The sequence below is a fragment of the Xanthobacter sp. DMC47 genome (assembly GCF_056313845.1).
This window is the reverse complement of sequence record NZ_JBQUZM010000001.1, coordinates 1,442,384-1,668,535: the sequence shown is the minus strand read 5'-3', so window position 1 is coordinate 1,668,535 and position 226,152 is coordinate 1,442,384. Positions and strand designations below refer to the sequence as shown.

At 68.6% G+C, this 226,152-nt stretch carries 201 protein-coding genes, 1 tRNA gene and 2 pseudogenes (2 of these 204 only partly in view); 110 read left to right on the top strand and 94 right to left on the bottom strand.

Features of this window, described 5'->3' with window-relative positions; genetic code table 11:
- From ACT54R_RS07685 to ACT54R_RS07665, 5 genes and pseudogenes are all read left to right on the top strand, one after another.
- A pseudogene (locus tag ACT54R_RS07685) lies at nt 1-353 on the top strand (IS3 family transposase); its annotated part reaches 426 nt to the left of the window's first position; the annotation flags it as partial.
- A 138-nt stretch (nt 354-491) separates the two neighbouring features.
- Nucleotides 492-1,955 carry a methyl-accepting chemotaxis protein gene (locus ACT54R_RS07680; protein ID WP_476325087.1) on the top strand — a complete coding sequence of 488 codons (1,464 nt, stop codon included), beginning with the start codon at nt 492-494 and terminating at the stop codon, nt 1,953-1,955.
- A 56-nt stretch (nt 1,956-2,011) separates the two neighbouring features.
- A complete protein-coding gene (locus ACT54R_RS07675; RefSeq protein WP_476318169.1) occupies nt 2,012-2,851 on the top strand; it encodes an OmpA/MotB family protein in 840 nt (279 codons plus the stop codon).
- A gap of 9 nt (nt 2,852-2,860) precedes the next feature.
- On the top strand, nt 2,861-4,186 hold the full coding sequence (locus ACT54R_RS07670; RefSeq protein WP_476325085.1) for an EH signature domain-containing protein: 1,326 nt from the start codon (nt 2,861-2,863) through the stop codon (nt 4,184-4,186).
- Complete coding sequence (locus ACT54R_RS07665; protein ID WP_476325083.1) at nt 4,183-7,383, top strand: DEAD/DEAH box helicase; 3,201 nt, start codon at nt 4,183-4,185, stop codon at nt 7,381-7,383. The genes ACT54R_RS07670 and ACT54R_RS07665 overlap by 4 nt, the downstream gene beginning before the upstream one ends.
- Nucleotides 7,384-7,994: 611 nt before the next feature.
- Here ACT54R_RS07665 and ACT54R_RS07660 read toward each other — a convergent pair.
- The 6 genes from ACT54R_RS07660 to ACT54R_RS07635 all read right to left on the bottom strand — a co-directional run bounded on the left by ACT54R_RS07660 (nt 7,995) and on the right by ACT54R_RS07635 (nt 13,490).
- The gene (locus ACT54R_RS07660; protein WP_476325081.1) at nt 7,995-9,062 is read right to left on the bottom strand and encodes a 2,3-butanediol dehydrogenase; all 1,068 of its coding nucleotides are present in this window, start codon (nt 9,060-9,062) and stop codon (nt 7,995-7,997) included.
- Nucleotides 9,063-9,095: 33 nt separating this feature from the next.
- Nucleotides 9,096-9,443: a carboxymuconolactone decarboxylase family protein gene (locus ACT54R_RS07655; RefSeq protein WP_476325079.1), complete on the bottom strand. Its 348-nt coding sequence runs from the start codon at nt 9,441-9,443 to the stop codon at nt 9,096-9,098.
- A 9-nt stretch (nt 9,444-9,452) separates the two neighbouring features.
- Nucleotides 9,453-10,238 (bottom strand): glucose 1-dehydrogenase, encoded by a 786-nt coding sequence (locus ACT54R_RS07650; RefSeq protein ID WP_476325077.1) that lies wholly within the window; start codon nt 10,236-10,238, stop codon nt 9,453-9,455.
- Nucleotides 10,239-10,299: 61 nt separating this feature from the next.
- Complete coding sequence (locus ACT54R_RS07645) at nt 10,300-11,418, bottom strand: acetoin dehydrogenase dihydrolipoyllysine-residue acetyltransferase subunit (RefSeq protein ID WP_476325075.1); 1,119 nt, start codon at nt 11,416-11,418, stop codon at nt 10,300-10,302.
- 18 nt (nt 11,419-11,436) lie between these two features.
- Nucleotides 11,437-12,459 carry an alpha-ketoacid dehydrogenase subunit beta gene (locus ACT54R_RS07640; RefSeq protein ID WP_476325073.1) on the bottom strand — a complete coding sequence of 341 codons (1,023 nt, stop codon included), beginning with the start codon at nt 12,457-12,459 and terminating at the stop codon, nt 11,437-11,439.
- Between the two features lie 47 nt (nt 12,460-12,506).
- The gene (locus tag ACT54R_RS07635; RefSeq protein ID WP_476326429.1) at nt 12,507-13,490 is read right to left on the bottom strand and encodes a thiamine pyrophosphate-dependent dehydrogenase E1 component subunit alpha; all 984 of its coding nucleotides are present in this window, start codon (nt 13,488-13,490) and stop codon (nt 12,507-12,509) included.
- Between the two features lie 457 nt (nt 13,491-13,947).
- Between ACT54R_RS07635 and ACT54R_RS07630 the strand changes: the two genes are divergently transcribed.
- Entirely contained in the window at nt 13,948-15,915 is a 1,968-nt protein-coding gene (locus tag ACT54R_RS07630) for a sigma-54-dependent Fis family transcriptional regulator (protein ID WP_476325071.1), read from the top strand.
- Here ACT54R_RS07630 and ACT54R_RS07625 read toward each other — a convergent pair.
- From ACT54R_RS07625 to ACT54R_RS07615, 3 genes are read right to left on the bottom strand one after another with little or no spacing between them, the layout of a single operon-like run.
- Nucleotides 15,912-19,379, bottom strand: coding sequence for an SbcC/MukB-like Walker B domain-containing protein (locus tag ACT54R_RS07625; protein WP_476325069.1), 3,468 nt, complete (start codon nt 19,377-19,379; stop codon nt 15,912-15,914). The two genes, ACT54R_RS07630 and ACT54R_RS07625, sit on opposite strands and share 4 nt — an antisense overlap.
- Complete coding sequence (locus tag ACT54R_RS07620; protein ID WP_476325067.1) at nt 19,376-20,035, bottom strand: DUF4194 domain-containing protein; 660 nt, start codon at nt 20,033-20,035, stop codon at nt 19,376-19,378. Before ACT54R_RS07620 ends, ACT54R_RS07625 begins: the two co-directional genes overlap by 4 nt.
- Nucleotides 20,025-21,539: a Wadjet anti-phage system protein JetA family protein gene (locus ACT54R_RS07615; protein WP_476325065.1), complete on the bottom strand. Its 1,515-nt coding sequence runs from the start codon at nt 21,537-21,539 to the stop codon at nt 20,025-20,027. Before ACT54R_RS07615 ends, ACT54R_RS07620 begins: the two co-directional genes overlap by 11 nt.
- A 308-nt stretch (nt 21,540-21,847) precedes the next feature.
- On the opposite strand from ACT54R_RS07615, the gene ACT54R_RS07610 reads away from it, so the two are divergent.
- Both ACT54R_RS07610 and ACT54R_RS07605 read left to right on the top strand, forming a co-directional pair.
- Nucleotides 21,848-24,502, top strand: coding sequence for an ATP-binding protein (locus tag ACT54R_RS07610; protein WP_476325063.1), 2,655 nt, complete (start codon nt 21,848-21,850; stop codon nt 24,500-24,502).
- A complete protein-coding gene (locus tag ACT54R_RS07605) occupies nt 24,492-25,655 on the top strand; it encodes a response regulator (RefSeq protein WP_476325061.1) in 1,164 nt (387 codons plus the stop codon). The genes ACT54R_RS07610 and ACT54R_RS07605 overlap by 11 nt, the downstream gene beginning before the upstream one ends.
- A gap of 6 nt (nt 25,656-25,661) precedes the next feature.
- Here ACT54R_RS07605 and ACT54R_RS07600 read toward each other — a convergent pair whose 3' ends face one another.
- Nucleotides 25,662-26,384: a winged helix-turn-helix domain-containing protein gene (locus ACT54R_RS07600; protein WP_476325059.1), complete on the bottom strand. Its 723-nt coding sequence runs from the start codon at nt 26,382-26,384 to the stop codon at nt 25,662-25,664.
- A gap of 268 nt (nt 26,385-26,652) precedes the next feature.
- On the opposite strand from ACT54R_RS07600, the gene fmdA reads away from it, so the two are divergent.
- The 13 genes from fmdA (at nt 26,653) to ACT54R_RS07535 (ending at nt 39,666) form a co-directional block, all read left to right on the top strand.
- Nucleotides 26,653-27,879: a formamidase gene (fmdA, locus tag ACT54R_RS07595; protein WP_476325057.1), complete on the top strand. Its 1,227-nt coding sequence runs from the start codon at nt 26,653-26,655 to the stop codon at nt 27,877-27,879.
- Between the two features lie 70 nt (nt 27,880-27,949).
- Nucleotides 27,950-28,468, top strand: a complete 519-nt coding sequence (locus ACT54R_RS07590; RefSeq protein ID WP_476325055.1) for an AmiS/UreI family transporter — start codon at nt 27,950-27,952, stop codon at nt 28,466-28,468.
- A gap of 52 nt (nt 28,469-28,520) precedes the next feature.
- Nucleotides 28,521-28,823 carry an FmdB family zinc ribbon protein gene (locus tag ACT54R_RS07585; protein WP_168461669.1) on the top strand — a complete coding sequence of 101 codons (303 nt, stop codon included), beginning with the start codon at nt 28,521-28,523 and terminating at the stop codon, nt 28,821-28,823.
- Nucleotides 28,824-28,863: 40 nt separating this feature from the next.
- Nucleotides 28,864-29,907 carry a LacI family DNA-binding transcriptional regulator gene (locus ACT54R_RS07580; RefSeq protein WP_476325053.1) on the top strand — a complete coding sequence of 348 codons (1,044 nt, stop codon included), beginning with the start codon at nt 28,864-28,866 and terminating at the stop codon, nt 29,905-29,907.
- A 141-nt stretch (nt 29,908-30,048) separates the two neighbouring features.
- Entirely contained in the window at nt 30,049-31,554 is a 1,506-nt protein-coding gene (locus ACT54R_RS07575) for an FAD-binding oxidoreductase (protein ID WP_476325051.1), read from the top strand.
- Nucleotides 31,544-33,100, top strand: a complete 1,557-nt coding sequence (locus tag ACT54R_RS07570) for a xylulokinase (RefSeq protein ID WP_476325049.1) — start codon at nt 31,544-31,546, stop codon at nt 33,098-33,100. Before ACT54R_RS07575 ends, ACT54R_RS07570 begins: the two co-directional genes overlap by 11 nt.
- The gene (locus ACT54R_RS07565) at nt 33,093-34,187 is read left to right on the top strand and encodes an ABC transporter ATP-binding protein (protein WP_476325047.1); all 1,095 of its coding nucleotides are present in this window, start codon (nt 33,093-33,095) and stop codon (nt 34,185-34,187) included. Before ACT54R_RS07570 ends, ACT54R_RS07565 begins: the two co-directional genes overlap by 8 nt.
- 50 nt (nt 34,188-34,237) lie before the next feature.
- Complete coding sequence (locus ACT54R_RS07560) at nt 34,238-35,566, top strand: ABC transporter substrate-binding protein (protein WP_476325045.1); 1,329 nt, start codon at nt 34,238-34,240, stop codon at nt 35,564-35,566.
- A 167-nt stretch (nt 35,567-35,733) separates the two neighbouring features.
- Nucleotides 35,734-36,594 carry a carbohydrate ABC transporter permease gene (locus ACT54R_RS07555; protein WP_168461657.1) on the top strand — a complete coding sequence of 287 codons (861 nt, stop codon included), beginning with the start codon at nt 35,734-35,736 and terminating at the stop codon, nt 36,592-36,594.
- A 7-nt stretch (nt 36,595-36,601) separates the two neighbouring features.
- Entirely contained in the window at nt 36,602-37,438 is an 837-nt protein-coding gene (locus ACT54R_RS07550) for a carbohydrate ABC transporter permease (RefSeq protein ID WP_476325043.1), read from the top strand.
- A gap of 12 nt (nt 37,439-37,450) precedes the next feature.
- The gene (locus ACT54R_RS07545) at nt 37,451-38,227 is read left to right on the top strand and encodes an SDR family NAD(P)-dependent oxidoreductase (protein ID WP_476325041.1); all 777 of its coding nucleotides are present in this window, start codon (nt 37,451-37,453) and stop codon (nt 38,225-38,227) included.
- Nucleotides 38,224-39,303 (top strand): glycerol dehydrogenase, encoded by a 1,080-nt coding sequence (locus ACT54R_RS07540; protein ID WP_476325039.1) that lies wholly within the window; start codon nt 38,224-38,226, stop codon nt 39,301-39,303. Before ACT54R_RS07545 ends, ACT54R_RS07540 begins: the two co-directional genes overlap by 4 nt.
- Nucleotides 39,304-39,357: 54 nt before the next feature.
- Nucleotides 39,358-39,666: a GNAT family N-acetyltransferase gene (locus ACT54R_RS07535; RefSeq protein WP_476325037.1), complete on the top strand. Its 309-nt coding sequence runs from the start codon at nt 39,358-39,360 to the stop codon at nt 39,664-39,666.
- 62 nt (nt 39,667-39,728) lie between these two features.
- Here the strand turns inward: ACT54R_RS07535 and ACT54R_RS07530 are convergent, their stop codons facing one another.
- The 3 genes from ACT54R_RS07530 to ACT54R_RS07520 form a co-directional block, all read right to left on the bottom strand.
- Complete coding sequence (locus ACT54R_RS07530) at nt 39,729-40,766, bottom strand: acetamidase/formamidase family protein (protein WP_476325035.1); 1,038 nt, start codon at nt 40,764-40,766, stop codon at nt 39,729-39,731.
- 90 nt (nt 40,767-40,856) lie between these two features.
- Nucleotides 40,857-41,504: an ANTAR domain-containing response regulator gene (locus ACT54R_RS07525; RefSeq protein ID WP_476325033.1), complete on the bottom strand. Its 648-nt coding sequence runs from the start codon at nt 41,502-41,504 to the stop codon at nt 40,857-40,859.
- Nucleotides 41,505-41,518: 14 nt separating this feature from the next.
- Complete coding sequence (locus ACT54R_RS07520) at nt 41,519-42,670, bottom strand: transporter substrate-binding domain-containing protein (RefSeq protein ID WP_476325031.1); 1,152 nt, start codon at nt 42,668-42,670, stop codon at nt 41,519-41,521.
- Nucleotides 42,671-43,015: 345 nt separating this feature from the next.
- Here ACT54R_RS07520 and ACT54R_RS07515 point away from each other — a divergent pair, with 345 nt between their 5' ends.
- The 7 genes from ACT54R_RS07515 (at nt 43,016) to ACT54R_RS07485 (ending at nt 47,383) form a co-directional block, all read left to right on the top strand.
- Nucleotides 43,016-43,294 carry a hypothetical protein gene (locus ACT54R_RS07515; RefSeq protein WP_156026243.1) on the top strand — a complete coding sequence of 93 codons (279 nt, stop codon included), beginning with the start codon at nt 43,016-43,018 and terminating at the stop codon, nt 43,292-43,294.
- Nucleotides 43,291-43,965 carry a nitrile hydratase subunit beta gene (nthB, locus tag ACT54R_RS07510; protein WP_029555657.1) on the top strand — a complete coding sequence of 225 codons (675 nt, stop codon included), beginning with the start codon at nt 43,291-43,293 and terminating at the stop codon, nt 43,963-43,965. Before ACT54R_RS07515 ends, nthB begins: the two co-directional genes overlap by 4 nt.
- Before the next feature lie 55 nt (nt 43,966-44,020).
- Entirely contained in the window at nt 44,021-44,665 is a 645-nt protein-coding gene (gene nthA / locus ACT54R_RS07505; RefSeq protein WP_476325029.1) for a nitrile hydratase subunit alpha, read from the top strand.
- A gap of 13 nt (nt 44,666-44,678) precedes the next feature.
- Nucleotides 44,679-45,017, top strand: coding sequence for a nitrile hydratase accessory protein (locus ACT54R_RS07500; RefSeq protein WP_051678805.1), 339 nt, complete (start codon nt 44,679-44,681; stop codon nt 45,015-45,017).
- Between the two features lie 142 nt (nt 45,018-45,159).
- Nucleotides 45,160-45,681, top strand: a complete 522-nt coding sequence (locus ACT54R_RS07495) for a DUF1097 domain-containing protein (RefSeq protein WP_476325027.1) — start codon at nt 45,160-45,162, stop codon at nt 45,679-45,681.
- A 43-nt stretch (nt 45,682-45,724) separates the two neighbouring features.
- Nucleotides 45,725-46,348 carry a HupE/UreJ family protein gene (locus ACT54R_RS07490; RefSeq protein ID WP_476325025.1) on the top strand — a complete coding sequence of 208 codons (624 nt, stop codon included), beginning with the start codon at nt 45,725-45,727 and terminating at the stop codon, nt 46,346-46,348.
- Nucleotides 46,349-46,483: 135 nt separating this feature from the next.
- Nucleotides 46,484-47,383: a helix-turn-helix transcriptional regulator gene (locus ACT54R_RS07485; RefSeq protein ID WP_476325023.1), complete on the top strand. Its 900-nt coding sequence runs from the start codon at nt 46,484-46,486 to the stop codon at nt 47,381-47,383.
- A gap of 192 nt (nt 47,384-47,575) precedes the next feature.
- Here the strand turns inward: ACT54R_RS07485 and ACT54R_RS07480 are convergent, their stop codons facing one another.
- Nucleotides 47,576-47,938: a winged helix-turn-helix transcriptional regulator gene (locus tag ACT54R_RS07480; RefSeq protein WP_168461620.1), complete on the bottom strand. Its 363-nt coding sequence runs from the start codon at nt 47,936-47,938 to the stop codon at nt 47,576-47,578.
- A 119-nt stretch (nt 47,939-48,057) separates the two neighbouring features.
- Here ACT54R_RS07480 and ACT54R_RS07475 point away from each other — a divergent pair, with 119 nt between their 5' ends.
- The 6 genes and pseudogenes from ACT54R_RS07475 to ACT54R_RS07450 all read left to right on the top strand — a co-directional run bounded on the left by ACT54R_RS07475 (nt 48,058) and on the right by ACT54R_RS07450 (nt 54,016).
- Nucleotides 48,058-48,681 (top strand): hydrolase, encoded by a 624-nt coding sequence (locus tag ACT54R_RS07475; RefSeq protein WP_476317443.1) that lies wholly within the window; start codon nt 48,058-48,060, stop codon nt 48,679-48,681.
- 194 nt (nt 48,682-48,875) lie between these two features.
- The gene (locus ACT54R_RS07470; RefSeq protein WP_476326427.1) at nt 48,876-49,706 is read left to right on the top strand and encodes an alpha/beta fold hydrolase; all 831 of its coding nucleotides are present in this window, start codon (nt 48,876-48,878) and stop codon (nt 49,704-49,706) included.
- A gap of 59 nt (nt 49,707-49,765) precedes the next feature.
- Nucleotides 49,766-50,053 (top strand): XapX domain-containing protein, encoded by a 288-nt coding sequence (locus ACT54R_RS07465; protein WP_476325020.1) that lies wholly within the window; start codon nt 49,766-49,768, stop codon nt 50,051-50,053.
- A 38-nt stretch (nt 50,054-50,091) separates the two neighbouring features.
- The gene (locus ACT54R_RS07460; protein WP_476325017.1) at nt 50,092-51,957 is read left to right on the top strand and encodes an amidohydrolase; all 1,866 of its coding nucleotides are present in this window, start codon (nt 50,092-50,094) and stop codon (nt 51,955-51,957) included.
- Between the two features lie 9 nt (nt 51,958-51,966).
- Nucleotides 51,967-52,403 (top strand): annotated as a pseudogene (locus ACT54R_RS07455) (DoxX family protein).
- Entirely contained in the window at nt 52,400-54,016 is a 1,617-nt protein-coding gene (locus tag ACT54R_RS07450; RefSeq protein ID WP_476325015.1) for an MFS transporter, read from the top strand. The pseudogene ACT54R_RS07455 and the gene ACT54R_RS07450 overlap by 4 nt, the downstream one beginning before the upstream one ends.
- A 21-nt stretch (nt 54,017-54,037) precedes the next feature.
- Here ACT54R_RS07450 and ACT54R_RS07445 read toward each other — a convergent pair whose 3' ends face one another.
- Nucleotides 54,038-55,051 carry a LacI family DNA-binding transcriptional regulator gene (locus ACT54R_RS07445; protein WP_476326425.1) on the bottom strand — a complete coding sequence of 338 codons (1,014 nt, stop codon included), beginning with the start codon at nt 55,049-55,051 and terminating at the stop codon, nt 54,038-54,040.
- A 157-nt stretch (nt 55,052-55,208) separates the two neighbouring features.
- Here ACT54R_RS07445 and ACT54R_RS07440 point away from each other — a divergent pair, with 157 nt between their 5' ends.
- The 3 genes from ACT54R_RS07440 to ACT54R_RS07430 all read left to right on the top strand — a co-directional run bounded on the left by ACT54R_RS07440 (nt 55,209) and on the right by ACT54R_RS07430 (nt 59,574).
- Nucleotides 55,209-56,534: an FAD-dependent oxidoreductase gene (locus tag ACT54R_RS07440; RefSeq protein ID WP_476325013.1), complete on the top strand. Its 1,326-nt coding sequence runs from the start codon at nt 55,209-55,211 to the stop codon at nt 56,532-56,534.
- A gap of 17 nt (nt 56,535-56,551) precedes the next feature.
- A complete protein-coding gene (ilvD, locus tag ACT54R_RS07435) occupies nt 56,552-58,246 on the top strand; it encodes a dihydroxy-acid dehydratase (RefSeq protein WP_476325011.1) in 1,695 nt (564 codons plus the stop codon).
- Nucleotides 58,247-58,320: 74 nt separating this feature from the next.
- Nucleotides 58,321-59,574 carry an ABC transporter substrate-binding protein gene (locus ACT54R_RS07430; RefSeq protein WP_476325009.1) on the top strand — a complete coding sequence of 418 codons (1,254 nt, stop codon included), beginning with the start codon at nt 58,321-58,323 and terminating at the stop codon, nt 59,572-59,574.
- 70 nt (nt 59,575-59,644) lie between these two features.
- On the opposite strand, the gene ACT54R_RS07425 is transcribed toward ACT54R_RS07430, so the two are convergent.
- The gene (locus ACT54R_RS07425) at nt 59,645-60,139 is read right to left on the bottom strand and encodes a DUF2165 family protein (RefSeq protein ID WP_476325007.1); all 495 of its coding nucleotides are present in this window, start codon (nt 60,137-60,139) and stop codon (nt 59,645-59,647) included.
- 152 nt (nt 60,140-60,291) lie between these two features.
- On the opposite strand from ACT54R_RS07425, the gene ACT54R_RS07420 reads away from it, so the two are divergent.
- On the top strand, nt 60,292-61,149 hold the full coding sequence (locus ACT54R_RS07420) for an alpha/beta hydrolase (protein ID WP_476325005.1): 858 nt from the start codon (nt 60,292-60,294) through the stop codon (nt 61,147-61,149).
- Nucleotides 61,150-61,253: 104 nt separating this feature from the next.
- Nucleotides 61,254-62,963: a SulP family inorganic anion transporter gene (locus tag ACT54R_RS07415; RefSeq protein WP_476325003.1), complete on the top strand. Its 1,710-nt coding sequence runs from the start codon at nt 61,254-61,256 to the stop codon at nt 62,961-62,963.
- Here the strand turns inward: ACT54R_RS07415 and ACT54R_RS07410 are convergent.
- From ACT54R_RS07410 to ACT54R_RS07365, 10 genes are all read right to left on the bottom strand, one after another.
- Nucleotides 62,960-63,688 (bottom strand): ABC transporter ATP-binding protein, encoded by a 729-nt coding sequence (locus tag ACT54R_RS07410; RefSeq protein WP_476325001.1) that lies wholly within the window; start codon nt 63,686-63,688, stop codon nt 62,960-62,962. The two genes, ACT54R_RS07415 and ACT54R_RS07410, sit on opposite strands and share 4 nt — an antisense overlap.
- Complete coding sequence (locus ACT54R_RS07405; RefSeq protein WP_476324999.1) at nt 63,681-64,451, bottom strand: ABC transporter ATP-binding protein; 771 nt, start codon at nt 64,449-64,451, stop codon at nt 63,681-63,683. The genes ACT54R_RS07410 and ACT54R_RS07405 overlap by 8 nt, the downstream gene beginning before the upstream one ends.
- Nucleotides 64,451-65,335 carry a branched-chain amino acid ABC transporter permease gene (locus ACT54R_RS07400; protein WP_476324997.1) on the bottom strand — a complete coding sequence of 295 codons (885 nt, stop codon included), beginning with the start codon at nt 65,333-65,335 and terminating at the stop codon, nt 64,451-64,453. Before ACT54R_RS07400 ends, ACT54R_RS07405 begins: the two co-directional genes overlap by 1 nt.
- The gene (locus tag ACT54R_RS07395; RefSeq protein WP_476324995.1) at nt 65,332-66,216 is read right to left on the bottom strand and encodes a branched-chain amino acid ABC transporter permease; all 885 of its coding nucleotides are present in this window, start codon (nt 66,214-66,216) and stop codon (nt 65,332-65,334) included. The genes ACT54R_RS07400 and ACT54R_RS07395 overlap by 4 nt, the downstream gene beginning before the upstream one ends.
- Before the next feature lie 133 nt (nt 66,217-66,349).
- Complete coding sequence (locus ACT54R_RS07390; RefSeq protein WP_476324993.1) at nt 66,350-67,477, bottom strand: ABC transporter substrate-binding protein; 1,128 nt, start codon at nt 67,475-67,477, stop codon at nt 66,350-66,352.
- A gap of 2 nt (nt 67,478-67,479) precedes the next feature.
- Nucleotides 67,480-68,235: a pyrimidine 5'-nucleotidase gene (locus ACT54R_RS07385; RefSeq protein WP_476324991.1), complete on the bottom strand. Its 756-nt coding sequence runs from the start codon at nt 68,233-68,235 to the stop codon at nt 67,480-67,482.
- A gap of 25 nt (nt 68,236-68,260) precedes the next feature.
- Complete coding sequence (nadC, locus tag ACT54R_RS07380; RefSeq protein ID WP_168461566.1) at nt 68,261-69,151, bottom strand: carboxylating nicotinate-nucleotide diphosphorylase; 891 nt, start codon at nt 69,149-69,151, stop codon at nt 68,261-68,263.
- Between the two features lie 96 nt (nt 69,152-69,247).
- Nucleotides 69,248-70,504 (bottom strand): amidohydrolase family protein, encoded by a 1,257-nt coding sequence (locus ACT54R_RS07375; protein ID WP_476324989.1) that lies wholly within the window; start codon nt 70,502-70,504, stop codon nt 69,248-69,250.
- Nucleotides 70,505-70,623: 119 nt separating this feature from the next.
- A complete protein-coding gene (locus ACT54R_RS07370) occupies nt 70,624-72,081 on the bottom strand; it encodes an aldehyde dehydrogenase family protein (protein WP_476324987.1) in 1,458 nt (485 codons plus the stop codon).
- Complete coding sequence (locus tag ACT54R_RS07365) at nt 72,078-72,827, bottom strand: orotidine 5'-phosphate decarboxylase / HUMPS family protein (protein ID WP_476324985.1); 750 nt, start codon at nt 72,825-72,827, stop codon at nt 72,078-72,080. The genes ACT54R_RS07370 and ACT54R_RS07365 overlap by 4 nt, the downstream gene beginning before the upstream one ends.
- Before the next feature lie 295 nt (nt 72,828-73,122).
- On the opposite strand from ACT54R_RS07365, the gene ACT54R_RS07360 reads away from it, so the two are divergent.
- Nucleotides 73,123-73,617: a hypothetical protein gene (locus ACT54R_RS07360; protein WP_476324983.1), complete on the top strand. Its 495-nt coding sequence runs from the start codon at nt 73,123-73,125 to the stop codon at nt 73,615-73,617.
- A 115-nt stretch (nt 73,618-73,732) separates the two neighbouring features.
- Here the strand turns inward: ACT54R_RS07360 and ACT54R_RS07355 are convergent, their stop codons facing one another.
- Nucleotides 73,733-74,707, bottom strand: coding sequence for a CobW family GTP-binding protein (locus ACT54R_RS07355; RefSeq protein WP_476324981.1), 975 nt, complete (start codon nt 74,705-74,707; stop codon nt 73,733-73,735).
- A 10-nt stretch (nt 74,708-74,717) separates the two neighbouring features.
- A complete protein-coding gene (locus tag ACT54R_RS07350) occupies nt 74,718-75,242 on the bottom strand; it encodes a CinA family protein (protein ID WP_476324979.1) in 525 nt (174 codons plus the stop codon).
- A gap of 208 nt (nt 75,243-75,450) precedes the next feature.
- Here ACT54R_RS07350 and pdxR point away from each other — a divergent pair, with 208 nt between their 5' ends.
- The 4 genes from pdxR (at nt 75,451) to ACT54R_RS07330 (ending at nt 82,298) form a co-directional block, all read left to right on the top strand.
- Nucleotides 75,451-76,977, top strand: a complete 1,527-nt coding sequence (gene pdxR / locus ACT54R_RS07345; protein ID WP_476324977.1) for a MocR-like pyridoxine biosynthesis transcription factor PdxR — start codon at nt 75,451-75,453, stop codon at nt 76,975-76,977.
- Nucleotides 76,978-76,989: 12 nt separating this feature from the next.
- A complete protein-coding gene (locus tag ACT54R_RS07340) occupies nt 76,990-77,712 on the top strand; it encodes a class I SAM-dependent methyltransferase (protein ID WP_476324975.1) in 723 nt (240 codons plus the stop codon).
- Nucleotides 77,713-77,803: 91 nt separating this feature from the next.
- Nucleotides 77,804-80,698 carry an HD domain-containing phosphohydrolase gene (locus ACT54R_RS07335; RefSeq protein WP_476324973.1) on the top strand — a complete coding sequence of 965 codons (2,895 nt, stop codon included), beginning with the start codon at nt 77,804-77,806 and terminating at the stop codon, nt 80,696-80,698.
- A 67-nt stretch (nt 80,699-80,765) separates the two neighbouring features.
- A complete protein-coding gene (locus tag ACT54R_RS07330; RefSeq protein ID WP_476324971.1) occupies nt 80,766-82,298 on the top strand; it encodes a class I adenylate-forming enzyme family protein in 1,533 nt (510 codons plus the stop codon).
- Nucleotides 82,299-82,338: 40 nt separating this feature from the next.
- Here the strand turns inward: ACT54R_RS07330 and ACT54R_RS07325 are convergent, their stop codons facing one another.
- The 5 genes from ACT54R_RS07325 to ACT54R_RS07305 form a co-directional block, all read right to left on the bottom strand.
- Complete coding sequence (locus tag ACT54R_RS07325; RefSeq protein WP_168461540.1) at nt 82,339-82,842, bottom strand: YqhA family protein; 504 nt, start codon at nt 82,840-82,842, stop codon at nt 82,339-82,341.
- A gap of 11 nt (nt 82,843-82,853) precedes the next feature.
- Nucleotides 82,854-84,317 carry a GntP family permease gene (locus tag ACT54R_RS07320; RefSeq protein WP_476324969.1) on the bottom strand — a complete coding sequence of 488 codons (1,464 nt, stop codon included), beginning with the start codon at nt 84,315-84,317 and terminating at the stop codon, nt 82,854-82,856.
- Between the two features lie 2 nt (nt 84,318-84,319).
- Nucleotides 84,320-85,345, bottom strand: coding sequence for a patatin-like phospholipase family protein (locus ACT54R_RS07315; RefSeq protein ID WP_476324967.1), 1,026 nt, complete (start codon nt 85,343-85,345; stop codon nt 84,320-84,322).
- 125 nt (nt 85,346-85,470) lie between these two features.
- Nucleotides 85,471-88,560: an efflux RND transporter permease subunit gene (locus ACT54R_RS07310; protein WP_476324964.1), complete on the bottom strand. Its 3,090-nt coding sequence runs from the start codon at nt 88,558-88,560 to the stop codon at nt 85,471-85,473.
- The gene (locus ACT54R_RS07305; RefSeq protein ID WP_476324962.1) at nt 88,557-89,651 is read right to left on the bottom strand and encodes an efflux RND transporter periplasmic adaptor subunit; all 1,095 of its coding nucleotides are present in this window, start codon (nt 89,649-89,651) and stop codon (nt 88,557-88,559) included. Before ACT54R_RS07305 ends, ACT54R_RS07310 begins: the two co-directional genes overlap by 4 nt.
- Nucleotides 89,652-89,843: 192 nt before the next feature.
- Here ACT54R_RS07305 and ACT54R_RS07300 point away from each other — a divergent pair, with 192 nt between their 5' ends.
- On the top strand, nt 89,844-90,548 hold the full coding sequence (locus ACT54R_RS07300) for an SDR family oxidoreductase (RefSeq protein ID WP_168461533.1): 705 nt from the start codon (nt 89,844-89,846) through the stop codon (nt 90,546-90,548).
- Between the two features lie 353 nt (nt 90,549-90,901).
- On the opposite strand, the gene ACT54R_RS07295 is transcribed toward ACT54R_RS07300, so the two are convergent.
- Nucleotides 90,902-92,029, bottom strand: a complete 1,128-nt coding sequence (locus ACT54R_RS07295) for a site-2 protease family protein (RefSeq protein ID WP_476324960.1) — start codon at nt 92,027-92,029, stop codon at nt 90,902-90,904.
- Nucleotides 92,030-92,146: 117 nt separating this feature from the next.
- Between ACT54R_RS07295 and ACT54R_RS07290 the strand changes: the two genes are divergently transcribed.
- The 4 genes from ACT54R_RS07290 (at nt 92,147) to ACT54R_RS07275 (ending at nt 95,152) form a co-directional block, all read left to right on the top strand.
- Nucleotides 92,147-92,647 carry a MarR family winged helix-turn-helix transcriptional regulator gene (locus tag ACT54R_RS07290; protein WP_476324958.1) on the top strand — a complete coding sequence of 167 codons (501 nt, stop codon included), beginning with the start codon at nt 92,147-92,149 and terminating at the stop codon, nt 92,645-92,647.
- The gene (locus tag ACT54R_RS07285; RefSeq protein ID WP_476324956.1) at nt 92,644-94,002 is read left to right on the top strand and encodes a multidrug effflux MFS transporter; all 1,359 of its coding nucleotides are present in this window, start codon (nt 92,644-92,646) and stop codon (nt 94,000-94,002) included. The genes ACT54R_RS07290 and ACT54R_RS07285 overlap by 4 nt, the downstream gene beginning before the upstream one ends.
- 93 nt (nt 94,003-94,095) lie before the next feature.
- Nucleotides 94,096-94,536 (top strand): hypothetical protein, encoded by a 441-nt coding sequence (locus tag ACT54R_RS07280; RefSeq protein WP_476324954.1) that lies wholly within the window; start codon nt 94,096-94,098, stop codon nt 94,534-94,536.
- 13 nt (nt 94,537-94,549) lie between these two features.
- A complete protein-coding gene (locus ACT54R_RS07275; RefSeq protein ID WP_476324952.1) occupies nt 94,550-95,152 on the top strand; it encodes an OmpA family protein in 603 nt (200 codons plus the stop codon).
- A gap of 108 nt (nt 95,153-95,260) precedes the next feature.
- On the opposite strand, the gene ACT54R_RS07270 is transcribed toward ACT54R_RS07275, so the two are convergent.
- On the bottom strand, nt 95,261-95,950 hold the full coding sequence (locus tag ACT54R_RS07270; protein ID WP_476324950.1) for a hypothetical protein: 690 nt from the start codon (nt 95,948-95,950) through the stop codon (nt 95,261-95,263).
- A gap of 263 nt (nt 95,951-96,213) precedes the next feature.
- Here ACT54R_RS07270 and ACT54R_RS07265 point away from each other — a divergent pair, with 263 nt between their 5' ends.
- Complete coding sequence (locus ACT54R_RS07265) at nt 96,214-96,672, top strand: arsenate reductase/protein-tyrosine-phosphatase family protein (protein ID WP_476324948.1); 459 nt, start codon at nt 96,214-96,216, stop codon at nt 96,670-96,672.
- Between the two features lie 144 nt (nt 96,673-96,816).
- Here the strand turns inward: ACT54R_RS07265 and denD are convergent, their stop codons facing one another.
- The 5 genes from denD to ACT54R_RS07240 form a co-directional block, all read right to left on the bottom strand.
- The gene (gene denD, locus ACT54R_RS07260; protein WP_476324946.1) at nt 96,817-97,794 is read right to left on the bottom strand and encodes a D-erythronate dehydrogenase; all 978 of its coding nucleotides are present in this window, start codon (nt 97,792-97,794) and stop codon (nt 96,817-96,819) included.
- Nucleotides 97,795-97,814: 20 nt separating this feature from the next.
- A complete protein-coding gene (locus ACT54R_RS07255; RefSeq protein WP_476324944.1) occupies nt 97,815-98,561 on the bottom strand; it encodes an SDR family oxidoreductase in 747 nt (248 codons plus the stop codon).
- Nucleotides 98,562-98,590: 29 nt separating this feature from the next.
- Nucleotides 98,591-99,292: a GNAT family N-acetyltransferase gene (locus ACT54R_RS07250; protein WP_476324942.1), complete on the bottom strand. Its 702-nt coding sequence runs from the start codon at nt 99,290-99,292 to the stop codon at nt 98,591-98,593.
- Nucleotides 99,292-100,122, bottom strand: a complete 831-nt coding sequence (locus tag ACT54R_RS07245; RefSeq protein WP_476324940.1) for an isocitrate lyase/PEP mutase family protein — start codon at nt 100,120-100,122, stop codon at nt 99,292-99,294. The genes ACT54R_RS07250 and ACT54R_RS07245 overlap by 1 nt, the downstream gene beginning before the upstream one ends.
- A 99-nt stretch (nt 100,123-100,221) precedes the next feature.
- Nucleotides 100,222-102,072, bottom strand: coding sequence for an IlvD/Edd family dehydratase (locus ACT54R_RS07240; protein WP_476324938.1), 1,851 nt, complete (start codon nt 102,070-102,072; stop codon nt 100,222-100,224).
- Nucleotides 102,073-102,278: 206 nt separating this feature from the next.
- Between ACT54R_RS07240 and ACT54R_RS07235 the strand changes: the two genes are divergently transcribed.
- The 7 genes from ACT54R_RS07235 to ACT54R_RS07205 all read left to right on the top strand — a co-directional run bounded on the left by ACT54R_RS07235 (nt 102,279) and on the right by ACT54R_RS07205 (nt 109,871).
- On the top strand, nt 102,279-103,049 hold the full coding sequence (locus ACT54R_RS07235; RefSeq protein WP_476324936.1) for an energy-coupling factor ABC transporter ATP-binding protein: 771 nt from the start codon (nt 102,279-102,281) through the stop codon (nt 103,047-103,049).
- Nucleotides 103,046-103,678, top strand: a complete 633-nt coding sequence (locus ACT54R_RS07230; RefSeq protein ID WP_476324934.1) for an energy-coupling factor transporter transmembrane component T family protein — start codon at nt 103,046-103,048, stop codon at nt 103,676-103,678. The genes ACT54R_RS07235 and ACT54R_RS07230 overlap by 4 nt, the downstream gene beginning before the upstream one ends.
- Nucleotides 103,679-103,692: 14 nt before the next feature.
- On the top strand, nt 103,693-104,268 hold the full coding sequence (locus tag ACT54R_RS07225; protein WP_476324931.1) for a biotin transporter BioY: 576 nt from the start codon (nt 103,693-103,695) through the stop codon (nt 104,266-104,268).
- The gene (locus tag ACT54R_RS07220; protein ID WP_476324929.1) at nt 104,265-105,725 is read left to right on the top strand and encodes an AMP-binding protein; all 1,461 of its coding nucleotides are present in this window, start codon (nt 104,265-104,267) and stop codon (nt 105,723-105,725) included. Before ACT54R_RS07225 ends, ACT54R_RS07220 begins: the two co-directional genes overlap by 4 nt.
- Nucleotides 105,722-106,849, top strand: a complete 1,128-nt coding sequence (locus ACT54R_RS07215) for a thiolase family protein (protein ID WP_476324927.1) — start codon at nt 105,722-105,724, stop codon at nt 106,847-106,849. Before ACT54R_RS07220 ends, ACT54R_RS07215 begins: the two co-directional genes overlap by 4 nt.
- A 26-nt stretch (nt 106,850-106,875) precedes the next feature.
- Nucleotides 106,876-107,736 carry a CHAD domain-containing protein gene (locus ACT54R_RS07210; protein ID WP_476324925.1) on the top strand — a complete coding sequence of 287 codons (861 nt, stop codon included), beginning with the start codon at nt 106,876-106,878 and terminating at the stop codon, nt 107,734-107,736.
- Between the two features lie 380 nt (nt 107,737-108,116).
- On the top strand, nt 108,117-109,871 hold the full coding sequence (locus ACT54R_RS07205; protein ID WP_476326423.1) for a PHA/PHB synthase family protein: 1,755 nt from the start codon (nt 108,117-108,119) through the stop codon (nt 109,869-109,871).
- A gap of 59 nt (nt 109,872-109,930) precedes the next feature.
- Here ACT54R_RS07205 and ACT54R_RS07200 read toward each other — a convergent pair whose 3' ends face one another.
- The 4 genes from ACT54R_RS07200 to mbfA form a co-directional block, all read right to left on the bottom strand.
- Entirely contained in the window at nt 109,931-110,914 is a 984-nt protein-coding gene (locus tag ACT54R_RS07200) for a zinc-dependent alcohol dehydrogenase family protein (RefSeq protein ID WP_476324923.1), read from the bottom strand.
- A gap of 134 nt (nt 110,915-111,048) precedes the next feature.
- A complete protein-coding gene (locus tag ACT54R_RS07195; protein WP_476324921.1) occupies nt 111,049-111,462 on the bottom strand; it encodes a carboxymuconolactone decarboxylase family protein in 414 nt (137 codons plus the stop codon).
- Nucleotides 111,398-111,826, bottom strand: coding sequence for a MerR family transcriptional regulator (locus ACT54R_RS07190; RefSeq protein WP_476324919.1), 429 nt, complete (start codon nt 111,824-111,826; stop codon nt 111,398-111,400). Before ACT54R_RS07190 ends, ACT54R_RS07195 begins: the two co-directional genes overlap by 65 nt.
- 71 nt (nt 111,827-111,897) lie before the next feature.
- A complete protein-coding gene (mbfA, locus tag ACT54R_RS07185; protein WP_476324917.1) occupies nt 111,898-112,875 on the bottom strand; it encodes an iron exporter MbfA in 978 nt (325 codons plus the stop codon).
- A gap of 93 nt (nt 112,876-112,968) precedes the next feature.
- On the opposite strand from mbfA, the gene ACT54R_RS07180 reads away from it, so the two are divergent.
- Entirely contained in the window at nt 112,969-114,855 is a 1,887-nt protein-coding gene (locus ACT54R_RS07180) for a heavy metal translocating P-type ATPase (protein ID WP_476324915.1), read from the top strand.
- Here ACT54R_RS07180 and ACT54R_RS07175 read toward each other — a convergent pair.
- From ACT54R_RS07175 to ACT54R_RS07160, 4 genes are all read right to left on the bottom strand, one after another.
- Entirely contained in the window at nt 114,852-115,955 is a 1,104-nt protein-coding gene (locus ACT54R_RS07175; RefSeq protein ID WP_476324913.1) for an NAD(P)/FAD-dependent oxidoreductase, read from the bottom strand. The two genes, ACT54R_RS07180 and ACT54R_RS07175, sit on opposite strands and share 4 nt — an antisense overlap.
- Nucleotides 115,952-118,060, bottom strand: a complete 2,109-nt coding sequence (locus tag ACT54R_RS07170; protein WP_476324911.1) for a LodA/GoxA family CTQ-dependent oxidase — start codon at nt 118,058-118,060, stop codon at nt 115,952-115,954. The genes ACT54R_RS07175 and ACT54R_RS07170 overlap by 4 nt, the downstream gene beginning before the upstream one ends.
- 88 nt (nt 118,061-118,148) lie before the next feature.
- On the bottom strand, nt 118,149-119,378 hold the full coding sequence (locus ACT54R_RS07165) for an argininosuccinate synthase (protein WP_476324909.1): 1,230 nt from the start codon (nt 119,376-119,378) through the stop codon (nt 118,149-118,151).
- 96 nt (nt 119,379-119,474) lie between these two features.
- Nucleotides 119,475-120,224 carry a phosphatase PAP2 family protein gene (locus ACT54R_RS07160; RefSeq protein WP_476324907.1) on the bottom strand — a complete coding sequence of 250 codons (750 nt, stop codon included), beginning with the start codon at nt 120,222-120,224 and terminating at the stop codon, nt 119,475-119,477.
- 110 nt (nt 120,225-120,334) lie between these two features.
- Here ACT54R_RS07160 and ACT54R_RS07155 point away from each other — a divergent pair, with 110 nt between their 5' ends.
- The 4 genes from ACT54R_RS07155 to ACT54R_RS07140 all read left to right on the top strand — a co-directional run bounded on the left by ACT54R_RS07155 (nt 120,335) and on the right by ACT54R_RS07140 (nt 123,949).
- A complete protein-coding gene (locus ACT54R_RS07155) occupies nt 120,335-120,949 on the top strand; it encodes a DsbA family protein (protein WP_476324905.1) in 615 nt (204 codons plus the stop codon).
- Between the two features lie 110 nt (nt 120,950-121,059).
- Nucleotides 121,060-121,758, top strand: a complete 699-nt coding sequence (locus ACT54R_RS07150) for an orotate phosphoribosyltransferase (protein WP_476324903.1) — start codon at nt 121,060-121,062, stop codon at nt 121,756-121,758.
- An 8-nt stretch (nt 121,759-121,766) separates the two neighbouring features.
- On the top strand, nt 121,767-122,837 hold the full coding sequence (locus ACT54R_RS07145; RefSeq protein WP_476324901.1) for a quinone-dependent dihydroorotate dehydrogenase: 1,071 nt from the start codon (nt 121,767-121,769) through the stop codon (nt 122,835-122,837).
- Nucleotides 122,838-122,920: 83 nt separating this feature from the next.
- Nucleotides 122,921-123,949, top strand: coding sequence for an alpha/beta fold hydrolase (locus ACT54R_RS07140; RefSeq protein ID WP_476324899.1), 1,029 nt, complete (start codon nt 122,921-122,923; stop codon nt 123,947-123,949).
- Nucleotides 123,950-123,964: 15 nt separating this feature from the next.
- Here ACT54R_RS07140 and mscL read toward each other — a convergent pair whose 3' ends face one another.
- Nucleotides 123,965-124,429, bottom strand: coding sequence for a large conductance mechanosensitive channel protein MscL (mscL, locus tag ACT54R_RS07135; protein ID WP_476326421.1), 465 nt, complete (start codon nt 124,427-124,429; stop codon nt 123,965-123,967).
- Nucleotides 124,430-124,753: 324 nt separating this feature from the next.
- Here mscL and fabA point away from each other — a divergent pair, with 324 nt between their 5' ends.
- The 6 genes from fabA (at nt 124,754) to ACT54R_RS07105 (ending at nt 130,195) form a co-directional block, all read left to right on the top strand.
- A complete protein-coding gene (gene fabA, locus ACT54R_RS07130; protein ID WP_168461873.1) occupies nt 124,754-125,296 on the top strand; it encodes a 3-hydroxyacyl-[acyl-carrier-protein] dehydratase FabA in 543 nt (180 codons plus the stop codon).
- A gap of 55 nt (nt 125,297-125,351) precedes the next feature.
- A complete protein-coding gene (fabB, locus tag ACT54R_RS07125; RefSeq protein WP_168461447.1) occupies nt 125,352-126,569 on the top strand; it encodes a beta-ketoacyl-ACP synthase I in 1,218 nt (405 codons plus the stop codon).
- A gap of 138 nt (nt 126,570-126,707) precedes the next feature.
- The gene (fabI, locus tag ACT54R_RS07120; protein WP_476324897.1) at nt 126,708-127,577 is read left to right on the top strand and encodes an enoyl-ACP reductase FabI; all 870 of its coding nucleotides are present in this window, start codon (nt 126,708-126,710) and stop codon (nt 127,575-127,577) included.
- A gap of 9 nt (nt 127,578-127,586) precedes the next feature.
- Nucleotides 127,587-128,216 (top strand): thioredoxin domain-containing protein, encoded by a 630-nt coding sequence (locus ACT54R_RS07115; protein ID WP_476324895.1) that lies wholly within the window; start codon nt 127,587-127,589, stop codon nt 128,214-128,216.
- Between the two features lie 177 nt (nt 128,217-128,393).
- Nucleotides 128,394-129,158, top strand: a complete 765-nt coding sequence (locus tag ACT54R_RS07110; protein WP_476324893.1) for a bestrophin-like domain — start codon at nt 128,394-128,396, stop codon at nt 129,156-129,158.
- 146 nt (nt 129,159-129,304) lie between these two features.
- Nucleotides 129,305-130,195, top strand: a complete 891-nt coding sequence (locus tag ACT54R_RS07105; RefSeq protein WP_476324891.1) for a cation diffusion facilitator family transporter — start codon at nt 129,305-129,307, stop codon at nt 130,193-130,195.
- 7 nt (nt 130,196-130,202) lie between these two features.
- Here ACT54R_RS07105 and mog read toward each other — a convergent pair whose 3' ends face one another.
- Nucleotides 130,203-130,736: a molybdopterin adenylyltransferase gene (gene mog / locus ACT54R_RS07100; RefSeq protein WP_476324889.1), complete on the bottom strand. Its 534-nt coding sequence runs from the start codon at nt 130,734-130,736 to the stop codon at nt 130,203-130,205.
- Between the two features lie 201 nt (nt 130,737-130,937).
- Here mog and ACT54R_RS07095 point away from each other — a divergent pair, with 201 nt between their 5' ends.
- The gene (locus ACT54R_RS07095; protein ID WP_476324887.1) at nt 130,938-131,846 is read left to right on the top strand and encodes a substrate-binding domain-containing protein; all 909 of its coding nucleotides are present in this window, start codon (nt 130,938-130,940) and stop codon (nt 131,844-131,846) included.
- A gap of 95 nt (nt 131,847-131,941) precedes the next feature.
- Here the strand turns inward: ACT54R_RS07095 and ACT54R_RS07090 are convergent, their stop codons facing one another.
- Nucleotides 131,942-133,648: an AAA family ATPase gene (locus tag ACT54R_RS07090; protein ID WP_476324885.1), complete on the bottom strand. Its 1,707-nt coding sequence runs from the start codon at nt 133,646-133,648 to the stop codon at nt 131,942-131,944.
- Nucleotides 133,649-134,112: 464 nt separating this feature from the next.
- Between ACT54R_RS07090 and ACT54R_RS07085 the strand changes: the two genes are divergently transcribed.
- From ACT54R_RS07085 to ACT54R_RS07055, 7 genes are all read left to right on the top strand, one after another.
- Entirely contained in the window at nt 134,113-134,985 is an 873-nt protein-coding gene (locus tag ACT54R_RS07085) for a branched-chain amino acid ABC transporter permease (RefSeq protein ID WP_168461426.1), read from the top strand.
- The gene (locus tag ACT54R_RS07080; RefSeq protein WP_476324883.1) at nt 134,985-135,821 is read left to right on the top strand and encodes a branched-chain amino acid ABC transporter permease; all 837 of its coding nucleotides are present in this window, start codon (nt 134,985-134,987) and stop codon (nt 135,819-135,821) included. Before ACT54R_RS07085 ends, ACT54R_RS07080 begins: the two co-directional genes overlap by 1 nt.
- Nucleotides 135,821-136,582, top strand: coding sequence for an ABC transporter ATP-binding protein (locus ACT54R_RS07075; protein WP_476324881.1), 762 nt, complete (start codon nt 135,821-135,823; stop codon nt 136,580-136,582). Before ACT54R_RS07080 ends, ACT54R_RS07075 begins: the two co-directional genes overlap by 1 nt.
- A gap of 3 nt (nt 136,583-136,585) precedes the next feature.
- Nucleotides 136,586-137,311, top strand: coding sequence for an ABC transporter ATP-binding protein (locus ACT54R_RS07070; RefSeq protein ID WP_476324879.1), 726 nt, complete (start codon nt 136,586-136,588; stop codon nt 137,309-137,311).
- A gap of 115 nt (nt 137,312-137,426) precedes the next feature.
- Nucleotides 137,427-138,599: an ABC transporter substrate-binding protein gene (locus tag ACT54R_RS07065; RefSeq protein ID WP_476324877.1), complete on the top strand. Its 1,173-nt coding sequence runs from the start codon at nt 137,427-137,429 to the stop codon at nt 138,597-138,599.
- 92 nt (nt 138,600-138,691) lie between these two features.
- A complete protein-coding gene (locus tag ACT54R_RS07060; RefSeq protein WP_476324875.1) occupies nt 138,692-139,375 on the top strand; it encodes a DUF2848 domain-containing protein in 684 nt (227 codons plus the stop codon).
- A gap of 38 nt (nt 139,376-139,413) precedes the next feature.
- A complete protein-coding gene (locus ACT54R_RS07055; protein WP_476324873.1) occupies nt 139,414-140,103 on the top strand; it encodes a GntR family transcriptional regulator in 690 nt (229 codons plus the stop codon).
- Here the strand turns inward: ACT54R_RS07055 and ACT54R_RS07050 are convergent.
- From ACT54R_RS07050 to ACT54R_RS07040, 3 genes are all read right to left on the bottom strand, one after another.
- On the bottom strand, nt 140,100-141,419 hold the full coding sequence (locus tag ACT54R_RS07050) for a class I SAM-dependent methyltransferase (RefSeq protein WP_476324871.1): 1,320 nt from the start codon (nt 141,417-141,419) through the stop codon (nt 140,100-140,102). The two genes, ACT54R_RS07055 and ACT54R_RS07050, sit on opposite strands and share 4 nt — an antisense overlap.
- Nucleotides 141,420-141,631: 212 nt before the next feature.
- Nucleotides 141,632-142,345 carry a 4'-phosphopantetheinyl transferase family protein gene (locus ACT54R_RS07045; RefSeq protein ID WP_476324869.1) on the bottom strand — a complete coding sequence of 238 codons (714 nt, stop codon included), beginning with the start codon at nt 142,343-142,345 and terminating at the stop codon, nt 141,632-141,634.
- Entirely contained in the window at nt 142,338-143,039 is a 702-nt protein-coding gene (locus ACT54R_RS07040; RefSeq protein WP_476324867.1) for a thioesterase II family protein, read from the bottom strand. The genes ACT54R_RS07045 and ACT54R_RS07040 overlap by 8 nt, the downstream gene beginning before the upstream one ends.
- 290 nt (nt 143,040-143,329) lie before the next feature.
- Between ACT54R_RS07040 and ACT54R_RS07035 the strand changes: the two genes are divergently transcribed.
- The 5 genes from ACT54R_RS07035 to ACT54R_RS07015 all read left to right on the top strand — a co-directional run bounded on the left by ACT54R_RS07035 (nt 143,330) and on the right by ACT54R_RS07015 (nt 148,698).
- On the top strand, nt 143,330-144,139 hold the full coding sequence (locus ACT54R_RS07035) for an ABC transporter permease (RefSeq protein ID WP_168461390.1): 810 nt from the start codon (nt 143,330-143,332) through the stop codon (nt 144,137-144,139).
- Between the two features lie 10 nt (nt 144,140-144,149).
- Nucleotides 144,150-144,974, top strand: coding sequence for an ABC transporter ATP-binding protein (locus tag ACT54R_RS07030; protein WP_476324866.1), 825 nt, complete (start codon nt 144,150-144,152; stop codon nt 144,972-144,974).
- Nucleotides 144,975-145,007: 33 nt separating this feature from the next.
- Nucleotides 145,008-146,420: an enolase-like domain-containing protein gene (locus tag ACT54R_RS07025; RefSeq protein WP_476324864.1), complete on the top strand. Its 1,413-nt coding sequence runs from the start codon at nt 145,008-145,010 to the stop codon at nt 146,418-146,420.
- Nucleotides 146,421-146,451: 31 nt separating this feature from the next.
- Entirely contained in the window at nt 146,452-147,645 is a 1,194-nt protein-coding gene (locus ACT54R_RS07020) for a dihydrodipicolinate synthase family protein (RefSeq protein WP_476324862.1), read from the top strand.
- Nucleotides 147,646-147,729: 84 nt separating this feature from the next.
- Nucleotides 147,730-148,698 carry a hypothetical protein gene (locus tag ACT54R_RS07015; protein WP_476324860.1) on the top strand — a complete coding sequence of 323 codons (969 nt, stop codon included), beginning with the start codon at nt 147,730-147,732 and terminating at the stop codon, nt 148,696-148,698.
- 10 nt (nt 148,699-148,708) lie between these two features.
- Here ACT54R_RS07015 and ACT54R_RS07010 read toward each other — a convergent pair whose 3' ends face one another.
- A complete protein-coding gene (locus ACT54R_RS07010) occupies nt 148,709-149,425 on the bottom strand; it encodes an SGNH/GDSL hydrolase family protein (protein ID WP_476324858.1) in 717 nt (238 codons plus the stop codon).
- A 342-nt stretch (nt 149,426-149,767) separates the two neighbouring features.
- On the opposite strand from ACT54R_RS07010, the gene ACT54R_RS07005 reads away from it, so the two are divergent.
- Nucleotides 149,768-150,199: an OsmC family protein gene (locus ACT54R_RS07005; protein WP_476324856.1), complete on the top strand. Its 432-nt coding sequence runs from the start codon at nt 149,768-149,770 to the stop codon at nt 150,197-150,199.
- A gap of 62 nt (nt 150,200-150,261) precedes the next feature.
- Here ACT54R_RS07005 and ACT54R_RS07000 read toward each other — a convergent pair whose 3' ends face one another.
- Complete coding sequence (locus ACT54R_RS07000; RefSeq protein WP_476324854.1) at nt 150,262-151,902, bottom strand: GMC family oxidoreductase; 1,641 nt, start codon at nt 151,900-151,902, stop codon at nt 150,262-150,264.
- A 130-nt stretch (nt 151,903-152,032) separates the two neighbouring features.
- On the opposite strand from ACT54R_RS07000, the gene ACT54R_RS06995 reads away from it, so the two are divergent.
- Nucleotides 152,033-152,926 carry a LysR family transcriptional regulator gene (locus ACT54R_RS06995; RefSeq protein ID WP_476324852.1) on the top strand — a complete coding sequence of 298 codons (894 nt, stop codon included), beginning with the start codon at nt 152,033-152,035 and terminating at the stop codon, nt 152,924-152,926.
- Here the strand turns inward: ACT54R_RS06995 and ACT54R_RS06990 are convergent.
- Complete coding sequence (locus ACT54R_RS06990) at nt 152,913-153,815, bottom strand: LysR family transcriptional regulator (RefSeq protein WP_476324850.1); 903 nt, start codon at nt 153,813-153,815, stop codon at nt 152,913-152,915. The two genes, ACT54R_RS06995 and ACT54R_RS06990, sit on opposite strands and share 14 nt — an antisense overlap.
- Nucleotides 153,816-153,912: 97 nt before the next feature.
- Between ACT54R_RS06990 and ACT54R_RS06985 the strand changes: the two genes are divergently transcribed.
- The 3 genes from ACT54R_RS06985 (at nt 153,913) to ACT54R_RS06975 (ending at nt 156,645) form a co-directional block, all read left to right on the top strand.
- On the top strand, nt 153,913-155,412 hold the full coding sequence (locus ACT54R_RS06985) for a CoA-acylating methylmalonate-semialdehyde dehydrogenase (protein ID WP_229643359.1): 1,500 nt from the start codon (nt 153,913-153,915) through the stop codon (nt 155,410-155,412).
- A 244-nt stretch (nt 155,413-155,656) separates the two neighbouring features.
- Nucleotides 155,657-156,010, top strand: a complete 354-nt coding sequence (locus tag ACT54R_RS06980) for a hypothetical protein (RefSeq protein ID WP_476324848.1) — start codon at nt 155,657-155,659, stop codon at nt 156,008-156,010.
- Between the two features lie 89 nt (nt 156,011-156,099).
- Nucleotides 156,100-156,645, top strand: a complete 546-nt coding sequence (locus ACT54R_RS06975) for a copper chaperone PCu(A)C (RefSeq protein WP_476324846.1) — start codon at nt 156,100-156,102, stop codon at nt 156,643-156,645.
- Nucleotides 156,646-156,660: 15 nt separating this feature from the next.
- On the opposite strand, the gene ACT54R_RS06970 is transcribed toward ACT54R_RS06975, so the two are convergent.
- The 7 genes from ACT54R_RS06970 to ACT54R_RS06940 form a co-directional block, all read right to left on the bottom strand.
- Entirely contained in the window at nt 156,661-157,062 is a 402-nt protein-coding gene (locus ACT54R_RS06970; RefSeq protein ID WP_476324844.1) for a VanZ family protein, read from the bottom strand.
- 77 nt (nt 157,063-157,139) lie between these two features.
- On the bottom strand, nt 157,140-158,438 hold the full coding sequence (locus ACT54R_RS06965; protein ID WP_476324842.1) for an LLM class flavin-dependent oxidoreductase: 1,299 nt from the start codon (nt 158,436-158,438) through the stop codon (nt 157,140-157,142).
- A gap of 5 nt (nt 158,439-158,443) precedes the next feature.
- Entirely contained in the window at nt 158,444-159,196 is a 753-nt protein-coding gene (locus tag ACT54R_RS06960; RefSeq protein ID WP_476324840.1) for an ABC transporter permease, read from the bottom strand.
- A complete protein-coding gene (locus ACT54R_RS06955; protein WP_476324838.1) occupies nt 159,193-159,999 on the bottom strand; it encodes an ABC transporter permease in 807 nt (268 codons plus the stop codon). The genes ACT54R_RS06960 and ACT54R_RS06955 overlap by 4 nt, the downstream gene beginning before the upstream one ends.
- Nucleotides 159,996-161,033 (bottom strand): ABC transporter substrate-binding protein, encoded by a 1,038-nt coding sequence (locus tag ACT54R_RS06950; protein WP_476324836.1) that lies wholly within the window; start codon nt 161,031-161,033, stop codon nt 159,996-159,998. Before ACT54R_RS06950 ends, ACT54R_RS06955 begins: the two co-directional genes overlap by 4 nt.
- Before the next feature lie 248 nt (nt 161,034-161,281).
- The gene (locus ACT54R_RS06945) at nt 161,282-162,073 is read right to left on the bottom strand and encodes a class II aldolase/adducin family protein (RefSeq protein ID WP_476324834.1); all 792 of its coding nucleotides are present in this window, start codon (nt 162,071-162,073) and stop codon (nt 161,282-161,284) included.
- Nucleotides 162,073-162,924 (bottom strand): ABC transporter ATP-binding protein, encoded by an 852-nt coding sequence (locus ACT54R_RS06940; protein WP_476324832.1) that lies wholly within the window; start codon nt 162,922-162,924, stop codon nt 162,073-162,075. Before ACT54R_RS06940 ends, ACT54R_RS06945 begins: the two co-directional genes overlap by 1 nt.
- Nucleotides 162,925-163,164: 240 nt before the next feature.
- On the opposite strand from ACT54R_RS06940, the gene ACT54R_RS06935 reads away from it, so the two are divergent.
- The 6 genes from ACT54R_RS06935 to ACT54R_RS06910 all read left to right on the top strand — a co-directional run bounded on the left by ACT54R_RS06935 (nt 163,165) and on the right by ACT54R_RS06910 (nt 169,228).
- Entirely contained in the window at nt 163,165-163,869 is a 705-nt protein-coding gene (locus ACT54R_RS06935; protein ID WP_168461331.1) for a GntR family transcriptional regulator, read from the top strand.
- A gap of 93 nt (nt 163,870-163,962) precedes the next feature.
- Nucleotides 163,963-164,742 carry an SDR family oxidoreductase gene (locus tag ACT54R_RS06930; RefSeq protein WP_168461329.1) on the top strand — a complete coding sequence of 260 codons (780 nt, stop codon included), beginning with the start codon at nt 163,963-163,965 and terminating at the stop codon, nt 164,740-164,742.
- A 63-nt stretch (nt 164,743-164,805) separates the two neighbouring features.
- Nucleotides 164,806-165,939: a pyridoxal phosphate-dependent aminotransferase gene (locus tag ACT54R_RS06925; protein ID WP_476324829.1), complete on the top strand. Its 1,134-nt coding sequence runs from the start codon at nt 164,806-164,808 to the stop codon at nt 165,937-165,939.
- A 166-nt stretch (nt 165,940-166,105) separates the two neighbouring features.
- Complete coding sequence (locus ACT54R_RS06920; protein WP_476324827.1) at nt 166,106-167,011, top strand: alpha/beta fold hydrolase; 906 nt, start codon at nt 166,106-166,108, stop codon at nt 167,009-167,011.
- Between the two features lie 7 nt (nt 167,012-167,018).
- Nucleotides 167,019-168,266, top strand: coding sequence for a Zn-dependent hydrolase (locus tag ACT54R_RS06915; protein WP_476324825.1), 1,248 nt, complete (start codon nt 167,019-167,021; stop codon nt 168,264-168,266).
- Complete coding sequence (locus tag ACT54R_RS06910) at nt 168,263-169,228, top strand: cupin domain-containing protein (protein WP_476324823.1); 966 nt, start codon at nt 168,263-168,265, stop codon at nt 169,226-169,228. The genes ACT54R_RS06915 and ACT54R_RS06910 overlap by 4 nt, the downstream gene beginning before the upstream one ends.
- Nucleotides 169,229-169,230: 2 nt before the next feature.
- Here the strand turns inward: ACT54R_RS06910 and ACT54R_RS06905 are convergent, their stop codons facing one another.
- Together ACT54R_RS06905 and ACT54R_RS06900 are read right to left on the bottom strand one after the other, a co-directional pair.
- Nucleotides 169,231-169,857 (bottom strand): glycosyltransferase, encoded by a 627-nt coding sequence (locus tag ACT54R_RS06905; protein WP_476324821.1) that lies wholly within the window; start codon nt 169,855-169,857, stop codon nt 169,231-169,233.
- Between the two features lie 102 nt (nt 169,858-169,959).
- Nucleotides 169,960-170,148, bottom strand: coding sequence for a hypothetical protein (locus tag ACT54R_RS06900; protein WP_168461308.1), 189 nt, complete (start codon nt 170,146-170,148; stop codon nt 169,960-169,962).
- A 136-nt stretch (nt 170,149-170,284) separates the two neighbouring features.
- Between ACT54R_RS06900 and ACT54R_RS06895 the strand changes: the two genes are divergently transcribed.
- From ACT54R_RS06895 to pbpC, 8 genes are all read left to right on the top strand, one after another.
- Nucleotides 170,285-171,358 carry an HAD family hydrolase gene (locus ACT54R_RS06895; RefSeq protein ID WP_476324819.1) on the top strand — a complete coding sequence of 358 codons (1,074 nt, stop codon included), beginning with the start codon at nt 170,285-170,287 and terminating at the stop codon, nt 171,356-171,358.
- 293 nt (nt 171,359-171,651) lie between these two features.
- Entirely contained in the window at nt 171,652-172,644 is a 993-nt protein-coding gene (locus ACT54R_RS06890; protein WP_476324817.1) for a phosphate acetyltransferase, read from the top strand.
- Between the two features lie 4 nt (nt 172,645-172,648).
- Nucleotides 172,649-173,848: an acetate/propionate family kinase gene (locus ACT54R_RS06885; protein WP_476324815.1), complete on the top strand. Its 1,200-nt coding sequence runs from the start codon at nt 172,649-172,651 to the stop codon at nt 173,846-173,848.
- Nucleotides 173,849-173,858: 10 nt separating this feature from the next.
- Nucleotides 173,859-176,153 (top strand): DUF3141 domain-containing protein, encoded by a 2,295-nt coding sequence (locus ACT54R_RS06880; RefSeq protein WP_476324813.1) that lies wholly within the window; start codon nt 173,859-173,861, stop codon nt 176,151-176,153.
- Nucleotides 176,154-176,442: 289 nt separating this feature from the next.
- Entirely contained in the window at nt 176,443-177,579 is a 1,137-nt protein-coding gene (locus tag ACT54R_RS06875) for an efflux RND transporter periplasmic adaptor subunit (protein WP_476324811.1), read from the top strand.
- A gap of 4 nt (nt 177,580-177,583) precedes the next feature.
- Complete coding sequence (locus ACT54R_RS06870) at nt 177,584-180,751, top strand: efflux RND transporter permease subunit (protein WP_476324809.1); 3,168 nt, start codon at nt 177,584-177,586, stop codon at nt 180,749-180,751.
- A gap of 452 nt (nt 180,752-181,203) precedes the next feature.
- Nucleotides 181,204-186,522: an alpha-2-macroglobulin family protein gene (locus ACT54R_RS06865; protein ID WP_476324807.1), complete on the top strand. Its 5,319-nt coding sequence runs from the start codon at nt 181,204-181,206 to the stop codon at nt 186,520-186,522.
- On the top strand, nt 186,519-188,603 hold the full coding sequence (gene pbpC, locus ACT54R_RS06860; protein WP_476324805.1) for a penicillin-binding protein 1C: 2,085 nt from the start codon (nt 186,519-186,521) through the stop codon (nt 188,601-188,603). The genes ACT54R_RS06865 and pbpC overlap by 4 nt, the downstream gene beginning before the upstream one ends.
- Before the next feature lie 118 nt (nt 188,604-188,721).
- Here pbpC and ACT54R_RS06855 read toward each other — a convergent pair whose 3' ends face one another.
- A complete protein-coding gene (locus ACT54R_RS06855) occupies nt 188,722-188,928 on the bottom strand; it encodes a hypothetical protein (protein WP_024277617.1) in 207 nt (68 codons plus the stop codon).
- 268 nt (nt 188,929-189,196) lie between these two features.
- Here ACT54R_RS06855 and ACT54R_RS06850 point away from each other — a divergent pair.
- Nucleotides 189,197-189,270 (top strand) — tRNA-Gln (locus tag ACT54R_RS06850).
- Between the two features lie 103 nt (nt 189,271-189,373).
- Entirely contained in the window at nt 189,374-189,673 is a 300-nt protein-coding gene (locus ACT54R_RS06845; protein WP_476324803.1) for a hypothetical protein, read from the top strand.
- 23 nt (nt 189,674-189,696) lie between these two features.
- Here ACT54R_RS06845 and ACT54R_RS06840 read toward each other — a convergent pair whose 3' ends face one another.
- The 7 genes from ACT54R_RS06840 to ACT54R_RS06810 all read right to left on the bottom strand — a co-directional run bounded on the left by ACT54R_RS06840 (nt 189,697) and on the right by ACT54R_RS06810 (nt 193,840).
- Nucleotides 189,697-189,975, bottom strand: a complete 279-nt coding sequence (locus tag ACT54R_RS06840; protein ID WP_476324801.1) for a hypothetical protein — start codon at nt 189,973-189,975, stop codon at nt 189,697-189,699.
- 67 nt (nt 189,976-190,042) lie between these two features.
- Entirely contained in the window at nt 190,043-191,650 is a 1,608-nt protein-coding gene (locus ACT54R_RS06835; RefSeq protein ID WP_476326419.1) for a dihydroxyacetone kinase subunit DhaK, read from the bottom strand.
- Between the two features lie 235 nt (nt 191,651-191,885).
- Nucleotides 191,886-192,083 (bottom strand): 2Fe-2S iron-sulfur cluster-binding protein, encoded by a 198-nt coding sequence (locus tag ACT54R_RS06830; protein ID WP_476324799.1) that lies wholly within the window; start codon nt 192,081-192,083, stop codon nt 191,886-191,888.
- Entirely contained in the window at nt 191,995-192,828 is an 834-nt protein-coding gene (locus ACT54R_RS06825; RefSeq protein ID WP_476324797.1) for a ferredoxin reductase, read from the bottom strand. Before ACT54R_RS06825 ends, ACT54R_RS06830 begins: the two co-directional genes overlap by 89 nt.
- On the bottom strand, nt 192,829-192,984 hold the full coding sequence (locus ACT54R_RS06820; RefSeq protein WP_476324795.1) for a hypothetical protein: 156 nt from the start codon (nt 192,982-192,984) through the stop codon (nt 192,829-192,831).
- The gene (locus ACT54R_RS06815) at nt 192,981-193,556 is read right to left on the bottom strand and encodes a DsbA family protein (protein WP_476326417.1); all 576 of its coding nucleotides are present in this window, start codon (nt 193,554-193,556) and stop codon (nt 192,981-192,983) included. Before ACT54R_RS06815 ends, ACT54R_RS06820 begins: the two co-directional genes overlap by 4 nt.
- Before the next feature lie 92 nt (nt 193,557-193,648).
- Nucleotides 193,649-193,840 carry a hypothetical protein gene (locus ACT54R_RS06810; RefSeq protein WP_476324793.1) on the bottom strand — a complete coding sequence of 64 codons (192 nt, stop codon included), beginning with the start codon at nt 193,838-193,840 and terminating at the stop codon, nt 193,649-193,651.
- 22 nt (nt 193,841-193,862) lie between these two features.
- On the opposite strand from ACT54R_RS06810, the gene ACT54R_RS06805 reads away from it, so the two are divergent.
- Nucleotides 193,863-194,129 carry a cupin domain-containing protein gene (locus ACT54R_RS06805; protein ID WP_476324791.1) on the top strand — a complete coding sequence of 89 codons (267 nt, stop codon included), beginning with the start codon at nt 193,863-193,865 and terminating at the stop codon, nt 194,127-194,129.
- A gap of 200 nt (nt 194,130-194,329) precedes the next feature.
- On the opposite strand, the gene ACT54R_RS06800 is transcribed toward ACT54R_RS06805, so the two are convergent.
- From ACT54R_RS06800 to ACT54R_RS06790, 3 genes are all read right to left on the bottom strand, one after another.
- Entirely contained in the window at nt 194,330-197,350 is a 3,021-nt protein-coding gene (locus ACT54R_RS06800) for an efflux RND transporter permease subunit (protein WP_476326415.1), read from the bottom strand.
- Nucleotides 197,351-197,422: 72 nt separating this feature from the next.
- Nucleotides 197,423-198,544 (bottom strand): efflux RND transporter periplasmic adaptor subunit, encoded by a 1,122-nt coding sequence (locus tag ACT54R_RS06795; RefSeq protein WP_476324790.1) that lies wholly within the window; start codon nt 198,542-198,544, stop codon nt 197,423-197,425.
- 73 nt (nt 198,545-198,617) lie between these two features.
- Nucleotides 198,618-200,153: an efflux transporter outer membrane subunit gene (locus ACT54R_RS06790; RefSeq protein WP_476324788.1), complete on the bottom strand. Its 1,536-nt coding sequence runs from the start codon at nt 200,151-200,153 to the stop codon at nt 198,618-198,620.
- A gap of 118 nt (nt 200,154-200,271) precedes the next feature.
- On the opposite strand from ACT54R_RS06790, the gene ACT54R_RS06785 reads away from it, so the two are divergent.
- From ACT54R_RS06785 to ACT54R_RS06775, 3 genes are all read left to right on the top strand, one after another.
- Entirely contained in the window at nt 200,272-200,919 is a 648-nt protein-coding gene (locus ACT54R_RS06785; protein ID WP_476324786.1) for a TetR/AcrR family transcriptional regulator, read from the top strand.
- An 89-nt stretch (nt 200,920-201,008) separates the two neighbouring features.
- Nucleotides 201,009-201,572: a TetR/AcrR family transcriptional regulator gene (locus ACT54R_RS06780; RefSeq protein WP_476324784.1), complete on the top strand. Its 564-nt coding sequence runs from the start codon at nt 201,009-201,011 to the stop codon at nt 201,570-201,572.
- A gap of 93 nt (nt 201,573-201,665) precedes the next feature.
- A complete protein-coding gene (locus ACT54R_RS06775; RefSeq protein ID WP_476324782.1) occupies nt 201,666-202,526 on the top strand; it encodes an SDR family oxidoreductase in 861 nt (286 codons plus the stop codon).
- Between the two features lie 18 nt (nt 202,527-202,544).
- Here ACT54R_RS06775 and ACT54R_RS06770 read toward each other — a convergent pair whose 3' ends face one another.
- Nucleotides 202,545-203,486, bottom strand: a complete 942-nt coding sequence (locus tag ACT54R_RS06770) for a LysR family transcriptional regulator (protein WP_476324780.1) — start codon at nt 203,484-203,486, stop codon at nt 202,545-202,547.
- A 111-nt stretch (nt 203,487-203,597) separates the two neighbouring features.
- Here ACT54R_RS06770 and ACT54R_RS06765 point away from each other — a divergent pair, with 111 nt between their 5' ends.
- Together ACT54R_RS06765 and ACT54R_RS06760 are read left to right on the top strand one after the other, a co-directional pair.
- Nucleotides 203,598-204,203 carry an FMN-dependent NADH-azoreductase gene (locus ACT54R_RS06765; protein WP_476324778.1) on the top strand — a complete coding sequence of 202 codons (606 nt, stop codon included), beginning with the start codon at nt 203,598-203,600 and terminating at the stop codon, nt 204,201-204,203.
- Between the two features lie 94 nt (nt 204,204-204,297).
- Nucleotides 204,298-205,074: a pirin family protein gene (locus tag ACT54R_RS06760; protein ID WP_476324776.1), complete on the top strand. Its 777-nt coding sequence runs from the start codon at nt 204,298-204,300 to the stop codon at nt 205,072-205,074.
- Between the two features lie 287 nt (nt 205,075-205,361).
- On the opposite strand, the gene pcaD is transcribed toward ACT54R_RS06760, so the two are convergent.
- The 6 genes from pcaD to ACT54R_RS06730 all read right to left on the bottom strand — a co-directional run bounded on the left by pcaD (nt 205,362) and on the right by ACT54R_RS06730 (nt 209,937).
- Nucleotides 205,362-206,156, bottom strand: coding sequence for a 3-oxoadipate enol-lactonase (gene pcaD / locus ACT54R_RS06755; protein WP_476324774.1), 795 nt, complete (start codon nt 206,154-206,156; stop codon nt 205,362-205,364).
- A 19-nt stretch (nt 206,157-206,175) separates the two neighbouring features.
- A complete protein-coding gene (locus ACT54R_RS06750; protein ID WP_476324772.1) occupies nt 206,176-207,210 on the bottom strand; it encodes a cyclase family protein in 1,035 nt (344 codons plus the stop codon).
- A 61-nt stretch (nt 207,211-207,271) separates the two neighbouring features.
- On the bottom strand, nt 207,272-207,991 hold the full coding sequence (locus ACT54R_RS06745; protein WP_476324771.1) for an SDR family oxidoreductase: 720 nt from the start codon (nt 207,989-207,991) through the stop codon (nt 207,272-207,274).
- The gene (locus tag ACT54R_RS06740; RefSeq protein WP_476324769.1) at nt 207,988-208,296 is read right to left on the bottom strand and encodes a YciI family protein; all 309 of its coding nucleotides are present in this window, start codon (nt 208,294-208,296) and stop codon (nt 207,988-207,990) included. Before ACT54R_RS06740 ends, ACT54R_RS06745 begins: the two co-directional genes overlap by 4 nt.
- A 23-nt stretch (nt 208,297-208,319) precedes the next feature.
- A complete protein-coding gene (gene catC / locus ACT54R_RS06735; RefSeq protein WP_169124412.1) occupies nt 208,320-208,595 on the bottom strand; it encodes a muconolactone Delta-isomerase in 276 nt (91 codons plus the stop codon).
- Nucleotides 208,596-208,713: 118 nt separating this feature from the next.
- Complete coding sequence (locus tag ACT54R_RS06730; protein ID WP_476324767.1) at nt 208,714-209,937, bottom strand: ABC transporter substrate-binding protein; 1,224 nt, start codon at nt 209,935-209,937, stop codon at nt 208,714-208,716.
- 353 nt (nt 209,938-210,290) lie between these two features.
- On the opposite strand from ACT54R_RS06730, the gene ACT54R_RS06725 reads away from it, so the two are divergent.
- Both ACT54R_RS06725 and ACT54R_RS06720 read left to right on the top strand, forming a co-directional pair.
- Nucleotides 210,291-211,307 (top strand): 3-hydroxyacyl-CoA dehydrogenase, encoded by a 1,017-nt coding sequence (locus ACT54R_RS06725; RefSeq protein WP_476324765.1) that lies wholly within the window; start codon nt 210,291-210,293, stop codon nt 211,305-211,307.
- A complete protein-coding gene (locus ACT54R_RS06720) occupies nt 211,304-212,101 on the top strand; it encodes an IclR family transcriptional regulator (RefSeq protein WP_168459301.1) in 798 nt (265 codons plus the stop codon). Before ACT54R_RS06725 ends, ACT54R_RS06720 begins: the two co-directional genes overlap by 4 nt.
- A 14-nt stretch (nt 212,102-212,115) precedes the next feature.
- Here ACT54R_RS06720 and ACT54R_RS06715 read toward each other — a convergent pair whose 3' ends face one another.
- The 10 genes from ACT54R_RS06715 to ACT54R_RS06670 all read right to left on the bottom strand — a co-directional run.
- The gene (locus tag ACT54R_RS06715) at nt 212,116-213,195 is read right to left on the bottom strand and encodes a helix-turn-helix transcriptional regulator (RefSeq protein ID WP_476324762.1); all 1,080 of its coding nucleotides are present in this window, start codon (nt 213,193-213,195) and stop codon (nt 212,116-212,118) included.
- Between the two features lie 268 nt (nt 213,196-213,463).
- A complete protein-coding gene (locus ACT54R_RS06710; RefSeq protein WP_476324760.1) occupies nt 213,464-214,603 on the bottom strand; it encodes an aminomethyl transferase family protein in 1,140 nt (379 codons plus the stop codon).
- A gap of 19 nt (nt 214,604-214,622) precedes the next feature.
- Nucleotides 214,623-216,338 carry an APC family permease gene (locus ACT54R_RS06705; RefSeq protein WP_476324758.1) on the bottom strand — a complete coding sequence of 572 codons (1,716 nt, stop codon included), beginning with the start codon at nt 216,336-216,338 and terminating at the stop codon, nt 214,623-214,625.
- Nucleotides 216,339-216,524: 186 nt separating this feature from the next.
- Nucleotides 216,525-217,496, bottom strand: coding sequence for an electron transfer flavoprotein subunit alpha/FixB family protein (locus ACT54R_RS06700; RefSeq protein WP_476324756.1), 972 nt, complete (start codon nt 217,494-217,496; stop codon nt 216,525-216,527).
- Nucleotides 217,496-218,290, bottom strand: coding sequence for an electron transfer flavoprotein subunit beta/FixA family protein (locus tag ACT54R_RS06695; RefSeq protein ID WP_476324754.1), 795 nt, complete (start codon nt 218,288-218,290; stop codon nt 217,496-217,498). Before ACT54R_RS06695 ends, ACT54R_RS06700 begins: the two co-directional genes overlap by 1 nt.
- A gap of 8 nt (nt 218,291-218,298) precedes the next feature.
- On the bottom strand, nt 218,299-219,684 hold the full coding sequence (locus ACT54R_RS06690; protein ID WP_476324752.1) for a hypothetical protein: 1,386 nt from the start codon (nt 219,682-219,684) through the stop codon (nt 218,299-218,301).
- Between the two features lie 21 nt (nt 219,685-219,705).
- Entirely contained in the window at nt 219,706-221,868 is a 2,163-nt protein-coding gene (locus ACT54R_RS06685; RefSeq protein WP_476324750.1) for a (Fe-S)-binding protein, read from the bottom strand.
- A 141-nt stretch (nt 221,869-222,009) separates the two neighbouring features.
- Entirely contained in the window at nt 222,010-224,217 is a 2,208-nt protein-coding gene (locus tag ACT54R_RS06680; protein ID WP_476324748.1) for an oxidoreductase, read from the bottom strand.
- A 432-nt stretch (nt 224,218-224,649) separates the two neighbouring features.
- Entirely contained in the window at nt 224,650-225,786 is a 1,137-nt protein-coding gene (locus ACT54R_RS06675) for an FIST signal transduction protein (RefSeq protein ID WP_476324746.1), read from the bottom strand.
- A gap of 151 nt (nt 225,787-225,937) precedes the next feature.
- Nucleotides 225,938-226,152: the 3' portion of a hypothetical protein gene (locus ACT54R_RS06670; RefSeq protein ID WP_476324744.1), read on the bottom strand. The gene runs 106 nt beyond the window's last position; only the last 215 of its 321 coding nucleotides appear in the window; its start codon lies beyond the right edge, outside the window; the stop codon is at nt 225,938-225,940.

Sequence of the window (226,152 nt, the reverse complement as noted above, 5' to 3'; positions counted from 1 at the left end):
AATGCCATCCTCGCCTGGGCGGACGCGGCACAGGTCCAGTGGCACTACATCGCGCCGGGCAAGCCTATACAGAACGCCTTCCTCGAGAGCTTCAACGGCCGCCTGCGGGACGAGCTTCTCAACGAGACGCTGTTCTCGGCGCTCGGCCAGGCCAGAGCGACCCTGGCAGCTGGCGGTCCGACTACAACGGATCACGCCCGCACTCCGCAATCGGCTGGCAGACCCCCCTCCGCCTTCGCCGCCACCTTCCATCCGCGAAGAGATCTGCCGCTGCGCCAGGTCAAAAGCTCCGCGCCAGATCCCGCCGCTCACCCGGCCGAACAGGCCAAGTCCACCCGCCAGAACGAACGTGACGCTGGATAAAATTGGGGGCAACGTCACGTGGCCTAAAGGGCCGGACGATGCAATCTGGATCGGTTCGTTGATTCCGATCGCTTGATTGCATCGATGCTCTCGTCCAATTTCTACGCGCGGTTGGCGCTGGGGGAACGATGGACTGGGCATTTTGGGGGACGTGGGTCAAGGAAGGGATTCTCGGGGTCGCACAGATCATCACCCGAGATTTTGTCCCCGGCCTGATAAGCCTCGCGCTGCTCGCGCTTCTGGCAGTGCTCTCATGCGCTATGGGCCTTTCAGCCTATCGGCGCCTGCGGCTGCTGGACAAGGCAGCCCGTCGCGTGGAGGCGGCTGGAGATTCCGCCGGGTTTCAGAGCCAGCTTCATGAGATCCAGAGCGATATCGGGCGGGGGAGCGGCGAAGACGCCCGACATCTCGCCGAAAGCTTTGCCGAGTATCGCGAGACGCTGATCGAGCCGTCCCGGCATGGAGAAGGCCATGTCCGCAATTCCGTTCGGCCGTCGGCCTTCTTCAATCTGGACGACCTGCATATGGGGCTCGCGGGCTGGCGTATATGGCCTGGCCTGTTCGTGTCGATCGGACTTCTCTGCACGTTCCTCGGGCTCATCGCAGCGCTTGCCCAGACCCAAGCCAGCCTTGAAGCCGGTGGTGGCGATCAGGCCCAGATGATCGCCGCGCTCGAAGGGCTGCTCCGCACGGCGTCGGCAAAGTTCATCATGTCGGTCACGGGGCTGTTTTGCTCGATCGTCTTCAGCGCCGGATACCGCTTATTGAGCGAAAAACTGGAGCGCTCCGTCGCCCGTCTCGCTCGCACACTCGAAAAGCGGATGGATTTCATTAGCCTCGAAGCGCTTGCGGACAAGCAATTGGCCGCCATCCAGGAACAGACGGCCCAGCAGCAATTGCTAAACACCCAGCTCATTGCCGAGCTCAGCAAACCGCTCGAACGCATGACGGCAACCGGGACGGAAGCGATCGGGGGCATGGTCAATGAACTCGGCCAGACGCTGACGGCGCGCATCGGCGCCTCCCTCGACAAGGTGGCCGAGCGGATCGATGGGGCCGCCGACAAGCTGATGGAACTGTCGTCTGCGTTAGGAACGACGTCCGAACAATTCAGCGCGACGCTGGGCCGTTCGGCGTCTGCCTTGGACACGCTTGTCGACCGGATCGAGGCGGCGGCGAAGCAACTGGTATCTGCGGCCGACAGCATGAACGCGGCATCCAATCCGATTCTGGACAGCGCGCGTGCGACCGCCGACCAGGCGCGCGCCATGGCCGATGGCGCCCGGAACCTGGTTGATGCGGCCAAGGAAGCGATCGATGCGGAACGCACCATCGTGGTCACGTCGGCCAAGTCCATCGAAGAACTAATCCGCAATTTCGAGACCCGTGCGAAGGCCTATGATGGCCACCTGGAGAAGGCGTTTTCGACCTATCTGGAGCAGGTCCAGCGCACACTCGGCGAATTGCGCCAGCACAGCGATGGGGTCCACGACCGGTATGCCGAGGCGCTGCAGGTGTTGCAGGCCGTCATCGAAAACGCCCGGACCTTCACGCCGGAAAGTGAGCCGCCACGAGAGCGGTTGCCTGCATGAGAGCCGCGCGACGCATTCGGCGTGCCGAGGAGGACGATGAGTCCGCTTTCGTCTCGATGACCGACCTGATGGTGAGCTTCCTGTTCATCATTATGATCCTCCTCGCTTTCTTCGCCACCCAGATCGCGCCGAAGGACGCCGTGTCGCGCCAGCGCTTCGAGACAGTGGCGGACAAGCTCACCGACCGCGAACAGAAGCTGCGCGCACTGGAGGAGGAAAATCGCCGGCTTCGCCGCCAGCTCAGCGCGCAGGATGGCAACCCTATCGAGCGCTACAATTTTCGCTCTGCCGAGCTGCGGGGCAAGATGCTCGATCGCATTCAGAAGCGCATCAAGGCGGCAGACACCTCGATCGACGTCTCGATCAGCCGTAATGGCGACGCCCTTGAGTTCAAGGGTGACGGGCTCTTCGAATCGGGCAGCTATGCGCCCAGCCCACTCGGTCGCCGCAAGATGGAGATTATCGCCGGCATCCTGAGGGAAGAGCTGAGATGTTTCGCGCTGGGTGAGCGCTCGACACTTGCATCCGCCTGCAACCCCGCTGTGGCATTGATCGACGCGCTCCAGGTCGAGGGACACACCGACAGCACGGGCACGGATGTGCTGAACATGGACCTCAGTTCCAGCCGGGGAAGCGCCATCTACGCCATCATGGTGTCGACAAGCCCCGAATTGCTGGGCTTCCGCAATCTCAGGAACCAGCCCATCGTCTCGGTGGCGGGCTATGGCAAGGGTCGGCCGATCCGCGACAACAACACGGTCTCTGGCCGCGACGCCAACCGGCGCATTGACCTGCGCTTCATCATGTTTGCGCCGCCCGAAGAACAGTTCGTGCCGCAGCGGATCGAGGATCTGCCCCGTCTGCGACAGCTGCTCGCGGCCGGTCCTGTACCTTAGGGCGGACCCATGAGCCTGATTGACCGACTGGCACGCCTGCCGCCAGCGCCAGCCCCGCCGCAAGTTCCGGAGCGGCTGGTGGAAGTCGCTGAGCGCGTCCGGCAACGCTTCGGCGATCGGCGGCCGGTGAAGCCGGAGGCGCTGAACATCCTCATTTCCCGCCTGACGCAGGCGACCCGGCAATGGGACTGGAAGCAGTTGACAGACGGGGAGATGGCGCAGGTAGTGCGGGCCTGGGCCAGCCGGCTTGCTACGCTCGCGCCCGACATCGAAGACTTTTTGCTGCGCGAGCTTCGGTGCACCACGCGCAGGTCCCTGCTCGGCGCGCTCTGCGATGGCTATCTTACCGGCTGGGTTGCGCGAGAACCACGGACCTCAGAGCTCGCCCGCATCATTCAGGCTCGCGCGGCCTTCCTGCCTCGATTTTGGCAGATCGCGTTTCGGGCGACCCCCGAAAGCCTTGATCCGGCCGATGGGGCCATCCGGTTCGGTCGCTGGCTGGCCGCGCAGGCCGATCCTTATCGCGCGGTGATCGCGCGCGGCATCCTCGCCCCTCATGGGCCGGGCTTCATGACCGAGGCTCACGAGGCCTGGCTGTCGGCTTCGCCCGAGCCGGTGGACGAGCCGACGGTCCGCAGAATGCTGGCCTGGATACATCCCGCCAGCGCGCCTCGGCTGGAAGGCGATCGGGCCGCAGCCGTCGTGGCGCGGCTCCTGCGCCCCTGGACCGCGCGCATGCCCGCAAAGCCGCTACGCACGCTCCTGCTCAATGAACTGATCGGGCATCGCGGTGATCCGCGTCATCAGAATCCGCATTTCTGGATGCAGGTGGGCGAGGACGGGAAGCGGATCCTGCTGCGGTGGCTGGCCGGCCAGCGCATGGAGGCCTTTCTCGATGTTGTGTCGCAGGCAGCTGCGAACATGAATCAGGGCAGCCAGTGGCCTCCACGGAGAAGGTTCTGGATGGGCCTGTATGAGGACGGACGTATTGACGAAGCTTGGCCCTCCTTTGGCAAGGATGCGCAAGCCATTGCGGACAACCTCAATTGGAGCGCAGCTAACGCTGCCAATAGTCCCGCGGGTGGGGTATTTTTCGGTCGCCAGGCCACCAATCGAAGCCTTCTTATTATGAAAATTGGCAAAAAGATCGTGGTAGAGGGATCTCACAATTTTCGCGTTCACATTTTCGATCTTGGAAAACGGGGAACCCCAGATCTATACCAGGGTGAATACGAATTAAATGAAATAATTTTGCCGCGGGACGATAAAGAAAATACTCATTGGCATGATCCGCAAGGAAGATGGATGGACTGGGTCCGCGAGAAAATCGGATGAGCCTGACCTTCACATGTGTCCCCGACGCCGACGGCTGTACGCTGTCCGTCGTCCAGCCCAAGCGTGGCCTGCTGTCTTTTCTCGGAACGCGCCGGCAATACGATCTCGATGCATTGCCGCGCGAGGAGCGGGCCGTGGCCATGGCGCTGGCGCGACTGCGCGTGCTCGACCGGGACCGGGGGGAGCATTCCGTCGACGGCGAGAAGATCCGCCTATCGCACCGCCTTGTCGCTGCGCTGGACAACGGAGCCGCGCGCGCTATCGGGCTGCCAGGGCTCAACACGCGCTATATCTTCAGGGCGGCCATGCGCGGGTCTCTCGGCGGCGCGGACTTCCGTCTGGACTGGTGGTGGGAAAAGGGCGGGCGGACCGTGCCCCTCAAGCGGACGGGCGCTATGCTTCACGATGGGCCCGAACTGCTGAGGATTCCGGCTCCGCTCTTCGAGGCAATTGGCATTGCCGAGGCTTTTGATCCACGTGGGACGTTGCAAGACCACTGGCTGGCGCTTGGCGCATTTCGCCGAGCTCTCGGCTTGGAGGAGGCAGGCAAGGCGGTCGCGCTTGACGGGGCGCTGGATCAGATCGAGATCGTCACCTGCGACCGGGTCGGCCTCGATCTTGACGCGGCCGACGACAGCCGGTTTGCCCCGCTCCCCTTCATCGGCGCAAACCTCGCGTCTGGGTCTCCGGTGGAGGCGATGGCGTCTCCCGTCAAAGCCGAAGAACTGGCCGAATTCCAGCATCAGGCCATGGCGCGCGGTGCGCAGCCGGCCTATCGGATCGGCTCGGCAAAATTCCTGATTCTGGATCGTTCGGCCATGCCCGTGGTGGATGCCATCGCCGCTGCGGGCCGGCAGGATGCGAATGGGCGCCGTGTCTTCATTCGCGACGCTGAGCGTATCATTACCGAAGCCGTCGAACGTCAGGCACGTGATGATGGCCGGCTGAACGAGCTGATGAGCCCTGCTGGCTACCAGGAGGCTTTGGAGCGGGCCGTCTCGGGGGCATGGACCAAGACCGCCGCATGGACGTCGCGCGTCATCGCCGTCGCCGAGTGGGCTCGCCCCGCGCCCGCCATGATGGAGGGGTCGGGCACCAACTGGCTCCCGGCGACAACGACCGAGGAACTGGGCGAGAGGCTCGGTCTCTTGCACGACGACGAGGTGGAGCCCCTGCTGCATGCTCTGGCCGAGGCGAAGCTTGTGGGTCAGGAGATCGTGCCCCATCGCGTCGGCGCCATCCCAGTCATCGACGACGTGATCGAGGCTTTGGCGCGGCGGCTGGAGATGCTGCGCAACCGCGGGGATACGCCCGCAACGGGCGACCCGCAGACGGTATTTCTGCCGCTCACGCACAGCAACTTCTGGGATACGGACTTCGGAGCCAAAGTCACCCCACGTGGTTCGGTAGCGCAGTTCAGTCTGCCGCCACAGGTATCTACGACGCTACGCCCCTATCAGGTCGCGGCCTTCGAGTGGCAGGCGCAAGCCTGGAGCACGGGATTGCCGGGCATCCTGAACGCGGATGAGCAGGGCCTAGGCAAGACATTGCAGACGTTGAGCTTCCTGACCTGGCTGCGGCAACAAATGGTCGATGGCGAAGTGCCGTCCCGACCCTTCCTCATCGTCGCGCCGACCTCCCTGCTGCGAAATTGGGAGGCAGAGTGTGCCACCCATGTCGATCCCGACTTCTGGGGCGAGCCGGTCCGCCTCTTTGGTCAGCACCTCAAGCGATGGAAGCGCCCCGCGCAGCGCGGGCGCGACATTGATGATGGCACGGCCCGGCTCGACCTCTCTTCGATCGAGAATTCGCCCTGCCTCGTGATCGCGACCTACCAGACGGTTGCCAATTATGCCGTCTCCTTTTCGGAAGCGCCCTTCGCCGTGGTCGTGTTTGACGAGATCCAGAATCTGAAGAACCCGTTTGCCATGCGTTCGGAGGCAGCAAAGGCCGTCCTCGCCGATTTCCGCATCGGCCTCACCGGGACGCCCGTGGAGAACGCCACGCGCGATATCTGGGCGATCATGGATCAGCTCTTCCCGCTGGCGCTGGGCCCGCTCGCCGAGTTTCGCCGGGTTTTCGACGAGCCGCGCGAAGAGCGCATGAAGCAGCTTCATGCTGCGCTTTTCTCGGGTCAATGCGGCCGGCCGCCGCTTGCGCTGCGTCGGCTGAAAAAGGACGCTGCACCCGACCTGCCGCCGAAGGTCCGGATCCTTCACCCCCGCATTATGCCAGAGGTGCAGGCCATCCGATACGACGAGATCCGGGGCAAGGGCGGCGGCATGTTCGCGCTTCTGCATCACATTCGTCGCACGTCGCTGCATCCTGGTCTCGTTGAAGGCGAGGTTCCGGGCACGTTTACGGCGGCATCGGCCCGTTTGTCCGCGGCAATGGACATTCTGGCGCACATCAAATCGCGCGGTGAGCGCGCGCTTGTCTTCATCGAAAACCGTGACGTGCAGGCCTGGTTTGCTGAATTGATAAAGATCGAGTTCGGGCTGGAACGCGTCTATGTCATCAATGGTGACACTCCCATCGACGACCGAAAAAAGATCACAGACCGGTTCCAGCGGCATCTGGTGGAAGACCAAGGCTTCGATGTGCTTGTGATGGGTCCGCGCGCGGCCGGCACCGGACTGACTTTGACGGCGGCCAACCATGTGATTCACCTGACGCGCTGGTGGAACCCTGCGGTCGAAGAGCAATGCAACGACCGAACCCACCGCATCGGCCAAGGCAGGCCGGTTACCATTCATATTCCGCTTTCAGTGCATCCGCGCCTTGGCCCGAACTCTTTCGACTGCCTCCTGCAGCGCCTAATGACTCGCAAGCGGGGAATCGCGAATGCCGTGCTCTGGCCGCAGGAGAGCGAAGGGCCGGAGCTTCTCGAACTCTACCAGGCCATCTTGTCCGACAGGGATGTTCGCGACGAGGCGGGGCCGCATCCCTCAGACGCCCCAGACCTCATCACGACCGAGCTCGGGCCTGGTATTTCGCGTGTCGCCATAAAGGGCGGCGGTTCAAGCATCGTCATAACGCGTGGGGTCTGTCCTGATCGTGTCGAAGGACAGCTGCAAGTCGAGGATGCTGTCGTGATAGCAATGGCCGCTCCGGAAACCCCACGGTTATCATCAGGCGTGCCGGTTTCGCCGCTTCCCGACGCCTCATTGTGGCCCGATTATATCCTGCCCCACTGAATGCTCAGATTTTGGTGGGCTTGCCCAAGCTTCATCAGCGAGTATTGGCCATTCGAGGGCCTCTGCAAGGATTAATCGAACACCGCTACCAACCTTAGCAGGGATGGGAGGCGGCTGATGTCGCCAGTTCCGAAGCTGCCCTCCCTGAGCTTTCAAGGGCCACGTCGTATCCAGTCAGCTTGTCTCCATGCAGTTGATTGCAATGCTGATTGCCCTGACATTTCGGGTGTTCAATTGTGCCGGCTTGACCGGCCCATTAGTCTGGTACAGCTTCTGCCCACACGGGGTGCGCAACCGCCCGGTCCTTGCTCGATTTCGAAACTGGCAATCTTCTCCCTCTCTCCGCCAGTTTCTGAAAATTTAGCCCTGCCGGCAACGATGCCCCGACCGCAGCTCGCCAATTCTCCGTCAGATCGCCCGCGCCCAATCAGCCTCCTCTGAAGAGAGGCCGTGTAAGAGGCAGACGGCGATCTGGGCTTCCCTCTTGTCACCACGCTCTAGCGCTTCCCCGATGGCGGTGCGCGCCGGTCCCCCCCGATTGCAGGCACGTGTTGGGCCCCTCGGCACGGCGGATGCGCCCCCGCTGCCGTGCCGAGAGGGAGAGCCGCGGCTCAGCGCAGGTCGATGAGGATCTTCAGCTCCTGCCCGGCGGGGTCGAGAAGGGCCTCGAAGCCGTTCTCCACCACCTCGGAAAGGCGGATGCGGCGGGTCACCACCTTCTCCGCCGGCAGCAGGCCCTTGCCGATGAGCGCCGCCACCTTGGGCCACATCAGCGTCGAGTAGCACCACGAGCCGCGCACATCGATGTCCTTGAAGGTCACGGTGAAGCCGTCCACGGCTGGCCTGCCCACATGCAGGCCCACCTGCACCACCACGCCCTGCCGGCGCACGGCATCGATGCCGGTGGCAAGGGCTGCCTCGGCGCCCACGCATTCCAGCGCCACGTCGACGCCCACGTGGCCCTCGGTCTGGTCGCGGATGGCGTCGGCCACGGCGTCGCGCTTCGGGTTGAGGGTGATGACATCCGGCAGTATCTGGCGCGCCATGGCGAGGCGGTTGTCGTTGGTGTCGGAGAGGAAGATCTGCGTCGCCCCCGCCGCCCGTGCCGCCAGCACCTGCAATTGGCCGATGGGGCCGGCGCCGGTGACGAGCACGCTCGATCCCGGCTTCACCCCGCCGCGCTCGGCGGCATAGACGGTGACGGCGGCGGGCTCCACCAATGCCGCCTGCTCGTCGCTGACGAATTCGGGCATGGCGAAGACGTTGTAGTCGTTCACCAGCGCGTATTCCGCCATGCCGCCCCATTGCCAGCCGAGGCCGATGATGGCGAGGCTTTCGGAGAGCTGGTAGAGGCCTCGGGTGCCGAAGTAATCGTCGCGCGGCGACACCATGGGCTGCACCGAAACCCGGTCGCCAACCTTCACGTTCGTGACCTCGCCGCCGATGGCGACGACCGTGCCGCCAAATTCATGGCCCAGCACCTGCGGCAGATTTGCGCCGGTGTAGGGATGTGGCTCGGTGGGGATGAAGATGGGGCCGGCGGCGTATTCGTGCAGATCGGTGCCGCAGATGCCGCAGAAGCTGTTGCGGATGACGACCTGGCGTGGGCCGGGGGCAGGCGGCTCGGAAATGTCCTCGACGCGCACGTCGCGCTTGGCGTGGAAGCGGGCGGCCTTCATGGGTGGTTCTCCCTTCTCTCTGTTCTTGGTGGGTCAGGCCGGCTCGGTGGCGAGGGCGTCGAACGCCTCCAGCGCCCTGCCCGCATAGACGGCGGACGGCCCGCCCCCCATCTCGATGCAGACGCCGAGAATGTCGGCGAGTTCGGCGCGGGTGGCGCCGTGGCTCCGCGCATTGGCGGCGTGGAACACGATACAGTCGGCGCAGCCCTGGTGGACGGCGATGGCGAGGGCCACCAGCTCCTTCATCTTGGCCGGCACGGCGCCGGACTTCGACGCCTCTCCCATGAGGCCGCGGAAGGCCGTCATCACCTGCGGCGCTGCTTTCGCGAGAACGCCGAAGCGCTGGTTCATCTCTTTCAATTGCTGGGGCACGGAAGTCATGGCGGCTCCTCAGGTGAAGACCATGCCGCCGTCCACGAGCAGGGACTGGCCGGTCATGAAGTCGGATTGGGACGAGGCGAGGAAGCGGGCGACGCCGACAAGATCATCGGGACGCGAGGCGCGGCCCAGCACGGCGCCGGCCGCGAAGGTGTCGAAGGCCTCGTTCTCGCCGTGGGTCAGGCCGCTGTCGCGGAAGCCCTTGTCGATCACCTTCCACATGTCCGTGGCCACCACGCCGGGGCAGAAGGCGTTGGCGGTGATGCCCTCCTTGCCGAAGGCGCGGGCGGCGGCCTGGGTCATGGCCACCACCGCGAACTTGCTGGCGCAGTAATGGGCGAGGGGCTCGTAGCCCTGCTTGGCGGCGATGGAGGCGGTGTTGATGATCTTGCCGCCACCGCCCTGCGCGCGGAAGGTCTTCACCGCCTCTTGCATGCCGATGAGCACGCCGAGCGCGTTCACATCGGTGACGAAGCGCCAGTCCTCCTCGGTGATGTCGAGGAAGGGACGCGTCTGCGCGACGCCCGCATTGTTGAACAGCACGTCGAGCCGCCCGAACGCCGCGACTGCCTTGTCGATGAGCGCGCGCACCTGCGCCCGCTCGCGCACGTCCACCGGCACGGCGATGGCGGTGCCGCCCTTGGCCGTGATTTCGTCCGCCACCTTCGTCGCAGCGGCCTCTGAAAGATCGGCGACGACGATGCGCGCGCCGTCCTCGGCGAGGGCCCTGGCGATGGCGGCGCCGATGCCGCCGGCGGCGCCGGTGATGATGATGCTTTTGTCCTTGAGGTCAGACATGCGTCCTCCTTCGCCGGTCGCCCTGGCGCGCCGGCGTTTGTCGTTGCGAGGTTTGAGGCGGTCAGCGCTTGAGGTGGTCGAGAAGCAGCTCGTTCACCCGTCCGGATTTCTCCATCTGCACCATGTGGCCGGCGCCGGGGAGCACCTCCACCGTGGCGCGGCCTTCCAGCGCGCCGGCATGGGCGGCGGGGATGACGCGGTCGGTCTCGCCCCACACCACGAGGATGGGCGCGTCGGTCTCTTTCAGCCTGTCGGCCAGCACATGGGTCTGCCGCTCGGCCGGGAAGAGATTGGCGGAGAGGGCGGAGAGTGCGCCGTCCACCCCGTCGAGGCGCTTGTACTTGAGGATGTCCTCGATGAGCTGGCGCGTGACGGTCCCGGGATCATGGAACAACTGTTCCAGCACAGGCTTCATGTCGCGCCGCGAGCCGGCGGCAACGAAGCCATCGGTGTAGCCGGAGTTGATCTCCGGCCCGAGCCCCGCCGAGCCGATGAGCGCGAGGGAGGCCACCCGGGCGGGATGTTCCAGCGCGGTGGCGCTCGCCACCGCCCCGCCCATGGAATGGCCCACGAGATGCGCGCGCGAGATCGCGAGCGCATCCATGAAGGCGATCAGCGCGCCGGAGAGGAAGGCGAGGTTCGCCTCGCCCACCGCCTTGTCCGATTGCCCATGGCCGGGCAGATCAAGCGCATAGACCGTGGCGGCATCGGCCAAGGCGTCGATGTTGAACAGCCAGTTGTCGAGATCGCCGCCGAAGCCGTGGACCAGCACCACTGATTTCTCGCCCTCGCCCCGGCGGGCGTAGCGCAGGCGGCCGGCGGGCGTATCCACGAACTCGTAGCGCGGGCCGGCGGCTTCCTCCCCCGCGCCCGCTTCCTCCGGCGCCGCGAAGGCGGCGACGAAGGCGTCGATCTCGGCGTCCGGAACGTCCGCATCGGCCAGCACGCCGATGAGCGCCTTCACCGGATAGACCGTTCCGGGCGTCCCGAGGGTCCGCCGCAGCACACCGGCGTCGCCCGCCTCCACCACGCCGGCGATCTTGTCCGTCTCAACCTCGACGATCTCGTCCCCGACGGCGATCTCGGTGCCCTCGGGCTTCAGCCAGCCCGTGACCTTGCCCTCCGCCATGGAGAGCCCCCACTTGGGCATGACAATGGGCTTGATGCGCGTGTCCGTCATTGTCCGATGCTCCGGCGATCAGGCGGCGAGCGCCTGGGGATGGGTCTTCAGCACGGCGGCGGCGATGGCATCGGCGGAGGGGATGTAGAGGTCCTCCAGCGCGGGCGAAAACGGCACCGGCGTGTGCGGCGCGGTCACCATCTGCGGCGCCGCCTTCAGCGCCCCGAAGGCCTGCTGGGCCACGAAGGCCGCGACGTCGGTGGCGATGGAGCAGCGCGGGTTGGCCTCGTCCACCACCACGAGGCGGCCGGTGTTCTCCACGCTCTCGATCACCGTGTCCCAGTCGATGGGCGAGAGGGTGCGCAGGTCGATCACCTCCGCCTCGATGCCGCTGCGCTTCGAGAGCGTCGCCGCCGCCTCCAGCGCGCGATGGACGGTGAGGCCGTAGCTGACGATGGTCACATCCCGCCCGTCGCGCACCACGTTCGCCTCGCCGAAGGGGATGGCATAGGGCTCGGCCGGCACGTCAGCCTCGCTGGCGTAGAGGTTCTTGTGCTCGCAGAAGATCACCGGATCGTCGTCGCGGATCGACTGGATGAGGAGGCCCTTGGCATCATAGGCGTTGGAGGGGCACACCACCTTCAACCCGGGCACGTGGGTGAACATGGGGGTGAGCATCTGCGAATGCTGCGCGGCGGCGCGGAAGCCGGCGCCCACCATGGCGCGGATGACCACCGGCGTCTTCGCCTTGCCGCCGAACATGTAGCGGAACTTCGCCGCCTGGTTCAGGATCTGGTCGAAGCACACGCCCATGAAATCGAGGAACATCAGCTCCGCCACTGGGCGCATGCCGCAGGCGGCGGCGCCGATGGCCGCGCCGATATAGGCGCTCTCGGACAAAGGCGTATCCATCAGGCGGTTGCCGTGCTTGCCGTAGAGCCCCTTGGTGACGCCGAGCACGCCGCCCCAGGCGTCCATCTCGCCGGGCGAGCCAGAGCCGCCGACTATGTCCTCGCCGAGCAGGATGACAGAGGGATCGCGGCGCATTTCAAGGTCGAGGGCTTCGTTGATCGCCAGCTTGAAGCTGAGGGTGCGGGACATGGTTTCCTCCAGGAAATCGTTGGGCCGTGCGGGTTCGCTGTCGTGGCTCAGTAGGAGACGTAAACGTCGCTGGTGAGCTCGTGCGGTGTCGGCTGCGGCGCCGACTTGGCGGAGGACACCGCGTCGTCGATGAGGGTCGCGACCTCGCGGTCAAGGAGCGCGATCTCGGCGTCGGAGACGATGCCCGCCGCCGTGACGCGATCGGCGAAGATCTTCAGGCAGTCGCGGTTGAGGCGGTTGAAGTCGTTCTCACCCTTCGCCTTGTAGGTCTGGCTGTCGCCCTCGAAATGGCCGTAGAAGCGCACCATCTTGCATTCGAGCAGCGCCGGACCGCCGCCCGCGCGGGCCTTGGCGATCAATTCGCCCGCCGCCTTGTGGACGGCGAAGAAGTCCGTGCCGTCCACGCTGACGCCCGGCAGGCCGAAGCCGTGGGCGCGGTCGAGGAAGCTGTCCACGCCGGTGGCGTAAGTCACGGAGGTCGCCTCCGCATAGCCGTTGTTCTCCAGCACGAAGATCACCGGCAGGTTCCACACGGCGGCGAGGTTCATGCTTTCCAGAACCGTGCCCTGGTTCGCCGCGCCGTCGCCGAAGAAGGTGATGCCGACCCCGCCGTCGCCCCGGCACTTGGCGGCGAGCGCCGCGCCGCAGATGAGCGGCGCACCGGCGCCGAGGATGCCGTTGGCACCCATCATGCCCTTGGAAAGATCGGCGATGTGCATGGAGCCGCCCTTGCCGCGGCACGAGCCGGAGGACTTGCCGTAGATCTCGGCCATCATCTCCGCCACGTCCACGCCCTTGGCGATGCAATGGCCGTGGCCGCGATGGGTGGAGGCGATGCGGTCGCTGTCGGTGAGGTGCATCATGATGCCGGTGGCACAGGCCTCCTCGCCGGCATAAAGGTGGACGAAGCCGGGGATGTCGCCCTTGGCGAACTCCACGTGCAGCCGCTCCTCGAAATCGCGGATGGTCCGCATGGTGCGGTAGGCCGCAAGAAGCGCGTCCTTCTCCAGCGGAATGGGATTGTTGGACAGCGCGCCGTCGGCGATGTGCATGGGCGATGTGATGGACGTCTGAATGGACATGGGCTTTTCCTCCTCCTTCGGATCGACCGGACCGGCAGGGAGGAAGGGCACAGACGCAGGCGCGCCCGTTCACGGCCCGCTTCTCGCGGAGCGGGTCCCGTTTCCTTCCCTAGCCGTGTTCTTCAGTGCCGGCTTCGCGCCGGCTTGATGGAGAGGACATCAGCAAGGGGCGGGCCAATTGCGCCCCTCGCGCCAAAGCGTTGCGCGGCAAGGCGGAGACCCCGGGGTGGGGCGCGGGCACCTGAGGCGGCGGCGCCACACCTGTGGCGCCGCGCGTGCCACACCTGTTGCAGCGTGGCCCTGGCCGTGGCCATCGAGAACCGGGCCTGCCCCTCGGAAAGGCTTGCCGGCGCTTCATTTCGGGGCAACACTCCCATTCAATAAAAAGCGATCTGGGAGGATCGTCATGCGACAGGAGCAGGTCGCGCATATCGACGAGCTTGTGCGCGCGGCGAGCGGCTTGCCCGTGCCGTCACGCGGCACGCGCGATCCGGTCATCATGACGTCCTGGCAGCGCTGCGTCAGCGAGCACAATCTCGATCCGGTGGTGTTGCGCGAGCCGTTGATCCTGCCGTCGACACAGCTGCGCGAACATCAGGACGCCATGGACGAGTTCACCCACACCGCGCGCTTCGGTGTGGAGACGCTGTATCGCGACGTGGCGGGCCTCGGCTACGTGCTGCTGCTCACAGACGCCAAGGGCATCACCGTGGATTTCATCGGGGATCCCACCTTCGATTCCACTCTCATGCGCGCGGGCCTCTATCTCGGCGCGGACTGGAAGGAGCCGAGCGCGGGCACCTGCGCGGTCGGCACCTGCATCGCCACCGGCGAGGCTCTGACGGTCCACCAGACCGATCATTTCGACGCGACGCACATCCCGCTCACCTGCACGGCGGCGCCGGTGTTCGATCCCTCCGGAGCGCTCGCCGCGGTGCTCGACATCTCGGCCCTGCGCTCGCCTCAGCCGAAGGAAAGCCAGCTGCTCGCGCTCCAACTGGTGAAGTCGGTGGCCCACAAGATCGAGACGGCGAACCTCCTCAACCGTTTCCGGGGCGAGTTCATCCTGCGCCTCGCGCCCTCTCCGGAGTTCGCCGACGTGGACCCGCCCTATGTGATGGCGGTGGACAGCTCCGGGCGGATCGTCGGCTTCAACAGCAAGGCCCGCGCGCTGCTGCGGCGTGAGCTGGAGGCCCGTCCGCCCGTCGATGCCGCGCGGCCGCTGGTGGGCCGCCGCCTCGGCGACTTCATCGAGATCGTCCTCGACGACCTGCCGCGCCTCGGCCCGGCGAGCCCGGTGGCGCAGCGCATGGTGCGCCTCGCCGGCACGGGCACGCCCATGTTCGCCCACTGCCAGTTGCCGGCCCGTGTCTCCCCGCGGTCCGAGGCCGCCGCGGCGCCCAGCTTGCCCGCGCCGCTCGCGGGCCTTCATGGCGGCGATCCAGCCATGGCTGCGGTGGCGGCCCGCGCGGCGCGGCTGGTGAACACGCAGATGAACCTCATCGTCTGCGGCGAGACGGGTACCGGCAAGGAATTCCTCGCCAAGGCCATCCATGCCGCCGGCGCCCGCTCTGCGCGGCCCTTTGTAGCGGTGAATTGCGCGGCGCTTCCCGAGACGCTGATCGAGGGTGAATTGTTCGGCTACGAGGCCGGCGCCTTCACCGGCGCGGTGGCGCGCGGCCGCAAGGGGCTGGTGCTGGAGGCGGATGGCGGCACGCTCTTCCTGGACGAAATTGGCGACATGCCGCTGACGCTCCAGACCCGCCTCCTGCGCGTGCTGGCCGAGCGGGAGGTGACGCCGCTCGGCCGCACGCGGCCGGTGCCCGTGAACATCCGCGTCATCGCCGCGACCCACCGCGATCTGCTTGCGGAAGTGAATGCCGGGCGCTTCCGCGAAGACCTCTACTTCCGCCTCAGCGGCGCCGTCCTCACGCTGCCGCCGCTCCGCCGCCGCGCCGATTTCGACTGGCTGGTGGAGCGCCTGCTGGAGGCGCGGGGCAAGGCGGCGAAGACGCGCTTCAGCCTGTCGCCGGACGCGCTCGGCCTGCTGCGCGCCCATCGTTGGTCCGGCAACATCCGCGAGCTGATGAACACGCTCGATTTCGCCTGCGCCCTCGCCGTCGGCGGGACGATCCAATGGGAAGATCTGCCCGAGCGGCTGCGGGAGGCCGAAGGCCTGCCCGATGCGGCGGCCACGGGGCCGGCCAGTTCCCCGCCCCTCCTGTCGGGGGAGGGGGATGCCGCCCGCGACCGGCTCCTCGCAGCTTTGCATGTGCGGAGCTGGAACATCTCCGCCGTCGCCCGCGACCTCGGGGTGGACCGCACCACGATCCACCGCCGGATGCGCCGCTACGGCCTCGCCCGGCGGATCTAGGCGGAAGGGCGCCCGTCGCCGTCCAGAAGGTCGCCCAGCGCCGCCTCCTGCAGGTCCGCATCGCTCAGGTGCTGCGGGTTGGCGGCGCGCATCTTCGCGCGGGCATGGGGCTTGATGCGGGCCGTCTCAGCCGTGACCGTGTTGGCGTGGCGGAACACGTCGACGATGCTGTCCAGATTCTCGTAGACGATGGACCGCTTCTCGGACGGCGCCGCGATCACCACCTGCAATCCGATATGGGCGTAGAAATCCAGCAGTGTGCGCTGGTTCGGCCCGTCCATCTTGCTGAAGGCCTCGTCGAAGACGGCGAGGCCGAGGCCGAGGTCGGGCCGGTCATACTGCTGGCGCGTGCCGTGGTAGATGCTCGCCAGTGCCGCGCCGATGATGACGTAGTACGGCACCTGCCGCTCGGCGCCGCTGGCGACGCCGCGCCGGCGATCGTAGCTGGTCTGCCGGCCGCTGGTGATGTCCTGCATCCTCAGGTCGAAGTCGAAATAGGCGCGGTAGTCCTGATAGGCGGAAAAATCGAGCGAGGGGTCGCCGAGCAACCGCTCCACCTCGGCAAGGGCATCGGCATGCGCGCCGCCGCCCGATGAGGGATCGAACAGCAGATCGAGCAGCGTTTCATTCTCCTCGCTCTCGCGGGCGAGGCGATAGAGGGCGTCGAACGCCTCCTTCGGGCGGAAGTGCAGCGAATAGATCTCGTTGTGCAGCGGGCGCGTGCGCAGCGCGCGGTTCAGCAGGTCCACCTCGGTCCGCAGCGTGTTGAAGCGCGCGTTCAGCTCGTGGACGAAGGCGGTGCGGAAGATGCGCACCACCTGCCGCGCGGCCTCCTCCGCCTGCCGGCGATACTGGATCAGCTCGTTGTTCTCCAGCGCCTCGATGCCCGAGGTCACCCACGGCTTGATGACCGTGATGACCTGGTTCGGCTGCACCACGGGCGCGCCCTCGTCGAGCAGGCGATAGCGGCCGTGGGCCTGGCGGATGTCGCTCTCGCAGGCGCGGTAGTCTTCCCGTGCCTGGTTGGCGCGCTGCTCCAGCTCGCGCACGAAGGCGGCAAGCGGCATGGACCCGCGCGCGGCATAGGTCGGGCGCAGCAAGGCGAGCTGGGCGCGATTGCGCACCCGGCCACGGAACGCGGTCCAGCGATGCCGCAGGCAGGCGCGGGAGCCGACCAGTTCGTGTCCGCCGCCGAGGGTGCGCAGGGCCTCGGCCGCATCGCGTGCCAGCCCGCCGCGCTTCTCCACCAGTTCCTGCTTGTCGCGGGCCAGAGCCTGCCGACGCGCCTTGAGGCCTTCGAGCGCCGACAGCAGCGCCGGATCGATCATGGCGGAGATGCGATCCAGCCGAAGCTGGAGCTGCGCGCGCCGATCGTCCCGCTCGGCGATGTCGATGGCGAGGCGATCGAGCCGATCGGGGGCATCCACCGGCTGAGCCAGCCCCTCGAGGCGCTTGGCGATGTCCTCGTGGAAGCGCTCGATGCCGCGGTGGGTGGCAACGAGGGCGTTCAGCTCGTCGATCTGGCGGCGCAGGCCCTGCTCCATCAGCGGCACGGCCGCCCGGCCGATCTTCATGTCGCGCGTGCGCAGCACCTCGACGACGATCCCGTTGTTGTAGGCGCCGTCGCGCATGATGGCGCGGCCGCCGGCGAGGAGGGCGGGCTGGCTCTCCGCCAGTTCCACCTGCCCGGCGCGGAAGACGATGAAGGCCATCGCCAGCGGGTCGTCGCTGGCGAGCACGCGGGCGAGGGTGCCGGGTGCCGCCTCGCGCGAAAGCGTGGCGAGCCGGCGCGTGTTGGCGACGCGGCAGCCGCGGTACAGGTCCCGCCCGGCGCGCAGGATCTCCACCGCCCGCGCGGCGTGCCCGGCATCGACGATGATGGTTTCGCGGTCGCGCCCGAAGAAGGCTTCTGCGGCCTCGCGCCAGCCCTCGTCCAGCACCTCGGCGACCTGGCACAGGGCGCGCGGGCGCATGCCTTCCCGCTCCAGCGCGGCCATGAGATGGGCGGTCGGCTCCTCCAGGCGGACACGGCCGGTGCGGGCGTGCTCCAGCCTGCGCTCCTGCTCCTGCGCCTCCGCCTCGAGCTTGCGGCGCTCGCCGATGGCCGCGTCCCGGCGCTCGATGACCTTGGCCAGCGCGGCGGCGGCCTGCGGGCGGGCGGCGTCGATCAATGCGTCCATGGCCGAGGGGTCGCGCGGCCAGGCCGGCGGCTCCAGCCCCGCGCTCTGGGCGGCCATCGCCTCCAGCGTGCGCATCAGCTCCCCGAGCTTGAGGGATGCCAGCCGCTCGGCGTGGTCGATGAGGCTCACGCCCCGCGCCGTGGTGAGGAAGCGCGCCCGCAGGCGGCCGAGAACGAGCGTGCGCTCCTGTTCGAGAACCTTCAGCTCGCTGTGGACCACCGAGCGCTGGCTCGCCGCATCCTGGGCCGCGAGCTGGGACTGGAGGCTCTCGATGTCCGCTTCCAGCGCGGCGATTTCCTCATCGTGGCGGGCGATCTCGCGGTCGACGTCGGCGCGGGCGTGGGCGATCTTGCGCTGGCGGCGCAGCCCGGACAGCAGGCCGGCGCCGGCCTCGACGGCGGAGGCGAGGAGGGCGGTGCCCCGGGCCACGTCCTCGCGCTCCAGAAGTTCTTCGAAGCGGTCCACCAGCAGCTTGATCTCGTTGAGCGCCTCCAGCCGGCGCTCCAGGTCGCGGATGTCCTTCCGGATGTCCTGGTAGCGGCCGATGGAGTCGCGCAGCTCGCCGATGTCGATGTCCTTCTTCTCCAGCAGGAACTGGTGGACGAACTGGCCGACGGACCGCATGTCCTCGAACGAGAGCGCCATGACGAAGGCGCGCACGAAGCGCTCCGGGTCGGTGTGACGCCGCCCGGTGAACAGGTGCCGCATGTAGTCGCGGATGAAGTGGCGCGCCGTGTCGGGCCGCGCAAGCTCGCTGCCGGCGGCGCTGCAGGCCTCTTCGAGGCGGCGGCGCGTGGTGGTCCAGGAGGCTGCACGGATCTGTCCGGCCGCGCCCGCCGACCCCTCGTCCAGCGGCTCCACAAGCATGTCGGTATGGATACGCACACCCGGCGCCACGTAGCGCCCGATCACCTGCGCCTCCTCCTGCGAGGAGGCCTCCACGCACAGGCCGATGCTGACCGGCGGCCGCACGCCGTCGGGGTCCTCGAACAGCAGCGCGACGTGCGTGACCGCGGCGTCGCGCAGCGTTTCGCCATCGCCGAGCTGGCCCAGGCAATAGCCGCGCAAGGTGCGCTCCGACCCGCGGCTGCCGCTCTCGCCGGCGGAGCGGTTGAACCTGTAGTAGCGGGCCGAACCGCCCGTCATGACCGTCTGGATGAGATCGATGAGGGTGGATTTGCCGGAGCGGTTCTTGCCGAGCACGGCCGTGTCGCCGGACAGGTCGAGGTCTTCCCGCCCGAACAGGTGCCACTGCACCAGCGAGATTCGGCTGAGCTGCATCATTCGGAGGTCTCGCCCTGCTGTTCGTCGTCCTCGTCCTCGGGTTCGGCCTCGGCAAACTCCGGCCGCGCCACGAGCTGTTCCAGCCGCTCCACCACATCGTCGCCCGCAACGGTGGCGATGAGGGCCCGGATGGTGAGGCGATAGTCCTGCAATTCGTCGTCATATTCGTCGAGCCGGACGATGGCCTTGCGGGCGAGCCCCTCCAGGATGGCCTTGAAGTCGCCGGCCGACAAAGCGGGCCGGCGGGCACGCGCCACCGTGTCCTGGTAGGCGTCATAGGCCTCGTTGAGCGTCGCCAGCACGCTGCCGTGCCGCTCGATATCCCCCTCCTGGATGCCTTCCTCCCACAGCCGGCGCAGGATGAGCAGGACCAGCGTGTCGTCGATCCGGAGCCGCGGCTGCCCGGCCTGCTCGATGTCCGGCAGGATGCCGGCCCAGCCTTCCGATTCCCGCACGACGAGGCGATAGCCTGCGACCTCGAAATAGTCCGCAACGAGCTTTTCCAGATCCGGCCGCAGCAGGCTTTCCATGAGCGCGGCGCCGCCGCGGTCCTCCAGGTGGAGGAATTGCTGGCGCAACAGGTGGCGGATCACCCGCTGCACGCGTTCGAGCAGGCGCGGGTCGCGGCTTTCCAGAGCCGAGAATTCAGCGAGCACGGTCCGCCTCCAGGGTGATGGCATCGTCGGTGCGGACGGCGAGGAAGCCGGCGCATTCCAGCCACGCATTGTCCACCCGCAGCCCTTCCAGCGGCCGGAAGCTGAAGCTGCGCGCGAGATGCGCGCCGAGCGCCGTGCCGGCAGGGGCCTCGCCGGCGAGGACCAGCAGGCGCAGCGCCTCGAAGACGAGGAAGTCGTCCACGGTCTCGATCGGGAATCCGTCCGCCGCCGCTTCGCCGAAGGGCGGCACGCGGCACTCCAGGAAGCGGCTGACCTCTTCCGGCAAGACCGTCAGCCGGTCGAGATAGTCCCGTTCGAGCTTCTTCCGCAATTCGCGCAGCGGGTCGGGCGGCGGCAGCGCGATGGCGCCTCCGACCACCGGCGCGCGGGCCGCCCGCGGCCGGGCGAGCAGGAGCGGAGAGAGCGGCCGCGACATGGGCTCCAGCGGTCCGGCCACGGTGAGGGCCTCCGGCTCCCGCGCGCGCAACGCGTCGAGCCGCAGCAAGAGGGCTTCGCTGCGGGCGAGGAACCCGCCCGTGCGGCGCCCGGCGTAGCGCACCGTATTGCGCAGGCGCGTCTCCAGCCGCCCGCGATGCTGCTGGATGCGGTCGAACACATCATCAATGCGCTCGAACACCCGGCGGATGGTGGCGAGATCGTCGAACACCATATCGCGCGCGCCGGCTTGATCGGCGGCAAGGTGGGCATCGAGATAGGCCTGCGCGACGACGCCGACGTCGCCCGCCGATTCCTCCACCGCGTCCAGCCGCGCCAGAATCCGGTGGCGGTAGCGGTAGGGGTGGGCGGTGGTGTTGATGGCGGTATAGTCCTGCAGGAGGATCCGCTCGACGAAATCCTCGAAATAGAAGCGCAGGCGTTCCCCCACGCTGTCGCTTGTCAGGATCTGCCGGTCGATCTCGCGCAGCGCGGAGAGCACGGAGCGCAGGTAGCGGCCGAACGATGCGGAATCGCGCGCCGCCTTGTGGAGCCCGAGGGCATTTTCGCGGGCGTCGGCCTCCAGGGCGTCGAGCCCGTTCTTGACCTGCACCACGAGGCCGCCGAGCTGGTCGGACACGCCTTCGCGCAGTGTGCAGAGGAACTCCGCGAGCCGCAGGGCCGCCGCCGGCATGTCCAGCGTGACCTTGAGGCCGTAGCGTGTCTCCTCCAGCCAGCCGGTGGCGATCAGCCGGTGGTAGATGTGGCGGGCACGCCCCATGGCGTCGCTGGTGGCTTCGGCGTGGGCTGCATCCAGACCGCGCCGGCGCAGGCGGCCGCGGCGGCCGACCACATGGTCGAGCACCACCGGCTCCTCGTCGTCGCGCCAGAGGGCCGGGTTCTCGCGGAGCTGCTCGTAGATCAGGGCAAGGATGTCCGACTGGGCCGGAAAATTGAGATCGGACCTGAAGAACGCGCGATAGATGCGATCGACCATGATCTCGTAGATGGCGCGGTTCGAGCCCGAGAAGATGGTGAAGATGTCCGCGTTCAGTTGACCAAACAGCATTCCAGGGCGCCTCTTCCGGCCATCGATCGAACGGTTGAGTTCCGCTTGCGGTCCCGCGGGGCGGTTCAGGCTTCGGCGGACCCGATTCTGGGCGCACCAGATTCCGAGCGGCCGGCCCTACGGGCGGATTCGGGCGCAATTCGGGATGAGGCCCATGCCGGTCGCCCCCGCGTTCCAACGCCATAACCGATACCGCGGGGGATGGCGAGGCCGGTGTCCGGCGCGGCCGGCGGGAATTTCGCCGCGGCGGGCTGGCCTCACCGGTAGCGAACCTCTAGCCTTGGGGGCAATAACAAGGTGAAAACGCGTTGGAAACGCCCGAACTGCCCGCTTTGCGGTCCTATCATTCCTGGATCGCCAACGAGACGCTGGAGGACTATTCGCTGCGCTACACGGCGCGGTCCTTCCGGCGCTGGTCGCCCTTCGTCATTGCCAACACGGCGCTCGGCGGCATCTCCTTCCTGGCGCTGGAGACCATCGGCGGCTCGATCACCCTGAACTACGGCTTTACCAACGCGGTCCTCGCGATCCTCGTGGTGTCGGTGTTCATCTTCGTTACCAGCCTGCCCATCGCCTATTACTCCAGCAAATACGGAATCGATCTCGATCTGCTCACCCGCGGGGCGGGGTTCGGCTATATCGGCTCGACGATCACGTCGCTGATCTATGCCAGCTTCACCTTCATCTTCTTCGCCCTGGAAGGCGCCATCATGGCCCAGGCGCTGAAGCTCTATTTCGATCTGCCGCTCGTGCTCGGCTACATCCTGTCGTCCCTCGTCATCATCCCCGTCACGCTCATGGGCATCACCATGATCTCGCGGCTGCAGATGGTGACGCAGCCGCTCTGGCTCGCGATGATGGTGCTGCCCTTCGTCATGATCTGGCTGAAGGCGCCGGACGAGATCGCGGCGTGGACCCGCTTTGCCGGCCGCGACACCGGATCGGCCGGGTTCGATGCGCTGGCCTTCGGCGCGGCGGTCAGCGTCATGTGCTCGCTGGTGGTGCAGATCGGCGAGCAGGCGGACTATCTGCGGTTCCTGCCCGAGAAGAAGGCCGCGAACCGCCTCGCCTGGTGGGGTGCGGTGGTGATGGCGGGGCCGGGCTGGATTGTCATCGGCGGGTTGAAAATCCTCGCCGGCGGGCTGCTCGCGGTGCTGGTGCTCGGCGCCGGGCTGCCCCGTCCGGCGGCGCTGGAACCGATCTACATGTATCTCGTCGCCTACCAGCACGTCTTCGACAATCCGGCGCTGGCCCTGTTCTGCGCCACGCTGTTCGTGCTGGTGTCCCAGGTGAAGATCAACGTGACCAACGCCTATGCCGGCTCGCTGGCGTGGTCGAACTTCTTTTCCCGCGTCACCCACTATCATCCCGGACGGGTGGTGTGGCTGGTGTTCAACATCCTCATCTCGCTGCTGCTGATGCTGCTCGGCATCTTCGAGACGCTGGACGTGGTGCTGGCGGTCTATTCCAACATCGCCATGGCATGGGTCGGCGCCATCATCGCCGACCTTCTGGTGCTGAAGCCGCTCAAGGTCAGCCCCGGCTTCATCGAGTTCAAGCGCGCGCACCTGCACGATTTCAATCCTGTCGGCTGCGGCGGCATGGCGGCGGGCTCGCTCGTCTCCCTCCTCGCCTTCACCGGGGTCTTCGGCCCGGCCGTTCAGGCCTATGCGGCCCCGCTCTCCTTCCTCATCGCTTTCCTCGCCGCCATCGCCATCGGCTTCGGAACGCGCGGGCGCTATTATCTCGCCCGGCCGCCCGTCGATGCCTCGCCGGCGCCGGGCAGCGGTCCGGTCCTGCGCTGCGAGATCTGCGATCACGGCTACGAGCGGGACGACATGGCCTATTGCAGCTTCTACGAGCGGCCCATCTGCTCGCTCTGCTGCAGCCTCGACGCCCACTGCCACGACGCCTGCAAGAAATCCCACCAGGACCTCGAAAGCTCGCGGTCACGCTATTTCGGCGAGGGGTTCCGACGCCGCATCGCGCCGCACATGCCCCAGCGCCTGCTCAAGGTCGGCGGCGTCCTCGTCGCCCTCACGGTGGTGACCGCGGCGCTGTTCCTGCTCACCTACCGGCTGATCGATCCGGGGGCTGAGACGCCGCATCTGGACAATGGCGGGCTGCTGCTGCGGGTGTTCCTCGCCATGCTGCCGCTGCTCGCCATCAGCGCGTGGTGGATCGTCCTGTCCAACGAGAGCCGGGAACTCGCCGAGCGCAATCTCGTCGGCTCGCTGGAGAAGCTGAACGAGACGCGGGAGGAGCTGACGCGCAGCGAGCGCCTCGCCGCCATCGGCCAATTGACGGCAACGGTGAGCCACGAACTGCGCAATCCCCTGGGAACGCTCACGACCTCCGTCGCGGTGCTGCAGCGGGCGGGCACCCTCTCCGGCGAGCGGGAGCGGGGCGAGCTGGACCGCATCCAGCGCAATGTGCGGCGCTGCGTGCGCATCATCGAGGATCTGCTCGAATTCTCCCGTCGGCCCGACGTCAGCATGGTGCCGCTGGCGCTCGATGCCTGGATCGCCGAGCAGGCCTCCGACCTGCGCGCCCTGTCCGGCGTCGAGCTGGCACTGGACCTCGACTGCGACCGCATCATCGAGGCCGATGGCGAGCGGCTGCGGCAGGTGCTCGCCAATCTGGTGCAGAACGCCATGCAGGCCGTGCTGGAACGGCCCGCCGGGGCACCGCCCGGACGCGTCGCCATCGCCACGGCAGCGGAGGGCGAGCGGGTGCGGATCACCGTCACCGACAATGGCGTGGGCATGAGCGAGGAGGTGCGCCGGCGCCTGTTCGAGCCGCTGTTCAGCAGCAAGCCGTTCGGGCTCGGCCTGGGCCTCGCGCTGGTCAAGCGCATCACCGAGCGCCACGGCGGCAGCGTTTCCATCGCTTCACAGCCGGGCGCGGGCACGCGCGTGGACATCATTCTCCCCGCCGCACGGGAGCACGCGGATGCCTCGTAGGGCGGAGCGACGCGTCCTGATCGTGGACGACGACCAGGACTTCGCCGGCAGCCTCGCCGCGCTGCTGGAGATGGAGGGATATGTGATCGCCGTCGCCCATGACGGCGCTGGCGCGAAGGCGCGGGTGGAAGCCATGGCGGCGGAGGCGCCGGGCGTCGCCCTCGTGGACATCCGCCTCGGGCGCGAGGATGGCGTGGCCCTCGCCACGGAGCTGGGCCGCATCCGGCCGGATCTGCTGGTGGTGATGGTGACGGCCTATGCCTCCGTCCCCACCGCGATCCGGGCGTTGCAGGCGGGGGCCTATGACTATGTCTGCAAGCCGTTCGATCCCGATGATCTTCTTGCCACCCTCGGCCGCTGTTTCGATCGCCACGCGCTCGCCCACGAGCGGGCGCAGGCGGAGGAACTGCTGCGCCGCAGCCGGAGGCTGGAGGCCATCGGGCGGCTCTCGGCGGGCATCGCGCACGATTTCAACAACCTCCTCGCGGTGGTCGGCGGCAATCTCAAGCTGCTGCAGGAGGAGGTGCTGCGCGAGCCGCCGGGCGATCGCACGGTGATGCGGGAACTCGTGGCGGATGCGCTCGGCGCGGTGGAGGAAGGCATCGTCGCCAGCCGCCAGTTGCTCGCCGTGGGCCGGGCGCAGCCGCTGCTGCCGCGCCTCGTGGACATCGCCCCTGTGCTCGATCAGGTGGTCCACCAGGCGGGGGCGGTGGTTGGCCCCGGCATCGCGCTTCATCGGGAGGCTGCGCCGCAGCCGTGCGCCGCCGTCGTCGATGTGCGCCAGTTGGAGGCGAGCCTCCTCAACCTCCTGCTCAACGCCCGCGATGCCCTCGAAGGGCAAGGCGTCATCCGCCTCGCCGCCGAGCTGCGCGAACTCGCACCCGGCGCGCCTGAGCTTCTGGAGGACATGCCGGCCGGTGCCTATGTGGCGCTGGTGGTGGAGGATGCCGGCTGCGGCATGGCGCCGGATGTCGTGGAGCGGGCATTCCATCCCTTCTTCTCCACCAAGCCGGCGGAGAGCGGCAGCGGCCTCGGCCTCGCGACCGTCTACGGCTTCGCGCGGCAGTCCGGGGGCAACCTTGTCATCGAGAGCGAGCCGGGCGCCGGCACCCGAGTCACGCTGCTGCTGCCGGCGGTTACGCGCGGCGCTTGAGAACCCTCAGTGCGGCGCGGGCGGGGTGAAGACATAGCCTTCCCCGCGCACGGTCTTGATGATCTCCCCGCCGCCGCCGTCCTCCAGCTTGCGCCGGAGCTTGCCGACCAGCACGTCGATGCTGCGGTCGAACGGCGCCCATTGCCGGTTGGCTACGAGGTCCAGCATCTGGTCGCGGGTGAGCACGCGGCCGGGCCGCTCGGCAAGGGCGGCCAGCAGGCGGAATTCGTGGCTGGTCAGCGCCACGCGGGTGCCGTCCACTCGCGTCAGCTCGCGGCGGTCGAGGTCCAGCCGGAAGACGCCGAACACCAGGTGATGGCCCGCCGGCGAGGCCGGGGCAGGGGAGGCGGCGACCGATGCGGGGGTGGCGCGGATGGCGCCGTTGGCGCGCCGCAGCAGCGCCCGCACGCGGGCGAGCAATTCGCGTGGCTCGAACGGCTTGGTCACGTAATCGTCCGCCCCGAGTTCCAGGCAGACGATCTTGTCCACCGTCTCGCACTTGGCCGAGAGCACGAGCAGCGGCATGTCCCAGCCGGCGCGCACGGCGCGGGCTAGGGAGAGCCCGTCCTCGCCGCGGGGAAAGGTAAGGTCGAGGATGATGAGATCAAAGCGCGTCGCGGCCAGCGCGTCGCGCATGGCGCTGCCGTCCAGCGCGAAATCGGCGCAGAAGCCCTCCCGCGCCAGGAATTTGGTGACGAAGCCGCACATCCGGCGGTCGTCGTCCACCATCAGGATTCTCGGACTGCGCGCAGCCTCGTTCATCATCCCGCCGTGCACCCTCGCGCTGAGCTTCTGCTTCGCCTCCGGATCATAACGCGGCTTGCGCGCGATAGGCGCAAGAGCCGCCGCCGCTTACAAAAATTTACATGAGGCGCACGGCAAACGCCGAAAGCCGCTTACATGGGCTTCCTAGCCTCCGGGCAGGGTGCGGGCGTGGCGGCTTCAAGGCTGCCCGCAGAGCGGCGCGAAGGCCGCGGCACCCTCCAAGGAGGAAGCCATGGCAAAGACCGTCTTCAAGATCGATCTCAGCAAGAAGCCCGAGCAGCAGACCATCAAGACGCACAATCGCTGGCATCCGGACCTGCCCATGGTCGAGATGTTCAAGCCCGGCGACGAGTTTCGGGTCGAGTGCTACGACTGGACCGGCGGGCAGATCGGCAACAACGACAGCGCCAACGACGTGCGCGACGTGGACCTGACCAAGGTCCATTATCTCAGCGGACCGTTCGGCGTTGAAGGCGCCGAGCCGGGCGACCTGATGGTGGTGGACATCCTCGACATCGGCCCCATCGAGGGCTCCGAATGGGGCTTCAATGGCCTGTTCGACAAGCAGAACGGCGGCGGCTTCCTCACCGAGCACTATCCCGAGGCGGTGAAGTCCTGCTGGGACTTCCACGGCATCTACACCACCTCCCGCCACGTGCCGAAGGTGCGCTATCCCGGCCTCATCCACCCCGGCCTGATCGGCTGCCTGCCCGATCACAAGCTGATGGCCGAGGCGAACCGCCGCGAGGCCGCCCTCGTCGCCACCAACCCGCAGCGCGTGCCGCCGCTCGCCGCGCTCCCCTATGCCGACACGGCCCTGATGGGCCAGATGACCGGCGCCGCCCGTGACAAGGCGGCGGCTGAAGGCTGGCGCACGGTGCCGCCCCGCGAGCACGGCGGCAATTGCGACATCAAGAACCTCTCGCGCGGCTCGCGCTGCTATTTCCCCGTCTATGTGAAGGGCGGCGGCCTCTCCATGGGCGACATCCACTTCTCCCAGGGCGACGGCGAGATCACCTTCTGCGGCGCCATCGAGATGGCCGGGTGGATCGATATCGGCGTCGGCCTCATCAAGGGCGGCATGGCGAAGTACGGGGTCATCAACCCCATCTTCAAGCCGAGCCCCATTGACCCGCATTTCGACGACTACCTCATTTTCGAGGGGATCTCGGTGGATGAGCACACCGGCGAGCAATACTATCTCGACGCCCACGTCGCCTATCGCCGCGCCTGCCTCAACGCCATCGAGTACCTGAAGAAGTTCGGCTACTCGGGCGAACAGGCCTACACCATCCTCGGCACCGCGCCGGTGGAGGGGCGTATCGCCGGCATCGTGGACATTCCCAACGTGTGCGCGACGGTGGCCATCCCCACCAAGATCTTCGAATTCGACATCAACCCGAATTCCACCGGCCCCACCCGGCAGGTCTCGGGCGTCGACGTGGCCCGCGCGAGCTGAGGTCCAGGCACCATCTCCGTAACCCCTGGCGCCCCGGCCGCGCGACCGGCCGGGGCTGAGGAGATCCATCATGCTGCTTGGACTTGGCCTGCTCTATGTGGGCGCGGTGCTGGTGCTCAACGGCCTCTGGCTTCTGGGCAAGATCGAGGACCGCGAGATCATTGTCGTGAACGTGGTGTCGGGCGTGGTGACGCTCGCCATCTCGCTGTTCTGGGCCTTCAACCCGGCCGCGGATGCGGCCTCCATCAAGGGCGCCGCGCTGACGCTCCTGTTCACCGCCACCTATTTCTGGGTGGCCTACAACCGCGTGACCAAGGTGGACGGGCGGGGGCTGGGCTGGTTCAGCCTGTTCGTGGCCATCACCGTGGCGCCGGTGGCGATCCAGTCGTTGCGCGGGGCGGACAGCCCCATCGGCCTCTGGATGGGATGGAACTGGGTGGGCTGGGGCCTGCTCTGGTTCTGCTACTTCGTGCTGTTGACGATGAAGCAGCCGATCCTGAAGTTCACCGGCGCCTTCACCGTTCTCATCGGCATTCTCACCGGCTGGGTGCCCGGCCTTTCGCTGCTGCAGGGCTGGCTCAACCCCTGACCTTTCATCCGGGCGGCCCGCGGGCCGCCCGTTTCCTCCCCGGGAGACCACGATGCCCCTCTACACTTATGCCTGCGAGGCCTGCGGCCCCTTCGACGACTGGGGTTCCATGAGCGCGGCGGAACAGCCGGCCTGCTGCCCCAATTGCAGCGGCGAGGCCCCGCGCGAGATGGCGATGCCCCGCCTCAGCACCATGAACGGCAAGCTGCGGCGGGCCATCGACCGCTCGGAGAAGACCTCCGCCGAGCCCAAGGTCGTCAAGCGCGAGCACCTCGCCGGCTGCGGGTGCTCGCTGTGCGCCACCCGCAAGAAGCAGCCCACGCCCATCGAGCGGCGTTGGTCGCTGGGCCACTGATGCCGCCTGTCCGCCTTGCAAAGACGCCCGTGCCTGGAGGATGGTGGACACGGGAGATCTGGCGGGGGGCTCCGGCGGGATGGCGCGGGTGACATTGGCGGATGTGGCGCGGGCGGCCGGCGTTGACATGTCGACGGCCTCCCGCGTGCTCAGGGGCGAGGCGAGCCAGCGGGTGCGGGAAGAAACGCGCGTCCGCATCCTGAAGATCGCCGAGGAGATGCAGTATCTCGCCAATCCGCTGGCCCGCGGGCTTCGCACCCAGCGCACCGACACGCTCGGAATCGTGGTGCCCCAGCTCGACAACCCGGTCTTCGCCTCGGCCATCCGCGGGGCGGAGCTGGCGGCGGCGGAGCGCGGTTACTCGCTGCTCATCTCCCACCGCGAGCCCGGCGAGACGGCGACCACCATCGCCAAGATTTCCCGCACCAACCGGGTGGACGGCCTGCTCGTCGCCAGCCTCGACGACGACGAGGTGCTGCGCACGGATCTCGCCGCAGCGCGTGTGCCCTTCGTGCTCATGAACCGCGTCCTGCCCGGCGCGCCGCTCTCCGTGGTGCTGGACAGCCGCGCCGCGGCGCGCAAGGGCGTGGAGCATCTGACCGCCCTTGGCCATCGGCGCATCGCCCACCTCGCCGGCCGGGAAGGCGGCTTCAATGCCCGCGAGCGCCTGCAGGGCTATCGCGATGGGCTGGCGGCGGCCGGCCTCGCCTTCGATGAAGCGCTGGTGGGCGTGGCGGGCTACACCGCCGAAGGCGGCACTCAGGCCATGCGGGCGCTGCTGCCGCAACATCCGACCGCGGTGCTGGCGGCCACCCTTGTCTCCGCCGCCGGCGCCATGGCGACGCTGCACGAGGCGGGCCTGCGCATTCCCGAGGACATCTCGGTCATCGGCCTGCACGACGCGCCGTTCGCGGCCATGCTCTATCCCGCCCTGACCAGTGTCGCCATGCCGACGGAGGAGATGGGCCGCGTCGCCGCCGGCCTCCTCATCCGCGCCCTCGGCGGGGAAGACCCGGCGCCGGTCGCGCCCCTGCCGCCCGGCGCCCTCGTGGTGCGCGGCTCCACCGGCCCGGCGCCTCATTGAATATCACCGCTTGACGCCCCCAGCTTTGTCTGACAGCCTTGAACAAACGATTGTTCAAGATCGAAAACGACGATGGGAGGACGCCAGCATGGGAGCCCGCAAGGGATCGCATCGCCGTGCCTCTCGTCCAAAGAGGTGCCCATGACCGGTCCAGCCGCCGCCCAATCCAATATCGCCGAAGCTGAAGGCTCCCACACGCCGGGCGCCGATTTGGGGCTGGTGGAGGCCCTCGCCGCGCTGGTCGGCCGCGACAACGTTCTGACCGGCGACGAAGACCGGCGCGCCTATGCTCATGACCGCCTGCCCTTCGCCAATTTCCGCGCCCGCACCGGCCGGCTCGCCGGCGTGATGCCGCGCCTCGCGGTGCGGCCCGGCTCGGCGGACGAGGTGGCCGCCATCGTGCGCCATGCGCGGCAGAACGGCATCCCGCTCATCCCGTTCGGCAATGGCTCCGGCGTGCTGGGCGGCGCCATTCCGCTTGCCCACGAGGTGATGGTGGACCTGCGCCGGCTGGACAAGATCGTCTCGGTCGATCCGCAGAATGCCATGGTCACCGTCGAGGCCGGGATGAACGGCGCCGAATTCGAGGCGGCGCTCAATGCCGAGGGCTTCACCTGCGGCCACCTTCCGCAGTCCATCGAGATTTCCACGGTGGGCGGCTGGGTCGCCTGCCGGGGCGGCGGACAGGCCTCCAGCCGCTATGGCAAGATCGAGGACATCGTGCTCGGCCTCAAGGCGGTGCTGCCGGATGGACGCCTGCTGGAGGTGCGCCCGCTCGCCCGTCGCTCGGTCGGACCCTCCATCCGCGACCTGATGGTGGGCGGCGAAGGTGCCTTCGGCATCATCACCGAGGTCACGCTCCGCATCTGGAAGAAGCCCGAGGTGGAGCGCGGCGTGGTGCTGGCCTTCCCCTCGCTGGAAGCCGCGTGGGAGACCGCCCGCCAGATCATGCAGGCCGAGCTGCGCCCGACCATTGCCCGCCTCTACGATGCGGCGGAAAGCGCGGAGCGCACGCAGGGGCTTGAGGCGTTCGCGGCCAACCCCATTCTCGGCATCTTCGTCTTCTCCGGTTCCGAACCCATCGTGAGCGCTGAAGAGGACATGAGCCTCGCCATCGCCAGGGCACAGGGCGCGGTGGTCGCGCCGGACGGGCCGTACCATCACTGGAAGGAAAATCGCTACGTCGCCTATTCGCAGAAATGGCAGGCGGCAGGCTATTACAACGACACCATCGAGGTGACCGGCAACTGGTCGGCGATCCCCGGCATGTATGCCGCCATGGAGGCTGCCGTGCGGGCCATCTACCCCGATATCCATTTCGGCGCGCACTGGTCGCACATCTATCCGGAGGGCGCCTGCCAGTACATGACCATCCGCCTGCCTCCCATGCCGGAGCAAGAGGCGCTGCCGCTCCATGCGCGGCTGTGGGAGGCGATCCAGTCGCTGACGCTGGACCACGGCGGCTCCATCGCCCACCATCACGGAGTCGGCGTGTTCCGCAACCCGTGGCTGGCGCGGGAGCTGGGCGTCGGCCTCGACGTCCTGCAGGCCATCAAGGACACGCTGGATCCGGGCAATCTCATGAATCCCGGCAAGCTGGGCCTGCGCCCGGCCGCCGGAGCGGTGGACGTGCGCCGTGGCGGCTGATCTCCTCATCGGTATCGATCTCGGCGCGGGGGCGCTGAAGACCAGCGTGATCCGCCTCGACGGCACGCTGGCAGGCGAGGCGTTCGCGCCCATCGCCACCTCCGCCCCCTATCCCGGCTGGAGCGAGCAGGACCCGCACGACTGGTGGCGCGCGGTGTGCGAGACCGTGCCCCGCGCGCTCGCCGCCGCCGGCGCGTCGCCGCGCGATGTGCTCGCCGTTTCCTTCTCCGCCGGCGCCCATACGCAGGTGCTGGAGGACAAGGACGGCGCGGTGATCCGCCCTGCGATCCTCTGGAACGACCAGCGTTCCGGCCCCGAGACGGCGGACCTGCGCCGGCAGTGGGACGCGCGCATCCTGGAGATCGGCGCCAACCGCGCCAATCCCACTTGGACCTTGCCGCAGATGCTGTGGCTGCGCCGTCACGAGCCGCAAGCCTTCGCCCGCGTGCGCCGGCTCTACGTGGCCAAGGACTGGCTGCGCTCCCGCCTCACCGGCACCTGGGAGACGGACACCATCGACGCCGTCGGCACGCTGATGGCGGATGCGTCCACCGGCGGCTGGTCGCCCGAATTGTGCGCCATGATCGGCTGGCCGCTGGAGACGTTGCCGCCCATCGTCGCGCCCAAGACGGTGGTGGGCACCGTGACGGCGGAAGCCGCGCGCCAGACTGGCCTTGCCGAGGGCACGCCCGTGGTGTGCGGCACGTCCGACACGGCCGCCGAGACCTATGGCGCGGGCATGACGGGGGAGGGGCTCGGCGTGGTGAAGCTCGCCACCGCCGCGACGGTGAGCGTGCTCTCGCGCCATCCAAGGCCGGACTTCACCGTCATCAACTATCCCCACATCATGCCCGACCACTGGTATGTGATTGCGGCCACCAATTCCTGCGCCTCGGCCCACAAATGGCTGCGCGACACCTTCTTCAAGCGCGCGGGCGAGGACGGTGGAGCAGTTTTCACCGAGATGGACCGTCTCGCTGCCGCCGTACGTCCGGGGGCGGAAGGCCTGTTCTTCCACCCCTATCTCAACGGCGAGCGCAGCCCCCATTGGGATCCGCTGCTCCGCGCCGATTTCGTGGGCATCGGCTTCAACCACGGGCCGGGCCATTTCGTGCGGGCGCTTTATGAGGGCATCGCCTATTCGCTGAAGGATTGCCTCGTCGCCCTGCGCGCCAAGGGGCTAGACTTCTCCACCGCCCGCCTCACCGGCGGCGGGGCGAAGAGCGCGCTGTGGCGGCAGATCGTGGCCGATGTTCTGGATGTGAAGGTGGAACTACCTGCGGTGGCGGAAGCCTCCTTCGGCGCGGCACTGCTGGCCGGCCTCGGTGTCGGGGCCTATGCCGACGAGGCGGATGCGGCGCGCCGCGTCGCCATCGTTTCCACCGCCACGCCCGATCCCGAGCGGGCCGCGCTCTATGCGCGCGGCCACGGGCTCTATGGCGAGATACAGGCGGCGCTCGCCCCCATCAACCATCGCATCCACGCCTTCGTCGCGGACGCGGCATCCGGCGCCGCGGCGCGTCGGGATGAGGTCACCCATGGCTGAAGTCAGGCTCAATCAGGTCCGCAAGGCCTACGGTGCGCAGGTGGCCGTGCACGGGGTGGACCTCACCATCCGCGACGGCGAGTTCGTGGTGTTCCTCGGCCCCTCCGGCTGCGGCAAGTCCACGACGCTCCGCATGATCGCGGGGCTGGAGGAGATCACCACCGGCACCATCGAGATCGGCGGGCGGGATGTTACGCGCCTCGAACCGAAGGACCGGAACATCGCCATGGTGTTCCAGAACTACGCGCTCTACCCGCACAAGACCATCTACGAGAACCTCGCCTTCGGCCTGCGCATGCGCAAGATGGACCGGGCGGAGATCGACCGCCGGGTGAAGTCCGCCTCCGCCATGCTGGGCCTCGACCCCTATCTGGAGCGCAAGCCCAAGCAGCTCTCCGGCGGGCAGATGCAGCGCGTGGCGCTAGGCCGGGCTCTGGTGCGCGACCCGGACGTGTTCCTGCTGGACGAACCGCTCTCCAACCTCGACGCGAAGCTGCGCGTGCGGATGCGGGAGGAGATCGCCCGGCTGCACCAGGAGGTCGGAACCTCCATGGTCTACGTTACCCACGACCAGGTGGAGGCGATGACGCTCGCCAACCGCATCCTCATCATGCGCGACGGCCATGTGCAGCAGGTGGGCGCGCCGCTGGAGGTGTACGACCGGCCAGCCAATCTGTTCGTGGCGGGCTTCATCGGCTCGCCCGAGATGAACCTCATCGAGGGACATCTGGAGCGCGGCGCGCTCAAGGCCGGCGGCCTCTCCATCGAGCTGCCGCCGGGCGTCGCCGCGGCGGAGGGGACACCGCTCGTTCTGGGCGTCCGGCCCGAGCACATCGGCGTCGGCGAGGCGCCGGGCGCGCACGCTTTTCAGGTGGCGGTGATCGAGCAGCTCGGTGCGCAGACTTTGTGCATCGGCGAGGTCGCGGGTGTGCGCCTGCGGGTAATGCTGGACCGCACTGACGCGGTGCGCAGCGGCACCACCCTTCCCATCCAGTTCCGGCCCGGCCGGCTGCATGTCTTCTCCAAGGAAACCGGAGCGCGGATCAACTGCGCCGACACGGATGTGGGGCGGCGTCCCGCCGCCTGAATTTGCCGAGTGAAAACAAGAACGCAGAACAAGACGATCGGGAGAACGCCATGGACGAGATCAAGAAGGACGGGCTGTCACGCCGGACCCTTTTGAAGGGCGCCGGAGCCTTGAGTGCCGGCATCGCCGCGGGCGGGCTCGCGGCCCCCGCAGTGGTGCGCGCGCAAGGCACCAAAACCATCCGCTTCCTCAACGCCGAGACCTCCATCGACAGCATCCGCGCGCTGAAGGTGGCGGCTGCCGAATACGAGAAGCAGTTCGGCACCAAGGTGGTCGTGGATTCCGTGCCGCTGGACGGCATCTTCACCAAGGTGACCACCTCGCTGCGCGGCGGCACGCCCTACGACATCGCCACCTTCGCCTTCATCGGCCATGTGCTGATCCTCGCCTCCGAGGGGCAGCTGATGCCGCTCAACGAGCTGACGGACAAGTACAAGTGGGGGCCGAACATTCTGTTCCCGGTGGATGGGAAGGTCTATTGGTATCCCTACGACTACAACCTCGCCTGGATCTATTATCGCAAGGATCTCTACGAGAAGAACAAGCTTGAGGTGCCGAAGACCTGGGACGGCTTCCTGAAGAACAGCCAGGCGCTGAACGGCGACGGCACGGCCGGCTCCCTGTTCCCCATCGGCTCGAACGGCGCCACCAACTGGCTCTCCCCCGGCTTCATGTGGGCCGAAGGCGTGCAGCTGTTTGACGACAAGTGGAACATCATCTTCGACAATGCGGACATGGCGCCGCGCGCGAGCCGTTATCTCGATTTCTTCGGAGAGCTTTACAAGACCATGCCGTCCGGCACCAGCCAGGCGAGCTTCGGCGAGGTGCTGTCCAACTTCACCTCCGGCAAGGTGGCGCACACGGCTTATGCCGGCCGCATCATCGAGGTGCTGGAGCGCAACAACCCCGCGCTCGCCGACAAGTACGGGATCATGCCGTACATGGATTCCGCCGGGAAGCATCAGGCGGTGAACCATGGCTATGACGGCTGGGTGGTGCTGAAGACGCCCCAGTCCGACGAGGCCATGAAGTTCATGAAATGGTTCACCGAGAACCAGTACATCAACTTCCTGCACACCGCCCCGCTGCACTTCCAGCCGCCGCGCCTCGATGTGTACGATGATGCGCGCTGGCGGGCCCATCCGCTGATCGAGAAGCACAATGCGGCGGTGGAGATGATGAAGTCGTTCCTCACCGACAAGAACATGATCCTCACCTCCATCGACACGCAGGGGCCCTCGCCGAGCCTGAAGCCGGGCAAGATCTTCGAGGCCTTCGTGTTCCCGGAAATGTTGCAGAACAAGGTTCTGAAGGGCATGTCCTCCGCCGAATGCGTGAAGGCCGCCGCCGACCGCATGCGGCAGGTCATCGCTTCGTGAGCGGTCATCGCCACACGGTTGCGTCCTGAGGATTTCGTCCGAAGACGCAAGGCCGGCAGGCTCTGCCCTGATCGTGGCCTGCCGGCCATTCCACCGCTCCGGCCCTCGGGCCGGGCGTTTCCGTCTCGACCCTGAAGGGTCACAAGCCGCTCAGCGAGGCGCCGCAGGTGAGTTCCAAAGCGACCATCTATTCCTTCCTCATTCTGGGCCTTGCCGTGACCGCGCTGCTCATCGTGGCGCCGGTGGTCTATGCGGTGTCGCTGAGCTTCTACCAGATGGATTCTTTCGTCGGCGCTCCGAAGTGGGCAGGGCTCGACAATTACACGCGCATGCTCTCGCAATGGGTTTTCTGGCGCGCGCTGATCAACGGCTTCATCTACTCGCTCGGCACCATCGTCTTTCAGGTGGTGCTGGGCATCGGCTTCGCGCTGGTGCTCAATCAGGTCTTCCCCGGCCGCAACATCGTGCGCGGCCTCTCCATCCTGCCCTATCTGCTGCCGACCGTGGTGGTGGTGCTGACCTTCAAGTGGATGGTGGACGGCTCCATCGGCGTGCTCACCACCATGATGTCCGCCCTCGGCCTGCCGCAGGTGCAGTGGTTCGAGAGCCCTGGCGCGGCCATGGCCTCGGTGATCCTGGTGAGCGTGTGGATGTGGACACCTTTCGTCACCACCACCTTCCTCGCCGCACTCCAGACCGTGCCGTCCTCCCTCTACGAGGCGGCGAAGGTGGACGGCACGAACGCCGTCCAGCGTTTCTTCCACATCACGCTGCCCATGCTGAAGCCCATCCTCACTGTGATCGTGCTTTTGCGCGCCGTGTGGATGTTCAACAAGTTCGACGTCATCTGGCTGCTCACCCAGGGCGGCCCGGTAGGCGCCACGGAGCATCTTGCCATCCTCTCCTATCGCCAGGCGTTCGGGCAGTTCGACATCGGCGGCGGCGCGGCGGTGGCGACCATCTCCTTCGCCATCCTGTCGCTGGTGGTGTTCATCTATTTCCGCCTGTTTCCGCTCGATACGGAGTGAAGCTGCGATGTCCCGCGCCCCCCGCTCGCTCGCCGGCCGCATCGCGCTTTATGGCGCCGCAACGCTGATCGCGATCTATTCGGCCTTCCCCATCTACTGGATGGTGGTGTCCTCCACCCGCGCGCCGCAGGCGCTCATCAATTCCACCTCGCTGCTGCCGGGCCCGTTCACCTGGGAATACTACACGAACCTTCTGGAGCTGACGGATTATCCCTCCCAGTTCCTGAATTCGCTCATTGTTGCAGCGGTGACGGTGGCGGTGACCATGGTGTTCTCCATCATGATCGCCTATGCGGTCACGCGCCACCGCATCCGGGGTAAGGGAATCATCGTGGGGGCGATGCTCTACGCCTACATGTTCCCGCCGCTGCTCATCGCCATTCCCATGTTCTCCATCTTCGCCAAGCTCGGCCTCGGCGATACGCTGACGAGCGTCATCGTCTCCCACCTCACCCTCACTTTGCCGCTCGGCGTGTGGTTCCTGTGGGGCTTCTTCAAGAGCATGCCGTTCGAGCTGGAAGAGGCGGCCATGGTGGATGGCTGCACGCGGCTCGGCGCCTTCCTGCGTGTGGTGCTGCCGCTGTCGCTGCCGGGGCTCATTACGGTCGCCATCTTCTCCTTCCTGCTGTCGTGGACGGACTACACCTACGCGCTCATCATGATCGGCTCCGATGCCAACAAGACCGTGCCGGTGGGGCTCGCCTCCATGGTCGGCTCGTTCGATCTGCGCTGGGGCGAGATCATGGCCGGTTCCACCCTCATCGCCTTGCCGCTGTTCGGCGCCTTCGCCCTGCTGAGCCAATACTTCATCCAGGGGCTCGGGGCGGGCGCGGTGAAGGGCTGATCGGAGACCAAGATGGATCTAGGATTGAAGGGCAGGGTCGCCCTTGTCACCGGCGCGGCGCGCGGCATCGGCCGGGCGGAAGCGCTGGGGCTCGCCGCCGAGGGCGCGCGCATCGTCATCAACGACATCGATGCGGAAGCCGCGGCCCGCTGCGCCGAGGACCTGCGGCAGGCCGGGCACGAGACGGCGGCGGCGCCGGGCGACGTGGCCGACGAAGCGGGCGCGGCCGGCGTGGTGGCTGCGGCGGTGGACGCCTTCGGGCGGCTCGACATCCTCGTGAACAATGCCGGGGCGGGCGGGCGCCATCTCGGGCGGCGGGTCGCGGAAATGGAGATCGAGGATTTCGACATCATCGTCTCCAGCCATCTGCGCAGCACCTTCCTGTGCAGCAAGCACGCCATTCCATTGATGCGCGCGAACGGCTTCGGGCGCATCGTCAACACCTCGTCCATGAACGTCACCGGCGGCGGACGGCCGGGCGTCGCCAACTACTCGGCGGCCAAGGCGGGCGTTCTGGGCTTCACCCGCACGGTGGCGAAGGAAGTTGGGGCGGACGGCATCACGGTGAACGCCATCGCCCCGGGCTATGTGGCCACCGATTTCATCGCCACCTTCTCGCCGGAGAAGCGGGCGGTGATTACCGGACAGAATCCCGTCGGCCGCTTCTGCCAGCCGGAGGAGGTGGGCGCGCTTGTCGCCTTCCTGTGCTCCACGCAGGCGGCCTTCATCAACGGCGCCTTGATCTGCATGGATGGCGGCAAGCGCGATTTCCACTGGGGTGACGCATGAGCGTGCGCGCGTTCGGGTCTCCGGCCCGCTACGTCCAGGGGCCGGAGGCGCTTGGCGAATTGGGTGCGCTGGTGCGGCTCCATGGGCGACGCCCCTTCGTGGTGGCCGATGCCATCGTCATGGATCTGCTCGGCCCGCGACTGAAGGTCGAACTGGCGGAGGCCGAGGCCGTCACCTTCGCCACCTTCGGCGGGGAATGCACGGCGGCTGAGATCGACACGCTCGCCGCCGCAGCGCGGGCGGCGGGGGCTGACGTGGTAATCGGCGTCGGCGGCGGAAAGGCCATCGACACCGCCAAGGGCGTGCGCATCGCGCTCAAGGCGCCCCTCGTCATCGTGCCCACCATCGCCTCCAACGACAGCCCCACCTCGCGCCTCGTGGTGGTCTACACGGCCGACCACGTGCTGAGCGAAGTGCGGCTGATGGATGCCAATCCCGACGTGGTGCTGGTGGATACGTCCGTCATCGTCCAGGCGCCCGCGCGCTTCTTCGTGGCGGGCATCGGCGATGCCCTGTCCAAGAAGTTCGAGGTGGAGCAGTGCGCCGCCGCCGGGGGACTGAATTTCTTCAAAGGCCACCCCACCACGCTCGCGGTCACCATCGCCGATGCGTGCTACCGCGCCATCCGCGCCGACGGGGAGGCGGCGGTGACCGCCGTGACCCGCAAGACCGCGGACGAGGCGGTAGAGCGCGTCGTGGAGGCGACCATCCTCCTCTCCGGCCTCGCCTTCGAGAGTGGGGGCCTCTCCATCGCCCATTCGCTCACCCGCGGCTTCTCCACCGTGCCGGAGGTGGCGCAGGCGCTGCATGGTGAGCAGGTGGCCCTCGGGCTTCTGGTGCAGTTGCTGGCGGAGGGGCGCGACGCCGACTTCATGTCCGACATGCTGGCCTTCTACACCCGCCTCGGCCTGCCGCGTGCGCTGGAGGATTTCGGTGTCGCGACCGATGCGGTGGTGGACGGCATCGTCTCCGTGTCCTGGGAGACCGCGCCCTATCTGCGCAATTTCGTGCAGCCGCTCTCCAAGGAGATTCTCGCGGATGCGTTCCGCACGCTCGCGGGCTGGCGCACCGAATGAACTGATGGGGTAGTCTCGCCGTTGTGGTCGCGGCAGGACCACTGAGGAGGCCCCATGAGCGACGCCAGCCGAGATGCCCACCACGTGGTTCAGCGTGAGGACGGCCCAGGCGGGGGTCGGTACGTGATCCGCCTCGGCGGTGGTGCGGAAGCGGAACTCAGCTACCAGCGCCGGGGCGACGGGCCCCTGGTCGTCACCCACACGGGTGTGCCGCCGGCCTTCGAGGGGCAGGGCATCGCCGCGCGGCTGGTGGACGCGCTCATTGCCGATGCGCGCGCACAAGGGTTCAAGATCACCCCGCTCTGCTCCTATGTCGCGGCGCAATTCCGCCGTCATCCGGAATGGCAGGATTTGCGGGCGTAAGGGCACGACGAAAGGCTCCGGCGATCGGTCGACCGCCGGAGCTATTGCCAGGTGCCAGTGGTTCAGGCCGCGCCGAGCAGCGTCTTGTCGACGGAGGCGCCGAGCGTATATTTCGGGTCCACCATATTGCCGACCCTCAGATGGCCGGCCTGCGTGAGCAGCATATAGGCCTCCAGCTCGTCATAGCCGTAGTCGGCGGCCATCCAGCGCACCAGCTCGCGATAGGCGATGCGCGCCGCATCCTCCATTGGGCGGCCGGAGCCGATGGTCATGACGCGATCGTGCGTCTCCAGCCGCGGCCAGCGGAAATTCCACCCCTTGATGAGGTCGATCTGCACTGTAGTCACGGTGGGATGCTCGATGGCGAATCCGCACAATTCACCGTCGCCCTGCGTCGCGTGACAGTCGCCAAGATAGAGCAGCGCGCCCGGCGCATGCACCGGCAGGTAGATGACGGCGCCGGGGGCCACATCCGGCAGGTCCATGTTGCCGCCGTAATAGTCCGGGACGAGGGAGGAGATGGCCTCGATCTCCGGCGCGGTGCCGATGGTGCCGATGAAGGGCTGGTAGGGCAGGCTGATTCGCTCGTTCCAGCGCACGCCGGTCGCCCGATCCACGTGCAGCTTCTTGACGATCTCCGGCAAAGGCGCGTTGAGGATCGCGGTGTCGCCCGTACCGACGAGGCCGCCGAACTCCGGCATGATGCAGGTGGTGCCGATGGGCTGCGGCCCGCGTGGGACGATGTCGTGTATATAGACGGCGAGGCAGTCGCCCTTCTCTGCACCGTTGACGAAGATCGGCCCGTTCTGTGGATTGAGGAAGGGGAAGTTGAGGATTTCGGACGGCTTGTCGCTCTCGCTTTTGATCTGCCCTTCCATGGCGTCGTGGGTCTCGGCGCTCACCACCGCGCCTGGGTCCACGCGCAGCACGGGCGTGGCATAGGGGCCGTAGACGTAATGATACTTGCCCTGGCTCGCCTCGGTGATCTCGTAGCGTTCGCCGGCGCGCCCCTTGGCTTCGCCGCGGGCGGCCATGATGGAGCCCTCGAGCCAGGCCGGATCCGGCGGGGAATAGGGGGGCGGTGTCAGATGCCGGGACATATGCCTTCTCCTTGCGGGCGGGCTGGCGTCGCTGGCAGCTGCCACGTGCGCGGAGCCGGGCGGCTCCGTCGGGATGTGGGTGTGGTGAGATCAGCGCCGGGCCGCGGTGCGCGGCTCGGCTTCGGGCGAGGACGCGGTCAGCTTCGACCGGCCGGAGATATAGTCCTCGCAATAATCCTCGAGGCTCTGGCGCCGGCGCATGCTGTCGCGGCGGAGCATCACATAGGCCTCGTCGTCGTCCACCTGATGCTCTTCCATCAGCAGCAGGATGGTCTTGATGACCGCCCTGCGGCGGCGGCGGCGATCCTGCTGGGCGTTCAGCTCACTCGCCATCTCCTTGCGCAGGAGATACTGGTTCACGCCCAAGAATAGAGTGGTGTAGACGGCGCCGGCATAGACCGGCTTGCGCAGGAAGGCCGTAGCGCCCTGGTTCATCAAGGCCTTCAGCCGGCTGGGTGCCTCGATGCCGACCAGCCCGATCACCGGCACCGGCGGCGTGCGGGCCGCGCCGAGGTCACAGGGCAACACGCTGTCGAGATCGCCGTCGATGAAGAGCAGGTCCGCGCGCTCCTCCAACAGGGCGAGGTCAAGATGGCGCCCGGCCTCGGGCGCGTCTGCGCGGGCGACCATCAGGCCGAGCTTGCCGAGCACGCTCTCCAGCGTGTCGATGCCGCCCTCGCCGGAGGCGACGATGAGGGCGCGGGCGCCGCGAAAGTTCTGGAGGAGGTTGCGCGACATGGCTCGCCCGCTCCTTACTTGGCGACCCGCAGCCGCGGCGCGGATGCGAACCAGCTGTCGGTGGGTGAGGAACGCACCAGGTAGGGATCCGGCCGGATGGGCGCCGGCTCCTCGCGGATGATGTCGAACGCCGTCCCGCGCGAGCGGCCGATGCGCGGCGTGAGATGAAGATGCATGGTCTCCGCATCCACCCAAACATCGCCCTGGGGCGCGGCGAGCCGCTGGCGCGCCACCGCCGCCTTCACCGCGAGGATTTCATCGGTGCCCGCCTCGGCCAGCGCGCCGGCCAGCAGCTTCACCGCGATGTAGGAGGCTTCCGCATCCGCCGAGGTCAAGGGCGCAGAAGGGTAAGCCGCGGCGTGGCGGGAGACGAAGGCGTCGTTCACCGGATTGCGCAGGGCCGAGAAATAGACGCTGGAGGAGATGTGGCCGTCGCGGGCCTCCGGCTCCAGCTCGTCCAGATCGGGCTCGGAGAGGTTGCAGCTCGCCACCGGCATGGTGCCCGGCTGGTCGATGCCTCGTGCGAGGCAGGCGTGGCGTAGCGCGCTGAGGAAGGCGAGGCCGCTGACCCCGATGAGCGACGAAAAGACGAAGCTGGGCCGCGCCTCGATCACCGCGTCCACGAGCTTGCGCAGGTCGATCTCGCCGACAGGGAGATAGCGCTCCGCGACCACCGTGCCGCCACGCGCCGTCACCGTCTCGCGCAGGATGCGGCTGTTTTCCCACGCCCAGATGTAGTTCGAGCCGACGCAGAAGGCGCGGTCGCCGAAGGTGGACATGAGGTAGTCGATCAGTGGCAGGATATGCTGGTTCGGCGCCGCGCCGGTGTAGACGACATTGTCGGCGCTCTCGAAGCCCTCGTAATGGGAGGGATACCAGAGCATTCCGTCATGCTTTTCGAAGCAGGGGATGACTTCCTTGCGGCTCGACGAAGTGTAGCAGCCCACAACATGGCGCACCCCTTCGGCGAGGAGCTGGCCACTCAGCGCGGTATAGCGCGAGAGGTCGCCGCCCGGATCGACAACCACGGGCACCAACTCAAGCGGCCCCGCTTCGCCGATCTCCGACACCGCGAGCAGCGCGCCGTTGAGCATGGCGCCGGCGACCGTGCTGTAGGGTCCCGTGGTGGAGAACATCAGGCCGATCCGATAGCTGGGTCTCGCCATTTCCCTCACCGCACGTGTCCGTTGCCGGTTTCCCGCTCGATGTTCGTCCGCCGCAAGTAACATTGCCGCAAACAAAAACGCCCTCGGGCCGTTCGGCCTGAGGGCTGCATCGCCACGGGGTCTGTCCCGAATGTGTGTTCGCAAGTGGCGACTTAATAGGCAGCCTTGCCTATCGCCTACGAATTAGCCTGACTGTGCGCCGGCGCTGTGTCAAGCGCAAATGCGGCTGACCAGAACCAAAGCGGGGATCAAATTGCGCAAGCTCCGGGCCGGCGTGCGCTGGTGCCTGTATCTCCGGTTGAAATCGTGTCTTCCACGCTAAAACCGGGACCTGAAAATTCTCGCTTGACAGTTCTTTTGCTGCGTCGCACTGTTTTCACGGTCGTCGAGCAAGGACGCTCATCAAGACGCCGCCAGCATGATTTATGGATCAGTGGCAAAGCCGCCCGCAGCGAGGTGCTGACGGGCTTTTTTGCGTTGGCGATCATCTTCGTCGGCCTTGAAAGCCTGGCTCCTCGTGTTCCGCCGCTCCGCGGGCCGCCCGTCGCGGCGGCAGGGGCGGATCAACCGAGGCTCGCGATCCGCTTGGGATCGCAGGCATGGCAGAGAGAGGCGTCGGCATGAAAGTTCAACATTTCCTCGGGGGCATCGAAAACCTCGGCCCCGTGGCCGTCGAGAAGCGCGTGTTCGTGGAGCCGTGGGAGGCGCAGCTCTTCGCAGTTCACACCACCATGATGGGCACAGGCATCTGGGCCTGGCCCGATCTGCGGGTGCTCGCCGAAGGCATGAGCCCGCTCGACTATTTCAAGTATCGCTACTACATCAAATGGCTCGGCGGCATGTGCCATTTCCTCGTGGCGAAGAACTATATCTCCGAAAAAGAGCTTGAAGAGCGCACCAAGCACTTCCTGGAACACCCCGATGCGCCGCTCCCCAATTCCGGGGACAACGCCGTGACCGAGCGGGTGATCGAGTATTTCTACACCGGCGCCAATCCCTACCGGGACGTAGCGGTGGACCCGCTGTTCAAGGTCGGCGACAAGGTGCGCGTGAAGGATATGCCGCCCGCGGTCCACACCCGTCTGCCGGGCTATCTGCGCAACAAGGTCGGCGTGATCGATACCGTCTACAAGGGCGCCTATCTCTACGCTGACAACGTGCCCACCGACGGCATCTCCACCACCCAGCCGGTCTATCTCGTCAAGTTCAAGACCCGCGACCTGTGGTCGGACATCCCGGACAAGGGCGACGTTCTCTACAACGACTGCTTCGAAGTCTATCTCGAAGCCGCCTGATCTCTTTCCTCATCACAACAACCGGCCTCGCGCCCAATAGCCAGAGCGGAAAATCATGAGCGACGATCACGATCACGATCACGATCACGACCACGATCACGAACATCATCACCACCTGCGGGAGAGCGAAAGCTATTACGCCGCCCGCACCAAGGCCCTCGAATCCCTGTTCCGCGAGAAGGGCATGATCGGCATCGACACGGTCGATCGCGTCATCCGCTTCTTCGAGCACGAGATGGGGCCGTTCAACGGCGCCAAGGTGGTGGCCAAGGCCTGGACCGATCCGGCCTTCAAGGCGCGCCTCCTGGCCGACGCCAACAAGGCCATCGCCGAACTCGGTCTCAAGGACGGAATCGAGGGCGAGAACTTGCGTGTCGTGGAGAACACCGCGGACGCGCACAACGTGGTCTGCTGCACCCTGTGCTCCTGCTGGCCCTGGCCGCTGCTCGGCCTGCCGCCCTACTGGTTCAAGGATCCCGTCTTCCGCGCCCGCATCGTGCGCGAGCCGCGCGGCGTCCTGGCCGATTTCGGCGTGAGCCTGCCTGAGGACAAAAGGATCGACATCTGGGATTCGAGCGCGCAGGTGCGCTACTTCGTGATCCCCGAACGGCCCGCCGGCACCGAGGGCTGGCCCGAGGAGAAGCTCGCCGCCCTCGTCTCGACCGAGGCCATGCAGGGCCTCGGCCTCGTTGCCGCCTGAAGGGATCGCCGCCATGGACATCTATGTGGAATCGCTCGACGGGCGGGGCGCCATCCCGCGCAATTGCGAGAGCCTCCAGTTCGAGGAGCCCTGGCAGGGCCGCGCCTTCGGCATGGCCCTCGCCCTGGCCGAGGCCAAGGCCTACCAGTGGGAGGACTTCCGCCAGAGCCTGATCGGCACCATCGGCACCTGGGACAAGTCCCACGCGCCCGATGACGAAACCTGGAACTACTACCAGCAGTGGCTGGCGGCGTTCGAGAAGCTCGCACTGGAGCGCGGCCTCGTCAGCGCCGAGGAGCTCGATCGCAGGACGGAGGAATTCCTCCACCGGACCCGCGAAGAGGTGATCTGAGCCAGGCGGCGGGCCGCGTCGAGACCCGCCGCCACGACAGCAATCCATCGCCGTCAACCCATCGCCGTCTCTTGCCCCCGGCGCGCCACCCGCGCGCCGGAACGGGAGAGGCTTGTCTCACCGCCTCAGCGGAGGCTTCCACATGATCATTTCCCTGGCCCTGAGCGTCGGCGTGCTGGGAGGCCTGTGCACCTGGCTGTTCCTGTCCACGCAGGCGTTCCTTATCTGGGCGGCGTTCATCGCCTGGGCGTGCTTCTTCCACTCGGGCGGCGACGCCGGTGCGTTCCGGACCACCATCGTCTCGAACGTGTTCGGCGTCGTCGTGGCCTGGGCGACGGGGCTCGTCCTCGCCACCCTCGCGCCCGGCCCGGTGGTGGGCGCCGTCTTCGTTGGGCTGTCCATCGCCCTCTACATCCTCGCCGCCTACATCCCGGCCTTCTCCTCGATCCCGGCCGTGACCTATGGCTATGCCGCCACCTTCGCGTTCCTCACCCAGAACGCGGATGCCTTCACCCCGGCCGCGATGCTGTCCCTCTCGGGCCGCAACGCGATCCTGCTGGTGCCCTTCTCCATGATCCTCGGGGCCTGCTTCGCCTACGCCTCCGCCTTGTGTGCGGCGCGTATCCAGCAGGCTCTTGCCCAGCCGGAGCGCAGCCCCGTCTGAGACCCGTTCCCTTTCCAACCAATCCAGAGCAAGGAAGAACATCATGTCCCGTTTCGTCAGCAGGATCGCGCTCCTGTCCCTCGTTCCCCTCCTCGCCGCCACCAACGCCGAGGCGCACCACGCCATGGGCGGGCGGCTGCCGGCGACCTTCGGCGAAGGCTTCATCTCCGGCCTCGCCCATCCGGTGATCGGGCTCGATCATCTCGGCTTCATCGTCGCCGCCGGCCTGATCGCGGGGGTGATGGGGCTTGGCGCCTTCGTGCCGGTGGCCTTCGTGGTGGCCTCCATCGCCGGTGTCATGCTGCACGTGCAGCTCGTGAACCTGCCGTTCGCCGAGACTGTGATCGCGCTGAGCGTGGTGGCCATCGGCGGGCTGCTAGCGACCGGGCGGGAGAAGCCGGCGCGCGGGATCTGGATCGGCCTGTTCGCCATCGCCGGCCTGTTCCATGGCTACGCTTATGGTGAATCCATCGTCGGCGCCGAGCCGACCCAGCTCGTCGCCTATCTCGCCGGCCTCGCGGTGGTGCAGTCGGTGATCGGCGCGGGTGTCGCCCTCGTCGCGTCGGGACGCGCCTGGACCCCCGCCTCCCTGGCCCCGCGCCTTGCCGGTGCCGCCGCTTTCGGCATCGGCCTGTCGGCGGTGGTGACGCAGCTGATCCCGGGCTGAACGGTCTGAAGCCGGCGCCCGTGGCGGGTGCCGGCTTCAGACTTTTGTCTATCGCGTAGGTCAGCAACGCTTCATTTTACCCGTCCCGCTTCTGGTGTAGGTTCGCGCACCAGAAAGCCAGCCCCGAGGCTTCAGATGACGGCCCGACTTGATACGGCGGGACCCGGTGGAATCACCCGCCGCGACAGCCTCGGCTGTTCCGTCGCGGCGCTGGAAGACCAGAAGGAACTGGTCGGTACCGGCTTCGTCGTTTACCGCAAGCAGCACGAAGGCTCGGCCATGAGCCGTGTCGAGACCCCGCCGAGCGGCCGGGGTCTTCTTTTGGGCGTCGCGCTCTCGAGCGGGCACCGCCGCCGCATCTTCACCGATGGCACGGCAGAGGCCTATGATTTCGAGCCGGACAGCTGCTACGTCCGCTCCTTCTCCGATACCTATCGCGCGGACATCGAGACCGGGTTCGACTTCTTCCTGCTGGAGGTCTCCCACGCGGCGCTGCATCAGACGTTCAGCGAGATGGGGCTGCCGCTGGCGGAGTGCGTCTCCTGCACCCCCGGCACCCGCGACCCGGTGCTGGCCAGCCTCTCGCGCGCTCTACTGCCCATGCTGGATACGCCGGAGCGGCAGGTGCCGCTGTTCCTGGACCAGGTGGTCTCCGCCATCCAGACCCATCTCGCCACGCGCTATCACGGCGCGGCCGTCCGCATTCCCGGCGGCCTCTCGCCGCGCCAATTCGCCATCGCCAAGGAGCGGCTCGCCGCGGGGCTCGACGGCAACGTGCTGATCGCCGACATCGCCGCTGCCTGCGGCGTCTCCCGCGGCCATTTCATCAAGTGCTTCAGGGACGAAACCGGGCTCACGCCCTACCAGTGGCTGCTCCACCTGAAGGTGGAGCGCGCGCGCGACCTCATCGTCGGCTCCCGCCTGCCGCTGGCGGACATCGCCATCACGTGCGGATTTTCCGACCAGAGCCATATGACGCGCACCTTCACGCGCCTCACCGGATCGGCGCCCGGGCTGTGGCGGCGCGGGCATTGAGCGCGCCGCATCGCTTTCGGGAAATCCCATCGTTCAAGGATACGGGCTTTTCGGCAAGACGGGTTGCAATTGCAACGCCATAGTCCGCCCTGTCAGACCCGCTTCGGGTCTTTCGGCAAGGGAGCGAACCGATGAGCACTGCCCCGCTCAAGTTCTCCGCACGCTGCGGTCCACCGCCAGAGGTGGGCGCCGTCAGCGCTCGCTAGTCGGTGCGCCCAGCGTGCCTTCAAGGTAAAGCGCCGCTTCCGCCTGCCCCAGAAGGAGATCGATGGCGCGACCCGAGTCCGTCAGCCTGTATTCCACCTGACGGACCCGGCCCTCAATCTCCCGCCGCGTCACATATCCCCCGGCCTCGAGTGCCTTGAGCCGGGCAGAGAGGACGCGTGCCGAAATCGGCCCCGGCAAGCTTCGCCGGAGCTGTCCGAACCGTAACGTGCCGTGCCGCGACAGTGCCGCGACGACATGAGCCATCCACTCCTGAGCAAAAAACTTCAGGAGAGGCTCGGCCATGCACGCCTTGTCTGCCTGCGGTTCGATTTTGTCTTGGGAATTCATGAAGGTGTCCGGTATCCCGCCAGTAACTAATGGTCTCAGCACGTAACGGGCGCTAGCTTCGCGCCGGCTTTCACACAGGAGATTCAACCGTGCCCAACGCAGTCGCCGCCCCCGGCGGTATGCTCCTTTCCCCGAAGGACCATACGCTCATCATGATCGACTTTCAGTCGCAAATGTCGTTCGCGACCAAGTCCATCGACGCCGTGAACCTGCGCAACAACGCGGCTCTGGTCGCCCGCGCCGCTGCCGGCTTCGGGGTGTCCACCATCCTCACCACGGTGGCGGAAAAAAGCTTCTCCGGCCCCATGTTCTCCGAGATCACCGAGGCATTTCCGGGCGAGAAGTTGCTCGACCGCACCTCCATGAACACCTGGGAGGACGAGGCCGTCATCGCCCGGGTGAATGAGATCGGCAAGGGACGCATCGTGCTTTCCGGCCTGTGGACCGGCGTGTGCATCGTCGGCCCCGCCCTGTCGGCCATCGAGCAGGGCTTTGAAGTCTACGTGATCGCCGATGCCTGCGGCGATGTCTCCGACGAGGCGCACGAACGCGCCATGCAGCGGATGATCCAGGCCGGCGCCCGGCCGATGACCTCGCTGCAGTATCTGCTCGAGCTTCAGCGCGACTGGGCCCGCACCGCGACTTACGACATGACCACCGGCATCGCCAAGACCTACGGCGGCGCCTACGGCCTCGGCATCATCTACGCCAAGACCATGTTCGGCGCTTCCGAAGCCCACTGAGGTCCAAGACCATGACCGAGCCTGACGCACCGGGCGGCGCACGCCCCCCGGAACAGTCCCCCCTTGTCTCGCGCCGGACCGTGGTCGGTGCCGGCGCCACCGCGGCGCTCGCCGCCGCACTCGGCCTCGACATCCCCGCCGCGGCCTTCGCAGCCTCCAACCCCGCAGTCTCCACCCCCCACGGAGTTCAACCCATGCCCAGCGTGACCACCAAGGACGGCGTCGAAATCTTCTACAAGGACTGGGGTCCGAAGACCGCCCAGCCCATCGTCTTCCACCATGGCTGGCCCCTGTCCTCGGACGACTGGGACGCGCAGCTCCTGTTCTTCGTGAACAACGGCTATCGCGTGGTCGCCCACGATCGCCGCGGCCACGGCCGCTCAACCCAGGTGAGCGACGGCCACGACATGGACCATTACGCCGCCGACGCCGCGGCCGTGATGGACCATCTCGACCTGAAGAACGCCGTGCACATCGGCCATTCCACCGGCGGCGGCGAGGCGCTGCACTACACCGTGAAGCACGGCAAGGCGCGCGTCGCCAAGCTGGTGCTCATCGGCGCCGTGCCGCCCATCATGCTCAAGACCGACGCCAACCCCGGCGGCCTGCCCATGGAGGTCTTCGACGGCTTCCGCAAGGCGCTGGCCGCCAACCGCGCCCAGTTCTTCCTCGACGTCCCGACCGGCCCGTTCTACGGATTCAACCGTCCGGGCGCGCAGGTCTCCCAGGGTGCCATCTGGAACTGGTGGCGGCAGGGCATGACCGGCGGCGCCAAGGCCCACTACGACGGCGTCAAGGCCTTCTCCGAGACCGACTTCACCGCCGATCTCAAGGCCTGCGAGGTGCCCACCCTCGTGATGCACGGCGATGACGACCAGATCGTCCCCATCGCCGACAGCGCGCTCCTCTCGGCGAAGCTCCTGAAGCACGGCACGCTGAAGGTCTATCCCGGCTATCCGCATGGCATGTGCACCACCCACGCGGACGTCATCAACGCCGACCTCCTCGCCTTCATCAAGGCGTGATCCCATCCGACGCCGGCCTCCCCCCGGCCGGCGTCGGCTCCTGCATTTGCGGAGGGCGCATGAAGCTCTATCTCGCCTCGCTCGGCGCCGGCCTGCTGGTCGGCATCGTCTACAGCCTCATCAATGTGCGCTCCCCGGCCCCGCCGGTGGTGGCGCTGCTGGGGCTGCTTGGCATTCTCGTGGGCGAGCAGATCATCCCGGTCGCCCGCCACCTGATGAACGGCGACGGCCTCGCACGCGCCATCGGCCTCGCCGACTGCAAGGACCATGTGCTCGGCCAGCTGCCGGGCCGCCACGATACGGCTGACGCGCCCGCCCCGGGCGACACGTCCCCTCCCAAATCCTGAGTTTTCATTCTCGTCGCCCACTGCAGAAGGCGCGCACCATGAGCGAGATCGCCGACCTCATCCTGTTCAACGGCAAGATGACCACCCTCGACCGCACCAATCCCACGGCGGAGGCGGTGGCGGTGCGCGACGGCGTGATCGTGTTCGCCGGCGCCACCAACGACGCCATGCGGCTGGCTGGCACGACGACAAAGATCATCGATGTTGGCGGCCGGCGGGTCATTCCCGGCCTCATCGACAGCCACATGCACATCATCCGCGGCGGCCTGAACTACAATATGGAGCTGCGCTGGGATGGCGTTCGCTCGCTGGCCGACGCCATGGACATGCTGAAGCGGCAGGTCGCCGTCACGCCGGCGCCCCAATGGGTGCGCGTGGTGGGCGGCTTCACCGAGCACCAGTTCGCCGAGAAGCGCCTGCCGACGCTGGAGGAGATCAACGCCGTCTCCCCGGACACGCCGGTCTTCATCCTGCACCTCTACGACCGCGCCTTGCTCAATGCCGCCGCCTTGCGCGTGGTGGGCTACACCAAGGACACGCCCGATCCGCCCGCCGGCGAGATCATCCGCGATGCCAACGGCAATCCCACCGGCCTGCTGGTGGCCAAGCCCAACGCCACCATCCTCTATGCGACGCTGGCCAAGGGGCCGAAGCTGCCGCCCGAATACCAGAAGAATTCCACCCGCCACTTCATGCGCGAGGTGAACCGCCTCGGCGTCACCTCGGTGATCGATGCGGGCGGTGGCTTCCAGAACTATCCGGAAGACTATTCGGTCATCGAGGAACTGCACCGGGAGGGAAACCTCACCGTGCGTATCGCCTACAACCTCTTCACCCAGAAGCCGAAGGCGGAGCTGGCCGATTTCGCCGGCTGGTCCAAGTCCGTCACGCCGGGGCAGGGCGACGACCTCTATCGCCACAATGGCGCGGGCGAGATGCTGGTCTATTCCGCCGCCGACTTCGAGGACTTCCAGGTGGCGCGGCCGGACTTGCCGGGCGCCATGGAGGGTGACCTTGAGCCGGTGGTGCGGCTGCTGGCCGAGAACCGCTGGCCGTTCCGCCTGCACGCCACCTATGACGAGACCATCTCGCGCGCCCTCGACGTGTTCGAGAAGGTGGATTCCGACGTGCCGCTCAAGGGTCTTAACTGGTTCTTCGACCATGCGGAGACCATCACCGACCGCAACATCGACCGCATCGCGGCGCTGGGCGGCGGCATCGCTGTGCAGCACCGCATGGCCTATCAGGGCGAATATTTCGTCGATCGCTATGGCGCCAAGGCGGCCGAGCGTACGCCGCCCATCCGCCGGATGCTGGAGGCCGGCATTCCGGTGGGTGCGGGCACCGATGCCACCCGCGTCGCCTCCTACAATCCGTGGGTCTCGCTCTCCTGGCTGGTGACGGGCCGTACGCTGGGCGGGCTCTCCCTCTACCCGCCGGCGAACCGGCTGGACCGCGAGGACGCGCTGCGGCTGTGGACGGAGGCCAACACCTGGTTCTCCAGCGAGCCCGGCAAGAAGGGGCAGATCAAGGACGGCCAACTCGCCGATCTGGTGGTGCTTTCGGATGATTATTTCTCGGTTTCCGAGGACCGCATCCAGGACATCACCTCCGTGCTCACCCTGCTCGGTGGCAAGCCGGTGCATGGGGATGGCGCGTTTCGCGACCTCGCTCCGCCGTTGCCGCCGGCCATGCCGGACTGGTCGCCGGTGCGCACCTTCGGTGGTTATCAGCCGCGCAAAGCGGACGGTACGCAGAAATACGCTTTCGCCGCCGCCTGCGGCTGCGCCAAGGCCTGCGACGTTCATGGCCATGCCCATGCGGGGGCCTGGGGCGCGAGCGTGCCGGTGGGCGATCCGCGTGGCTTCTTCGGCGCGCTCGGCTGCGCCTGCTGGGCCTTCTGAAGCATGGGGATGGATCTGTCCCAACGCCTCGGGCGCGCCGCCCGTCTGCTTCTGTCGCCGCGGCCGGTGCGGGCGCTCGCGCTGCTCGCGCTGACCTCGGCCTATCTGCAGGGCGGCCTCACCAAGGCGCTGGATTTCCCAAGTGCCATTGCCGAGATGACCCATTTCGGCCTGGCCCCGGCGGCCCCGCTCGCCGCTGCCGTTGTCGCGCTGGAGCTCATCGCCCCGCTGATGGTTCTCTCCGGCGTCTTGCGCTGGGCCGGCGCGCTGGCGCTGGCCGCCTTCACGGTGGCGGCGAGCCTCCTCGCCAACCGCTTCTGGGGCATGGCGGGGCGGAGCGCTTCGCCGCCGCCAACGCCTTCTTCGAGCATATGGGCCTTGCTGGGGCCTTCGTGCTGGTGGCGTGGTACGATCTGGCGGGGAAGACGGAGGGACAACGAGCATGAGCGACAACCCCCCAGCCCCGCCGTCCGCGCCCGCGGCCGCCCCCGGTGCCTTCGCTCCGCTGAAACGGCCGGTCTTCGCCGTGCTGTGGGTGGCGACCGTGCTCGGCAATACGGGCAGCTTCATGCGCGACGTGGCGAGCGCCTGGATCGTCACCGACCTTTCCGCCTCGCCGGCGGCGGTGGCGACCATTCAGGCTGCGGCCATGCTGCCGGTGTTCCTGCTGGCCATGCCAGCTGGCGTGCTCTCCGATATCCTCGACCGGAGGCGCTTTCTCATCGCCATCCAGATCGGGCTGGCGTCGGTGAGCGCCGCGCTGATGCTGCTGTCGCTCACCGGCCTGATGACGGTGTCATCGCTCATCGCGCTCACCTTCCTCGGTGGCATCGGCGCGGCGCTGATGGCGCCCACCTGGCAGTCCATCGTGCCCGAACTGGTGCCTCGGTCGGACCTGAAGAGCGCGGTGGCGCTCAACTCGCTCGGCATCAACATTTCCCGCTCCATCGGCCCGGCGCTCGGCGGCGTGCTGCTCGCCGCCTTCGGCGCGGCGGTGACCTACGGGGCGGACGTGGCGAGCTATATCTTCGTCATCGCTGCCCTCGTCTGGTGGCGGCGGCCCGCCACGCCACAGGACGAATTGGGCGAGCGCTTTCCCGGCGCCTTCCGGGCGGGGCTGCGCTATGCGCGATCGAGCAAGGAGATGCACGTCGTCCTGCTGCGCTCGGCCTTCTTCTTCGCCTTTGCCAGCGCGGTCTGGGCGCTGCTGCCGCTGGTGGCGCGCGGGCTGCTGAAAGGCGATGCGGCCTATTACGGCCTGCTGCTCGGGTCGGTGGGTGTCGGTGCCATCGGCGGGGCGTTGCTGATGCCGCGGATGCGGGGGCGCCTCTCGGCGGACGGCCTCATCCTCGTGGCTTCGCTCGTCACCGCCGTCGCGACGGTCGCCCTCGCGCTCGCGCCGCCGCGCTGGCTGGCGGTGCCCATCCTGCTCGCCATGGGTGCGGCCTGGATCACCGCGCTGACGACGTTGAATGCCACCGCCCAGGCCATCCTGCCCAATTGGGTACGGGGCCGGGCGCTGGCGGTCTATCTCACCGTCTTCAACGGCGCGATGGCGGGCGGCAGCATCGCCTGGGGCCTCGTGGCGCAGGCGGTGGGTGTGCAGGTGGCGCTGGTGGTGGCGGCGGCGGGTCTCGCGGTGGTGGGCCTCATCATGCACCGGGTGCCGCTGCCCGCGGGCGAGGCCGATCTGACGCCCTCCATGCACTGGCCGGAACCCGCGATGGCCGAGCCGATCCCCAACGACCGGGGGCCTGTGCTGATCCTGATCGAGTATCGGGTGGCGCGGGCGGACCGGGAGGCCTTCCTGAAGGCGCTGGAGCGTCTGTCCGCCGCCCGGCGCCGGGACGGAGCCTATGCCTGGGGCATCAGCGAGGACTCCGCCGATCCCGAAGAGATGCTGGAATGGTTCATGGTGGAATCATGGGCCGAGCATCGGCGCCAGCATCGCCGGGTGTCCCATGCGGACGCCGACGTGCAGGCCGAGGTGCTTTCATTCCATCAGGGCGATGCGCCGCCGGTTGTGCGCCACTGGATCGGCGTCGATCCACCGCGATAGAGCCGGATCAGGACGCTCCCATCAGGAGGCTTTGACCTCCGCCGGGGGGCTTCCGCCGGTGCTCTCGCGCAGTACGATGCGGTAGCCCACCTCGCAGGTACCACCCCGCGCGGCTGTGCCCGCAATGCGGCCGAGCAGCATCTCGGCCGCCTTCTGGCCCATCTCGTAGCGCGGGATGTCCACGGTGGACAGGGAGGGGTTGAGGTGGCTCGAAAAATCGAGCCCGCCGAAGCCCGCGACCGCTATGTCGCCGGGCACGGCGAGGCCCATGCGCTGGAATGCCAGCAGGGCGCCCGCAGCGAGCACGTCGTTGAGGCAGAGCAACGCATCGGGGCGCGGCCGCAGGGCGGCCACGCGCTCGGCAATCTCGCGGCCGGACTCCATGCTGGTGAGATCGTCCGCATTGAGGGTTAGCGGCGCGCCGAGCCCGGCCTCGGCGATCGCGGCCTCATAGCCCTTGGCGCGCATCTGGGCGCGGCGGTCGCGCGTCGCGGCGCCGACAAAGGCGATGCGGCGGAAACCCTGCGCCACCAGCGCTTCGGTCATGGCCTTCATGGCATCGAAATTGGAGAGCCCGACGAGGCTGTCGATGGGCGTCTGCGTGCTGTCCCACGTCTCCACCACGGGTACGCCCGATTTCTCCAACAGCGCCCGCGTGGTGCGCGTATGCGAGACGCCGACGATGACGAAGCCGTCCGGCCGGCGCCGCAGCAGCGCCTCGATGACCTTTTCCTCCTCCGTCGGGGAGTAGTTCGTCTCAGCCATGATCATCTGCACCGCGTGCTTGCGGGCGACGTCCGAGACGCCCTTCACGCTGTCGGTGAAGATGGATGACGCTACCGTCGGCAGGATCAGCGCGATGATGCCGCTGCGCTGGGACGCGAGGGATGAGGCGACGAGGTTGTAGATGTAGCCGGTCTCGCGGATCGCCGCTTCGACGCGGGCCTTGAGATCGGCATTCACGAGGGCCGGCTGGCGCAGCACGCGCGAAACCGTCATGGCGGACACGCCCGCCACGCGGGCCACATCCTCCATTGTGACGCCTGCCGCCCGTCCCCCCCGCTTCTGCCGCATCGCTGATTCCGCCCCCACATCCCTAGCCAACATATGGCCTGCCGGTCGCTTGACAAGCGGATCAGGTTAGCGCTAACAAATGGTAGCGCTAACAATGAAAAAACCGGGATGGGTGGAAATGCGCGACGCGAGGCCCGCGGAGGTTCTGGAAACGGATGTGCTGGTGGTCGGCGGCGGTGCTGCCGGGCTGGCCTGCGCGGTGGCGGCCGCGCGGCGCGGCCGGCGCGTCATCCTTCTGGAGCGCTATGGCTTCAGCGGTGGCGCGGCGGTGGCCGGCCTCTCCGGCACCATCTGCGGCCTCTATGCCGCATCCGACCGCCGCAACGCCGAGCCGGAGCAGGTGGTGCACGGCTTCGTTGACGAATTCATCGCCGCCATGGAGGCCCGCGGCGGCCTCACCGGGCCGGTGCAGTATGGCAAGACCTATGTGCGCGTCCACGATCCCCTCGTCTGGCGCGAGGCGGGAGATGCGCTTCTCGGGGCCGAGGGCAACATCCGGGTGCTCTACCACGTCACCGTCACCGGCGTTCTTGCCGAGGGCGACCATGTGCGCGGTGTCACCGCCTTCACCAAGCAGGGGCCGCTGGAGGTGCGCGCGAAGATCACCGTGGACGCCTCCGGCGATGCGGACGTGGCGGCCATGGCGGGGCGGGCGCTGACCAAGGGCCGCGACGGCGCCATCCAGAACCCGACCATGATCTTCCGCATCCTCGGTGTGGACATGGCGCGCTTCCTCGCCGCCAACGGGCCGGATTCCATCCTCGACGAGCGGGTGATGAAGCTCATCCAGGCGCTGAACGCTTCGGGCGATTACCGCCTGCCGCGCGCCAAGATCTTCCTCTTCCCGACGCCCCGCCCCGGTGAGCTGATCTGCAACGCCACCCGCATCGTCGGCGCCGACGGGCGGGAGCTGGACGCCACCCGCGCCGCCGACCTCAGCGAGGCGGAGATCGAGGGGCGCAAGCAGGTGCGCGAATACGCCCGCTTCATCCACGACCACATTGCTGGCTGCGAGGCGTCCTTCGTCAACGACACCGGCGTGCAGGTGGGCATCCGCCAGACCTGGCAGATCGTCGGCCGCGACCTCCTGAAGAACGAGGACGTCACCTCCGCCCGCAAGCGCGCCGACGGCATCTGCCGCTCGCCCTGGCCCATCGAGCTGCATTCCGGCGAGAAGCCGAAGCTGCACTGGATTCTCGACGACTATTACGAGATCCCCCTCGGCTGCTTCCTGCCCGCCACCGGCACGGGCCTCGTGATGGCCGGGCGCTGCCTCTCGGCCGAGCACGAAGCCATGGCCTCCGCCCGCGTAACGGCCCAGTGCTTCGGCTACGGACAGGCCATGGGCCTCGTCGCCGACCAGCTCTGTGACGATCCGGCGGCCCTGCCGTCCGGCTCCGATGTCCGCGCCGCGCTCAACGCGCTCGGCGCCCAGCTCAACTGACGAGACAGGGACGTTTCATGTCCGACGCCGACCAGAAAATGCCGACGCTGCGCAGCAATTTCGAGCCCGGCACCACCCGCTGGGCGGTGCGCCGCGCCCAGTGGCTCGCCATGGGCTACAGCGAGGAAGACCTGCTGAAGCCGAAGATCGCCATCGTCAACAGCTCCAGCAAGCTGTCGGTCTGCTACGCCCATCTCGACGATGTGTGCCGCGTGGTGGAGCAGGCCATCCGCGATGCCGGCGGCCTCCCGTTCGAGATCCGCACCGTGGCGCCGTCCGATTTCGTGACCAGCGCGGGCCGCCAGGCACGCTACCTGATGCCGAGCCGCGACCTGCTGGTGAACGACATCGAGGTGCAGGTGGAAGGCGCGGAGCTGGACGGCATGGTGCTGCTCGCCTCCTGCGACAAGACCACCCCCGGCCAGCTCATGGCCGCCGCGCGGCTGAACGTGCCGTCCGTGGTGCTGCCCTGCGGCTACCAGCTCGGCGGCCATTGCGCGGGCAAGGAAGTGGACATCGAGGAGGTCTACAAGAGTGTCGGCTCGCTGAAGGCGGGGTCCATCTCGCTCGCCGACCTCAAGGCGATGACCTGCACCGCCATCACCGGGCCGGGCGTGTGCGCGGGGCTTGCCACCGCCAACACCATGCATGTGCTCTCCGAAGCCCTCGGCATGGCCTTGCCGCGCAGCGCGCCCATCCGCGCCGGCTCGCAGGCGCTGATGGAGAATGCCGCCCGCGTCGGGGCCGCCATCGTGGACCTCATCATGAAGGACATCCGCCCGCGGCAGATTCTCACCCCCGCTGCCTTCCGCAATGCCCTGCGCGTGGCGGTGGCAACCGGATGCTCGGTGAACTGCGTGCGCCACCTCGCGGCCACCGCCTCGGAAGCCGAGATGGACATCGACATCGTGGCTGAGCTGGAGGCGCTGAACGACACGCCGCAGATCACCACCGTGCGGCCCAACGGTCCCCACCGCATCGAGGACCTCGACCTTGCCGGCGGTTGCCGGGGTGTGATGCGGGAACTCTCCGACGTGCTCGACCTCTCGGTGATGACTGTGACGGGCCGGACGCTGGGCGAGAACCTCGCCGACGTTCCCGAGCCCGACCGCGCCGTCATCCGCCCGCTGGCCGATCCCTTCCGGCACGAGCCGGGCCTCACCATCCTGCGCGGCAGCCTCGCGCCCGACGGGGCGGTGGTGAAGGTCTCCGCCGTGCCGGCGGAAGTGCGCACCTTCTCCGGCAAGGCGCGGGTGTTCGAGGACGAAGCCGTCGCCATCAAGGCGCTGGAGACCCACTCCATCACGCTCGGCGACGTGGTGGTGCTGCGCGGCCTGGGGCCGAAGGGCGGGCCGGGCACGGTGTTTGCCGCAAGCTTCATGGCGGCGCTCATCGGCGCGGGCCTCGGTGCCGGCGTCGCGGTGGTGACCGATGGCGAACTGTCCGGCCTCAACAGCGGCATCACCATCGGCCAGGTGATGCCCGAGGCGGCGGAAGGCGGGCCGCTAGGCCTCGTCGCGGAGGGCGATGTCATCTCCATCGACATCGGCGCGCGCCGGGTCGATCTCGACGTCTCCGAAGCCGAACTCGCCACCCGCCGCGCCACGTGGCGCGCGCCGGACCACAGCCAGATCCGCGGCTGGCTCGGCCAGTATGCGGCCATGGTGCAACCGCTCTCCAAGGGTGCCGTGCTGAAACCCATGCGGCCCTGAGGGCCGACGACAACAAGGCGGCCCTGAACGCCTTCGACAAACAAAAAACGAACAGACAGGATCGGGAGGTTTGAATGCCCAAGAAGACTGAAAGGTCCGGGAAGACGACAAGGTCCGGAACGCTGAAGACCGCTCTGGCCTCGACCGCGCTCGCCGCCCTCGTCTGCGCGGCCTTCGCCGGTGGCGCGAGCGCCGAGAGCGTGAAGGTGGGCGTGCTCAACGACCAGGCCGGCGTGCAGGCGGATTTCGCCGGCGCGGGCTCGGTGGTGGCTGCGAAGATGGCGATCGCCGATTTCGGCGGCAAGGTCGCCGGCATGCCCATCGAGCTGGTCGCCGCCGACCACCAGAACAAGGCCGACATCGGCGTGAACGTCACCCGCCAGTGGTTCGACACGGACGGCGTGGACGCGGTGCTGGACGTTCCGAATTCCGCCGTCGCGCTCGGCGTCAGCGGCATCGCCAAGCAGAAGAACAAGGTGGCGATCATCTCCGGCGGCGGCACGTCCGACCTAACCGGCAAGGATTGCACGCCCAACACCGTCCACTGGACCTACGACACCTGGGCGCAGGCCAACACGGTGGGCACCGCCGTGACCAAGGCGGGGGGCAACACCTGGTACTTCATCTCGGTGGACTATGCCTTCGGCCATGCGCTGGAGCGCGACGCCGGCGAGGCCATCAAGGCCGCCGGCGGCAAGATCCTGGGCACCGTGAGACATCCCCTCGGCACCTCCGACCTCTCCTCCTTCCTGCTCCAGGGCCAAGCCTCCGGCGCCAAGGTGATCGGCCTCGGCAGCGCCGGGGCGGACACCATCAATGCGGTGAAGCAGGCGTCCGAGTTCGGCATCGTCAAGGGCGGGCAGAAGCTCGTCGCGATGCTGATGGTGCTCAATGACATCAGCGCGCTGGGGCTGGAGACGGCGCAGGGCCTGTTCCTGTCGGAGGCCTTCTACTGGGACCTGAACGACCAGACCCGCGCCTTCGCCAAGCGCTTCGCAGAGGCCAATGGCGGGCGCTATCCCAACATGGTCCATGCCGGCGTCTATGCCGGGCTGCTGCACTATCTGAAGGCGGTGGAGAAGGTGGGCAGCGCCAAGGACGGTGCGAAGGTGGTGGAGGCCATGAAGGCCATTCCCACCGACGATCCGCTGTTCGGCAAGGGCGCGGTGCGTGCGGATGGTCGCGCCATCCACGACATGCACCTGTTCGAGGTGAAGAGCCCGGCGGAGTCCAAGGGGCCCTACGACTTCTACAAGCTCATCGCCACCGTCCCCGCGGATAAGGCGTTTCGCCCCCTCGCGGCCGGCAATTGTCCGCTTGTGAAGTAAGACCAAGCCCGCGACGCCTGAGCGAGGCCCGCGAGAAGCGGCCGCAGGCCGAGGCCGCGGGCAGGGCGCGTCAGCGCTCCTCCTCCTGCTCCGGCAGGAGGAGGATGATGAGCACCGCGGAGATCCAGCCGATGAAGGCGAAGGCTGTGGATTGCCCGTTCCATGTCTTCGACTGCCACATGGCGAACCATTCCCCGCCGATGGCCACGAAGCCGCCGCCGTAGAGCAGGATGCCGAGGGTGAGCCCGAGGACGGCGGTCGCCTTTGCGCGGGCGAAGGCGGGGCCACGCAGGGAACCGAGCATCCGCGCGACGCCCACCCACAGCACGAGGGCGGCGGCGGCCTCGGTGGCGATGATCGCGACATATGCGGCGGTCTGGAGCCGTTCGTCGGTGATCGCCCGCCACCGCACCGTGGAATCCGGGAAGATCGTATCCATCGCCAGCACGTGGTGGACGAACGCCCAGTTCGTCCCGTAGTCCGTGATGTTTCCGTAGGCGACGAGCGTGAAGAAGACGGCGATGGTCGCCACCAGCGCGGTCTTGCAGAGCCGGATCAGAACCATGCCTCGCTCCCGCCGATGGATCGCCTGGTAAATGGGGCGCCGGCAGATACTAGATCGGTCGGTCGTGGACGCGCACCCACAAGCGCGCGGATGGGCGCCCGCCGGGCGAACGCGATCTTTGCACCCCCCGTGGCTCCGCCCTATCGTAAAGCATGCCCACCGCTCCAGAAGCCCGCCATCTATCCTCCCATGCCCTCGCTGCGACGCTCCCGAGGCGGCTTCCGGATGCCCGCATCCGCTATGGCGATGTCAGCCCCGTGCAGTTCGCCGACCTTCGCCTGCCGCCGTGCGAGCCGCCGCCCGCCGGCTTTCCGGTCGCGATCTTCGTGCATGGCGGCGGCTGGCTCGCGGACTGGACGAAGGACTATTCCGCGCCCTTCGTCGAAGCGCTGACCGACGCGGGGCTCGCCACCTGGGACATCGAATTCCGCCGCATGGGCACCCGCAACGGCGGCTATCCCGAGACCTTTCGTGACGTCGCGATGGCCGCCGATCACCTGCGTGAGGTTGCACGGTCCCATCCGCTGGACCTCCGTCGGGCCATAGCCATCGGCCATTCGAGCGGCGGCCACCTCGCCCTCTGGCTGGCGGGACGCGCCAGCCTGCAAGCCGGCAGCCCGCTTTTCGCTCCCGATCCGCTGCCGCTGAAGGGCGTCATCTCGCTCGCGGGGGTCAACGACCTCGAACGCTCCCTGGAGCTTGGCGGCCGCACCGACATCCTCACCCTGCTGGGGGTGACCTCCGCGACCGAGGCCGCCCCGCTCTTCGACCAAACCTCGCCTGCGCGCCTCTTGCAGTTCGGCGTGCCGCAGGTGCTCATTCTGGGGACTCTGGAGGACGGCTGGCGCAGGGAGATGACCCGCGCCTATGCGGAGGCCGCAAGGCGGGCCGGCGACACGGTCCGGCTGCTGGAGCCGGAGGGGCTGGATCATTTCGACGTGGTCGATCCGCTGGGCCCGGCCCTCGCGCTGGTCTCGCGGGAGGCGCTGGCCCTCGCGCAGGCGCCGTAGCACCGTCCTCGCAGGACGGGATGTTCCGGACTGTTCCGGGCCGTCGGCCGGTGGCATGGTCCGGGCGTGACGTGCCGGGTGCGCCGGCCGATGGAGACGAACTCGTGGCAGCGGACGGCACGTCCACTCAGAAGTCCTCGTGGACGGTGCTGGCGAGCTTCGCCGGATATCGGCCGGGCTGGATCAAAACGGATGTCGCCGCCGGGCTCGCCATCGCGGCCGTGGGGCTGCCGAGCGCCATCGCCTACCCGGCCATCGCCGGCCTGCCGCCGCAGACCGGGCTTTATGCCTCCATCGCGCCGCTCATCGCCTATGCGGTGTTCGGCCCCTCCCGCCAATTGGTGGTTGGGCCGGATGCGGCGACCATCACCGTGCTCGCAGCCGTGCTGGCCGGCATGCCGGACCTCGCGGCCGTGGACAAGCCGGGCGTGGCCGCCCTCATCGCCCTCGTGGTGGGGGGCTATTATTTCGCCGCGCGGCTGGTGGGGCTGGGGGTGCTCTCCACCTTCCTGTCGCGGCCGATCCTGGTGGGCTTCTTCGCGGGTATTTCGCTGTCCATCCTCGTCGGCCAGCTCAAGCGCGTCACCGGCATTCCCATCGTCGGGGACGGGCTGATCGCGCCGGTCATCGAGCTGGTGCGCAAGGCGCACGAGGTGCATTGGCCCTCGCTGCTGCTGGCGCTCGGCATGTTCGCCGTGCTGCACCTCGTGCGCCGCGTGCGATTGCCGGTGCCGGGGCAGGTGGTGGTCGTGGTGCTCTCGGTGCTGCTCTCCGCGCTGTTCGATTTTGAGGGGCGCGGCATCGCCGTGGTGGGGTCTATCCCCTCCAGCCTTCCCGCGCTGGCCCTGCCGGCCGGGGGCGGCGCGGCGATCGACCAGTTGCTCATCGGCGCGGCGGCGATCTTCCTCGTCAGCTTCGCGGCGGGCATCGTCACGGCGCGCAGCTTCGGCGAGCGGGGCGGCTATCCGGTGGATGCCAATCGGGAGATGGTGGGCTTCGGCGCCGCCAACATCGCGGCAGGCCTGTTCGCCGCCTTCCCCATCACCGCCTCGGATTCCCGCACGGCGGTGAATGCCAGCGTGGGCGGGCGCTCGCAGCTCGCCAGCGTGGTGGCGGCGCTGGCGCTGCTCGCCATCGTGCTATTCCTGCAGCCGGCGCTCGCCATCCTGCCCATTCCGGCGCTCGGGGCGATCCTGATCGCGGCCGCCCTAAGTCTCGTGGACATCCCCGCGCTGCGTGAACTCTGGCGCATCAGTCGCATGGAATTCGCCTTCGCCATGATCGCGCTGTTCGCCCCAATCAGCCTCGGCGTGCTGAATGGCGTGCTGGTCGCTATCGGGGCGACCTTCGCCTACCTGCTGCACAAGATGATGTATCCGCGCGACGCGCTGCTCGGGCGGGTGCCCGGCCATGAGGGCTTCTACAAGCTGCACCGGCGGGCCGATGCGCGGCAGGTGCCGGGACTCGCCATCGTGCTCATCCAGGGCGACCTGCTGTTCTTCAATGCCGACCGCATGCAGGGCCGCATCGACGCCATCGCCGACACGCTGGTCGCCGGCACCCGCTGGCTGGTGCTGGATGCGAGCGCCATCACGCAGGTGGACTCTACCGCCGCTGCGGCGCTGGAGGAGGTGCGCGCGGAGCTGGAGCGCCGGGGCCTCAAGTTCGGCATCGCCGAGATGCACGATGAGGTGCGCACCCTGCTCGACCGTGCGGGGCTCCTCGATGCCATCGGCCCGGACATGATCTTCGACGACCTCGACGACGCCTATCGCGCCTTCGAGGCGAGCGGGGAGGGCGCGAGCAGCGATTAAGCCGTGACACTCTCCGCCGCGCGCATCCCAAGATAGGCAGCGATCACGCGCGGGTCGCGGGCCAAGGCCTCGGCGGTGTCGGCGAAGAGGATGCGGCCGTGCTCCATCACATAACCGTAGCTCGCCACCGAGAGCGCCTTGCGGGCGTTCTGCTCCACGAGGAGAACGGTGGTGCCCTTGGCGTTGATGTCGGCGATGGTTGCGAAGATGTCGTTCACCACATGCGGTGCAAGGCCCATGGAGGGCTCGTCCAGCAGCAGCAGCTTGGGCCGCGCCATCAGCGCCCGGCCCATGGCCAGCATCTGCTGTTCGCCGCCGGAGAGGGAGCCGGCATACTGGAACCGGCGCTCCTTGAGGCGCGGGAAGCGGGTGTAGATCAGCTCCATGTCGTCGGCGATGGCGGGGTCGCCGCCGCGCACATAGGCGCCGACCTTCAGATTGTCCTCCACCGACATGGAGGCCACCACCCGGCGGCCTTCCGGCACCAGCGAGACGCCGGCGCGGACGATCTTGTCGGCGGGGCGGGCCGTCATGTCCCGTCCCTCGATGCGCACGGTGCCGGAAAAGGCGCGGACGAGGCCGCAGATGGTGAGCAGCGTCGTCGTCTTGCCCGCGCCGTTGGCGCCGATGAGGCAGACGCAGGCGCCGGCGGGGACAGTGATGTCGATGTCCTCGACCGCCGCGACGGAGCCGTAGCCGGAGGTGACCTTGACGATCTCAAGCATCCTCGGTCCCCAGATAGGCCTCGATCACGCTCGGCATGCGGCGCACCTCCTCCGGCGTGCCGGCGGCGATCTCGCGGCCGAAGTTGAGCACCACGATATGGTCGCTCACCCGCGCCACGAACTCGATGTCGTGCTCGATGAGGAGCACGGTGATGCCCATGTCGCGGATGGCGAGCACGAGATCGGCCAGCGCGCGCTTCTCGGCGAAGTTCATGCCGGCCGCCGGCTCGTCCAGCAGCAGGAGGCGCGGCTGGGTGGCCAGCGCCCGGGCGATCTCCACCCGGCGGCGGTCGCCGTAGGAGAGGCCGCCCACGGCCACGTCGCGCAGATGGTCAATGCCCACGAGATCGAGCAGCGCCTCGCAGCGCGCCGTTTCCCGGCGCTCGCTGCGCTTCACCGCCGGCAGGCCGAGGAGCACGTCGATGAGGCTCGCCGACTGGTGGCGGTGGGCGCCGAGCAGCACGTTGGCCAGCGTCGTCTCGCTGGCGAGCAGGCGGATGTTCTGGAAGGTGCGGGCGACGCCCAGCGCCGTCACCTTGTGCGGGGCGAGGCGGGCGATGTCCACGCCGTCGAGGCGGATGTGGCCGGCGTCGGTGGGGTAGAGGCCGGTGATCATGTTCATGGTGGTCGTCTTGCCGGAGCCGTTCGGGCCGATGAGGGCCGTCACCTGTCCGGCGGTGGCGGTCAGCGACACGCTGTCCACCGCCACCACGCCCTGGAAGCGCTTGGCCACCTGCCAGAGTTCGAGCTGGGCTGCCGCCATCACTTCCCTCCTTCCGTGGCCGCCCGCCGGGCGCTCGCCGCCTTGCGCGGCCGCCATGTGAGGAGCGACATGGCCCCGCCGGGCAGGAACAGCACCACCGCGAGGATGAGCAGGCCCATCAGGATCTCCCGCCACTGGCTGGAGAAGCGCAGCAGCTCCGGCAGCAGCGTGGTGAAGATGGCGCCCACCAGCGGCCCCAGCAGCGCGTTTACGCCGCCGAGGATGGGATAGGCGAGGGCATCCACACTCCTGAGCAGGCCGAAGTCCGAGGGGCCGACGAAGAAGTTGAGGTGCGCCGCGAGGCCCCCCACGCCGCCGCTGACGAAGCCGGAGGCGACGAACAGCGAGAGGCGCTGGCCGAACACGTTGACGCCCATGGCCTCGCTCATCACGTCGTCCTGCCGGATGGCCGCGATGGACCGGCCGAAATAGGAGCGCCGCAAGGCGAAGACGAAATAGAGGGCGATGAGGACGAGCAGCACGAGCTGCCACGTCTCGGTGTAGCGCGGGATGCCGTAGATGCCGATGGCGCCGCCGGTGACGGCATCCCAGTTCAGAGCGATCACCCGCACCACCTCGGTGAAGGCGAAGGTGGCGAGCATGAAATAGTCGCCCCGCAGCCGCAGCACCGGCGCACCGATGACCAGCGCCACCGCCGCCGCCAGCAGCCCGCCCGCCACCACCGCGACGGCGAAGGGCGCGCCGAGCTGCATGGTGAGATAGACGCTGCAATAGGCGCCCACCGCCATGAAGCCGCCGGTGCCCAGCGTGAACATGTTGGCCGCCAGCGCCAGCCACACCCCATAGGCGAGGAGGGTGTTGAGCAGGCACAAATTCACGAGGTTGCCGTAGCTGGCGAGAAAGGCATCGAGGGCGGCCATCATGCGCGCCGCTCCTCGAAGCCGGAGAACAGGCCCGTGGGCTTTACCAAAAGGATCAGGAAGATGAGCCCGAAGCCGATGGCGTCGCGGAAGGCGGACGAGACATAGGCGACGGAGAACACCTCGACCAATCCCAGCAGGAAGCCGCCCGCCACCGCGCCGGGGATGTTGCCGAGGCCGCCGAGGATCATCACCGTGAGGCCCTTCACCAGCATGTGCTCGCCCATGAAGGGGGAGACGACGTTGAAGAGCAGGCCGAGCAGCACGCCGGCCGCCCCCGCCAGCGCGCCGGCGATGAAGAAGGTGATGAGGATGGTGCGCCCCACCTCCACGCCGACGATGCGCGCCACGTCCTCCGAGAAGGCCACCGTGCGGATGGCGCGCCCGACCGAGGTCTTCTGCAGGGTGAAGCCGAGGATGCCCATCAGGATCACCGCCGTGACCACCACGATGACCTGCAGCAACTGCACGCGCACGCCACCGATTTCCCACACGAGCGCGGTGAAGGGGTTCGCCGGATAGCCGTGGACGGCGGTGCCGAACACCTCCTGCGCGATGCCCACCAGCAGGCGGGCCAGCGCAAGGCTGGCGACGAGGCCCATCCATTTGTGCCCGCCGCGCAGCCGGAGCACGCGGAAGACCAGAAGCTCGGACGCCATGCCCAGAATGCCGCCGCCCACCAGCGCCACGAGGAGCGCCAGCGGCAGCGGCAGGCCGAGGAGGGCGATCTCCAGCCCGAGATAGGCGCCCACCATGAAGAAGGCGCCCTGCGCAAGGTTCACGATGTTCAGCACGCCGAAGATCAGCGTGCAGCCGATGGCGAAGACGGCATAGATCGAGCCGAGCGACAGCCCGTTCACGACCTGCTGCAGGAAGGTGGTCATCCGATGATCCCCGGGGCGTGCTGACGGATCATGCCATCAGCCGACGGGTTTTCACCCATCGCTTTTGGTCACGTCCGCACGGCGCCTGAGCGCCAGTCCATCGGCCCCGGCCTGTGACCGGGGCCGGCGGGGATCACTGGGCGAGCTGGAACTTGCCGTCCTTCAGCTCCAGCACCTTGGCGACCAGCACCGGCTCGCGGTCCTTGTCGAAGGAGAAGGGGCCGAGCACGGTCTCGAGGTCCTTGGTGTCGGCGATGGCGGCGCGCAGCTTCGCCGGATCGGACACGCCGCCCGCACGCTTCACGGCATCGGCGAAGATGGTCACGGCGGCGTGGGCCTGGGCGGCGAAGGTGTCGGGGGCGGAGCCATACTTGGCCTTGTAGGCCTCCACGAAGGCCTTGTTGGCCGGCGTGTCGAAATCGATGAACCAGCCCGAGCCCACGAGGAAGCCCTGCGCAGCGGGGCCGGCGAGATCGTTCAGCTTGGTGGAGATGGCGGCGTTGGCGCCGAGGAAGACGGTGGACTGCGGGATGCCGAGCTGGCGCGCCTGCCGCACGATGTTCGCGGTCTCCTCCGCGAGGCCGCCGACGACGATGATGTCGGGGTTGGCCGCCTTGATCTTGGTGAGCTGGGCCGAATAGTCCACGTCGCCCTTCTGGAAGGTCTCGGTGGCCACCACCTTGATGCCGGCCTTGTCGAGGGCGGCCTTGTGCACGCCGTAGGCGGCCTTCATCAGCACGTCGTCGATGCCGTAGATCTGCGCCGCCGTCTTGGGCTGGTAGCGCTTCACGGCATAGGCGAGCACGCCCGGGAACACCGCCGCCTCGGGGGCGCTGGTGCGGAAGATGTATTCGCCGATGGCCGGCACGCCGGGGGCGGTGTTGGACGAGGCGATCACCGGCACCTTGGCGGCGTTGGCGATGGGGTCGGCAGCGAAGGCCGAGGTGGTCAGCGTCGGTCCGAAGATGACCGTCACCTTGTCCTGGTTGATGAGCCGCTGGAAGATGTTCACGGTCTGGCCGCGATCGCCCGCATCGTCCTGGTGGACGGGCACGAGCTTGAGGTCGCCGAGCTTGCCGGAGGCGTTGATTTCCGCCGCGGCGAGTTCCGCGCCGTTCTTCTGCATGGTGCCGTAGAGGGCGGCCGAGCCGCCCGACGTGGACTGCACGATGCCGAGCTTCACGTCCGCCGCGAAGGCGGGCATGGCGGCGAGCGAGACGGCGGTGGCGGCGATGAATAGGCGCGTGAGACGGGCGTGCATCGTCATGGCTCCTGAGGAAGGTCGGTCGTTGATGAGCCCTTATTTTGCGGGCCCTTATGAAGGCTTTGTGTGGCCTTTGGCGTCGGTATCGGGGGCGTGCGCGGCTCGATCTGGGCGAGCACGGGCGCGAGCGCCAGGGAATGGAAATGCACGTGCGCGGCGTCCGGCGTCTCGGGCAGGCCGTGGTCGCCGATCAGCACCGTCTGCATGCCGAGCGCGTGGGGCACGGCGAGGTTCACCGCGCGGTCGTCGAACATGATGGCGCGCTCCGGCGCGACGCCGTGGCGGGCGAGCATGGTGTCGTAGGCGGCGCGCTCGGGCTTGCCGATGTAGTCGCACGCGGCGATGTCGCACACGCCCTCGAACAGATCGGCGATGCCGAGGCGGGCCAGCACCCGCTCGGCATGGGCGCGGGAGCCGTTGGTGAAGACGAGGCGTCGGCCGGGCAGGGCCTCCAGCGCGAGACGCAGCTCGGCGTTCTCCCCCAGCACCGTCAGGTCGATCTCATGCACGTAGGCGAGAAAGTCCTGAGGCTTCACCGCGTGGTGGCGCTGGAGGCCGACCAGGGAGGTGCCGTAGGTCTCGTAATAATGCGCGTGCAGCGCCGCGGCTTCTTCTGGCGTGGAGCCGGTGAGTTCCTGGATGAACAGCCAGACGCGGGCGAGCATCTGGCCGTGCAGGCCGGCGGAGCGAGGGTACAGCGTATCGTCGAGGTCGAAGACGAAGGTCTCCGTACCCGGCCTCAGACGAAACGGCATCTCCCCGCGCATCATCCCCCCGCGCTCAGTTGGACAACTGCTTCAGGCGGTCGATGGTCCGCTGCGCGCTCGGCTTGATGTCCCGCACATCGAGGCTGATGTCGAGGGCCTTCACCGTGTGGGTGAGGTCGCCGATGGAGATCACGTCCACCCCCAGTTCTGCGATGGGGACGATGGTGGTCTCGTTGATGCCGCCGGACGCCTCGGTCATGGCGCGACCCTTGGTGAGTTTCAGGCCCTCGCGCATCTCGTCGAGGTCCATGTTGTCGAACATGATGATCTCGACGCCGGCGTCCAGCGCCTCCTGCACCATCTCCAGGCTCTCGCACTCCACCTCGAACTTGAAGGTGTGCTGCGCGCTCGCCCGCAGGATCTTCACCGCCTCGGTGATGGAGCCGGCGATCTTGATGTGATTGTCCTTCACCAGCACGCAATTGGCGAGGTTGAAGATGTGGTTGTGGGCGCCGCCCACACGCACGGCATACTTCTGCACCATGCGCAGGCCCGGCCAGCCCTTGCGGGTGTCGGTGATGCGCACGCCGGTGTGCTTCACCAGCTCGGCGTAGCGGCGGGTCTTGGTGGCGATGCCACTCATCTGCTGCAGCCAGTCGAGGGCCGAGCGCTCGATGACGAAGAAGGTCGAGGCGCGGGCTTGCACCCGCATCAGCACGGTGCCGGGCTCCACCGCGGCGCCGTCCTCCACCAGCCATTCGATGCGCGCCTCGGGTTCGATGGAGCGGATGGTCTCGTCGGCGAACAGCATCCCGCAGACGATCCCCTTCGCCTTGGCGTAGATGTTGGCGGTCTGAACCGGATCGTCGCCGACGAGAAAGCCTCCGGTTGTATCGCCTGAGCTTAACTCCTCGCGCAGGCCCAGCTCCACGAGGGGCCGGATCATAAAGCGGTTCAACTTCATTACGCGGCTCCTGGGGCGTTCGCCGCCCGGCTCTGTGATACTGCCTAGCAGCTGTTTTCTACTATATCAATTGACAAAATCACTTATCGACAGCGCTCAGCCGTCCAGCCGGTTGGTGAAGGCCTTCCCGCCCTTCATCACCAGATGCAGGCGGTCGCGCTGCTCCAGGATGCGGATGTCGGCGAGCGGGTCACCGTCCAGCACCAGCACGTCGGCCATGCAGCCGGCCCTGAGCGCGCCGAGGTTCGGCTGTTCGATGCACTCCGCCGCCTTGGTGGTGGAGGCGACGATGACGTCCATGGGCGACATGCCGAGCCAGTCCACCATGAAGGCCAGCTCCGCCATGTTCTCACCCACCAGCAGGCGGTGCGACTGGTCGGTGCCCATGGCCACCTTCACGCCGCGCTTCACCGCCTCCTTCCAGAGGGGGATCTGCGTCTGCATGAGGGAATAGATCTGCGCGTCCTTCACGTCCTCCTGGCCCAACTGGTGGCTGGCCCAGGCGGTGTTCTTGCGGCGGTGCTCGATGGAGAGCGGCACCAGCGCCAGCGTCGGCACCCACCAGATGCCGCCCGCGATCATGCGGTCCACGCTCTCCTCGTCCATGAACCAGCCGTGCTCCAGCGAATGGATGCCGGACCGGACCGCATTCTTGATGCCGGCCAGCCCCTCGGCATGGACGGCCACGCGCTTGCCCTTGGCGGCGGCCTCGGAGACGGCGGTGGAGATTTCCTCGATGGTGAATTGCGGTTCGTCCCAGCTGTCGGTCACCGAGGTGATGCCGCCGGTGGCGCAGATCTTGATGAAGTCCGCGCCGCGCATGAGCAGCTCGCGCACCAGCCGGCGGATTTCCTCCACGCCGTCCGCCACCGTGTGGGGGAGCCAGGCGCGCTTCTGGATCCGCATGCCGGCGGGGAGCCAATAGTCGCCGTGGCCACCGGTCTGCGAGACCATGCCCAGCGAGATGAACAGGCGCGGCCCGTCGATGATGCCTTCCTCGATGGCCTGCCGGAAGCCGGCATCCGCACCGCCCATATCGCGCGCTGTGGTGATGCCGCAGGCGATGGTCTCGCGGAACACCTCGATGGATTTCAGCACGTTGTAGGTGGGCGTGTTGAGCAGATGCTGGCGCATGTCGCGGGCGCGGTAGGTGCCGTGGACATGGGTGTCGATAAAACCAGGCAACACGGTGCGCCCCGCCGCGTCGAGCTTCTGGGCGCCCGCCGGCACGCTAACCTGACTCTCTGGACCGGCGGCAACGATGCGCCCTTCCTCGATCACCACGACCGCGTTCGGCACCGGGTCCGCCCCGGTGCCGTCGATCATGGTTCCGCCGACGATTGCGATGGCCATCCGCGCCTTGCCTTTCGCTCTGTTCAAAAAGTTAGCAACGCCATTTGCCGGGCATTGAGAGCCAGCCGCCGACACAACGATGGGTCCAGCCCGCCGCCGGTGGCTCCTTTTGTCTTCCGCTACGTGAGGTCCACCACCACGTTCTTGATCTCGCAGTAGAAATCCAGCGCCTGAAGGCCAAGCTCGCGGCCGATTCCGGAGCGCTTGTAGCCGCCGAACGGCGCGAACACGCTGGTCTTCGAGGCGCTGGGCAGGCCGTTCACGGCTACCATGCCGGTGCGCATGGCCCGTGCCACCCGCAGCGCGCGGCCGATGTCGCGGCACCAGACGGAGCCATTGAGACCATACTCGCTGTCATTGGCCAGCGCGATGGCCTCGGCCTCGCTGTCGAACGGCGTGAGGGAGCAGACCGGGCCGAAGATCTCCCGGTTGAAGGCCGGATTGTCCGGCCCCACGCCCGAGAGGATGGTGGCGGGATAGAAGAAGCCGTCGCCCTCCGGCATCGCGCCGCCGCTCACCAGCGTCGCCCCCGCCTCGCGCGCCTGCGCAACGGTCCGGTCCACGGCATCCCGGTGCGAAGACGAGATGAGCGGGCCGAGATTGGTCGCTGGGTCCAGCGCAGGACCGTTCTTCAGCCTTGCGGCCGCCAGCGCGAAGGCGCGGGCGAAGGGCTCCAGCGCGCTGCGCTCCACCAGCAGGCGCGAGCGGGCCGAGCAGGACTGGCCGGCATTGCCGAAGCCGGAGGCCACCGCGCTCGCCGCCGCCTTCTCCATGTCCGCGTCGGCGAACACGACGGCGGCATTCTTGCCGCCGAGTTCCAGCGCCACGCGCTTGATGGAGCCGGAGGCGAGCCGCATCACCTCCGACCCCACGGCCGTGGAGCCGGTGAAGGAGATGCCGTCGATACGCGGGTCTTCCGCCAGCCGCCGCCCCACGTCCGCTCCGCCGGGCAGCACGGAGAGGAAGCCGTCCGGCACGCCGGCCTCGCGGCACACTTCGGCGAGCAGCAGCGCGCTCAGCGGGGTCAGCGGCGCGGGCTTGAGGATGGCGGCGCAACCGGCGGCGAGCGCCGGGGCGAGCTTCCATGAGGCGCCGAGCAGCGGGAAATTCCACGGCACGATCTGCGCCACCACGCCCAACGGCTCGCGCAATGTGAAATCGAGAAGGTCTTTGCCGAGGGGGATGGTGTCGCCGAACACCTTGTCCATGGCCCCGGCATAATAAGTGAAGACGCGGATCGCGCCCTCCACCTCGCGCAGGGCGCCGGAGATGGGCTTGCCGGCGTTCACCGCCTCGATCTGCGCGAACTGGTCCTGCCGGGTCTTGATCCCGGCGGCGATGCGGTGGAGCACCGCACCGCGCTCCATCGGTGGCAGATGAGGCCAGTCGCTGGCATCGAAGGCGTGGCGCGCCGAGCGGATCGCCGCCTCCACCTCCACCGGCCCGGCGAGCGCGATGTCCGCGAGGGGTGCGCCGGTCCAGGGATCGACCAGCGTCTCCACGTCACCGCCCATGGCGGGCACGAAGCGCCCGCCGACAAACGGCTCGCGATGGAGGGAGGGGAGCATGACGGTCATGAGGCCGCGGCCTCCAGCGCCTGCATCTTCTCATAGAGGGCCGCCGCGGCAGCGGCCGGGTCCTTCGCGTCGGTGATGAGGCGGCCGACGATGGCGAAGCGGCGCGGGCAGGCCGCCGCGGCGGCGAACGCCCCCTCGATGGTGCCGCCCAGCGAACCGAAACCGGTGAGGAACACCAGCGGATTTTTCACGTTCGCGGCGATCCAGCCGGACCAGCGGGTGACCTTGGCGGCATCGTGGGCGGGCAGCACGAAATGGTCGGCGCCACCCTCGGCCGCACGGGCGAGGATGAGGTCCAGCGCATTGTCGAGCAGATAGCCGCCGCCGGAGACGCCGTAATCGGCCACCGGAATCTCGCCGCCCACCACCGGCGCGATGCCGGCCTTGAGTGCCTCGCCGACGAAGCCGTCCACCGCGGTGGGGCCGGCGACGGGGAACAGGATCAGCCCGTCCACCTCGGCCTCGGCGCACAGGGCGGTGAACTTCTTGGCCATGTCCGGCATGTCCGGACCGGCCTTCTGGTGGTCGTAGAGGATCGGCAGGTCGGTGAGGTCGCGCACCCGCCGCATGGACTCCTTCAGGCCATGGCGCAGCACGCTGGTGAGGCCGAGCTTGTAGCCGGCGACGCCGGGGACGCCGCTCGTCGCCTTCACCACCGCATCGAACTTCTCCTGCGTCTCGATATCGAGGGCGGGGACGATGCCCACGGTGCCGGAGAAGGTCTTCGCCGAAAAAGTGCTGGCCATTGCGGTCTCGCTCGTTTCCATCCTGTGCCTGAACGCTAGGGCGGGGCAGGGGTCCACGGTAGCGCCGGCTCGTGGCGGGCTCATGGGGCCAGTCTCGATCATGGGGCCAGTCGGTGCGATCAACGCGGCCGCCCGCATTCAGCCCGGCGCGCGCCGGCATTCGGCCACGCTGTGTTCAGCTTGCATTCAGCCGATATTTCATACACATGGCCTTGCTTGAGCTTGACCGGGGGGCGAGCCGGCAGGGCGCAACGCCCCATCATTCACCCCTCATCTCCGACCCAGAAGGCCGCACATGAAGACGGGTATTCTCGCCGCGCTCGCCGTCGCCGCCACCCTTGCCACCGCTGGGGGCGCGCAGGCCCAGGTCAAGCCCTATGGGGCGGGCTTCGATGGCTGGACCTTCACCGCCACCACGGAGAAGTCCGGCATCGTCAACTGCCGCGCCACGCGCAAGGTCGGCAACCGTGACGACATCATCGCCCGACGCACCGACGGCCACGTTTACATGAGCGTCAAGGCCGAGGGTCGCAAGGGCGACTTCAAGGGCACCATCGTCAACGTCCCCGGCAAGCCGCGCGGCATGCTGGAATGGACCGTGCCGGGCGGCGCCGATGGCAACCGCATGTGGTTCATCATGCCCTTCGTCGCCATCGATCATATTGCGACCGCTGGCGCCTACCAGTTCTCGCTGCCGGATTCCGAGGATGTGGGCACGGTCAATCTCGGCAAGCGCGCCAAGGAGGCGTGGGCCCGCGTCAACCAGTGCGTCCAGGCCAACGGCGGGTGATCTGCCTTCGACCTAGAGCATTTTCAAGCGAAGTGGATTCCGGTTCGCGTGAAGAAAATGCGAAAACTCAGAGACATAGACCAATTCCGGTGAACCGGAGTTCGCCGGAATTGCTCTAGGCGCCGGCCTTGGGCCGGCGCCGGGCCATGCCGGCGAGCAAGGTCAGCGCGTCGGCGAGGTCCTGCTCCTCGATGCCGCGGGCGATGAGGACCATGCGGTTCTCGCCGTCCGCCGCGTGGGCGAGGAGCCCGGGGGAATAGACCAGCCCCTGCACCCCGTGCAGCACGACCGGCTGCGGCACCTCTTCGAGATGCAGGATGCCCTTGAGGCGCAGCAAGGTGGCGCCGAACAGATCGCTCACACGGTCGAGCCAGGCATCCACCTCATCCTGTGTCAGGCGGCCGGGGAAGGCGAGGGAGGCGGTTGTGACCGCATGGCCGGCGCCGGTGGCCGAGAAGCGCCGGCTGAGCGGGCGCGGCGTCTCACGCGGGTCGATCCAGAGCAGCGTCCCGTCGCGTGCCGTCGCCGGCAGCACGTGGCATTCCGCCAAGGGATTGAGCATGGCCACCTCGCGCTCGGCGGCGGCGAGCTGGTCCGCCGTCGCAAGGTCCGCCTTGCTGATGAGGATGCGGTCGGCGAGGGCGACCTGCGTCATCCCCTCGGGATGGTGAGCGAGGGTGGCGGCGAAGTTTGCCGCATCCACCACGGTCGTCACGCCGGCGATGGAGAAGTGCCGGTTGAACACGGGATCGGCGATCAGCGCATGGAGCACCGGCGCGGGGTCGGCGAGGCCACTCGTTTCCACCACCACCCGGCGGAAGGAGAGCCCGTCCATGGCGCGGCGGCGCAGGAGGCCGTTGAGCGTGGCGTTCAGCGAGCCCTTCATGCGGCAGCAGATGCAGCCGCCCTCCAGCAGCATCACCTCGTCGCTGCCCGTCTCGATCAGCGCGTGGTCGATGCCGGCGTCGCCCGCCTCGTTGATGATGACGGCGGTGTCGCGGAACGCCGGGCGCTTCAGCAGATCGTTGAGCAGGGTCGTCTTGCCCGCGCCGAGAAAGCCGGTGACGAGGACGACCGGGATGTCGCTCATGCGCGGGGTGTCAGCCGAGCTGGGACTTGAGCAGAGCGAGCGCAGCCCGCACGGCGCACAGGCGCACGTTGTCCCGGCTGCCGGGGAAGACGTGTCGCTCTTCCGCGAGACCCCCGTCGCGCGTGGCCACCGCGACGAAGATGGTGCCCACGGGGTTCACCGCATTGCCCCCGCCCGGCCCGGCGTAGCCGGTGATGGCGACGGTGGCGCCCGCCTCGGAATGGCCGAGCAGGCCCTCGGCGAGGCCCCGCGTGACCTCAGCGCTCACCGCGCCGTGGGCGGCGGAGACGGCGGCCGGCACGTCGAGGCCGGTGGCCTTGGCCGAGGAATGGTAGAGCACATAGCCCCGCTCGAAGATTTCCGAGGCGCCGGACACTGAAGTGAGGCAGGCGGCGACCAGGCCCGACGTTACCGTCTCGGCGGCGGCAAGGCGGATGTTCCGCGCGCGGGCGGCCGCGAGCACGTCGGCGGCGAGAGTGAGGAGGGACGCGGGAAATAAGGTTTCGTCCGCCTGGAGCAGAGCGGTCTCGGGCATGCGGTTCGCCTCGGCTGCGGGCGCGGCCTTTGGGACAAAGCACGCGCGTCAACGGTGAAAATGGTTGCCGCCCCGCCGGTAAGTCAAGCAAGCGGCCGGGGTGGTCCCAAAACGCCGTCAGCGACTGGCCCTCTCGCAACTGGCTCCAACCGGTGCCAACATGCAGCGCTGCCCGGACACTGGCCACGATCTCCCCGGCCAAGATCTCATGGGCAAGATCTCGTGGGATTGCGACGCCGTGCTGATCTCCCTCGACCGCGCCTCCGCCTTGAGCCTCCAGGAACAGCTCTTCGAGCAGATCCGCCAGCAGATCCTCGACGGGCGATTGAAGGCAGAGGCGGCGGTGCCGTCCTCCCGCCATCTCGCCCAGCAGCTTGGCGTCTCGCGCAATTCGGTGACGTTCGCCTATGAGCGGCTCATCAACGAGGGCTATCTCGTGACCCGCCCCATGGTCGGAACCTATGTGGCCACGGTGGTGCCCGAGGCGGCCATGAGTGCATCGGTGAGTGCGTCGGTAAGTGCGTCCGCGTCGGCCGCGGCGACGTCGACAGTTCGGGCGGAGGCTCCGGTGGAGCGACGCTCGCCGGAAAAGCTCGCGCCCGCCGCGTTCACCGGGCGGCCCCATTCTATCCTCAACACCAGCCGCATCCCCATCGATTTCTGGCCCCAGCGCACCGATCCGCGCGCCTTCCCGCTGAAGACGTGGCGGCGCCTCGTGCTGCATGCCCTCGCGGTGGCGGGGCACAATCTCACCGAATATGGCGAGCCGTGTGGGCTGATGGCCCTGCGCACCGCCATCGCCGACCATGTGGCGGTGATGCGCGACATCCATGTGCGGCCTGAGCAGGTGGTGATCGTCGCGGGTGCGCAGCTCGCCCTCAACCTCGCGCTCCGGGTGCTGGCGCGGGAGGGCGACGCGGTGGTGGTGGAAAACCCCTGCAGCCAGGGCGCCGCCTATCTGTTCGAGAGCGTCAACATGCGCCTCCACCCGCTGCCGGTGGACGAGCAGGGCATCGACACGTCGCGCCTCGCCGGAGTGGCGGCGCAGCTCGCCTATGTGATGCCCTCGCACCAATATCCCATGGGCGGGGTTCTCTCGCTGGAGCGGCGGCAGCAACTGCTCTCCTGGGCCGATCGCACCGGGGCCTATCTGATCGAGGACGATTACGACAGCGAGTTCCACTATGGCGGAATGCTGCTGCCGGCGCTCAAAGCCATGAGCCCGGAAAACGTGATCTATCTCGGCACTTTCTCAAAATCACTGGGCGCCGGGCTAAGGACCGGCTTCGCCATCTTCCCTGATCACCTCGCCCCGGCTGCGGGCGCGGCGAAGGCGCTGCTCGACAACGGCCATGTGTGGCTGGAGCAGGCGGCACTCGCCGAATTCCTGCATACGGGGGGCTTCGTGCGCCATCTACGACGGGTGCGGCTGCGCTACCAGCAGCGCCGCAATGTGCTGGTCTCCGCCTTGCGCGATGCCTTCGGGCGGGTGGAGCTGCGCGGCACGGAGGCGGGCACCCACCTCGCCTGGAAGCTGCCCCCCGGCCTGCCCCGCGCGCACCAGATGGCAGCGCTGGCCAAGAGCCGCAACGTCGGCCTCTACACCATCCCGAACGGCGGCGGGCATGAATACGGCACTGCCGACGTGAGCAACGACTGGCTCCTCCTCGGCTACGCCTCCCTCGCCGAGGAGCAGATCGAGGCCGGCATCCACCGGCTGCGCGGCGCGCTTTAGGGACAGAACGCGATGAGCGGACATCCATCAGATACGGTGCGGCGGCCGGAGGGCACGGCGTTGGCGGTGATCGAGGACTGGCTCGGGCCGCTCAACGGGCGTTCCCTCCTCGATATCGGCTGCGGCCATGGCGCGCTGGCGCGGGCGCTGACAGCGCGGGGCGCGTGCGTCCACGGCATCGATCCGGGGCCGCAGGCCATCGCGGCGGCGCGGGCGGCGGTGCCGGAGGCGACGTTCACCGAGGCCGGTGCCGAGGCGTTGCCTTTCGCGGACGGAAGCTTCGACGCCGTGGTCTTCCTCAACAGCCTTCACCATGTCCCGACGCAACTGATGGCGGCGGCGCTTGGCGAGGCGCTCAGGGTCAGCCGTGGGCCGGTGCTGGTGGTGGAGCCCTTGGCCGAAGGCAGCTACTTCGAGGTGCTGCGGCCGGTGGAGGATGAGACCGCCATCCGCGGCCTCGCGCAGGACGCCCTCTTGGACTGCATTGCGCGCGGAGCGGCACAGGCGGTGCGTCGGCTCGATTACGACGACGTGCGTCGTGTCGCCGGGGTGGATAGCTTCCTCGCGCGGGCGGTTGCCGTCGATCCCGCGCGCGCCGCAGCGGCGGAACGGCATCGTGGTGCCGTCGAGGCGCTTCTGGCCCGCTGGGGCGTTGCGGAGGCGGCTGGCATCCGCCTGGAACAGCCCCACCGCGCCCTGTTGCTGGCGCGATGTCAGGAGACCTCCGAGCGGTAACCAATGGCTGATTAATGAATTGATATAATTTAAGTTTTAGCGTTGCGCCCAAATTTGCGCGGCAAGCATCCGTGCATGTTGGGGAGCGTCCATGGAATCGTCGTCTGCATCCGCGTGGCCCAAGGGCCGGGCCGGATGGACCCTGCCTTTGCGGCTGCTGTTCGCCCTCGCCGTGGTGACGGCCATGGTTCTGCTCTCCGGCGTTCTGCTCTGGCAGGCCTGGACCAATGGGCGGGATGCGTTGCTGAACGCGACACTGGAACGCGCGGCTCTGCTGGGCCAGCTCATCACGGAGAAGGTGGAGAACCGCGCCCTGCCCGGCACGGTGGCGTTGGAGATCCTCGCCAGCGACGGCAGCGCGGTGACCGGCGGGCCGGACACGCTGCTCGATCACCTCGGGGCGCTGCGACCGGTGTTCGCCAGCATGCCCTTCCTCAGCTCCATCACCTTCGCCTATGGCGACGGGAATTTCGTGCGGCTGCTGGCGCTCGATCCGCCCGACGCGGCCCGCCAGTCAGCGCCGGGGGGCACTCGCTTCCTCGCCCATATCATCACGGCGGAGCAGGCCGCCGGGCCGGCTGGCCAGCCTGTCGGCGTCTGGCGCTTCTACGACGAGGACATGCGCACGATTGCGGAGCGTCCCGCCGCGACGTCGCTCCCGCGCGATCCTCGCCAGCGCGAATGGTATCTCGGCGCCATGGCACAGCCGGGCCAGCATGTGACCGCGCCCTATGTGTTCCCGTCGACCGGCGAGGTGGGCGTCACGGCCAGCCGCAAGGTGGCGGGGGTCGATGCGGTGATCGGCCTCGATCTCTCGCTGACCGACATCGCCCGCGAGTTGGACGGCTTGCGGCCTACGCCCGGGACCGAGGTGGCGATCGTCGATCAGGCAGGCTGGGTCATCGCCTATGCCGGCACCGTCTCCGCCATGCCGGATAAGATCGTGCCCCTGCGCGACCTTAAGTCGGGTCCGCTCGCCGAACTGGACGGTCTCGCCATGCCCGCGCGCGGGCCGGCGCGCTTCCGCGCCGACGGACAGGACTGGCTGGGCGTCAAGGCGCAGCTCAATGCCCGCGCCAATCGGCGCAACACGCTGGTCATGGCGGTGCCGCGCAATGAGGTCCTCGCCCCGCTGCGGGCGCGCCTGGAACGCCAGATGTGGGTCAGCGGCGGCATTGCGCTCGGCTTCATCGTCATCGGCTGGTTCGCCGGCCAGCGCCTCGGGCATGGGCTGAACGAACTGGCCGAGCAGGCGCAGCGCCTGACCCGGTTCGACTTCGGCCGCCCGGCCAGGGTGGGCAGCTTCATCCGCGAGATCGCCGACTTCCACAGGGTGCTCGACACGGTGGGCGAAACCATCCGCGACTTCCTCGCCACCAGCGAGATTATCGCCTGCGAGCCGCAGCTCGACCGGATGCTGGAGCAGGTGCTCGCCGCCACCGTGAAGGGTACGTCCTGCACGCGCGGGGTGGTCTACCTGGTGGATGGAGCGTCCCGCGACCTGCAGGTCGCCGCCGATGTCCGCGAGGAGGCCGACGCCTCCGCCGATATGCCGGCGGTGCTGCCCCTGTCCGTGCTCGATGCGCCGGAGACGGTCGGGCCGGTCGATGCCGGCGGCGCGGAACGGCTTGCGCTGCCGCTGCGCGACCGCAAGGGGCGCCCCATCGGCCTCCTGGTGCTGGTCCATGGCGCCGATGCCGTTCACCATAGCGGCGCCTTCATCGCCTTCGCGCGCCAGCTTTCCGGCACGCTTGCCATCTCCATCGAGACGCGGCGGCTGATGGAGGAGCAAGGGCGGCTGCTGGAAGGGTTGATCCTTCTCGTGGCCGACGCCATCGACGCCAAGAGCCCCTATACCGGCGCCCATTGCCGCCGCGTGCCGGAACTGGCCGACATGATCGTCTCGCGCATGGCCGCCGACGCGGACGGCCCCTATCGCGACTTCACCCTCAGCGAGGGAGATCGCCGCGCCTTTCGGGTGGGCTCCTGGCTGCACGATTGCGGCAAGGTGACGAGTCCCGAGCACATCATCGACAAGGCGACCAAGCTCGAGGCGGTCCACAACCGCATCCACGAGGTGCGCACCCGCTTCGAGGTGCTGCTGCGCGATGCCCGCATCGCCCATCTCACGCGCCTCGCCGCCGGCGCGGATGCGTCCGCCTCGGCGCAGATGCTGGCCGAGGAGGAGGCGCGTCTTGCTGACGACTTCGCCTTCGTCGCCCGCTCCAATGTGGGTGGGGAGTTCATGACCGACGAGTCCCTCGCCCGCCTCGCCGAAATCGCGAAGCGCACCTGGACCCGGCATTTCGACGACCGGCTCGGCCTGTCGCGGGAGGAGGAGGCGCATCTCGCCGGCCTTCCGGCCCCCGCGCTGCCGGCCGAGGAGCATCTTCTCGCCGACAAGCCCGAGCACATCCACCCCTGGGGCTCCATCCGGCCTCCGGTCGAGAAGGGCGATCCGGCCAATCGCTACGGCTTCGACATGCGCCTGCCGCCGGCCGCCCAGAACCTCGGCGAACTCTACAACCTCTCCATCCGCCGCGGTACGCTGAACGACGAGGAGCGGTTCAAGGTCAACGACCACGTGGTGCAGACCTATATCATGCTTAAGGCGCTGCCCTGGCCCGAAGGGCTGGAGCGGGTGCCCGAACTCGCCGCCACCCATCACGAGCGCATGGACGGCAAGGGCTATCCCCGCCGCATCGCCGCCGACGGCCTCACACTGCCCGAGCGGGTGATGGCGGTGGCCGACGTGTTCGAGGCGCTCACCGCCTCGGATCGCCCCTACAAGCCGGCGAAGAGCCTGTCGGAAGCCATGCGCATCCTCGTCTCCATGGGCCGGGAGGGGCATCTCGATCCGGAGGTGGTGGCCTATTTCCTCAGGTCCCGGCTGTGGGAGACCTATGCCGGCCGCTTCCTGCGCGCCGACCAGAACGATGCGGTGGATGTGGCGGCCCTGTGCGGCCAGCTTCAGGCGGTCGCCTGACGCGCGCCCCAGCGCAGCCTTTGCAATAGCGCTGGCGCGGGCGGGGCGCGGCAGCCATGATCGGCGCATGATCGAGACGGTGAATCAGGCCCCCTCCCGCCCCTTCAACCTCGCCCGCTTCTGCCTTGCGTCCGCCGGTGCTGATGCGGCGAAGCCCGCCTTGCTGGTGGCCGAAGGGTCGAAGGGGCGCATCATCGAGCGGTGGAGCTACGGCGACCTCACCGCCGCAGTGCTGCGCGTGGCCGGCGGCTTCGCGGAATACGGCCTGCCGCGCGGATCGCGGGTGCTGCTCCGGGTGGGGAACACCTCCGAGTTTCCTCTGATGTTCTTCGGCGCCATTGCCGCGGGGCTGGCACCCATCCCCACCTCCACCCAGCTCACGGGGCACGAGGTGGAGATGATCCTTGACGATTCCGGCGCGGTCCTGGTGGTGGGCGACGGATCGGGCGTGATGCCGGCGCCGCGCGAGGGGGTGCATGTGATCGATGCCGCCGGCATGGCGCGGCTCGGCGCCGCAGCGGCCATCGATTTCGCCGCCACGGATGCGGACGATCTCGCCTTCCTGGTCTTCACCTCGGGCACCAGCGGCCGGCCCAAGGGCGTCGCCCACGGCCAGAGGGTGGGGCTCGGGCGCGTGCCCATGCGTGCCGGCTGGCATGACCTGAAGGGCGATGACCTGCTGTTTCACGCCGGCGCGTTCAACTGGACCTATACGCTGGGCGTCGGCCTCATGGACCCGTGGGCGGTGGGGGCGACCAGCATCGTCCATCTCGGCGATCGCCCGCCCGGCGCCTGGCCCGACTTGCTGGAAGAGACCGGCGCGACGATGTTCGCCGCCGTGCCCGGTCTCTACCGGCGCATCCTGAAATATGCGCAGATCACTCCCGGGCGTTTTCCCGCCCTGCGCCACGGCCTCACCGCCGGCGAGGCGCTGAAGGCGGCGCTGCACGGCGAATGGGTGGAGGCGACGGGGCGCCCGCTCTATGAAGCGCTGGGGATGAGCGAGATCTCCACCTACGTCTCCTCGGGGCCCGCGGTGCCGACCCGGCCGGGCAGTCCCGGCAAGCCGCAGGCGGGGCGGCGCGTGGCCGTGCTCCCGCCTGAGGGCGAGGCGCCGGACGCGCTGCATCCCCTTCCGCCCGGCGACACCGGCGTGCTTGCCGTTCACCGCTCCGACCCCGGCCTGATGCTCGGCTATTGGGGCCTGCCGGAAGAGACCGCGGCTGTCCTCCGCGGCGAATGGTTCCTCACTGGCGATCTCGCCCGCTTCGAAGCGGACGGCTACCTCTGGTACGAGGGCCGGGCCGACGACCAGATGAACGCCTTTGGCTATCGTGTGGCGCCGGAAGAGGTGGAGCGCGCGCTCGCCGCCCATCCCGATGTGGCGGAGGTGGCGGTGGCGGAGGCGCAATCGGGCGAGGTCTCCCTCGTCACCGCCTTTGTCGTGCTGCAGACGGGGGCTCAGGTGGACGCCGCGGCGCTGGAGGCCTATGCCGCGGAGCACCTCGCCGAATACAAGCGCCCGCGCGCCTACGTCTTCATCGAGGAACTGCCCCGCACCGGCTCCGGCAAGGTGATGCGCCGCGCGCTCAGGGGGTAGGGGCGCTCGGGGGCGGGGGCTTTGCCGCCGAGATCCCCTCTCAATCGTCCCGGGTGCTGGGGTGGAAGCGGTCGGTGAGCGCCAGCACCGCGTAGGCGGCGACGAAGATGATGTTGGCGACCACCAGCCACCTCACCTGCGTCTCGCTCACGTCCGTCTCGAGCCGCATCAGCGCCTTCAGCAGCGTGATGCCGGTGATGGCCATGAGCGAGGCGAACAGCTTCAGCTTGAGGCCCGAGAAGGAAATCCGCGTCATCCAGGCGGGCGAGGCCGGGGTATCGGCGCGGTCGATCTTCTCGACGAAGTTCTCGTAGCCCGAGGCGATCACCACCACCAGCAGCCCACCCACCAAGGCAAGGTCGATGAGGGTGAGGATGCCCATGATGACGTGCGTCTCGTTCATCCCCGGCAGGGCGATGGCGAAGCGCACCAGTTCCATCAGGAACGCGACGACGAGCAGCGCGAGGCCCACCGCGAGGCCGGCGAACAGCGGCACCATGGCCCAGCGGCTCAGCGTCACCAGCCGCACGATCGCCTTGCGCATCACCGATCCCCTCAGAAGCTGCCCAGGACGGTGCCGAGGCCGATCACTGCGGCGAGCGCGATGAGCGCGCCCACAACGGCGGCCATTACGATGTCGAGGTAGCCCTCCTTGTGGGTCACGCCGCACACGGACAGCAGCGTCACCACCGCGCCGTTGTGGGGCAGGCTGTCCAGCGTACCCGAGCCGATGACGGCGACACGGTGCATGAGGGAGGGGTCCATGCCGATCTGCGCTGCGATCTTCATGTAGGTCGGCCCCAGCGCGTCCAGGGCGATGGTGAGGCCGCCGGAGGCCGAGCCGGTGAGCGCAGCGAGGATGTTGGTGGCCACCGCCAGCGACACCAAAGGGCCGCCGCCGATGCCGAGCACCCAGTTGCGCACGTCCGCGAAGGCGGGCAGCGCCGCGACGATTGCGCCGAAGCCGACGAGGCTCGCCACCGCGAGGATGGGCAGCACCGAGGCGTTGGCGCCCGCCGTCATGGTGGCGCGCAGCTCGGGCACGCTGCGGAAGTTGATGATGATGCAGGTGACGATGGCCGCCGCTAGCGCCACGATCACCGACCACACGCCGCCCACCGCAGAGAGCGTGACGCCGCCCCAGCGGGGATCGGCGAGGAAGCTCACATCCATGCGCGGCAGCACCACGAAGGACATCAGGAGGTTGACCACGATCACCACCACGATGGGCAGCGCCGCCAGGAGGATCGGCGGCGTGCGGGGGGATTCATCGCTGGAATGGATCTCGGAGGGGTCGAACGGGCCGGCGGTGGAGGCGCGCTCGCGCACGATGGGGTCGTCCGCCGCAAGGTCCGCGCTCTCATCCGGCGCGGCGATGAGCGAGCCGAAGCCCTCGCCGGCGGCGCGGGCGGCGTTCTCCCGCCGCTTCAGCCACCACATGCCGAAGCCCAGCATGATGAGCGAGGCGATGATGCCGAGCCCCGGCGCCGCGAAGGGCGTGGTGCCGAAGAAGGGCATGGGGATGGCGTTCTGGATGGAGGGGGTGCCGGGCATGGCCGACATGGTGAAGGTGGAGGTGCCGAGCGCGATGGCCGCCGGCATCAGCCGCCGCGGCACACCGGACGCGCGGAACAGCGCGACGCCCATGGGCGCGAGCACGAAGAAGGCGACGAACAGCGAGACGCCGCCATAGGTGACGATGGCGCCGGCCAGCACCACCGCCAGGATGGCGCGGCTGGGGCCGAGCTTTTCCGTCATGGTGTTGGCGATGGAGGTGACCGAGCCGGAATCCTCCATCAGCTTGCCGAACACCGCGCCGAGCAGGAACAGCGGGAAGAATTGCGCGACGAAATCCGCCGCGTTGCGCATGAAGGTCTGCGTCCAGCTCGCCAGCAGCGGCTCGCCGGAGAAGGCCGCCGCGATCAGCCCCGCGATGGGCGCGAGGATGAGGATCGAGGAGCCGCGGAAGGCGAGGAAGATGAGGACGGCGAGGCCGACCAGAATGCCGAGGAGACCCATGCTCAAAGCTCCGCCATCAGCTGGTCGAAATTGACGGTGGAGGCCTTGCCGATGTCGTGCCCGTGATCGGCGAGGAACACCTCGGCGGCCTTGCGGCCTTCGTCCCTCAGCCAGGTGAGGAAGTCCCATTCCGCATTCAGCTTCGAGGAGAAGCCGAGTTCGTTCATGATGGGGTTGCGTACGACATGAACACGCATCCGTGCCCAGTTGCAGGCTTCCGTGTCGCCGGAGAGTTCATGCACATGGCGCTGGAGTAGCGCCATCATGTACAGCTCCTTCACCGCCACCGAATTGAACGACACCTCGTTGAGGCGGTTGAGGATCTCGCCCGGCGTCTTGGGCGTGCCCGGCCGCTCCAGCGGATTGATGGGCACGAGAATGGTGTCGTCCGACTTCAGCTCGCTCACCAGCGGCGCCAGCGTCGGGTTGCCGGAATAGCCGCCGTCCCAATAGGCCTCGCCGTCGATCTCCACCGCCTGGAACAGCGTGGGCAGGCAGGCGGAGGCCATCAGCACGTCGGGCGTGATCTCGGCGTTGCGGAACACGCGCGGGCGGCCGGTGCGTACATTGGTGGCGGTGATGAACACCTTGATAGGGGAGGAGCGCAGCCGGTCGAAGTCGATCTGTTTTTCGAGGATCGGCGCCAGCGCGTTCCCGCCCAGGGGGTTGTATTGGTAGGGCGAGAACATGCGCGTCATGAAATCCATCATCAGGAAGCCCGGCGCGGTGTCCATGGACCAGCGGCCGAGCATCTTGTCGAAGGGCGAGCGCTTGAACGGGCTGAAGCGCGCGGCTTCCGAGACGTGGGTCCAGTAGCTTTCCAGCGCCAGCTTCGCGCCCTCACGGCCGCCGGCGGCGTAGCCGTCCGCCAGCACGGCGGAATTCATGGCACCGGCCGAGGTGCCGGAGACGCCCTCGATCTCGAGCCAGCGCTCGTCGAGCAGCCGGTCGAGCACGCCCCAGGTGAAGGCCCCGTGGGAGCCGCCGCCCTGCAGGGCGAGATCGACGAGTACCGGTTCCCGTTCCATCTTGGACCTCATTCACACACGGGCCGCATCGGGTGCGGGCCGGTTGCCGTTGGCGTGGCGGGCTTTTCCTCGGGCCGTCTGTTCTCGTTGGCGGCGGCGGGTCAGGCCCGCCGTCCGCGCGCCGGTCACGCCGGCTGCGTCTTGACCGGCTGCGCGACGCGCTCCGGCCCGGTGTCGGGGCCGAACCATGCCACATAGAGCGCCGGCAGGAAGATGAGCGTCAGAAGCGTGCCCACCAGAAGCCCGCCCATGATGGCGAAGGCCATGGGCCCCCAGAACACGGTGGGCGCGATGGGGATCATGCCCAGCACCGTCGAGACCGCCGTGAGCATGATGGGCCGAAAGCGCATGGAGGAGGCGGAGACCACCGCATCCCACACGTTCTTGCCCGCCGCGCGGTCCGCTTCGATCTGGCCGATGAGGATGACCGCATTCTTGGTGATCATGCCGATGAGCGCCAGCACGCCGAGGATGGCGACGAAGCCCAGCGGGCGGCCGGAGGCGAGCAGCGCCGCCACCACGCCGATGAGGCCCAGCGGCGCCACCGACAGCACGATGACGAGGCGCTGGAAGCTTTTGAGCTCGAACATTAGCACGGTGAACATGAGCAGAAGCATCACCGGCACCACGGCGACCACCGAGGCGAGGGATGAAGCGCTCTCCTCCACCGTGCCGCCGGTGGTGATGGCGTAGCCGGCGGGAAGCGTGCGGCGCAGGGCCTCGATCCGCGGATCGAGCTTCTCCACCACGCTCTCGGGCAGCACGCCGCGCTTCACATCCGACTGGACGGTGAGGGTGGGCACCCGGTCGCGCCGCCAGATGGCGGGATAGTCCTGCCCGTACTCGAAGGTGGCGATCTGCGAGAGCGGCACGGTGCGCCCGTTGGGCAGCGGCACCTGCAGGGTGGCGAGGGAGGCCAGCGACACGCGCTCCTCGTCGGTGGCGCGGGCCACCACGTTGACGAGATAGATGTCGTCGCGCACCTGCGTCACCGGCTGGCCGGAGAGCACGGTGTTGAGCACGCCGGCCAGTTGCGCGGTGGAGAGGCCCAGCAGCCGCGCCTCGTCCTGGTCCACGCGGATGGAGACCTGCCGGGCGGGCTCGATCCAGTTGTAGTTGACCGTCTCCACCTCGGGGTTCTCGGCCATCACCTTGGCGAGGTCGAACGCGATGGCGCGCACCTTCTCGATCTCCGGGCCGGAGACGCGATACTGCACCGGCCAGCCCACGGGCGGCCCCAGCTCCAGCGGCGAGATGCGCGCCACGAGCTGCGGGAAATCGGTGGCGAGCACCTTCTCCAGCTTCACCCGCAGCCGCTCACGCGCGGCCACGTCCTTCGCCACGATCACGCTCTGGGCGAAGAAATCGTTGGGCAGCTGCACGTCGAGGGGCAGGTAGAAGCGGATGGCGCCACGGCCCACATAGGTGGACCAGCGGGCCACGTCCGGATCGTTCGCCAGCACCTTGTCGAACGCCTCGGCGACGCTCTGCGAGGCGTAGATGGAGGCGTTCTGCGGCGAGGCGAGGTCCACCAGCAGCTCGGGCCGGTCCGAGGAGGGGAAGAACTGCCGGGGGATCAGCGGCAGCGCCAGCACGGAGAGCACGAACAGGCCGGCGGTGACGGCCAGCGTCACCCAGCGCAGACGCAGGCACAGGATGAGGAAGGCGCGGTACATCCCCATCACGCCCTTCGGCGGGGCGTCGGGATCCGGGATCTTGTCCTTCGCCGGCGGGCGCAGGATGAGCACCTGGAGGAGCGGGGCGAACAGGACCGCCACGATCCACGAGACGAGGAGGGCGATGCCCACCACCGCGAACAGGGTGAAGGTGTATTCGCCCGCCGAGGAGGCGGCGAAGCCCACGGGCACGAAGCCCGCCACCGTCACCAACGTGCCCGCCAGCATGGCCGCCGCATAGGCCTTGAAGGCGTAGGAGGCCGCAGTGGGCGGATCGTCGCCGGCCGCGAGGCGCGTCAGCGTCGCGTCGGTGGTGGTCATGGCGTCGTCCACCATGAGCGCCAGCGCGATGATGAGGGCGCCCAGCGAGATGCGCTGCATGTCGATATGCGCGAGCTGCATCAGCGCGAAGACGATGGCCAGCGTCAGCGGGATGGCTAGCGCCACGATGGCCCCGGCCCTGACCCCGAGCGCGATGAACGACACCACGAGGATGATGCCCACCGCCTGCCACAGGCTCTCCATGAATTCGGAGATGGCGCTCTTCACCGTCACCGCCTGGTCGGCCACCAAGGTGGCGTCGATGCCCACCGGCATGTCGGCGAGGATGCGCGTCATGGCGCGGTCGATGTTGGCGCCCATGGCGAGGATGTCGCCGCCGTCGCGCATGGCGATGGCGAGGCCGATGGCATCCTTGCCGTTGACCCGGAACATGGGCTGGGGCGGATCGGCGAAGCCGCGGCGGATGGTGGCGATGTCGGCGAGGCGGATCAGCCGCCCGTTGACCGCGAGGTTCACGTTGGCGATGTCGGCCTCGGAGGCGAAGGCGCCGGAGACGCGGACGGAGATGTTCTCCTTGCCCGTCTGGATCTCGCCGGAGGGCCGCACGATGTTCTGTGCGGCCAGCGCCTGAAGCACCGCCTGCCGGTCGATGCCGAGGCTGGCCAGCTCCTGCATGGAGAATTCGATGAAGATGCGCTCGTCCTGCGCGCCGAGGATCTCGATCTTCGACACGTCCGGCACGTGCAGCAGTTCGGAGCGGGCCTCCTCCACATAGTCGCGCAGCTCGCGATGGGAGAAGCCGTCCGCCGTGAAGCCGTAGATGATGCCGAAGGTGTCGCCGAACTCGTCGTTGAAAAACGGCCCCACGATGCCCTGAGGCAGGGTGTGGCGGATGTCGGCGATGCTTTTGCGCACGTGATACCAGATGTCCGGCACCTCGGCCCCGGTGGCGGAGCCCTTCAGGTGGACGAAAACGGTGGTGACGCCGGGCTTGGTGTAGCTCTCGAGGTAGTCGAGCTTCGGCACTTCCTGGAGCTTGCGCTCCAGGCGTTCGGTCACCTGCCGGAAAGTCTCTTCCAAGGTGGCGCCGGGCCAGTTGGCCTGCACCACCATGGTCTTGATGACGAAGGTCGGGTCTTCCGCCCGGCCGAGATTCTTGAAGGCCATCAGGCCGGCCACCACCGAGATGGCCATGAGGTAGAGGATGACGGAGCGGTGTTTCAGCGCCCAGGCTGAAAGGTTGAAGCCGCCGCTCACAGGCTGGCTCCCGCCGGCGCCGCGAGGAGGCGCACCTTCTGGCCCGGATGCAGGGCCTGCACGCCCGCCGTCACCACGATCTCGGAGGGCTTCAGCCCCTCGCCGACGCTGACGGAGGCCGGGCCGAAGCGCAGCACCTCGATGGTGCGCAGCGCCACGGTCTGGCTCTTGGGATCGACCACCCACACGGCGGGCTTGTCGTTGAGGCGGGTCAGGGCGCTCGCCGGGATTTCCACCACCGGCCCGCGGTCCACCATCACCCGGCCGACCACCGTGGTGCCGAGGCGCAGCCCCTCAGGCGGATTGGTGAGGCCGACGCGCACGCGGAAGGTGCGGGTCACCGGATCGGCCTGCGGCGCCACCTCGCGCACCCGGCCGGTGGCGGAAACGGCGGGATCAGTGGCCAGCGCCACCGTCACCTCGGGATCTCCGGGCAGGCCGGAAAGCAGCGCGGCGGGCACGTCGAACACCGCGTCGCGGCCGTCCTGGCGCGCCACCTCGATCACCGGCTGGCCGGCCTGCACCACCTCGCCCGGCTCCGCCCGGCGCTGGGTGACGACGCCGGCAGAGTCGGCCTTCAATTCGGTGAAGCCGAGGCGGTCCTCGGCCATCTGCAGGCGCGCTTCCGCGTCGTCCACCTGCGCGCGGGCGTTCAGGAAGGCCTGCTCGGCCTGCTCATACTGGGCGCGCGGGGTAAAGCCGCGGGCGAGGAGCTGGCGCTGGCGCTCATACTGGTTGCGGGTCTGGGTGAGGTTGGCATTGGCCGCGCCCAGCGCCGCCTGCGCCGAGCGCAGAGCGTTCTGCTCGTCCTGCGGATCGAGGCGGGCGAGCACCTGCCCGGGGGCGACGCGGTCGCCCACGTTCACGAGGCGGTCGATGATGCGGCCGGAGATGCGGAAGCCGTAGGTGGCCTCGTTCTGCGCCTCCACCACGCCGGTGAGGCTCAACGTGTCGCTTGCCGCGCGGTTGGTGGCGACCACGGTGCGCACCGGCCGCGGCTCCTGCGCCTGAGGCTTCTGCGCCTCGCCGCAGGCGGAAAGGAAGAAGCACGCGCCGAGCACGCCCAGCAGCATGTGCTTACCTTTGAGCACGCCAGCATCCTGCCCGCGATATACCCGATGGTCGCGCACGAGCAGCTCCTCTTCGCAGTGCAACTAGCGTGGCTATAGAGGAGACTTGAGCATTAGACCAGCGAGTTAACTCAAAGCGCCTTCCTATACGTGGCCGTTTCTGCCATTCCCGTGATCGAACGGTGCGATATGCGCCAAAAGGAGAATATGAACATGGCAGAGGTCAAGGTCGCCGTCGTCACCGCGGGCGGTTCGGGCATGGGTGCGGCGTGCGCGCGGCGCCTTGCGGCGGATGGCTATGCGGTGGCCATCCTCTCCTCGTCCGGCAAGGGCGAGGCGCTGGCGGCGGAGCTCGGCGGCCTCGGCGTGACCGGCTCCAACCAGAAGGCTGAGGACATCGCGCGGTTCGTGGATCAGGTGATGGCGCGATGGGGCCGCATCGACGTTCTGGTGAACAGCGCGGGCCACGGTCCGCGCGACACCATCACCGCCATCACCGACGAGCAGTGGCACCAGGGCCTCGACGTCTATCTCATGAACGTGATCCGCTCGGTGCGGCTCGTCACCCCCGTCATGGTGGCGCAGAAGGGCGGGGCGATCGTCAACATCTCCACCGCCTGGGCGTTCGAGCCGGCGGCCATGTTCCCCACTTCGGCCGTGTTCCGCGCCGGGCTCGCCGCCTACACCAAGATCTTCGCCGACACCTATGCCGCCGACAACGTGCGCATGAACAACGTGCTGCCGGGCTGGATCGACAGCCTGCCGCAGACCGACGAGCGCCGCGCCGGCGTGCCCATGGGCCGCTACGGCACCAGCGCCGAGATCGCCGCCACCGTGGCGTTCCTCGCCTCCGAGGGCGCGGGCTACATCACCGGTCAGAATTTGAAGGTGGACGGCGGGCTGATGCGCTCGGTGTGAGCGGGGCGCCCTTCTGAATGCTTGGTGATGCGCCCCGGTGCCGCTCGTCAGCGCGGGGGCGCATCCGGCTTGGGAAGCGGTGAGCCGGAAAACCGCACAGTCAGTTTACGGTTGTGGGAATGGTCCCGACGGCCGGTCGTGGGGCGTCACGATCATGTGGGGGTTGGAAAGCTGGCACCCACCGATGGCGGCCAGCATTGCGACCACGATCACCATTCGCCCTATCCGGCCCATTCTCGCCCCCAACCTTGTCGATGCAACCATAGCGTTATCGCCGTTGCGGAACATGCGATCAAGGGGCGTGTCGGAATATCGGCCCGCTTTCCCGCCCCATCCCGCATGATCCCGGCAAATCATCCAATCGATCCCTTGGTCCTCTCGGCCCGCGCATCGCGCGCCACGTGGATCATCATCAGCTCCCCGACATTCTCCGGCGTGAGCAGGCCCACGAGGCGGCCGCCGGCGGTGTCGAGGACGCCGACGGCGGGGGCCTGGGCGCTGGTGATGAGCTTCAGCGCCGCATCGAGGCGGGAGCGCGCCTCCACGGTCGGGATGTCGTGCTGCATCACCTCGATGACGGGTGTGGACGGCCCCTGTTCCTTCAGCGCCCGGATCATGGCGTCGCGGGTGAGCACGCCGCGCAGATGGCCGGCGCCGTCCACCACCGGAAATTCCTTCTGGGTGGAGCGGATGAGCGCCTCCGCCGCGTCGTCGACGGTGGCCTGCGGCCCTAGCGTTTCAAAGTGGGTAATCATGGCGTCCGCCACGATATGCCCGCGCGAGGCTTCCTTGAGCTGCACCTGACCGGCCTCACCGGAGGCGGCGAGGAAGACGAAGACGCCGATGATCATCAGCATCGGGTTGGTGAAGATGCCGAGAAGCCCGAGGCCGATGGCGAGACCCTGGCCGATGGAGGCGGCGAGCGCCGTGGCCCGGGCAAAGCCCATCTTCATGGCGAGCAACGCGCGCAGCACCCGCCCGCCGTCCATGGGGAAGGCGGGGATCAGGTTGAACAGCACGAGGAAGATGTTGGCGCCGGCGAGCTTGACCAGCATGGACGTGCCGGGGTCCTCGATCTTCGCCAGATCCTCCGCCTTGAGGTCGCCGCCCGTGAGGGTGAAGCTGAGCACCACCAGCAGCACGAGGGCGATCACCACGTTGACCGCCGGCCCGGCGATGGCCACCACCAGCTCCTGCGAGGGTTTCTCCGGGATGCGCTCCAGATTGGCGATGCCCCCGAACGGCCAGAGCGTGATGTCCGGCGTCTTCACTCCATAGCGGCGGGCGGCGACCACGTGCCCCAGCTCGTGCAGCAGCACGCAGAAGAACAGCAGCGCCACGAACAGCACGCCCTCCCACGCCGCCTGCGACCCGCCGGACCGGTAATAGGCCGCCCAGATCCACACAAGGAACAGGAGGAACGTCACGTGGATGCGGATGGCGGTCTCGCCGAGGCGGCCGATGGTTACGGACCAAGGCATCGCAAGTCTCCCTGAGGGATGTCGCCCCACACATAGCGCGTCGGAGTGGGCGCGCAATGACATGTGTCAGGCCGGTCAAGGCTTGATAGTAAGGAAAGCTTATTATATATTGACCTTATGAGATCGCCCCCGTCTCCCGCCACGCCCCCACTCGGCTTCCTGCTGGTGGATTCCGCGCGCCTCTATCGCGCCCGCATCGACCGCGCCTTCGATGGCGCCGGCCTCGGCCTGACCATCGGCGAGGCGCGGGCGCTGGCCCACATCAACATCAACCCGGGCCTGCGCCAGTCGGCGCTCGCCGAGAAGATGAGCGTGGAGCCGATGACGCTGGTGGGCTTCCTCGATCGCCTCGAAGGCCTGGGGCTGGTGGTGCGCGAGACCGACCCTACCGACCGGCGCGCCAAGATCGTCGTGCTCACGGATGCGGCGCGGCCCTATCTGGATGGCATCGAGCAGGCGGCGGCGCGGGCGCGAGAGGAGGCGACGCGCGGCTTCTCGGATCAGGAGCGCGCACAGCTGCGCGATTTTCTCGACCGCATCCGCGGCAATCTCGCCCGCGACTGTGCCACCCGCGAGGCCGCCCCGCGCGAGACCCGGACCAGGGAGGCGCGGCGGTGAGCGCGTCCCATCCGGCGGAGGCCGCCGCGTCGCCCAAGCCGCTCATGACCGAGCGCGAGGTGTCGATCATCGGCGGCATGATGGTCATGCTCGGCCCGGTCAGCCTCTCCCTCTACACGCCGGCCTTGCCGACGCTGGTGGAGGTGTTCGGCACCTCGATTGCCACGGTGAAGCTCACCCTCACCGTCTTCTTCTTCGGCTTCGCCGTCTCGCAGCTCATCTGCGGCCCGCTGTCCGACGCCTACGGCCGGCGGCCGGTGGCGCTCGGCTTCTTCGGGATTTATCTGTCGGGCGCGGTGGTCGCCATGCTGGCGCCGACCATCGGCTGGCTGGTGGCCGGGCGCATCCTGCAGGGCATCGGCGCGGCGGCGGGCATCGCCCTATCCCGTGCGCTGGTGCGCGACCAATATACGGGGCAGGCCTCGGCGCGGGTGATGAACCTCATCGGGACGATCCTCGCCATCGGTCCGGCCATTTCGCCCACCATTGGCGGTTTTCTGCTGGGCGCCTTCGGCTGGTATTCGGTGTTCGTGGCCATGACGGGCTTCGGTCTCACCCTCATGTCGGTGCTGCTGCTGCGCGTGCCGGAGACCAACCGCGCGCCGGACCCGCGCCTCGCCGCGCCCCGTGCGGTCGCGGTGAGCTATCGCCGCCTCCTGACCGACCGCGGCTTCATGCGTGCCGCACTCACCGCCGGCTCCGCGCTGGGCGGTATCTATACGCTGGCGGCGGCGCTGCCCTTCGTGCTCATCGACCGGGTGGGTCTCTCGCCCACCCGTTTCGGCCTCGCCATGATGATGCAGACCGGCGCCTTCATGCTGGGCACCCTCATCGCCCGCCCGCTGCTGAACCGCTTCAAGGCGCAGCAGCTCATCCTGCCCGGCCTGCTGCTGGTGCTCACTGGCGCGGTGGCCATGGCGGTGGGGCCGCATGTGATGGCGCTCTCGACGCTCAGTGTGATGCTGCCCATCTCCTTCTGGGCCTGCGGCTGCGCCCTGCTGCTGCCCGGCTGCACCACCAGCGCGCTGGCCGGCTTCGGCTCCATCGCCGGCGCTGCCTCCGCGCTCACCGGCTTCCTGCAGATCGGCAGCGGCTTTCTCGGCACCTCCATCTCGGCGCTGCTGCCCTCGCCGCTGATGGCCATGACGGTGCTGGTGCCGGCCATGGCCGTGGCCGCGCTCGCCTTCCACCTCGCCCTCGCCCCGCGCCGGTCACCCGTGGTCGCGCCGGTGGAGGCCGAGCCGCAGGGCTCGGACCTCGCGCCCGATCTGGAACTCGCCGCGGATCCGCTCGGGCTCGTGGGCGCCGCGGGAGACGAGATCGAAGCAGGAACCTACCACCGCCGGGCGTCCTGATCGCGCCACGGCCGCGCCCCCGCTGGTTGACCAAGCGGGAGCTTGAATGGTCAATTCCCTCCGGCCCGCGATTCCGGGCGATGGGGGGGACACATGAAACTTCGGGGACTGGCCCTCGCGGCGCTGATTGCGCTCGGGGCAGGAACGGTCGGCCACAGCGCGGGGGCGCAGGCGCAGACCATGAGCTACGCGCAGGCCGCCGGCCTCCTGGCGCAGCACTGCGGCGAAGACATCATGAAGCTCTGCCGTGGCCAGAACCTCGGCAACGGCGGCATCTACAACTGTCTCAGCCAGAATGTGGGACGCCTTTCTCCCGCCTGTGCGGCCAACCACGAGGGCATCCGCCAGATGACCGAGGCGCGCGCTGCTGCGCAGCAGCAGGTCTACAAGGTCTGCGACCGCGACCGCGCCCAGTACTGCCCCGGCATGGTGCCCGGCGATGGCAACATCGTCTCGTGCCTGCTCGAGGCCTCGAAGGTGGTGAGCCGCGCCTGCACGAGCGCCCTCATCAACGCCGGCTACAATGAGCAGTGAGGGGGAGGGACCCATGAAGATCCAGATGCGCTCCGCCCTACTGCTGTCGGCAGCTCTGCTCATGCCGGTGCTTGCCGGCCCGGCCTCGGCGCAGGTCGCCACCTCCAACGCCCAGATCGTCCAGGGTCTGCAGGCCAGCGTCGCCGATGTGCCGACCGTGTCCGCCGAGGCCCTGCGCGGCCTTGCCGTGGCGCACATGAAGTACACGGGCCCGCCCGAGAGCCGCCCGCCGCTGGCCATCCAGCTCGATCAGCTGGCGCAGATCAACGTGGAGATCGAGTTCGATCTCAATTCCGCGATGATCAAGCCCTCGTCCTACCGGACGCTCGGGTCCATCGCCGATGCCATGCACAACCCCATCCTGCTGGGCTACAAGTTCCTTGTGGTGGGCAATACGGACACCACCGGCACGCGCGAGCATAATCTCAAGCTGAGCCAGGAACGCGCCGACGCGGTGATGCAGGCCCTCGCCACCACCTTCCGCGTCGACCCGCGCCGGCTCCAGGCCGTGGGCCTCGGCGAGGAAAACCTGCAGGACGCGAAGAATCCGCACGCCGCCATCAACCGGCGCGTCCAGATCTTCAATCTCGGGAGCACGGGTGTCCTCGCTCCCTGATTGCCTGCGGTAGCCTCAACGAAAGAACGCCGCCGCCGGGCATCCCCGACGGCGGCGTTCCTGTCTCTGCGGACCTGTCAGGCCTTCTCTTTGGAAGGCCTTCCGTTTTCAGGACTTCTTGGCGCGGGACGGCTTGGCGGCGGCCTTCGGCGCGGCCTTGGCCGGCGCCTTGGCGGCCGGAGCGGGAGCCGTCTTCACGGCCGCCGACTTGGCGCGGGCGGCCTTCGGGGCCGGGGTCTTGGGCGCAGGGGCGGCCTTCGGAGCCTTCGGGGCAGCGGCCTTGGGAGCAGCAGCCTTGGCAGTGGCGGTCTTGGCAGTGGCGGTTTTGGGAGCCTTGGCGGCGGTCTTGGGAGCCGCAGCCTTCGCCTCGGCAGGCTTCGCCTCGGCCTTGGGCGCCTCGGACTTCGCAGCCGCCTTGGGAGCGGCAGACTTCGGAGCGGCAGCCTTGGGAGCGGCAGCCTTGGGCGCCGCCTTGGCGGGAGCCGCGGCCTTCACGGCAGCAGCCTTCGGGGCCGCGGCCTTGGCGGGGGCCTTAGGCGCGGCCTTGGCCTTGGCCGGAGCCGCCTTCGCAGCCGCAGGCTTCGCGGCAGCGGTCTTCGGGGCAGCGATCTTCGGGGCGGCCTTCGCTGCAGGCTTGGCAGCCGTCTTCGCCGCAGGCTTGGGCTTGTCGGGGGACTGGGTCAGAGCGGAAGCCGCGAGCGACTTGATCTCCGCGTGGGTGAGGCTGCCCGGATCGCGAAGGGCCTTCGCGGCGAGGCTGCTCACTGCGTCACTGGTGACTTCCGGCTTCTTGGCCATGACTCTTCTCCGAAATTCTACGCGCCGGCGCGAATTCCGTGTCGAATCACGACGTTCGCCAGCATGTGATCCATCCCCCGGAAAATTTTCGGAATGGTTAACGCCAGTCTTATCAGGACGTTCCCCTGCCGCCGCGCGCGGCCTCCGGCGTATCCCGCGAAGGTGTCACACCCTCGTCCCACCCTCCGTCTAGGGTGCCGAATCAAAAAGCGGGCGCGGGGGCGCAATGCTCGCAAATTTCTATTATAAATGAAGGGGTTCGCATGCCCGGCCGTCCGACCGTGCTCTTCCTGTGCCCCGACAACGGGGCCCTCAGCCTGATGGCGGAAGCGGTGGCGCTCCACCGTCATCCCGACCTGCGCCCGTTCAGCGCCGCCGCCGCGGTGCCGGGTCCCGTCGATGCCGCCCTCGTGGCCGCGCTGGAGGCGGAGGGCATTCCCGCCGACGGTCTTTCCGCCAAGCCGGCCGGGGTGTTCCTGCTCTCCGGCGCGCCGCGTCTCGACGTGGTGGTGGCGCTGGGCGAGGCGAGCCGGCGGGCCATCCGCCGCCAGCCCTTCCTCGGACTGTTGCGACTGGAGACGTGGGGTCTCGCGGAGGTCGTCCGCAGCCTGCCGGCGCCGGCCCGCCGCTCCGCCTATCGCCGCCTGCTGCCGGACATCGGCGCCGCCATCGCACGGCTGGAGGAGCGCATCGCGCTCCGCCTCTCCGGGGTTGCCGCGTAAGGTTTTGCGCGTTATTCGCGTTGCCTTCGCTCAGGCGCCGCGCGGGCTTTTCGCGTGGCCTTCGCTCCGGCGCCGCGCGGGCTTTTGGCGTGGCTTTTGCTCAAGCGCCGCGCGGGCTTGGACCGCCCGCGCGCAACGCCGGCCTCAGTCGGCGATCTTGCCGCCGAGTTCGTCCTCGATGTGGATGCGGATGATCTCCTCGAAGGAGCTTTCCGCCTTGAAGCCCAGCTCGGTCGCGCGGGCGGCGTCGAACTTGCGCGGCCAGCCGGAGACGATGGTCTCGATCACCGGGTCCGGCACCTTCTTGATGCGCGCCACCGCCTTGTCGCCGGCCACCTTGCGCAGCGCTTCGATCTGCTCGCCCACGGTCACGGCGAGGCCGGGCATGGTGAGGTTGCGGCGGGTGCCCACCTTCGCCCCGTCGATGGTCGCGGCATGGATGAGGAAGCCCACCGCCGAGCGCGGCGAGGCGTGCCAGTGCATGACGTCCTCGGAGACCGGGAGGATCGCCTCCTGGCCCGCAAGCGGCTCGCGGATGATGCCGGAGAAGAAGCCGGAGGCCGCCTTGTTGGGCAGGCCGGGCCGCACGCAGATGGTGGGGAGGCGGATGCCGATGCCGTCGAAGAAGCCGCGCCGCGTATAGTCCGCCAGCAGCAGCTCGCCCATGGCCTTCTGCGTGCCGTAGGAGGTGAGCGGCGTGTGGAAATACTCGTCCGGGATCGCCTCCGGGAAGGGCGCGCCGAACACCGCGATGGATGACGTGAAGACGAGGCGGGGCGTGTATCCCTCGATCAGCCGCACGGCGTCGAAAAGATGGCGCGTGCCGTCGAGATTGATGCGGTAGCCCTTCTCGAAATCCGCTTCCGCCTCGCCGGAGACGATGGCCGCGAGGTGCAGGATCACGTCCGGCCGGTCCGCCACCAGCGCCGCCGCCTCGCCGGGCACGGAGAGGTCGGAGACGCGGGTGTCGATGGGGAATGGCGCCTCGGGGGGCTTCGGCGTCACCACATCGTGGGCGGTGATGCGGGTGATGGGTTTGCCGCCGAGGCGGCCGTCGCGGGCGAGGCGCTCGATGAGCTTGCGGCCGACCATGCCGGCGCCGCCGATGACCAGAATGTGCATTTCAGAAAATCCCCTCGCGCTCAGAGTGCCCAGCCGCCGTCGATGATGTGGATTTGGCCCGTGGTGAAGGCGCTCTCATCGGACGCGAGATAAAGGGCGAGCGCGGCGATTTCCTCAGGCGTGCCGAGGCGCCCCATGGGCTGGCGGCCGACGAAATCGGCCCGCACCTGTTCCAGCGAGCGGCCGGTCTGGGCAGAGACGGCGGCGATGCGCTCGTCCAGCGAGGGTGACTGGATGGTGCCGGGGCAGATGGCGTTGGCGCGCACCCCCTTCAGGATGAAATCCGCCGCCACCGCCTTGGTGAGGCCGATCACCGCCGCCTTGGTGGTGCCATAGGCATAGCGGTTCGGCACGCCGCGGATGGAGGAGGCGGCCGAGGCAATGTTGACGATGGACCCCGCGCCCGTCTCCAGCATCCCCGGCAGGAAGGCCGAGATGGTGCGGTGCATGGACTTCACATTGAGGTCGAAGGAGAAGTCCCAGTCCTTCTCGCTGGTCTCGAAGATGGTGCCCTGATGGACATAGCCGGCGGCGTTCACCAGCACATTGATGGGGCCGATCTCCTTGGCGAGCGCCGTCACGGCATCGGTGGAGAGGACATCCAGCGACCGCGTCTGCGCCCCCTCGAGGCCAGCCAGCTTGCCGGCGTCGAGATCGGTGGCGATCACGCTCGCGCCCTCACGCACGAAGGTTTCCGCGATGGCGCGGCCGATGCCCTGTCCCGCCGCCGTCACCAGCGCGGTCTTGCCCTGAAGTCGTCCACCCATGGTCTGTCCTCTTTCATTGTCGCGCGCGGTCACAGCCCGACGCGAATGTCCTCCAGCCGCCGGAGCTGGCGGCCGTTTTCATCGAAATTTTCCGGCGCCAGCCACGCCTCGAAGGCTGCCCTGGCGCGCGGCCATTCGGTGTCGAGCAGGGAGAACCAGGCGGTGTCCCGGTTGCGGCCCTTGACGATCATGTGCTGGCGAAACAGCCCCTCGAAGGTGAAGCCGAGCCGCGCCGCCGCCTGCCGGGAGGGGGCGTTGAGCGCGTTGCACTTCCATTCGTAGCGGCGATAGCCGAGGTCCTCGAAGGCGTGGCGGGCCATGAGATACATGGCCTCCGTCGCCCCCCGCGTGCGCTGGAGCGCCGGGGTGTAGAGGATGTTGCCCACCTCGATCACCTTTTGCGCCGGTTCGATGCGCATATAGGTGGCATGGCCCACCGCCCGGCCGCTGTCCGCTTCCTCGATGGCGAAGAGCAGCGGGTCCGCCTTCTTCGCGGCCTCGCCGTAGAAGGCGGTAAAGGCGATTTCGTCGGGAAAGGCGGCAGGGGAGAGATAGGCCCAGAGCGCCTCCTTCTCCGGCCCGTGGGAGAGCGTGAAGAGCGAGGCGCAATGCTTGGCCGCGTCGAACGGCACGAGGCGGACGTGGCGGCCCTCCAGCGTCGTCGGCTCGGGCCGGCGAGCGGGGGCGGTGTCCACGGGCGCGCCGAGGGGGATGGCATTATCTTCGGCCATCACTGGTCGCTCCCGGCGCGGAAGAAGCCGTTGATCTCGCCGAAGGGCACCGCGCCCACGAACTTGCCGAACGTGCCGGTGTCGCGGATTTCCTCCACCGAAGCGATGAAGGCGCCCCAGGCGACGCGGCTCAAGGTGCTGCCCACGCTGATGCGGCGCACGCCGAGCCCCGCGAGATCGGCGACACCGAGCCCGGTCGAGCCCGGCATCAGCACGTTCACCGGCAGCGGCGCCACGGCCTCCACCACGGCGGATATGTCGTCCCGCGTGCGGATGCCCGGCGCATAGAGGCAGTCCGCCCCCGCCGCCGCATAGGCTTTCAGGCGGGTGATGACCTCGCCGAGGTCCGGCCGGCCCACCAGGAAGCATTCCGCGCGGGCGGTGAGGATCACGTCGGCGCCAGTGGCGTCGATGGCCCTGCGCGCCGCGCGCACGCGGGCGGCGGCCTCGTCCAGATCATAGAGCGGACGAGCCGCATCCCCCGTCGCATCTTCGATGGAGAGGCCGGCAACGCCGGTGGCGACGCACAACGTGACGCTCTGGGCGACGCCGGCCGGGTCGCTCGCGTAGCCCGCCTCGAAATCCGCATTCATGGGCAATGCGGTGGCCGCGACGAGATCGGCGATGTGGGCCAGCATCTCGTCCCTCCCCACCGCGCCATCCGGACGGCCGGTGGAGAAAGCGTAGCCGGCGCTGGTGGTGGCGAGCGCCTTGAAGCCAGCGGCCTCCAGATAGCGCGTGGTGCCCACGTCCCACGGGTTCGGCAGCACGAAGCAGCCGCTTTCGTGGAGCGAGCGGAAGGCGCGGCGCTTGTCTGTGGGCGAGGTCATGAGGGCAATCCCGTTCGCCGCCGGGGCGTGGCGGCGGGGTGGGAGATTAGAGCCGGGGCGGGCGGACGGGAAAGGACCGTCCACCCGTCCGCATCGCGATCAGTGGTTGTCGCGCGGCACGCCCATGGTCTGGGCGATGTGCTGGTATTTCACCGCCGGCTTCAGCACCATGCCCTCGTCGAACTGGGCGACCATGGAGCGCTGGATTTCCTGCCACGGCGTCTGGCTCTCCGGCGCCTTGTAGCCGCCGTGGCCCTGCAAGTCGGCGCGGCGCTGGGCCAGCTCCTCCGGCGAGATCAGGATGTCGGCGGTGCAAGTGTTGAGGTCGATGCGCACCCGGTCGCCGGTCTTGAGCAGCGCCAGTCCTCCGCCTGCCGCCGCTTCCGGCGAGGCGTTGAGGATCGAGGGTGAGCCCGAGGTGCCCGACTGGCGGCCGTCGCCGATGCAGGGCAAGGCATGGATGCCCTTCTTCAGCAGGGCGGCGGGCGGCTGCATGTTCACCACCTCGGCGCCGCCGGGATAGCCCAGCGGGCCGGTGCCGCGGATGAAGAGCAGGGTGTATTCGTCGATCCCGAGCGAGGGGTCGTCGATGCGGTGGTGGTAGTCCTCCGGCCCGTCGAACACCACGGCGCGGCCCTCGAAGGCGTCCGGGTCATTGGGGTTGGAGAGGAAGCGGGCGCGGAACTCCTCGGAGATCACCGAAGTCTTCATCACCGCATTGTCGAACAGGTTGCCGTGCAGCACGATGAACCCGGCATCCTCCTTCAGGGGCGCGTCATAGGCCTTGATGACCTCGCGGTCCCAGGAGAGCTTGCCCTTGCAGTTCTCGCCCATGGTGCGCCCGTTCACGGTGAGCGCGCCCTCGTGGATCTTGCCCTGCTCGATCAGCTCCGCCACCACCGCCGGCACGCCGCCGGCGCGGTGGAATTCCTCGCCCAGATATTCGCCGGCCGGCTGGAGGTTCACCAGCAGCGGGATCTTGTGGCCGACGCTCTGCCAGTCGTCCACGCTCAGCGGCACGCCGACATGGCGGGCGATGGCGTTGAGGTGGATGGGGGCGTTGGTGGAACCGCCGATGGCGCTGTTGACGCGGATGGCGTTCTCGAACGCCTCGCGGGTGAGGATCTGGGAGGGCTTCAGGTCCTCCCACACCATGTCCACGATGCGCTTGCCGGTGTCGTAGGCGATCTGCCCGCGCTCGCGATAGGGCGCGGGGATGGCGGCGCAGCCGGGGAGCGACATGCCGAGCGCTTCCGCCAGCGCGTTCATGGTGGAGGCGGTGCCCATGGTGTTGCAGTGGCCCACCGACGGGGCAGAGGAGGCCACCACATCCATGAACTCGTCATAGTCGATCTCGCCGGCGGCGAAGCGCTCGCGGTTCTTCCACACCACGGTGCCGGAGCCGGTGCGCTCGCCCTTCCACCAGCCGTTCAGCATCGGCCCACCTGAAAGCACGATGGCCGGGATGTTCACGGTGGCGGCGGCCATGATGCAGGCCGGGGTGGTCTTGTCGCAGCCGGTGGTCAGCACCACGCCGTCGAGCGGGTAGCCGTAGAGGATTTCCACGAGGCCGAGATAGGCAAGGTTGCGGTCCAGCGCAGCCGTGGGCCGCTTGCCGGTCTCCTGGATGGGATGCACCGGAAACTCGAACGGCACGCCGCCCATGGCCTCGATGCCCGCGCGCACACGGTGGGCGAGGTCCAGATGGTGGCGGTTGCAGGGGGAGAGGTCCGAGCCGGTCTGGGCGATGCCGATGATGGGCTTGCCGGACTGCAATTCCTCGCGGGTGAGGCCGAAATTGAGGTAGCGCTCCAGATAGAGCGCGGTCATGCCGGGATTGTCCGGATTGTCGAACCACAGCTGCGACCGGAGCTTCAGGCCGTGCTTCTCGGGCTGGTCGCCCTTGCGCTCGATCGTTCCGTTTTTCCCCTGGTCGGCAGGACCGGACATGGCTTTCTCCGCTGTTCCAGCGTTCGGGTGCGCCGGATTTTAATCGATTTGATCGGCGGGATTTATGCGCCCGGCCGACGCGGAAATCAATCCGGGAATCCCGGGCGCGCAGTGTGCAATGCACCCTTGGGAGCCAGCCTATGCCTATGGTGCTCTTGCCTCGCCGCGCGAACCGTTTATCGGAGGAACGCTATCGAGGAGAGGTCATGAGCGAGATGCCCGCCGCCGCCGACATTCGCCCCGTCGCCACGCCCTTCGCGCGGCTTGCCGGGGTCGAGGTGACGCGCGGGGCGCGGACGGTCTTCTCCAATCTGAACCTCACCTTGTCCGAGCGGCGCATCGGCCTCATCGGGGATAACGGCTCAGGCAAGTCCACTTTGCTGCGCCTGCTCAACGGGCTGATCCTGCCGGATGCAGGCACGGTGACGGTGGAGGGGCTCGACACCCGCCGCGATCGCCGCAAGCTGCCGGCGACGGTGGGCTTCGTGTTCCAGAACGTGGACCACCAGATCATCTTCCCCTCGGTGCGGGAGGAGGTCGCCTTCGGCCCCATCCAGCAGGGGACGCCCAAGGCCGAGGCCAATGCGGCCGCCGACCGGCTGCTCGCCCGCCATGGCTGCGCCGGCTGGGGCGAGCGGGCGGTCTCCGATCTCTCCGAGGGGCAGAAGCAACTCGTCTGCATCCTCTCGGCGCTGGCCGCCGGCCCCTCGGTGCTGCTGCTGGACGAACCCTTCTCCAGCCTCGACCTCACCACCCGCCTCACCCTCGCCGCGCGCCTCGGCGCCCTCGACGTGACGCTGGTCATGGCGAGCCACGACGTGGACCTGTTCGCGGGCTTTGATCGCGTCCTCTGGCTGAGGGGCGGTGAGGTGGCGGCGGATGGCGCGCCGGCCGACGTGATTCCGCTCTACGAGGCCGATGCGCGGGCCCGCGCCGAGATCGCCGTGGCGCGACAGGTCGGGAGGGCGCTGCCGTGATCGCCGGCTATCTCTCCGGCCGCAGCCTGCTGCATCGCCTGCCCGCCGGGGTGAAGCTCATCGCGCTCGCGGTGCTCTCCGTGCTGATCGTGCCGCTGGACAGCCCGGTGCTGCTCGCCATGGCGCTCGCCGCCGTCCTCATCGTCTTTTCCAGCTTCGGCCGGCCGGGGCTGCGGCGGCTTGCCCAGTGGCGGAGCCTCCTGCCGCTGCTCGTCATCATCTTCGCGCTGCAGGTCTGGGCGGCGTCCGTCGAGGTGGCTGTGGCGAGCGTGATGCGTATCGCGGTGATGGTGCTGCTCGCCGATCTCGTCACCCTCTCCACCCGCATGCAGGACATGATGGACGCGCTCGCCTTGCCCATGCGTCCGCTGAGGCGCTTCGGGCTCGATCCCGAGCGCCTCGCGCTGGCAGTGGCGCTGGTGCTGCGTTTCGTGCCGGTGCTGCTCGACACCTGGCGGGGCCGCGAGGAAGCCTGGCGGGCGCGCAGCCCGTGCCGGCCGGGGCTGGCGCTCGTCGGTGCCTTCTTTTCCGGCGCGCTCGTCATGTCGGATCAGGTGGCGGAAGCCCTCGACGCCCGCGGCTTCGGCGCGCCACGCCGGCCCCGGCCGGTGCGCAAGCCCAGAATTTGAAAGGGGACAGGCCCATGGACACCCAGATCTTCGAGACGCGCACGCTGGTGCGCATCGCCCTCGTCGCCGCCCTCATTGCCGCGCTCGGCTTCGTGCCGCCCATCTATTTGCCCATCGCGGCCGGCGTGCCCATCACCGCCCAGAGCCTCGGGGTGATGCTGGCCGGCCTGCTGCTCGGCGCCCGCGCCGGAGCGGCGGCGGTGGGGCTGTTCGTCTTCGTGGTGCTGCTCGGCGCGCCGCTGCTCTCCGGCGGACGCGGCGGCCTCGGGGTGCTGGCGAGCCCGACGGCGGGCTTCCTCATCGGCTACATCGCCGGCGGCTTCGTCACCGGCCTCGTCACCGAGCGCCTCGCCGCCCGCAACCTGCCGGCTTTGGCGACGGCGCTCATCGCCGCCATCGTCGGCGGCATCCTCACCGTCTATGCGTTCGGCATCCCGGGGGTAGCGGTGATGGCCAATATCAGCCCCCTGAAGGCACTCATCGGCGCGTCCGTCTTCGTGCCGGGCGACCTCATCAAGGCGGTGGGCGCGGCCGTGCTCGCCACCACGGTCCTGCGCAACTGGTCGATCGCGGCGCCGCACCGGCCGTGAGGATCACGCGCCACCTCGCCCGCCACGCGGCCGAGCGCCCCGATGCCCCAGCCCTCACCTGCGCCGGCGAGACGCTGACGTACGCCGCCCTCGATGCGTTGGTCGCGCGCTGCGCGACACGATTCGCGGCGGCCCCGGCGGGCGGCATCGGGCTCGACCTGCCCAACGGGGCGGCCCTTGCCATCCTGTTCCTCGCCGCCGCCCGCGCGGGGCGGGAGGCGCAGATCCTCGATCCCGGTTGGCCGGAAAGCCAACGCTGGGAGGTGCTGGAGCGGGTCCGGCCCGGCCTGATTGTGAGCGCGAAGGCAGGCGACATCCGCCTCGCGCCGGGGCAGGGCGCGGCGGGGCTCGCCGAGGCGATCGGCGCGGGGCCGGCGGGGGCGACCCTCGAGCCCGATCCCGATCTGCCCTTTTATGTGGGCTTCACCTCCGGCTCCACGGGCCTGCCCAAGGGCTATCGACGCGCGCACCGCTCCTGGACCGCGAGTTTCGATGCGGACACCGTGGAATTCGGCATCGGCGCCGCTGACGTGCTTCTCGCCCCCGGCGCGCTCACCCATTCGCTCTTCCTTTATGCGCTGGCGCGGGGCATCGATGCCGGGGCGCATGTGCTGCTCGCCCCTCACTTCCGCCCCCGCATCGCGGCCGAGCTGGCGCGGACCCATGGCGCGACTGTGCTCTACGGCGTGCCGACGCAGATCGCTCTGCTGCTGGACTATCTCGCAGCCGAAGGCGAGACCCTGCCGGGGCTGCGGCTCGTGCTCTGCTCGGGTGCCAAATGGCCGCCGGGGCGGCGGCAGATGCTCGCGCACTTGATGCCCAATGCCGCCTTTGCGGAATTCTACGGTGCCTCCGAACTCTCCTTCGTCACCGTGGCGAAGGAGGCGGAAAACGTGCCGCCCGGCTCGGTGGGCCGAGCCTTTGCCGGCGTGCGCCTCGCCATCCGCGATGCGGCGGGGCGGCGCTTGCCGACGGGGCGGACGGGGCGGGTGTTCGTGGCGAGCCCCTTCCTGTTCATGGACTATGCCACCGGCGACAGCCCGGACCTTTATGTGAGCGGCGACGAGGTGAGCGTGGGCGACATGGGCTTTCTCGACGATGCGGGCTTCCTGCATCTCGTGGGCCGGTCGCGGCGGATGATCGTGACCTCGGGCAAGAACCTCTTCCCCGAGGAAGTGGAGCGGGTGCTGGAGACCCACCCCGCCATCGCCGCCGCCGCCGTGCTGGGGGTGGCGGACGGCAAGCGGGGCGAGCGGCTGGTGGCCTTCCTCGCGCTCGCCGAAGGGGCGGCGCCCACCCGCGCGGACCTCATCGCTTTTCTCAAATCGCGCCTGCCCTTGTTCAAGGTGCCGCGCCTCTATGCGCAGGTTACCGACTGGCCGATGACACCCACGGGGAAGACCGACTTCCCCGCCATCGCCCGCCTGTGGCCCGAGCATTGCGAGCTTCTGCCATGAGGGTCGCGCTCCTCGCCGCGAAGCGCACGGCCGTCGCCCCGCGCGGCGGTGCCTTTCGCGATGTGCCGGCCCATGCTCTGGCGGCGGCGCTGATCGGCCCGGTGCTGGAGGCGGCGGGGGTGAAGCCGGAGGACGTGGACGAGGTGATCCTCGGCAATGCCCTCTCCGGCGGCGGCAACATGGCCCGCGTCGCCGGGCTTGCGGCGGGGCTGCCGGAGCACGTGCCCGCCCTCACCCTCGACACCCAATGCTGCTCCGGCCTCGATGCCATCCGCCTCGGCGCAGCCCGCATCGCGGCGGGGGAGGCGCGCTATGTGCTGGCGGGCGGCGGCGAGAGTTTCAGCACCGCGCCGCTGCGCGCGCACCGGCCCCGGGAGAAGGACGGCGCGCCGGATTTCTATCGCCAGCCGGCTTTCACCCCCTGGCCGGAACGCGAAGTCCCCCTGGATGCCTCCGCCGCCGTCATGGCGGCCGAAGAAGGCATCTCCCGCGCCGAGCAGGAGGCCTTCGCCGCCGAGAGCCACCGCCGCGCGCTGGCGGTGCCGGCGGCGGAGGGCGAGATCGTGCCGGTGGCCGGGCTTGCCACCGATGCCTTCGCGCGGCGCCTCTCGCCGGCGCTCATGGCCCGCTTGCCCGTGCTCGCGGGTGATGCGGCCCATGGCATCACCGCCGCCACCATCGCGGTGGAGGCGGATGCGGCCGGCCTCGTGCTGCTCGGCCCGTCGCAGGCGGGGGACGTGACGATTGCCGGGAGCCTGGCGCGCGGCGGCGACCCGCTGGTGCCCGCGCTTTCCCCCATCGCGGCGGTGGAGGCCCTGTGTGCCCGCCTGGGCATCGCCGCATCCTCCGTCGAGCATGTGGAGCTGATGGAGGCCTATGCGGCGCAGGCCCTCGTCGCCATCCGGCGGCTCGGGCTCGACCCGGCGCGGGTCAATGCGGGGGGCGGCGCACTGGCGCGGGGCCATCCCATCGGCGCGTCGGGTGCAATCCTGGCGGTACGGGGCTATCATCGGCTGAGAGCGATGGAGACAGGCCGCGCGCTGTGCGCCATCGCCGGCGCCGGGGGAATCGCCACCGCCTTGATGCTAGACCGGGACGGAACCGGCCCGGCGTGCGACCGTTGAGCCCGGGTTCCGGAGCAAACTTGCCCATGCTGGATGTCGCGACTCCCCACGCCGAACGCCTGCCCCCGCCCCGCGCCCCGGGAGACGCGCTGGCGGACGCCTTGGCAGCGACCCTCGAAAACGTGGCCGCGGCGGTGGCCGATCCCGACCCCGAGGAGATGGTCCACGACGCCCGCAAGGCCATGAAGCAGTATCGCGCGCTGCTCCGCCTCATTCCGGGCGACGATGCGAAGGCCGAGCGCCGGCGCACGGCGGAGGTGGCGCGCGCGCTCTCCGGCGCCCGCGACCAGGTGGCGGCCCGTGATGCGCTGGAGGTGATGGCCAAGGGCGGCTTCCTCCTCGCCTGCGACCAGACCGACGCCGAGGCGGCGCTGGGCGAGGACGCGGCCGAGGATGGCGGCGAGCATCGCGCGACGCTGGGCGGCTTCCTCGTCTCCGCCCGCGCGCTCCTCGCCGACACGCTGGCGGCGCAGGCGCGGGAGGCTGATGTGCCAAAGGGGCTCGTGAAGGCCTACAAACAGGCCCGCCGCGCGCCCTTCGACACGCCGGAGGCCATGCACGAGGCGCGCAAGCGGGTCGTCACCCACCGCTACCAGATGAGCTTCCTCGCCGACGCCTTCGACCATGGCGCCAAGCGCGCCCGCGCGGCGCAACGGCTGCGCGACCTGCTCGGCGCCTATCAGGACATCGAGACCCTGCGGCCCATGCTGGAAGCGGCGGGCGATGGGCTGGCGGAGGGCACGCGGGAGCGGCTCGCCCTCGCCATGGACCGGGCGCAGAAGCGGCTGCGCAAGCGGGCGCTGCGGCAGCACGCGGCACTGTTTCGACACAGCGCCAAGGCCTTCCGCGCCACCTGCCGGGAGCAGGTTGGCGCGGCGTCCGATTGACGCGCATCATTGCCGGCCCGGCCTCGGCGCGGCCTGATCGTCATCAAAGCGCCGCGAGAAGCGGTAAAAGCTGAGGCAGCAAGAGCTTGAGCGTAAGGTTTGACGCTGGACCCGTTCCGGGCCTGCGTCAGCCGTGTGTTCCAATCGCGGGCGCCTCCGCGCCCTGAAGAGATCGGCCGATGGTCAACGTGCCCGCCAATTCGCCCCGTATCCACCCCCAGACCGTGGGTGGCGCGCCCGTCGCCGCACCGGGGCCTGCCCCCGCGCCCGCCGTGCCCGCACAGGGTGCGCCGGCCTCTGCCGCCGATCTGGCGCGCGCCGCCATGGACTTCTCCAAGCTGCCGGAGGCCGGGCGCCTGTTCGCGCAGGCGTGGGCGCGGATGGCCTTCCACGACGAGGAGGATTTCGAGCACGGGCCGGGGCCGGAAGCCCTGCGCGCGGTGGACCGCGCCGCCGCCGCGCTCTCCGCCCGCGCCACCTCGGGCCTGTCGCCCATCGCGCTCAGCCTGTCCGTGATGGACTGGTGGATGCACCTTGCCGCCGCGCCCGGCAAGCAGGCGGAGCTTGCGCTGAAGGCGTGGCGCAAGTCCGCGCGGCTCGGCGCCTACACGGTGGCCTCCAGCTTCGACCGCAGCTTTCCCAACTGCATCCAGCCCCTGCCGGGGGACGAGCGGTTCAGTGCCCCGGCGTGGCAGGACTGGCCGTTCCGCTTCTGGTACCAGGCCTTTTTGCTGAACCAGCAATGGTGGCACAACGCCACCCACGGCGTGCCCGGCGTTGCGCCCCACAACGAGGCGGTGGTGGCCTTCGCCGCCCGCCAGATGCTGGATGTCTTCTCACCGTCCAACTCGCCCTTCACCAATCCGGAAGTGCTGCGGCGGGCGCGGGAGACGGGCGGGCTCAATTTCGTGCAGGGCGCGCGGAATTTCATGGAGGATGCGGCGCGCAAGGCCTCCGGCCAGCCGCCGGTGGGCGCCGAGGCGTTCGAGGCCGGCCGCAATGTGGCGGTGACGCCCGGCGAGGTGATCTTCCGCAACCATCTCGTGGAGCTGATCCAGTATCGCGCGACCACCGCGACGGTCGCCGCCGAGCCGGTGCTGATCGTGCCGGCGTGGATCATGAAGTATTACATCCTCGACCTTTCGCCCGAGAATTCGCTGATCCGTTATCTCGTATCCAAGGGCCACACGGTGTTCTGCCTCTCCTGGCGCAACGTGACGGCGGAGGACCGCGACCTCGGCTTCGACGACTATCGCCGCGAGGGCGTTATGGCCGCGCTGGAGGCCATCAACGCGGTGGTGCCGGGGGAGAAGGTCCACGGCGTGGGCTATTGCCTCGGCGGCACGCTGCTTTCCATCACCGCCGCCGCCATGGCCCGCGCCGACGACGACCGCCTCGCCTCGGTGACGCTGTTTGCGGCGCAGACGGACTTCTCCGAGGCCGGCGAGCTGCAATTGTTCGTCGATCCCGGCGAGCTTTACACGCTCGAAAGCATGATGTGGGACCAGGGCGTCCTCTCGTCCGGGCAGATGGCTGGCGCGTTCGAGATGCTGCGCTCCAACGATCTCGTCTGGTCGCGCCTCGTCCACGAATACCTGATGGGCGAGCGCGCGCCCATGAGCGACCTTATGGCCTGGAACGCCGACGCCACCCGCATGCCCTACCGCATGCACTCCCAGTATCTGCGCCAGCTCTTCCTCGACAACGACCTCGCCGCCGGCCGCTACAAGGTGGACGGTCGCCCCGTCTCGCTGCAGGACATCGGCGTGCCCCTGTTCGTGGTGGGCACGGAGCGCGACCACGTCGCCCCGTGGCGCTCGGTCTACAAGATCCACCAATTGACCGACACGGACGTGACCTTCGTTTTGACCTCCGGCGGGCACAATGCCGGCATCGTCAGCGAGCCGGGGCACAAGCACCGGCATTTCCGCCTGCACGAGACCCGCCACGGCGACCACCATCTCGGGCCCGACCAGTGGGTGGAGGCGACGCCGGTGGAGGAGGGCTCGTGGTGGCCGGCGTGGGAGGCGTGGCTCTCCGCCCGCTCTGCTCCGGGCCGCGGCCTGCCGCCTCTGGGCGCGCCCGGCTATCCGGTGCTTTGCCCCGCGCCCGGCACCTATGTGATGCAGCGGTAAGGAATTTCACGAGACGCATGTTCTTGACGCGAACCGGATTCACTTCGCGTCAAAATGCTTTAAGGCACCAGCACCGCCGCCCCTTCGAGCCGCCCGCCGCGCAGGTCATCCAGCGCGCGGTTGGCGTCGGCGAGGGGATAGGGCGTGACGTGGGTGGAAATGCTGGCCTCGGGCGCCAGCGCGAGGAATTCGCGGGCGTCGGCGCGGGTGAGGTTGGCGACGGAGAGGATCTTCCGCTCCTCCCACAGCCAGCGATAGGGAAAGGCGGGGATGTCGCTCATGTGGATGCCGCCGCACACCACGCGCCCGCCCTTGCGCACGGCCTTCAGCGCCTGCGGCACCAGCTCGCCCGCCGGGGCGAAGATGAGGGCGGCGTCCAGCGGCTCCGGTGCCGGGGCATCAGAGCCGCCGGCATAGACGGCACCGAGCGCGTGGGCAAAATCCTGCGCCCGCGTGTCGCCGGGCCGGGTGAAGGCGTAGATTTCCTGCCCCTGCCAGCGCGCCACCTGGGCGATGATGTGGGCGGCGGCGCCGAAGCCATAGAGGCCGATGCGCTTGCCCTCGCCCGCCATCTTCAGCGTGCGCCACCCGATGAGCCCGGCACAGAGCAAAGGGGCCAGCGCGATGTCCTCGCCCTCTTCGCCGAGGGGGTAGACGAAGCGGGCATCGGCCACCGTATGGCTGGCGAAGCCGCCGTCGCGGGTGCAGCCGGTAAAGACCGGCGTGTCGCAGAGATTTTCCGCGCCCTCCTCGCAATAGGAGCAGCAGCCGCAGGCCCGGCCGAGCCAGCCGACGCCCACCCGCTCCCCGATCGTGAGATGGGACACCCCGGCACCCAGCGCCGCGACGCGCCCGACGATCTCATGACCGGGGATGATGGGTAGAATTGTCTGCGGCAGCTCGCCGTCCACCACGTGCAAATCGGTGCGGCAGACGCCGCAGGCGCCGACCGTGATGAGCACCTCCCCCGGCCCCGGCACGGGATCGGGCCGCTCCTCGGCGACGAGGGGACCGCCGATCTGTTTCAGCACCATGGCGCGCATGAGGGCCTCCCAGGATGAGGAAGCCTCTCACGCCGGGCCGCGACGGGCCATGATTTCCCGCAACGCGAACAGCCGGAAATCACGACGGTGCCATTCATCAAAAGGCTTCTTCCTCTCTTCTGGAACCGATGGTCTCATTTCGCCATGTCTTGATCTGTCCGCTGCGAGAAAATCTCCTTGGCCGCGAACAGGCCGTTGAGCGCTGCCGGAAAGCCCGCATAAACCGCCATCTGCATGATGACTTCGGTGATTTCCTCGCGGGAAAGACCGACATTCAAACCGGCCTCGATATGGACCTTCAGTTGCGGTGCGCAGTTGCCCAGCGCCGTCATCGCAGCAATGGCAGCAATTTCCCGCGCCTTAAGGCCGAGACCCGGACGGCTGTAGATATCACCGAAGGAAAATTCGAGGATGTAGGTGGCGAAGTCGGGAGCAACGTCGGCTAGCGCGGCGATGACCTTGGCCCCGGCCTCTCCGTCGATTTCAGCGAGCGCGCGCTGTCCGCGTTCCAACCGGCTTTCGCCGGCGCTCTGGAAGTGTTGGGTCATCGTCCGTCGTCCTCTGTTGTTCGCCGGCATATCCGGCGATCTTGGTGTCGAGGACGAGAAGACAGGCTTCGAGTTCGGCCAGATGGGCACGAACCCGCTCGCGATGCTGTTTTAGCAGGTCGTGGCGTTCGGCTTCCGTGCCGGGGCCGCGCTCCCGCAAGGCTGCATAGCGCAACATGTCACGGATCGGCATCCCGGTCGTTTTCAAACGCCCGAGAAACTCGATCCAGGTCAGGATGGATGCGTCATAGTCCCGTTGGCTCGATCGATCCCGGTCGGCATAGGGAAGCAGCCCGATCCGTTCGTAATAGCGGATCGTATGGGCCGAAAGTCCCGAGCGTTTGGCCAGTTCACCGATCTTCATGAGCACCTGTTTCGTCACGACGCAGAGGAAGCTACGGGTTAGAGTGCGCTCTAAGTCAAGCGCGTCTTCGACTAGCTGCCGCCGATGAAAATGCCGGCCGCCAGCACCAGCGCACCGCCCAGCACCACCTGGAAGACCGAGCGCCAGAACGGCGTTTCCATGTAGCGGTTCTGGATGAAGGCGATGGCCCACAATTCCACGAACACCACGATGATGGCGATGGCCGTCGCGGTCCAGAATTCCGGGATGATGTAGGGCAGGGCATGGCCGAGGCCGCCGACCGCCGTCATGATGCCGGAGGCAAGGCCGCGCTTCACCGGCGAGCCGCGGCCGGAGATGACGCCGTCGTCGTGCAGGGCCTCGGTGAAGCCCATGGAGATGCCTGCGCCCACCGCCGCGGCGAGGCCGACGAGCAGGGTGGTGTGGGAATCCTGCGTGGCGAAGGCTGTGGCGAAGATGGGGGCCAGCGTCGAGACCGAGCCGTCCATCAGGCCGGCGAGGCCCGGCTGCACGAAGGTGAGAAGGAACTGCCGGCGGGCCTTCTCGTCCTCTTCCTTCTTCTTGTCGGCGGGCAGATAGCGGTCGGCGAGGTTGCCGGCGATCTCCTCGTGCTGCAGCTCGGTCTGGTAGAGGCTTTCCAGCAGCTTGCGGGTGTCGGGATCGGACGTCTTCTTCTGCGCCTTCAGATAGAAGGTGGCGGCCTCGTCCTCCATCCGCCCCACCTCGGAGCGGATGCGGTCGATGCCGAGATTGACCACGGCCCAGACCGGCCGGCGGCCATAATAGCCGGCGATGCTCTCGCGGCGGATCAGCGGCACGGTGCCGCCGTAGCGCCGCTCATATTCCCGGGTGAGGCTCGTCTGGTGGCCGCGCTCCTGCGCCGCCATGCTCTCGAACACCTTGGCCGTGTCGGGATACTCGCCGCGCAGCGCGTCCGCATATTCCATGTAGATGCGCGCGTCGTCCTCCTCGGAGGAGATGGCGAGGGCGAGGATTTCCCGCTCCGAAAGGTCTGCGAACCGGCGGCGGCCGGAGAGGAACGACAACATGCCGGGTGACTCCTGTTTAGAACTCTTCTAACAATCTGATCTGCGCGCGACAACAGCGACGTCAGTGCGACCAAATCGCCGCACGGGGGAGAGATGCCGGAGCCGGGACATATCCAGAGCGAGGCTGCCACCGGGCGCAGCCGCACCCTCCTGCTCGCCGCCGCCGTGGTGCCGTTGGCTGTGGGGCTGCTGCTGCAGCTTGCGGGGATGAAGGCCGCCGCCTCGACCGCCTTCGCGGTCGGCACGGTGCCGGTGCTTGCGGTGCTGCTCGTCGATATCGCCCGCTCCCTGCGCGCGGGCCGGTTCGGGCTCGACGTGCTGGCCGCGCTCTCCATGGCGACGGCCTTGGCCTTCGGCGAGCCGCTGGCCGGCAACGTGGTTGCGCTCATGTATGCGGGCGGCCAGCAACTGGAGCGGTTCGCGGAGGGCCGCGCGCGGCGGGAGATGACCGCGCTTGTGGCCCGCGCTCCGCGTGACGCGGTGCTGCATCGCGACGGCGGGCTGGTGGTGGTGCCGGTGGTGGACCTCGTGGCCGGCGACCGCGTGCTGGTGCGCTCGGGCGACACCGTGCCCGCGGACGGCGCGGTGATCGGCGGGCCGGCGGTGCTGGACCTGTCCTCCCTGAACGGCGAGACGCGGCCGGCGCGGCTTGAGGACGGCGAGGAGGCACCCTCCGGCGCAGTCAACGCAGGCGATGCCTTCGATCTCGCCATCCTGCGGCCGGCGGCGGACAGCACCTATGCGGGCATCGTTCGCCTCGTGGAGGAGGCGGCATCGAGCCGGGCGCCCATGGTGCGCCTCGCCGACCGTTATGCTTTTGCCTTCCTCCTCGTTTCCCTCGCCCTCGCCATCGGCGCGGCGATCCTCGCGCATGATCCGCGCCGGGCGCTGGCGGTGCTGGTGGTGGCGACGCCCTGTCCGCTCATCCTCGCCGTGCCGGTGGCCCTCATGGCCGGCCTGTCGCGGGCGGCGAAGCGCGGCGTGCTGGTGAAGAGCGGCGGCGCGCTGGAGAAGTTGGCGCGCGTCCGCGCCCTGGTGGTGGACAAGACCGGCACCCTAACCCACGGCCGTGCCGAGCTGGAGGAAGTGCGCACCGCGCCGGACTTCGAGCCCGAGGAGGTGCTGCGCCTCGCCGCTTCGCTGGATCAGGCGTCGAGCCATGTGGTGGCGCGGGCGCTGGTCCACGCCGCGCAGGAGCGGGGCCTCGCCCTCTCGCCGCCTCGCGCAGTGAAGGAAGACGGTGGCGCGGGACTGGAAGGATGGGTGGATGGCCGCACGGTCGCGGTGGGGGGCACGGCCTATGTCGCCGCCCGCGCCAGCGGCGACTGGAGCGAACTGCGCGCGCAGCTTCCCCCCGCGAGCGCCGTGGTGGCGGTGGCCGTGGATGGCCGCCCGGCGGGGTTGCTGTTGTTCGCCGATCCGGTGCGCGACGATGCCGCCGACATGATCGCCGCGCTGCGCCGCAGTGGCGTTCTGCACGTGGCGCTGGCCTCCGGCGACCGGGCCGAGGCGGTGGATGCGGTGGGCCGCGACCTCGGCCTCGACGCCTGGACCGGTGAACTGAAGCCGGAAGGCAAGATCGCCCACATCGCGCTGTCGCGCGAGACCGCCAACGGCGGCGCGGTGATGATGGTGGGCGACGGCGTGAACGACGCGCCGGCCCTCGCCGCCGCGGACATCGGCGTCGCACTCGGCGCGCGGGGTGCGGCTGCTTCCGCCGAGGTGGCCGATGCGGTGCTGCTGGTGGACCGGCTCGACCGCCTCGCCGAGGCCATGGCCATCGCCCGCCGCTCCCTCGCCATCGCGCGGCAGAGCGTGCGCTGGGGCATCGGTCTGTCGCTGGCGGGAATGGTCGTGGCTGCCTTGGGCTATCTCCAGCCGGTGCAGGGGGCGCTCCTGCAGGAGGCCATCGACGTGGTGGTCATCCTCAACGCCCTGCGGGTGCTCATTCCCGGGCCCGGGGAGGGAGCCGAGTCCTAGGCGGCCGCTTGGGCCTGCCGGCGGCGCCAGAATTGCGCGTCGGGCCAGCGTGTCTCGCCGGCATAGAAGGCTGCGCGCAGCCGCACGCCGGCGGTGAAGCGGGCGAACACGCGATCCTGATAAGCTCTGAACGCGCCGGCGTCCCCCGCCTGCGCCCCGGCGATGGCGTCGGCGGCGGCGAGGCCGTCCTCCAGTGCGCGGGTGAGGCCCTGCGAGAGCAAAGGATCAAGGCAGGCGGCGGCATCGCCCACGGCGAGCCATCCGGGGCCGGCGACGGCGCTCAATATGGCGGTGGGGGCGATGGCGATGCGTGGGGCGCCCCCATCCAGCGGCCGGCCGCGCATGAGCTTGGGACCGACGAGGCGCGTGCCAACCAGGGCATCGCGGAAGGCGGCGCCATCGGGGAAGCGCGCACCCACTTCGGTGGCGACGCCCACCACCACCTGCCCGCAGGGGATGCGGCTCGCGTACCACCAGCCCTCGGGGGCGGCTTCGAGGAAGGTGCGGGCGGGCATCGCCTCCGGCTCCGCGAGGGTGAGGAGGCTCCAGTGAAAGGCGATGGCATCGACGGAATTGCGCGCTACCTTCAGGCTGCGCAGCGCTGCCCCGCGCACGCCGCTCGCATCCACAACGAGGCCGGCCGTGACCTCGAATGGCCCGTCCGCGCCCTCGAAGCCGAGGTAGTGGCCCGTCTCCTCCGGCGCCATCATCCGCAGCCGGCCCGCGTGGAGGGCCACGCCGCATGCCTGCGCCTGCGCCCTCAGATCCGCATCGAAGCCGGCGCGGTCGAGATGCCAGCCGCCGCCGAAGGGATTGGCGAAGCCGTCGTTGTGGTGAGGCTCGGCCTTGCCCCACATGGCGGTCGAGCCCAGCGACGGCAGATGCCCGCGCGCAGTGAAGCGCTCCACGACACCGAGGCGGGAGAGCAGCGGCAGCGCGGCGCCGGGGATGGTCTCGCCGATGCGGGGGCTATCCCCTGCGCCAGCCTCGAACAGCGCCACATGGCCGATGCCGTGCCGCGCCAGCGCGATGGCCGTGGCGCAGCCGGCGGGGCCGGCGCCGATGATGGCGATGCCCACCCGCTCCGGCGCAGCGCTCACGGGGCGGGCGGAGTGTTGAAGGTGGGCCAGGGGGCGACCATCTGGCTCGTGTCGTTCTCGAAGAAGCAGGCGACTTCGAGGAACGGGTCCTCGGGCGCGGCGGGCCGGGCATCCGGATTGATCCGGCTCGCCTGCACCACGAAGCCCACCTTCTGCCAGTTGACGAGGAAGTCCGCCGCCTTCTGGAAGCGTCCGGCGTTGGCCGGATAGATCGTGGTCGTCCCCGCGCCGCGCACTGCGAACAGCTGGCGTCCCGGCGTCCAGCCGGTGGCGGGATCGAACCGCGCCAGCGCCTGCGGATAGACTACCACCGGCCGCTCAGCGGGCCAGGACCAGTAGAGCGTCTGGTCGGTGTTGGACGGGCTCTCCGGCGGATGGGAGGCGCAGTGGTTGTAGTCCGTGTGCCAGGGCGCGGCCATGAACTTGGAGAAGTCGCCCGGCTCCAGCGGGAACGGGCGCAGCGGGATGTAGCCCACCGTCAGGAACGCCCGGTCGGCCCGGGCCTTCGAGTAATCGAGCGGCGCGGCATTGATGCGGAATGGTCCGCCGGGCGTGCGCGCCCAGTCCTGCACGAAGAGGTTCGGGTCGCGCACCGGATAGGACACCTCGATGCCGGGGCTGAAGCGCCCGCCGAGGCAATTGGCCAGCGCCACCCGGTCCATCTCCTCGCCGGCGCCGAGCCTGAGGCGGCGCTGGGGCGTGAACACGCCCTTATGCCACTGCCGCAGCAGGTAATATTGCGTGGGTGTGAGGGTGAGAAACGGCCGGTCCGTATCGCCCAGCGCCAGCGGCATCATGGGGGTGCCCTGGAGGAGGCTCTTAGGGTTGTCCGGATTGCGGATGAGGGCGTCGAAGTCGGGGATCTTGTCGGTGGGCCGGTCGGCCGGGGTGATGGCGCCGATGCGGTTGTGGGCGGCAATGGCGGGCGCCGGCAGATTGGTGTTCCAGCGCTGGAGCATCACCGCGTGGAACAGGGGACGAGCGTCGTCCGTGAAGGAGGCGGCGAAGCCGGGGCTGAAGGCGCCGCCCGCATAGAGCGCAGGCTCCAGCGCCAATTGGCGGACGAAGGTGTCGTAGACCTCGTCCCAGGCGGTGACGACGTTGCGGGTCTGCGGCGCGAAGCCGGGATCGCCGCACATCGCCCAAGCCGGGGCGGCCGTGAGCGTCGAGCCGTCCTCGAACACGATGCGGGCGGAGACCGGGCCGTCACCGATGTCGTCGAACCAGTTGGTGTTCTCCGCCCCGCTGCGCTCGTTCACGTTCGGCTTGCCCTCGGGCGACATGATGCCCACCGTCGCGCCGAAGCCTCCGGCGAGGATGAGCCGGCCCGTCCCGGCCTCCACCCGCATGTCGCCGAGGCTGGTCAGCGGATCGGCCGGGACGTGCAGGGTGAAATGATCCTGCGGGAAGCTCACCGGATAGTCCGGCAGCGCCCGCACCGCCCCGCCGTCACCGAGGCAGCTCGCCGGCGTGCCGTGGGCGAACGCGGCGACGCGGCCCTGATCGGCACGGGCGGAGAGGGCGCGCGGGCCGGGGTCGATGACGAGGCGCCGGAGGCGGTCGGGGCTGTCGAGGGGGCCGTCCTGCGGGCGGCGGATGGGCATCAGCCGGCCGTCGGCGAAGCCGGCGAGAGCGGGGAAGTGGCCGGGCGCATCCTCCATGGAGAAGCAGTTGAGCTTCTTGTTGGCGACGTGCGCCTGCCACACGATGTCGGCGACCCTCTTGCCGCCGATGACCGCGCCGAGCGTGATCTCGGTGCTCTCGCCGGTGGGCCAGCCGGTGCCGGTGTAGGCATAGATGCGAAAGCGCACGGCCTGCCGCTTCAGCCGGCCCTGTCCGTCGCGAAAGCCGTCTGCGGTGAGGGGGTGGCCGGTGGCGGCATCGAGGGGCAGGCCGCCCCACAGGCCTTCGCCGGAGGCGGGCAGGTCGCCGGCCGCGGTCTCGGGGGCGAGGTAATAGTCCGGGCTGTTGCCGACGCGGGCAATGCCGATGGCGGGGTGGATGCGCAGGGAGGGCATGGCCGCGTCCGCCTGCGCCGGCAGGGCCGCCGTGGCCGCGAGCAGGGTCGAGCCCGCGGCGCCTTTCAGAAGCTCACGACGATCCATGATTCCGCCCCCCGTATCCGGGACGGAGTGTGTCCGAGCCGATGCCGGGGGCAAGCGCAAAAAGCGCCTGTCCCCGGCGACCGCGATCTTACTCGGAGATCTTGCGGGCGCGGCTGCCCAGCGTGCGCAGGCGCAGAGCGTTGAGCTTGATGAAGCCGGCGGCGTCGCGGTGGTCGTAGGCGACGGCGCCTTCCTCGAACGTGACCAGCTCCTGATTGTAGAGCGAGTAGGGGCTCTTGCGGCCGACCACGGTGGCGTTGCCCTTGTAGAGCTTCACCGTCACCTCGCCGGTCACATAGGCCTGCGAATGGTCGATGGCGGCCTGCAGCATCTCCCGCTCGGGCGAGAACCAGAAGCCGTTGTAGATCAGCTCCGCGTAGCGGGGCATCAGCTCGTCCTTGAGGTGCGCCGCGCCGCGGTCGAGGGTGATGCTCTCGATGCCGCGATGGGCGGCCAAAAGGATGGTGCCACCGGGGGTCTCGTAGATGCCGCGGCTCTTCATGCCGACGAAGCGGTTCTCCACGAGGTCGAGGCGGCCGATGCCGTTGGCCTTGCCCAGCTCGTTGAGCCTGGTGAGCAGGGTCGCGGGGGACAGCGCCTCGCCATTGATGGCCACCGCGTCGCCCTTGTCGAAGGCGATGGTGATGAGCGTGGCCTCGTCGGGCGCCTCCTCGGGCGAGATGGTGCGCTGGTAGACGTATTCCGGCGCGTCGTCGGCCGGGTCTTCCAGCACCTTGCCCTCGGAGGAGGAGTGCAGCAGGTTCGCGTCCACCGAGAAGGGCGCCTCGCCGCGCTTGTCCTTGGCGATCGGGATCTGGTGCGCCTCGGCGAACTCCAAGAGGCGGGTGCGGGAGGTCAGGTCCCACTCGCGCCAGGGGGCGATGACGGTGATATCAGGCTCGAGGGCGTAATAGCCGAGCTCGAAGCGCACCTGGTCGTTGCCCTTGCCGGTGGCGCCGTGGGCGACCGCATCGGCGCCCATCTTGCGGGCGATCTCGATCTGCTTCTTGGCGATCAGCGGGCGGGCGATGGAGGTGCCGAGCAGGTACAGCCCCTCATAGAGCGCGTTGGCGCGGAACATGGGGAACACGTAGTCCCGCACGAATTCCTCGCGCACGTCCTCGATGAAGATGTTCTCGGGCTTGATGCCGAGCAACTCCGCCTTCTTGCGCGCCGGCTCCAGCTCCTCGCCCTGGCCGAGGTCGGCGGTGAAGGTGATCACCTCGCAATTGTAGGTGGTCTGGAGCCACTTCAGGATGACCGAGGTGTCGAGCCCGCCGGAATAGGCCAGCACCACCTTCTTCACGTCACGCGCCATCACGTCTCTCGGATGTTTGGGGAAAATCGGCGCGGACTATAGGCGCGCGCGGCGCTCTGGCAAGCCGTCTCGGTCAAGGATGGGGTCGGGCGCCGCTCAGGCCTTGCCGAGAAGCCGGCGCAGGCCCGCCTGGAAGGCGAGGCCGGCGTTGCCGATGGCGTCTTCGAGGGAGGCATCGCTCGGGCTGCGCGGCCGGTCATAGAGCCAGAGCCGCGTCAGGACGGTCAGCAGGATGACCAGCACGCCGGAAAACACCACATCGGTGAAGAAATGCCCGCCGAAGGCGATGCGCAGGCCCCCCGCCAGCGCGCCGAACGAGACCGCCGCGACCATCGCCGCCGCCCCGGCCGGGCCGGGCACGAGGCTCGCCGGCGCCACCAGCCAGAAGCCCAGCGAGCCTTCGCCGGAGACGAAGGAGCAATTGGTGGGGCAGGTGCCGTCGGTGGCGTACCAGGGGCGGAAGGTGTCCTTGCCGCCGAAGGTGTCCACATGCACCGGGCGCGGCCGGCCCCAATGCTCCTTCAGGATGCCGTTGACCAGGAGCCCCGGCCCCAGCGCCATGGTGACGGCGAGCAGCACCGCCGCCCGCGACGGCATGAACATTTTACCCCGGGGAAAAATGAACTTGAGGAGGATGGCGGCGAAGGCCGGCCCGGCGAAGACCCACGGCAGCCAGTTGGCGAGGGTGCGGATGTTGGCCGCCCAGCCGAGGCCGGCGACGCCGAAATTGCGGCGCGTGGCGTTCCAGAACAGGCTGGAGATGGCCATGTCCCACTCGGGGAACACGGTGAACAGGATCGCCACCGCGGCCCCGATCACCAGCGCGAAGAACAGCACCCACTTCACCGCGTCGCCTGCTCCGATCCGGGATTGATCCAGCCTGTTGATCCAGACCCTTGCACGCGGGGCTTTCCCCGCCGCACTCTTCCGCCGCGATGTACAGGCCGGAGGAGCCTATGGCCAGCGGCACCCTCGATTTCTATTACGAGTTCGCCTCGCCTTATTCCTACCTCGCCGCCTGCCGCATCGCCGCTCTGGCCGAGCTGGCGGATGTGCGGGTGAACTGGAAGCCGTTCCTGCTCGGCCCCATTTTCGCCGCGCAGGGCTACACAAGCTCACCCTTCAACGTCTATCCCCTGAAGGGCGCGCATATGTGGCGGGATCTCGACCGCCTCGCGAGCGCCCAGCGCCTGCCGCCCATCACCAAGCCGGCGACCTTTCCGGCCAACGGCCTTCTGGCGGCGCGGGTGGCCATGCATCTCAACGATGCCTGCCGGCCGTCCTTTACCCGCGCCCTGTTCTCCGCCGAATTCGCGCAGGGCCGCGACATTTCGGACCGGGAGACCGTCCGGCAGGTGCTCGCCGGTCTGGGGCATTTCTGGGACGAGGAGATCGCCGACGCCGAATCCGAGGTGAACAAGGCGCGCCTTCGCGCGCAGACCGAGGAGGCGCAGGCGCGCGGCGTGTTCGGCGCGCCCACCTTCTTCACTGCCGATGGCGAGCTGTTCTGGGGCAACGACCGGCTGGAGATGGCGCTGGAGCACGCGCGAAAGCTCGCCCGACGGGCGTAAGACTTCCCCCGGCGCGGGGGCGCCCTGCGGTCGCAGGTGTGGCAATGCCGCCCGGCTCTGATATATCCGCGTCACACACCAGCGACGAAACCGCGACGAAGGCTTTCCCCATGGCGAATGTCACTGCTTTCCCGGACAAGGCTACGATCGCCGAGCAGACGGCGCGGATGCTGCTCGAGGTCGAGGCGGTGCGCTTTTCCTCCGGCGAGCCCTTCATCTTCACCTCGGGCTGGGCGAGCCCGGTCTATATCGACTGCCGCCGCCTCATCTCCTTCCCGCGCGTGCGCCAGACGCTGGTGGATTTCGGCATCTCCACCATCTACCGCGACATCGGCTACGAGCAGTTCGACACGGTGGCGGGCGGCGAGACGGCGGGCATTCCCTTTGCCGCCTGGGTCGCGGACCGGATGATGCTGCCCATGCAGTATGTGCGCAAGAAGCCCAAGGGCTTCGGCCGCAATGCCCAGATCGAGGGCCACCTCGCCCCCGGCGAGCGGGTGCTCCTCGTCGAGGACCTGACCACCGACGGCAAGAGCAAGGTCAATTTCGTCAACGCCTTGCGTGATGCCGGCGCGGAGTGCCAGCACTGCTTCGTGTTCTTCTTTTACGACATTTTCTCCGAGGCCGCGGGCATTCTGGACGGCGCCGGCCTCAGCCTGCACCGCCTCGCCACCTGGTGGGACGTGCTGGCGCAGGTGAAGAAGATGAACCGCTTCGAATCCGCGCAGGTCGCCGAGATCGAATCGTTCCTGCACGAGCCGCACGCCTGGTCCAAGGCCCACGGCGGCACCGCCACCACCGGCGAGTGACGCCCTAAATGGATCTCTACGCCCTTGTTCGGCCCTTCCTCGGGCTGGTGACCCCTGAGCGGGCGCACGGCTATGCCGTCCGCGCCATGGCGCGGGGCCTCATGCCGGACCTCTCCGGCCATGACGACCCGGTGCTCGCCACCCGCGTGTGGGGTCTCGACTTCCCCAATCCCGTGGGCCTCGCCGCCGGCTTCGACAAGCACTGCGAGGTTGCCGACGGCCTGCTGAAGATGGGCTTCGGCTTTGCCGAGATGGGCACGGTGACGCCCCGCCCGCAGCCCGGCAATCCGCAGCCGCGCCTGTTCCGGCTGGAGGAGGACGAGGCGGTGATCAACCGCTTCGGCTTCAACAGCGAGGGCCTCGCCCCCTTCGTCTACCGGCTGGCCAAGCGCCGGGCGGCGGGCGGCAAGGGCATCCTCGGCGCCAACGTGGGGAAGAACAAGGAGAGCGAGGACACCCTGGAGGATTACGCCGCCGGCGTTTCCGCCACCTGCCGGCTCGCCGATTATATCGTGTGCAACATCTCCTCCCCCAACACGCCGGGCCTGCGCGCCCTGCAGGCCCGGGCGGAGATGGAGGCGCTGCTCGCCCATCTCGTCGACGTGCGCAACGCCTCGGTCCCTGACCTTGCGGAACGTCCGCCGCTGCTGGTGAAGGTGGCGCCCGACCTCGACGACGCCGGCCTCGCCGACGTCGCCGAGGTGGCGCTGGAGACCGGGATCGACGGCATCATCATGGGCAACACCACCTTGTCGCGCCCGCCGAGCCTGCACAGCGCGCACAAGGGTGAGGCCGGCGGCCTCTCCGGCAAGCCGCTGATGACGCTCTCCACAGAGCGGCTGGGCGCGCTCTATCGCCTCGTGGGCGGCCGCCTGCCTCTGGTCGGTTCCGGCGGCATCAGCTCGGGCGCGGACGCCTATGCCAAGATCCGGGCCGGGGCGAGCCTCGTGCAGCTCTATTCGGCGCTGGTGTTCCACGGCCCCGGCCTCGTCGGCCGCATCAAGACCGACCTCGCCGCCCGCCTCAAGGCCGACGGCTTCGCCCATGTGGCGGACGCGGTGGGCGCCGATTTCCGCTGACCGTTGGGCGGCAGCACGCCGCCCTTGACCGCGACGGCTACTCTGTTACCCGTGATGCTCCTTCCTCCTGACGGTAGGGCATCATGGCCGGGCTGGATCGACGCGCCTTCCTCTCGTTCCTTGGCGGGACTCTGTTGGGCGCGGGGGCGCTGGTCCCGCCCTTCCGTCCTGCGCTGGCCCGTCCGGCTGTGTTCCCCCCGGCGGACCGGGAACTGATGGTTCCCGTCAAGGGCGGACGGGTCTATGTCCGCACCAACGGGGTGAGCGGGGATGGCCGCCTGCCGGTTCTGCTCCTCCACGGCGGGCCGGGCGGGATGCATTCCACCTTCCACGACCCGCTGGAACTGGCCGACGAGCGCATGGTGGTGCTCTACGACCAGCTCGACAGCGGCCGCTCCGACCATCCCAACGATCCTGCTAACTGGACGGTCGCCCGCTTCGCCGACGAGATCGACGCCGTGGGCGCGGCGCTGGGGCTGCCGCGCTTTCACGTGCTGGGGCACAGCTGGGGCGCGACGATCGCCCTCGAATGGGCGGCGCGCAAACCCGCGACACGCGCGGGACTGGTGCTGGCCAGCCCCTTCATCTCCGGCAAAAGCTGGATCGCCGACGTCGCCGCCCGCCGCGCGGCGCTCCCGGCCGACGTGCAGAAGGTGATCGACGCGTGCGAAGGCTCTGCCCCGCCGCCGCCGGCCACCTGCGATGCGGCGTCGGGCGCCTTCTATGCCGCCTTCAACCGGCGCGAGCCGCTGCCCGCCATGCGCAAGGCCTACGAGGCGGCGCAGAATCTCAAGCTCAACGAAAAGCTGTATGTGGCCATGAACGGCGCCGGCGAGTTCACCCAGACCGGCACGCTGAAGGATTACGATGGGGAGCCGCTGCTGGCGCGGCTCGACGGGGCGCGGACCTTGTTCATCGTGGGCCAGTATGACGAGACGCGCATCTCCACGGTCGCGGCCTTCGCCGAGCAGGTTCCGGGCGGCGCAGAGTTTGCGGTGATCCCCGGCGCCGCCCACGGCATCTTCAACGACCGTCCCGACGAGTCGGTGGCGGTGGTGCGGGGTTTCCTGCGGCGGCAGGACGAACTGGCGGCACAGGGCGCGAAGCCCTGAGCCACCATTCCGGCTTCACAGGGTCGGCGGGGTCGGGGGCGCGGGCGGCACCGCCGGGCGGGCGGCGGGGCGTTCGGAGGCGAGGATGTCGCGAATCTCCATCAGCAGCGCCTCGGACTTGGTCGGCGCGGCCGGCGGCTTGCCGGCCTCCGCCCGGCGCAAGGCGTTGATGCCGCGCACCACGAGGAAGAGGACGCCGGCCACGATGATGAAATTGATGGCGATGGTGATGAATGATCCATACGCCAATACCGCGCCCTGTTTCTTGGCGTCGGCAAGGTTCGCGGCGGTGACGGACTTGGACAGCGGGACGAAGTAGTTCGAGAAGTCGAGGCCGCCGGTGACGGCGCCGATGACCGGCATGAACACGTCGCCCACCAGCGAGGTGACGATATTGCCGAACGCGGCACCGATGATGACGCCGACGGCAAGGTCCACCACATTGCCGCGGACCGCGAACTCCTTGAACTCCTTCAGAATCGGCATTGCGTTCTCCTGCCCGGTGTCGCGCCCGGGGCGCCGGGGCACCTTGCCCCTGCGCGACAGGATATCCCATCGCGCCGGGGGCAACGCCCGCGCGCTCCCCAAGGGCAACGCCCGAGCTGCCGATCCGGTTCGCCCGGCGCGGCCGGATATCGCGCGCCTCGTGCCACACGTGACGCTTTCATGACTTTGAGCGCGCCCGTCCCTATGTTAGGGAGTGCCCGCCGCCGATGACGGGGGCGGGCCTAGAGGCTCATCAACAGCAACCCTCGGCTGCCCCTGCGGGCGGTGCAGAGGACTAAAATGGCGACACTGGCGAGAATGGCGGACCGGCAGACCAGCTTCGAGTATGAGGATCTCCTCGCGTGCGGACGTGGCGAGCTGTTCGGGGCCGGGAACGCGCAATTGCCGCTGCCGCCCATGCTGATGTTCGACCGGATCACCGAAATCTCGGAGACCGGCGGCGAATTCGGCAAGGGCATGGTGCGCGCCGAGCTGGATGTGAACCCGGACCTCTGGTTCTTCGCCTGCCACTTCAAGGGCGATCCCGTCATGCCCGGCTGCCTCGGCCTTGATGCCCTGTGGCAGCTGGTGGGCTTCCACCTCGGCTGGCTCGGCTCGTCCGGCCGCGGCCGGGCGCTGGGCCTCGGCGAACTGAAATTCTCCGGCCAGGTTCTCCCGGGCGTGAAGAAGGTGGTCTACGGCATCGAGTTCAAGCGCGTGATGCGCTCCAAGCTGGTGCTCGGCATCGCCGACGGCTGGCTGGCGGCGGACGGCGAGGTGATCTACCGCGCCAAGGATCTGAAGGTGGGCCTGTTCCAGGCCGAGACGGCACCCCAGCCCGCAGGCGCCGCGAGCGCCTGACAAGGCCTCGCCACGATCTGCGGCGACACTGGGTGCACTCCAATGGGGATTTGACATGCGGCGCGTCGTCGTCACCGGGATGGGCATCGTCTCGTCCATCGGCAACAACACGCAGGAGGTTCTCGCCAGCCTGCGCGAAGCCAAGAGCGGTATTTCCTTCGCCGAGGACTATTCCCGGCTCGGATTCCGCTCCCAGGTGCACGGTGCGCCGACCCTGAATGCGGAAGAGGTCGTTGACCGCCGCGCCATGCGCTTCCACGGCGGCGGCACCGCGTGGAATCACGTGGCCATGGAGCAGGCCATCCGCGATTCGGGCCTTGAGCCGAACGAGGTCTCCAACATCCGCACCGGCCTGGTGATGGGTTCGGGCGGCTCCTCCACCAAGACCATCGTGGATTCGGCCGACATCACCCGCGAGAAGGGGCCGAAGCGCGTCGGCCCGTTCGCGGTGCCCAAGGCCATGGGCTCCACCGCCTCGGCGACCCTCTCCACCTGGTTCAAGATCAAGGGCCTGAGCTATTCCATCTCGGCGGCCTGCGCGACCACCAACATCTGCATCGGCAACGCCTACGAGCTGATCCAGTACGGCAAGCAGGACATCATCTTCGCCGGCGGCTGCGAGGACCTGCACTGGACCCTGTCCGTGCTGTTCGACGGAATGGGCGCCATGTCGTCCAACTTCAACGACCGCCCGGCGGTGGCCTCCCGCGCCTATGACAAGAACCGCGACGGATTCGTGATCTCCGGCGGCGCCGGCGTGCTCGTGCTGGAAGAGCTGGAGCACGCCAAGGCCCGCGGCGCGCGCATCTACGGCGAAATCGCCGGCTATGGCGCGACCTCCGACGGCGTGGACATGGTGGCCCCCTCGGGGGAGGGCGCCGAGCGCGCCATGAAGCTCGCCATCGCGGGCATCAAGGCGCCCATCGACTACATCAACCCGCACGCCACCTCGACGCCCATCGGCGATCTCAAGGAGATCGAGGCGATCCGCGCCGTGTTCGGCGACAAGTGCCCGCCCATCTCGGCCACCAAGTCGCTTACCGGCCACTCGCAGGGCGCCACCGGCGTGCACGAGGCGATCTATTCCATCCTCATGATGCAGAACGGCTTCATCGCCGAGAGCGCCAACATCGAGGAGATCGACCCGGCGTTCGCCGACATGCCCATCGTGCGCCAGCGGGTGGACAACGTGACGCTCGGTCATGTGCTGTCCAACGGCTTCGGCTTCGGCGGCACCAACGCCAGCCTCGTCATCAAGCACGTCGACGCCTGAGGGTGCTGGACGCCTGACCGTCCCGCCTGGAGGCGGCGTTCAGGATTGGTCATCAATGGTGAGCCGGCGCCGGCCGAAACGCGATGGCGTGGCCGGGCGCCGTCTGCTATCGGCGTCTCAGGCGCAAGAGGGTGGGTTATGCAGGACCTGATGAAGGGCAAGCGCGGCCTGGTGATGGGTGTCGCCAACGATCATTCCATCGCCTGGGGCATCGCCAAGGCGCTGGCGGGTCAGGGCGCGGAACTCGCCTTCACCTACCAGGGCGAGCAGGTGGCCAAGCGCGTGAAGCCGCTGGCCCAGAGTGTCGGCTCCTCCCTCATGCTGCCGTGCGACGTGGAAGACCTCGCCAGCGTGGACGCGGTGTTCGCCGCGCTGAAGGCGGCCTGGGGCAGCATCGACTTCCTGGTCCACGCCGTCGCCTTCTCCGACAAGTCCGAGCTGAAGGGCCGCTACGCCGACACCAGCCGGGAGAACTTCTCCCGCACCATGGTGATCTCCTGCTTCTCCTTCACCGAGATCGCCAAGCGCGCGGCCGCGCTGATGACCGAGGGCGGCTCGCTGATTACCCTCACCTATGGCGGCTCCACCCGCGTCATGCCCAATTACAACGTGATGGGCGTGGCCAAGGCGGCGCTGGAAGCCTCCGTGCGGTATCTGGCGGCGGACTTCGGCCCGGTGGGCATCCGCGTCAACGCCATCTCCGCCGGCCCGGTGCGCACGCTGGCGGGCGCCGGCATCGCCGATGCGCGGGTGATGTTCAACTACCAGAAGCGCCACGCGCCCCTGCGCCGCACGGTCAGCATCGAGGAGGTGGGCGGCTCGGCCCTCTATCTCCTTTCCGACCTCTCCGCGGGCGTGACCGGCGAGGTGCATTTCGTCGATTCCGGCTACAACATCATCTCCATGCCGCACCCCGACGTGCTGAAGGCGCAGGAGGATGCGGAGGCCCAGGCCGCCGCCGAGGCCCCAAGCGCCGCTGCGGACGTGCCCACCAAGGCCGCCGAATAGGGCCGGGGCATGGGCGTCCCCTCTCGCCCGCTCACCCGCCGGGGCCTGCTCGCCGCCGGTGCCGGTCTCGCCGCCATGGCGATGGTCGCCCCGGCGGCGGCTGATCCGCTCTCCCCGGAGGCGCGCAAGCTGCTGGACGCCATGCCCGGCAAGGCGGTGCTGGGGGCGGAGAAGACCAAGCCCCTCGTCACCGAGCTGGTGGATTTCAACGCCCCGGACTGGCGCCGCTCCGCCTTCGACATGCGCGAGCTCCTCGCCGGTGACGCGAAGCTCGCCTATGCCATCGTTCAGACGCCGCGGGTGGACGTGGGCTCCATCGAGGCCGCGCGGGTCGCGCTGGCAGTGCTTTCCCTGCACCCCGGGAAGTTCGGCGACTTCTACCTGGCGCTCGCCGCCACCACCGGCGACATCGACGGGGTGAAGGCGATCAACGTGGTGCGCGCCGAGGGGCTGGACCACTACAAGGTGTTCCGCGCGGCCAACCAGCCGGACATCACCGACATCCTCACTCAGGGCGTGGCGCTCGCTGCCGCCCTCCGGGTGCTCGATCCCCCCGCCTATGTCATCGGGACGGACGTGGTGACCGGCTATGCCGACCTTGCCCGCAAGCGGTCCCGGATCGCCGCCGCCGCGCGCTGATCGCCGCGCGGCCCCCGCAGCGCGGTTCCTGCAACGGCAGTTCCCGCAACGGCATGGCGCCGGTCCGCAAATTTCTCCCTTTACGCTTCGAAGCCGGCGTCGTATCGGGCGAACCTTCGGCCGCCTGCGCCGATAATCCAGCACAAGTCAGACGGCAGTGCAGGCCAGGGGGAAGCCATGCAGGCGTGGCAGGTCGCGATACTGGTCTTTCTCGCGCTTGAGGGCGGGGCGCTGTTCGGCATGGGCGCCCAGCGCTGGCTGAAGGCGCATCACCTCTCCAAGGAGACGCAGGAGGCGGTGAAGCTGGGCGTCGGCATGGTCGCCGCCATGGCGTCGCTGATCCTCGGCCTGATGACCGCCTCGGTGAAGGGCAATTTCGACACCACCGGCAAGGACGTGCAGCAATACGCGACCTTCCTCACCATTCTCGACGCCACGCTCCAGCACTACGGACCCGATGCGAAGCCCGCGCGCGATGCGCTCAAGGTCTACACGGTCCACGCCATCGGCGAGACCTGGCCAGACGCCGCCGACCAGAGCATGCGGGTGGCCAGCCTCGATTCCGAGCAGAAGCTGGAGCGAGTGGGTCATGAGATCCGCATCCTCACGCCGTCCGGACCCGAGCAGTCCGACCTCAAGGCGGAGGCGCTCGACCGGTTCAAGTCGCTCAACGCTTTGCGCTGGACGATCATCGCCGAAAGCGTCACGGATATCCCCCCGGTGTTCATCGTCGTGCTGATCGTCTGGCTGACGCTGATCTTCGCCAGCTTCGGCCTGTTCTCGCCGGTGAATCTGGTCTCGCTCATCGTCTTTCCCCTGTGCGCACTGTCGCTGGCGGGCGCCATCTTCCTGATCCTGGAGATGAGTTCGCCGTTCGACGGTGTCATCATGGTGGGGCCGGAAGCCATGCAGCGCTCGCTCGCTCACATGAAACTGCCCTGAGTGGCGGTGTAGAGCGGGTGTAACCGGCAGCTCGGCCGGGACTGCGACCCTCGCGCGGTTGCGCCGGGGCGCCGGGTTTTGTACGTGCTGCATCGCGGGACGGACCCGCGGCGCCGCCCCCGACGGCGCGCAGAATGGAGGCCGACATGAGCCGCAAGGTGCTCTGGATTGCGGCGGCGAGCGTGCTGGTCGGCGCGATCGTCCTCGGCCTGAAGACGCTGGCCTGGTGGATCACCGGCTCGGTGGCGCTGCTGTCCGATGCGCTGGAAAGCATCATCAACGTCGCCGCATCGGCCGCCGCCCTGTTCGCCATCACGGTGTCCGCGCGCCCCGCCGACGACAACCACCAGTTCGGCCACCACAAGGCGGAATACATCTCCGCCGTGCTGGAAGGCGTGCTCGTGGTGGTGGCCGCCATTACCATCATGCGCGAGGCCTATTACGGCTTCCTCGACCCGCATCTGCCCGACCAGCCGTTCACCGGCATGCTCATCAACGGCGCCGCGACGGTCATCAACGCCATCTGGTGCATGGTGCTGCTGCGGGTGGGCAAGGCCATGCGCTCGCCGGCCCTCGTCGCTGACGGCAAGCATGTGCTGACCGATGTCGTCACCTCCGCCGGCGTGCTGGTCGGCTTCGTGCTGGTGCCCGTCACCGGCTGGCCGGTGCTCGATCCGCTGATCGCCGGCCTCGTGGCGCTCAACGTGCTGTGGACCGGCTGGAGCCTGATGAGGGAATCCGTCGGCGGGCTGATGGATGCCGCCCCGCCGCCGGACGTGGTGGCGCGCATCCGCGAACTGGTTTCGCTGCACGCCGCCGGTGCCATCGAGGCGCACGATCTGCGCACCCGCCATGCCGGACGCATCACCTTCGTGGAATTCCATCTGGTGGTGCCGGGCGACATGACGGTGGCCGCCGCCCACGACATCTGCGACCGCATCGAGAACGCCTTCGAGCGCGACATGGACGATGCGATCATCACCATCCATGTGGAGCCCGAGGGCGAGGCCAAGCACCGCGGCGTGGTGGTGGTCTGAAGCTCTCCTACGCGCCTTTCGGGCGGAATGCGGCGCACACCTGCGGGTCGGTCTCGATGCGCCCGGCGCCGATCAGGTCCAGGCAATACGGGATGGCCGGGAACACCGCCGACAGGCAGACCGCGATGGACGCGGGCTTGCCCGGCAGGTTCACGATCAGCGTCTTGCCCCGCACGCCGGCCTCCTGCCGCGACAGGATGGCCGTGGGCACCTCATTGAGGCTGATGCGCCGCATCTGCTCGCCGAAGCCGGCCAGCGGCTTCTCGATCACCGCGGCCATGGCTTCGGGCGTCAGGTCGCGCGGGGAGGGGCCGGTGCCGCCCGTGGTGCAGATGAGGTCCATGTGCTCGTCGTCGGCGAGGGCGATGAGGGTATCGCGCACGCTCTCGAACCCGTCCGGGATCACCCGGTAGTCCGCGACCCACGGGCTGGTGATGGCGCGGCGCAGCCAGGCCTCGATGGCCGGGCCGCTCAGATCCTCATAGGTGCCGGAGCTGGCGCGGTCGGAGATGGTGACGATGCCGATGCGGGCGGGGCTCATGTGAAACATCCGGCTGGAAATCGTTCCGCCTGTGCTGGCGTGCCCGGCATCCTAAAGCAAGCGCGGTACCAGCGGTGCCCCGTCGCAGGGTGACAATTTGGGCTTGCGACCCGACGTCTATGCCGTATTCATGTGAACATAAGAAGAAAGTGTCGTTTCCTCCGGCGCGCCGCCTCGCCGGGGCCAATCGGGCCGGGCCGGATGTCGGAATATCTCACCACCCGCGAACTCGCGGCGCTGCTGAGGGTGCGCGAGCGCAAGGTCTACGACCTCGTCGCCACCGGCAGCCTGCCGGTGCGGCGGGTGACGGGCAAGCTGCTGTTTCCCCGGCAGGAGATTCAGGACTGGATCGCCGGCTCTGCCGATCCCGCGCCGGCCCATGCCGCCGCCCCGGCTGCTCCCCATGCTGTCGCGGCGGACCATCCCGCCCCGCCGGCGGTGATGACCGGGGGCCATGATCCGCTGCTTGAATGGGCCCTGCGGGAGTCCCGCTCCGGCATCGCCTGCCTCATGGACGGCGCGCTCGACGGCCTCGACCGGGCGGGGCGGGGCGAGTGCATCGCCGTCGGCCTGCATGTACCGGAAGGCGACGACTGGAACGCCGCCGTGGTGGAACAGCGCTTCGGCCGCGCGCCCTGGGTGCTGGTGGAATGGGCGCGGCGCGTGCGCGGGCTGATCTGCCGGCCGGGCCTTCCCCGCACGCCCTCGTGCCTTGCCGAGACGCGGGGCCTCAGGTTCCAGATGCGCCAGAAGGAGGCGGCGAGCGAACTGGTGCTCGACCGCCTGCTCGCCGCCGAGGGCCTTAACCGCGACGTCCTCGCCTGCGCCGCCACGGTGGAGCGCTCCGAGACCGACCTCGCCCTCGCCGTCGCCGCCGGGCGGGCGGACGTGGGTCTCGGCATCGCCGCCGCCGCGCGCCTGCACAATCTCGATTTCGTGCCGCTGGTGGAGGAACGCTTCGACCTCATGGTCTGGCGCCGGGCCTATTTCGAGCCGTCGTTCCAGAAGCTCGTCGCCTTCTGCCGCGAACCTGCCTTCCACGCGCGGGCGGCGGAACTGGGCGGCTATGACGTCTCCGGCTTCGGCACTGTCCATTTCAACGGGGCGTGACGCCCCTTTCCTCATTTCAACAGACAAAAAAGGCCCGCCCGAGGGACCGGGCGGGCCAGTGAGGGCAATGGGGGTGCCCTGTCTGCGAGCGTCACTCAGGCGAGCGGCGGCACGTCCAGCGCGCGGAAGATGGCGCAGCGGCGGAAGGCGTCGATGGAGGGCGGCTCGCCCTTCTGCGAGCAGTATTTCGCCACCAGCTTGGCGAGGCCCTTGATGTCGCGGCCCGACGTCTCCGGGAACATCTCCACCAGCGTGTCGATCAGCTCATTGGAGAGGATGAGGCCGAACTGGTCGCACATCACCCGCCAGATCTTCCGCCGGTCATCCGGGCCGGGGGAGTGATACTTGATGAGGGCGATGCAGCGCGAGACGATGGCCTCGTCGATGTCGTCCACCCGGTTGGTGGTGAGGAACAACAGGCCGTTGAAGTATTCGAGCACGCGCAGGAACACGCCCACCACCGCATTCATGGTGAGGTTGTCCTGCCGGCGCTTGATGTAGACGTCCGCCTCGTCGATCAGCATCACCGCGCCCCAGCGCTGGGCGCGGGTCAGCGCATCTTTCAGCGCCTGCTCCATGTGCGCCACGTCGAGGCCGAGCTGGCCGGAATGGACGCGGTAGAGCGGGCGCTGGATGATCTCGGAATAGACCTCGGCGGTGAGCGTCTTGCCGACGCCGGGCGGGCCGGCGCAGAGCACGGTGGTGCCGCCGGACTTGCCCGCCACCACGTCGTCCATGAGCGTGTTCATCTCGGCGGTGAGGATGTCGATGAGGTCGGTCTGCTCCGGCGGCAGCACCAGCTTCTGCTTCAATTCCGGGTGGTATTCGTAAGGTTTGATGTCGTCCACATGCACCCACACATGGTGGTGCAGCTCCAGATGGAACATCAGGATCAGGGGATGCACCGGCATGTCGGTGAAGGCGCCCTTGGGGATGCTCTCTTTCGCCGCGCGCAGCGCTTCGTCCACCGCCATGTGGAACAGGTTCTGCTTGTCCGCCTTCTTCACGATCTTGTCGAGGAAGAAGCCGGACGTCTCGGTGCCCAAAGTGCGCTCGCCCAGCAGTTCCTCGTCGTTCACCAGCCGCGCCTCGCTGCCGGAGGAGGAGAGCACCACGGTCGCCTTGCGCGCCCAGTCGGTGTCGCGCCGGTTGGCGGTGGGGTCCTCGGCGAAAAGGCCGGTGCCACGGCCGGAGAACTGCTGGCCATAGCGGCCGCGCCATTCGAAATAGCGCACCATCTGGTCATCGAAGGAGGCGAGAAGGCCCTCGTCCTCCATCAGCCAGCCCTTGGCGGCGAGCGTGCCGGGAATGGTGAGGCCGCGCAGATCCTTGGAGCGGATCAGCAAATTCTCGACGTGGGTCTTGCCGCGATTGTTGGCCTTCAATTCCACGATCAGCCGGCCGGCCTCCTCCTCGCCGGGGGGCGTGTAGTCGAGGCGGGTGATGAGATAGGGCTCGGGCTTGCCCGAGGGGTTCATGCGGAACAGCCAGCCCCGGATGCAGCGCTTGACGAAATAGAGCGCGATGGCCCCCGCCAGATCTTCCAGTTCGTCCGGCCCGAACCGCTGGCCCTCGTCGCGGAACACGCCGACGAGATTGGCGAGCTGCTCCTCCTGCCCGCGAATGGTGGTGCCGCCCGTCCGCAGCACCAGCTCGTGCAGATGGGCCAGCTCGTCGGGCTTCAGCGCATCGAGGCCCAGCTCCATACGGCTCGAGAGACGCGGCTGGGCGAGCAGGTGCGCCTGGTCCGGGAAGGCGTCCACCAGGCTTTCGACCACCAGGCGTTCGACGATGAGTTTCATGGGGCAGCCTCATGTCTCGAACGATGTCGGGGCTTCGACAATTTGGCCGACCTGTGACACGCCCTGGCATCGTGAACGGGGATGAAGGGCCGTGAGCAAGATCGGGGCCGCAGCCACGCGGCGTCGGCACTCCGGCGCCGCGAGTGGGGCACCGGGATAAGGGCGCTCTGCCGCAGGCGTGGGCAGAAAGGCGCCTGCGTCGAGGGCAGGCGATGCCCGCGCGCTCCTGTGGAATGGACGCAAGCCTTTGGCGACGCAGCGTGCACGCAGTCGGGGACCATGCTGCAATGCAGTGAAATCCGCCTGAAATTTCAGCTTGAAGCCACGCTCAAAATAGCTTTGTATCAAACCTAATCGCTGCCCCGCTTCCGTAGCGTCCGCCGTCCTCGGCGGGCGACGGCCTCAGGCCGAGGGGGAGGAGCGGCGCCCGCGTCCGGCGTACGAGAGGAAGGTTGCCCCGGCCCATGCTCGCGCAGCAGATCGTCAACGGCCTCATGCTCGGGGCCATCTACATGCTGGTGGCGGTGGCCTTCACCCTTGCCATCGGCGTGCTGAACTTCCTGAACTTCTCGCTCCCCGGCCTGTTCATGGTGGGTGGAATGCTCGCCTTCGGGCTGATGAAGGCGGGCTGGCCCTTCCTCATCGCCGCGGCGGGCGCGCTGGCGGCGGCGGCATTCGTGTCGCTGCTAGTCGAGCGCTTCGCGTATCGGCCCATGCAGGGCGGCGATCCGGAGGTGCCGCTCGTCTCCTCCCTCGGCTTCCTGGTGCTGCTCGAGAACTTGATGCTGATCCAGTACGGCTCGGACCAGCAGGCGTTCCCGGCCCTGCTGCCGGATCTCAACATCCGCCTTGGCGGCCTCGTCATCGGCATCGCCCAGCTCATCTCGCTGGCGCTCTCCCTCGGCCTGGTGGCGTTCCTGTCCTGGTATCTCTCCTCCACCGCCGGCGGCCGGCGCATCCGCACGGTGGCGGAGAATAGGGAGACGGCGCTGCTCATGGGCATCGACATCTCCCGCCTCGTGCCGCAGCTCTTCATCGCCTCCGCGCTGCTCGCGGCGCTGGCGGGCATCCTGTTCGCGGTGAACTACCAGCAGGTGTCGCCCTTCATGGGCGAGGGCGTCGGCTTCAAGGGTGTCGCGGCCATGATCGTCGGCGGCATGGGCTCCATCTGGGGCGCGGTGCTGGGCGGGCTGGTGATCGGCCTCGCGGAGGTGCTGTCCATCTCCTTCATCGGCGCGGACGTGGTGAACATCTCCGTCTATGGCCTGCTCCTCCTCATCCTCATCGTGCGTCCGCAGGGCCTCATGGGCCGCGCCGCCAGCCGGGAGAAGCTGTGATGAGCGGCTATCTGACGGGCGTCCTCGTCGTCCTCGCCTTCAACGTCATCGCCGCCTACGCGGTCTATCTGCCGCTGGCCGCGGGGCAATTGAACCTCGGCATTGCCGGCTTCATGGCCATCGGCGCCTATGCCTCGGCCTTCCTCACCAACGAATATATGTGGCCCATGTGGGTGGCCATCCCGCTCGGCGCGGGGCTTGCGGGTCTGGTGGGCCTGCTCATCGGCGTGCCGGTGCTGCGCACCCACGGCATCTATCTCGCCATGGCCACCTTCGCCCTCGGCCAGGTGATCTCCGCTGTCTTCCTCAATCTGGAAGTGGTGGGCGGCGCGGCCGGATATCCCGTCACCGACTATGCCGGGCCTTATGTGGTCTATGCGGCGGCGGCCGGTGTGGTCGTTCTCATGCTGCTCATCTCCCGCACCCGCTTCGCGCTTTGCCTCACGGCGGTGAAGAGCGACGCGACGGTGGCGGACCTCCTCGGCGTCTCCGTGCGCGGCATGAAGGTCGCGGCCTTCGCGCTGGGCGCGGCGGTGGCCGGCTTCGGCGGCGGGCTCTACGCGCACCATTATAGCTTCGTCGAGGCGCAGCATTTCAACGTGCTGCTGTCGGTCTTCACCGTGCTCTACGTGCTGTTCGGCGGCACGCAGACGGTGTGGGGGCCGCTGGTCGGCGCCGCCTTCTTCACGCTGGTGCCGGAGCTGCTGCGCGCCTCCGACCAGTGGCGCTATGCCCTTTTCGCCGTCTTCATCATCCTGTTCATGGCCGTGCGGCCGCAGGGGCTGGTGACGTCCTCTTTGTTCCGCCTGTTCCGGCGCAAGGCGGAGGCCGCGTGATGTCCGCTGCTCTCGCGATAACCGGCCTGTCGAAATCCTTCGCCGGCGTGCGTGCCATCCGCGATCTGTCCTTCACCGTGCCGAAGGGCGTCACCACCGCCCTCATCGGCCCCAACGGGGCGGGCAAGACCACGGTGTTCAACCTCGTCAGCGGCGTCTATGGCGTCGATGCCGGGCGCATCGAGGTGAATGGGCAGGACGTGACGCATATGCCGTCGCGCAAGCGCATCTCCACCGGCGTCGCCCGCTCCTTCCAGAACATCCGGCTGATGCCGCATCTCTCGGTGCTGGAAAACCTGCTGGTGGGCCAGCATGTGCGCGCCTCCTCCCTCGGCGCGCTGCTCACCCCCTACCGCCTCTTCCCCAATCACCGCTGGAAGCGCGAGGCGCGCGCGGCGCTGGAGGAGAGCGGCCTCGGCCGCTGGGCGGACGAGATGGTCTCCGCGCTGCCCTATGGCGTGCGCAAGCGCATCGACCTCGTGCGTGCGACGCTCGCCGGCGCGAGCCTCCTGATGCTCGACGAGCCCGCCGCCGGCCTAAATCCCAGCGAGACGAATGCGCTGCGCGATCATCTCAGGGCGCTGATGGCGAAGGGCGTCACCCTCCTCGTGGTGGAGCACGACATGCACTTCGTGGATTCGATCTGCGAGAACGTGGTGGTGCTGAACTTCGGCGAGAAGATCGCCGAAGGCCCGCTCTCCCGCGTGCGGCAGGAGAAGCTGGTGCGCGAGGCCTATATCGGCACGGACGAGGAGGCCTGAGCCATGGCGCTGCTCGAAGTCTCCGGCCTCTCCGTCGCCTACGGCCGCGTCGCGGCCCTCTCGGACGTGTCGCTGACCGTGAACGAGGGCGAGGTCGTCACCGTGCTCGGCGCCAATGGCGCGGGCAAGTCCACTTTGCTCAAGGCCATCCTCGGCGCGGTGCCGGCCAAGGCCGGCGGCATCACCTTCGCGGAGGCCGACATCACGCGCCTGCCCCCGCACCGGCGCATGGCGGCCGGCGTGGTGCTGGTGCCGGAAGGTCGGCGCATCCTCATCACCCTCACCGTGGAAGAGAACCTGCGGCTCGGCGCCCACATGCGGCGCGACACGGCGGCGGTGGAGCGGGAGATGGCGGCCATCTACGACCGCTTCCCCAATCTCGCCGAGCGCCGCCACATGGCCGCCTCCTGCCTCTCCGGCGGCGAACAGCAGATGCTGGCCATCGGCCGCGCCATGATGGCGAAGCCCCGCCTGATGATGCTGGACGAACCCTCCCTCGGCCTCTCGCCGCTGTTCGTCTCCAAGCTGTTCGATCTCATCCGCGAATTGAACACGGACGGGCTCTCCGTGCTGCTGGTGGAGCAGAACACCGGCAAGGCGCTGAAGGCGGCGCATTCGGCCACGGTGCTGGAACTCGGCCGCGTGGCCATGGCCGGGGCGCCGGACGTGCTCGCCGCCGATCCGAGGTTGCAGGACGCGTATCTGGGCGGAGGCTCGGCCGCCCATTGAGACACCTCCAGGGGCCCATGGGCCCTTGGATCAAGCCCGCGCGGCGATTGAGCGTGGGCATCCGGAGCCGGTCGAAGACCGGGGCCGGGAAGCAAAGCCAAGAGGAGAACGGGACATGAAGAAGAGCGTGCTGTTCGGTGCCGGCCTTCTGGCGGCGCTGGTCGCCTCCGGTGCCGCGCGGGCGGAGGGCGAACTGGTCCTCGGCTACATGATGGCCAAGAGCGGCCCCTATGTGAGCCTCGCCAACACCAATGAGGTGGCCGTCGACATGGCGGTGGAGGAGATCAACGCCAAGGGCGGCATCAACGGCAAGAAGATCAAGGTGGTGAAGTTCGACACCGCCGGCGATCCCAAGCAGGCGACCACCGCGCTGCGCTCCTTCGCGCAGGATGCCAATGCGCTCGCCGTCATCGGCCCGTTCTCGTCCTCGGAAGTGCGCACCACCTTCCCGGTGGGCGAGCGCGAGGGCATCGCGCAGATGTCCATGGCCTCCTCGGCCCCCGGCCTCACCAAGGGCTTCACCTACGGCTTCCGCAACACCACGGACGAGGGCAAGGTCATCGACCAGGTGCTCGCCTCCATCAAGGACAAGAAGCTGCCCATGGCCTCGGGCGCGGCGGCCTATGCCACGGATGACGTGGTGTCCAAGTCCATCGGCACCGTGGTGGTGCCGAAGATGTTCGAGAAGTATGGGATCCCCTCCAAGGGCTCGGTGGACTTCCAGCTCGCCGCATTCGACCTGTCGCCCCAGGTGGCGCAGCTGAAGCAGATGGCGCCCGATATCGTCGGCCTCGGCTCGCCGCCCGAGGGCGCGGTGAACCTCGCCAAGGAGCTGAAGCGCCAGGGCGTCTCCACCCGCATCGTCGGCGGCACCACCATTGCCGATCCCGAGCTGCCCAAGCGCATGGACGGCGCCGGCGACAATCTCACCATCGGCACCACCTTCTTCCCCGAGGTGAACGCCACCACCAAGGCCTTCACCGCCGAATTCGGCAAGCGCACCAAGGCGGCGGGCATGACCCGCACCGACCCGAACCAGATGGACGCCTCGGTCTACGACATCGTTTACCTCTATTCCGAGGCGATGAAGCGCGCGGGCGTCACCGGCGACAAGGCGAAGCTCGCCGAGGAGCGCGCCGCCATCCGCGACCAGCTCGCCAAGCTGAAGGATTATCAGGCGCTTGAAGGCGCCATCTCCTTCACCGACGGCGACGCCGTGAAGCCCGTCTACATCCTCGAGGTGAAGGGCGGAAAGTGGACCCTGCTCGACACGCGCACGCCGAACTGACCTCGGTTGGTGTGTGTACGGCCGGCGCCTCCTTTCCCTCCCCCTTTCGGAGGCGCCGGTCTCTTTCCCAGTCTTCTGAACGAGAGAAACCGATGGGCACGAAGCTCACCTTCACCCTCCACGCCGGCGGCGAGAGCCGCACGGAGACGCTCGACATCCGCCATGCGGTGATCGCGGGCTGGACCGGCCGCGACAAGGTCGCGCTGGAAAAGCACATCGTGGAGCTGGAGGAACTGGGCGTCGCGCGCCCGGCCTCGACGCCCATCTATTACCGCGTCGCCGCTGCCCGCTTCACCACGGCCGGCGAGATCGAATCCACCGGGCCGGAGTCGTCCGGCGAGGTGGAGTTCATGATCCTTCAGGCGAACGGGCGCCGCTGGCTCGGCGTCGGCTCGGATCATACCGACCGCAAGGTCGAGACCTACGGCATCACCGTGTCCAAGCAGATGTGCGACAAGCCTGTCGCCGCCGACCTCTGGGCGCTGGACGAGCTGCTGCCCCATTGGGACAGCCTGCTCATCCGCTCCTATGCGGTCATCGACGGGGACCGGGTGCTCTACCAGCAGGGCTCGGTCGCAGCCATGCTGCCGCCGGAGGAGATCATCGCCGGATACGAACCGGGCTTCACCGACGGCACCGCCATGTTCTGCGGCACGCTGGCGGCCATCGGCGGCATCCGCCCCGCCGCACGGTTCGAGTTCGAGATCGAGGACCCGGTGCTGGGCCGGATCATCCGCCACGGCTATGACGTGACCGTGCTGCCCATCGCCGGCTGAGCGCGGGGACAACGCAAGGCAAAGGGGGAGGGGGCGCCATGCAGCTCGATGCGCGCGACATGGATCAGGATGCGCCGGCCGAGGCCGGGCCGGCACAGGTGCGCTCCCTGCGTGACACCGCTTACGAGGCCATCAAGCAGCGCATCATCATGTGCGTCTTCCGTCCCGGGGAGGCGCTGAGCGAGGCGCAGGTGGCGGCTTCTCTCGGCCTTGGCCGCACGCCGGTGCGCCAGGCCTTCGACCGGCTCATGCGCGACGGCCTCGTGGAGGTGCTACCCCGCAAGGGCATCATCGTGCGCCCCATCTCGCAGGACGAGGTGCGCGACATGGTGGAGGTGCGCCTGCTCAACGAAAGCTTCTGCGCGCGCCTTGCCGCCGAGCGGGCGGACGCGGCCGTCATCGCCGCGCTGAAGGAGAATGTGCGCCGGGGCTCCGCCGCCGCGGGCGATGGCGACATCACCGAGCTGATGGCTCTCGATCGCGAATTCCACCTCACCATTTCCGGCGGCGCGCGCAATCCGGTGCTGGGCGAGATATTGCGGAACCTGCACGAACGGGCGCAACGCGTGTGGTTCGTCTCCCTGCGCGACGTCGCCCACCACCGCCGCGTGGTGGACGAGCATGCCGCCATCGTCGACACGCTGGCCGCCCGCGACGCCGATGCCGCCGAGCAGGCCACCCGCGCCCACATCCTCTCCTTCGCCGAGAACCTGAACCGGCAGCTTTAGGCCGGCTTCGTGCCCACCATCCCGTGGTGGGGGAAGGTGACGAACAGCTTTCCCTCGGCCTCCGCCTTCGCGAGCGCCGCACGGAAGTCGCCAAGCTCCTCGGCGGAAAGGCGCGGCTCCAGCCGCCCGACGATGAAGCGCCAGAAGCCGCTGCCATTCTCGAAGGCCGGCATGGCCGGGCAGGGCACGAGGCCCTCAAGCCCCGCCGCCCGCATCCGCCGGTAGAGGCTCGCGTCGGCGACACCTCCCGGCGACACCATGGGCGGCACCACCTCCACCTTGGCGCGGATCGCATCGGGCAGATCGGCGCTGAAGATGTGGCGGCCGTCGATGGCGCGGACGATGACGCCCACCCGCCCGCCGGGCTTCACCACCCGAAACAGCTCGGCAAGGGCGCGGTCGGCGTCGCACTCTTCCAACACGGTGACGCTGTAGGCGTGGTCGAAGCTGGCATCGGCGAACGGCAGATGCTCGGCATCCGCCTCGCGGAAGGTGATGGCGTCCGCGAGGCCCTCCTGCGCGGCGAGGTCCGCGCCCTCCCGCACCATGTAGGCATTGATATCGCAGGCGGTGACGTGGCCCGCCCGCCTCGCCGCCATGCGCGCCAGCGCGCCGGAGCCCGCACCCACGTCGAGCACGTGATCCTCCGGGCCGGGATCGATGACGTCGAGCAGCGTTGAGAACATGCCGCGATAGCTCGGGCTCGATGCGCGGTCCTCCAGCAGCGAGACGCCGCCGAGATGCGCGCCGCCCAGCCGGATCACGGTGAAATGCTCGGCGAGATGGGGCAGCGCGGCGTCCCACTGGGTGGGGGCGAGGAAGAGGGGGAACAGCACGAGGGCCGGCCCCGCACCCCGGATGTCGTAGCTGATGCCGGCATGGGCGCCGCTTGCGGGCGCGCGGGCGAGCGTGCTGGCCGCGCCCGGCAGGTCCTTCAGCGCGGCGATCACCTCGTCCGTGCGGTCGCGCACATGGTCCGCCCATCCCGGCTGCGCGTAATTTTCGAGGACGCGCCTGCGGCTCTCGGGCAGGGCGGCCGCGACCACGGCGGCGATCTGGGAGGAGGTGCCGCCATCCCCGGCGAGCACCGTCAGGCGGTTGCCCACGGCCGCGAAGGCGGCGGGCTCGCACCCTATCGGCTCGTGGAACAGCAGGCCGGCGATGCGCGCCGGATGGGCCGCCGCGAAGCCGGCGAGGCTGCCCGGCATCTGCGTCGCCACATGGGCGGCCTCCAGCCCCAGATGATCCCACAGGTCCGCCAGCCGGTCGGCAAGGCTTCCGCCGCGCGCCCCGGCCGTCTGTGTGTCGCTTGGCATGGTCCCCCTCCGCGCCATGATCCCGGTGACGCCGGGTCGCTCACGGCCATGCTAGCGCATTCATGCGATGGGTCGACAACGGCCGGTTCGTCTCGCTCCCCCCGTCGCCCTCCGGCTGGACCGGAGGGCCCATGTCGACCGTTGCGCCGGCGGAGGGATAGGTCCTCCGATCAAGTCGGAGGACGACGGCGGTTCCGGAGGGCGCGTGGTCTTCAGCCGGCGAGGCGCTCCCACCCCGCCCCGGCGGAGAGGAAGAGCGTGGGCGCCTCCACGTCCACGGCGAAGGCATAGGCGGCGGCGGGCAGGGCGCCGCTGCCGGTGAGGAAGGCACGGCCGGTGCGCACCACGAGGCCGCCGCCCTCGGGCAGGCGCACGCCGCGGGCGTCGCCGGCAAGGCCTTCGCCCGTCGCCTTCAGCACCGCCTCCTTGCCGCACCACTGGCGCAGGGCGGACGCGGCGCGACCGGGTTCGGGGAGGGCCGACCAGCGGGCGCGGTCGTCCTCGTGCATGAAATCGGGGGCGAGGCGGGTCCACAGATCGAGACCGCGCGCCTTTTCCACATCGACGCCGATGGTGCCGCCGCGGGCCAGCCCCACCGCCACCCAGCCGCCCGAATGGGTGAGGTTGAAATCGAGATCCGACGCCATATCGAGCCCCGGCCGCCCGTTCGTCCCGCGTGCCACCGGCACATCCGCCGGCGCGCGGCCGAGCGCGGCGCCGAGCAGGGTGCGCGCGAGGCTCCAGGCGGCAGTGCGGGCGGCGCGGTCGTCGGCCTTCACATGGCGGGCGATGCGGGCGGCCTCGTCAGGCGGCAAAGTGATGGAAAGGTCGGGATTGACGAGGGCATCGAAGACCCGCGCGATGGCGACGAGGCTCGCGCCCGGTCCCAGCCGCGCGGCCTCCACGGGCGAGCACGCATCAGGCACGGGCGGCGCGCCAGGCGGAGAGGGTGCGCTTGAGCAGGGCCAGAAGGCGCTGCTCGTCCTCGCGCACGAAGAAATGCCCGCCGGGCCACACCTCCACCGCCACGGGGCCGGAGATCACCTCGCGCCACGCATGAAGGCTCGGCTCCGGGGTGGCGGGATCGTCCGCGCCGCCGAGGATCACCGCCGGGCAGGCCAGCGCCGGGCCGGGGGCGAAGTCGTAGGTATCCACCATGCGGAAGTCCGCCTTCAGCGCCGGCAGCGTCATGGCGAGGATGTCGGGGCGGCGAAACAGCACCTCGGGCGTGCCGCCGAAGCGCTTCAGCTCCTCGATGAGCGCGGCATCGCTCATCAGGTGGCGGTCCTGCCGGGGAAACGGCAGGTGCGGCGCCGCCCGGCCGGAGAGCACGAGCCCGGCCACGCCGACGCCGTGGCGGGCCAGCGCCCGCGCCGTCTCGAAGGCCAGCAGCGCACCCATGGAATGGCCGTAGAGCATCACCGGCACATGGCGGTGGGCGAGGGGGGCGGCGATGTCCTCGGCGAGCGCCGCAAGGCTCGCCGGCACCGGCGCGCCGTGGCGGCTGCCGCGTCCGGGCAGCTCGGGGCTGTCCACGGTGGCGAGACCGATGAGCGCGGCCTTCCAGGTGCGGTAGAGCACGGCGGAGCCGCCGGCATGGGGCAGGCAGACGAGGCGCACCGCTCAGCCCTTCCGGCCAAGGGGCGGTCTCGCCCGTGTGTCTGGACAGCGACGCGGCATCGTGGAAGCCTCCCCTACCGAGATAAGCGGGAAAGGGGCGGCGGCTCAAGGCTTGCGCTGCAGTGCGGCAAGAAAAGGAGCGGAAAAGCGGCGCCCGCGCTACCTCGGTGCCGCTTTGGCGCACCGGCATGGGCTTGACAACGGGCCGCGTGGGAAATGTAATTCACTAGTTAGTTAAAACGGGACCGCAGAGCCCCGGCCGGGACAAAACGCTAAAGGGAGGAAGCCGCATGGCGTCGCCACGCCACAGGAATCCCGTGCTCGCCGTCATCGACGCCCCATGGGCGCGGCCGGTCGGGCTGCTGGTGATCCTCATCGTGATCTGGGACCTTTCGGTCCGCCTCTTCCAGATCCCGGCCTATCTCATCCCCACCCCGTGGGACGTGATGATCGCCTTCCGCAATGACGGCGCCATGCTGGCGCGCGAGGCGGTGCCCACCACCATCGCGACGCTGGCCGGCTTCGCGCTTTCGGCGGCCATCGGCATTCCGCTCGCCATGCTGATCGCCGGCTCGCGCACCATCGAGGCCTATCTCTACCCGCTGCTGGTCTTCTCCCAGTCCATCCCCAAGGTCGCCATCGCGCCGCTGTTCGTGGTGTGGTTCGGGTTCGGCATCGTGCCGAAGGTGATTTCCGCCTTCCTGCTGGGCGTGTTCCCGGTGGTGGTGGCAGGCGTGCAGGGCTTCAAGTCGGTGGAGGCGGACATGCGCGACCTCGCCCGCTCCATGAAGGCCTCGCGGCTCCAGACCTTCGCCATGGTGAGCCTGCCCCACGCCATGCCGGCCATCTTCGCCGGCCTGAAGGTGTCGGTGACGCTCGCTGTGGTCGGCGCGGTGGTGGGCGAGTTCGTGGGCTCGAATTCCGGCCTCGGCTTCGTGCTCCAGCGCTCCATCGGCAATTTCGAGCTGCCCACCATGTTCGCCGCCCTCATCGTGCTCGCGCTCATCGGCGTGGTGCTGTTCTGGGTGATCGACCTCGTGGAGCGCCTGGTGGTCCCGTGGCATGCGAGCCAGCGCCATGATGCCTTCGTCACCGTCTGAGGAGGGCGCCATGGCCAGACCCAACACCCTGCGCGTGATTTCCCGCAACGAAGGCCCCGCGACCCGCCGCCGGCTCATCGATATCCGCGGCCTCGCCAAGACCTACCGCACCCGCGACGGCGAGGTGCCCTCGCTGAAGCCCATGGACCTCGACATCACCGAGGGCGAGTTCATCTGCGTGGTCGGCCCCTCGGGCTGCGGCAAGTCCACGCTCCTGAAGCTGGTGGCAGGCCTCATCCCGGCGACGGCGGGGGAAATCCTCATCGACGGCAAGGCCGTGACCGAGCCGCCGGACGACGTGGGAATCGTGTTCCAGAGCCCCGTCCTGCTCGCCTGGCGCAATGTGCTGCGCAACGTGATGCTGCCGGTGGAGGTGCGCCGGCTCGATCGCGCGAGCCATCTGGAACGCGCCCGCCAGCTGCTCAAGACGGCGGGGCTCAACGGCTTCGAGAACAAATATCCCTGGCAGCTCTCCGGCGGCATGCAGCAGCGCGCCGCCATCTGCCGGGCGCTGGTGCACGACCCGAAGATCGTGCTCATGGACGAGCCGTTCGGTGCGCTCGATGCCATGACGCGCGAGAAGATGAACCTGGAGCTCCAGCGCATCCAGTACGAGACGGGCAAGACCATCCTGCTCATCACCCATTCCATCCCCGAGGCGATCTTCCTCGCCGACCGGGTGGTGGTGATGACCGACCGGCCCGGGTCGGTGGCCGCCATCTACGACGTGCCGCTGCCCCGCCCGCGCTCGCTCGACATGATGGCGAGCCCGGTGTTCGCCGAACTCGCCAAGACCATCCGCGGCCATTTCTACGCCCAGGGCCATCTGGACTGAAGCCTCAGGCTTCAGAGGATTGAGAGGACGAACATGCCCTTTCCGCGCGTCACCATCCGCGAGGTGGAGATCGGCGAGCGGCTGATGCCCTTCGTCCGCCCGTTCCGCTTCGGCCCCTCGGTGGTGGAGACGGCGCCGCAGGCCTTCGTGAAGGTGGCGGCGGAGGTGGAGGGCTTCGGCCCGGCGACCGGCATGGCCGCCGAGATGATGATGCCGCGCTGGTTCGACAAGGCGCCGGCGAAGAGCCCGCTCCACACGGTGGACGACCTGCGCCGGGGCCTCGCCCAGGCGGCGCGCATCTATGCCAATGCGCTGCCCGCCAGCGCCTTCGGCTTGTCGGTGGCGGCGCGGGCGCCCCAGCTCATGTGGGGCAAGCGCGAGGGTGTGCCGCCGCTCGCCGCCGGCTTCGGCCCGGCGCTCCTCGACAAGGCGGTGCTGGACGCGCTGCTGCGCGCCATGGGGCTCGGCCTCGTCGCCGGCCTCAAGGCCAACGTGATGGGCCTCGACGCGCGTCTCTCGCCGGACCTCACCGCCGGGCAGATCGGCGCCTTTCTCTCGGCGCTGGTGCCCGCCCCTGCGGTGGCGCTGCGCCACACGGTGGGGCTCATGGACCCCCTCGACGGCCCGCACGGCCTCGCCGCCGAGATCGCCGCCGCGCGGCTCGCCTTCTTCAAGATCAAGATCGGCGGAGAGCTTGCCGCCGACATCGCCCGGCTGGAGAAGATCGCCGCCATCCTCGCCGCCTCCGCGCCGGGATACGTGGCGACGCTGGACGCCAACGAGCAATACGATCCCGACCGCCTCATGGCCCTCGCCGAAGCCCTGAACGGCCCGCGCCTCGCCGCCTTCCGCGCCCGGCTTCTCTACATCGAGCAACCCTTCGACCGCGCCGAGACCTTCGCCGCGCCCCTGCCGCCGCTGGACGGCCTGCCCGTCATCATCGACGAGGCGGACGATGCGCCCGACGCCTTCCCGCGCGCGGCGGCGCTGGGCTATCGCGGAGTGTCGTCGAAGAGCTGCAAGGGGCTCTACAAGGCCATCCTCAACGCGGCGCGGGTGAAGGCGTGGAATACGGGCGGGGCGCGCGCGCCGTTCCTCATCTCGGCGGAAGACCTCACCTGCCAGCCGGGCCTCGGCATCGAGCAGGACACCGCCCTCGTCGCCGCCCTCGGCCTCGCGCACGGCGAGCGCAACGGCCACCATTATGTGGACGGCTTCGGCCCCGCGCCGGAGGGCGAGGCCCGCGCCTTTTTCGACGCCCATCCGGACCTCTACACCCAGCGCAACGGCCGCCTCGGCCTCGACGTCTCGCGCGGGCTCCTGCCCACCCGCAGCCTGCTGGAGGCGCCCGGCTTTGCCCGCGCCGCCGAGCCCGACTGGGCCAGCCTCACCCCCATCGCGCCGGCCGCGGTGCCCGAACCCATCCCGCACGGGACGCTCGCCTGAGCCCCCGCGCCGCCCTTTCAGGATCGCCCCCATGAACGAGCACGCCCGCGCCGCCGCCCTCTCCCTCCGCCTGCCCGTGGCAAGCGGGGGGCTGGAGACGTTCCGCCTGTCCGCCCCACGCGATTATCCCGCCCGCGCCTCCGGCCCGATGAACCGCATCGCCTTTTCCGCCGCCCATGTGGTGGCGGACCCGTTCAAGGACTGCGACCCGTGGCTGGACGCGGCCATCGACTGGGACAGGACCATCGCCTACCGCGCCCGCCTGTGGGACCTCGGCCTCGGCGTCGCGGAGGCCATGGACACCGCCCAGCGCGGCATGGGGCTCGACTGGCCGACCTCGCTGGAACTGATCCGCCGCTCGGTGGAGGCGGCGAAGGCCCACGGGCCGGAGGCGCTGGTCTTCTCCGGCGCCGGCACCGACCATCTCGCGCCCGAGGCGGCGACCTCGCTGGACGACGTGATCCGCGCCTATGAGGAGCAGATCGCGGCGGTGGAGAAGGTGGGCGGGCGCATCATCCTCATGGCCTCGCGCGCGCTGGCGCGCGTGGCGAAATCGCCGGAGGATTATGAGACGGTCTATGCCCGCGTTCTCTCGCAGGTGTCGGCGCCGGTCATCATCCACTGGCTCGGCGACATGTTCGATCCCGCCCTCGCCGGCTACTGGGGCACGCGCGATCTCGATGCGGCCATGGACACGGCGGTGGCCGTCATCAACGCCAACACGGCGAAGATCGACGGGGTGAAGATCTCCCTCCTCGACAAGGACAAGGAGATCGTCATGCGCCGCCGGCTGGACCCGGCCGTGCGCATGTATACGGGCGACGATTTCAACTATGCGGAGCTGATCGCGGGCGACGAGAAGGGCCATTCCCACGCTCTGCTCGGCATCTTCGACGCCATCGCCCCGGCCGCCTCCGCCGCGCTCACCGCGCTGGCGGCGGGCGACACCGCGCGCTTCCACGACATCCTCGGGCCGACGGTGCCGCTCTCCCGGCACATCTTCAAGGCGCCGACGCGCTTCTACAAGACGGGGGTGGTCTTCATGGCCTATCTCAACGGCCACCAGGACCATTTCACCATGGTGGGTGGGCAGGAGAGCACCCGCTCCACGCTCCACCTCGCCGAGCTGTTCCGCCTCGCCGACGCGGCCGGGCTGCTCACCGATCCCGACCTCGCGGTGACCCGCATGAAGGCGGTGCTCGCGGTGCGCGGCGTCGCGGGCTAGCCCCGCTCCGCGAGCGCTTCCGCCGCGCTTGCGCTTGTGCCACCTTCCCCCGGCGCCATCGAAAGGCGGAGGGGAGGGAGCATCGTGCGCATCAACCTTGACGCGGATCAGCAGGACGCGACGCTCGGCGCCATGCTCTGGGTGGCGCAGGCGAAGGGCTCCGCGGCCGTGACCGAGGCCGACCGGCACACCATCGCCGCCGCCGCGGAAGTGGTGTTCGGCCGACCGTCCGGCGGTCCGCTGCCAGGTCCCGTCGAGCCCGCCGGCCTCGCGGCGCGCCTCTCCGCGCCGGCCGCTTCCGAGGCCATGCGGCTCATCACCGTGGTGGCGCTGGTGGACGGCAGCATCGATGCCGCGCGCATCGACCGGCTCGTCGCCTGCGCGCAGGCCACCGGGCTGGGCGGCGCCGAATATGTGCGCGATCTCGCCGAGGCCGCCCATGGCCATCTTCACGCTGCGCTCGGGTGCATGATCCGGGCGAACATGGAGAGCGTCACCGGCCGTCCGTGGAACGGCAACGTCACGAGCGACGTCGCCGCCTATCTCCTGCCCTACAACGAAAAGCCGGACCCTGCGCTCGCCGCCCGCTTCCACGCGCTGGAGCAATTGCCGCCGGAGAGCTTCGGCAACCACTTCTTTCACCATTTCCGCGACAACGGATACGCGTTTCCCGGCGAGCCCAACGGCCTCTCCGCCGTGTTCAGCGTGCCGCACGATTCCTGCCACGTCCTCGCCGGCTACGACACCACGCCGCCCGGCGAAATCCTCGTCTCCACCTTCACCGCCGCCATGCACCCGAAGAATTCCATGGCGGCCCATGTGCTGCCGGTGATCGTGAGCTGGCACCTCGGCATCAAGCTGAATGACGTCGCCGCCTCGGCCACCGGCGCGCTGAAGCCCGGTGCCTTCTTCGAGGCGTGGGAGCGCGGGGCGGGCACGAACACGGACCTGTTCGCGCCGGGCTGGGACTTCTTCTCCGTGGCCGCGGAGGATCTCGAAGCCCTGCGGGTGCGCTACGCGATCGCGCCCCGCCACTTCCCCCTGAACGCCTGAGCGCGCGCGCCTAGCGGCACGCGGCCGAGAAGAGGCGGGCGCGCCACAGCAGGGCGCCGGCGCGGCTCGGGTGGATGCCGTCCGTGGTGGAGACCGATTGCGGCGCCGGCACCACCACCGCGCCGGTCTCGGCCCCGATGGCGCGGATGGCGGCGTTCTGCTCGGCCACGTAGGACTGGTCGAGCATGTCCGCATAGGGCGAGCGGCCGTGCTCCACCGGGTTCACCTCCACCAGCACCAGCTGGCTGCCGGGAAAGCGGGAGATGATCTCGCGATAGAGCGTCCGCCATTCGGCGATGGAATGCTTCGGCTTCACCGCATCGTTGGCGCCGATGGCGATCACCACGCGGGCGGGCTGGAGGTGGCTTTCGAGCGACCCGGCGCGGGAGACGAGATCGTCGATCTTGTCGCCGGGCACCGCGGCGTTCAGCACCTCTTCCCCGCACAGGCTGCGCGGGGCGGCCTGATAGGTGATGCTGTCGCCGATGGCGAGCACCGGGGCATTGCTGAAGCGGGCGCGCAGATCGGCCTCCAGGGCGATGCGGGCGCGCAGGGGAATCTGGTTGATGGACAGCGCCACCAGAGCGGCCGCGCCCCCCGCCACCGCGAGGGTCACGAGCCACGGCCTGAGGCGCGCCCACTGGCGCTGCGAGAGCGCCGGCACCAGCCGGCGGAGGGCGGGCAGGCTGCCGCTGCCGGCGTCGGGCCGGTCGGGATAAAAGCTCATGGGGCTTCACCTTTCATCTGGAAGGCAACGCCCGGAACACCTTTCGGTGCCCGGTCGCAGCGCCGGGTGCCGCCCCTCGCTGTGGTCCGAACCAAGGTCCCTCTTTGGAACGCTCCTTTGCCCCGTGCCCTGCCGCAGCGCGCCGGAGACGGTGGCAATCTTCCCTCTCCGCATGTCGCAAATTGGACCGTGCTGCGTCTTTTGGTGTCACGGGCGTTAACAAGTGTTTCCGGGTTGCGTGCATCGGAAATGAACGTTTTTGCCCGTTCGGGCGTTCCTGTCCTCGCAGGCACTGCAAAGCCCAAGCGCCATCGCGCGGGCCATCAGACCGAGGAGACGACCATGGCGATCATCCGCAGCGGTTCGGCGGAGTGGAGCGGCGGCATCAAGGACGGGCGGGGCAAGATCTCCACCGAGAGCGGGGCGCTGGCCGGCTTCCCCTACGGCTTCGCCAGCCGCTTCGAGGGCCAGCGCGGCAGCAATCCCGAGGAGTTGCTGGGCGCCGCCCATGCCGCCTGCTTCACCATGGCGCTCTCCCTCATCCTCGGCGAGGCCGGCCTCACCGCCACGCGGATGGAGACCACGGCGAAGGTGTCGCTGGAGAAGCAGGACGCCGGCTATGCCATCACCGAGGTCAATCTCGCCCTCGTCGGCACCGTGCCGGGCGCGAGCGCGGAGCAGTTCACGAGCCTTGCCGAGAAGGCCAAGGCCAACTGCCCCCTTTCCAAGGTCATCCGCGCGAAGATCACGCTGGAGGCCCGGCTGGAAGAGTAGGGCCCTTCACCGTGTCATCGCCGGGCTGCCCACGGCCCGGCCACTCCGGGGGGAGACGCCGGCTATGCCGCCGCCGAGGCCGCCCCTGCGCGGGCGTCTTCCAGCGCCAGCCGCGCGCCCTTCTCGGCGATCATCGCCGTGGGCGTGTTGGTGTTGCCGGAGGTGATGGTGGGCATGATCGAGGCGTCGATCACGCGCAAGCCACCCAGCCCGATAAAGCGCAGGCGCTCGTCCACCACCGCCATGGGATCGTCCACGCGGCCCATCTTCGCCGTGCCCACGGGGTGGAAGATGGTGGTGCCGATGTCGCCGGCCGCCTTGGCGAGGGAAACGTCGTCGTCGCCCACGGAGGGGCCGGGGAGATACTCCTCCGGCCGGTAGGGCGCGAGGGCCTGCTGGCGCATGAGGCGGCGGGTGACGCGGATGGCGTCGGCGGCCACCTGCCGGTCTTCCTCGGTGGTGAGATAGTGGGGGGCGATCTGCGGCTTCGCCTCGGGATCGGCATTGGGAATGCGCACGATGCCGCGCGAGGTGGGGCGCAGGTTGCACGCCGCCACCGTGATGGCCGGGAAGCGGTGCAGCGGCTCGCCGAACTTGTCCAGCGAGAGCGGCTGCACGTGGAACTGGATGTTCGCCCGCTCCTGATGCGGATCGGACTTGGTGAAGATGCCGAGCTGGGAGGGCGCCATGGTGAGCGGCCCGCGCCGCCGCAGCGCGTAGTCCACGCCCATCAAGGCGCGGCGGGGCAGGGAATAATAAGTCTCGTTCAGGGTGCGGATGCCCGTGACCTTGTAGATGGCGCGCTGCTGGAGATGATCCTGCAGGTTGCGCCCCACGCCCTGCCGGTCCAGCACCGTCGCAACGCCGCGTTCGGAGAGCCAGTCGCCGGGGCCGACGCCGGAGCGCTGGAGGATCTGCACCGAACCGATGGAGCCGGCGGTGAGGATGACCTCGCCGCGCGTGCGCGCCTCGATCCAGCGCCCGTTCTGGCGATAGCGCACGCCCACCGCGCGGCCGTTCTCGATGATGAGGCGATCGGCCAGCACCTCGGTTTCCAACCGGAGGTTCGGACGGCCGAGGGCGGGCTTGAGGAAGCCGCGCGCGGAGGACCAGCGGCGGCCGAACTTCTGGTTCACGTGGAAATAGCCGACGCCTTCGTTGTCGCCGGTGTTGAAATCCGGAGCCTTGCGGATGCCCAGCTCCGTGGCGGCATTGGCCACGGCGTTCAGCACCGGCCATTCGATGCGCGGCGGCTCGATGCGCCAGCCGCCGCCGACCCCGTGGATGTCGCTGGCGCCGAGGAAGTGGTCCTCCAGCGACTTGAAGGCGGTCAGTACGTCCGGCCAGCCCCAGCCGGAGAGGCCGAGCTGGCGCCAGTGGTCATAGTCCGCCGCCTGGCCGCGCATGGAGATCATGGCATTGATGGCCGAGCAGCCGCCGATGACCTTGCCGCGCGGATAGTTGAGCGCGCGCCCGTTCAGCCCCGGCTCGGCGTCGGTCTTGAACATCCAGTCGGCGCGGGGATTGCCGATGGCGAAGAGATAGCCGACGGGGATGTGAAACCAGATCCAGTTGTCCCGCCCGCCGGCCTCCAGCAGCAGCACGCGGGTGCGCGAATCGGCCGAGAGGCGGTTGGCGACGATGCAGCCGGCCGTGCCGGCACCGACGACGATGTAGTCGTAATCCCCTTCGAGCCGTTCCACCGGCGCCTCCCGCTTGTTTCTCTCCGCTGGTGATCCCAGCTTGGATTTCTGCACGCAAGAACGATAGTTTCCGATCCATCCTGCAATTTTGCAGGAATGGCCTCAATGCGCGCAGGGACTTCACCGCATCATGGATTGGGACGACCTGCGCATCTTCCTCCAGCTTGTCCGCACCGGGCGCATGGCCGGCGCCGGGCGGGCACTGGGGCTGGACGATACCACGGTGGGCCGGCGCGTCGCGCGGCTGGAACGGGAGGTCGGTGCGCCGCTCGTCGCCCGTGCCGGGCGGCGCACGCTCATCACCGAGGAGGGGCAGAAGCTGGCGCAGGCGGCGGAGGAGATGGAATCCCTCGTGCTGCGCAAGATCACCGGCCTCGGCGAGGGCGAGCGCCAGCCCACCGGGCGGGTGCGTGTCGGCGCGCCGGAGGGGCTCGGCGTCGGCTATCTCGCGGCGCGGCTCGCCGCGCTCTCCGCCGACAATCCGAGGCTGGAGACGGAGCTGGTGGCCCTGCCGCGCTCCTATTCGCTGGCGAGCCGGGAGGTGGACATCGCCATCACGCTGGACCGGCCCATCGCCGGGCAGGTGAAGGTGCGCAAGCTCACCGACTACACGCTCGGGCTCTATGGCACGAAGGCCTATCTCGACCGGCGCGGGCGGCCGGCAACGGCGGACGATCTCAAGGACCATGTGCTCGCGGGCTATATCCCGGAACTCCTCTTCACCCGCGCCCTCGATTTCTCGCAGCTCGGCCCGGGGGTGGAGCTGAAGCCGGTCATCCGCTCCACCAGCGTCATCGCGCAGGTAAATGCCGTGCTCTCCGGCGCCGCCATCGGCGTGCTGCCGGCCTTCCTCGCCGCGCCCCATCCGGCGCTCGTGCCATTGCTGGAGGATGAGGTGCGCCTCACCCGCAGCTACTGGCTCTCCGTGCACGACGATCTCAGCCACCTCGCCCGTGTGCGCGCGGTGCTCGATGCCATCACCGCCGCCGTGCGGGCCGACCGGGCGCAGTTCATTCGCAGATGAAGCGGGGGCGCTCCTCGCGGAAGCGGCGGGCGAGGAAGGCGCGCACGGTGGCGATGCGGCGCACCTCCACCGTGTCGGGATGGGCGAGCAGGAAGTAGCTCCGGCGGAAGGCGATGCGCGGCAGGATGCGCACCAGCGCGTCGCCATAATATGCGGCGGCGAAATCATGCAGCACGCCGATGCCGGCGCCGGAACGCACCGCCTCCATCTGGCCGGTGACGCTGGCGCAGCGGAAGGGCTGGCCGCCGTGCTTCTCCAGCACGCCGGAATAGTCCAGCGCCGAGGCATAGGCGAGGTCTTCCACCCCGGTCACTACCCGCCGCCCGGCCAGATCCGCCTCGCTCTCGGGCGCGCCGAAAGCCGCGATGTAGCTGCGCGCGGCATAGGCGCCGAGCGTATAGTCGGTGAGGCGCGAGACGGTGAGGCGGCCCTCGGTGGGCCGGTCGAGCACGATGGCGAGGTCCGCCTCGCGCCGGGAGAGGGAGAAGGTGCGCGGCAGCGGCACCAGCTCCACCACCAGATGGGGATGGAGCAGGGCGAGCCGCCCCAGTTCGGCGGCGAGGAAATAATTGCCCAGCCCATCCGGTGCGCCGATGCGCACGGTGCCGGAGACCTCGGCCTCCGCCGCCCGGAAACGCTCGGCGATGCCCAGCATCTCCGCCTCCACCCGCTCCGCCGCCGGCAGCAGCCGCTCGCCCGCCTGTGTGAGCACGCAGCCGGTGGGGCGGCGGTCGAACAGGGGGCTGCCCAGCGCCGCCTCCAGCGCATCGAGCCGGCGGGCGATGGTGGCGTGGTTCAGCGCGAGTTGCTTCGCGGCGGCGAGCAATTGCCCGCGCCGGGCGACGGCGAGGAAGACGCGCAGGTGGTCCCAGTCGAGGGCAATGTCCATGGGCTACAATATCCGCACAACAGATGCTCGGACAATGGCATTGCTGCGCGTCGTTTGAAGCGCCATCACGGGGCCATACCCAGCCCGGAGGCGCATCATGCCCACGCAGATTTCCCACTTCATCGGCGGCAAGCTCGTCGCCGGCACCAGCGGCCGCACGGCGCCGGTCTACAATCCCGCCACCGGCGCGCAGACCGGCGAGGTTCCGCTCGCGTCCGCCGCCGAAGTGCGCGCGGCGGTGGAGATCGCCAACAAGGCCGCGCCCGGCTGGGCCGCCACCACGCCGCTGCGCCGCGCGCGCATCCTCAACGCCTTCCTGCGCATCCTGGAAGAGCGGGTGGACCAGATCGCCGAGGTGGTGAGCGCCGAGCACGGCAAGGTGTTCTCCGACGCCAAGGGCGAAGTGCAGCGCGGCATGGAGGTGGTGGAGTTCGCCACCGCCGCCCCGCAGCTGCTGAAGGGCGAGATCACCGAGGACGTGGGAACCCGCATCGACAGCCACGCGGTGCGCCAGCCCCTCGGCGTGGTCGCCGGCATCACGCCGTTCAACTTCCCGGCCATGGTGCCCATGTGGATGTTCCCGGTGGCGCTGGCCTGCGGCAACTGCTTCGTCCTCAAGCCGTCCGAGCGCGATCCCTCCGCCTCGCTGCTGCTCGCGCAGTGGCTGAAGGAAGCCGGCCTGCCGGACGGCGTGTTCACCGTGATCCACGGCGACAAGACCGCCGTCGACGCGCTGCTCGACGATCCGGACATCCAGGCGGTGAGCTTCGTCGGCTCCACCCCCATCGCCCGTTACATCTACGAGACCGCCGCGCGCACCGGAAAGCGCTGCCAGGCCCTCGGCGGCGCCAAGAACCACATGATCGTCATGCCCGATGCGGACATGGACCAGGCCGTGGACGCACTGATGGGCGCCGCCTACGGCTCGGCCGGCGAGCGCTGCATGGCCATCTCGGTGGCCGTGCCGGTGGGCGAGGCCACCGCCGAGGCGCTGATGGCGAAACTGGAGCCGCGCGTGCGCGCGCTCAAGGTCGGCCCCGGCACGGACCCCGAGTCCGAGATGGGGCCGCTCGTCACCAAGCAGCACCTGGAGAAGGTGTCGGGCTATGTGGACCAGGGCGTTGCGGAAGGCGCCAAGCTGGTGGTGGATGGCCGCGGCCTCAAGCTCCAGGGCTATGAGGACGGCTATTACATCGGCGGCACCCTGTTCGATCACGTGACGCCGGACATGCGCATCTACAAGGAGGAGATCTTCGGACCCGTCCTCTCCGTGGTGCGCGCCGACAGCTATGACACCGCCGCCGACCTCATCAACAAGCATGAATTCGGAAACGGCACCGCAATCTTCACCCGCGACGGCGATGCCGCCCGCGAGTTCGCGCACCGCATCAAGGTGGGCATGATCGGCATCAACGTGCCGATCCCGGTGCCCATGGCGTTCCATTCCTTCGGCGGCTGGAAGGCGTCCCTGTTCGGCGACCACCACATGCACGGGCCGGAGGGCGTGCGCTTCTACACGCGCCTCAAGACCATCACCACCCGCTGGCCCACCGGCATCCGCGCCGGCGCCGAGTTTGTGATGCCCACCATGAAGTGAGGCCAACGGAGGGGTCTCAGGCCCTTCCGTCCTCCAAGAGGTGCGCCGAAGGGAGGGGTCTCAGGCCCCTCCCTTTTTCGTTCAGGCCGGCGCGTTCCCGAGTTCTGGAAGGCGCCGGCCGATGCGGCCGTTGCGGCGTGCGTCAAGGCGCGCAGCAAGGTGCCGTAACGACGGTGCTTTTCGTTCGGTGCCGAGGGTGGCAAGCTCGGTGGCGCGCGCGACCTGCGCCGCCTGAGGCCTCCACATGGCTGTCCCGCGTCCCGCCGCGCGCGTGACGATCGCGATCCTGAGCGCCTATGTGCTAGTCCTTCAGCTTCTGCTGGCGGGGCTGGCGGGCGGGGCCTTTGCCGCCGTCGATGGCGGACTGTGCGCTGTCGCCGCGCAGGCGGACCCTGGCGGGGCCTCGGGCCACGCCGTTTCCGGCGAGGATTGCTGCCTCGGCGCCTGCGTCATCCTTGATGCGCTGGAAGGCCCGCGTGCGCCTGTCCCCCACCGTCCTGAACGTCGCTGGGCGCCCGCGCGGCGAAGCGCCGATGGCGTCGCCATCCGGCTGGCACCGGGGCGCCCGCTGCCGCCCGCCCGCGCGCCGCCGGCCTGAGGCTTCCGTGGCCTGAGGCCATCCACGCCTCGGCCGCCGACCCGGCATCCCCTTCCACCTCGAAGGGGACATAACCTCAGGGAGCAGACATGACCCAACGTCCGCAGCCGCGGCGCCGCCGCCTTCTTGCCCGTGTCCATGGCGAGGAAATCCTCGCCGCGACTCTGTTCGCCCTGTGCCTTCTCATCGTCTCGGCGCAGCATCTGCTGGCCCACGAATACAAGGTCGGCGGCCTGCTCATCGACCACCCCTGGACGCGGGCCACGCCGCTCGGCTCGGACATGGGGGCGGGCTTTCTCGCCATCCACAATTCGGGTGACACGGCCGATCGCCTGCTCTCCGCCGCGGCGCCCTTTACCCGGCGTGTGGAGCTTCAGGAGATGACCATGAAGGACGGGCTGATGCGCATGATGCCCATCAAGGGCGGGCTGGAGATCCCGGCCGGCGGCACCCTCGTGCTGGAGCCGAGCGGCCACCACCTCGTCTTCATCGACCTGAAGGAGCAGCTCAAGGAGGGTGAGATGCTGGATGCCACGCTCACCTTCGAGAAGGCCGGCAAGGTCAAGATCCAGTACAAGGTCGAGGCCATCGGCGCGACCGCCATCGACAAGATGCACCACCCGCTGGGCCAGTGAGCGGTTCGCCCGCTCTCAGCGGCGGGCGAACCACCCCTGCATCAGCGGCAGCACGATGTAGCGCGCGGCGAGGGCGCCGATGAGCGCGCCCAGGGTGCTGGCGACCCAGTTCTCGACCAATGACGTCCGGCCGGGAATCCAGATCTGGCAGATCTCGAAGAAGGCGGACGCGGCCGAGAAGGCGAGGACGATCGTCGCCACGCGCCATCGTAGCAGCGCCAGCGCGACGAAGCCGGCCGTGCCGATATAGGCGGCGACGTGCTCGATATTGCCGGAATAGCCGGTGTGCGGCCGCTCGGTTCCGGGCAGCAGCGACAGCACGGTGATGACGATGCAGCAGGTGGCGGCCAACACCTTCAGCACCGGCCCGCCCGGCTGGAGCCAGTGGAGAAGCGTGCGGGGAAAAACGGAGGACATGGGCGACCCCTGCGGCGCGGCGACAGACCTGTTTCGCCTATCCCCGCGGCGAAAGGAAGACCCCATCCGCGCCGAACTCAGAAGTTCGGATTGGCCGGCCGCTCCAGCCCCAGAAGGTGCCGCAGCGTCGGCCCCTCGTAGGCCGTGCGGAACAGCCCTCGCTCCTGCAGGATCGGGATGACCAGATCGACGAAATCGTCGAACGCGCCGGGGAAATAGGGCGGCATCACGTTGAAGCCGTCCGCCGCGCCGCTCTCGAACCAGAGCTGGAGCGTGTCGGCCACTTGTTCCGCCGAGCCCACCAGCACCCAGTGGCCACGGGCGGCGGCGACCATGTTGTAGACGTCGCGGAGCGTGCCGCCCTCGCGCTTGGCCTTGGCCAGCATCACGCCGGTGAAGGACTTGTAGGTGTCGGCCTCGGGCAGGTCCGGGATGGGGCCGTCGAGGTCGTAGGCGCTCATGTCCGTGCCGAAGCGTTCGGAGAGCATGCCCAGCGCATTCTTCGCATCCACGAAGCGCATCAGCTCGGCCAGCTTCTCGCGCGCCTCCTGCGCGGTGCGGCCCACCACCGGCATCACGCCGGGCATCACGCAGACGTCCTCCGGCTTGCGGCCGAGGGCCGGCAGGCGATCCTTCAGCGACTTGTATCCCGCCTGCGCCTCCGCCATGTCCTGCACCACGGCGAACACGATGTCCGCCGTGCGCGCGGCGAGCTGCTGGCCCGGCTCCGAGCCGCCGGCCTGCGAGATGATGGGGTGGCCCTGCGGCGCCCGCGAGATGTTCAGCGGTCCCTTCACCTTGAAGAATTCGCCCTGGTGGTCCAGCGCCTTCACCTTGGCGGGGTCGATGTAGAGGCCGGTCTCCCGGTCGGCGACGATGGCGTCGTCCGCCCAGCAGTCCCACAGGCCCTTCACCACGTCGAGGAACTCGCCGGCGATCTCGTAGCGCCTGGAATGGTCGGGGTGGATCGTGCCGAAGTTCGCGGCGGCGGCCGGGGCGGCGGTGGTCACCGCGTTCCACACCGCGCGCCCGCCGGAGATGTGGTCCAGCGAGGCGAAGGCGCGGGCCACCGTGTAGGGGTCGGAATAGGTGGTGGAGACCGTGCCGCCGAGGCCGATGTGCTTGGTCGCGCCAGCGACGGCGGAAAGCAGCGTCAGCGGTTCGAGGCGGGCGGTGTAGGAGGGGTGGGCGGCCGGGTCGGCATTGAGGTTGTCGCCCATGAAGATGAGGTCGAACAGCCCGCGCTCGGCGGTGGCCGCGATGCGCCGCACCGCTTCGATGTCCTCGAAGGTGTCGACGGCACCGGGCACGCGCCAGCCGGCGATGTGGCTCCCCGTTCCGAGCAGGAACAGGCCGAAATGCATCTTGCGGGTCATTTTCTCTACTTCCAGAACACCAGCCGCCGTTCGGCGAGGCCGACGAGGCCGAAGAAGGCGAGGCTTGCGGCCGAGGCGATGAAGATGGCCGACCAGACCTTCACGAAATCCACCTGCAGCACCGCCTGGTAGATCACCCAGCCGAGGCCGTCGTAGGCGCCCAGCATTTCGGTGACGATGGCGACGATGACCGCGCGCACGGTGGAGACGCGCAGGCCCGCGGCGATCAAGGGCAGCGCGGTGGGAAGGCGCAGGCGGAACAGGATGGAAAGCCGCCCGGCGCCGAACGAGCGCATGAGGTCCACCGAGCGCCGGTCCACCCGGTCGAGGCCGGCCAGCGCCGAGAGGAAGACGGTGAAGGAGACGGCGAGCGCCACCATCACCACCTTCGACGGCATGCCGATGCCGAACCACAACAGGATCAGCGGCGACCACGCCACCACCGGCACCGAATTGATGGAGGTGGCCACCGGCACGATGGCGTTGCGCGTCATCGGGATGAGGGTGATGACCACCGCCAGCGCGATGCCGATGAGCGCGCCGATGACATAGCCGGAAAACGCCTCGACGAGGGTGTAGGCGCCGGCGAGGAACAGCGTCGCGCGGTGGTCGAAGATGCTGCCGAGGATCGCGCTGACCGAGGGCAGCGTATAGGCCGGCAGGTTGAAGCCGCGGGCGATGCCTTCCCAGGCGACGACCAGCAGCACCATGCCGAGGGCGCCGCGCTGGATCGCGCGTGAGGATTGGGTCGCGCTCATTGCTCGGCTCCCCAGAACACGAGGGCGCGCTCGGCCGCCGCGACCACGGCATAGAAGCCGGTGCCCAGCAGCGCGCACATGGCGATGGCGGCCCAGATGGCGACGACGTTCTCGTTGTACATGCCCTGCAGCAGCAGCACGCCGAGGCCCACCGTGTCGCCGAACCATTCGCCGACGATGGCGCCCACCAGCGACAGGGCCGAGGCGAGGCGCAGCGCGACGAAAATCTGCGGCAGCGCCGCCGGCAGTTGCAGCCGGGTGAGGAGCTGGAAGCGGCTGGCGCCGAAGGAGCGCATCAGCGCCTCCTGGCGCGGGTCCACGCTTTCGAGGCCCAGCAGGGCGTTCACCGTCACCGGGAAGAAGGTGAGGTAGAAGGAGATGGCGGCCTTGGCGATGAGCGTGTTGCCGAACCACAGCACCACCAGCGCGCCGAAGGCGATGACCGGGATGGTCTGCGAGACCACGAACACCGGAAAGATGAGTTCGCGCAGCACCCGCGCGCGGAAGAAGACGATGGCGATGCCCACGCCGAAGACCGCGCCGGACGTAAATCCCATCAGCGTCTCGGTGAGGGTGCGCAGGAAGCCCTGAATATAGGGCTCGGGCGTCGCGAGGATGGCGTTCAGCACCAAAGTCGGCCGCGGCACGTACCAGGGCTTCACGTTGAGGACGATGACGAGCCCTTCCACCGCCGCCAGCACGGCGAGGAGGATGGCGAGCCCGCGCACGGCGCGAAACAGCGTCGTGAGGAGCGGGGAGGTCCCCGGCCGTGCGGCCGGGGACTGGAGGGTTGCCGCGCTCACGGACGGCGGTCCGCCACCGGGATGGCTTCGAGGAAGGAGCGGTTGAAGGTGGCGTCGAGATCGACGGGCTTGGAGATGACCTTGGCATCGAGGAAGAGCTGCTGGGTGATCTTCACCGCGTCCATGTCGATCCAGAACAGGCCGTTCTCCTTCACCGTGCCGGCCGTCATCAGCTTGGCGGCCTCGGTGAGCTGGAATTCCTGATGGGCCCGGTCCAGCGTGGGGGCGGCCTTCATGATGGTGTCCACCGCGCCCTTGGGATCGGAGAAGGCATCCTTCCAGCCCTTGATGGAGGCGCGCAGGAAGGCCTTCACCAGCTCCGGCTTCTCCTTGGCGGTGGTCTCCGAGACGATCAGCGTGTCACGCGGGAAGGTGATGCCGGAATCTTCCGCCACGAAGGTGCGGAGCTTCTCTTCGCCCATGCGGGTCTTGATCGTGTAGTATTCGTTGTAGCGCGTGGCGGTGATGACATCGACCTGCCCGTCCACGAAGGGCGTCACGCTCACCTGCTGGGGCTGGATGTCCACCAGCGCGGGGTCGATGCCGTTCTTGGTCAGCATCGCCTTCAGCACATGGTTGGCGCCGGTGAACCAGGTGGTGACCTTCTTGCCCTTGAAGTCCTGCAGCGTCTTGATGGGGCCGTCCGCGCGCGCCACGAAGACGAAGGGCGTCATCTGGTGGGAGATGCCGACGCACACCACCGGCAGGCCCTTGTCGCGGGCGGCGAACACGCTGTCGAGGCCGCCCGAGAGGCCGAAGGTGTCGGCACCGGTGGCGACGAGGTTTTCCGCCAGGATGTTCGGGCCGCCCGGATTGATGGTGAGGTCGAGGCCCTCGGCCTTGTAATAGCCCTTGGCCACCGCGACGTAGAAGCCGGCGAACTGGGCCTGCGGCAGCCACTTGAGGCGCAGGGTGACGGGCACCGGATCAGCCGCGCGTGCGGGGAGCGCCGAGAGGAACGTGGCGCCCATGGCGGTGGAGAGAAGCGCGGCGCCGGCCGCGAGGGTGGAGAGGAAAGTTCGGCGAGGGATCATCAGGTGGTCTCCGCTGGAAGGGGGTGTTCTTGGTGTTGTGTTTCTGGCGTTCAGGGCTGGTCGTGGCGGATTGGTTCCATCCCGCCGTCATCCCCCGGCTTGTCCGGGGGATCCACGGAACGGCCGGGCTTGCTCTCGGGATTGCGTCACCCGCCAAACGGCGGGGTGGATGCCCCGGACGAGCCGGGGCATGACGCCGGTTCGGAGAGGGAAGGCCGGGAGCGACCCGGTGCTCTTGGCCATGCCGCTCAGCTCCGGTAGCTGGGATCGGCGCGGTCGAGCTGGCGCATGAGGGCGGGCCATTCGCGCTCGCCGGGAACAAGGATGTCGCCCTGCATCTCCCAGAACTGGCGGGCGGCCTTCTCGCACACCTCGGGGGGCGGCATCACCAGCTTCACGCCGGAGGCGCAGGCCGCCTGCATGGCGAGCTGGATGCGCGCGGCGCGCTCGAAATAATAGAGCAGCATGAAGGCTTCGCCTGGGGTGCGGCCCACGGTGAGGATGCCGTGGTTGCGCATCAGCATCACCTTGTGGGGGCCGAGGTCCGCGACGAGGCGCGCCTGCTCGTCCATGTCGATGGCGACGCCCTCGTAATCGTGGAAGGCCTGCCGGTTGTAGAAGCGCATGGCGAACTGGGAGAGCGGCAGCAGCCCCTCTTCCTGCCCCGAGACGGCGACGCTCGCGTCCGAATGGGTGTGCAGCACGCAGGCGGCGTCCGAGCCGGTCTTGTGGATCGCCGCATGGATGACGAAGGCGGCGAGATTGATCTCGTAGGGCGTGTTGTCGATCTTGCGCCCGTTGATGTCGATCTTCACCAGGCTCGATGCGGTGATCTCGTCGAACAGCAGGCCGTAGGGGTTGAGGAGAAACTGTTCCTCGTGCCCCGGCACGCGCAGGGAGATGTGGTTGTAGATGAGATCGTCCATGCCGAGCTTCGCCACCATGCGGTAGCAGGCGGCGAGCGCGACGCGGGCCTCCCACTCGGACGCGTCCATGGCGGCGGGCTTTTCAGCAAGAGCGGCCATCACTTGAGCGGCCATCACTTGCCCTCCGCGGTGAAGGACTTCATGGCTTCCTCCTCGATCGCCTCCAGCAGCGTGCGCTTGAGGCGGATGAATTCGGGGGAGATGACGATCTCGGCCGGGCGGGGGCGCGGCAGGTCCACCTTCTGCGTGAGCTTCACCTTGCCGGGCCGCGCACTCATCACCAGCACGCGGTCGCCGAGGAACAGCGCCTCGTCCACGTCGTGGGTGATGAACAGGATGGTCCGCTGGTGCTTCTGCCACACGTCCAGCAGCCAGCGCTGCATCATGGTGCGGGTGAGGGCGTCGAGCGCGCCGAACGGCTCGTCCAGCAGCATCAGGTCGCGCTTGAACAGAAAGGTGCGCATCAGCGCCACGCGCTGGCGCATGCCGCCGGACAGCTGGTGCGGATACTGCTGGCCGAAGCCGGCGAGGCCGAACTCGGGCAGCATCTTTTCGGCGAGCGCGCGGGCCTCCTTGCGGGGGGCGCCTTCCACCTCCAGCGCGAGGATGGCGTTGTCGATCACCGTGCGCCACGGCAGCAGCAGGTCGCGCTGGGGCATGAAGGAGACGCGGCCGAGGAGGTCGGCGGCGATCACGCTCCTGCCCTCGAAGCGCAGCGCGCAGCCGGGGTCCGGCTCCTCGAGCCCGGCGACGATATTGAAGAGCGTGCTCTTCCCGCAGCCGGAGGGGCCGACCACGGTGACGAACTCGCCCTTCTCGATGGTCGCCGAAAATCCGTCGAGGGCGCGGGTGGCCCCGAACGTCTTGGTGACGCCGGTGAGGGAGAGGATCTGCGCGGCGTCGGAAGCACCCGCCGCGTCGGCGGCGAGGACAGCCTCGCCGGGCCTGTGTGTGGAAGCCGGCAAGCCTGCCTCTTTCTTCTTTGTATAATGAGCGCCCATCGGCGCATGCGAAAGAACGGTGGTCATGCCTTCCCTGCTAGCAATCGACATGCCACACTTCTTGCAAGGACACTCTATGGACGGCGCGCCGGGCGTCAACCAGTGAAGGTAACGGAACGTAGCGCCTTCCGGAGCCCTCAGAATGGATGCCGCGGACGCGTTGATGTATACTGAACTGCAATTTTGAGAATGCAAATGGCTATCATGAGTGCACAAGAAGGCAGCAGCTGCCTGCCCCTTGACCAGAATGGGCGCTCCAGCGTGCCGGGCGAGACCCTGGCCGACCGCATCCGCCGTGCGCTGGAGGCGGATATTTCCTCCGGCCGGCTGGAGCCCGGCTCCAAGCTGGACGAACAGGAGCTTGCCGAGCAGTTTCGCGTGTCCCGCACCCCCGTGCGGGAGGCGTTCCGCCTTCTGGCGGCGAGCCATCTGGTGGAATTGCGCGGCCGGCAGGGCGCGGTGGTGCGCACCATTTCGGCGCAGATCCTGCTGGAGATGTTTCAGGTGATGGCGGAGCTGGAAGGCCTGTGCGCCCGGCTTGCCGCACGCCGGGCAAGCCCGGCGCAGCTCGGGCGTATCGATGCGATTCACAAGCGACTGGAGGAGGTTAGCGCGTCCGGCGACATCGACCTCTTCTATGATGTGAACCAGGAGTTCCACGAGGCCGTCTACGAGGCCTCCGCCAACGGCTTCCTCGCCGACCAGACCCGCCGCCTGCGCAACCAGGTGGCAGCCTATCGCCGCCGGGTCACCCACCGCCCGAGCCGGATTCCCAAGACTTTGAAAGAACATGGCGAGGTCATCGCGGCCATCCGCGCGCACGATGACGAGGCCGCCCAGCGCGCCATGCGCGACCATGTGAACCTGCTCGGCGACGATCTCCTGGACTTCCTCGCCGCCTACGGGTGAGGGCGCTGCATTTTCGTGGTATGCAAATTGCTAGAGTTTGTATATCCAATTTGGCGACCTCATCGGCGCCATCTGCCCAGCGGAGATGCAAACTTGAAGCTCGACCTCACCGACAAGACCGCCCTCATCACCGGCGCCTCCAAGGGCATCGGCCTTGCGACGGCCCGCGTGTTCGCAGGCGAGGGCTGTCATCTCCATCTCGCCGCGCGCAACGGCGAGGCGCTGGCCGAGGCCAAGGCCGAGATCGAGGCCGCCCACGGCGTGAAGGTCTCGATCTATCCGGTGGACCTCGGCTCCACGGACGCCATGGAGAAGCTGGCGGCCGACGTGGGCGACGTGGACATCCTCGTCAACAATGCCGGCGACATCCCGGCCGGCTCGCTGGACGTGGTGGACGACGCCGCCTGGCGGCGGGGCTTCGACCTCAAGGTCTTCGGCTACATCACCCTCTCGCGCGCCTACTATTCGCGCATGCGCGGCAAGGATGGCGTCATCGTCAACGTCATCGGCAATTCCGGCGAGAACTGGGATGCGAGCTATATCGCCGGCTCCACCGGCAATGCCGCGCTCATGAGCTTCACCAAGGCGCTCGGCGGCGCGAGCCTGAATGACGGCGTGCGCGTGGTGGGCGTGAACCCCGGCCCCGTCGCCACCGACCGCATGCTCAAGATCATGAAGCGCAAGGCCATCGACATGCTCGGCGCCGAGGAGCGCTGGGAGGAGCTGTTCGACAAGTATCCCGGCAAGCGCCCCGCCACGGCGGAAGAGGTGGCCGATCTCGTCGCCTTCCTCGCCTCGCCGCGCGCCGGCTACATCACCGGCACCAACGTGACCATCGACGGCGGCATCTCGGCCCGCGGCTCGGTCATCTGACGCACCCGTTCGCCGGCGCCGCCGCAACGGCGCGCCGGCCTCCCCTTCGAGGAAATCGCTTTCATGTCCTCCGCCCGGCTGCGCAACCGCTATTTCGACACCCTGTTCTCCACCCCCGGCCTCATGTGGATGGGCCAGAACACCAACCACATCGCCGCCCATCCCGCCGTCGAGGAGGCCATGATCGCCTCCATCCGCGCGCAGGAATACAATGCCTACGCGCCCCCGCTGGGCTTCGAGGCGCTGCGCGCCGCCATCGTGGACGACCTCGGCACGCCGGGCGCTGAAGCCCTCATCACCGAGGGCGGGGTGAATGCGCTGGCCCTCGTGTGCCGCGCCCACTGCCGGCCGGGCACCACCTTCGTCACCACCGATCCCACCTGGAAGTGGCCCTGCCTGTTCGCCGCCCAGATGGGCGCCGAGGTGATCGAAATCCCGATCTACGATCCGGCCGTGGACTACAAGCTCACTCCAGAGGCGCTGCGCGCCAACGTGGATGAGCGCACCGCCATCATCTATCTGGTGGACCCCAACAATCCCCTCGGCATCCGTTACACCCGCGAGGAGATCGAGGCCTTCTGCGAGATCGCCAAGGACTGCGGCGCGCTGCTGGTGCACGACTGCACCTATCGCGATTTCGCCGACGGCCATTATCCCGCGCTGCTCGCCGCGCCGGACCGCGCGCTGGTCTCGCTGTCCTTCTCCAAGTGGCTGGGTCTTGCCGGCATGCGCATCGGCGCGCTGGTGGGCGCGCCGGACCTGCTCGACGCCTGCTCGGCCCGCACCACCTCCGTGCTCGGGGCGAGCGTGCTGGCGCAGCGCGCGGCGGAGGCGGGGCTAAAGGTGAAGCCGGAGTGGATGCAGACGGTGCGCCGCATCGACCGCGCCAACAAGGCGAAGATCCACGATGCGGCACTCGCCATCGAGGGGCTCAGCATCCCGGTCTATCCCTCCCACGGCAACTTCCTGGTGATCGAGACGCAGGCCGCCGGCATCCGTCCCGAGGCGCTGGTGGAGGCCGCCCGCCGCAAGGATCTGATGATCCGCCAGGGCACCTATCACACCGCCCGCTTCGGCGACCGCTTCATCAAGGTCTCGACCTCCGTGCCGGAAGAGTGGGCCGACCGTTTCGTGGAGCTGCTGCCGTCGCTGGTGGCCGAGGCGCGCACGCTGAACGACGTGCCGGCGCAGTTCTAAGGTCGCGTTATCAGGACCGTCATCCCCCGGCTTGTCCGGGGGATCCACGGAATGGCTTGTTTGGATTCGCGGACAGCGCACCAGCGGCGGAGTGGATGCCCCGGACAAGCCGGGGCATGACGGCATCAAGGGTTTGAGACCATTCCCCCCAAAAGGGACCATTGCCATGACCTACAAAGACCTCACCGCCACCCACAAAATCTCCGCCAAGGACGGCGTGAAGCTCCATGTGGAGGAGGCGGGGCAGGGCACGCCCATCCTGTTCATCCACGAATTCGGCGGCAATCACATGAGCTGGGAGCCGCAGATGCGGTTCTTCGCCCGCCGCCATCGTTGCATCACCTACGCCGCGCGCGGCTATGCCCCCTCCGACATCCCGACCGACGTGGAGGCCTATTCGCAAGCCATCGCGGCGGATGACGCGGTGGCGGTGCTGGACGGGCTCGGCATCGAGAAGGCGCACATCGTCGGCCTCTCCATGGGCGGCTTCTGCACCGTCCATTTCGGCCTGCGCACGCCCGAGCGCGCGCTCTCCCTCACCGTGGCCGGCGCGGGATACGGCTGCGAGAAGGAGCATGAGGAGTATTTCCGCGGCGTCTCCCTCGCCGTGGCGGAAAACTTCGAGAAGCTGGGCGCGAAGGAATTCTCCAAGATCTACGCGCTGGGCGCGAGCCGCGTGCAGTTCGAGGTGAAGGACCCGCGCGGCTGGCGCGAATTCGCCGATCGCCTCGCCACCCATTCGGACATCGGCGCGGCGCTGACCATGCGCGGCGTGCAGGCGCGCCGGCCTTCCTTCTGGGATCTGGAAGAGGGCCTGAAAAAGATGATGGTGCCCACCCTCGTGATGGTGGGCGACGAGGATGACCACTGCCTCCAGCCCGGCATCTATCTCAAGAAGATGATCCCCGCCTGCGGCCTCAGCGTCTTCCCCAAGGCCGGGCATACGCTGAACCTGGAGGAGCCGGCGCTGTTCAACGCCCAGCTCGCCGAGTTCATCGCGCAGGTGGAAGCCGGCAAATGGCTGCCGCGCGATCCGCGCGCGATCCCCGGCCAGATCATGCGCACGGCCTGAGGCGATGATGAGCACGCCCGCCATCTCTCCCGACCGCCTCATGTCCCGCCTGATGCGGCTCGCACAGATCGGCGCGCTGCCGAAGGGCGGGGTGGACCGGCAGGCGCTGACCGATGGCGAGATCGAAGCGTGGCGGCTCATCCTGACATGGGCCGGGGAGGAGGGGCTGGAGGCGGCGTGCGATGATGCCGGCAGCCTCTTCCTCACCCTGCCCGGCACCGACCGGGCATTGGCTCCCATCCTCGCAGGCAGCCATATCGACACCCAGCCCACCGGCGGCAAATATGACGGCGCGGCGGGGGTGATGGCGGCGCTGGAGGCGGTGGTGACGCTGAAGCGCGCGGGCGTCACGCCCCGCCGCGACCTTACCGTCGTCGCCTGGATGAACGAGGAAGGCTCCCGCTTCGCCCCCGGCATGATGGGTTCGGAAGCCTTCGCCGGCGTGCGCGCGCTGGCTGATATCCGCGCCGTGACCGATGCGGAGGGCGTGAGCGTCGGGACCGCACTCGATGCGCTCCATGCCGCGTTCCCTGATCTGCCGCGCCGGCCGCTCGGGTTTCCCGTCGTCGCCTATCTGGAGCTGCACATCGAGCAGGGTCCGGTGCTGGAGGCTGAGAGCAAGGTGGTCGGCGTCGTCACCGGCATCCAGGGCAAGAAGACGTGGGAAGGTGTCATCGAAGGCGCTCCCGGTCATGCGGGCACTTTGGCCATGGCCGAGCGGCGCGACGCGCTTGCCGCCTTCGCCCGCATGGCGCACCGGCTCTATCCGGAGGTCGGCGGACACGACGACCAGGTGATGTTCACCATCGGCCGGCTGGTGATGGAGCCCAACGCCCCCTCCGTGGTGCCCGCCCGCGTCACCTTCCGGGTGGATCTGCGCCATCCCGACGGCGCGGCGCTGGACCTGCTGGGCGCGCGCTTCGAGGCCATCTGCGTGGAGGAGGCGGCGCCCTGTGGCCTCGCCCTGACCCGCCTCGTGGATGCGCCGCCCAACGGCTTCGACGCCGGGCTGATGGCGAAGATCACGGCGGCGGCCGAACGTCACGCCATTCCCGCCATGCCCATCCTCTCCGCCGCCGGGCACGATTCGCGCCACCTCGCCAAGGTGTGCCCCAGCGCCATGATCTTCATTCCCTGCCGCGATGGCGTGTCCCACGCCGAGCATGAATTCGCCGAGCCCGCCCACATCGCCGCCGGCACGCAGGTGCTGGCCGACGTACTGGGGGAACTGGTTGCCGAGGAGATTGCACCATGAGCCAGCCCGCCGCCCTCAGCACGAAGCCCGACCAGAAGCCCGATATGGCCGACCTGCCGGCCCAGCACCCGGCGGGGCCGAGGAGCCCGGCCGAGGCGCGGGCGCGCTATTTCAATTCCGGCAATGCCTTCAACATCAAGCTGCCGCCGGTGCCGAGCCGCCTGTTCACGGACGAGCCGGCCCGCGCGCTGGCGGAGGGCGCCACCACCGGCTTCATCCCCTGCGACCAGTCGGACGCGATGGCGTGCGCCTTCCCCGCCACCACGCCGTTGATGTTGGCGCGCTATGCGGTGGTGGCGGCGGGCGCGTGCTTCACCGTGGACCTCAGGGCCACCGGCTCCATCTGGTACGTGATCGCGGGGGAGGGGCGGGTGGACTGCCTCGGCGAGAGCCTCGCTGTGGCGGCGGGCGACGTGTTCCTGCTGCCGGGCTCACCCGTGCGCATCATCGCCGGGGCGGAAAAGCTGGTGCTGTGGGTGGTGTCCAACGAGCCGCAGCTCGCCCTGAACGGCGATCTGCCGCCGGACGAGGCGCGCCGGCCGGTGGCGGTGGTGCATTATCCCGCGGCGGAGATCGCCCGGCAGGTGGACATCATTTACGACCATGCGCAGAACGCCGAGACCTCGGGCATCGCCCTCATCTTCTCGTCGGAGCCGCAGGCGGCCGCGCGCAACATCCTGCCGAGCCTGACGCTCTCTTTGAACACGCTGCCGCCCGGCGAGCACCAGCGGGCGCACCGGCACAATTCGGCGGCCATCACCCTCGTGCTCCAGGGCGAGGACTGCCATTCCATGGTGGATGGCGTCCGCTGCCCGTGGCGCCAGTGGGCGACGCTGGTGACGCCGCCGGGCGCCCCGCACTCGCACCACAACGGGGGCGGCGAACGCGCCCTGTTCCTCATCGTCCAGGATGGCGGGCTGCACTACCACGCCCGCACTATGGGCTTCAGCTTTCTGGAGTGAGATCAGGCCGGAATAAGCTCGGGCGCCTTGCCCGTCTCGGGCAGCAGCACGCGGGGGCGCAGCACGTGGATGTGGCGCCGGCCGATGCGGGCGACGAGGCGGCGCTCGGCCTTGGGGCCCTGCGGATGGCCGCCGAGCCGCTCGTAATACCGGCGGGAGATCAGCAGGCCCTGTCCCGGCACCGGCAGGCCGATGACGGCGAGGCGGGCGGCGGCCATGGCCTCGCCGAGGCGCGGGCGCAGGCCGTAGCCGTCCACGGCGAGGCGGAAGGTGGCGGCGAGCCGGTCCGCCTGTCCGCGCCTTTGGGCGGTCTCGATGAAGGCCAGCACCTCGCGCGGCCAGCCTTCCTCCAGCATGGAGCCGTCGGTGAGGAAGAGGAGCCAGGAGCCCCGACCCTGCGCCGCGCCCTGCTTCAGCCGGAGGCCGAGATCCTGCGCGCCCTTCAGGAAGTTGCAGCCGGCCGCGTCCGCAATGGTGGCGGTGCCGTCGGTGGAGCCGGAATCCGCCAGCGTCACGTCGCTCAGCACGCCCGCCGTCACGCCCTGGACGAGCGCGGACAGCACCGGCACGAGCCGGCGCTCGGAATTGTGCGTTGCGATGACGGCGGACAGCACGGGAAACGTTCTCACAGGGACGTTCCCAGCTATACCGCTACCTGCGCGCGGCGTCGATGCGGCAGTGCAACATTCCTTGCGCCGGTAGCCGGGGATGGGGCAGGCGGGCCGCTGCCCCTATTTCGGGCAGGGCACGACTTTGTAGACCGCATCGGCGAACTGCTTCACGCCCACATTGATGCGCAGCGGAGACGTCCAGGTGACGTAGGTGACGATGCCCCGGGTCATGGAGATGACCTTGTAATTGTCGAGGCCCTTCGTCTTGTAGCACTTGCCGGGCTGAATATCCTCTTCCTTCAAAGGCATGGCAAAAAATCCACTGGCGATGACAATGCCGCCAGTATGGGTTCGCCCACCTGCCGAATCAAGAATGGCCGTCGCACGGGCGGTGGAGAATCTGGCAACATGCGGCTGGCGCGTCGGGGCGCCGGGGGCTCGATTCATGGTGCCGATGAGATTTTCCGCCGGACTCAGGCCGCTCGCCAGTTCCGCCGTCCGCTCCGCCTTTCTGGCCACCTTCCTCGCCGCCGGCCTGTTCTGCGGGAGCCTTGCCGGCCCCGCCTTTGCGCAGGCGTCCGATCCGCTGCCCTCCTGGAACGCGGGGGCGACGCGGAGCGCCATCCTCGATTTCGTCAAGGCGATTACTACCCCCGGCGGACCGGACTTCGTGGCCCCCGCCGACCGCATCGCCACCTTCGACCAGGACGGCACCCTCTGGGTGGAGCAGCCGGTCTATACGGAGGTCGCCTTCGCCGCCTCGCGCATCAAGGCGCTGGCCGAGACCAATCCGTCGCTGAAGACCGAGGAGCCGTTCCGCACCGCCGTCTCCGGCGACGAGGCCGCGATGGGCAGGCTCTCCTTCCCGGACCTGAAGAAGATTCTCATGGTGGCGCTGGAGGGCCTCACGGTGGAGGAGTTCCGCGCCGCCGCCGAGGCGTGGATGGCCACCGCCCGCAACCCGGTGCTGAACCGCCCGCGCGCCGAGCTCACCTACCAGCCCATGAAGGAGGTTCTGGAGCTGCTGCGCGCCAACGGCTTCCGCACCTATATCGTCACCGGCGGCGGGCAGGAGATGGTCCGCACCTATTCGGACCGGCTCTATGGCATCCCGCCCGAGCAGGTGGTGGGTACGCCGGACGCGGTGCGCTTCGGCTACGACGCCTCCGGCCGCCCGGTGCTGCGCATGGAGCCCTCGGTGCTGTTCGAGGATCTGTTCGGCGGCAAGCCGGAGGGCATCCACCTCGTCATCGGCAAGCGCCCCACGGCCGCCTTCGGCAATTCCACCGGCGACCGGCAGATGCTGGAATATGCCAAGGCCGGCAAGGGGCTGCGCTTCGCCGCCCTGGTGCTGCACGATGATGGCAAGCGCGAATTCGCCTATGGCCCGGCGCAGGGCCTGCCGGCGTCGGACGTCGGCACCTTCACCCAGAAGCTCTACGACGAGGCGAAGGCGCGCGGCTGGTCGGTCATCAGCATGAAGGACGACTGGAAGAAGGTGTTCGCCTTCGAGCCGTGAGGCGCCGGTATCTCCTCCGTTTTGGGGATGCGGCGCGCCCGCCGGCGGTGGACCATGGCGGCGCGCTGAACCGAGACCTCCCGGGAAGCGCCGGCCGGGCCGCCGCTTCCCCGCAGGCGCCCGGCCGGCTTTTTTGTTCGCCCCACACCTTGGCACCATTTTGCAGCGCACGCACGCGCCCTTGATCTGCATCATGGAAGGCGGGAGGCTGCGGGCCGACAGCTTGGGGCGAGCATCCGCCCGGAGGCCCTGCCCCTCGGCCGGCCCGGGCGCCGGCACGAGGGAGAGCGCACATGACCGCTCATTTGGCCGCAGCCGCGGCTCAGGACGCCCAGCACACCCGACATGCCAAGTACGATCGCCTGATCGCGGCAGCGCAGGCCCTGCCGAAGCTGAAGGTGGCGGTGGCTCACCCCTGCGACGACGTTTCCCTGCGCGCGGCGCTGGAGGCGGCGGACCTCGGGCTGATCGAGCCCATCCTCGTTGGCCCCCCGGCCAAGATCGCGGCCGCGGCGGCGGCCGGCCAGCTCGACATTTCCGGCGTGCGGCAGGTGGCGGCGGCGCACAGCCACGAGGCGGCGGCGAAGGCCGTGGCGCTGGTCCGCGCCGGCGAGGCCAACGCCTTGATGAAGGGCAGCCTCCACACCGACGAGCTGATGAGCGCGGTGGTCGCCCGCGACACCGGCCTGCGCACCGCGCGGCGCATCAGCCACTGCTTCGTCATGGACGTGCCGAGCCATCCAGACGCCCTCATCATCACGGATGCCGCCATCAACATCGCCCCCTCGCTGGAGGACAAGGCGCACATCGTGCAGAACGCCATCGAGCTGGCGCAGGCGCTGCTGTTCCCCGAGGTGCGGGTGGCCATCCTCTCGGCCATGGAGACGGTGAACCCCGCCGTGCCCTCCACCATCGAGGCGGCGGCCCTGTGCAAGATGGCCGATCGCGGCCAGATCACCGGCGCCATCGTGGACGGGCCGCTGGCGCTGGACAATGCCATCGACCTCGGCTCGGCCGCCATCAAGCACATCTCTTCCCCCGTGGCGGGGCGCGCCAACGTGCTTGTCGTGCCGGACCTCGAAGCCGGCAACATGCTGGCAAAGAGCCTCTCCTTCCTCGCCGGCGCCGACGCGGCGGGCATCGTGGTCGGGGCGCGGGTGCCGATCATCCTCACCAGCCGGGCGGATTCCGCGCCGACGCGCCTCGCCTCCTGCGCCGTGGCGGCCCTGCTCGCCGCCGCCCAGCAGGCCACGGCCCGCGCGGCGGCCAAGGCACTGGAGGGCTGAACCCATGGCAAAGGTACAGCTTGTCCTGAATGCCGGCTCCTCCAGCCTCAAGTTCCAGGTGTTCCTGGACGACGGCGCGGACGTGCCCAACCGCATCTATCGCGGTCTGTTCGAGGGGCTGGGCACGGATCCGCACTTCAAGGTGAAGGACCATGAGGGCGTTACCGTCGGCGATCAGCGCTGGGACGGCCACGCGGCCTTCGGCTTCGAGGAGGCGCTCGCCTATCTCTCCGACTGGCTCGGCGCCCACCGGGGCGGGCACCAACTGGCGGCGGTCGGCCACCGGGTGGTGCATGGCGGCCCGCATTATACCCATGCGGTGGAGCTGACGCCCGCCATCATCAACGAGCTGGACACCCTCTCCCCGCTGGCACCCCTGCACCAGCCGAAGAGCCTCGAGCCCATCCGCATCATCGCCCGCCGCGTGCCCGGCCTGCCGCAGGTGGCGGCCTTCGACACCGCCTTCCACCGCACCCAGCCCGAACTGGCGCAGATGTTCGCCATTCCCCAGTCGATGACCGACGCGGGGGTGAAGCGCTACGGCTTCCACGGCCTGTCCTACGCCTATCTCGCCACCCAGTTTCCGAAGGTGGACCCGCGCCTCGCCAAGGGGCGGGTGGTGGCGGCCCATCTCGGCAACGGGGCGAGCCTGTGCGCCTATGAGGCGTCGCGCTCCATCGCCACCACCATGGGCTTTTCCGCCCTCGACGGGCTGGTGATGGGCACGCGCAGCGGCTCCATCGACCCCGGCGTCGTCTTCTATCTCCAGCGCGAGATGGGCATGAGCGCGGAGGAGGCGGAGCACTTCCTCTATACGAAGTGCGGGCTCATCGGCGTCTCCGGCCTCTCCAACGACATGCGCGTGCTGCGCGAGCGCTGCGAGACGGATGCGGGGGCGCGGCGGGCCATCGACCTGTTCATCTACCGCATCAACTGCGAGTTCGGATCGCTTGTGGCGGCGCTGGGCGGCATCGATGCCCTCGTCTTCACCGCCGGCATCGGCGAGAACGACGCCGAGACCCGCGCCGAGGTGCTCCGCGCCGCCGCCTGGGCCGGCTTCGAGCTGGACGCCGAGGCGAACCGCGCCGGCGCCACCCGCATCACCCGTGGCAGCGGCCCGCAGGCCTATGTGATCCCCACCGACGAGGAATGGACCATCGTGCGCGAGATGCGCCAGGTCCTGTCCCATACGGCCGTAGCCTGAGGAGGCTGCCATGCACCCCATGGACATGATGAAGGTTTACGGCCGGGTGGCGGAAATCTACCGCCTGCGCATCGGCGAGGCGGTCTCGGCCTATGGTGCGGCCATGCGCGAGGCGGCCTCCGCCTTCGCCGGGGCAGGGCGCCCGCAGACGCCGGCCGAGGCGTGGCGCGACAGCGTCTCCTATGCCTTCGACGCGGCCCAGCGCTCGCTGATCTTCTGGGACACCATGCGCCAGCGCGGCAACACCTGGATCGAGCATGAGAAGGCCGGCAAGCCGCCGCTGCTCGCCTTCGACTATGAGATGGTCGCCGACGCCCGCACCTTCGCGCGGCCCTGCAACTACGCCCTCGTGCGCATCCTGCCGCCGGACGGCGTGACGCTGGACCCGGAAAAGCGCGCCTTCCTCATCATCGATCCGCGCGCCGGCCACGGGCCGGGCATCGGCGGCTTCAAGAAGGAGTCGGAGGTCGGCTTCGCGCTGAAGGCGGGCCATGCGGTCTACATGGTCATCTTCTTCCCCGAGCCGGTGCCGGGGCAGACGCTGGCGGACGTGTCGCTGGCGGAATCCGAATTCGTCCGCCTCGTGCGCGAGCGCCACCCCACCCGCGAGCGGCCGGTGGTGATGGGCAATTGCCAGGGCGGCTGGGCGGCCATGCTGGTCGCGGCGCTGGACCCGGACAATGTGGGGCCCATCGTGGTGAACGGCGCGCCCATGTCCTACTGGGCCGGCAACGATGCCGAGAACCCCATGCGCTATGCCGGCGGCGTGCTGGGCGGGGCGTGGACCGCCTCGCTCGCCTCCGACCTCGGCGGCGGCACCTTCGACGGCGCCTATCTGGTGGACAATTTTGAGTATCTGAACCCGGCCAACACCTATTTCACCAAATACTATTCGCTCTACTCCAAGATCGACACCGAGCCGCCGCGCTTCCTGGAATTCGAGCGCTGGTGGGGCGGCTACTTCCTGATGAACCGGGAAGAGATCAAGTGGATCGTGGAGAATCTGTTCGTCGGCAACCGGCTCGCCGCGGGCAAGGCGGAATGGGCGCCGGGCAAGGCCTTCGACCTCAAGGCGGTGCGCTCGCCCATCATCGTCTTCGCCTCGCTGGGCGACAACATCACCCCGCCCCAGCAGGCCATCAACTGGGTGGCGGATATCTACCCCACCACGCAGGCGCTAAAGGATGCAGGCCAGGTCATCGTCGGCCTCATGCACGAGAGCGTGGGCCATCTCGGCATCTTCGTCTCGGGCGCCATCGCCCGGCGCGAGCATGCGCAGATCGTCGACCTGCTCGAATATGTGGAGGCGCTGCCCCCCGGCCTCTATGGCATGACCATCGAGGAGGACCATTCGGGCCCCGAGGTGAAGTACGACGTGACCCTCACCGAGCGCCGGGTAGAGGATATCGCCTTCCTGCAGAAATACGACCGCGCCGACGAGATTCCGTTCGAGGTGGTGGCCAACGTCTCGCAGACCAATTCGCGCCTCTACGAGACCTTCGTTCATCCCGCGCTCGCCGCCGTGGTGACGCCGGAGATGGGCCGCCTCGTGCGCGCCGTGCATCCGCTGCGGGCTGTGCGCTGGGGCCTGTCGGACCTCAACCCGTGGCTCAAGGCCATGGCGCCGCTCGCCGATTTCGCCCGCAGCCAGCGCACCCCGCGGGACGAGACGGGCGTGCATGTGGCCGGCGAGCATTTCGCCGCCACCGCCATTACCGCCGGCTGGGACCTCTACCGGCGCCTGCGTGACGCGACGGTGGAGACGGAGTTCTTCCGCCTCTACGGCACCGCCGCCATGCTGGACCCGGACCTCACCGCGCCGGCCACCGCCGCAGCGCTGGTGGAGCAGCCGCCGGCCGAGGTTGCGGCGGCGCTCGCCGGCATCCGCGAGGGCGGCTTCACCGACGCCGGCGTGCGCGTGGCGCTGATCGGCTTCAAGCGCGGCGGCAACGAGCGCCGGCTCTCCACCCTGAAGCAGATCCGCGAGCTGGTGGGCTATGAGCTGGGGCTCATGTCCCTGCCGTCTGACGTCGCCCAGGCCATCATCCGCCGGCAGTCCATCATCGTGGATCGGGACGAGACGGCAGCCATCGCGACGCTGCCCGCGCTCCTGAAGACGCCACAGGAGCGCTCGCGCCTGCTGGCCCTGCTCGACCGTCTGCTGGCCAACATGGACATCGCCCCCGAGGCCGCCTCGGTGGTGGACGAGGTGCGCCACGTGCTGGCGGCGGATGGAGCGGTGCCGCAAGGTGCCGTGCAGGGTGTGGGCGCGCAGGTGGTGCCGTTCCCGCTCAGCGTCGCCTGAGGCGCGTGAGTCCGCCGCTGGTGGCGGCAGATGGTCATCCGTCCGACGTGCTCCGGCGCCAATGTCTCGTTGCGCGCCCCGCGCGGCGTGCCTAATGTCCGGACCGGCGAAGCTTGAATAATCTGCGCCGGCCCGGGTGATCGTTGCGGCGATCCTTCGCGCAGCGGAAGGTTCGGCAAATTTACGCAAGCAAGTTTACGCACGCAAGTTGACGCAAGACGGCCGGCGATGCCGGTTTCGGGGGTCACGCCGGACGACGCGCATCGTCCGGCCGGTCAGGGGGAACATCATGCGCGTCGTGTCTCATCGGAAGTCCGCCCGTTCCACCTCCCTCCTGCGTGCCGCGGCTCTCGCCGCGCCGCTCGCGCTGGCATTCGGCGCGATGCCCGCCCGCGCCCAGCAGGGCCCGATCCCCGTCGGCGTTGTCGCGGCGCAGCTCAAGCCCATCGCCGATTCCATGGAATTCGTCGGCCGCGTGGAAGCGCCCGAGCGGGTGGACATCCGCGCCCGGGTGAAGGCCATGCTGGAGGCGGTGCTCTTCAAGGACGGCGAGACCGTGAAGGAGGGCCAGCCCCTCTACCGCATCGAGAAGCCGCCGTTCGAGGCCGATGTGCAGCAGGCGCAGGGCGACGTGGAGCGGGCCAAGGCCGCCCTCGCCCTCGCCAAGATCCAGCGCGAGCGCGCCGAGGAGCTGCTCGCCAAGAATGCCGGCACGGCAGTGGCGCGTGACCAGGCGATCGCCAACGAGGACAGCTCCAAGGGCGCGCTGCTCACCGCCGAGGCGGCGCTGAACACGGCGAAGATCAATCTCGGCTACACCGACATCGTCTCCCCCATCACCGGCCGCATCGGCCGCACCGCCTTCACCCGCGGCCACATCATCGGCCCGGAGAGCGGCCCGCTCGCCACGGTGGTGAGCCAGGACCCCATGTATGTCACCTTCCCGGTGAGCCAGCGCGACTATCAGGAAGCGCAGAAGGAAGAGGGCAAGGTGGACCTCTCCAACGTGGAGGTCCGCATCAAGTTTCCCGATGGCGGCTTCTACGGCGAAGTGGGCCGCATCAACTTCATCGACGTCTCGGTGAGCCGCACCACGGACACCGTGGTCATGCGCGCCGACGTGCCCAACCCCAAGGGCCAGCTGGTGGACGGCCAGCTGGTGCGGGTGGAGCTGAAGGCCGGCAAGCCGGAGGAACGCATCGTCATCCCGCAGGCGGCGCTCATCGCCGACCAGGCCGGCGTCTACGTCTTCGTGGTGGAGGACGGCAAGGCGGTGGTGCGGCGGGTGAAGCCGGGCGGCAACGTCGGCAGCAACATCATCGTGGACGGCATCAAGGCCGGCGAGCCGGTGGTGGTGGACGGCTTCGAGGCGCTGCGCCCCGGCGCCCCCGTGCGCGCGACCCCCGTCGTCGGCGTGAAGGGCTGAGCCGATGCTCTCCTCCGTCTTCGTCGACCGCCCGCGGCTCGCCATCGTCATCGCCATCGTCACGGTGATCGCGGGCCTGCTCTCGCTCCTTGCGATCCCCGTGTCGCAATATCCCGACATCATCCCGCCGCAGGTGTCGGTGACCACCTTCTACCCCGGCGCCTCCGCCGAGGTGGTGGATTCCACCGTCGCCCAGCCCATCGAGGCGCAGGTGGTGGGCGTGGACAAGCTCATCTACATGAAGAGCGTGTCCGGTGACGACGGGTCGTACACGCTCACCGGCTCGTTCGATCTGGGCACCGACCCTGATATCAACACCGTCAACATGAACAACCGGGTGCAGGTCGCGCTCTCCAAGCTGCCGGAGGACGTGAAGCGCCAGGGCGTGACCGTGAAGAAGAAGTCGTCCGCGCTGCTCGGCGTGCTGGCGGTCTATTCGCCCAAGAAGACCTGGGACCCGCTCTACATCTCCAATTACGTCACCATCAACGTGCTCGACGAATTGAAGAGCATTTCCGGCGTCGGCGATGCGGCCCTGTGGGGTCCGCAGGACTATGCCATGCGCGCCTGGGTGAAGACCGACCGCCTCACCGGCCTCGGCCTCACCGCCGAGGACGTGGTGAAGGCCATCGGCTCGCAGAACATCCAGGCCGCGGTGGGCCGCCTCGGCGCCCGCCCGGTGGCGGACGACCAGCAATTGCAGCTGAACCTGCGCACCAAGGGCCGGCTCTCCAGCGTCGCGGAGTTCGAGAACATCGTGCTGCGCACCAATGCGGACGGCTCGGTGCTGCGCCTCGGCGACGTGGCGCGCCTCGAGATGGGGGCGGCGAACCTCGACCGCGAAACCCTGTTCAACGGCGGCCCGTCTGCGGTGCTGGCGCTCTACCAGTCGCCCGGCGCCAACGCCATCACCACCATCGACGCCGTGCGCAAGCGCATGGACGAGCTGGCGAAGGCCTTCCCCGAGGACCTCGCCTGGAAGGTCACCTACGACCCCACCGTGTTCGTCACCGACACCATGCATGAGGTGGAGAAGACGCTCATCGAGGCGTTCATCCTCGTGGTGCTGGTGGTCTATCTCTTCCTCGGCTCGTTCCGCGCCACCCTCATCCCGACGCTCGCCGTGCCCGTGAGCCTCATCGGCACCTTCATCGTGCTGAATGCCATCGGCTATTCGGCCAACACCGTGTCGCTGCTCGCCATCGTGCTCGCCATCGGCATTGTCGTGGACGACGCCATCGTCGTGGTGGAGAACGTCGAGCGGGTGATGGAGGAGCATCCCGAGCTCTCCCCCGCCGACGCCACCAAGAAGGCCATGGCGGAGATCACCGCCCCCATCATCGCCATCACCCTGGTGCTGCTCTCCGTGTTCGTGCCGGTGGCCTTCATCCCCGGCATCTCGGGCGAGCTGTTCCGCCAGTTCGCCATCACGGTGGCGGTGGCCATGTTCCTCTCGGCCATCAACGCGCTGACCCTCTCGCCGGCCCTGTGCGGCATCCTCCTGAAGCCCTCGCACGGGCCGAAGAAGGGGCCCATCGGCTATGTCATGCGGGCCATCGACAAGGTGCGCGACGCCTACGGATCGGTGGTGGCGCGGCTCGTGCGTTTCTCCCTCATCGGCCTCGTCTGCGTGCTCGTCGCTTCGGGCGGCATCTTCGCTCTGGCGAAGCTGACGCCCACGGGCTTCCTCCCCGAGGACGACCAGGGCGCCTTCTTCGTCATCGTGCAACTGCCCGGCGGCGCCTCGGTGGGCCGCACCACGGAGGTGATCCGCAAGGCCGAGGCGTTGCTGAAGGAAGAGCACACGGTGGAGGACTACACCTCCGTCATCGGCCTGAACTTCATCGACAGTTACTCGCAGCCCAACGCCGCCTTCATCGTCGTCACCATGAAGCCGTTCGAGGAGCGCAAGGGCAAGGACGAGAGCGCCAACGCGGTGATCGCCCGCCTCGGCGAGAAGATGCGGATGATCCCCGGCGGCACGGTGGTGCCCCTCGGTCCGCCGCCCATCGTCGGCCTCGGCTCCGGCGGCGGCTTCTCCTTCGTCCTGCAGGACCTGCGCGCAGGCGACCCGAAGGTGCTGGCGCAGGTGCTGCGCGGCCTCCTCATCGCCGCCAACCAGGACCCGCAGCTCACCCGCGTGTTCTCCACCTATTCCGCCACCAATCCCTCGCTCCAGCTCGACATCGACCGCGACAAGGCGCAGGTGCTGGGCGTGCCGCTCGACAGCGTGTTCACCGCGCTGCAGACCTCGCTGGGCGGCATGTACGTGAACGACATGAACCTCTACGGCCGCACCTGGCAGGTGCAGGTGCAGGCGGAGGGCGAGGACCGCAAGGATGTGGAGGACATCTACCGCATCCATGTGCGCAACAACAAAGGCGAGATGATCCCGCTCCGCTCCATCGTGGAGGTGCGGGTGGAGGTCGGCCCGCCGGCGCTCATCCGCTACAACAACAAGCGCGCGGTGACGGTGCAGGGCAATCCTGCCCCCGGCGTCTCCTCCGGCCAGGCCCTCGCCGCCATGGACGCGGTGGCGGCCAAGACCCTGCCGCAGGGCTTCTCCGGCGCGTGGACCGACACCTCGTTCCAGGAGAAGAAGGCGGAGGGCAAGACGGGCATCATCCTCGCCTTCGCCGTGCTGTTCGCCTTCCTGTTCCTGGTGGCGCTCTATGAAAGCTGGTCCATCCCGGTGCCGGTGCTGCTCTCCGTCACGGTGGGCATGCTCGGCGCCTATGCGGCCATCGTCATCGGGCAGCTGACCCTCGACCTCTATGGCCAGATCGGCATGATCGTGCTCATCGGCCTCGCGGCGAAGAACGGCATCCTCATCGTGGAGTTCGCCAAGGAGCGGCGCGAGCATGGCGAGGACCTGCTCGCCGCCGCCACCGAGGGCTCGCGCCTCAGGTTCCGTCCGGTGATGATGACCTCGCTCGCCTTCATCCTCGGCCTGTTCCCGCTGGTGGTCGCCACCGGGGCGGCGCAGATGGCGCGGCAGAATGTGGGTACGCCGGTGTTCGGCGGCATGATCGCCGCCTCCTTCCTCGGCATCTTCGTCATCCCGCCGCTCTATGTGATGTTCCAGGGCCTGCGCGAGCGCCTGCGTCCCGGCGCCCGGCCGAAGGTCTCAGCGCCCCCCGCGCCGGAGGCGGGAGCCGGCGGCGGCCACTGACGGCCGCTCGCCTCGTCCGGTGAATGGTCATCCCCCGGACGCGTCGGGGGATGCTGGAAACATGCCTGCCGTCCGCGCTGTCGCGCCGTCCGCTCCTTCGGGGGCGGACCGCCGCGGCGCGACGGCGCAGCGGGAATCGCTGACGTTCCGCAAACGTCCCTCTTGGCGAGCGGCCCTCCTTGCGCATAGATGGCGATGCGGGGTCGGGCTGCGTCGTTCCGGGACACGGGATGGCGGGCACCGGTCGGTCATTTCTCGTCAGAGCGTTTTCGTCCGTTGCGGGCGGGAACGCGTCCACGCCAAGAAATGGATCGCCCCTCGCTCCGACGTGCGGGGGACGCGATCCAGGGGGCCGGTCGAACGATCTGCGGGCTGGAGCCTCTTCGGAGCTTCCGCGGCCGCATCGCACGCCTCGCCTCCCGCAACGGTGCCGCGCACCGAGGGAGCGGTCCATGGACCTTCGCCGTCGTCTCCTCAGCTTCCGCCCCATGGGCGCGCGCCTTGGCCTTGCCGTCGCCCTGACGGCCGGCGTGGCCCTCGCACCCGTGTTGGCCCTCGCGCCCGCCTTTGCCCAGCAGGCGCGGCCGCAAGCGCCCGCGGCCCAGCCCGCGCCGGCCCAGCCGGCGCCCCCGCTGCCGCCCCGCGCGGCCAGCCAGAAGACGTTCCAGCGGCAGGATCTCGTCGCCGGTGCCCGGCGCTACGAGCGCCTGCTGCGCCGCGAGGCGACCGCGCCCACTGGCCCCTTGGACAAGGCTCGCCGCGATGCCGCGCAGGCCTTCCAGCGCAACGATGCCCGCGCCGCCGCCGAACTCTATGCCGGCCTCGCGCTGGTGCAGGCGCAGGATTCCGGCATCTGGATGCGCCTCGCCCGCTCGCTCGCCGCCATCAAGCCCACCGACGACGAGGACGCCTCCACCTTCATCGACAATGCGCTGGCTGCCGCCTTCATCGCCTACCGCCGCGCCACCACGCGGGCGGAGGAGGGGGAGGCGCTCTCCTTCATCGGCCATGTCTATGCCGACCGGCGCCTGTGGCAGCCGGCCATCGACACCATGAAGCTGGCCCTCGACCTGCGCGACACCCCCGCCGACCGCAGCTTCTACGACAAGCTGAAGGAGGAGCACGGCTTCCGGCTGGTGGACTATTCCGTCGAGTCCGACGCGGTGACGCCCCGCGCCTGCGTGCAGTTTTCCGAAGACATCGCGCCGGGCACCGATTTCGCTGCCTTCGTGCAGGTGGGCGGCATGGACAAGCCGGCCATCACCGGCGAGGCGCGGCAGATCTGCGTGGAAGGCCTGAAGCACGGTTCCCGCTACACCATCGCCGTGCGGCCGGGCGTGCCCTCGGCCAATGGCGAGAAGCTGAAGAAGGCGACCGAGCTTTCCATCTATGTGCGCGACCGCCAGCCCTCGGCCCATTTCTCCGGCCGCAATTATGTGCTGCCGCGCACCGGGCAGAAGGGCATTCCCGTCACCTCGGTGAACACGCGGGAACTGAAAATCAAGGTGCTGCGCATCGGCGACCGGGGCCTCGTGCCCACCGCCATCCAGGGCGAGTTCCGCCAGGGGCTCGACGGCTACGTGCGCCAGCGCCTCGCCGAGGGCGCGGCCATCGAGGTGTTCTCCGGCACGCTGGAGGTGGACGGCGCGCTGAATGCCGACGTGGTCACCGCCATCCCCGTCAACGAGGCGGTGGGCAAGCTGGAGGCCGGCGTCTACGCCATGACGGCCGAGCCGCGCGAGACCTCGGGCGACGACGATTACGGCAGCCTCGCCACCCAGTGGTTCATCGTCTCCGACCTCGGCATGACCGCCCTCGCCGGGCCGGACGGTGTCCACGTGCTGGTGCGTTCGCTCGGCAGCGCCGAGCCGGTGGCGGGAGCGGACGTGACGCTGGTAGCCCGCTCCAACGAGGTGCTGGGCACCGCGAAGACCGACGCCAGCGGCTATGCCCGCTTCGATGCCGGCCTCTCGCGCGGCCCCGCCGGCATGGGGCCGGAGGTGGTGACGGCGCGCGCCGCCAATGGCGACTACGCTTTCCTTTCCATGAAGGAGAACGCCTTCGACCTCACCGACCGGGGCGTCTCCGGCCGCGAGGCGCCGGGCGCGCTGGATGCCTTCCTCGCCACCGAGCGCGGCGTCTACCGCTCCGGCGAGACGGTGCATCTCACCGTCCTTTTGCGCGACGCGGCGGGCAATGCCGCGCCCAACGTGCCGCTGACCGTGCAACTGGTGCGCCCCGATGGCGTCGCCGACCGCCGTGTGGTGGTGCAGGACCAGGGCGCGGGCGGGCGCACGCTCGATCTGCCCATCCTCAAGGGCGCCATGACCGGCACCTGGCGGGCCAAGGCGCTGACCGATCTGAAAGCGCCGGCCATCGGCGAGGTGACATTCCTCGTGGAGGATTACGTCCCCGACCGGGTGGAGTTCGACCTCACCGCCCGCGCGCCGCGCCTGCCGCGTGACAAGGCGGTGGAGGTGCTGGTGGACGGCCGCTTCCTGTTCGGCGCCCCCGCCTCCGGCCTCGACGTGGAGGCGGAGACCGAACTGCGCGCCGCCGCCAACCGGCCGGGCTTTGCCGGCTACGCCTTCGGCAATGCTCAGGACGAGGTTCTGGCCGAGCGCCAGCCCACGGCGGATGCCCCCGTCACCGACGCGCGGGGCCGCGCCACGATCCGCCTGCTGGCGGGCGAACTCCCGAAGACCGCCCGTCCGCTGGAGATGGAGGCCTTCGTGCGCCTGGTGGAGGCCGGCGGCCGCGCGGTCCAGCGCACCATCGTGCTGCCGCTTGCCCCGGCCGGCAGCCAGATCGGCGTGAAGCCGCTCTTCGCCGACCGCGTCCGCGAGGGCGAGACGGCGAATTTCGACGTGGTGGTGGCCGGCGTGGACGACAAGCTCCTCGCCTCGCCGGGCCTCACCTGGAAACTCTCGCGCCTCGAGACGCGCTACCAGTGGTACCGCGTGAGCGGCTCGTGGGATTATGAGCCGGTGAAGACCGTGACCCGCGTCGGCGAGGGCACCATCGCCACCACCGCCGACGGCCCGGCCCGCCTCTCCGTGCCCACCCAATATGGCCGCTACCGCCTCGACCTCACCGGCGACGGCCTGCCGCTGACAAGCCTCACCTTCGAGGCGGGCTTCGGCGGCGACGGCAATGCGGACACGCCGGACCGCCTGGAACTCACCCTCGACAAGCCCGCCTACGCCGCCGGCGATACGCTGGAAGCCACCGTCACCGCCCGAACCGCCGGCACCGCCACGGTGCTGGTGGTGAATGACGGCGTGCGCGCCCAGCAGGTGCTGCAGGTGCAGCCGGGCGCGGCGAAGGTCAGCTTCAAGGTGGACGGAAGCTGGGGGCCGGGGGCCTATGTGGTCGCCTTCCTCCACCGCCCGCTGGATGTCCAGGCGAGCCGCATGCCCGGCCGCGCCATGGGGCTTTCGTGGTTCTCGGTGGACAAGGAGGCGCGCACCCTGAAGGTGGAGCTGTCCCCACCCGCCGACATGCGCCCGAACACGACGCTCGCCATCCCGGTGAAGGTGTCGAACCTGCCGGCCGGCGAGAAGGCCTATGTGACGGTGGCGGCGGTGGATGTGGGCATCCTCAACCTCACGGGCTACAAGCCGCCCGCGCCGGATAACGTGGTGTTCGGCCAGCGCCGGCTTGCCGCCGACATCCGCGATTTCTACGGCGCGCTCATCGACGGCATGCAGGGTGCGGCCGGCCGGCTGCGCTCCGGCGGCGACGGCAACGAGACGGCCATGATGGCGAGCCCGCCGCAGGGGCCGCCCGTGGCGCTGTTCTCCGGCCTCGTGGAGGTGGGGGCGGACGGCACCGCCACCGTCTCCTTCCCCGTGCCCGCCTTCGACGGCACGCTCCGGGTGATGGCCATTGCCTGGAGCCAGAACCGCCTCGGCCATGCCTCGGCCGACGTGGTTGTGCGCGACAAGGTGGTGATGCTCGCCACCCTGCCGCGCTTCCTCGCCTCCGGCGACCGCTCCAGCTTCAACCTGGACCTGACCAATGTGGAAGGTCCGGCGGGCGAATACCGCCTGGAGGTGACCGCCACCGGCGCCGCCGCCGTCACAGGCACCGTGCCGGCCCTCACCCTCGCCCAGAAGCAGCGCCAGTCGGTGCGGCTTGCGCTGGAGGGCCGGGGCGTTGGCCCCGCCACCCTCACGGCGCGGCTGACGGGGCAGGGCATCGACATCACCCGCTCCTTCCAGATGCAGGTGCGCCCGGCCTATCCGGACATCGAGCGGCGCACGGTGCGCAACCTCGCCCCCGGCGAGAGCATCAGCGTGTCGCGCGATCTCCTCGCCGACCTCCTGCCGGGCACCGGCAGCGTGGCGGTGAGCGTGTCGCCCTCCAGCGCCATCGACGTGCCGGCGCTGCTGGCGGCGCTGGACCGCTACCCCTATGGCTGCACCGAGCAGGTGACGAGCCGCGCCCTGCCGCTGCTCTCCTACAACGACCTGTCCGTCCTCGTGGGCCGGGCGGCGGACCCGGAGGCCGACCAGCGCATCCGCGACGCCATCGTCCGCGTGTTCTCGCGGCAGGGCTCGGACGGCTCGTTCGGCCTGTGGGCCGCGGGGGGCAGCGACACCTGGCTCGACGCCTATGTGGTGGATTTCCTCACCCGCGCGAAGGAGAAGGGCTTCGTCGTCCCCGATCAGGCCTTCTCCTTGGCCCTCGACCGGCTGCGCAACACGGTGAACCTCGCGGGCGCCGACATGCGCTCCGCCAGCGAGGGCCTCGCCTATGCCCTCTATGTGCTGGCCCGCAACGGCCGCGCGCCGCTGGGTGATCTGCGCTACCTCGCCGACACGCGGCTGAAGGACCTCGCCTCGCCCCTCGCCCGCGGGCAGGTGGGCGCGGCCCTCGCGCTGCTCGGCGACCGCACCCGCGCCGAACGGGCATTCAACGTGGCGCTGGAGGGCATCCCCGCCAGCGCCACCGCGCCGGAGATCGGCCGCGCCGACTTCGGCTCGGTGCTGCGCGATGCCGCCGCCCTCACCGTGCTCGCCCGCGAGGCGGGGCTGGAGAAGGTGGCCGCCGTGGCGCTCGCCCGCGTGGATGCGGCGCGGGTGCGCACGGAGCGCACCTCCACGCAGGAGAATGCGTGGCTGCTGCTCGCCGCCCGCACGCTCGTCGCCAGCGCCGCCAACATGACGCTGGAGGTGGATGGCGGCCTCGTGCGCGGGCCGTTCGGTAGCAAGCTCTCGCGCGCCGATCTGGAGCGCGGCCCGCTCACGGTGCGCAACGTGGGCACCGAGGCGGTGAAGGTGGTGGTGGGCGTCAACGGCGCACCGGTGGCGCCCGAACCGGCCATCGCCAAGGGCTTCTCGCTGGATCGCAAGTATTTCACCCTCGACGGCAAGCCGGCCGACCCGACGAAGGCGGTGCAGAACCAGCGCTTCGCGGTGGTGCTCACCTTCTCCGAGGAGAAGAGCGCGTTGGCCGACGTGCTGCTGGTGGACTACCTGCCGGCGGGCTTCGAGATCGAGAACCCCAACCTCATCAAGGGCGGCGACGGCGGCTTCACCTGGCTCGACGAGACCAGCGAGGCCGGCCATGTGGAGTTCCGCGACGACCGCTTCGTGGCGTCGGTGACGCGGGAGGAGGGCGATGGGCCCTTCGTCGTCGCCTACACGGTGCGGGCCGTCTCGCCCGGCCGCTATGCCCATCCGCCGGCCATGGTGGAGGACATGTACCGCCCCGACCGTTTCGCCCGCACGGCGGCCGGCAGCATGGAGGTCGCGCCCGCGCGATGAGCGAGCTGCCCGCGCCCACTTCCTCTCCCGCCGCCCGGCGCCGCTGGCGCTGGCTGGCGGGCGCGGCGGCGCTTGGGCTGGTGCTGGCGGTGGGGGCGGGTGCGGCCGGCCTCGCCGTCCTGCGCGCCAATGCTCCGCCGCCGCCCGAGCCCAAGGTCTCGCCCGAGGTGGTGGACAAGGAAGGCCGTCTCCTGCGGCCCTTCGCCTTGGCCGATGGCCGCTGGCGGCTCGCCGCTTCGGCCACGGACGTGGACCCGCGCCTCGTCGACATGATCCTCGCCTATGAGGACCGGCGCTTCCGCGAGCATATGGGCGTCGATGCCCTCGCGCTGCTGCGCGCGGCGGGGCAGGCGGCGGGCTCGCTGCGCGTCGTCTCCGGCGGATCGACCCTGACCATGCAGGTCGCCCGCCTCACCCTGCCGCCCCGCGCCCGCACGCTGAACGCCAAGCTCGCCCAGATGCGGCGCGCGCTGGAGCTGGAGGCGCGGCTCTCCAAGGACGAGATCCTTTCGCTCTATCTCACCCTCGCCCCCTATGGCGGCAACATCGAGGGGGTGCGCGCGGCCTCGCTCACCTATCTCGGCAAGGAGCCGCGCCGGCTGACGTTGGGCGAGGCGGCGCTGCTGGTGGCACTGCCGCAATCGCCCGAGACGCGCCGGCCGGACCGCTATCCCGCCCGCGCCAAGGCGGCCCGCGACCGCGTGCTGGACCGCCTCGCCGCGCAGGGGATCATCGCCCCCGACGAGGTGCGCGTCGCCAAGGCCGAGGCCGTGCCCACCGCCCGCCGGCCCCTGCCGCAGATCGCGCCCCACCTCTCCGAGGAGATGGCCGCGGAGCGGCCGGACCTCGCCCGCCACCTCTCCACCCTCGATGCCCCCTTGCAGGAGCGGCTGGAGGAGCTGGTGCGCGAGCGCACCCGCACGCTGGGGCGCGGGCTCTCCGCCGCCATCGTGGTGCTGGACAATGAGAGCGCCGAGGTGCGCGCCTATGTGGCCGCCGCCGACTATTTCGACAAGGACCGGGCTGGCGCCGTGGACCTCGCCCGCGCCGTGCGCTCGCCGGGCTCCACGCTGAAGCCCTTCATCTATGCGCTCGCCTTCGAGGACGGCATCGCCCATCCCGAGACGCTGATCGAGGACCGGCCCGCCCGCTTCGGCGCGTGGCGGCCGGAGAATTTCGATCGCACCTTCCAGGGCACCCTCTCCGTGCGCAAGGCGCTGCAGATGTCGCTGAACGTGCCAGCCGTGCGCCTGCTGGAAGCGGTGGGGCCGCAGCGCCTCGCGAGCCGCATGCAGCAGGCGGGCGGGCGGCTGGAGCTACCCCCCGGCGCCGCTCCGGCGCTACCCATGGGATTGGGCGGCGTGGGCATCCGCCTCATCGACCTCACCACCCTCTATGCCGCGCTGGCGCGGGGCGGCGAGGCCCATGCGCCGGTCTTCCGCCGGGGCGACGGTGCGGTGGCGGCGCCGCGGAAGGCCCGCCTCGTGGACGAGGTGGCGGCCTGGTATGTGGGCCAGTGCCTCCTCGGCACGCCGGCGCCGGAGAATGCCTTGGGCGGGCGGATCGCCTTCAAGACCGGCACCTCCTACGGCTATCGCGACAGCTGGGCGGTGGGCTTCGACGGCCGGCGCACGGTGGGCGTCTGGGTCGGCCGGCCGGACGGGCAGGCGGTGCCTGACCTCACCGGCCGCGCGGCGGCTGCGCCCCTCCTGTTCGACGCCTTCGCCCGCATCGTCCGCACTCCGGCGAGCCTCGCCGCCGCCCCGCGCGGGGCGGTGATGGCCGGCAATGCAAGGCTCCCCCCGCCCCAGCGGCATTTCGGCCGGGCGCGGCAGGAGCAGGCGCTGGAGGTGGTCTATCCCCCCGACGGCGCGCGCGTCGCGGCCGAGGGGGCGGAGACGCTGGCACTGAAGGTGGACGGCGGGACTTTCCCTCTCACCCTGCTCATGGACGGCCGCCCGGTGGCGCGGGTAGAGGATCGCCGCACCCTGTTCTGGACCCCGCCCGGCCGCGGCTTCGCCCGCCTCACCGTCATCGATGCGGACGGCCGCAGCGACAGCGTGACGGTGAAGGTGGAGTAGGGACAAAAGAAAACCCGCTGCCTTGCGACAGCGGGTGGAGGGCACTGGGAGGAAACGCGGAAGACAGGGACTTAAGACCGGCCGCCGCGAAACCGCGCGGCCGGGCCTTCAGGAATTCTCAGAAGCCGCGGGCAACGGCCTGGGTGATGCGCTGACGGTCGAGGCCCATCTCGGCGAGCTCGCTGTTGGAGCGGCGCGAGAGGTACTCGTAGCGCTCCGACATGGCGCGGGCTTCGGCGACGGCGTCGAGGAAGTCGCACACCGCATTGCCGATGCGACCGAAGAAGCCGGTTTCGCGGGGAGCATGTGCAGTGATCGTGACCATTTTCGCCTCCATTTGATGAAGGGAAGATAGGCCATCCGCGTGCGATGCAATATAGCGGATTGTGCATGGCACCATTGCGTATGTCGTATACCAAGCGGAGGTCGGGGCTGACTCGTGCCGAACCCCGCCGATACCCCTGGTGCTACCCCTCTCGAACAGGGGGTGTGAATGACGCTGAATCGGGAGTTGAACCCGGCGATCGAATTGCGTATAGAGCCCACCTGCCTCGGCAGACCCACCCGCCCCGCGCTAGCGGCCGTCCGGGTGTTGGGGGATAGTTCAACGGTAGAACCGCGGACTCTGACTCCGTTAATCCTGGTTCGAATCCAGGTCCCCCAGCCAAATCGATGCCCTCCGGCGATCAATCCCGATCAAGTTCAGCCACCGAGTCTGGTCCTGTTGATGGTTCCCAAAGGACCATCAATGAAGCCGCTCGGCGTGCATCATGCAGTCCTTCACCCAGGCGGCGAGCGACGGCTGTACCAAGCAGGCCGGCGTGCTGACGAACCTTTACAACGGCCAGTTCTCCGCCTGGAATGCCCAGAACAACGCCGCGTCGCAGACCAGCAGCGACCTCATGGGCGCCATCCGCGCCGGTGCAGGCCTCATCTTCTTTGACGAGAATGCGCAGGAGAATAAGGAGCTGGCCCCCGGGACGCTGGACGCGGTGCGCTCCATACCTGTGCAGGAATGGGACCATAAGCCGGGCATTGGTGATGGCGGGCGGCACATCGGCACCTGGTAGGGGCCATCGAGCTCGCCCCCGCTCTACGATCTGCAGCGCGCCTGCTGGAGCAGGTGCTGCGGTCCTTTGGCGCCCTGCCGCGGCGCCGTCATCCAGATTTCGATTTCCTCCGGCTCCATGAGGATTATCGGCATTGCCTTTGGCTGGATGCTAGCGACCGGCTCACTCGGATCCGTGGTAAAAAAGCAGAAGACGTCCATGGTCTCGATGCCCGTCTTCATCTTGCGGACGCAGGTCCAACCAGCCGTCAAGATCCCGGCGAAGAATGCGAGCAGTAGCTCCTCCGAGAACGCGAACCACATATCGCCGCCAACCGACGGGACCAGCTGCAGCTTCCCAGCGCCGGGAAGCCTCTAGGGAGGCCGACACTCAGGCCTGCCGCGCCAGCGCCTCGAAGACGCGGGCGACCGCCTCCGCGCCGGGGTCCACCACCCCGGCGAGGTCGGTGCCCGACAGATAGCTGGACCGGCCGACACGGGCCGCCGTCATCGCTGCGGTGGCGTCCGCCCCGGCCCGCGCTGCACGGGCGGCGGCCGCAAGCGTTTGCCCCTCCGCCAGCGCCGCGATCGCTGGGCTGAGCGCATCGATCATGGTGCGGTCGCCGAGCTTCGCTCCACCGTAGTGGCTCATCCGCCCGACCCCGGCGTCGAGCGCCGCGGCAACGCCGGAGCCCTGCCTGAGGGCCACCCCGGCGGCCGCGGCAAAGATCGAGAGCAGGACACCGCTCGATCCGCCCATCACCCGCGACAGACGCTCTGCGATGGCCTCGCACAGGGCGGCGGGATCGGCGAGAGGCAGGAGATCGAGATCGTCCTCAACCTTGCGGGCGGCGGCGGCGAAGGTGGAACCCGTGTCGCCGTCGCCGACCCGGGCGTCGAGCGCATCCAGCTGCGGCTGGGCGGCGATCAGCGTCGCGCTGACGGCGCGCAGCAGGGCACGGGTCGCCGGATCCTCCGACGGCGTCGCCGCGGGCCCGGCAAGCCGGGCCGAAGGCGCAACCACCGCGATCGGCCCCGGCGCGCGGGCCTCTGGCCAAGCGGGCACATCGACCGGAGCGGTCAGCCAGGCGCGCCTGACATCGTCGAGCGGAAGGAACGACAGTGAGAAGCCACGCATGTCCAGCGCTGTCACGGCACCCGCGGGGCCTAGCACCAGCGTGACGTGCGCCCCGATGGGGCTCTTCAGCACCTCGCGCAGGACAATGGAGAGTTCCAGGGCCGGGACTCCACCGAGATTGTTGACGAGCAGCGCAAGCTGGGGCGCTTCGCGCACATCCGTTCCGAAGCGGGCGATCATGTCGGCCACCAGTTGTGCCGCGCCGGGTAGCACGATGCGCTCCAGCCCCGGCTCGCCATGGATGCCGAGGCCGAGTTCGGCGTGCCCGTCCTCCATGCGTTCCTCGGAGGGTCGCCCGGGAATGCTGCAGGTGCTCGTCGCCACCCCGAGCGACTTCACCACGCCCGCCGCGTCGGCGGCCCGGCGCCGCACCTCGGGAAGTGGCAGGCCGGCGGCGGCGGCGTGTCCCGCGGCCTTGTGGACGAAGATGGTGCCGGCGATGCCGCGCGGACGGGGGTTGTCGGGCAGGGCGATGTCGTCGCCGACGATCACCATCTCCACGTCCAGCCCGAGGGTCCGCGCGCGCTCGGCGGCGAGGCCGAAGTTGAGCCGGTCGCCGCCGTAGTTCTTGACGATCAGCAGGCAGCCTGCCGGTCCCGTCACCGCGAGGATGGCCGCAAGCACCGCATCCACCGTGGGCGAAGCGAAAATGTCGCCGCAGACGGCGGCGTCCAGCAGCCCCTCGCCGACGAATCCGGCATGGGCCGGCTCGTGCCCGGATCCCCCGCCGGAGATGACCGCCACCCGGTCGGCCGGCCGATCGGTCCGCAGCACGACCTTGATCTCAGGATAGCCGTCGAGCCGGGCCAGCCGGCCACCCGACCCAAGGATGAGGCCATCGATGGCGTCGGCGACAAGCATGTCGGCGGAATTGTAGAAATGCTTATTCACGGCAGTCCGTCCTCGCGTTCCCGCAGGGACCATAGCCGCGTCGGCGCCCGCATCACAGCGGCGCCACCGTCTACAAGGATGGTGCGCGCAACCTGTGGATGGCATGCCTTCTCGGGACAGGCAGGACCACAGGCCATTGTTGTAGGAGATCGTTGCCTGATCCGGGCTCGGCCGTCCGGGAGGTCGGTCGCTTCCCTATCGGAGATCATAAGTCCAAGACGAGGCAGGGGCTCGCCGAGAGCGCGACGCAGGCCAGGAGGCTTCTCCGGCGTTCTTCGGGGCTGAGGGCGCGGTCGCGGTGCAGCGGCTCGCCCTCAATCCAATCGATCTTGCAGAGCCCGCAGATGCCGCCACAGCAGGAACTGGGAATGGAGATGCCGCGTGCCGTAAGCGTATCCAGCATGCTGGCACCTGCCTCCATCTCGATCTCGGCACCCGAGCGGGCGAGGACGAGTGTGTAGGGCCGGGCCTCCGGGGGGGGGGGCCACCAGAAGAGGCGGAACGAAGCGCTCCACATGGACGAGGTGCTCCGGCCAGCCGGCGGTAGCCGCCTCGAAGGCGGCGATCAGGCTTTCCGGGCCGCAGCAGGAGACCGCCTGCGTAGTATTGCCGGAAAGGAGGGGGCCGAGCGCTGGGCGGCAACCTGTGCTGGTGTCGTGAAGCTCGGCGACGCCCGCCGCAACCAGTGGGGCCAGCCGGTCGGCGAGCGGCGGCGGGCCGCGTGAGATGACATGAAGGCGGAAATCGGTGCGTCCCACCCGCAGGAGCGCTGCTGCCGCGGAGAGAAAGGGCGTCACCCCGATGCCACCGGCGACGAAAATCTGCGCATCAGGCGCCAGCGAAAGTCCGCCGCGTGGCAGGCCGACGCCGATCTCGTCGCCCGCCTTCAGGCTTTCGCAGAGAAAGCGGGAGCCGCCGCGCCCGGCCGGCTCGTGCTTCACCGCGATCACGAAGCTGTCCTTCTCGGCGGGATCGTTGACAAGGGAATAGGTGCGCACGCGTCCGTCTGGCAGGTAGAGGTCGAGGTGCGCGCCCGGGCGGAAGGGCGGCAGGTCCCAGCCCTCCGGATCCTTCAGCACGAACGAGACCACGTCGCCGCCCGCATCGCTGCGGGCGGCGACCACGGTGCGGATGCAATGCGGCGCCATCTAGAGACTCCGCACCGTGTTGCCGACCCGCACCACGCCGCCCGCGAGAATGCGGCAGTTGAGGCCCGAGCGGTTGATGAGCGGGTCGAAGATGGCCTTCCCGGTAAAGGCGGTGGCGGCGGAAAGGCGGGGTCCGGCCCCGATGCGGCCGATCACGACGCCACCTTCAGGCCCGGCAACACCCCCGGCTTGCCGAGCGCGCGGGCGATGGTGTCATCCAGCATGTCGAGCCGGTCCTGCCCCCAGAAGGCTTCTCCCCGGAAGACGTAGAACGGCGCGCCGAACATGCTGTTGGCGATGCCCTCGTCCGTGTTGCGGTAGTATTGCTCCGCCACCTCCTTGGTCCTCGAGCGGGCAAGGATGGCCTCGCCGTCGAGGCCGAGGCCGGATGCGATGGCGACGAGGGTCGCCGCGTCCTCGATGTCCTTCTCTTCCACCCACAGCGCGGTCATGATCGCATGGACGAGATCGTGCGGCGGGATGTCCATCTGCATGGCGGCGATGGCAAAGCGGGAAGGGATCTCCACCGATTGCGTCATATGCTTCGGCTCGAGAGTGATGGGCATGCCGAGAATGTCGCGGAAGCGGCGCATCTCCAGGAGGCGGTAGTCGCGCCGCTCCTTGGATCGCAGCGGCAGCTTGATGCCGCCGGTCCGGGCGTACACGGCGCCGATGTCCACGGGATAGTAATTGATGGGCAGGCCGTAGCGATCGCCCATGGCTTTCAGGCGGGGGTTTCCGAATAGGCCCAGTCCGAGTTGATCCAGAAGTAATAGTCGATGGCATCCGCGGTCATTTCGGGTCTCCGGAGGTCTTCATTTCAGCGTTCGTTGAACTGGGGCGACCAGCGCAGCAGGCGGCGCGCCAGCCGTTCGGCCAGCGAGACGAGGGCGATGCCCACGAGCCCCAGCACGGTGATGGCTGCGAACATCTCGTTGGCGTTGAGCGTCGAGAGGGAGGACACGATTAGGTAGCCCATGCCCGTCGTGGTGCCGACGAACTCGGCGATCACCACGCCCACCAGCGAGAACGAGATGGCGTTGGGAAGGGCGGCGAAGGTCCAGGCGAGCGCGCTAATCCACTGGGCGCATCACGGGGGCGAGGAAATGGTGTTCGTGGTTTCGGGCAGCATCACCGTGAAGCTGGGCACCGAGGAACTGCTCATGGAAAAGGGGGACTGCCTCTATTTCTACGGCGAGGAGCGCCACGATTTGCGCAGCGTCGGGACCAGGCGGGCGGAGGTCTTGGTGGTCGTATCCCTGAGCGTCGATACTGCCGCCCCCGCGCCGGTCGAGGGCTGATCTTGCTCAAGCCCCCGCCGACACCGGAGGCCGCATTCCGGGCGGCGCGCTGGCCGGAGGCAAAGAGCATCGCTCAATAGCGAAAGCCCATTGATGGAGACCGAGAGCGCTCCGTCACCATGCTCCATGGGTGTGCCGATTCTTCGGCGCCAGCTCGACGGGATGCTGGGCCGATATCAGCCGAGCGCTTCCGAGCGTGCCTATTGGGCGGCGGCCGGAGCAGCCGCCCCTTCAGCTTCCTCGCGGCGGTGGGTCTGGCCCATCAAGACATAGGCGGTGGGCACCACATAGAGGGTGAACAGCGTTCCGATGGCGAGGCCGGTGGCGATGACGAGGCCCAGATTGAAGCGCGAGGCCGCGCCCGCGCCGGACGCGAAGATCAGCGGGAGGACGCCGAGCACCATGGCCGCCGTCGTCATCAGAATGGGCCGCAGGCGGAGCGTGGCCGCCGCGATGATGGCCTCGCGCTTGGACTTGCCCTCGAGTTGCAACTCGTTCGCCACCTCCAGCATCAGAATGCCATGCTTGCTGATGAGACCCATGAGCGTGGTGAGTCCCACCTGGGTATAGATGTTGATGCTCGCCCCGCCGATGCCGACGCTGATGAACAGCAACGCACCGGCGAGCGACATGGGCACCGACAGCAGGATCACTACCGGGTCGCGGAAGCTGTTGAACAGTGCGGCCAGCGACAGGAAGATCACGATCAGCGCAAACGCGAACGTCGTGACGAAACCACCGCTCTCCTGCACATATTGCCGCGAGGCGCCGCCGAAATCGAGCGTATAGCCCGTGGGCAGGGTGCGCTTGGCGAGATCCTTCAGCGCCGTGATGGCATCGCCGGTGGTCACCCCGGGCGCGACTACGCCGGCAATGGTGGCGGCATTCACCTGCTGGAAGTGGTTGAGGGATTCCGGCACGGTTTTGGTCTCGATGCGTGCCACCGTCGACAGCGGGATCATGGTCCCGTCGCTCATGCGCATGTAATAGTCGAGCACTTGGTCCGTATTGAGCCGCGCGTCCTGCTTCACCTGCGGGATGACTTTGTAGGACCGCCCGTCCAGGCTGAAATAGTTCACATAGCCGCCGCCCAACAGCGAGGAGAGGGCGCCGCCTACATCGCTCATGGAGAGGCCGAGAAGCGAGGTCTTCTCCCGGTCGATGACGATGGAGGCCTGCGGCTGGTCGATCTTGAGATCGTTGTTGAGGAAGATGAACAGGCCGGTGTCCAGAGCCTCCTGCATGAACTTCGCGGCCACCTCATTGAGCTTGTCGAAGCCGTCGGAAGTTCCGATCACGATCTGCATGGGCAGGCCGTTCGAGCCGGGTAGAGGCGATGTCTGGAAGGCGACGATCTTCTGGCCGGCGATGGCGTTCAGCTCCTGCTGGATCATCGGCTGGAGGATCTTGGTGGTCGCCTTGCGTTCGTCCCAGGGCTTCAGCACCCAGCCTGCGATGCTGGTCCCGGTGCTCTCCACCTGGAACACTGTCTCGGTTTCGGGGTGTTTGGCGAAGGTCTCGTAGGTCTGCCGGTTGTAGAGCAGCTTCTGCTGCAGGGTCGCATTGGGGGCGGAGATGCTCTGGGCGAGGATGATGCCCTGATCTTCCTCCGGCGCCAGCTCGCTCTGCGCCGTGCCGTACAGCCAGTAGACGCTGCACAGCACGAGGCCGGCGAACACGGCGGTGACAGGCATGTAGTTGAGAGCGCCCGTCAGCGAGCGGGAGTAGGCGGCGGTGACCGCACCCATCACCCGATCCACCGCTAGCACCATGCGGGATTCGAGATCCCCGCCTGCATGGTCCACCGGCTTCAGCATGTAGGCGGACATCATCGGTGTCAGGGTCAGAGCCACTACCGCCGAGATCGTCACCGCCCCCACCAGCGTGAAGGCAAATTCGGTGAAGAGGGCGCCGGTGAGCCCGCCCTGGAAGCCGATGGGCACATAGACCGCGATCAGCACCACGGTCATGGCGATGATTGGATTGGCGAGCTGCCGGGCCGAGGCGAAGGCAGCCTGACGCGCGCTCATCCCCTCTTCCATGTGGTGGTTGACGCTCTCCACCACGATGATGGCGTCGTCCACCACGAGGCCGATGGCGAGCACGAGGGCCAGCAGCGTGAGCAGATTGATGCTGAAGCCGAACGCCAGCATCATCAGGAAGGTGCCGATCAGCGACAGCGGGATCGCGATCACCGGGATGAGCACCGAGCGCCAGGAGCCGAGGAAGGCGAACACCACCAGCGTCACGATGGCGAGCGCCTCCACCAGTGTGTGGATCACCTCCTCGATGGAGGAATTCACGAAGGCGGAGGAGTCGTAGATCACGCCCATGGAAAGCCCGGTGGGCAGCTGGCTCTCGATGTCCGGCAGCACCGCGCGCACGCCCTTGATGACATCGAGCAAATTCGCGGTGGGAGCGATCTGGATGCCGATATAGACCGACTCCCTCCCGTCGAACATGGTGGCGGAATCATAGTCGTCGGCGCCAAGGGTGACGTTGGCCACGTCCTTCAGGCGCACGATGGCGCCGTTCGCCTCCTTGACGATGAGGTTCCGGAACTCCTCCACATTGTGCAGGCTGGTGGAGGCGGTGAGGTTCACCTGCACCATCTGGCCCTTGGTGTTGCCGAGGCTCGCAATGTAGTCGTTGCGGGTGAGCGCGGTGGAGACCTCCGAGGCGGTCACGCCATAGGCCGCGAGGCGGATGGGATCGAGCCAGGCGCGCATGGCGAAGGTCTTGCTGCCGAGCAATTCCGCCGTCTGCACACCCTGCACCGCCTGCAGCTTCGGCTGCACCACGCGGATCAGGTAATCGGTGATCTGGTTGCCGGCGATGGCGTCGCTGCGGAAGCCGATATACATGGCATCGATGGTCTGCCCCACCTTCACCGTCAGCACCGGCTGCTGCGTGCCGGAGGGCAACTGGTTGAGCACCGAATTGACCTTGGTGTTGATCTCGGTGAGCGCCTTGCCGGTATCGTAGTTGAGCCGCAGGTTGGCGGTGATGGTGCTGGTCCCGGTGGTGCTGGTGGAGGTCATGTAGTCGATGCCGTTCGCCTGGGCGATGGCATTTTCCAGCGGCGTCGTGATGAAGCCCGCCACCACGTCCGGATCGGCGCCGGGATAGGTGGTCGAGACGGTCACGATGGCATTCTGCGTGCGCGGATACTGCAGGATGGGCATGGAACTCATTGCCCGCAGGCCGAGCACCAGGATCATCAGGCTGACCACGATCGCCAGCACCGGCCGGCGGATGAAGATGTCGGTGAAGGATGACACGGGCGCCTCCGCTCAGCGATCGACGATGGAGGGAGCGGAGTCGTTCGTCGGCATCACCGCATTGTTCACGCTGATCTGGGAGCCGTTGTGCAGCTTCATCTGCCCGGCTGCGACGATCTCCTCGCCCGCCTTGATGCCGGAGAGGACGGCGATCTGGTCGCCACGCGTCGCGCCCGTTTTCACGAATACCTGACGCGCGGCGAAGCCCGTGGCCGAACCCTCCTTTTTCTCCACGACGAAGACGATGTCGCCGTAGGGATTGGCCGTGATGGCCGTCTGCGGCACGGTCACGAACGCGTCCGGCGTCCCGACGGCGACCTCGACAGTGGCGAACATACCGGGGGTGAGGCGGTGGTCGTCGTTCCTGAATTCGGCGCGCAGTTGCACGTTGCGAGAGGTGACGTCCACCTTGGGGCTGATGGCCGTCACCGTGCCCTCGAATCCCTGGCCGGGATAGGTGTCCACCGTGGCCTTCACCGTCTGCCCGGCCTTCACCTCGGCGAGCGCCTGCTGCGGCAGGTAGAAGTCGATGAAGATGGGATTGAGGGACTGGAGCGTCACCACCGTCGTGCCCGCGCTCACATACTGGCCGAGATCGACGGAGCGGATGCCGAGCCGGCCGGAGAAGGGCGCCTTCAGCGTCTTCTTGTCCACCACAGCCTGCTGCTCGGCCACCTGGGCCAGCGCTTTCTTGAGGTTGGCGGTGTCGCTGTCGATGGTCGCCTGGCTCACCGCGTGGATCTTCAGCTGTTCCTGGTCGCGGTTGAGGATGATGGCGCTGACATCCGCCGTCGCCTTCAGGGCTGCGAGATTGGCCACCTCCTGCTCGTCGCGCAGCTGAAGGAGGACCTGTCCCTCGCGCACTTCGTCGCCGGATTTGAAATTGATCTTCGCGACCGTGCCGGAGCTTTCCAGCGCAAGGTCGGCGCCCGCCTCGGCGCGGACGCTGCCCACCGCCTTGACGGTGGACTGCCAGGGCGCGAGGGCAGCCACCGTGGTGGCGACGGTCTGTGGCGGGTCGCGCAGCGAGGCCAGCGCCTGCTTGATCATGCTCGCCTTGAAGAGCTGAAAACCGTAGAGCGCCCCGAAAACCAGGGCGACGGCGGCCAGCATGATGATCATCCGTTTCTTCATCTGAAGTCTCTTCTTGCGGCTGCGGCGCAGGGGGCGTTTTGAGGGCGCGCTCGCGAGGGGCGTTGCAGCCCGCTCAGTGATCCTGGAAGTATCCGGCGTTGGTGCGGGGCTCGGCCTGCGCCGTCTGGTCCACCCGGTTCCACCAGCCGCCCCCCAGGGCCTGGAACAGCGCCGCGGTATCGGTGAAGCGGGCGGCCTGCGCCTTCACCCGTGCCACCACCGCCTGCTGGAAATTCTGCTCGGCGGTGAGCACCGAGGGATAGGTGACTGCGCCGGCCAGATACTGGGTGCGGGAGATCTTCACGCTCTCCTGTGCCGCCTTCTCGTAGGCGAGCTGGGCCTTCAGCGTGCTGGCATCGGCCTCGATGGCGCGCAGCGAATCCGCCACGTCGCGGAAGGCGGTGATGACTGTGCTCTTGTATTGTGCCAACGCCTGCTCGTTGCTCGCGACCGCGGATTCCTTGTCGTGGTAGAGCGTCCCGCCGTCGAAAACCGTCTGTGCGACGCTGCCCGCGATGCTCCATGCCGCCGTGCCGGGAGAGAACAGGCTGTCCGGGGTAAGGCCGGCCCGGCCGTAGCTACCCGAGAGCTGAACCTGCGGCAGCATGTTGGCCACATTCACGCCCACCGTGGCGGTGGCCTTGTGCAGGCTCGCCTCTGCCGCGCCGATATCGGGTCGCTGGCGCACCAGAGCGGACGGAACGCTGACCGGAAGATCGCGCGGCAAGGTGAGGCTGGCGAGGGTCACATGCTCGCCCCGGTCCTGGCTCGGGAGGCGGCCGAGATAGGCCATGAGCTGGTTGCGCTGCTGGGCGAGCTGCTTCTGCAGCGGCGGCAGGGTCGCCTGGGTCTGGGCGAGGTTGGACTGCTGGGAGAGCACGTCCGACTGCGCCACCGCGCCCAGCTCGAACTGGCGCTGGACAAGCTTGAGCTGTTCCTGCTCCGACTTGATGATGTCGTTGGTCGCCTCGATCTGCGCGCGCAGGGAAGCGTCGGTGATGGCCGCCGTCACCACATTGGCGGTGAGGCTGAGATAGGTCGCTTCCAGCTGGAAGCGCTGGTAGTCGGCCTGCGCCTCCAGAGCCTCGACATTCCGGCGAGTCCCGCCCCACACGTCGAGCACATAGCTGACGCTGACCGAGGCATTGTAGAGATTGTAAGGACTGGTGTTGCCGCTCTCGCCTTGGTTCGCCAGCGAGGTAACCTGTCGGGTGGCGCTGCCGCTCGCAGACACCTGCGGGAACAGGGAGCCCTCTCCCGCCAGCGCATTTTCGCGCGCCGCCCGAAGTGCCGCCTGGGCGGCGGCGACGTCCGGATGGTTGCGTATGGCCTCTGCCACGAAGGCATCGATCTGCTTGTTGCGGAACACCCGCCACCAGTCGCCGGGGAGATCGCGCCCCCGAAGAAAGACCTGGCTGCTTCCGCCATGGACATCGGCCGACGTGGTGGGGCGGGGCGTGCCTTCGGGGAGGTAGCCACTGACGTGCGGTGCATCGGGCGCCTCGAAATCCGGCCCCACCATGCAGCCGTTCATAAGCAGCAGGGACGCGACGAAGACGCCTCCCTTGAGGCAGGGCGCGCGCCGGGAAAGGGCAGACAGGTCTCGCATGGGTGGCGGCATCCCGGATAGAAATCTGAACCGAACCGTTCAGTTCAGCATACGGGTAAGACCAGATAAATCGCGAGTCAATATGGACTGAACCGTACAGTTCGATTAAGTTGAGGGCATGTCGGAATGCAACGCTTCATCCCTTGTGCCGCATGAGTCGAACAGCCTGAGGCCCAAGGCCCAGGAGGCCCTCAAGGCGGCCCGCGCCGTGTTCCTGGAGGCCGGCTACGACGGCGCCACCATGGATGCGATCGCGCGCGTCGGCGCTCTGTCGAAGGCGACTGTGTATGCGCACTTTTCCAACAAGGCCGCCCTTTTCGAGGAGCTGATCCGGGTCGAGTGCCGGGCGGTGAACGCCGACCTTTACAGGCCCGACCCGAAGAGCGCCGCCGTCTCGAAGGAATTGCACAAGGTGGCGACCAATTACCGCCGCATCTTCGCGCATCGAGAGGGGCTCGACATCTTTCGTATCCTGATCCCGGTCGCGCCCAGGTTTCCCCGTCTCGCTCAGGTTTTTTATGATGAAGGGCCAGGTGCCGCGATCCACCAGATCGCCGCCTATCTAGGCGCGCTGGGCGACGTTGGCCGCCTGCGAATTCCCGACGCCGAATTGGCGGCGCACCAGTTTCTCGCGCTCGTCACAGAGGACATCAAGCTGTCCGGTGCCCTTGGGTTCCCTTCCCCGAGCAGTCGCGCGTCCGATCGCCTGATCGAGAGCGGCATCGCGATGTTCCTCGACTTTTACAAGGCGGAGCCGAAGCCTTGAGCGCCCGAACCATGTATGGATGAAACAGGACGTCGGCCTGCGAACAGGGGTAAGCCGACTTCGAGGCGCCGCTGGGGGAAGAAACGGCCTTGCGCAAGGATGCTTTGGAGAACAGAAGGCGCCTGATCGAAGCGGCCCGGACCACCATGCGGGAGCAGGGCCATGATGTTCCGCTCGAACTGATCGCGGAACGCGCGGGGATTACACGAGGGACGCTCTACCGGAACTTCGTGGACCGCGCCGATCTGTTCAAGGCTGTCCTTGATGACGAGATATCGGCCTTGAAAGACGAGATCCGGACGGACGGCTCTCTCGGCATCTTCGTGGTCATGCGTCGGCTGATCGAAGTGAGCGACCTCTATCACGCCTTCGCCTCGTCCCTGCAGGGCACCGCCGACCCAGCCGAGGCCTGCTCGCCGGCCGACCTGCTGCGAGATGTCATCAGCATCCCTCTTGCCACGGCGAAAGCCGATGGCGTCGTCCGACCGACGCTGACAGAGGCTGAGGTCCTCCTGGCTTGCCGCATGATTGCGTTTGGCTGGCGCCTGGATGGCGAGCACAGCCGGGCGGAGGCCATCGAAAAAAGGCTCCGTCTGGTGGTCATGGGCTTCGGCACCGATCGGGAGATCGAGGGGCCAGCCAAGCCAGCATGACCGCGACATGAACCTCTTGCGCTCGCGATATCCGTACATCATTGTACGAAAATAAACGTACACGTGCGTACGCTTATCTCGCGGGAGATATTCATGTTCGCAGTCACCGGCGCCACCGGCCAGCTCGGCCGCAAGGCTGTCGCCAGCCTAATCAAGAGGGTCCCGGCTTCCGATATCGTCGCTCTGGTGCGCGATCCCGCGAAGGCCGGAGACCTTGGGGTCGAGGTCCGGGCCGCCGACTACCTCGTGCCGTCGATACTGGATGACGCCCTTAAGGGCATCGACACGCTCCTGCTGATTTCGTCCAACGGAATGCAGACGCGCCAGCAAGAGCATGCCAACGTCATCGCCGCCGCAAAGAAGACCGGGGTCCACCGCCTCGTCTATACGAGCCTGCTCCACGCGGACCGATGGTCCCACTGGTTTGCCGGCGACCATGTCGAGACGGAGCGGCAGATCAAGGCCTCCGGCCTCGCCTTCACCATCCTGCGCAATGGCTGGTACTGGGAAAACCACACGATCGCGATTCCGCCGTCCCTGCCGTATTCCGCCATGGCGGGCAGCGCCGGAGAGGGGCTCATCTCCTGGGCCTCGCGCCAGGATTTCGCCGAGGCCGCGGCGGCAGTCATGACCAGCCCGGGACATGAGGGCCAGACCCACGAGCTCGCCGGCGACAAGGCCTACCGCCTTGATGACCTCGCCGCGGAAGTCGCCCGCCAGACCGGCAAGCCGTTCAGCTATCGCAACCTGACGCAGGCGGAGCACGCGGCCGTTCTCGCCCAAGCCGGCCTGCCTCCCGAGGTCGCGGCGCTGGTCGCCGAAGTCGAGGCGAAGGACGTCTCAACCGGCGTCCTGCACGACGACAGCGGCGTTCTGGCACGCCTTATCGGCCGTCCGACGACCACGCTTGCGCAAGCGGTTTCCGAGGCTCTGGCCGGCCTGCCCCGCGGCTGAGAAACAAGACGCCGCGGGTCAATCCCGGGTCGACCCTGCACGCCGGTCCTCGACTTCTCTGCAGGCGTGCGCCCCCTGCGCCTTCAACTGCTCGATCAGCCACCGGCCTGCGGGTCCGGGGGGCTGGTCGGCGCGATAGAAGGCGGACATCGCCATGCGCGTGGTGAGGTCGTTTTCCTCGGGCTCGAGTTGGACGAGCCGGCCGGTGTCCAGATCATCCTGCACCGCGTGCACGGGCATGCCGCCCCATCCGACGCCCTGCTTCAGGAAAGCGTGCTTGGCGCCGAGGTCGGATATGCGCCACGTCTTTTCCGACATCACCCGGAAGTCCTTGCCTTCGGTCAGCCTTGAGCGGTCGCTGAGCACGAGCTGCAGGTGCTTTGCGAACGCGCGCGCCGGGATCGGGCCGCCGTACTGCGCGAGTGGGTGCTGGGGGGCGGCGAACATGCGGTACTCGATGCCGAGGATGCGCTCCGAGTGCAGGTCCGGATGGGTCGCCGCCAAGGGCCCGCGGACGCCGAAGTCGAACCCGCCATCGAGCACCGGCTCGATCACCGCACCCATCCCCTCCACCGCCACACGCAGCGGCGTATCGGGGAACTGGACCTGGAAAGCGCTGACAGCGGCCGCGAGGATGTTCGAGGGGAACATCACGTTGATGACCACGGCCAGCGCCGGCTCAAGACCGGAGGACAGACCTCTCGCCTGCGCCTTCAGCTGGTCCATGCCCGAGACTACTTCCCGCGCTTTCTGCAGCAGGGCACGGCCTTCCGCCGTCAGCTGCGGGTAGCGGCCTTCACGGCTGAACAGGCGAACGGCAAGCTGCGTCTCGAGAGTGGCGATGGCCTGGCTCACAACGGACTGCGCCCGCCCAATGCGCCGCCCGGCGGCGGAGAAGCTGCCGGTGTCGGCCGCGGCAATGAATGTGCGCAACTGGTCGAGCGAAAGCGCATCGAGCATCCATCTGCTCCATCGATACTAATCATCGAATTTTATAGGCTACGCGGATAAGCGGCGGAAGCGTACCGACTTTGCCACGCGCAGCATTCTGCTGCCCCGTGGAGAGACCCCATGAAGATCCTGCATGTGGATTCGAGCATCCTGTCGGAAGGCTCCATCAGCCGTCAGCTCACCGCCGAGATCGTCACGACGCTGCAGCGGGTGGCGCCGGGCGCCACCGTCACCCATATCGACCTTGCCACCGCGCCCCTGACCCACCTGACCGCCGCTCACCTCGGCGCGGCGCAGGGCGCCCCGGTGCCGCCAGCCCTTGAGGCGGACGTGGCAGCCAGCAAGGGCGCCCTCGCGGACTTTCTCGCCAGCGACGTCATCGTCATCGGCGCGCCCATGTACAATTTCTCCGTTCCGTCCCAGCTGAAGGCCTGGATGGATCGTCTGGCGGTGGCCGGCGTGACCTTCCGCTATTCGGAAAAGGGACTGGAAGGCCTTGCCGGCGGCAAGAAGCTGATCGTCGCCTCCACCCGCGGCGGCGTGTTCAGCGCCGGCACGCCCATGGCGGCTCTGGACCACCAGGAGAGCTACCTCACAGCCTTCTTCGGCTTCCTTGGCATTACCGACGTGTCCTTCGTGCGCGCCGAGGGCGTGGCCATGGGCCCTGAGGCGAAAGCGAACGCGGTGGATGCCGCGATCCGGCAGGCGCACGCCCTCGCGGCGTGACGCGGACCCGACCCTGAGCCAGTGAGAGGAGGAGCCAGTGTCGGCGTTTTCTGCCCCGTTGAGCGGTGTCCGTCATGGGATGTCCAGTCTCTCCATGGTGCATTTCGACGTGGATCAACTGGACCCCGGCGGCTCCCCCATTCGCCTACTCGACGACTTCCGCGTGTCGGGAAGCCCTTTCGGGCCGCACCCGCACGCGGGTTTCTCCGCCATCACCTATCTCTTCGAGGATTCGGAAGGCGCGCTGCGCAGTAGGGATTCGCTGGGCAACGATCTCGTGGTCGGCGCGGGCGGGCTCGTCTGGCTCCAGTCCGGGCGGGGCGCCCTGCACGAAGAGACGCCGCAGGATGCGGGCCGCGCGCTGCACGGCGCGCAGATCTATGTGAACCTGCGTGCCGAGAACAAGTCGCTCCCGCCCCAAACCTTCTGGCTGCAGGGGGACGACGTGCCGCGATGGAGCGACGATAGTTGCAACGTGGTGCGCGTCCTCGCGGGGACGTATCGGAACGTCGCATCGCCGCTCGTCCCGGCCGAGCCCTTCCGTTTGCTCGACCTCACCATCCGTACCGAGCTGGAGCTGGATCTGGTGCCGGCCAACTGCACCTTGCTCTATGCCCGTGACACCGTGACGGCCCGGTCGGGTGGCGAGACGCTTCATCTCGACGCCGGACAGGTCATCTCGGTTTCGGGCAGCGATGTCGTCCGGTTCTCGGCGCGGGGAGCCGCGCGTGTGCTCGTGCTGTCCGGCGCTCCCATCGACGAGCCCTGCCATGCGGAGGGGCCGTTCATTCTCAACCACCCGCACGAGGTCAAGGATGCGATCTCCCGCTACCGGCGCGGCGAGATGGGATCGCTCCAGCGCCGGTCGTGAGAGCGAGTTAAGCTTGGTCCGGGGCAGAACGTCTACATCTATTCTTCGCTCTTCAGGGAATTCGGCGACGACTGGTTTCCGGGTGGCAAGTTCCGCGTCAATGAGTCGGAGGCGGAAGCGGCGCTCAACTGGTCTGTGGACGTGATGCCCGAATATGTCTGCGGGGTCCGCATTGGTTGAAATCCGCTCGGACGCGGCTGCTCGGCTAGCTCACGCCTTCGAATTCGCTTGATATCCCTCCAGCTCCCCCGCGCCAAAATCACTCTCGCAAAATCAATGGCTTGTCATCACGCCAGATGAGCGATCAGCAGGCGGGCGAGCGCGTCCGGCTGCTCCACGCACGGGATGTGCGAGGCGTCTGCGATCACCTCCAGCCGGGCGCCGGGAATCGCCGCCGCCATGGCCTCGGCGGAGGCGGGCGGGGTTGAGGGGTCCTTGTCGCCCACCACGACCAGGGTCGGCGCAGAAATGCGGCCGGCGGAGGCCGTGAGGTCGGCATCGCGCACCGCCATGGCGCAGCCTACGTAGCCTTCCAAGGTGTTGCGGGACACCATGTTGACGTAGCCGCGGACGATGTGGGGCACCCGTTCGCGGAAGCCGTCGGTGAACCAGCGGGCCATGACGCCGGGGGCGATGGCGGCGAGGCCGTCGCGGCGGATTCCCGCAAGGCGCTCGTTCCAGACAGTGGCGGGGCCGATCTGCATGGCGGTGTCGCACAGGACGAGCCGATCCACCCGCCCCGGCGCATGGGCCGCCAGATGCTGGGCCACCATGCCGCCGATGGAGAGGCCGCACACATGGGCCTTTTCGATGCCCAGCGCATCGAGCAGCCCCAAGGCATCGCCGGCGAGGGCGGCGATGGAATAGCCGGTGTTCTCGTCGGGCAGCGGCGCGGCGTCGGAGAGGCCGTGGCCGCGCATGTCGTAGCGCAGCACGCGAAAGCGGGCGAGGAGCGCCGGCATCACGGCGTCCCATACCAGGAAGCTGGTGCCGAGCGAATTGGCGAGCAGCAGCACCGGCGCGCCCTCCGCCCCTTCAAGCGCGTAATGGATGGTGCGGCCGTCGACGGCGATAAAGGGCATCCGGGTCTCCTGCGGAAGATCACACGGTGGCGATGGGGGTGACGGGCGAGCCCACGGCACCGGGCAGACGCAGCGGCGGGGCGGTGAGGAGGAAGCGATTGCGGCCGGCGGCGCGCAGATGGGCAGCGAGATCGGCGAGCCACCACAATTCGCCCAGCGGCACGCCGAGCCGGAACAGGCAGTGGTGGTGCAGCGGCATGGCGGCCTGCGTCGTTGCGGCGAGGCGCTTCGCCGGCAGATGCTCCACCGCATAATTGTCCGCGACGAGAGCGGCGATGCGGCTGTCCGAAATCCATTGCAGCAGGCGCGCGTCCCGGCCGTCGAGAGCAGCGCAGCTTCGGGCGAGAACCGCGCCGTCTGGGACGCCGTCCATCTCCATGACGACCTGCGTGAAGCCGGTGTAGAGGCAGAGAATGTCGCCCTCTTCCACCGTCACGTCCTGGGCGTCCATGGCCCGCATGAGGTCGTCGTAGCCGACGAGATGCCGCTCCCGGCCGAAGAGGGAAAGCAAGTCCACCAGCACGCCGCGGCCCTGCACGCCGTGGACGGCGGTGTTGTGGATGCCCAGCCGGTGCGCGCCGGAGGCGATGCCGCGCGCCTCGGCGTCGCGCGGACCGACGATGTCGATGCCGGCGCGGAAGCCGTTGTAATAGACAGGCTCGGGCCGGCCTTCGCCGCTGACGTCGAAGAGCGCGCCGACATGGGCGAAGCTGTCCCACTGGGTGGAATATTGCAGGCAGATCTCCACCTTGTCGTCGCTCACCACGTCCACAAGGCTCGCATCCTCCACGCACAGCTGCGCGTTGAAGCGTGGCGCGTCCTCGGTGCCCGTGGGCTTCAGCACGGGCGGCACGCGGCGCACGTTCAGCACGTTGCCGCCGGGGCGGTCGAGGGGCAGGCTGAGGCAGAAGGTGCGGCCCTCCTTCACCTCGGCAACCGCGGCGCGCACCTTTTCGGGGGTGATGAGGTTGAGACGGCCGAGCTCGTCGTCCGGGCCGAAATCGCCCCAGGTGGAGCCTTCCGGCCGGCGGGTCCAGCGGGGATTGGACGTCATGCTGTCTCCGTTTAGATGCAGCCCGCGCGGCGCCTGAGCGAAGACGCCGGAGCCGACGGACCTAGACTGCGCCCTTGCCCACCGTGATGCCGCCGCAGACCGGCAGTGTCTGGCCGGTGATAAAGCCCGCCTCGTCCGAGAGGAAGAACGAAACCGCCTGCGCCACATCCTCCGGCGTGCCCATGCGGCCGACGGGGATGGCCTCCACGATGGCACGGGTGCGCGGCGCGTCGGGCGGGTTGGCGGCGGTGAACAGAGGCGTGGCGATAGGGCCGGGCGCGACCGCGTTCACGGTGATGCCGTCCCTGCCCAGTTCCAGCGCCCACGTGCGGGTGGCGCCGATGAGCCCCGCCTTGCTGGCGGCATAGGCAGTGCGCAGCTCCTTGCCGTAGGCGGCGCGGCTCGACACGTTGACAATGCGCCCGAAGCGCGCCGCCCGCATCCCAGCGAGGAGCGCCTGCGTGGCCTGAATGGCGACGCCGAGATTGAGCCGCATGACCGCAGCGAAATCCTCGGCGCTGGTGTCGTCGAGGCTTGCGGGCCGCACCATGCCCACATTGTTCACGAGGCGGGTGACGGGGCCGAGCGAGAGCGCTTCCGCGAGCGCTGCGGCGGTCGCGGCTTCATCCATCAGGTTGACGGACACGAAGCGGGCGTCGAGGTCGGCGGGGGGCGGCTCGCGGTCCAGCACCACCACGGCGCGACCGGCGGCCAATTCCTGCCGCGCCACCGCGAGGCCGATGCCGCTCGATCCGCCGGTGACGAGGGTGCGCGCGCTCATTTCGCCTCCGGCAGGTAGCAGACGCCGTCCACATAGGCCTTGCGCCAGCGCTGGATCTGGACGCGCTCGAACAACCCGGCGGTAAAGAAGGGGTCGGCGGCGATGAAGGCTTCTGCCTCCGCCCGCGTCTCCAGCGCCACCACATAAAGGCCGCCGCCGGCTGCGTTACCGTCGTCGTCCAGCTTTGCGCCGCAGGCGAGCAGCAGGTGCTTGTGCGCCTCCAGGAAGGCGAGGTGCGTGTCGCGCACCTGCGCGCGCAGGTCCAGCGTGCCGGGCTTGTCGAAGGTCTCGATCATGTAGGGCATGCGGCGGTCCTTCCGGGGCGGCTTCAGATGGCGGAGGGGTGGCGCGCCAGGGGCGTCACCTTGATGTCCATGAAGGGGAAGAGCGGGAGCGAGGAGAGGAGCGTGTGCAGTTCGTCCACGCTCGAAACGTCGAAGATGGAGACGTTGGCGTAGCGCCCGGCGATGCGCCAGAGGTGCACCCACTTGCCCTGCCGCTGGAGATCCTGCGCATAGGCCTTTTCCGCCGCCTTGATGGCGTCGGCCTTCTCGGCCGGGAAGTCGTGGGGGATGTTCACCTGCATCTCGACATGGAACAGCATGGGCTTCGCCTTCTGAACTGCGCGGAGCTGAGGGAAGACCCCGGGCGCCCGCGCTGCAAGTGCGCGCAGGCGCCCGGGGGCGCGCCGGACCGGGAGGAGAGGCCGACGCGCGCGAGACTTACTTCTTCACCAGCGGGCAGGTGCTCTCGCTCAGCGGCTGGAAGGCCTCATCGCCGGGGATCACGCGGACGATCTCGTAATAGTCCCAGGGGCCCTTGGACTCCTTGGGGGACTTCACCTTGGCGAGATACATGTCGTGGACCATGCGGCCGTCGGGACGGATCTTGCCGTTCTTGGCGAACATGTCGTCGATGGGCAGCTCGCGCATCTTGGCGATCACCTTCTCGCCCTCGTCGGTGCCGGCGGCCTCGGCGGCCTTCAGATAGTGCAGCACCGAGGAATAGACGCCGGCATGCACCATGGTGGGCATCTTGCCGTTCATGCGCTGGGCGAAACGCTTGGAGAAGGCGCGGGTCTTGTCGTCCGTGTCCCAGTAGAATCCGGTGGTCAGCACCATGCCCTGGGCGGCGTCGAGGCCCACCGAGTGGATGTCGGTGAGGAACAACAGCAGCGCCGCGAGCGTCTGGCCGCCCTGCGTGATGCCGAACTCACGCGCCTGCTTGATGGTGTTGATGGTGTCCGACCCGGCATTGGCCATGGCGATGATCTTGGCGCCCGAAGCCTGCGCCTGGAGCAGGTAGGACGAGACGTCGGACGTGCCGAAGGGATGGGCCACCGAGCCCTTCACCGTGCCGCCCTTCTCCTTCACGATCTTGGCCACCTGGTTCTCCAGATCGTGGCCGAAGGTGTAGTCGGCGGTGATGAAGTACCAGGTCTTGAAGCCTTCGCTCACCAGCGCGTTGCCGGTGCCGGCGGCCAGCGAATAGACGTCATAGGTCCAGTGCAGGCCGGTGGGCGAGCAGGCTTTGTTGGTTAGCGACATGGATGCCGCGCCGGAATTGATGTCGACCTTGCCCTTCTCCTTGGCCACCTCGCGCACCGCGAGCGCCGCCACGGAGCCGTTGATGTCGAAGATGGCATCCACGTCCTGCGTGTCATACCACTTGCGGGCGGTGGCGGATGCGATGTCCGCCTTGTTCTGGTGGTCGGCGGAGACCAGTTCCACCGGCTTGCCGTTGATGGGCTTGCCGAAGTCCTCGATGGCCATCTTCGCAGCTTCCACCGAGCCCGAGCCGGCGAGGTCGGAGTAGGCGCCGGACATGTCGGTGAGCACGCCGATCTTCACGCCGCCGCCGGCATACTGGGCGGCCGCGGGGCCTACCATCATGGCGCTGGCGAGAAGCGCGGCAGCGAAGGGCACCGCGAGGGCCTTGGTCTTCATATTTCCTCCTGAGGACTGAAATCAGGCGACGGACAGGACCGCCGGTCGGGGCGTCTGGGTGGGCGCGGCATCACGGAAGGGGGAATTTCGCGACGCCATCATCGAAGCTAGGTTTGTGCGAATAGCGCACATTTTGTGTGTAATTTGGTACGGCCTCGTCACCTCTGCCGTCAAGCAGATTAAATGCTGCACCTGCGAACAAGGGCCCGCGATCGAACAGTTTCGCCGATGCCGCGAGGCTCGGTACCGGACCGCCTGACCGCGATCGCAGCCGCCGGAAACTCGCGCCTTGCCTTTCAAAATTGTTCGCATTACGAACTAATGATGTCAGTTACGCACAAATCGAGGCCCGTATGAGCGAAGGCCGGAGCGGTCCCGTCACCCTGGTCGGCGGTGGCAGCATGGGGGTGGGCTGGGCCATCGTATTTGCCCGGGCGGGGATCGAGGTGCGGGTGCACGACGCCTCCGCGGATGTGCGTCGTGGGATTTTGCCCGCCGTGGCTGAGCGCCTCGCCGCACTCGCGGCCCATGGTCTGCTCGACGAAGCGCCACGGGAGGTGATGGCCCGGGTGCGGGTGGTCGAGACCCTTGCCGATGCGCTCGCCGGCACCGTTCATGTGCAGGAGAGCGTGCCCGAGCGGCTGGACCTCAAGATGGAGCTGTTTCGCGCGATGGACGAGATGGCGCCCCCCGATGCGGTGCTGGCCAGCTCGACCTCCTCGCTGCCGGCCTCCGAATTCGCGGATGGCCTACCGGGGCGGGCGCGTTGCCTCGTGGCCCATCCGGCCAATCCACCCCATCTTCTTCCCATCGTGGAGATCGTGCCCGCCCCCTTCACGGATCCCGCCGCCGCCGAGCGCACCCGCGCCCTCATGGCGCGCGCCGGGCAGGTGCCGGTGGTGCTGAAGCGCGAGGTGAACGGCTTCATCTACAATCGCCTGCAAGGCGCCGTGCTGCGCGAAGCCTACTGGATGCTGGAACAGGGCATTGCGGACGTGACCGACATCGACAAGGTGATGACGTCCGGCCTCGGTCTGCGCTGGTCCATCGTTGGGCCGTTCGAGACGTCGGATCTCAATTATCGCGGCGGACTTGCCGAACATGCCCAGCGCATGGGCGAGCGCTACCGGCAGATGGGGGCGGAGCGCGGCCAGCCGGAAGGGTGGAGCGATGCCCTCGTCGCCCGCGCGACGGCCGAGCGCCGGGCGCTGCTGCCGCTGGAAGACTGGGAGGCCCGCGTCGCTTGGCGGGACGAGCGCCTGATGGCAGCCCGCGCCGCCGAGAACAGGGCGGCTGGGCAGGCGCAGGATGCCCCCTATAATGCTCCGGATGGATCGACCGCTGACGGCGGTTCGCGGGAGGGGGCATGACGACGGGCGAGGTGCTGGAGCGCGCCGGGGCGGCGGGCGAGGACAAGGACTATGTCCAGTCCCTCGTGCGCGGCCTCGAGGTGATCCGCGCCTTCAGCCAGTACAAGCCCCGCATGACGCTCAGCGAGGTGGCCCAGCACACCGGCCTGACCCGCGCCGCCGCCCGCCGCTTCCTGCTCACTTTGGTGCGGGAGGGCTATGCGGAGACCGACGGAAAGCTCTTCGCGCTCCGCCCCAAGGTGCTGGAATTGGGCTTCGCCTATCTTTCTTCCCTCCCCATGTGGGAGGTGGCGCAGCCGGTGATGCGCGACGTGGTGAACACGCTGCAGGAATCCTGCTCCCTGTCAGTGCTGGACGGGGACGACATCGTTTATGTGGCCCGCGTGCCCACGGCGCGGGTGATGACCATCGGCCTGTCCATCGGCTCGCGCCTGCCGGCCTTCTGCAGCTCCATGGGTCGGGTGCTGCTCGCCGGCCTGCCTCCGGCCGAGCTCGCGGTGGTCTACGACCGGGTGAGGATCGAGAAGCGCACGCCCCGCACGGTCGCCACCATGGTGGCCCTGAAAGAGGCGGTGGAGAATGCACGCCGGCAGGGCTGGGCGCTGGTGGACCAGGAGCTGGAACTCGGCCTGCGTTCCATCGCGGTTCCGGTGCGCAACCGGCGCGGCGAGGTGCTGGCGGCGCTCAATGTCTCGACCCATGAGGGCCGATCCTCCATCGAGGCCATGCGGACGCAGTTCCTGCCGGTGCTGCTCGACGCCGCCCAGCGTATCTCCGCCGCTTTGCCGCAGTAACCGTCTTCGGTGCCTCAGCGCGCCCCGATGGACTGCATGACGTGCTTGACCAGAGCGCGCTCGGAGCCGACACCGGTCTTGCGATACATGCGCAAGCGGCAGTTCTTGATGGTGCCCTTGCTGAGGCTGAGCTTCTGGGCGATCTCGCCGGTGGTCTGGCCATTCATCAGCAGGAGCAGGATCTCCCGTTCACGCGGCGTGAAGATGCCGAGGGCGTCCTCCAGCAGGCGGTCGGGGTCGTCCTCCATCCCGCGCTGCGGCGCATCGAGCACATACATGCGTCCGCCCGGCGCGAGCGGGAAGTCGCGGTCGAAGATCTCGACCTTCACGGTCAGTGCGCCCGAGGCATGGACCGTCCCGGCTGGCGCCACGCGCAGGGCCCCCACCGCATCGGCGAGGGCAGGCGCGCGCCGGGCGGCGTCACGCCAGGCGTCATTGGCGAAGACATCCACGCCGAAGCGGTCCTCGATGAGGGTGGGGCGGGTGATGAAGCCCTCCACCTGCGTCCCGCGCGGGTTGCGCAGGTCATTGAACAGGGCGCCGAGGTGGGAGCGGTGGAAGCCCTCCAGCATGGGGAAGATCAGCCGTGCGCGCTCGATGTCCTTTTGCGAGAAGCGCCCCGTCTCCCGCTCCAGAAACAGGCCGAAGCAGCAATGGCCGACGGTGGAGAAGAACATCCCCAGCTCGTCGGAGATGCTGGCGAGCGTCTGGAACACCTTGTGGTACATGTCCCATGACTGCCCCGGGGAGCCCACGTCGTTCAGCATCAGCACGCCGGGACTGCCATTCGTTCTCCAGTATTCGGAGAACGGGTCCACCGAGGAATAGAGGTTGCTGTAGTAGGCGACCACGTCGCTCGCCACGTCCTTGGTGTAGAGCACATCCGGCGGCGCCACGCGCGAATAGCGGATGATCCAGCAGGCATCGTGGTTGATGGCGGCACCGGCGAGTTCCACCAGCTCCCGGTGGAAGCGGTCCGAGCCGATCGAGCGGGCCACATCGCCCACGCGCGCAAACCATTCCGGGCTGTTCAGACGCACGGCGCTGTAGCGGGCAGGCTGGGCAGCGGGCCGGGGTTGATCGGCGTCGACCATCGCAACATGCCCCAATGGATTCGCCAATCGCGACATTCTTGTTGCGGCGAATTAAGCCGAAGCACCGGCGCTTGGCAATTCTTCGGACGGCGGGGATGGACCATGGGGCGCTCGCTTGAAAAATGGGGCCGGCCGAAGCCGGCCCCAAGGAGAAGTGCCGGAGAGCGCGATTGGGACGGAACGCTCTCCGGCGGCGCCCAGGGGGGAAGCTCCTCGGAGGAGGCCCGGAGAGAGCCCTGGGGCACGACGGCCTGAGGTGGCTAAGGTTTCAGGCCGTGCGTTCTTCAAGTGGGTGGGTGCGCAGGCGCAGCGGATCGTAGAAGGGCGTCTTCACGACCCGCGCCGCGAACGTCCCGTCGGCCCCGCGCACCTCCAGCTCGGTGCCGCAGGCGGCGAGGTCCGGCGCCACGTGGGCGAGAGCGAGGGAACGCATGAGGTAGCGGCTGTAGGCGGTGGAGTTCAGAAGGCCCACTTCCTTGCCGTTGAGGAACAGCTTGGCGCCCGGCTCCACGGCATCGTGGTGGTCGATCTCCACCCCCACCTGCGCGACCCGCTCCTGGCCTTTGCGGCGCACCAGCGCGTCACGCCCGCGGAAGGCGGGCTTCGACAGGTCCACCGTCCAGCCGAGACCGACTTCCCAAGGCGTCGTGTCGCCCTGCGGCATGTCATAGGGGAAGAACAGGAGGCCGCCTTCCACCCGCACCACGTCGAGGCAGGACCAGGACACCGGCATCGCGCCGAACGGCTGTCCGGCGGCGAGGATGGCGTCCCACAGCGCGACCGCATCCGCCGCCGCGCAGAACACCTCATAGCCCCGCTCGCCCGAATAGCCGCCACGGGCGATGGAGACGGGGCGGCCGAACAGGGTCGTCCGCTGGTGCCCGAAGTAGGGCAGGGTCTCCAGCGCGAACGGCGTATGCGCGTCGAGGATATCCAGCGCCTTCGGTCCCTGCAGGGACATGATGTGGACGTCGTTGTCCTTGGTGAAGGTCACGTCCCGGCCCGCCGCGATGCCCGGCAAGATGTCCTCCAGTGAACCGCCGCCGTGGGAGATGCGATAGGCGTCCGGCCCGTCGCAATAGATCAGCACGTCGTCGATGAGCGAGCCGTTCTCGTCCACCACGCTGGTGAGCGAGGAGCCGCCGGGCGCGATCTTCGAGATGTCCGAGGTGCACGTCTCGTTCAACACGGCGAGCGCTTCCGGACCCGCCACATCGATGATGCGCAGCGCGGAGACGTCGAACAGGCCGGCTGCGGTGCGCACCGCGATGACCTCGTCATAGGTGTCGGTGGCGTAGTTCTGCGGCACCGGCATGTCGTTCCAGGACGCCTCGAAGGCGGTGCCGAGCGCGCGGTGGCGGTCGGACAGCGCCGAGTGGCGGGAGTAGGCGGAAAGTCCCTGTGTCATCCTGCATGTTCCTTGCGGATCAGAGGTGGAAGAAGAGGTCGGAGAGGATCACCACCGCGATGCCGGCGATGAGGGCGAGATAGGGCAGGATGCCGGCGCGCTTCTGCGTCTTCGTTCCGTCGCCGACCTGCAAATCCTCGAAGGTCTCATGCGGGAACTTGCCGCCGTCCTGCACGTAGTGCCGGAAGATGAAGACCGGGATGATGAGCGCCGCTGTAATCAGCCCCGCCCACAGCGCCACCGGGTTCCACACCTTGGCGCCTGCGCCCATGAAGACCGCATTGGCGAAGGCGAAGACCGTGCCGAGCACGATGAGGACGGTAGGCGCCTTGTAGGGCCGCGCGACGTGGCCGGAGTCGATGCGGTGGATCCAGCCGGAGTTGAGGTTCAGGAAGTTGAAGATGATGTATCCGACGTTCGCGACCGCCAACACGAAGAAGAAACTGGTGGCATCGGCGCAGGCGATGGCGAGCAGCACGAGGTTGAACCACAGGTCCGTCCACATGGCCCGCGTCGGTGCGCCGTGCTCGTTCACATGGTCGAGGAAGCGCGGCAGCCAGCCATCCACGGCGCCCTGGTAGAGGGTGCGCGAGGAGCCCGCCATGGCCGTCATGATGGACAGCATCAAAGCGAGGATCATGAGCATCACGAGGGCGCTCTCGACGATCTTGCCGCCGCCCACCATGTGCGCCAGCGCCTGGGCGACGCCCGAGCCGTCCACGATGGCGGGGTCGAGCATTCCGGTCAGTCCGAGTGCGCCCTGGAAGGTGAAGGGCACGAGGATGAACAGCGCGAGGCACAGGAGGCCCGAGTAGAAGATGGCCTTGAAGGTGTCCTTCTCGGGATTGCGGAATTCGCTCGTGTAGCAGACGGCGGTCTCGAAGCCATAGGTGGACCAGGCGGCGATGAAGAGGCCGCCGAGCACCAGCGTCCAGCCCGGAATGTTCCAGCTGCCGGGATCAGCCGCGCCGGCGGCGGCCAGCGGCACCAGCGGTGAGAAATTCCCCCAGTCCACCTTGCCGGTGAGGATCGGCACGAGGCCGACGATGACCATGGGAATGATGACCGAGAGGCCGATCCACTTCTGCACGCTGGCGGTGCCCATGATGCCCCGGTGCTGGATGGCGAACACCACCAGCATCAGCGTTGCGCCCACGAAGAAGGAAGCGTTCAGCGAGAAGGAGACGGGGCCGATGGCGTGGGAGAGCAGCGTCCAGTCACGCACCGCCGGCGTCAGCGCCGCAACGGCCGCGGCGGCCTTCTCGGCATCGGTGCCGGTGAGGGTCGTGGCGTGGGCGGCGATCCATTGCGCCACCTCCGCGCTGTTCACCGCCGGGATGGGGGCGAACGCGTTGAGGATGTAGGCGGCAGCGATGGAGCAGCCGAGCGAGAGCACCGGGCTCCAGGCGAACCAGTTGCACCACACCGAGAGCGGCGCCACCAGCTTCACGTAGCGCACCCAGGCGGCTGCGCCATAGATGGAGGCGCCGCCCGACTTGTTCGGGAACAGGCCGGCGATCTCGGCATAGATGAAGGACTGGATGAAGCCCATGCCGATGGAGATGGCCCAGACGAGGAAGGAGAGCGTGCCGGTGGTTCCGGCGATGCCGCCGATGGAGAACAGCACCAGCGCGGGAACGCCGCTCGCCACCCAGAAGGCTCCGGTCCAGCTGATGGAGCGGTGCAGCTTCCCGTCACCCTCCGTTGTCGCGTGAATGTTGGTTATCGTCGTCACGGTGTCCTCCCTTGCCCGGTGCTTCGGGGCGACGGCGCGCGTGCCCGGCCCGGATGGTGTTGTCGTCACCCTTGCGGCGCTTCCGATGAAATCGGCGCGCGCTCTTCTTGCCTCTGGATGCGATCGAAAGGGTCGGCTGCCGGGACCGACTTGGCGCTCGGTCCCGGCCCGGAGTATCAGCTGGATCTACTGGATGCCCTTCTGCTTCCGCAGTTCCTCGGCGATCTCCAGCATGTCGCCGACGATGCCGTAGCGGGCGATGGTGAAGATGGAGGCCTCGGGGTCCTTGTTGATCGCCACGATGTTCTCCACGTGCTTCATGCCCCACTGGTGCTGCACCGAGCCGGAGATGCCCATGGCGATGTAAAGGTTGCACTTGGCCGCCAGCTGGCCGGACTGGCCCACCTGACGTGCCTTGGGCAGCCAGCCGTTGTCGGCGATGGGCCGCGAGCAGCCGAGCGTCGCACCGAGACCCTCCGCCAGTTCCAGGAACTGCGCCACGTTCGCCTCGTCCCCGACCCCGCGGCCGATGGAGAGGATGAAGGGCGAGCCGGGAATGTCGATGCCGCCCGTCGCTGGCGGATCGCGCCAGTCGAGGTGCTTGCTGCGGGCCTTTCCGTCGCCCACATCAAGGGCGGATACGGTCGGGCTGGCGGACGCCGTTTCCGGCGCGAAGGCGCCGCCCCGCAGGGTGAGGAGCACGCCGGTGCGGCCGGGAAAGTCGATCTCCACGAAGACCTTCTCGTTGTAGCCGGCGCGCGTCGCTATCACCTCGCCGCCCTCGACAGCGACACCGAACACGTCGGTGGCGAAGCCGAGGCCCTCGCCGATGGCGACGGCGGGCGCGAGGGAGAAGCTGTCCACGCCGTGCGGCATCAGCACCAGCGCGGGCAAGCGCTGGGCGATGACGGCGCGCAGCACCGCCTCGTAGATGTGCGGCTCGTAGGTCGCCGCGTCGGGACGGGCGACGGTGATGACCTCGTCCACCGCGCCGATGCTGACCGCCTTGGCGAGCGGGGCGGGATCGGCCGCGATGACGAGGACGACGACGGGGCCGCCGAGGGCCGCCTTGAGCGTGCCGGCGGCGCCGATGGCCTCCAGCGTGGCGTCGCGCAGGATGCCGCGCCGGTGCTCGGCCAGGATGAGAATGCCGGACATCAGCCGTTCACCTCCGAAATGATCTCAAGAAGACGGGCCACCTGCTGGGAGGGCGTGCCCGCGATGATCTCGCCGCGCCCGCGCTCGGGCACGAAGACGCGCCGCACCCGGCTCAATGCGCCGGCGCCGCCGATCTCGGCATCGGCAAGGCCGATGTCATGGGGCGTCAGGCACTCGATGGGCTTGGCATTGGCCTGCTTGATGGAGCGCAGGGAGGCATAGCGCGGCGTGTTGATGCCGAGCTGGATGGTGAGCACCGCGGGCGTTTCCACCTCAAGGCGCTCCGCCAGACCGCCTTCCAGTTCGCGCTCCACCTGAGCGGTGGCGGCGCCGGGGGTGAAGTCGAGCTTCGAGACCACCGCCGTGCGCGCCCAGCCGAGCAGCGCGGCGACCGACATGCCGGTCTGGGCGTGGCCCTGGTCGGCGGATTGCGCGCCGCACAGCACGAGGCCGGGCTCCTCGTTCTCCGCCACCTTGGCGATCACGCGGGCGATGGCCACGCGATCCGCCTCTTCGAGGCTCGCATCGTCCACGCGGATGGCGCGGTCGGCGCCCTTGGCCAAGGCCTTGCGCAGCACGTCGTCGGCATCGTCGGGGCCGATGGTCAGGACCACCACCTCGACGGAGCCTTCGGGCGCGGCTTCCTTGATCTGGACCGCCGCTTCCAGCGCGTATTCGTCGAATTCGTTGAGGTCGAACTCGCAGAAATCGGGATCGACGTCGCGACCATCGTCCTTGAGCTCGAACTCGTCGTCGAGCGAGGCGACGCGTTTCACCGGCACGAGTATCTTCATGGGTGTCCTCACGGCTGTGGGAAGGTTTCGAGGGGCCTGCGTGCGGCGCGCGTGGCGGCCGTTGCGTGGGTGACGGCGCGCTTGCCCACCGCGAAGCGCACCTGCGGCGCGTCGTCGTCGGCTGAGCCCCAGGCATCCGCCACCGGCAGGTTCGGATGACGCACGGCGAAGGCGCGGTTGAAGGGATAAGGATCGTCCAGTAGCAGGCGCAGGGCGGCTGCCGGGGCATCGGGATTGAGCGCCACCGCGCGCCGCACGTCCGCCTGCCCATGCCGGGCGAGACGGCGAAGCGCGGCTTCCCGCGCCTGCGGGTTGCGGGCGACGGCGGAGGCGACATCCACCCCCTCCTCCCGTTCGAGGGCGCGCAGCGCCTCGACCGGAAGGTCGGGGCGGCAGGCCACGGCGGCGCGCACCCATTCGTCGCCATCGCGGGCTAGGGTCGCGAGCACATCGGCCGGGCAGGCCGGATTGCGGCCAGCGGCGTGGCGCACCCGCGCCTGGGCATCGCCGCCCAGCCGCTGAATGAGCGCCGCCGGCAAAGCCGGGTTGCGGGCGAGCCAGACGCGTACCCACACATCGCCGTCACGAGAGAGGGCCTCCGCCAGATCCTCCGGCACCGCGACATGGCGGGCCTGAGCGCGGCGCACCCGGACGTCGCCGTCATCGGTCAAGGCGACTTCCTGGCCTTCCGCATGACCGCGCAGGGCCTGCGCGCGGACGGCCGGATCGGGATCGCCCATCAGGGCCTGACGCAGGCTCGGCGGCAGCACGGGATTGGATGCCGCCCGGCGGCGGATGGCGGCATTGGCATCGACGCACGCATCGGCCACCTGCGTGAGCGGGCAATGGGGATGCGCCACCGCCTCGGCGCGCACCACGGCATCGCCGCCCGCGAGCAGGGTGCGCAGCAGGTCCGCGTCCGCCTGGGGGTGGCGGGCGAGGGCGGCGCGCTCCGTGGCGTCCGCATGGTCCAGCAGGGCATGGAGGGCAACGGCCGGCGTTCCGGCATTGCGCAGCAGCGCGGCGCGCACGGCGGCGTCCGCATTCATGGCGAGGCCGATGAGCGCGACTGAAGGCGTGTTGGCATGGGCGGCGAGGGCCGCGCGTGTCGCCGCGTCGTCCATCTGCCGCGCGAGGCGCAGCAGCGTCGCGCCGGATGTGGCCGGGTTGCGCACGATGCGCTGGAGGATGGCGGGCCGGTCCTCGCCGGCAAGGAGGGCGAGGAAGGCCGGCGGCGCGAAGGGCAGCGCGGCGAACACCAGCTTCAGCCGCGCATTGGAGAGGAGCAGTCGCGCCAGCGCCGCCTGCGCCCACTCCGCGCCCTCCGCCCCATAGGCCGGGAGCGCGAGATAGGCGTCGCCCCGGGCGATCAGCGCACCCGTCAGCGCACTCATATTGGCGGGCGCGCCCATCGCTCAGCCGACCTCTGCGGGGGCGGGAAGGACAGCGGGCTCCTCGGGCTCCAGCGCCTCGGCGAGCAGTTCGGTCAGCTCCAGCACCCGGAAGTTGCGCTCATTGCCGGTGGTCTTCACCGCGTCCTCGAGCATGGTCATGCACTTGGGGCAATTGACCACCAGAGCATCGAGGCCATGGATCTCGGCGGCTTCCCGCGCGCGGATATCGCCCACCTTGGTGGTGCCGGGCGGATCGGGCACCCACACCCGCCCGCCGCCACCGCCGCAGCAGAAGGAATTGTCCCGGCTCATGCCCATCTCCACCAGCTTCACGCCGGTGGCGGCGAGCACGTCGCGCGGGGCGTCATAGCCCTTGTTGAGGCGGCCGAGGTGGCAGGGGTCGTGATAGGTGACGGTGAAGTCCAGCTTGCGGGCGGGGGTGATGCGCCCGTCCGCCATCAGCTCCTTCAGGAAGGCGCTGGCGTGGCTCACGTCATAGGTGCCGCCGAGGTCGGGATATTCGTTCTTCAGCGTGTTGAAGGAATGCGGATCGGTCGTGACGATGCGGTTGAAGCTGCAATCGCCGAGCGTCGAGATGTTGCCTTCGGCGAGCTGCTGGAACAGGCCCTCCTCGCCCACGCGCCGCACGTCGTTTCCGGCCGTGGTCTCGCCCTCGTAGAGGATGCCGAAGTCGATGCCCGCGGAATGCAGAATGCGGGCAAAGGCGCGGCTGACCTTCTGGTTGCGCGGGTCGAAGCTCGCATAGTCGCCCACGAACCAGAGCACATCCACGGGCTCCTTGCGCGCGTCCTTGATCTTGAACGGCAGGTCCTTGGTCCAGTTGGGGCGCTTGCGGCGGCTTTCGTTGAAGCAGTTGCCGGTCTTGTTGACCGCCCCGAGGGTGCGCTGGAGGGCCGGATCCATCTCGCCTTCGTCCACCAGCGTGCGGCGGAGCATGTTGATGAGGGGGACGTGCTCCACCCCCACCGGGCAGATCTCCGTGCAGGCACCGCACTGGCGGCAGGACCACAGGGTCTCCGGCCGGTATTCGCCGGTGGCGAGGCCGATGAGGGGCGTGGCGCAGCCGGCGGCGCGGGGCTTCGGCAGCACCTCGCCGAGATGGGTGTTGGCCTGCTCGCGCAGAGTCAGAACCACGTCGCGCGGGGAGAGCGGATAGCCGGCGGCGCGCGCCGGGCAGGCCTCGTGGCAGCGGCCGCACTTGGTGCACGCGTCCGCCTGGACGAGATAGCGGCTCGCGACATCGCCCAGCTCGCGATAGCCGATGCGGTCGGCGTCGAGATCGCCCAGCGGCAGATGGCGGATGGCCTCGGGATTGCGCAGCAGCCAGGAAGCGCCGGCGGTGAAGATGTGCTTCGCCTTGGTATAGGGAATGAGCGCGATGAAGGTGAGCGCCAGCACGCCGTGCAGCCACCACAGCCCCATGCGCAACGCCCCCGCGCCGGTGCTGGTGAAGCCCAGCGCCTTGAGGCCGGCGGCGATGGACGCACCCACCGGCGCCCACCAGCGCGTGTCCCAGACCGCGGGGTCGTTCTGGAGCCACACCATGCGGGCGCCGGAGAGCAGAAAGCCGGTGATGCCGATGAGAAGCAGGGTCCACAGGAAGGCCCAGTCCTCGATGCGGTAGCGCTCGCGAGAGAAGTCGGCATCCTGCGGCGTGCGGTCGGGCCGCGCATAGTCGAGCTTCGGCGGCTTCAGCCAGCCGCGCCGCCACATCATGTAGAGGAGGCCGCAGATGAAGCCGGTGCCGGCGAGCGTCATCGTGAGCTTGAACAGCAAATAGAAATGGCCGTGCCAGAATTCGAGGCCGATGAGCGGGCCGAGAATGTCTTCCTGCAGGGTGATGGTGGCGGTGCCGATGAACAACAGCGCGAAGCCGTAGAAGATGAAGGCATGGAGCCGCCCGACCGCGGTGTCGCGCCGGCGCAGTGTGCGATGGGAGGCGATGGTCTTCGCGGTATCGAGAAGCCTGCGTCCGATGTCGCCCCAGGCAAGGCGCGCGCCCCGGCGTCCGGCGCGATACTTGTGAACTTGGGCGTAGACGCCCCAGGCGAATGCCGCCATGCAGCCGATGGCATAGACATAGAAGATCGCGAGCATCCAGGGCGAGAAGTCCTGGAACAGGATGCGCGTGACCTTGGATGGATCGATGCCACTTGGAATCATGTGCTGCTCGCCCTCTGATTTTGTTCTTGATTGCGCCCTTGCAAATGCCCGGACCGGCCGAGGGATTGGACCCCGGCGACGGCGGGCATGCGGGGCGCGTGATCTGCCGCGCCCCGCCCGCTCTGACCAGGACGAGGGGAACTAGCCCTGGTAGCGGATCTCGTAGGAGCCGCCCGGCTGGTAGGGCGCGCCGTAGACGGCGGCCTCGCGGCGGTAGGGCTTGGGCTCCTGCGGGTTCGCCTCTTCGATCTCGCGGGCAAGGCGCTGCCCGTCGAAGGTGGCGTCGGCGATGAGCTTGGGTGCCCAGGCGTCGCCGATCACGTACACCCCCTTGATGCCGCGGGCGTCCCACTCGCCGGAGCGCGCCTTGAGGGCCCGGAACAGGGCATCCTCGGAGCGGCGGGCGGTGACGAGCACGAGGGTGTCGTACTCGTGCCAGGCGTGGGTGGTGTTTGCGGTGCGCGGCATTTTGCCGGGGCCGGTATAGACGCGCTTATGCCCGTCGCCCCAGAGGTTGTAGAGCTCGATCCGCCCGTCTTCCACGCGGCTCGCCCAGGTGCTGGAGAGCACGTTGATGTGCAGCTCGTGCAGCATGCGGTGCATGTTCGGCGCTTCGAGCGTGAAGTGCATGTAGCGGCCGAGTTCAACGCCCGACGCCACGGTCACCTGATGCCCTGCCTCCGCCAGCTTCTGCGCGAGGCTCGGCGCCATGTAATAGGGGTCGGCATTGAGGATCATCACCCGCTTGCCGATCGGCTTGGTGCCGAGGATCACGTCCTCGGGCGTGAGCACATTGGCGCGTGGCGTGCCTTCCAGGCCCGGGATGGGCGCATGGGTGAGGCAGTTGGTGCCGTCCGTGACCCAGTGGGCGCCGGTGGCGATCACCACCTTGTCGGCACCGTAGGAGAGCACGTCCTCCACCGAGAGCTTCTTGCCGCCGAGGGCGATCTGGCTGTCGCGGTTGCGCTTCACCAGCTTGTTCAGCTGCACTTCGCGATAGTCGCGGTGATAGCTCCACTCGCCGAGGCCGGGAAGGGTGGCCACTTCGTTCACATAGCCGCCGACCTTCTCGGCGCTGTCCACGAGATGGACCACATAGCCGCGCTCCATGAGCACGCGGGCGCACTCGGAGCCGGAGGGGCCGGCGCCCACCACCAGGATGGCATCGTCCGAGCCCTTCTTGGGGAAGCGCTCGGGATGCCAGCCGCGGCGGAATTCCTCGCCGGCGGTGGCGTTCTGGGTGCAGATCATGGGCGGGCCGCCGATCTCCCAGCGGGAGATGCAGACGTTGCAGCCGATGCAGGTGCGGATGTCGTCGAGCCGGCCGTCGCGGATCTTCTCCGGGAGGAAGGGATCGGCGATGGAGGGCCGCGCGGCGCCGATCACGTCCAGCTCGCCGTTGCGGATAACCTCGACCATCTTCTCCGGATCGGTAAACCGGCCGACGCCGAGCACGACCTTCTTGGAGGCCTGCTTCACGAACTTCTGCCAGGAGAGCTGGTGGCCCTGACGGTAGAAGCGGGAGGGCCCGGCATCCTCGCCCCACTCGGCGATGTCGCCCACGTTCACGTCCCAGAGGTCCACGAGGTCGTCGGCCAGCTCGACGAACTTGAGGCCGTCGCGCTCTACCTCGATGCCGTCTTCGCCGATCAGCGTATCGACGGCGAAGCGGGTCGCGATGGCGCATTCGGAGCCCACGGCCGCCTTCATCTGCTCCAGGGTCTCGATCCAGAAGCGGGCGCGGTTCTCGAAGCTGCCGCCGTATTTGTCGGTGCGCTTGTTATAATACTTGGAGAGGAACTGCAGCGGCAGATAGGAGTGCGCACCGTAGCAATAGATGATGTCGAAGCCGGCATCGCGGGCGCGGCGGGCAGCCTCCACGTAGAAGCCCTGCACGCGACGGATGTCGTCGTGGTCCATCTCGTGGCAGTAGGTGAGGGATTCGAACTCTGAGGCGTACTGGCTGGGACCGCGCGCAGTCTGGCGGGTCTCCATGCACGGGGCGTGGGCGCCGCCGTACCACAGCTCGACGCCGGCAAGGGCGCCGTACTTGTGGATTTCCGATGTCATGGCGGCGAGGTTGCGCACGTCGCCTTCATCCCAGATGCGGGCGGAGACGCGGTGCGTGTCGTCCGATTCCGGATGGATGGAACAGTATTCGGTGTTGAGCGCCGCCCAGCCGCCTTCGGCCTTCAGCGAACGGTGCGCGGCCTGGAAGCCGGGCTTGTCGGAACCGGCGCCGATGCAGTGCGGCACCTGATAGAAACGGTTCCGAAGGGTTTTCGGCCCGATCTTGATGGGCTCGAAAAGAATATCGTATTTGCTGACACCCAGCGTTTCGTGCGTCATCTCGACTCCCCGTAATTAATCCGGAAGGCAGGTGTGTGACGACCGGATCTCTTCGCCGAAAAAGACAAGCAGAAGGCTCTGCGCGCACGGGTGCGCACATCGATACTTTCGCTTCTCGACGAAGAGCTTGCTTGTCTGTTCCCGGTCGTTTTCTTATTGGGATAACTCTAACGCGCCGGGCCATGTCTCCGGCAATAGTGCCAAATGGCACTATCGTGACATGCGGCACTGCAAAATCCGGCAGGTCTGCTATGGGCCCGGGCGCCTGACGCAGAGGAAGACTAGGCACGTCTGGGGTGGCGCGCACGCTTGCGGTCGCTGAAGCCCGGTCCGATGAGATCGACGGGTCGACGCGCGAACGATCCGCCCGGCAGGGAGTACCCGCACGGCGGCTCTATGGTGTTGGGATTTGGATGGGTTTGCCCGGACCCGTCAGGTGAACAGCGTCAGCACGCCGGTGTAGCCGTAAAGGTGATGGCGGGCGATCTCGCCGCCGGCGAAGAAACCGATGAGTGGGACCGGGCCGAGCGCCTCGCGCACCATCTTGAACTCCGCGCTGGGTGCGCCGAAATGCGGGCCGCCGCGACCGGAGCAGCTCACATAGAGCGCGCCGCGTGCGCCGCCGGCGGCATCGGCCTGCGCCTTCACTTCCGCAATGATGCGCAGGAGATCGTGGCGCGCGGCGTCCGCGTTGCGCTTGCAGAAGGCGAGCCGGGCGCCGGCCTCCAATTGCTCCGCCACCACCAGCACCCCGGCCTTGCGGCCGACGCCCACGAGGTGGCGCACCTGCGTGTCGGTGCCGAAGCGGCCCGGCGCTGCGCTGGCATCCTCGCCCGGTGAGACGAGACCGGCCAGCGTCTGGCCGAGTTCGAGGCGCAGCTGCTCGTCGGGAATGTCGGCGGGCAGGCCGAGGTCCTCCATCGCGCAGTCCAGAGCCCGTGTGCCATCGAGGGTCACGAGGTAATTGCCTTCGGCGCGGTCGATGGCCCGCTTTGGGCCGATGGGCTGGCAGCCCTGCGTGACGCGGGAGAGCACCGGCACCTGCGGCCCGAAAGCGACGCCGGACACGCCGCCGAGCATCACGTCGTCGGCAAACAGCAGAGGCTGGTTGCGCGCCGAGGAGAGGCCGCCGAACAAATAGCCGGTGAGTGTCTGGCCAGCCAGAACCTTGAGCCGCTCGGGCAGGTCCGGCGTACCGCCGTCGGCATGGACGAGGGCAGTGAAAGGCTCGAACCCATCCGCCCCCAGCGGCGCGAGATCGGAGAAGACACGGAAGCTGTCCGGCGGAATGTCGGCGAGCATGATCGCGATGCCCGGCGCATCGAAATATTCCACGTCGTCCGCCGCCACCCCGACGCCGATGGTGCCGACCCAGCTTACCGCCGGGAGGCCCGCTTTCAGGGCCTCCATGATGTTGCCGGCGGCACCGGTATAACGGTCGGAAAGGTAGCACCAGCCGAGCGTCGGCGGCGGCTTGTCTGTCAGCTGAGCCTGCAGCTGGCTCCAGCAGGAGCCGAGGGCGGCCTGCCAGTCGGTATTGCCGGCGTGGGCGAAGGAGAACTGGCTCATGAGCGGGTTTCCGCGCAATGCGTCCGGATGCGGACAAGGATGGGGGGAAACCCCGCCACGGCCGGGTGCGTTTGGCGCGGATCACGCGACACTTTGCGGGGCAGCAAGGTCATTCCATACCCGAAGCAATCGGCGTGCCGTGGCCTCGTGCTTAGGCCACGGGCGAGCGCATCTCCTCGCCGAGCACGGCCTGCACGTCGGAAAGGATACGGCGGAACTCCTCGTCCACCCGTCGCTCGAAGGCAAAGGCGGCATCGGCCTCGAGGCCGGCATCCTCGTGGGCGTCGTGGAAGGTCAGCTTCTGGCTGACCGCCTCCACCAGCGCCGGTCGAAGGGTCTCGTCCCGCGCCATCAATTGCAGCGCCA

Coding starts and splice junctions, on each gene's coding strand:
- ACT54R_RS07580 (WP_476325053.1), top strand. CDS start 28,864: ATGGTGGACACGGGAGATCTGGCGGGGGGCTCCGGCGGGATGGCGCGG.
- ACT54R_RS07350 (WP_476324979.1), bottom strand. CDS start 75,242: ATGCCCGAGACCGCTCTGCTCCAGGCGGACGAAACCTTATTTCCCGCG.
- ACT54R_RS07410 (WP_476325001.1), bottom strand. CDS start 63,688: ATGCTTGAGATCGTCAAGGTCACCTCCGGCTACGGCTCCGTCGCGGCG.
- ACT54R_RS07670 (WP_476325085.1), top strand. CDS start 2,861: ATGAGCCTGATTGACCGACTGGCACGCCTGCCGCCAGCGCCAGCCCCG.
- ACT54R_RS06935 (WP_168461331.1), top strand. CDS start 163,165: ATGAGTGCACAAGAAGGCAGCAGCTGCCTGCCCCTTGACCAGAATGGG.
- ACT54R_RS07330 (WP_476324971.1), top strand. CDS start 80,766: ATGATCGAGACGGTGAATCAGGCCCCCTCCCGCCCCTTCAACCTCGCC.
- ACT54R_RS07405 (WP_476324999.1), bottom strand. CDS start 64,451: ATGGCGGCAGCCCAGCTCGAACTCTGGCAGGTGGCCAAGCGCTTCCAG.
- ACT54R_RS06740 (WP_476324769.1), bottom strand. CDS start 208,296: ATGCCCTACATGATCGAGACCTTCGACAAGCCCGGCACGCTGGACCTG.
- ACT54R_RS07375 (WP_476324989.1), bottom strand. CDS start 70,504: ATGGCCATCGCAATCGTCGGCGGAACCATGATCGACGGCACCGGGGCG.
- ACT54R_RS06895 (WP_476324819.1), top strand. CDS start 170,285: ATGGTGCCGATGAGATTTTCCGCCGGACTCAGGCCGCTCGCCAGTTCC.
- ACT54R_RS06745 (WP_476324771.1), bottom strand. CDS start 207,991: ATGAGCGCGCGCACCCTCGTCACCGGCGGATCGAGCGGCATCGGCCTC.
- fmdA (WP_476325057.1), top strand. CDS start 26,653: ATGGCAAAGACCGTCTTCAAGATCGATCTCAGCAAGAAGCCCGAGCAG.
- ACT54R_RS07645 (WP_476325075.1), bottom strand. CDS start 11,418: ATGACGGACACGCGCATCAAGCCCATTGTCATGCCCAAGTGGGGGCTC.
- ACT54R_RS06700 (WP_476324756.1), bottom strand. CDS start 217,496: ATGTCCGGCATTCTCATCCTGGCCGAGCACCGGCGCGGCATCCTGCGC.
- ACT54R_RS07360 (WP_476324983.1), top strand. CDS start 73,123: ATGAAGACGGGTATTCTCGCCGCGCTCGCCGTCGCCGCCACCCTTGCC.
- ACT54R_RS07440 (WP_476325013.1), top strand. CDS start 55,209: ATGCGCGACGCGAGGCCCGCGGAGGTTCTGGAAACGGATGTGCTGGTG.
- ACT54R_RS07065 (WP_476324877.1), top strand. CDS start 137,427: ATGAAGAAGAGCGTGCTGTTCGGTGCCGGCCTTCTGGCGGCGCTGGTC.
- ACT54R_RS07605 (WP_476325061.1), top strand. CDS start 24,492: ATGCCTCGTAGGGCGGAGCGACGCGTCCTGATCGTGGACGACGACCAG.
- nadC (WP_168461566.1), bottom strand. CDS start 69,151: ATGAAGTTGAACCGCTTTATGATCCGGCCCCTCGTGGAGCTGGGCCTG.
- ACT54R_RS06970 (WP_476324844.1), bottom strand. CDS start 157,062: ATGTCCTCCGTTTTTCCCCGCACGCTTCTCCACTGGCTCCAGCCGGGC.
- ACT54R_RS07335 (WP_476324973.1), top strand. CDS start 77,804: ATGGAATCGTCGTCTGCATCCGCGTGGCCCAAGGGCCGGGCCGGATGG.
- ACT54R_RS07560 (WP_476325045.1), top strand. CDS start 34,238: ATGGACGAGATCAAGAAGGACGGGCTGTCACGCCGGACCCTTTTGAAG.
- ACT54R_RS07250 (WP_476324942.1), bottom strand. CDS start 99,292: ATGGCCGAAGATAATGCCATCCCCCTCGGCGCGCCCGTGGACACCGCC.
- ACT54R_RS07400 (WP_476324997.1), bottom strand. CDS start 65,335: ATGATGGCCGCCCTCGATGCCTTTCTCGCCAGCTACGGCAACCTCGTG.
- ACT54R_RS06795 (WP_476324790.1), bottom strand. CDS start 198,544: ATGAAGAAACGGATGATCATCATGCTGGCCGCCGTCGCCCTGGTTTTC.
- ACT54R_RS07450 (WP_476325015.1), top strand. CDS start 52,400: ATGAGCGACAACCCCCCAGCCCCGCCGTCCGCGCCCGCGGCCGCCCCC.
- ACT54R_RS07530 (WP_476325035.1), bottom strand. CDS start 40,766: ATGTCCCGGCATCTGACACCGCCCCCCTATTCCCCGCCGGATCCGGCC.
- ACT54R_RS06675 (WP_476324746.1), bottom strand. CDS start 225,786: ATGAGCCAGTTCTCCTTCGCCCACGCCGGCAATACCGACTGGCAGGCC.
- ACT54R_RS07325 (WP_168461540.1), bottom strand. CDS start 82,842: ATGCGCAAGGCGATCGTGCGGCTGGTGACGCTGAGCCGCTGGGCCATG.
- ACT54R_RS06900 (WP_168461308.1), bottom strand. CDS start 170,148: ATGCCTTTGAAGGAAGAGGATATTCAGCCCGGCAAGTGCTACAAGACG.
- ACT54R_RS07355 (WP_476324981.1), bottom strand. CDS start 74,707: ATGAGCGACATCCCGGTCGTCCTCGTCACCGGCTTTCTCGGCGCGGGC.
- ACT54R_RS07075 (WP_476324881.1), top strand. CDS start 135,821: ATGTCCGCTGCTCTCGCGATAACCGGCCTGTCGAAATCCTTCGCCGGC.
- ACT54R_RS07545 (WP_476325041.1), top strand. CDS start 37,451: ATGGATCTAGGATTGAAGGGCAGGGTCGCCCTTGTCACCGGCGCGGCG.
- ACT54R_RS07290 (WP_476324958.1), top strand. CDS start 92,147: ATGAGATCGCCCCCGTCTCCCGCCACGCCCCCACTCGGCTTCCTGCTG.
- ACT54R_RS06915 (WP_476324825.1), top strand. CDS start 167,019: ATGAGCACGCCCGCCATCTCTCCCGACCGCCTCATGTCCCGCCTGATG.
- ilvD (WP_476325011.1), top strand. CDS start 56,552: ATGTCCGACGCCGACCAGAAAATGCCGACGCTGCGCAGCAATTTCGAG.
- pbpC (WP_476324805.1), top strand. CDS start 186,519: ATGAGCGAGCTGCCCGCGCCCACTTCCTCTCCCGCCGCCCGGCGCCGC.
- ACT54R_RS07565 (WP_476325047.1), top strand. CDS start 33,093: ATGGCTGAAGTCAGGCTCAATCAGGTCCGCAAGGCCTACGGTGCGCAG.
- ACT54R_RS07200 (WP_476324923.1), bottom strand. CDS start 110,914: ATGCGCGCCATGGTGCTGAAACAGATCGGCGGTCCCCTCGTCGCCGAG.
- ACT54R_RS07535 (WP_476325037.1), top strand. CDS start 39,358: ATGAGCGACGCCAGCCGAGATGCCCACCACGTGGTTCAGCGTGAGGAC.
- ACT54R_RS06840 (WP_476324801.1), bottom strand. CDS start 189,975: ATGTGGTTCGCGTTCTCGGAGGAGCTACTGCTCGCATTCTTCGCCGGG.
- ACT54R_RS06845 (WP_476324803.1), top strand. CDS start 189,374: ATGCAGTCCTTCACCCAGGCGGCGAGCGACGGCTGTACCAAGCAGGCC.
- ACT54R_RS07585 (WP_168461669.1), top strand. CDS start 28,521: ATGCCCCTCTACACTTATGCCTGCGAGGCCTGCGGCCCCTTCGACGAC.
- ACT54R_RS06830 (WP_476324799.1), bottom strand. CDS start 192,083: ATGCTGGATACGCTTACGGCACGCGGCATCTCCATTCCCAGTTCCTGC.
- mog (WP_476324889.1), bottom strand. CDS start 130,736: ATGAGCCCCGCCCGCATCGGCATCGTCACCATCTCCGACCGCGCCAGC.
- ACT54R_RS06680 (WP_476324748.1), bottom strand. CDS start 224,217: ATGACGCACGAAACGCTGGGTGTCAGCAAATACGATATTCTTTTCGAG.
- ACT54R_RS07625 (WP_476325069.1), bottom strand. CDS start 19,379: ATGATGCAGCTCAGCCGAATCTCGCTGGTGCAGTGGCACCTGTTCGGG.
- ACT54R_RS07195 (WP_476324921.1), bottom strand. CDS start 111,462: ATGACCCAACACTTCCAGAGCGCCGGCGAAAGCCGGTTGGAACGCGGA.
- ACT54R_RS07005 (WP_476324856.1), top strand. CDS start 149,768: ATGGCGATCATCCGCAGCGGTTCGGCGGAGTGGAGCGGCGGCATCAAG.
- ACT54R_RS06865 (WP_476324807.1), top strand. CDS start 181,204: ATGGACCTTCGCCGTCGTCTCCTCAGCTTCCGCCCCATGGGCGCGCGC.
- ACT54R_RS07420 (WP_476325005.1), top strand. CDS start 60,292: ATGCCCACCGCTCCAGAAGCCCGCCATCTATCCTCCCATGCCCTCGCT.
- ACT54R_RS07060 (WP_476324875.1), top strand. CDS start 138,692: ATGGGCACGAAGCTCACCTTCACCCTCCACGCCGGCGGCGAGAGCCGC.
- ACT54R_RS07115 (WP_476324895.1), top strand. CDS start 127,587: ATGGGCGTCCCCTCTCGCCCGCTCACCCGCCGGGGCCTGCTCGCCGCC.
- ACT54R_RS06805 (WP_476324791.1), top strand. CDS start 193,863: ATGGCGTTGGGAAGGGCGGCGAAGGTCCAGGCGAGCGCGCTAATCCAC.
- ACT54R_RS07525 (WP_476325033.1), bottom strand. CDS start 41,504: ATGTCGCGCAACCTCCTCCAGAACTTTCGCGGCGCCCGCGCCCTCATC.
- ACT54R_RS07575 (WP_476325051.1), top strand. CDS start 30,049: ATGACCGGTCCAGCCGCCGCCCAATCCAATATCGCCGAAGCTGAAGGC.
- ACT54R_RS07665 (WP_476325083.1), top strand. CDS start 4,183: ATGAGCCTGACCTTCACATGTGTCCCCGACGCCGACGGCTGTACGCTG.
- ACT54R_RS07550 (WP_476325043.1), top strand. CDS start 36,602: ATGTCCCGCGCCCCCCGCTCGCTCGCCGGCCGCATCGCGCTTTATGGC.
- ACT54R_RS06710 (WP_476324760.1), bottom strand. CDS start 214,603: ATGACACAGGGACTTTCCGCCTACTCCCGCCACTCGGCGCTGTCCGAC.
- ACT54R_RS07010 (WP_476324858.1), bottom strand. CDS start 149,425: ATGAGCTTTTATCCCGACCGGCCCGACGCCGGCAGCGGCAGCCTGCCC.
- ACT54R_RS07395 (WP_476324995.1), bottom strand. CDS start 66,216: ATGACCACCTTCCTGCAGCAGGTCGTGAACGGGCTGTCGCTCGGCTCG.
- ACT54R_RS07370 (WP_476324987.1), bottom strand. CDS start 72,081: ATGACCGTCATGCTCCCCTCCCTCCATCGCGAGCCGTTTGTCGGCGGG.
- ACT54R_RS07675 (WP_476318169.1), top strand. CDS start 2,012: ATGACCGACCTGATGGTGAGCTTCCTGTTCATCATTATGATCCTCCTC.
- ACT54R_RS06965 (WP_476324842.1), bottom strand. CDS start 158,438: ATGACCCGCAAGATGCATTTCGGCCTGTTCCTGCTCGGAACGGGGAGC.
- fabA (WP_168461873.1), top strand. CDS start 124,754: ATGGCGGACCGGCAGACCAGCTTCGAGTATGAGGATCTCCTCGCGTGC.
- ACT54R_RS06720 (WP_168459301.1), top strand. CDS start 211,304: ATGACGACGGGCGAGGTGCTGGAGCGCGCCGGGGCGGCGGGCGAGGAC.
- ACT54R_RS06785 (WP_476324786.1), top strand. CDS start 200,272: ATGTCGGAATGCAACGCTTCATCCCTTGTGCCGCATGAGTCGAACAGC.
- ACT54R_RS06715 (WP_476324762.1), bottom strand. CDS start 213,195: ATGGTCGACGCCGATCAACCCCGGCCCGCTGCCCAGCCTGCCCGCTAC.
- ACT54R_RS06690 (WP_476324752.1), bottom strand. CDS start 219,684: ATGAGTGCGCTGACGGGTGCGCTGATCGCCCGGGGCGACGCCTATCTC.
- ACT54R_RS07430 (WP_476325009.1), top strand. CDS start 58,321: ATGCCCAAGAAGACTGAAAGGTCCGGGAAGACGACAAGGTCCGGAACG.
- ACT54R_RS07190 (WP_476324919.1), bottom strand. CDS start 111,826: ATGAAGATCGGTGAACTGGCCAAACGCTCGGGACTTTCGGCCCATACG.
- ACT54R_RS07270 (WP_476324950.1), bottom strand. CDS start 95,950: ATGGCCAAGAAGCCGGAAGTCACCAGTGACGCAGTGAGCAGCCTCGCC.
- ACT54R_RS07055 (WP_476324873.1), top strand. CDS start 139,414: ATGCAGCTCGATGCGCGCGACATGGATCAGGATGCGCCGGCCGAGGCC.
- ACT54R_RS06920 (WP_476324827.1), top strand. CDS start 166,106: ATGACCTACAAAGACCTCACCGCCACCCACAAAATCTCCGCCAAGGAC.
- ACT54R_RS07295 (WP_476324960.1), bottom strand. CDS start 92,029: ATGCCTTGGTCCGTAACCATCGGCCGCCTCGGCGAGACCGCCATCCGC.
- ACT54R_RS06945 (WP_476324834.1), bottom strand. CDS start 162,073: ATGGCCGCTCAAGTGATGGCCGCTCTTGCTGAAAAGCCCGCCGCCATG.
- ACT54R_RS07300 (WP_168461533.1), top strand. CDS start 89,844: ATGGCAGAGGTCAAGGTCGCCGTCGTCACCGCGGGCGGTTCGGGCATG.
- ACT54R_RS06980 (WP_476324848.1), top strand. CDS start 155,657: ATGGCTGTCCCGCGTCCCGCCGCGCGCGTGACGATCGCGATCCTGAGC.
- ACT54R_RS07390 (WP_476324993.1), bottom strand. CDS start 67,477: ATGCACGCCCGTCTCACGCGCCTATTCATCGCCGCCACCGCCGTCTCG.
- ACT54R_RS06890 (WP_476324817.1), top strand. CDS start 171,652: ATGACCGCTCATTTGGCCGCAGCCGCGGCTCAGGACGCCCAGCACACC.
- ACT54R_RS06730 (WP_476324767.1), bottom strand. CDS start 209,937: ATGAAGACCAAGGCCCTCGCGGTGCCCTTCGCTGCCGCGCTTCTCGCC.
- ACT54R_RS07425 (WP_476325007.1), bottom strand. CDS start 60,139: ATGGTTCTGATCCGGCTCTGCAAGACCGCGCTGGTGGCGACCATCGCC.
- ACT54R_RS06725 (WP_476324765.1), top strand. CDS start 210,291: ATGAGCGAAGGCCGGAGCGGTCCCGTCACCCTGGTCGGCGGTGGCAGC.
- ACT54R_RS06985 (WP_229643359.1), top strand. CDS start 153,913: ATGCCCACGCAGATTTCCCACTTCATCGGCGGCAAGCTCGTCGCCGGC.
- ACT54R_RS06685 (WP_476324750.1), bottom strand. CDS start 221,868: ATGATTCCAAGTGGCATCGATCCATCCAAGGTCACGCGCATCCTGTTC.
- ACT54R_RS06790 (WP_476324788.1), bottom strand. CDS start 200,153: ATGCGAGACCTGTCTGCCCTTTCCCGGCGCGCGCCCTGCCTCAAGGGA.
- nthB (WP_029555657.1), top strand. CDS start 43,291: ATGAAAGTTCAACATTTCCTCGGGGGCATCGAAAACCTCGGCCCCGTG.
- ACT54R_RS07090 (WP_476324885.1), bottom strand. CDS start 133,648: ATGAAACTCATCGTCGAACGCCTGGTGGTCGAAAGCCTGGTGGACGCC.
- ACT54R_RS07490 (WP_476325025.1), top strand. CDS start 45,725: ATGTCCCGTTTCGTCAGCAGGATCGCGCTCCTGTCCCTCGTTCCCCTC.
- ACT54R_RS06750 (WP_476324772.1), bottom strand. CDS start 207,210: ATGACGTCCAATCCCCGCTGGACCCGCCGGCCGGAAGGCTCCACCTGG.
- ACT54R_RS07235 (WP_476324936.1), top strand. CDS start 102,279: ATGAGCGAGATGCCCGCCGCCGCCGACATTCGCCCCGTCGCCACGCCC.
- ACT54R_RS06760 (WP_476324776.1), top strand. CDS start 204,298: ATGGTGCATTTCGACGTGGATCAACTGGACCCCGGCGGCTCCCCCATT.
- ACT54R_RS07365 (WP_476324985.1), bottom strand. CDS start 72,827: ATGGCCAGCACTTTTTCGGCGAAGACCTTCTCCGGCACCGTGGGCATC.
- ACT54R_RS07150 (WP_476324903.1), top strand. CDS start 121,060: ATGGCGAATGTCACTGCTTTCCCGGACAAGGCTACGATCGCCGAGCAG.
- ACT54R_RS07105 (WP_476324891.1), top strand. CDS start 129,305: ATGAGCCGCAAGGTGCTCTGGATTGCGGCGGCGAGCGTGCTGGTCGGC.
- ACT54R_RS06800 (WP_476326415.1), bottom strand. CDS start 197,350: ATGATCCTGGTGCTCGGCCTGCGGGCAATGAGTTCCATGCCCATCCTG.
- ACT54R_RS07240 (WP_476324938.1), bottom strand. CDS start 102,072: ATGTCCGGTCCTGCCGACCAGGGGAAAAACGGAACGATCGAGCGCAAG.
- ACT54R_RS06825 (WP_476324797.1), bottom strand. CDS start 192,828: ATGGCGCCGCATTGCATCCGCACCGTGGTCGCCGCCCGCAGCGATGCG.
- ACT54R_RS07680 (WP_476325087.1), top strand. CDS start 492: ATGGACTGGGCATTTTGGGGGACGTGGGTCAAGGAAGGGATTCTCGGG.
- ACT54R_RS07460 (WP_476325017.1), top strand. CDS start 50,092: ATGAGCGAGATCGCCGACCTCATCCTGTTCAACGGCAAGATGACCACC.
- pdxR (WP_476324977.1), top strand. CDS start 75,451: ATGGGCAAGATCTCGTGGGATTGCGACGCCGTGCTGATCTCCCTCGAC.
- ACT54R_RS07170 (WP_476324911.1), bottom strand. CDS start 118,060: ATGGATCGTCGTGAGCTTCTGAAAGGCGCCGCGGGCTCGACCCTGCTC.
- fabI (WP_476324897.1), top strand. CDS start 126,708: ATGCAGGACCTGATGAAGGGCAAGCGCGGCCTGGTGATGGGTGTCGCC.
- ACT54R_RS07280 (WP_476324954.1), top strand. CDS start 94,096: ATGAAACTTCGGGGACTGGCCCTCGCGGCGCTGATTGCGCTCGGGGCA.
- ACT54R_RS07520 (WP_476325031.1), bottom strand. CDS start 42,670: ATGGCGAGACCCAGCTATCGGATCGGCCTGATGTTCTCCACCACGGGA.
- ACT54R_RS07225 (WP_476324931.1), top strand. CDS start 103,693: ATGGACACCCAGATCTTCGAGACGCGCACGCTGGTGCGCATCGCCCTC.
- ACT54R_RS07485 (WP_476325023.1), top strand. CDS start 46,484: ATGACGGCCCGACTTGATACGGCGGGACCCGGTGGAATCACCCGCCGC.
- ACT54R_RS07660 (WP_476325081.1), bottom strand. CDS start 9,062: ATGAAGGCCGCCCGCTTCCACGCCAAGCGCGACGTGCGCGTCGAGGAC.
- ACT54R_RS07155 (WP_476324905.1), top strand. CDS start 120,335: ATGGCCAGCGGCACCCTCGATTTCTATTACGAGTTCGCCTCGCCTTAT.
- ACT54R_RS06910 (WP_476324823.1), top strand. CDS start 168,263: ATGAGCCAGCCCGCCGCCCTCAGCACGAAGCCCGACCAGAAGCCCGAT.
- ACT54R_RS06835 (WP_476326419.1), bottom strand. CDS start 191,650: ATGCTTGTCGCCGACGCCATCGATGGCCTCATCCTTGGGTCGGGTGGC.
- ACT54R_RS07475 (WP_476317443.1), top strand. CDS start 48,058: ATGCTCCTTTCCCCGAAGGACCATACGCTCATCATGATCGACTTTCAG.
- ACT54R_RS07500 (WP_051678805.1), top strand. CDS start 44,679: ATGGACATCTATGTGGAATCGCTCGACGGGCGGGGCGCCATCCCGCGC.
- ACT54R_RS06775 (WP_476324782.1), top strand. CDS start 201,666: ATGTTCGCAGTCACCGGCGCCACCGGCCAGCTCGGCCGCAAGGCTGTC.
- ACT54R_RS06990 (WP_476324850.1), bottom strand. CDS start 153,815: ATGGACATTGCCCTCGACTGGGACCACCTGCGCGTCTTCCTCGCCGTC.
- ACT54R_RS06770 (WP_476324780.1), bottom strand. CDS start 203,486: ATGCTCGATGCGCTTTCGCTCGACCAGTTGCGCACATTCATTGCCGCG.
- ACT54R_RS07600 (WP_476325059.1), bottom strand. CDS start 26,384: ATGGTGGACGACGACCGCCGGATGTGCGGCTTCGTCACCAAATTCCTG.
- catC (WP_169124412.1), bottom strand. CDS start 208,595: ATGCTGTTCCATGTCGAGATGCAGGTGAACATCCCCCACGACTTCCCG.
- denD (WP_476324946.1), bottom strand. CDS start 97,794: ATGCACATTCTGGTCATCGGCGGCGCCGGCATGGTCGGCCGCAAGCTC.
- ACT54R_RS07085 (WP_168461426.1), top strand. CDS start 134,113: ATGCTCGCGCAGCAGATCGTCAACGGCCTCATGCTCGGGGCCATCTAC.
- ACT54R_RS06960 (WP_476324840.1), bottom strand. CDS start 159,196: ATGAGCGCGACCCAATCCTCACGCGCGATCCAGCGCGGCGCCCTCGGC.
- ACT54R_RS07255 (WP_476324944.1), bottom strand. CDS start 98,561: ATGGGTGGACGACTTCAGGGCAAGACCGCGCTGGTGACGGCGGCGGGA.
- ACT54R_RS07655 (WP_476325079.1), bottom strand. CDS start 9,443: ATGACTTCCGTGCCCCAGCAATTGAAAGAGATGAACCAGCGCTTCGGC.
- ACT54R_RS06855 (WP_024277617.1), bottom strand. CDS start 188,928: ATGGTCACGATCACTGCACATGCTCCCCGCGAAACCGGCTTCTTCGGT.
- ACT54R_RS07050 (WP_476324871.1), bottom strand. CDS start 141,419: ATGCCAAGCGACACACAGACGGCCGGGGCGCGCGGCGGAAGCCTTGCC.
- ACT54R_RS07020 (WP_476324862.1), top strand. CDS start 146,452: ATGAACGAGCACGCCCGCGCCGCCGCCCTCTCCCTCCGCCTGCCCGTG.
- ACT54R_RS07165 (WP_476324909.1), bottom strand. CDS start 119,378: ATGGCGCGTGACGTGAAGAAGGTGGTGCTGGCCTATTCCGGCGGGCTC.
- ACT54R_RS07210 (WP_476324925.1), top strand. CDS start 106,876: ATGCTGGATGTCGCGACTCCCCACGCCGAACGCCTGCCCCCGCCCCGC.
- ACT54R_RS07035 (WP_168461390.1), top strand. CDS start 143,330: ATGGCGTCGCCACGCCACAGGAATCCCGTGCTCGCCGTCATCGACGCC.
- ACT54R_RS06975 (WP_476324846.1), top strand. CDS start 156,100: ATGACCCAACGTCCGCAGCCGCGGCGCCGCCGCCTTCTTGCCCGTGTC.
- ACT54R_RS06885 (WP_476324815.1), top strand. CDS start 172,649: ATGGCAAAGGTACAGCTTGTCCTGAATGCCGGCTCCTCCAGCCTCAAG.
- pcaD (WP_476324774.1), bottom strand. CDS start 206,156: ATGCCCTTTATCGCCGTCGACGGCCGCACCATCCATTACGCGCTTGAA.
- ACT54R_RS07070 (WP_476324879.1), top strand. CDS start 136,586: ATGGCGCTGCTCGAAGTCTCCGGCCTCTCCGTCGCCTACGGCCGCGTC.
- ACT54R_RS07025 (WP_476324864.1), top strand. CDS start 145,008: ATGCCCTTTCCGCGCGTCACCATCCGCGAGGTGGAGATCGGCGAGCGG.
- ACT54R_RS07080 (WP_476324883.1), top strand. CDS start 134,985: ATGAGCGGCTATCTGACGGGCGTCCTCGTCGTCCTCGCCTTCAACGTC.
- ACT54R_RS06950 (WP_476324836.1), bottom strand. CDS start 161,033: ATGATCCCTCGCCGAACTTTCCTCTCCACCCTCGCGGCCGGCGCCGCG.
- ACT54R_RS06765 (WP_476324778.1), top strand. CDS start 203,598: ATGAAGATCCTGCATGTGGATTCGAGCATCCTGTCGGAAGGCTCCATC.
- ACT54R_RS07275 (WP_476324952.1), top strand. CDS start 94,550: ATGAAGATCCAGATGCGCTCCGCCCTACTGCTGTCGGCAGCTCTGCTC.
- ACT54R_RS06695 (WP_476324754.1), bottom strand. CDS start 218,290: ATGAAGATACTCGTGCCGGTGAAACGCGTCGCCTCGCTCGACGACGAG.
- ACT54R_RS07465 (WP_476325020.1), top strand. CDS start 49,766: ATGAAGCTCTATCTCGCCTCGCTCGGCGCCGGCCTGCTGGTCGGCATC.
- ACT54R_RS07495 (WP_476325027.1), top strand. CDS start 45,160: ATGATCATTTCCCTGGCCCTGAGCGTCGGCGTGCTGGGAGGCCTGTGC.
- ACT54R_RS07180 (WP_476324915.1), top strand. CDS start 112,969: ATGCCGGAGCCGGGACATATCCAGAGCGAGGCTGCCACCGGGCGCAGC.
- ACT54R_RS06995 (WP_476324852.1), top strand. CDS start 152,033: ATGGATTGGGACGACCTGCGCATCTTCCTCCAGCTTGTCCGCACCGGG.
- ACT54R_RS07630 (WP_476325071.1), top strand. CDS start 13,948: ATGCGACAGGAGCAGGTCGCGCATATCGACGAGCTTGTGCGCGCGGCG.
- ACT54R_RS07385 (WP_476324991.1), bottom strand. CDS start 68,235: ATGCCGTTTCGTCTGAGGCCGGGTACGGAGACCTTCGTCTTCGACCTC.
- ACT54R_RS06880 (WP_476324813.1), top strand. CDS start 173,859: ATGCACCCCATGGACATGATGAAGGTTTACGGCCGGGTGGCGGAAATC.
- ACT54R_RS07265 (WP_476324948.1), top strand. CDS start 96,214: ATGCCCGGCCGTCCGACCGTGCTCTTCCTGTGCCCCGACAACGGGGCC.
- mbfA (WP_476324917.1), bottom strand. CDS start 112,875: ATGTTGTCGTTCCTCTCCGGCCGCCGCCGGTTCGCAGACCTTTCGGAG.
- ACT54R_RS07590 (WP_476325055.1), top strand. CDS start 27,950: ATGCTGCTTGGACTTGGCCTGCTCTATGTGGGCGCGGTGCTGGTGCTC.
- nthA (WP_476325029.1), top strand. CDS start 44,021: ATGAGCGACGATCACGATCACGATCACGATCACGACCACGATCACGAA.
- ACT54R_RS07145 (WP_476324901.1), top strand. CDS start 121,767: ATGGATCTCTACGCCCTTGTTCGGCCCTTCCTCGGGCTGGTGACCCCT.
- ACT54R_RS07140 (WP_476324899.1), top strand. CDS start 122,921: ATGGCCGGGCTGGATCGACGCGCCTTCCTCTCGTTCCTTGGCGGGACT.
- ACT54R_RS06870 (WP_476324809.1), top strand. CDS start 177,584: ATGCTCTCCTCCGTCTTCGTCGACCGCCCGCGGCTCGCCATCGTCATC.
- ACT54R_RS07245 (WP_476324940.1), bottom strand. CDS start 100,122: ATGACCTCGCCCACAGACAAGCGCCGCGCCTTCCGCTCGCTCCACGAA.
- ACT54R_RS07470 (WP_476326427.1), top strand. CDS start 48,876: ATGCCCAGCGTGACCACCAAGGACGGCGTCGAAATCTTCTACAAGGAC.
- fabB (WP_168461447.1), top strand. CDS start 125,352: ATGCGGCGCGTCGTCGTCACCGGGATGGGCATCGTCTCGTCCATCGGC.
- ACT54R_RS07640 (WP_476325073.1), bottom strand. CDS start 12,459: ATGTCCCGCACCCTCAGCTTCAAGCTGGCGATCAACGAAGCCCTCGAC.
- ACT54R_RS07540 (WP_476325039.1), top strand. CDS start 38,224: ATGAGCGTGCGCGCGTTCGGGTCTCCGGCCCGCTACGTCCAGGGGCCG.
- ACT54R_RS07095 (WP_476324887.1), top strand. CDS start 130,938: ATGTCGGAATATCTCACCACCCGCGAACTCGCGGCGCTGCTGAGGGTG.
- ACT54R_RS07110 (WP_476324893.1), top strand. CDS start 128,394: ATGCAGGCGTGGCAGGTCGCGATACTGGTCTTTCTCGCGCTTGAGGGC.
- ACT54R_RS06925 (WP_476324829.1), top strand. CDS start 164,806: ATGTCCTCCGCCCGGCTGCGCAACCGCTATTTCGACACCCTGTTCTCC.
- ACT54R_RS07205 (WP_476326423.1), top strand. CDS start 108,117: ATGGCCTTCCACGACGAGGAGGATTTCGAGCACGGGCCGGGGCCGGAA.
- ACT54R_RS07650 (WP_476325077.1), bottom strand. CDS start 10,238: ATGTCTGACCTCAAGGACAAAAGCATCATCATCACCGGCGCCGCCGGC.
- ACT54R_RS07320 (WP_476324969.1), bottom strand. CDS start 84,317: ATGGGTCTCCTCGGCATTCTGGTCGGCCTCGCCGTCCTCATCTTCCTC.
- ACT54R_RS07030 (WP_476324866.1), top strand. CDS start 144,150: ATGGCCAGACCCAACACCCTGCGCGTGATTTCCCGCAACGAAGGCCCC.
- ACT54R_RS07215 (WP_476324927.1), top strand. CDS start 105,722: ATGAGGGTCGCGCTCCTCGCCGCGAAGCGCACGGCCGTCGCCCCGCGC.
- ACT54R_RS07615 (WP_476325065.1), bottom strand. CDS start 21,539: ATGCTGTTTGGTCAACTGAACGCGGACATCTTCACCATCTTCTCGGGC.
- ACT54R_RS07480 (WP_168461620.1), bottom strand. CDS start 47,938: ATGAATTCCCAAGACAAAATCGAACCGCAGGCAGACAAGGCGTGCATG.
- ACT54R_RS07315 (WP_476324967.1), bottom strand. CDS start 85,345: ATGGAACGGGAACCGGTACTCGTCGATCTCGCCCTGCAGGGCGGCGGC.
- ACT54R_RS06875 (WP_476324811.1), top strand. CDS start 176,443: ATGCGCGTCGTGTCTCATCGGAAGTCCGCCCGTTCCACCTCCCTCCTG.
- ACT54R_RS07340 (WP_476324975.1), top strand. CDS start 76,990: ATGAGCGGACATCCATCAGATACGGTGCGGCGGCCGGAGGGCACGGCG.
- ACT54R_RS07445 (WP_476326425.1), bottom strand. CDS start 55,051: ATGGAGGATGTGGCCCGCGTGGCGGGCGTGTCCGCCATGACGGTTTCG.